The sequence below is a fragment of the Aquimarina sp. U1-2 genome (genome assembly GCF_017897595.1).
Taxonomy (GTDB): domain Bacteria; phylum Bacteroidota; class Bacteroidia; order Flavobacteriales; family Flavobacteriaceae; genus Aquimarina.
Genome location: NZ_JAGKIK010000003.1, coordinates 115,343 through 346,028, shown reverse-complemented (window position 1 = coordinate 346,028; position 230,686 = coordinate 115,343). Strand labels below are relative to the sequence as shown.

Genomic DNA, 230,686 nt, shown 5'->3' with positions numbered 1-230,686 from the left:
GGTTTTATCTTTTTGATATTCCACTTGGGCCATATCAAATGCCAGACGCACATTAGGTCCTTCCCGCACGTCAACCAACCTACCACTACCTAGACGTACATTTTGTCGTCCTACGAATACATTAAGTTCATTGTTGACATAGTATCTCGCAAATAATTGGTTGACGCTCAGTTCATCACGGTCAACCCTAACCAGGCTTTCCTTGCTGGTTATAAGACTTGAATTGAGCTCGGCAAAAAGTTCAAATTTGTTTGCTAACTTATAATGCCCGTGTAGCATAAATCGGTTTAGAAACCAGTAGTCGTTTTGGTCTTCTTCGGTTGAGAACTGCTCATTGACAAAGGCTTCCACCTGCGTTCTGTAACTACCGCCAAAACTCAAGGTGCTCTTTTCACCCAGCTTGATTTGTTTTAAGCTTTTATAAAAATTGCTTTCCTTGTCAGGGTCTATATTGATAATATCATTTTGCCTGAGTAAGCTGAACTCAAAACTATCCTCTTGGGCAAAAGAAGCTGAACCCCAGAGTATTATTATGATGTATGTAACGATTTTCATGTGTTTGACCGTAACTCTTTTTAAAATAAATGATTGATAAAAATGCCAAAACTCTCTTCCCTCGCTCTGCTTGCTCGATAAAAATCTAAGTTGGCACCTAAGCCAAAACTGGTTTTACCTATGGAAATGCCTGCCCTGACATAGAACAGACTTCTATCGTGCAAATCATCACTCAAATTTTGATTATAAAGTCCCTGTAAACGGCTATATAGTCGCAAGCCTTCTGATAGCCTTGGTTTATATTCGATGATACCTACATTCTCAATATTGGTATTAGATGCAAACTGCAGTGTTGAACTGAAAAGAAACAACCAGGTAGGACTCGCGGAAAAGAATTGCGCCCCTGCAGCTGGAAGCACGCCTTTTGCATAATGGTATTGCACACCACCTACCGCTTGAAACTTCTTTGAAACATTATAGGTCAACAAATTGGTCAACACCAGTTCGTTTGAACCATCATCGTTATCATAGGGTGCCAATACGGATGCTACACCAAAATAGCCGAACTTACTTGCTTCGGAAAACCTCAAATTCAGAATGGCCAAATAGTTCATTTTTTCAGAGCCAAACATGACTTCAATAGGTATTGGTGCCCTATTGCTTTCTTGGGTTTGTGCAGATAACGCTTTCGCGAAAGCGAAAAAAACCACCATAACGATATGTCTATACCAAGTATTCATTTTCTTAAAACCTACGTATGATTAAGACGCCAGCGACCAGTAAGACCACGCCAACGATGCGTTGCCAATTCACCTGTTTTACCGGAAGACCGAGCAGCCCGAAGTGGTCAAATACGATGGAAACCACCATTTGACCGGCGACGATGAGTACAAACGTCAAGGCGACACCTAGCCGAGGTGCCAATATGATTACGGCGGCCACGTAAAACGCGCCTAATAACCCAGCTGTCCACACCAAAGGCGACACCGTTTTTGCCTGAGTCATCGTAGAAAAATCAAATTTTAACATGAGCAGATAAATAAACAGCCCTACCGTACCTATTAAAAAAGAAGCAAAAGCTGCAAATATGGGTTGATGTACTGACTTACCCAGTTGTACATTAAATCCTGCCTGTAAGGGTAGCACCGCGCCGGCAAGAATAGCGATAAGGATTAAAAATAATTGCGATTTCATGATATGTTAAAAAATGCTTTAGTTGTTGAAACGTTCTCGACTGCGCTCGAACTGACAGTACATTAATCTGATTTAAAATGGTTAAAAAATCTGTTATCCAATGAATAGGCTCCTGCGCCTAAAAAGAAAATTAAAAGGTAGGCTAGTGAATACATCAAGGGAATGTCTCGTACCGCCCATGGGTCATTAGCATGCACCACAAAAAAGCCCATAAGAGTGACACTTAAAATGAGCAGTGCCGCAAATCTTGCCCCTAGCCCCAAAATGATAAATACTGGTGCAACAATGTTGGCCAAAATTGCCATGGTAGCACTTATCTCTCCACCCAATCCCAAAGGGTCAGGTATGTGCTCTATGGTGCCCTGAAAGTCAAGTATCTTTTTCATGCCGTGGGTATTAATCATCGCTAGAGAGACTAGCAACCTATAGATGAGAAGTACCATATTGTCCGAAACCAATAGAGGCCTAGTTGAAAGTAGTTTATGTATTATAGTTTTCATGATTATGGATGTATTTAAATACAAAAGACCATCTAGAATTAGATTAGATGGTCTTTTATTAAATAAAAACCACTAAGATTTTACAAACTGCGCATCAATTATTAAGTTGACCTTGTCTGAAACTACGACACTTCCAGCCTCTGTCACGGCATTCCACGTCAGACCGAAATCTTTACGGCTGATATCGCCGCGCATTTCAAAACCTGCTTTGGTCTGACCGTAAGGGTCCACGGCAACACCATTTAAGTCGACCTCTAACGAAACTTCTTTTGTCACATCTCTAATCGTCAAATCACCTACAAGTTTGTTACCATCGAAAGACTTTGACATAAATGTCATTTCTGGATAGCTTGCCGCGTTAAAGAAATCATCTGACTTTAAGTGCGCATCACGGTCGTTGTTCTTAGTATTAATTGACTCGATTTTTGCCGAAAAGTGAAACGAGGCATCACCGAAATCTTCTTCCGAAGCTTCTATTGAAGAGGTGTATTCTTCAAAATGACCTTTGACGATAGAAATCATCATATGTTTAACTTTAAATCCTATTTCAGAATGGGTGTCGTCAATCTTCCAAATTGTTTTTTGTGCTGTTTCCATTGTTTTTTGTTTATAAAGGCTTTATTGCCTAAAAATTTATTAGCTTAAATAGAGTTTTCTAAAGTCCCCTGTTCGGTATAGTGGGGACCAATCCGGTGCCACTTCGGGTAAGGCTTTAGGCGCAAACTTTTCAAAATCTGCGTAGGCATGAACTACCTTTCCGCCTAGACCTGTCAGTTTAGAATGTGTTCTAGGTATCAATGCGTCAGGAACTTCCATGACATCTTGGTTTAGGATGGTAAAGTCGCCCAATTGTCCTTCCTTGATTTGGCCTTTGTTTCCTTCATCACCTGTAAACCATGCAGAACCCTTTGTCCATAGGGCAATAGCCTCTTCTCTGGTCAAAATATTATCCTCACCATACATCTGTCTTCCACCGCGAGACTGCCCTGTAGCTAACCAGTGAATGGAATACCAAGGATTATAAGAACTTACACGAGTTGCATCTGTTCCACCACCAACGGGAATACCCATTTTGAGCATTTTCCTGATAGGTGGTGTTTGAGCCAATGCTGCTGCACCATAGTTCTTTACAAAGTCTTCAGCTTGGTAAGCAATACGGTTTTGAATAGCGATACCCATTTCTAATTTTGCAATCCTTTCTAGAGTTCGCTCGTCAAAGGTCTCACCATGGTCAATAAAGGTACCTTTTGGCAACTTGCCATCACCCGCAGCTGCAACCTCTTCGTACATATCCAATAAAATCCTTGCAGACTCATTGTAAGTCACATGCTGTCTCCAAGGCCAATTGTTTTCTGCTAATAGTTTGTATATTGGCAATGCAACATCTTTTACGTTGGCTTCTAAATTTGGACGTTGTTGTGCAAAAATTTCATAGTCATACGCGGCCCAACAAATGTTTTCACCACCGCCGATAAAGCGATACATGTCATCTCCATCACCAGGTTTCACCATACCTATCCATCGTTTATAGTCATTATACTCTTGACCACCGACTTGTGGGAAGGTATGAACACCCACTCTTACTGTAGATAAGCCTTGTTTATTGACATCTCTAATCACATCGTAGGCATCTGGATAGACCATACCACCGCCACCAGCATCCGACAAGGATGTCATGCCCAGAGCATTCAGTTCATTCAAGAAATGCTGCGTGCCTAGAACTTGTTGGGGTCTGGTCATCTTAGGCAGCTTGGTAAGCGTTTTATACATAATAAGACCAGAAGGCGCTGCAGTGATGATACCGGTGGCGCGACCGTTTCTATCTTTTTCAATGCGACCTTTATAGTATAAATCAATAGGCTCATTATCGTAGTTCAGTACCTCAATAGCTTTTTTGTTCAACATACCATAAGCATACAAATAGAAAATATACACTGGATGGTTAGGCGCTACCTTATTTATCTCTTCCAGGGTAGGCATACGCTTTTCCTTGAACTGCTCCCATGAAAATCCACCTACAACTCTTATCCATTGTCCTTTTGGGGTATGCTTTACCTCTTCGGCTAGCATCGCTAGGGCTTCCTCAACAGAGCTGACCCAGTCCCATCTTAATTCAAGACCGTAGTGCAAACCCTCACGAACACCGTGCGTATGAGAGTCGTTTAGTCCAGGAATAACCCTATGCCCTTTAGCATCTATTACCTTGGTTTTGTTTCCGATTAGTTCTGACACTCGGCTATTAGAACCCACTCGGTAAAATTTTCCATCCTTTACGGCAAATGCTTCGGCATTTGGTGTTTTAGGGTCAATAGTTGTCACTTTTGCGTTGCGCACTACTAAGTCTGCTGAGCCCTTTATCTGCGAAAAGGCATTGCCCAATACGGATGAGGGCATTAGCATTGCTCCAGCCCCTGCAAGACTAGTTCCTTTAATAAAATCCCTACGATGCATGGTGTTTTTTGATTTTTTTTCCATTTGTTTAATTTTTACGCCTGAAGCTTGATTAGGATGAATTTTTATTGGGTTTGATAACCACCGAAGTATTTTACCGGTGACCAACTAGGTATAGGTTCTGGTAGTGTAGGGCTCATATCATTGAATTCTTCAGCACCATAAACAACATTACCACCTACTACCGTAAGTACAGATTTTAGACTGTTGATTTCTTTTTCTGGAACAGTGAAGTAATCATCAGAAAGAATAGCAAAATCTGCAAACATTCCCTCTTCTAGAGTACCCTTTACATCTTCTTCTTGAGATACCCAGGCACTTCCTTGAGTATAAAGGTGTAGTGCTTCTTCTCTGGTCAATTGATTTTCTTCTGATGCTAGCTGAAAATCGCCTACTGTTTTACCAGTCACTAACCAGTACAGGGCAGGCCATGGGTTGTAGCTGGCTACTCTGGTACCATCTGTTCCTGCACCTACGGGAATGCCCATTTCCATCATCTTTTTAACTGGTGGTGCTTCATTAGCCTTTTCAGCACCGTAGCGATCGACAAAATATTCACCTGCATAGGCCATCCTTGCTTGTATCGCAATACCACCGTTTAGTGCTTTGATACGCTGCAGATCTTCCACTTTTACGGTTTCAGCATGGTCAAATAGCCAGCGTTTAGAGGCTAACTTACCATTGGTTTCTTCGTTTACTTCCTCAAACACATCTAGCATTAAGGAAATGGTTTCTCCATAAGTGGCATGAATTCTAAAAGGCCAGCCATTATCTACATGTAATCTTACGATGCGTTTTAAATCGCTTCGCCACGTGGGTCTGTCACGATCTAATAAAGGTTGTTCTGCAAGAAAGTTCTCAAAATCCCCTGCGCTCCAAGCGAGAAATTCCCCACCACCTTCCAGTTCGTAACCGTGGTCTAAATGGATTTCACCATTATGACCTACTTCGTTTGTTTCCATCCATTCTGTGAACTCCTGATATTCTGAGCCTTTGTTCTGTGGAAATAGAAAATAAGATAATCTAATAGGCATTTCTCCAGCGTCGGCAAGGGCTTTGGTCCCAGTGTAATCTTTAGGGAATTTATGACCACCGCCACCGGCATCAATTCCGCTGGTAATCCCAAAACTGTTCAACTCGCGATAGAACTGCTTAGTGCCGTTTTCCATTTCTTCCTGAGTCAATGGTGGTAGACTACCAATGCGTGCGTATAAAATTGTTGGGTTTGGATCTGCAATTAGTATACCTGTAAGCTTTCCATCTGGTCCTTTTTCAAATTCGGATCCTGGCGGTGCCACAGTATTTTCATCTATGCCCAATACGTCTAGACCAGCCTGATTTAAATAACCCTGACTATACAGGAATAAAACATAGGTAGGAACATCACCCGTAGCCTCATTGAGTTCTTCCATGGTAAACAATCGCTTTTCCTCAAATTGAAAGGGACTCCAGCCACCTATAACGCGAACCCACTGACCTTCGGGTGTTCTTTCAGCTTGTTCTTTGAGCATTTCTAAGGCACGTTTTAAGGTTTTCACACCATCCCAACGCACTTCAGCATTGAAGAAACGACCTCCACGAGTCAAGTGTAAGTGCGAGTCGTTCAACCCAGGTATAAGGGTTCTTCCTTTAGCATCTATGACTTTGGTATTGTCGCCTTTTAAGCCATTGATTTCTTCTACTGTACCTGTTTTTAAGACCTTACCGTCCTTTACTGCTATCGCTTTCGCGAAAGCGTAATCTTTATCCATCACAGCAACTTTAGCATTTGTAACTATTAGGTCTGCCGTTTCCTGCTGTTCGGCTTTTGAAGTGTCCTTATCGTTCTTGCATGAGATAAGCAAAAACGTTAACACTATGAATGTCATTACGTTTTTCATAGCCTGTTTGTTTTAAATGGTACGCCTTGAGTGTTGTCAAAGCGTACCATTTTTTGTGAATTATTTTTTCTTCTTTTTGTTGTGTCCTTCAGCTTCGCTAGCCTCAACACCAGTCATCCACTTGCTCATCGTTTTGATGTAATCTATACCCAAACCATAGGCACCGCCATATTTCTTAGAGATTTTTACAATGTCATTGTACTTATCACTACGCGCCCAGTCTCTGTGAACTTCCAATAAATACTGGAGAGAAGTGATTGGCTTAACACCTGCCTGAATCATTCTGGTCATGGCCATATCGTGGGCTTCTTGTGAAGTACCACCATTGGCATCTACCACAACATAGACATCATAACCATCTTCTAGCGAGGAAAGCGCAGCAGATAACGTACATACCTCAGTCCACAGACCTGCTATTACAAGCTTCTTTTTCCCTGTCTTTTTTACAGCTTCAACGACGCGCTTGTCTTCCCAAGAATTCATGGTCGAACGGTCGATGTATTCGTCGCTATTAGGGTAGTACTCGCGTATTTCGGGAAATACGGGCCCTGAGAATGACTTCTCCGCTACCGTTGTAATAATGGTAGGTACATCGTAGAGTTTTGTGGATGCTGATAGCAACCCTACATTGTTTCTCAATTCTTCAATAGGTTGAGACTCTACGGCAAACGCCATCTGGCTTTGATGGTCTATCATCAAGACTACATGGTTTGTAGGATTGAGTAATTGCTCAGCTGCGTTTGCAGGGTCGTTGTTGGGATTAGGATTGTACATATCCCACTGTGCAAAGGATACTGCCGAAATTAGAATTGCTGCAATTGTTAATTTTAAAGTTTTCATTTTTACTTTTTTGTTTTTTTGCCTTAAGGCTGTTTTGATTAAAAAAAATTGCGGTTTGTGTAGCCTACCGCCCGAGGCTATTTGATAATTTTCTTTTTAAAAAGCTATATTCTCTTAGGTTTCTTTTTGCAGATGCACAGTTAAGTGCCTACATGCTGCTATAAATCTCACTTTTGTCATATCTGTAGTTATTAAGCGTTAATATTCATAGGTACTTCCATAAGCAGTACCTCCGTGTCACTATCGGCGACCAAACTAATTTCAGTAGCATTGTTAATGCCGATACCATCTCTTTGATTGAGCGATTCACCCGCAATAGTGACATCTCCTTTGATGATAAAAGCGTAGAGACCGTTATTTTCTGGGTCTTTCAAGGTATACTCAACCGTTTTTCCTTTTTCCAGGTTGGTCATATGGAACCATGCATTTTGGTGTACCCACACACCTTCATCCTCTGGATTAGGGGATAAAACCTGTTGTAGCTTATTTTTACGGTCTTCGGTATTCAGCGTAATCTGGTCATACCGTGGGGTAACTCCCTTTTTATTCGGGAATACCCAGATTTGAAGAAATTTCACTTTTTCATCTTCATTGGCATTGTATTCTGAATGCATGATGCCCGTTCCCGCACTCATCACCTGTACATCACCCGACTTGATAATGGTCTTATTACCCATGTTATCCTCGTGCTTTAAATCACCTTCTAATGGTATGGATATAATTTCCATATCACGATGTGGATGCGTGCCGAAGCCTCTACTTTCTGCGACGATGTCGTCGTTAAGAACGCGCAAGGTTCCAAAATTCATTCGCTCTGGATTGTGATAAGCCGCAAAGCTGAACGTGTGTCTTGAATGCAACCATCCATGATTTGCATCGCCTCTGGTGTCTGCTTTGTGAACAACTAGGTTCACTTTTTCTACTGTTGTTTTCATAGTATTTTTTCCTTTATTAGGTAAATGATTAAAACCGACTTGTTCTGCGCTTGATTTTTGGGTAGAAGAGCCATTCGTACCTACTGCCGCTATACTTACCGTTCCCACAAATCCTGCAACCGATGTTTTTAAAAAATCCTTTCGTTTCAATGCATTTAAATTTTTAGTTCGCCATTCTATAGGCTAATCTGATGCCAAGAACATAAACAACTAATAATCAATTATTTATTATTCATTTCTGTTTTCTATATCTTCTCAATAAGAAGAAAATTCTGTTATTTGAGAAAATTTGACGAATAATTAAGAGTAGTGATTTAAAGATTATATAATCCGATGCTACGGCTTTCTATAGGTCAATTTCAAAATTAGCGGTGCTGTATCCCTTTTTTGTTTCACTTATCACCTTAAAAATGGTAGAAATCATAGTCTAACTTTCTATTATCGGTGACTTTCTAAAATATCGTAAGTACGCATTTCTAGAATATCATCCTTAAAGGTTATTTCATGAAACAACTTCTCAAGAAGGTCTTTTCGTTCAGGTTCCCAGTGGCCTTTATCACTTTGAGACGATTCATAGAACCAATGAATACAGACGATAAAATTTTCTTGTTCAGTAAGGCACTGGGTTAAATCATATCGCGAACAGATGCTCCGCTCTTGCAGGGGGAACAATAATTTTGACATTTCTAGCGTAAATTGAGACTGAGCGTGGTTGGCAATTCGAAGGCGGATGTATGTAATCATATGAAGGATTTAATCATTATAACATTTGAATTTGACCTATTTTCTAAAGCTGTTTCTGAATTCTAAAGGGGTCTTACTCTCAAATCGTTTGAAGAACCTGATGAAGTAACTAGAACTTTCAAAACCTAATTGATAGGCGATTTCAGAGATGTTGTTATGGGTATGCAACAACTGGCATTTTGCCAATAACAAGGTCCTGCGGTCTATGATAGATTTTACCGATTTGCCGGACACCCTGCGTATACATTCGCTAAGGTAGGTAGGGCTTACGTTCAATTCTGCGGCAAACTCTTTAACCATTAATGGCCTGTCCACGTCGCCCTGTGCAAGGTCTATAAAGTTCTGTTCCAAGCATAGCATGAACTTCCTATAGATAAAATCGAAAGTGTACCGTTTTGTACCTAGGCCATCGGTTCCGTTGCCATTAGCGTTCATTCTATTGGTTTTTATGAGCAGTACAAAGAGCCATAGTTTAATTATCTCATCAGAATGTTTTTTTCTAATCGGGAATTCTTTGTATAATTCATTGAACACCGATTTGTATAAGGATAACCAAGGTTCATCAAGGACAAAGTTTCTTTTGCCATTGGGTAACAGAAAATCAAAGGTGTTGATAAGGTTTTTATCACATACTAACAACAAGAGATACTCAAGGGTAAAACATAACATATATCCCTCAAGGTCGTTGGCCTGTTGCCAGGTTTTTATTTCCCCAGGACGTGAGAAGAAAATTTCATTAGCATTTAATTCTAGACTTTTTAGCTGATTAATTTTTAACATAGAACCTTTCTCGATAAAATAGACGGTAAAAAAATCATAGATATAAGGCGAGTCTAAAAGCGTCTTGGTATCGACATCCTCTAGACGGCTTATAAAAAACTGTGGTGGGGTTGATGATTTCTTCTTTTGTCTATTCTCATAATCTGGTAAGATGCTTTTCGCGAAAGCGTGAATATCTAAACCGGGTATAAATTTTTGATTTGTTGTCATTTCATAGAATTTTTGACATCACATATACAGAATGGTGCCAAAAATCTAGAGCTTATATTTTTTTATTTAAACATCTGTTTTTCAGCATACTAAAAAATATATTTATCAATGAGATAAATTAAAGGTATTGATATTCACGAAAAATAAAGGATTTAAATCGTGATAATCCCGATATTTTCGTGTTTTATGAGTTGTTTTATTATTTTTGTAAGGCAGGCTTATTTTCAAAGCAATGGCATCCCTACCACAGCTTGAATCAGGCTATAAATTGAATTAGAAATGAGCCAAAACAAACCAGACATAAATACCAGTCTTTTAAAAATTACACAGGCGTTAGTCAGAGCGCGTGACCGTAAAGCGTTGCTACGTGTCATATTTAATGAGATAAAAACCATCTTCCCGTTTGACACGGCAGGTCTATTTGTAATTGACGATGAACAAGACCTATTCTACGAGCTTTTGGATGAAGGAAGCCTTGATGATTTGCAGGATGATTTACCGCGCAAACAATTGTTGGGACCGTGGCCTTATTCAGGTAGTGAAAAGGATGCTTGGATATACGTTGAAAAGTCCAATTTATTTGATGTTAAGGAACAGTCTAAAATTTACCCGAATGAACAGTGGAAATTAATGCTTGAACGAGGTCTCACGCAAATCATTGCTGGTGCCTTATACATAGGCGACAAAAAAATTGGGTTACTCTGTTTTTTATCAAAAGCGGAAAATCGCTTTTCAGAAAAAGACTTCACCCTCTTCCAGGCCATTGCTGACCAGGTAGCAGTAGCCTTGGGTAACGTATTGGCGAATGAACAACTAGTAGAAGAAAAACAAAAGACAGAAAAACTACTTAACATCACAGAGTCTATTGCAAATATCAATACCGGCCCTGAACTAGTACGCGCCATTTTTGACAAATTGCAGAAAGTCTTCCCCTTTGATGAAGCGGGTTTATTTCATTTAGATTTTGACAATCATCAAGAACGTGACCTCATTGTAGATTACAGTTACGATACTTCTGGTTCAAACCAAGAAATTCAGGATGCAGAGATTATTGGTTGGTTACCATTAACCGAGCTTTCTAAAAAGGTAGCCAATAAAATCGTGGTCATTTCTGCTGAAATGCTCTATCAACAATTTGAACATCCCCATTTTAAATACACCAAAAATGTGCCTTTTAGGCAAATTATAGCTGGCCCACTTAAACAAGGCAACCAAACCATTGGATTACTTTACTTCTGGAGCAAACAGGAAAAGGCATTTGACCGGCAGCTATCCCTCTTTAAATCCATTACTGACCAAATGAGTGTGGCCTTGAGTAACATCATCGCCAACGAGCAACTGGTGGAAGAAAAACAAAAAACCGAAGACCTACTGGCCGTTACCGAATCCATCGCCAATATTACTAACGGCCCTGAACTCGTTCGTGCCATTTTTGACAAATTGCAGAAAGTCTTCCACTTTGATGAAGCGGGATTGTTTCATCTGGATTTTGAAAATCAACAAGAACGCGACCTTATTGTAGATTACAGCTACGATATCTCGGTTCCCAGCCAGGAAATTCATGATGCCGAAATTCTAGGTTGGTTGCCCTTAAGCGAGCTTTCAAAAAAAGTAGCACAAGAGACCATAATAATTTCTACTGAAACACTTTACGAGCAATTTGAACATCCTCATTTTAAGTACAGCAAAAAAGTGCCTTTCAAGCAGGTTATTGCTGGTCCGCTCAAACAAGGTGACCAAACTATTGGATTACTTTATTTCTGGAACAAACAAGAAAATGCTTTTGACCGGCAGCTCTCGCTTTTCAAGTCCATCACCGACCAGATGAGTGTGGCTTTGAGTAACATCATCGCCAACGAGCAACTGGTGGAAGAAAAAACATTTAAAGAAACGCTTCTTAGTATTAGTGAGTCTGTGGCCAGAATAAAAGGCAGAAAAGAATTGCTTAATGTTATTTTTAACCGCATTCAACCCCTTGTTAAATTTGATGATTTTGGCTTGTTTAATTTGAATGAGAGTGGCCAATACCATCGAGATTTGGCAATTACCGGTGCGTTGGAAGGCTCTCATTACGCCGATGAAATTCGAGAACAAGGTATTGCTGATTACCTGCCACACGATGAATCGGTAGACTTTTTCATTCAAAATGGTCCTGTCGCCATCTCGCTGCAAGAGTTAATGGAGCGTTTCCCTGGCCACCCTTTTTATCCTTATATGGAAAAAGATGGGCTCAAGCAAGTTTTTGGCGGTCCATTGGTCTATCAGGGGGGAAAAATAGGGATGCTTGCTTTCAATAGCAAGCAAGGCGATTTCTATTCTGAAAAAGACATTCCTTTGTTTAGTGCCATTGCCAACCAACTTGCTGTGGCGCTCAGCAACGTATTGGCCAACGAGGAAATAGAGCAACGTAACCTGGAAAAAAGCGTACAGATTTCATTGATTGAAAGTCTTAACAAAGAAACCGATTGGGAAGTACGCCAAAGAAAATTCGCATTAGCTCTGGAAAAGCTTTTTCCTTGGGACTTTATCGGCTTCTATTATGAAAAAGAAGAAATGGTCGCCCTTTCTACTGGTTTTGAGCGAATAGGCTTTGATGAATACAGAAAAGTTTCGCTGCTCGACTTTCTAAAAATCACCAATTTGGACATTAAGATTTTTAATGAGGTACAGGCAGATGAGGACAAACAAATGCCCTTTATTCAAGAGGTGAAAGAGATGCTCGATAAGGGCAAAACAGTAAATACCATCAGAAAAGCGGCTTTAGATAAGTTCAAGCTGAAAAGTGTGCTTGCGGTCAAAATGCCGGTTAAAGACAAAGCTTTCTATATGTTCATCAACAGCAAACAGTCGCACATTTACAATAAGCAACATATTGAAAGCTTTAATCGTATTGCCCCTTCCTTATCACAGTCCCTCGAAAAATCATTGGACTATGAGGAATTGCTATCCCTGAACGGTCAACTACGACAAGAGCGCGCCTATTTAGAAAAGGAAGTGGTACAGCAATACGATTTTGAAAAAATGGTTGGCAATAGTCCGGCCATGCAGACGATTTTTAAGAACATCTCAGAGGTTGCCACCTTAGATGCTACAGTATTGCTGTTGGGCGAAACGGGTACGGGAAAAGAGTTGATTGCAAGGGCGCTTCATGACAAATCAAAACGCAAAGACCATATTTTGGTTAAGGTCAATTGTGCGGCCATACCTTCCCAAATTGTAGAGTCCGAGTTATTTGGCCATGAAAAAGGGGCTTTTACTGGGGCGGTGCAACGTCGTGTAGGTAAGTTTGAACTGGCGCACAAAGGCACCATCTTTTTAGATGAAATCGGTGAAATGCCTCTAGAATTGCAAACAAAACTGTTGCGGGTGCTACAAGAGCGAGAAGTGGAACGATTAGGTAGCAATGAGACTTTAAAACTGGATTTTAGGGTCATAGCAGCTACAAACAGAAATCTCGAAGAAGAGGTAGCAAACGGTAAATTCAGAGCTGACCTTTTTTACCGATTGAACACCTATCCCATCATCGTACCACCACTGCGCAGTCGTGGTGAGGATATCCGTCTATTGGCAGATTTTTTTGCACGACAGATTTCAGAGAAGTTTGGCCTACCCTTTAGAGGCTTTGCTCAAAATACTTTAACACGGTTTGATAGTTACGACTGGCCTGGAAACGTCAGGGAGTTGCAAAATTTAATCGAACAGTCTATCATCTCACAAAAGGGCAAAATTTTAGAGGTTTATCCGGGCAGAAGCAACATTCCCAACTATGAAAATTACTTCTCAAGGCAATCGCCAACCAGCGGTGTTGATTTATTACCTATTGACGAAAATTTTGACATAGATAGTATCAAACAAGAAAAAGACAGATTGGAAAAGGCCTATTTGGAAAAAGTACTGGAAAAGACCAAATGGCGCGTAAGCGGTAAAGGTGGTGCCGCTCGGCTTTTAGGGATGCCGCCATCTACTTTAGAGTCTCGGATGAAGCGGCTTGGAATTAGTCGGGATTCAAGCGAGAATTAATATCCTTCACATAGCGAAAAGAATACTTAGCCTTTTGTTTTCATTTTTCAATTATTTCTATTATTTGAGAAATAATAATTGTACTTTGTTTGCCGATATATTTTTTAAATATGACGGACAAAGACTTTTCCAATAGCCCATTTGATTGGCAAGTGAAACACCTTCCCTATAAAATCATGTGGATGGATGAAGCTGGCAATATCATTTACGGCAATGATAGATTCTGCAAGCGTTTAGGCTATAAACTGGCTGAAATCAAAAGACTCAAAGTTTTTAATATCAATCCGACAGTCACACCAGAAATTTGGGAACAACATTGGAAAAAAGTCAAGGAAAACGGCATCGACCATTTTAAATCCGTCCATCAAACAAAAAAGGGGAAGTACTACGAAGTAGAGGTTTTTGCCCAATTTTTCTCAAATAATGGAAATGAACTCGTCTGTGCTATTGTAAATGATATTAGCGAATCGAGTTTTTATAGCAATTTATTATCACATTCCCAGAGAATGACCAAAGCTGGCGGATGGAAACTCAACCTTCAAGACGGTAGCATTATTGTGACGGAACAGTGCCTGAAATTGTTTAACACAGAAGATAAAGACGATTTTTTGCCTAAAAACATCATTCACAGATTTGAAGAATCAGAAACACTGAAAGCTTTACTCAGTAACGCTATGAGAAAGGCTGCTTCTTATGACGAAATCCTGACCATAAAAGATTCTAAAAACGAAAAGCGTTACATCAGGTGCATAGCTGACCCTATCTTGAGCAAATCCAAGATTTACAATATCATTGGTACTTATCAAGATGTGACCGAGCAGGTTCAAAAAAACAATAACCTACAATTCTTCAAGGAAATCATAGATAACGCCGAAGATTTGGTCTATCTCTATAACAGAGCCGGAAAACTATTGCATTACAGCGATTCGGTTTCAAAAGTTTTGGGCTTTTCAAGGAAAGAGCTCGATAGCTTTTACATTTATGACCTAGACCCGAGAATTACAAAAGAATGGTGGCATGAGCATTTCGATGAAATTAAAGCCAAAGGTGCTGTGCAATTACAGCGGGAAATCACGAGAAAAGATGGTGCCAGTTTTCCAGCCGATATTGTTGCTAATCATCTTATTTATGAAGGTGAAGATATTAATTGTGCCGTTGTAAGAGATGTAACGCTTATCAAAGAACGCGAGAGACAATTACGCATTGCCTTAGACGAATTGTCTGAATTAAAAAATGAGCTGGAAATAGACAACCAATATCTGAGAGAAGAAGTAAGTAAAAAAATTAATCTGGACAACATTATCTGTCAAAGTGAGGCTTATAGCCGCGTCCTTACACAAGTCACTCAAGTCGCTGTTACCAATGCAACCGTGCTTATCACTGGTGAATCTGGTACGGGAAAAGAATTACTGGCCAGCGCGGTACACCTCAATAGTTCCAGAAATAAAAGACCCCTTATAAAAGTTAATTGTGCAACATTACCCAAAGAGCTCATTGAAAGTGAGTTGTTCGGTCATAAAAAAGGGGCGTTTACTGGTGCGGTTGCAGATAAGGTGGGTAAATTCACTCAAGCCGATGGTGGTACTATATTCCTTGATGAAATAGGTGAGGTTCCTGTGGAATTACAACCTAAGCTATTACGAGTGCTACAAGAAGGCGAATTTGACGAACTTGGGGCTACAAAAACTATAAAAGTTGATGTAAGAGTGATTGCGGCAACCAATCGCCGATTAGAAGACATGGTGAGAAAGGGAACGTTTAGGGAAGATTTATACTATCGCCTTAATGTTTTTCCAATTCATAACATCCCTTTACGTGAGCGCAAAGAAGACATACCATTGTTGGCACAGTTCTTTTTAGAAAAGTACTCGAGTAAAATTGGAAAAAGCTTTAGACGTATCTCAAAACAAACTATCGAACTCTTGATGGATTACAGCTTTCCCGGAAACATCAGAGAACTAGAAAATCTTATAGAACGTGCAGTGATTATTGAAAATGGCACTACCCTAAAACCAGGACATTGGATGCCTAAGCAAAATGGTCTTGATACTTCTAATGACTTTAAACCTCTTGACGATATGCAAAAAAGTTATATCGTAAAAGTCTTAAACCATACCGATTGGAGAGTCAGTGGTCCCAAAGGTACGGCAACAATTTTAGGAATGAATGATAAGACGTTGTTTGCTAGAATGAAGAAATTGGGGATTGAGAAAAAAGTTATCCTAAAACCTGAATAAAAGATTTTTACATGCATTGAACCTACTTCCTACCTCACCATGTTAAAATCAAAACGATTTGAGATGAGTTTATATAGTGTTTATCGCAACTTTATTTACGTTCATAATATCAATATGCTGCTGAGATAAAATCGTTTCAACTTCAAAACTAGTTTTACTTTAGAGTTTCTTGACTAAAAGCTTCAACACAGATGTTATGTTATTAATGAAATAAGCTTAGTTGATTTTTAAAATCTTTCGAAAGACAAAGGAAGCTTCATTTGCGCAATACCTTTCAACCTTTCACAGTTTCTGACAGAATCCTTATTTGTCAAATCCAAAATGATATTTGGAATACGATTGAATTATATTTTTAGTACTAATTTTTTTCTAACGTATATTTAATCAAGGTGTTTTACTTTGAAAAGTAACATAATTACTTTGATAGATGAAATAGTCAGCTTCACATAATACCTACCTTAGATGTATTCTTTGAATCGCGTTCAAATTCGTTGGCATGGGATTTCATTACTGCATGCTTAAAAGTTTTGATTGCAGGAATCAATTCATTTAAAGACCCAGGTTATGCCATACGTATGGAACATTGACAAAAACCACTCAAATATTAGCTTTAGCGTTGATTATGTTGGGATTGGGCTAATCAGAGGAATAATTAGAGAATTTAAAGGACAATTGATTCAAGACGAACCTGATTCCTTTGATAAATGCCAATTGGCGTTTGAAGGATGCCTCGACAGTATTGACACCAATTATCCGCTACGAGATAAATTCTTGAAATCAAGAACCTTTTTTAATACCAATATATGTCCTGTTTTTACATTCAAAGGCAAAAGGATGGAACCTATTGATGATGTTCACTATATCATACCTGGTAATTTGAGCATTAAAAACCACAAACAACTTGTATATCTGACCACTCGATACAACGGCATGGCAAAAGGAATCGATGCAAACCATACCATAGGATTTGAACTAACTGTACAAATTAATCGCTTTGATTTTGGATTGGATTGGAACCATCACAATGAGGAAGGCACTCCTATGTTTGGAAAAGCCCTTCATCTTCATATGGCCCTATTTCTAACCAAGCACAGCAATGCGCCTACTGCCCATTACTGATATAACTATGAAAAGGCTAATATTTAAAAATGGTGAAGCGATGATAAACATTATTACAACTGGTGGCACAATCGAAGGCTATGACAATTCTCGAAACCAGAATATTGGAAGAACCAAAATTTCCATTTCAGACTTTTTAATAGCAGCTAATGTGAATTTTGAATACACCATGAAATCTCTTTTTAAAAAGGACAGCCGAGAAATCACTGAAAACGACCGATTGAAAATCAGTGAGCAAATTCTGGTGTCTAAGTCTGATAAAATTCTGGTTACCCATGGCACCTATACCATGATAGATACTGCCGCATATCTTGGTAATCAAAATCTAAAGAAGACCATTGTTTTAGTAGGGTCTTTCATTTTCGGGAATGAAAAAGAATCAGATGCACCCTTTAATTTGGGTTATGCGATAGGCGCACTGCAGTTTCTTAGTCCAGCAGTGTACATCGCTATGAATGGCGAAATATTTCAATGGAACAAGGTTCATAAAAATTTGGCAATCAACAAATTTCAATCTCATGCAAACTAAGGCTCATGTTCGGCACAACAATACATTGGACGACCTTTTTCTATCTGTTGATAGATGTTTTCATTGTGTTATTTGCGATTTTAAAAGGAAGTCAATTGAAACAGGGTTCCATCAGACGGTATATAAACCTTGGTGGTTTGTTCATTGCCTATAATCTTAGTGGCGGCTTCTTGCCAATTACTAATTTTCCCGGTCCCTTAATTCTTCAGTATATCATAAACTATGGCATTGCAATTTGGCTTTGTGTGTATATGGCCTACTATCTCTACATGGAATTTGACATTGTTATGACCACAGCATATCTCTCAATCAAAAAGATTATTCTTTTGATGGCTGGTAGCTTTGTCTTTCTGTATTTGTTGCCATTTTACATCACCAATTCCATTACTATCGCAAGGGCATGCTTTACTATCCCTGTGGCAGGGATGGCGTTTTATTTTCTGTGGGCTTTCAGGGAACATGTAAAGCGAATACCCAAAACAAACTCATTTATGGTAAGAAGATATCAACTATCAATGCTTTGCGCTGTAAGTATAGTTCTATTGCCTGTATTGACCCTTTTTGGCGACTATCAGTGGTTAACTTTTACCGTGATGAACAGTGCGTTTTATGCCATTACGGCTATTGAGATAGACCGCTATCTGTATTTTCTTGAAAACAGGAATAAACTTTATGGCGTTTTCTCGCTTCAAAAAGGAAACACAGGAAAATCCTACGGCACTAAACTGGTTTATGAAAACCTCACCCGAAGGGAAATAGAGATAGCTATATCAATTCTCAGCCGAAGGTCGTATAAGGAAATAGGGGAAAACTTCTATATTGCCGAAAGGACTGTATCAAAACACGCTTCAAATATTTTCAAGAAAACAGGTGTGAAAAACCGAACCGAATTCCTCAAAAAATTTCATCCCAAACGGAAGTAAAAAACTTTATATAAAATGGAAACGTATGAAAATACGTTATCTACGTAAGTAATTACGTCGTTTCCAATTCTTTAAAGTCGAGAAATGACATTACCTTCATAGGCCTAAACTTTTCAAAATGAACCTAAGAAAAGAGTTAACCAGACACTATTGGAAGACACATTTACACCAATCGGAAATTCATTTATTTCTTGAAGATGTTCTACTTACGTTAACAAGCTTTTGGTAGTGGTTGTGACTTTTCAACCTACGGAAGCATGCTGTATCAAAAACTATCAGATGATTTTAAAGACAACCTTAGTAAGTTAAAGGTTCAGCAAAACGCGCCACTTTATCTGCGTAGACGAGTAATTCAACTATCTCAAAAATGCCTTTCGAACATGCGAAAGCAAGTTGTATCCAAAGGCTTCAAAACTGTTGGTAATGAGATAAATTTTTTTAAGAATTTAAAGCAGCTTCCCCTTGCTGAGTTAGTGTATCAAACAAAACGCATACAACTGCAGCTGCAGTTACCAAAAGGCGCTGTTAATCAAGAATTGAGTTACTATGCAACACAGCTTGATAATTGCAATGCATTTTTCCTAAAACACATTGACCTTGGCCACTATCTTGAAATGAACGACTCTTATCTTGATGAGTATTATTTCACACGAAAAGAAAACAGCAAAGGCTTCTTACATCAAGAACATAATTATCTTTTTGATATTGAATTCAATACCCCAGCAGATATGCTTTTGGCCGAATTCAAGGCTTCTACCAGAATGGTGGCCTTCATTGAGAACAAAATTAAATCACTGCAAGGAAATTCAATTGATTCAAAATTTGACATTCAATGTTTAGCCTCTAAAACAGACATTGTTGAGTTGATTTATTCCCTAGTTGCTTCTGGCGCAATAAAATGTGAAATAAAGGAACTGGCAAAGGCTTTTGAGCATATCCTTCAAATTGAGCTCGGCGATGTTTACCGCACCTTTGTAGAAATACGGGCGAGAAATAAAGACAACGCTAAGTTTCTTGATTCCCTCAAAGTTGCCTTAGTAACCAGAATGAAAGAAACCGACAATTAGAAAATGATGTTTTATTGTATTGGAAACATCCCCAAGTTATACCAACTTGGGTTTTCTATTTTTGATTGAAATAAATGATTTCGCAGGACTGAAATTAATGCCATCATCAATTCAAATCGCACCAAATAAGTCCAAAATCCAAGATGTTAAATTTTCACCCAACTTGGGTTCAACTTGTGAACAAAATCCATTAATCCCCTTCAATTTTGTAGAACGAAAGTCAAATCAGGTTAGGGGCTATCAAATGAGTTGACAGCCTATGCGATAGTCCCTTTCTTTTAAATCGTTCTATTATGCCGACATCAATTATTACTACAGATGACCTGCGGGAATTCAAAATGGAATTGCTCGACGATATTAAAACACTACTGGCCAGGCAGGCCTCTGGAAAAATCAAAAAGTATTTAAAATCATCAGAAGTAATGGAAATGCTTCAGATTAGTCCAGGCACCCTTCAAAATCTTCGCATCAACGGCACCTTGCCCTACACTAAAGTTGGTGGTATCATTTTCTATGACGTGGACGAAATTCAAAAGGTTATGGAAGCTAATCGCGTGCACCATGGGTTAAATTCCTAAAATATGAACTATATAAAGCTACTTAATGCGGCTTTTGAGAAGTTCTATTTTGATGACCGCTTAAATCCTACCCATATCAGTCTCTATATGGCGCTGTTCCAAGAATGGAACAGTTGCCGTTTTATGGATGAATTCTATGTGAACCGTAGGGAATTGATGCGTGTGGCAAAGATAGGTTCAAAATCAACTTACCATCGCTGTATCGTTGACTTGGATACCTGGTCTTATCTATCCTACTTTCCGTCCAACAATCCATACAAGGGTAGTAAATTCAAGATGTCCATTTTAGGTACAACCGATGAACCTGCTACGGGACAGTACAATCCCATATTGGAACAGCTTGCGGAACAGTACCATCCCATAGTTGTACCCGTTGAGGGACAGCACCATCCCAAAAATGGACAAGTAGTGAACCAGCACCGTCCCAATGGTGGACAAGCATTGGTATCTAATACAAACCATATCAAACAAGAAAACTTTATTAAACAGCCAAAGGACTTTCTGGCTGTGATTGATTTTTTTGAAGAAAAACATTTTGATGTGTCTGAGGCTGAAAAGTTTTATGCGCATTACAAAAATCGAAATTGGAAAACTGGCGATAACGAACCGATTAGGGATTGGCGTGCCGTGGCCATCAATTGGATGGATAGAACTGAACTATTCGCCACGGGAAACAAACCAAACAAGAAACAAGCGTCCCAGATTAAAGACAACCTGCGAACCACTAAAAGCAAAGACTATGGACAACCCCTCTAAAATCATCGAAGGCAGCGTGGAATATTCCCTAGGCGAATTTGACGGGAAACACGTCCTTTACGATTTCCCTAAAATATTGACCTATCTGGATGCAAAGGGCAAAATACTTTTTGGTAAAAAGTTTAGAATCTATGATGAGGACAAACCCATCCTTTTACGTCTTTGTTACTACATTATAAGGGATAAGGAAAACTGTGAGAAGTATGAAATTGACATTGATAAAGGCATCTTACTTTCGGGACCTGTGGGTTGCGGTAAGACCAGTTTGATGAAGCTGCTGAGATACATTGTCCCACACCATCGCCCTTATGAAATGATTCCTTGCCGAAACGTTGCCTTTGGGTTTAACCATCTAGGATTTAAAACCGTTGAAGACTATGGCAATATCAAATTCTATTGCTTTGATGATTTAGGCGTAGAACCAGCAGGCCGTTTTTATGGCAAGGACTTAAATGTGATGGGTGAAGTGCTACTCTCTCGTTATGAACTCTACCTTAACACTAAACGAAAAATCAAGACCCACGCTACCACCAACCTAAATGCCGAAGAACTGGAAGAACGCTATGGCAACCGTGTCCGTAGCCGTATGCGGGAACTCTTTAATTTGATCGCTTTTGATAAAGGGGCTGGGGATAAACGAAAATAATGCGGTTTTCAAAAAATTTAAACTATGGCAAAGTTTCAAGTTTTTGCCAAAACTTAATTTCTTTCTCTTCGGAAATATTTCCATAATAGGGCTACTTCTGAAATAAATTGTACCACAGTTTCCTTTAAGTTCCTTTTTAACTCTAAAAATAGTTCTTTCATAAATCTGAAGTATTTATAATTGATAAAATTGTAACAGCGATATCGTTGATATTAAGATTATCCGAGAGGTAACGGCTTTCATCCTCATTACTCAAAAAACCCAATTCCAAAAGCATCGATGGCATAAAATCAATTGTTTCCCGAAGCACCTGAAAGCCTGCAAACTTGACACCACGACTTTCAAAGCCCAACTTTTCATTAAAATCAGCCTGTAATTGGAACGCTGTCCAAACTGATTCACCATAATATTTAGATTGTGTATTGGACACATAGACTTCTACACCTCTTGCATCTGAATTATCAGAATGATTGCAATGCAGGGACAAAAACAAATCTGCTTTTAAGGCCTTGGCCAACTTGGTTCTATCAATCAAAGAAATTAGCGTGTCACCATATCTGGTCGAGTAGATTTCTAAAGGCGAATTTGACTTTTTAGTGAGCTTTAAAATGACCTTTGCAAGGTTTAACACTATATCTTTTTCCTGAGCTTCATTTTTACCAATCGCACCGGAATCATTTCCGCCGTGACCAGGGTCAATTACAACTATCTTTTTTGCATTCAAATCCTGACCCAAAAAGATGCAACTTTTGAGAAGTAAAATTATAAAACTGACGTTTTTGAGCCACTTTTTCATTTTCATCTTTTGGGTTTTCAACAGTTACACTTCAAAATTCCATAGAATTTAATGCCATTTAATAGCAACGAAAATCAAACCATATCAAATAATATTTTATTCACAAATATTTGATTTTCAGTTATTTATATTCAAATATATGTAAATTTCACATAATGAAAATGAACCAAAAATTTTAACCCATTCGTTATGAAAAAATCACTCCTTCTGGCGGTCCTACTTTCGCTATTATCCACATCGCTTTTTGCACAAATTGGTGGTATTGAAGATTCGGTCAACGATGTTTCCGATACCATCCGAGCTATTTTCCCAATCATATTAGGGGTCATCTTCCTTATTGGTTTCCTATTTAATGCAGGTCACTTCTTTGGCGAGAATGCCGACCTCAAAAAAGGGATTACCCGTGTATTGGTCTTTGTGCTTATCGCTGGCGCAGTAGTTGGAATCTTCACCTATTTAATAGGCATCGTAGTGTAGTGAAGAAGTTTGAAGTCTATAGAAATATGCGGAAACGGGCGGTCATCTTTGGCCTGCCCATTTCGCTATTTGCCTTAATGATGGTATCCATTTTGGCATCATTGCTCATCATCATCTTTTCGTTCAGCTTTGGTATCATTATCGGCTTAATGGTCTTTAATGGCGGACTCTATATTGCTTTGACCCGAATAGCCAACAACCCACAGCTTTTCCAAATGAGCAATCCCTTCCCAAAAATCATCAGTAACAAGCGTAATTCTGGTTTTGATTATGAATAAGTTGAACCTTTCAGCATATCAACCCATTGCAGATATTCAGGATAATATTGTCTTTGCCAACAATGGCAATGTTGTGCTATGCTATAAAGGGAACTTACCTGAAATCTACTCGCTTTCCGAAAAGGATTTTGAGGACATTCACGGTGCCTGGTTTCAAGCTTTGAAGTCATTACCTGTTGGAACGGTCGTTCATAAACAGGATATCTATTTGAAGAAGTCCTACTCGTCAGAACAATTGCCCAATGAATCTTTTCTTGAAAAAGCTACGCACAACCATTTTAAAGGTCGTGGGTATATCGAACATCAATGCTACTTGTTCTTTATCCTGACCAAAAACAAGGCACTCAACAACCCAAAATATGTCAATCCATTCCGAAGGGTTTCCAAAGGCATTTTCCAACAATTAGATGATAATATCAAGGTATTTGCTAACGCAGTAAGCGATTCGGTGTCCTTCATCAACAATAGCAGAAAGATGCGTTTTCTTTCGCTTCAAGCCAAAGACATACAGCAACTCACCACCGATTATTTCAACGGATTCAGCGAGGGATTTGATACCGATATCCTATTGGAAAAAAAGAACGTCACCATTGGTGACAATCATTTTGATGCCCTGGCCGTCAACAGTGAACTGTGCTTTGGCGAAAGTGTGCAGAGTAGCAAGACCAATGAGAAATTCACTTCGGACGATTTTGTGTTTCATCAGGGGTTTATTGATGGCTTAGGGCTTACGTTGAACGAGAACCACATCGTCAACCAAATATTGTATCTGGATGACAAACAGAAATGGCGCAAACTACTTGACAAGAAAATCGAAGAGCTGAACAAAAGTTCCAATTTCGGTTCGCAGAATAAAGTGGTACTTGGGAAAATCCAGCACATCCTTGACCAAATCAATGCCGACGACAATGCCCGGATAATTCGTGGTCATTTGAATGTAGTCTATTGGGCAAAAGACAAAAAGAGTCTGGATTCCATTACTTCAAAAATAAAGACCGAGTTTAAGGAACTGGATATCATCCCATACTATCCGAGGGGTGAAGAACGAAAAAATTACATCCTCAATAGCTATTGTTGCTATTCTTCCAATTTCTCAAACAATGATTTATACGTCACCGATTTAAAGCACGCGCTTTGCCTGTTCCTGAATAACACCAACTATAAATCTGATGACACCGGAATCATCTTTAATGACCGAGAGCATAACATTCCTGTTTTAAAGGATGTTTGGGATGAACGTAAGAAACGTATCAAAGCCCGGAACTTTGCCATTTTCGCCCCAACGGGTGAAGGCAAATCTTTTTTGGCAAATAATATACTACGCCAATATTTTGAGAGTGGCGTTCGCCTGGTCATTATCGATTTGGGTGGCTCTTATACCAAGTTTGCCAAACTCTACCCTGAAAAGTACACCGTACTTCGTTACAAAAGTGGAAAGAACTTGGGTATCAACCCATTCTTCATCAGCGATAAAAATGACTTGACACCAGAACGGCTTGAAGATTTATCTGTCTTCCTGTTTGAACTGTTCGCTTCAGATTTAAAAGTGACCAAGGCACAATCCGTTTCGGTCAAAAAGATATTGCGACACTATTACGATAGCACTTCAGAAAATCATTCGCTCGAAGGTTTCTACAATTTTATAGAAAGGCATCAGAAGGATATTCTGGGTGACCTAAAAATCCATCCCGACTACTTTAATGTAACGAGCTTTTTGCACGTAATGTCTGAGTATGTAGGCGATGGTCTATACAGCTTCCTATTTGAAGTAAGCGAAGACCAGACCTATAAAATCGAGGACAAGCGCTTGATTGTTTTTGAGCTGGATGAAGTGAAGGACAATAAGGAAATACTGTCCGTGATGCTCAAGCTCATAAAGTCGGCGATCCAACGCACCATCTGGCGCAACCGTGCCGAAAAAGGAATCATCCTTTTCGATGAGTTTGCCAAGCAACTGAAGTTTGACAACGTATTGGAAAGTGTAGAGTTCTACTATCAAGCCATCCGTAAACAGAATGGCGCTATCGGTATCATTCTACAGTCCATCAATCAGTTACCAAACAATTCCACATCGGCGAGCATACTCGAAAATACCCAAGTCATTTATAGTCTGAATAACGAAAAAGGCTATGATGAATTGGTCAAACGGCTAAATCTATCCAGCCACGATTTGAACCAATTAAAATCCATCAAAAACAACCTTTCCGGACCACGGAAGTACACCGAAATGTTCATCAAAATCGGGAAAGAAAGCAACATCTTCCGGTTGGAAGTTCCAAAAGAAGTGTATGCAGCTTACTTGACCGATGGAAAAGAAAACGAAGAAATAATGAAGTTCTACAACGAGCATCACGATATGGAAAAAGCAATCATTCAATTCACATCTAAAACATAACATTATGAAGACAAAAATCAAATCTTTTTTATTTGGGTTGGCTTTTATGGCAGCCCTTTTAATGCCAAGAGGTGCTACTGCCCAGGGAATGCCAGTATATGACAACACTAACTTTATCAGTTTGGCCAAGTCGCTTATTGAGTCGGCTAAACAGACGTCACAGCTTTTACAAACGGTCGAATTTCTAAAACAGCAAAAGGAAAACCTTGAAAAAGTGGCAGGCGTTATTCAAAATCTTAATGCCGTCAGTAAAATTGCCCAGAACCATCAACAGTTGTTCAATTTGGTTCAAAACGACCTTTCGGGTATTCTGAATTCGCCTTACATCAAGCCCGAAGAAATCAACCGTATTAGCAATTCATTTACCGAATTGTTGGACAATTCTGTTGAAACCGCTCAGTTCATTGACGACATCCTTTCCAGTGATTTCCTAAAAATGACCGATGCTGAACGTGCTGAAATCCTGAAAATCAAAGAACAGGAATCTAAAGAAATGATTTCCAGAGTTCGCACCAAGACAAAACGCTACGAGGATATTATTTCCTTTAGAAAAATGCAGGATAAAATCAATAACCGAGAAACCGAATACTAAAATCAATGTCAATAGGACTGGAATATATCGACACCGTCTTTCAGACGATTCAGAACAGCAGCTTCTCGCAGTACACCATTGCTGGGATGAAAACACTTGCCGTGCTGTTTTTTCTGGTCAATATATTGAAGAAATACAATGAAGGTGTTGCCAATAAGGACGGTTATACCTGGGGATTAAGTCCGGGCGAACTGGCCAAGAATTTTGCCATTGTACTAATTGTCATTTTTTCAACACAAGTACTTGGCTTCTTTGATGCTATTCTGGTTTCCATTGAAGGGCAATATCGAGGTACGGCACCAGCATTGCTTCCACTACAGATGCAGGATATTCCCATTGAAGAAGAAGTGAGTGTCATCGAGGTCGCAAAGGCTGCTATGTCATTATTGTATGAGGCTTTGATAACACCATTGTTCGGTTTTAAGATATTGGCGTTTATTCTTGGGGTTATTCTATGGCTATTGGACTTGTTCATCTATCCGCTTTTTCTGGCAGAACGCTTCTTTCTCTTAGGTATAATGCAAGCCTTTTTTCCGTTGGTCATTAGTTTGGCAGTATTTGAAAAGTTTCGTTCACTAGCCTATACGTTTTTCAAGTTATACGCAGCGGTCTATATGTTGGTGCCAGCTTTCTTCCTGGTCAACATTTTTGTGAATGCACTCTACACTGAAATTAATACCAACTTTTGGACGAATCTCTTCGGAACGGATGTTGGACAAGGCTTCTTTGCACCAGTGGTTCAATTAGGCTCTGTTGGCTTTATCGTGTTCCTAAAATTCAAACTGTATCGTCGTGCTATTTCTTTCACCCTCAGACTCTTTACCAGTTAACTATGAAAACACCTTACAAAAATATTTACAGCGTCTTGAAACTAAATCGACTTATTGTTTTAGCAGTTGTCATCTGTTCCCTGCTGTCCAGCAGTTTTGCCATTTGGATGGCATTTAAGACCGAACAGGATGCACTCAATAGTGCTTTTGCCATCAATACCGATGGCACAATCATTCCGTTAAAGCTCGTTACCCAAAAAGAGAACTTCAAAGTGGAAGCTCTGGCACACTTAGAACTATTTCACACCTATTTTTACAATATCGATGCTAGCAACTATGAACGCAATCTGGAAAAGGCACTTTGGCTGGCCAACAGTTCTGTGGATAATCTCTATCGTCAGAAAAAGGCCGATGGCGTTTACAACAGATTGCTTCAATACTCGCTGGTCCAAAAAGTACTGAGTATAGATTCCCAAGTAGAGCAGCAAAACGGAAGCTATGTTTTCCGGACAGTGACCATTTTTGAAATCAATCGTGGTTCGGTCATCGATACTTATGAACTCGTTTCCGCCGGAAATCTGATTATGGTGGACCGAAACTTTCCAAACAATCCACACGGGTTGTTGATTACCAATTATTTCGAAAACACTTTAAGAAAAATAGATTATGAAAGTAGAAAAGAATAAAATCATTTTTGCTGGCGTATTGGCCATCATTTTCCTCTTCCTCATTTCCTATTCGGTAATGCTGATGGAAGATGAGGACAGTGATGAAAATACCCTTCAACAGACTCTTGTGCCAGAATTGGAAGAAGACCAAAAGGAATACCATTCCAAACTCGATGCCATCAATGACCTAAAAGAAGTACGTGAAAGTACGGCACCAAGCATCTATGACGAAAAGTTATTGGATTCAACGGGGCTTTATAATCCTGATTTGCCTGAACAGCAAAAACAACAGATTGTGGACAGCATCTATAAAGCCAACAGAATTCAATATTCCGAGAAGAGTGGCAGAAGAGTTAGCCGAAAACGAGTTCCCAAAAAACAAGCCGTTGCAATAGATTCCTCGAAAGTCCAAAAAGAGAAGGAAATCGAAACCAAAGAAATTGGACTGGAACATCAATTGTTCTTTGCAGCTTCGCCAAAGGTCAATGAATTAACAATCATTGGTAATACCGATGAAACTATTTACGTGGTCGTTGATGGCGAACAGGTCGTAAAAACGAATAGCCGGTTGCGGATGCGATTGACAAAAGCTGCTGAAATCAATGGGAAGCTGATGCCTAAAAATACACCCATCTTTGGGTTTATAAGTTTTCAGCCCAATCGTGCTTTGATTGAAATTGAAAACATCAACCATCATCCTACAAAACTGAAGGCCTTCGATTTACAGGATGGCAGTGAGGGAATCTACGTGGAAAACAACTTTAGAGCTGAAGCTACAAATGAAGTATTAGATGATGTGGTGGGTCAAGTCAACATTCCCAGCCTTCCGCAAATTAGTGGTGTGACCAGGGTTTTCAGACGTAACAATCGCAGGGTAAAAGTTACGGTAGTCAATAATTACAAACTCATTTTAAAACCAAAACTATGAGACTATATTTTTCTTTAACAATAGCACTGTTTGCTTTCGCACCTCGACCTTGTTCGGCACAGGCTACAGCGAATAGTCAAAACACAACTGTCCTCGACACCATTTATGCCAATGATACCAAGAATGTAGCGCTGTTTTTTCCTGAACCTATTCGCCAGGGAATCACGGGTTCAGAGAATTTTGTGTTCACGTTCAACCGCGAGAAAGAACAGCATTTAGGACTGCTTCAAGCCAAGCGTGGAAAAGAAAGTAATCTACTGGTAATCAATAAAAATGGAGCAATTTTTTCGTATATTGTAAAGTACAAGGAAAAGCTATCTAAGCTGAATTATTTTATTTCTGATGCGAATAGTATCGGTAATGAAAATAGGTCTTTTGATAGTATTTCTGAAGAAAATGAAATTCCCAAAGTACCACTAAGCAGACAACAATATTTTGGGCGTTTTTGTTCATATCTCTTAAACCAGAAGCCGAACATTCCCTTAAGGCGAAACCGGAATGATGGTGTGGTTTTAAGACTTGAAAATATCGTTTTCGATAAGGAAGAATTGTATTTCGTTATCGAAATCAAAAACAAAAGCTCAATGGATTATGATTTGGATTTCTTGAATCTATCTGTTGAAACCCGACAAAAAGGCAAAAGGAAGTCTTTGCAAAGTATATATAAAGAACCACTTCACAAACATCGATTGCCTTCCAAAATAAAAGAAGGTACGGCCGAAAGATTGGTTTATGTACTACCAAAGTTTTCAATGTCTGATGAACGAAGGGTGGTTTTAGAACTCAATGAAAAAAACGGTGAACGTGATATCAAACTAAAAATCCCGCACCGAATGATAAATAACCCAAATTGATTGATTATGAAAAATATACTGATTTGCACTTTCGTTTTACTTTTCGTGGCCTGTGCCGAACAAAAAACGCAAACACCATCGGAAACTGCCAAAGTAGTAGCCCAAAGCTTTTTTACAAAAGACAAGTCTAAGTTAAAAACCCATACGACAGAAGAAGGTTACGCCAGCCTAGTGTCCATTCTGGATATGATACCTGAAACCAATGAAACCATAACCGTTGACATTTTAGACGAAAAAGTAGAAGGTGAAGCAACGTGGGTTAAATATAGTACTTCGTATGACGGAAAGCCAGGTATCTTTAAACTTGTTCAGGAAAATGGCAAATGGAAAGTTGACTACAATGGACCACGGGATAAAGGGCCTTTTTAAGTTGGCTTTTCAACTAAAGTAAAGAGTGACCCCTAAAACATCTTCCCAAAACAGCTTATTTGTTATTGAAAATGGTGCATCTTCATACTCATCTTCGAATTGTTCGTCGAACTCGGGTGACAAGTCCCGCTTCATAAAAGAGGACAGTTCATCCAAAAGTAGCTCTAGTTTTTCCATTTTTCGAGTTTTCCCAAAGCTAGCTTCCATTTCTTCGTTTATAAAGTCATTGGCCAAGGCCTCGTCCAGTTGTTCCTTATACGCTAGAGCTTCAATATTGATATCTTTGTAGGCATACGTCTTAAATATGATGCCGACAATTATGGGATGAAAACTTGACAAAGCTTTGTCTACTCTTTTGGTCAATTCTACAAATTCATCGAAATCGTTGGTATCACTATACTTTTTTACAATACTGGCAACATCGCTTTTATCTTTGGCACTTTTTAATTCTTCCACCAGGTTTTCCAATTCAGATTTCTCTTCGATAAGCTTGGTCAACGTTGTTTCAAGTTCATCCTTTTCTTTAATCAACTCGTCAAACTCTTCCCGGTCCAATGGCTTTTTGAACTCATTATCCTTTAAGTGATTTTTAGTCTTTAAGACAAACTCTTTTTTCTTGGCTGTCCACCGGTCACTTTTAATTTCTGAAGCTGGAATGCTTAGTTTTTCTTGAAGAATATCTCTCACTCGGTCCAAACTGTTTTCATCCAACAGTTTTTCGATTTGAACGGGCTCTTGTATCACGCCAACCGTTTTGTAATTGATAGGCTCTACAATCAAGGGAATTACTTCCGCAGAAGTAACCCAGCCGGCACCCATCTCGTTCATACATACTTCACTTTCTTTATAATTTGGTGTAATGATTAGGAAATTGATTTTGGCCGATTGCAAAGCATCGAGAATGGAATTGCGCCAATCCGTTCCTGATTTTATCTTGGCACCATCAGTACTAGTGCAAAATATTTTGTTTATGTGAATGCCTAAACCACCCTGCAATATTAAATCAATAAAATTATCTACTATCTGTTTGTCCTTACCTGAGTGACTGATGAATATCTCTTTTTCTTTTGCCATATTTTATTTGTTTTTTTGTGTAAAGTAAATTGCTTCATCAACCAACTGGACTATATCATTAGAGTTGCTGGCAGATTCTAATTCTTTTAAAAAATTATGTAAAGCCCGTTCATTTACTGAATCCAAATCAAGATGCTTAATCATCAGTTGCGTAGATTCTTGAAGTCGTTTTTTCAATTCTGCAAGTTGTTTGCTGGCACTTCCGTGAAACTTGAATCCTTTACCATTTTCGGTATTGATAAGGTGAGCAGTTCCATCTTTGAGGCGCGTCGTTTTCGCCTATCAAATCGCAAGCCTCTATTTAGGTATGCTTCGTAGAGCATTCCTTTGGTTTCGTTTTTCTTTTCTTCTTTTTCAAATTTCATTGTTAAACTTGGTTATTTGATTTGTCTATCTCTTTTAATGGCTTCAAGCGTGGGTCGCAAAAAATCCGGTTCTTCACCTTCAAAATATTCGAGAATTAAAGGATTCTTAGCGAAAAAATGACTTATGAACTTAATCCAGTCTTTAACGGTAAGTTGACCATTTATTTTGAACAATTTTTTGGATTGGCTTTTTACTTGGTATTCGCCTTTGACTTTATTATTGAAATTGTTTGTCCTACGTTCATAATATTCTGCTTCTGTATAAAACTGCAAAGCACCATCGAAATGACGAAAGCATTTTGAATCCATATCATATTCTGCGTGTACATACCTTACAGGAAAATACGTTTCGTTTTCCATTTCAATTGTGACATTAGGTCGTTTGAATTCTAATGCTTGGAATACTTTTATATTTTCGTAAGAATACCAATAGATATCCAATGCAAAAGCATCAGAATAAAAGAATTCAAGTTCCATATCATCCAGATATTGAGGTGGTCTCAAATGAACTACGCCGTCTTTGATTGAACTGATATCTTCCGAAAATTTACCACCGTACCAAGTATCTTCTTCAATCAAAAAAGGACCCTCAGTATCAATACGCACTTTATCCAAATCTAACGCAATACCAACTTTGTTCCCGCTAAAATTGTGTTTCCAGAAATGGTCTATGAAGCGTGGTGCGAAGTTATTATTCCCATAAAACCCTCTGCGAAAATAGTTGCTGGCATAAAAAATATGATTCTCGGTATAGAAGGAACCTTCAGAAAATGGCTTCCTAGAGTACGTGTTAAGCAAGTCATTAAAATCATATAAATCTTCTTTGTCTGAGGCCATCTTTGGATTTATTCTAAGAACAATATCTTTTGAACAACAATGGACACCTAAAGCGTGGTTGTAATCAAAATCAGAAGCTTGTAATTCAACTCCATAACTTTTGCAATGTCTTGTAAAGGAATCTATGAGCTCTTTATTTTCTTCCAGTTTTTCAGCTTTTTCTTGTTCTTTGAACGCCAGATATTTCTTGATTCTTTCAGCTCTATCCATATCCTAAATTTCCTTGAATTTTGCCACACGATTAATCTTTGATAAAAAGTGAATGTTTTCTATGTCCGCTTCGTTCGAGTTCATCGCCAAATCGATTTTTTCCATTAGACCACGTACGGGACTTAATCGTCGCAATGGCTTTTTGCTTAATAACTTTAAAATGAACATTGCTAGACCTGTTGGCAAACCGCTGCTCATTCCCAAGGCTGTCGTAAAAGCCTGTGCCGTTAGGTCGACGATGACATTTGCCTTGATTTGGGCATTTAGAAACTTCTTGACCTCTTGGTTGTAAAATTGCATCTTCTCTGTTTGTTCTTCTTGACTTAGGTTTGCCAGCGTTTCTATAAGTCTCTTACTATTTGGATAAATACTTTCCTTGCTCAGCACCTCTTCAAGCTCTAAAATGGATATGTAATCGTTCATTTTAAACAGCTCAATGGGATTAATAAAGGAACTGCCCTTTAGCAATAGTTGCTCACCTGTCACATAATTTTTAAAAGATGCCATTGTCGCGCTTTTGTAAAAGTTCAATAGTGTACCCATTGATTCGGTGTACACTGCATCGGTAAAGCCATCTTCACCTCTTACAGGGAAATAGGTTGCATTGAACGCATTGGAAAGATGTGCTGCATATGAAAATCTATTCACAAGATACTCGGCACTTTCACTTAGGTTTCCATTAGGAGGATTTGATATAATCTTATTAACACCATAGACCGAAGCGCTCAATATGCCACCGGATTGCAAGACATCAAAACTCTTGCGCTTCGCTAAAATGGGCCAAGCCAACGATTTAAAAACAAATGAGGCATCCATTTTACCTTGCTTGGCTACTATATCACTAATAAACTTCAGTTCTTTAGCTGATATACCATCACCAAAAATGTAATTATCAGCAGTTTCTACGATATCGCATTGTTGTAAACTACCTACTGCTCTTTGTGTGACCAATCCATTGCGATTGATTGCGTACACTTCGTCAAGAAATTTTCTATCATAGCAGGATACTTCTTGAACCAAAACAATAGTAATACGTTCTCGACGAACCAATTCCATAAAATGTGCCCTCTTAATACCAATCTTGGGGAACCATTCTTCAATATCTTTCGTAATGGGTGGCGTAAGAAAAATGCGCTGGTACAGCAGTATGCAATACCTTAAATCCACATTTGGGTAAATACTGAAATCAATATAACAGGCATACTCATCTTCCAGAAGAAAGAACAGATTGTTTTTCTTGAATGTACCTTCAAAAATTCTATTCACATTATCGTACCAAATCGAATCATCCCTCTGGATGTATTTTGGCTTGTTACGTCCCAAACGATTGCAGTAATATGCAGATGTATCATCTTTTGAAAAACCGTGCTTTTGAGGTGGTGGCTCTTCAAGCTCGTCAATATGTATCCTAAATTCCACACCGCTTTGGTGCTTTTTTAAAAAATCCACGAGCTTGCCTTCCTGAAATCTGTTAAGAAATTGGTATTTCTTGCCATTTTTATCTTCAATCCAATAATTGGCAATATGGATATGAACGATGCCGGCTTCATCGGAAATTTTATAGAAGTTGATATTAGGGAATTTGGACATCAACATATCCGCCCATTTAGATTTGGGCATCAACACACCTTGTAGTCCTTTAGGAATATCCTTGTCCTGAAGTTGGGCTATGATTTTTGATTTCCCCCCGGGTTTTTTAAGGGATAACTTTAGGGGTACAAAAATGGGTCGTATGGATTTTTCAAACTCGTGCTCAACGGCTTGAAAATCCACTTTTCTGTTTTTTAAATGAATGACGAAATCCTCATTTTCCTTTTGGTAAATCGTGGTTTCCAAATATGGGAATTCTGCTCGTAGCAACAGGTCTGTTTTCCGAACCAGCCCGTAATAACCTTGATTATTGTTTTCTATCGATATTAAACCCATTAATTCTTATATCATTATTCCCACCTAAAAGCTCCAGCCATCAATTCCATCTCCGAATTTTTGATTCCAATTGCTTCGGCCACAGAATTCCAATCTTTAACCACAGCGAATACTTCAGACAAAATGGTTTCCATTTCACTTTCACTCAAACGAAAATATTCGCCCACGCTTTTTGCCAAATCAAAGTCCAGAGCATTATCATCCATATCAATATTCAATGAAAGTCCATCTTTTTCAATTGATGGATTTAAATCGTAGGCAGGTGACAACACCCAACCTTTATCGGTCAATATAAAACCGTGGTTTCGTAAATGGTCGTCCGTATTTGAGATGGCGATATTGAAAACAATACGTCGCCAGAGCTGATGCAAATTGGCTTCTACATCTACACCATAGCTTTCTATAAAGTCCACGATATCAAGATAGTTTGGTGACGCATCCTTAATGGTTTCTTCTGTATTGCCGGTCATTGTCATCGCCGAGGCAAAGTGGATGCGTTTTCCCTCTTTTCTGTCAAAGCGTTTGGTCAAAAAGGTATGGTGCTGGCCGCTGATTTTTTTTACATTGGACTCTGCCATTTCGATTCCTGCAGCGATGGCTAATTGATAGGCCAAATATTCCCATAGTGCCTTATCCACGGTATCTGTCTTTGATGGAAATTTGGCAATCCATAAATGTTTTTGGGTGTCAAAAATATTAGCTTTGGGTCGTGCGCCACCCAAAGAAGAACCTGGTGCTATCAAAACGGCTAACCATTTCAATATTTCATCACTCTGCTCATCATTTTCCAGTTGTTTGGCAGCCTCTTGCAAATCGCCTAAAGATGACCAAGGTGGTGTTGGGTTTTGTGCATTGTTATCCAAAAAAGGCCCATCCAGTTCAGTCTTATACCGTAAGGCACCCATTCGGGTTTCGTCATAGACCCCAAGCAGGTAATCTATTTCATAGAGTGGTTTTGGCTTTTCATTATTGGCTCTGGCTTCTTGGGCAGCTCTTCGTTTCATCAGGGTCTTTCCCCAGGTATCGGGCATACTATCCAAGAAGATTCCAAAGTTCTCTTTGTTGGCCGGATATTGTGGACCTGAATAAAACTCAATGTCAGGGTCAAGCAATCGCTGGGCATCGGTCTTTAGCCAATCCTTTTCATATTCAAAACTGAAGGCTTTTTTTCCTTTGGCAAAATGAGCCGATAGCGTTCCGATAAGCGTCGGTTCTTTTAGACCTACCCAATCGGCATACACGTATATGTCAAATTTATCTGTACCCATTTCACTTATAATAAATCAAGGTCTTGCAATTTTCTGCCGAACTCATCGTCCACGGCAAGTTTTTTAAAATCATCCTCTAAACTCAATACTCGAAACACATTAAAATAAGAGCCTATGGCAACTGCTGGGTCGCCCTTTTCGATTCTGTAAAGTGTGGTGCGGTTGATGCCCGCACGCTCGGAAACCTGTTCTGTCGTGAGCTTTCTGCGCTTTCGCGCAAGCTTAATATTTTCGCCCAATTGCTCAAAAATCTTTTGGTATTTTGGCAATAGAATAGCTTTCTTAGGATTCATTTTGTTGAATATTTACCACAAAAATACTATTTTTGTTGATAATATGCAACAATTATTATAATTCAAGTCAATGTATAGCATTTTTAATCAAGACCATCCTTTGTCTATACCGATGGGCATACCCAATGTATTTAGATTCCGACCACCTAATGAATACACTATAAGCGAGATTGAAGAAAATTATATTTGGTTTTCTGATAGGGATTCTTTGAATGACGAAATGGATTCCAATCCAGAATTCGTAAAGCTCTCAACCAATCCAGACGAAATGAAGCTACTATATGATACAATAGCAGAACACATTTTGGACCCAAGAACAAAAAGATATTTTGATGAAAATATGACCGAGGAAAGTCTTCAGGAATTTGCAGCCACAAAAATCAAACCCTTTGTATCCAGTTTTGGTATTGCCTGTTTTACTATGTACCCTATGAATGAAGAACTTTGGGAAATCTATGCTGCAAACAACAAAGGTGTTTGTCTTCATTTTGATAGTAGTGTTGACCCTACATTCTTCCATAATATCTTGCCTGTGCATTATGTTTCCGACATAAAGGAACGCGAATACAATCCAATCTCGGAACCCAACCATATTGTCGATTTGTTTTACAAGAAAACAAAAAAGTGGTCTTACGAGAAAGAGTTACGACTTTTGAAAGAAAAAACTGGCCGGGTTAAATTCAAAACTTCTTCTTTGTTGAATGTATTAATTGGACACGATGCCAAATCAGATTTTATCGACAAAGTTTTACTTGCTGTAAAAGAAAATTACACACACGTTAAAGTTTTTCAGGTTACTGCACCTGTTTCGATAGGAAAGCTCTCTTACAAACCACTATCCATTCCGTAATGAGATGCAGATGGATTTGACCACCAATTACGCCACCATTTAACCATCTTCAATTTATTTAAATATCGACCTGGCCTCATCATAAATCCTTTCGAAGTTTACTCTTAAATCTGCTTCCGAATATTGCTTGGTTTCCTGTGGAAGCTGTCTTTGAATTTTAGATAACTTAAACTTTACTTTCTTGTCCTTCCCATCAGCAAAGGTGACAAACTCACCCTGTTTTAGTCTAAAGAAAATATCCGCTCTTCTTTTGGAAACCTCTCTTTCGCCTTTGGTAATTCGGGTATCTGTTTTAAAGATATTGGCGGCCTTACTTACACTCTTAGTAGGGTTCTTGATGATTTCAAAAAAGCGCTCATAGTATTTAGCGGTGTCCGGGTCATTGACTTTGCCAAAAAACTGATAGGAAAGGTTGCTTAATATGGCTTTACTTGCCTTGTCGCCATACATCATATCATTCTGTATCTTATCCTGCATAACGTAGATAGTGGTGATGTCATAGCTTCTTAGTGTGGCTGGAATACGGTGCATATTCAGTAGGCGAATTGTGGGTGCTTCTTCCATCAATAGAAATGATGGTATGGAATTACGCACACTCATTTGTTTGGTAATCGTGTGAATTATGGTAGCAATTACTGGCGAATAAGAAGTTTCAAATTTGGGATTGTTCACTACAGAAATTACCGCAGGGTTTTCTTCACTATTAATATTCAATGGTACTTCATCTGCAGAGAGCGCCATAAAAATACGTTGGGTACTGATACGTTTTAGCGCATTGGCCAGGGTGCTTTTAACCCCAGCTGTCTGCCTGTCAGAATCTTTGCCACTGATAAAGGCATCCGCCATTGCCCTCGATGTGGTATTGGTTTCCAAAAACTGGAGCAGGCTATCCGTATCGAGCATTTGATAAATGGCTATCAAATGTGGCAAGGTGCAGAATTGTGGATAGTCAGATTTCAACTTCCAAATCAGTCCACCAACCAAACCTTCAGCAGCATCGTTAAAGAATTTGGTCGTTCCTGTTGTTCCTGATTCTCGTTGTTCCAAAAGGTTTTCAATCAAAACTCTGGAAACTTCGTTTACGCTTTCCTCATTCTCTAAATACTTTGGGGCAATGGGGTTCACCCGATGGATAATCCTATCAAATGAAATGACTTTCATTGAAATTTTACTATCCAGAAAAAGTGGATATGACATTTCGGTCAACTCAAAATCCTTGTAGTCGTGTATGATTCCGCAGAATCCGTTTTCACGAAAGTGTTTTAAAAATCCATAGACCACACTTTCGGTCTTCCCACTTCCTGCGGATCCGATAATAGATGCACCACGTTTAACGTTGTCTATTTTGAATGTTCCTGATTTCGTCGGAAACTTCACCTGATATTTCCTATCCGTTTTACCTGTTGGTTCACTATCGTAAAGCGCATAAAAAAGTATAGCCATCGACAGGATTGGCACTACAATATAAATGACTATTTCTACCAATGACCAATTCATATCCCAATAGAGCTTGATTTGACTGCGACTTCAACGCCTTTTCGCAACTGTTTAATAACTTTGAGTGCCAGTTGTACTTTACTTGTTGGGATGTTAGGCATCAATGGCACGCCCGATTTACCAATCATCTTAAAAGCCAAAGCCTTTTCATTGGCTGGCAATTTCATCAAAGCTGCAAAGTAAAGTTTCGGGTTCTTTACAAAATCTTTCTTCGCTTTGTAAGTTTCCGCATAGTTACGTTTGTAGCCGAAAGTGTTATCAAAGGTCTTTTCGGCACGTTCAAAAAATTGGTCACGGTCAAATCCTCGTTTTACTTTTTTTCCGTGCATCTCGACCTCAGAAGCTTTGTGCTTGCTTCCTGGGGAAAGACTGAACGAATTGGATGCATCCTTTCGGCTGACTATGATATGAATATGGCTTTGGTCGCCTGACTTTTTCATTCCCTGGACAATACGCTTACCGTTTTGTTGGTGCGGTGCTTCACGTTCCAGTTTGGCGATTTTGAGTTTCAACCTATCGATATTGCCCGTTGACTTGCCTTGCTGGATTTTCCGGACTTCTTGTTTTAACTCAAGAATCTTTGTGGCAAAAGGTTGGTTTTCCCGCACCTGAAAATCCGTGCCTTTGAATGTTCGTTGATGTTCGATTTTGGCGAAGTATTTAATGTCATCTACATTAACTGGTCGCCCATTGATTTCCCGATTGAAACTGGCAGCATAATCTTTCATCAATTCCCGGGTATATCGTTTTAAATCCTTGCTACTGTTTTCAAGTTTTCGTAATTCATACTTTGAAGGACTGACCGTAATGGAATAGAATTTTGGTTCTTTCTTTTTCAGCTTTGCGGTGTTGCCATCAATCTCTTTGACCACTTCTTTAGCTGAAATCTCATCGCCGTATTGGTTAAAGAAATGTTCCATTTCTTCTTTTTCGAGACCTTCATTTTCCTTTTCGAGATAGTCCACAAAATCTGTAGAACTCTGACTGTAATTCGTTCCTAATTTTTGTGCGGTGATGTTGATATACATAGCCTAAGTTTTTAAAGTTCGTTGGGGTTGTTTTGCTTTTCGCGAAAGCGGACTTCTTTCTTTTCTTCTATAAATTTCTTTTCCAGAATCAAGGGCTTCTTTTTGGGTTCATCCATCTCAAAAAGAGATTGCAACATTGCGACTGTGGGTTTGGTTTGTGTCTTTTCCACGTCACGCATTATGGCAATGACGGCATTGATGCGCTTTAATAATTTGGCTTCAATGGTGCGTCCCGTAGGTCCTAAATTTTCCTTTGGTGAAATCTCGTTGTAGAAGAAAAAATCAAGGATGGCTTCCATCGCCTCGGTGTGGGTCTTGAAGTGTGTACGTGAGAATTCCTGAAAACGTTTTGCCGTTTCCTTCTTGAACCTTATGCCGATAAATGTGTCCATATTTCGCCGATTTGTCGCAAATCCTTCCCGAAAAATGGACGTTTTGAGGACATTTGTCGCAAATTGCTGAAAATCAAAAGATTAAAACAATTTTAAACAACTGATTTTCAATGATTTGAAAACGAAAAGGAATCCGTAACATCGCGAAGCGTGTTACCCTCTTGCTATTCCTTTTCGTCCCGCTCGCGGGACGAAAATCCATACAATCCAGCTAAAAAGCTGATTGCCATTTTCGAGGAAATGAAATTTCCGATATGTTAATTTTCGATGGGTACGGTTATCGGCGAAAGTCAAAAAGTGGATAACCCTACATTAAATTATGTGCTGTATTTCAGCGAAATAAAGATACAATTTTTTCGTGATTAAGAATGTCCTTAAAATGAAAATACCCCTTAAATTTCAGAGGTGCATTTCTTTCAAAATTATCAATCATATATTAAATATATAGGTATAGGAATATAAATTCCGTAACGCTTCCTCGTCAAGCATTTGGTCCAAATTGGTGTGGTGCTTGGTGGCATAGTCCATCAAATCCTTACCATATTTTTTCTTGACATCTTCCTTGGAATTGGCAATTAATCGCTCTTGTGTTTCCTCGCTCAAATCGGTAAAATTTAGATAAATCATAACTTTCCGATTTTAGTATTCACTTGGTAACATCAGCGTATCATTCACGAAGAACAATCGCAATTCATCGAGTGGAAAATCGGTTTCACGATAGCCGTGCTTTTCCAAAAAGCTGTGGTTGCCATCTCTATAAATAACCTCGACTTCGTGACCTGTAAAATCTTGTTCATTGTCTGATAACCTTTTGAAGTCAATGGAAACAGGCTGATAAACTTTCGTCCATTTTCTTGCGACAATACTCATATCCATAAAGATTTCATAATACTCTTCTTTAGTGGCTAAAAACCGTATTCCCTCGGTCATAAAAGAACCCAAAAACGGAACTTTATATAGTTTCGTAGAGGGCTTAAATTGTTGCAGACGTTCTGTTATTTCGTTAACTTGTTCTTTCATTGTTATTCTTATTAAATAGTGAATAATGAAAAAGAGGGCGCATCTTTTTGACGGGTACGCCCTCTTTGTTTTAATTACTTATCGTCCTTTGAACCCATTAATAGGATTTCATCTGCGACAACTTCGGTAACATAGCGTTGAGTGCCATCACTAGCAGTATAGGTTCTTGATTTCAGTTTGCCTACTACGCCTATTTCTTTTCCTTTAATGACATACTTCTCAACAATTTCGGCGGTCTTTCCCCAGGCAACAATGGTATGCCAGTTGGTGTCTGTTTGTTTTTCGCCTTTACTGTCCTTGTAATTCTCATTGGTAGCTAAGGAAAAACGGGCTACTTTTTTTCCGCTTTCTAGGTTCGTAATGGTTGGCTCTTGACCAACATTTCCCATTAATTGCACGTGGTTCTTAATTGTACTCATAACTCAAAATTTAAAGATTAATAATTCCCTTTCCATTCAATCAACATTAAATTTTAAGGGGTGTTTGTTTGATTTCTTCCGTGCAAGGCACCAATGGGTGAAGTGGGTTTTGTCAAGACTTTCTAGGGAAAATCAGGTGTGTTTGCGACGTAGTAATCCCGCCTTTTTGCGGGATTCAAGGAAGTAGATACCTTATTTTTCACAGAAACTTGTCTTGGTCTTGACAAGTTCCATAAGGGCATTAGCAATTCTTTTAAAACCAGTTAGGACCTGAGCGTACAGGCCGTTAAGCGAAGTGAGTAGCTGGGTTTAATTTAGAATTGGTTATGCACGTCCTGTTTTTCGACGACCCGAAAAACAGAGAAGGCTTCAGCCATTATAAACCCCTTAAAATGTGTAAGACAGCGGTTTGGTTTTTAGGGATTTTCGAGTAAGGACTCAAGAAGTCCTTGCCGAAAATACCGTTAAGAAAACCGAGGCGATGGCTTTCCGCTGAAAAGGCGGACTTAATCCACAATTTTGGCTCTGGAATGTAGCGTTCCTTCCCAGCCCAAGCGGGAAGGGTTAGCGGAATGGAAAGCTAAAATTGGAGATTGTGTCCAAGATATTTGTAGTGAAGCTCTTTTCCCGGAATGAAGAGAAACGGAATGCAGGGGAATGTGCTGAATGGGTTATGTTTTAATAATTTGATGAACCCATTTCTCAAATCGTACTTATCAACAATTCAAATTTTCATTCTAACAAAATAATTCAGTAACTAAACAGTATCATATATATGGGATATTTGGGCAAGTACATCGGTAGGATATAAAGTTTCTTTTTTCCAATTCTTTCTCCCTTTTTCAGAAATCAAATGAAGATTTTTACGAGCTCTAGACCCAATAACATAAAGTAGTCTATTGGCCGTTTCGGTTCCGTTTTCATCATTTGAGTGCGGAACATATCCCTCAAGTAAACCAAAGGCTATAACCGTATCGAATTCTGCGCCCTTTACGCCGTGAATTGTGGAAATGGTAGTACCATCTTTTTGTTGAAATACTTTTTTAAAACTGTCTATATGTTCAATGAAATCGTTCCCGTCTTTCTTAATTCTCTCGATACGTTTTCTTGAACTATCAAAAAAAGAATTGAAGCTCTCTGTTAATGAAATATTTGTGTTTATGTCAACCCCCAATTCTTCAAGAAATATTTCAAAGAATAATTGCAGATATGTTATGCCGTGAGTTTCCGTAATAGTAATCCCATTACAGACTCTCAAAATTGATTTGTGATTAATTCCATCAACATTATATCCTGAATCTTCCAAGTCTCTGAGGACTTCATTTGCCCACCTCAATCGTCTCAAATACATTCTTGGAGATGCTTCCGTTAGGACAATTCGAGACAGCTTGTACCAAAAATTATCTAAATCTCTTGAAAAAGGTGCCATTCCCGGTCCATTAAAATTATACTCTGGCATTTCTATCATCAGGCTTCTTGATATTGGAGCTAAATGAACCCATTGAGGTCCAAGAATACAGATTTCATTTGGGTCAATACCTAACTCTTCGACATTATACCTGAGTAATCTAGACATTTCGTTTACCAAATTGTCAACGTGAACTTCATTGTTATATGAGATGATACTACCATAGTCTTTTTCTTTTCCAAAAGCCACAACATTATTTTCTATGGTCTTATATCTATCGAAGTAATTGACAATGGATAAGGAACTCCGATAGTTTTGTTCAAGTTCTAATCTCTTAAAATTAAGACCAGAAAGTGCTTCAAGTTCTTCTTTTTCGATAGGATAACCACCGAGACCGCCATAAATGGTTTGATTTGGGTCACCTACTATCAATGCTCTTGTGATACCCTTTCCAGAATTCCATATTTTCGAGATAATATGATACTGTATTTCTTTGGTGTCTTGGTATTCATCAACCAGAATTATTTCGAATAGTTTCGAAAGCGTCTTTGTAACAACTGGATTGTCTTGAAGAATTTGATGTGCATATAGTAACATATGCTCATAACTAATGAAATTATGCTTGTCTAGATATGCAAAATATTCTTGCAATACTGCACTAACACTATCGTATTTATAACCGGAATTGGTCACTTGAACGATACCATCGATGCTGGCATAATGCTTACAGTCCCAAAACGTGATTTTTGGTTTATCGTAACCTTTACAGATTTCATTTATTAGATTCTCAGACTCGTTAGAATCCATAATTCGATATCCGAATTTGAGTTTTTCCAAAAGTGAAGAGTAAGGTTTTAGAATCCATTCATTGCAAAAGGAATGTATGGTTCCTATCCATAATTGGTCGGTGGGAACACCTAATAATTGGATGCGTTCCTTTATTTCGTTTGCTGCACGATTTGTATAGGTAATAGCAATAACAAACTTCTTATGGGAATCTAATTTTGACAATTCATTCGCTACTTTGTAGGTAAGTGTTCGTGTTTTACCGCTTCCCGGACAGGCCACCAATAAAATGTTGTCATTGTCATTTACAACGGCACTCTGTTCTTCATTGAGTTCTTTGTCGGTCCAAACAAACATATTAGAACAGCCTTAAAAAGTCCAAACCTCTATCATCCAACACTAAGGTTTCAAAAGAATCAATGATTTCTCGCAACTCAATCTCTCTATTCCTATAACGCACAAGATTTATTTTAAAATCATTAAAATCCAAGTCATCACCATTTGACAACCTCTCTTTAATACGATGATTAAAAATTTCAGTTATAACTTCTCTGTTTATATTAGGTGTGGCAAATTGAACTGCTTGTAAAATATAAGTAGGGATTGCAGTATTAAAATTTATATTGCTTCCTAACAAAATAGCAAACCATCCTTTGCCTTCTTGCTTTGCCATTGTTAAAATCCTCTTGCCTGCAATGGCAACGTCATTAGATACTAATTCAGTTTCTGCTAAAGCAATTGTGTCTGGGTCTGTATATACTTGGTCTACTATATCAACAACTATCTGAGCATTATTAGCCATAAGGAAATCAACCTCGAAGGTATGATGGGCGTAAAAAGCCTCTAGCCAATTATTATCATTAATATAGTCTGTAATGCTAGCTTGCCTTTCGAGACCTTTTCTTTGTGAGTTATAACATTTAGTTTTATACTTTTTGACTTCTTCAGAATCTTCATCCTGAATGGCCACCTCTGTAATAGAAGTGTCTAAATCTGTTAGTATAGCACAATTCCGTTGGATTCTGTCATCGTGAAAAATATCAGCAATATTTGTAAAACCTGTACTTCTAATATTGATGATACTTACCCCTATTTCGTCCAAACTAAAACCCAGAACTTTTTTAATCAGAGTGGGAATTAGAATTTCTTCTGCATCCCCCTCAACCAGTATCACTCCCTTGGCGAAAAGTAGATTTGTTCTAATAGCATCTAAATAACGCTCTAGCTTTGTTATCCTTAGTTCATCCAAACCATTTGCAGGTTGATATGCTACGGCATAGTTGGCCTTTTTACTTAATACATTAATATTTGATAGATTGCTTACCTCTGAAATTTGGGTTGAATGCGTAGAGTATATTATTTGTGTGTCACCATAGTCAAGTTTGTCAAATAGAGTTTTTTGAATGTGCGTATGAATATGTGCCTCAGGTTCTTCTATAAGCAAGAAATTAGCGAAAGTTTCATTTGCTTTTTGATACTTAAACTCCAACAACTTCAGGGTTAAATAAATCAGATTGGCACCACCCAGACTCAATTCGTGAATACCACCTTCGTAATCTTCACCAGGTTCACCGATAAATAATTTTAAAGATTGAAGAAGTTTATTTGCTTCGTCAGATAAACTTGATTTGATACTTAGTGATGAAGGTGAGTACGTTTCTCCAACAGTTTCTTTAATTGTTTGAGAAATATTATCTGTAATATCCAATACATCTTGTAATTGCTCAATGGATTCATTAAGAGTTGAAACCTGTTCTGAGATATTTGCATATTCATCCTCATCAATATCCTCACTTTTGGCTTTCAATAACGTCAAAAGTGGGTTAGTTCTGTTGTTATGAAAATCTGAAACTACGTCCCTAAGGGCTTTAATAAAAGTAAACGATACTTCTCTAGAAATGGATAGTTGATGTGGAATCAAAATACCTATTTTAGAAGCATCATCTAGATAACTAAACTTTACACTTTCAAAATCACCCACAATATCCTTGTAGACATTCTCGTCATTAAAGTCCACAGTACTCTTTCCCGTAAATTTTGTTTCATAATCATCTATGGATAACTCATCTAGGATTGCCTCTAAACCAGCTGTATCACCCTCAGCTAACTCTGAAAGTCTTATTCGAATATCTGGCTTTGGTCTAAATAAAAGGGTATAGGTTGCCTTGGTTAGAGGTTCTTCTGTCACATCACCTGTTCCGTGTACGAACAATGCCTGAATTTCCTCATCGGGCGATAGGTCACTAAACTCAATGCTGATGATTATCCAATGCCCCTGCCAAGGCCCTAAATGCCTATTGAAATCATCCTTATTTAATTTATATGCCATTCTTAATAAGTTATCATCCAAAAGCAAGCGTATGGCTCGAAACAGATTTGTTTTTCCAGACCCATTTTCGCCTATGATTGTATTGATGCCTTCCTTGAACGAAAATTTGGCATTCTTGAAACTCTTGTAATTGACTATAGAAACATTGGATATGTACATTTGTTTTTAGGATTGTTCGGTTAGTATATTCAGATGTAAAAGGGTATAGTCCATTGGGATTTTCTCTTGTTCCAATCGCCACTTGTTATTAAATAACATTTGGTGCATTTGGTTTTCGGCTTCAGTCAGATTTGGAAGAGAAGCGACTTTGGATTTAGTCTCTAAGTCATCTTCATAATATTTATCAAATGTGGTTTTATCCATCATCAAGCTTTTTGTTTGAGGATAATGTCCTCTAAAGCCGGAAAGAATTTCAAAACCTTGGGCATCCAAATCACCCCAATACCAGATTTGGCAGTTCTTCAACCACTCGACATCCTTTAACGATAGCACTTTAAAGCCTTTTCCAAAAATTGATAGCGTATTTTTCATTTTGGGAAGGGTTAGTAAATTCATAAGGTTTTCTACAATTAAAACCCTCTTTATTGGTAACTCAATTCTTGAAAAATCACTTAGCTTTACCGAAATATCTTCCAACCCTGAAAAATACTGCTGTGCTACTTGGCTATCAAGCAAGCGGAAACGCACCAAAGGTTGGCTGTATTTTAGGTGGAATCTTGTCTCAAAGTGACTGTGTTCATCTGCATTTCGAGATTGGGCAAGTATTATGTCCAACAATTCTCGAAGTAGTGATTTGTTCTGTTCAATGAATTTGGTGTGAACTTTTATAGGAAGTTCCCTAATGTATAGGTCTGGTTTGGGATTGGATTTAAAATAGCTCACTACCTTCAGAATATCTTGCCAATGTTCCATATTGGCAACCAATTTCATAGGATTTGAAGCAAGCCAATTTTTGAGCTCTGGGAAAAGTCTTAACGTCTCATCTTTTAATTTTTTGAAGGCATTGACTTCATTAATCTTATTTAGGTAGCCAACGTAGTGAAGCTGATTCTCAAAGTAAATTCGTTTAGGTAAACTCTGTGAACCTATAAAACGGGTTTTGGTTTTTACACAATCGACGGTATAGCTGTATTTGCCATTACTGTTTGAGGAGCTCAACAAATCATCCATTCCCTTCCTGTAAACCTCAAGTGACTTTCCTGGTGATTTATTTCCTTTAATTTCCATAGGAAAAAGGTCTTCTTGATTGACTAGAGAGGACAAAAATGAAGCGTATGCTCTAAGTGCTTTTTTCTTTATTTCTGAAGATGATATCAATTGGCCATCACATATTTTTTGCTTTCCTTTTGAAACTGCTCGATAGGCATATCGTACAACGAACTCTTTTTGCCATTTTCGATTTCAGTAAAATGCACAAAGGAAATGTAGGGTTCAACTATTTCAACATTATCACTAGGTGTCACCACCAACACCTGTAAGTGAAGTTGTTCGCATAACTTCAACAAATATTCTGATTTGTCTTGGTCCTGCGCCTTAAATGCCTCATCAATGGCTACAAACCTAAATGAATTGGATTCCAACCCCTGTGAAGTCAGATTGAATTGATAGGCAATCGCCGCACCCAAGATGGTATAGGTAAGTTGGGCTTTTTGACCACCAGACCTATGGCTCATACTTTCAAACGTGGCAATTTTATGGTCATCTTCTCTAACAAATTCTTCTGCTCGATATTGAAACCAATATCTCACATCAAGGGCTTGTTTACGCCACTTTTCATCCTCTAATTGTTCGATTAAAGGTGCTATGTAGTTTTCAAAATGAATTCTTTTTGATTCGGTACTCGTTATTTGTGTTACGTCAGGTAAGGCTTCGTGAAGCAATTTTCTAAAGTCCTCAGCCTGCTCGGATAGAGCCATTCTCTCTGACAGTTGAATGTATGTGTTTCTAGGTGCAACTTCAAAATCTATAGCCTGTAAAGACGCATTGAGAGTTTTAATGGTTTTTTTGATTTCTTCAATCCATTTTTCAAAAAAGAAATTAAAAGCACCTACCTTATCGATGATGGTGTCTTCTAAATAAGTATTGAACTTGGTTTGAAAGCTTGGCAAATCATCATCCTTGAGCTTTTTGTAAAAGTCTTGATATTGATAAAGGTGGTCAAGATTGCTAGTAAGTTCGCTAACATCTGAGCCCCAATCAGGAAATCGCTCAAGGGTATTCCTATCTGGGTTCTTGAATTTTGATATTCTTGGTGTAAGCTTGTCTCTGGTCTTATAAATTGATTCTTCAACCTTCTTTAAATCGTTCTGGTTATCCTCTTGAAATGTTGACCTCACCTGCTTGAAATTCTGATAGGATAAATTGCTCAATATTGGATTTCCGGCATCAAAATCTGAAATGTCAATACTGTTTTCAGATAGTATTTTGAGATGGGATTCGAAGATTTTAAGTTCTCCTTGGATTTCGCTTAATATCCTGTTGATATTGAATACCCTTTCTGATTTGGGCTTCTTTTCCGCTTTATTTTCTGCAATCTTGTCTTCCAGACTTTTCTTTTGCTTTCTTAAGGTTTTGGCTGTATCGTTTCCTTCTTCCAGTTCTTTGATTGTGTCGTTCAACTCTTGTATGTCCAGCGCATACTTTTTCCAATTTATAAGGTCGTAATCCTCAAAACTCGCTAAAAATGCATTGTAATTTTTATTTAAATCTGCTAGTGTCTTTATAGTAGCATCTAGCTGTTTCTTGTCTTCTAAAAGTTTGTCGCCATTTTTCCGAAGTTCGGTATAGTTATCCTTTAGTGCATTTATCTTGGTCTTGTTATCCCATCCCAACACATAGTTATTTCTAGAATTAATCTTAGCCCTGTCATCTTTCTCGTGGTTTCCCTTCCCTCTTTTGATAAGCCCATTGATGGTGATTGCTTTTTCAGCTTTCGCGAAAGCGTTCAAGTCCTCAACGCACAGGTAATTGTAACGTGAGACTATATTGTCTTCGATGAAGTCCGCATAGGGTGAATCTTTCTTAAATTCCAACTTACTAATCAGTTTGTCTTCATCCTGGGATGATGTAGTGAAACCGCTAAATAATGAATCGGTATGGCGCAGGTACGTAATCTTACCTCTTAAGTTGGTGTCGTTTACATAGGTATTTACTTTTTTGTAATATTTCTCAGGAACAATCAATCGAAGGGCAAATGAATGTAGTACCTTTTCAATAGAAGGTTGCCATTTTAACTGTTCGTCTTTTACCTTGATGAGTTCACCAACAAAAGGGATTTCCTTTTTTGAAGCTCCGGTTACAGTTAAGATGTCTTCTCTAATGGAAGCCACACGGCCAGAAATATTGTTATCGTTTTTCCGAAGCGTTTCTATCGTTTCAACAATGTCATTAATTGACTTTTCGTTTTCTGCTATGTCAATTTCAACAGCTGTTTTTCCTTCGATTTTTTGAGTTCGCTCATCATCTGTTTCTTCAGCTCTTTTAACGGCTATATCCTTGTTTTCATCAAAAGCTCCTACATTCGGATTTTCCTCAAGAGTTAATTTTCTCGCAAAAGTATTGTATGAATCCAGCTTGGTTTGCCGTTGTGACTTTTTGACTTCCAATTCTTTTACATTCTTGGTAAGCTTGTCGATTTGAGCGCTTATCTCATCATTTTTGATTTGACTGTTTATCTCGTTCAAGTCTTCACGAAGCGTTTCTTCCTGGTCATCAAGTTCTTTTAATTGAGTCTCAACTTTTTCTTTTTCGTCTTCCAAATTCCCTTTCTCGGAATCAAAAAGCTCTTTCCCTTTTTTGGAAAACCATAGTACTGCAAGGTCTCTGGAATGAATTAGTTTTTCCTTTCGGTTGGTTTTATCTTTAAGTTTTCCAGCTAGATTATTAATGGGTTCTAACTGTTTGAGTTGCTCTTGCGTTTTATCGATTTTGTTTTTGGCACTACTAAGTGTTACGAAACTATTTCTAAGCTCAATGTAAGTTGCTTCGGGCTTTTTATCTTCAAGCATATTAATCCTGATAAAGCCATCCAAATCCTCTAAAACCTTTATGCCGACAGTTTGGTTAAAGAGCTTCAGAGCCTTTACTGATTTCATCCCTAATACAGCTACCAAACGCTTTGCATAACGAGTGGGATAATCGTCAAAAAACTCAACCTTATTTTTTTGGATATTACTATTGAACTCTAGCTCTAATCGATGTTTCCAAAGGTTTTTGTCATCAAATTGCGGAAAGTGATTCTCAATGGTTAAGGGTATGTGGGCTATACCATAACTACGTCTCATCTCGTTGCCTGAGAACCACCTTAGCTGAAAAAGAGTGACGGTTTTTTGGTCTTCGTTCCCAAAGGAAGCCAATAATATAGAATAGCTATCTTTATTACGAAGCCGTTGGGCTACTGCGCTACTAGCACCTTTTTTCAGTATTGTCCCATAGGCACCCAATACATAGCTTTCCTCGGTTCGGTCGCCTTTCTTCTCTGAGCCAGATGACTGATTGTAAAACCTATCCTTTTTCTGCGGTACCAAAAGGGTTAATAATGCATCTATAAAAGTTGTCTTGCCGGAACCGTTGGCACCCGTAAGCAAAGAATTGTTCCCTTTGGGTTCAATCCTTATGATTTCGTCATCAAATGTTCCCCAATTATAGACTTCAAGATAGTTGAGCCTAAATCCAGAGGTATCTGACCGTGTGCTAAATAGACTCAACATATTCATTCAATTTTTTTTTAAATTCTTCTAGTGCATCTATATTCACTTTTTCTTTAATGATTTTATGTATTCGGTAACGGGTATTGAGGTCATCGGAATCCACTCTCTTGATATAACCCAATTTTTCTATTCGTTTGATGTAATCTTCAAGCTTCTTTAAATAGCCAACCTTATCATATTTTTCGGGAAGAAAAAGTTCTATCTGGTTAATTAATTCCTCATTATCAATAAATTTTTCCGACCCGGTGAAATCCAATGGGTTTGTTTCAAAATCTTCCAAAATCTGTCGTAATACCACCAAGAGTACAGAGGTTTCAAAACCTACTTGTTTTCTTGAGACCAATCCTATGGTATTGTCATCATCATCAATGGGAAATTGTTTTAAAAAAGCATAGCCATCATTTTCCTTGATGATGAGCTCTAACCCTATTACATTAACATATTCTTGAATGGGTTTTCTATACAACAGCACGTCGTCCCAAACCTTGTCGTCACTATTTACCGTGCCCTTGAGCAATCGTACAATTGCCAATGAATATTCTTTTAAATTGGAACTCAAACTGTTCATTTTGTGATTATTATTTCTGGAATTCTTATCATTTTATTCGCTGTTCCATCGAACAGGATTTGAGTTTCTTTATCGCTATTGAAAGTATGCTTGAAGTTTTTCAGAATACTGAAATATCCAAACACCTCTGGCAGTCCTTGGGTAACGCCGCCATTGTCTTCAATAATTTCGGCCAAAGATGCCTGTCCTTTTTCTTCAAGGGTTCGAAGGATATTCGCATTCAAGACCTTTTTACTAATTTTTCTTTTTGAAGTTATTTTCTCAAACTGCGAAGATTGTTCAATGTCTTTCGGGACGACCTGCGGTCGTTGGTTGTAGGTTCTATCTTTCTTCTTTTCTAGCGTGAGCTTCTTATCAAAATCCAGATTGATTTCCGGTTCATTTTCCAGTTCTACGGATATATCTGGTGATTTTGAAACCCTACTGGTTTGTATTAACAGGTTCTTTATTTCTGCCAAAAGTCTTTTGAGGCTTTCTCTTTGTAAAGAGTCGCTCTCCCTAATGATTTGACTGATTTTTTCAGCCATTTTATCATTTGCCCTATAAACGTGCTGGCCAGTCTCAAAAAGATTGTTTTTTATACCTATGAGAAAGTCATCATCGACCTCGATTTCCTTTTCCTTTAGTTTGCTTAATAATTCATCTATTAAACTGTTCCATTCGATTTTAAGACCTCTGTCTATGAGGAATTGCCAAAACGCATAGAAACTTTTTCCCTGATGGCTTTTTTTGAGCTTGTCAATGGCATCAAATGTAAATGACAGCACCTCTTTTTTGGACAGGTCTGAATCAGTATGTTTAAGATAAATTTCTTTGGAAATTTCCTTGAAGTTGATTTCAACTTCTTTGAAATCTGAAAGTAATTCTTTTGCAGTATCATTGATATTCTGAAACCTTGGAATAATTTCATATTCCTGATACGTATCTACCTTACCGCTAATTTTTAACTCGTTGATTTCATTCTCAAGTTCACGCTTTTTCTCTTCAAGGATTTCGATACGCTTTTCAACATCGTCATTGGTCCACTCAACAAGTTCCTTGAGTTGATTAAAGACTTCCTTGAATTTTGACTCTGTTCCAACAAACTCTTTTTTCTTAAGACTTTCTAACCAAATAAGGGTTTTAGTGGTGTGATTGGTAAGCTGATAATGTGTTGTACCACTTTTATTTCTAAAACTGGTCAAGAAACCCAATTGTGTCCATCGTTTAATGAGTTTTTTGGCTTTTACCTCATACGTATCTGCAAATTGAAGGTCGTTTTCCTCATCTTCCTCTAACTGAATGCTTTCAAGGTGGTCAGCGAGTTTGGTATGAATAAAATCGTAAGAATGGCTTTTACTGGTGTCTGGGAAAGCAGATAAAAGAAAAAGTAGAATCAATTCCCGATTGCGGGATTTCAGAATCTTAACGCTAGGCGCGTGCTCAAGGATGGACTTTATTTCTTCTAATTCAAAAGTTCTCAAAATACATTAAAGCACTTTCAAATTATCCTGAAAAATGAAATTAAATGTGCCGAATAAAAGTTGTTGTTAAAATTGAACATTAAATATACCAATTTTGTCAAAATTAACATTTGAAAAAGTAGAATATTTCTTCTATAAAGAGTAGGCAACTTTAAGAATGTATGAACACTAGATAAACTAAAAACTATCTAATCTTAATCAGAAATATAATCTTTGATTTTGAATAGCTACATATGGTATCAATAAAAATTGATTATTAAAAAAAGCGCTAATGTTGTACCTATGTTGTACCCAAACAAAAAAACCTCTCAAAATTGAGAGGTTTTAAGACTGAAAATTTACAGTTGAAAAAGTGCGGGCGGGGAGACTCGAACTCCCACACCTTGCGGCACCAGATCCTAAGTCTGGCGTGTCTACCAATTCCACCACGCCCGCTTTTTCAATATTTTAAGAACTTTTATTAGGTTAAATCCTAAGTCTGGCGTGTCTACCAATTCCACCACGCCCGCGATTTATTTGTACCCAATAAATTCTATTGAATCACTCACTTTTATCAGTAAGCGGGTGCAAATATAAACAATACTTTTAAAATAAAAACTACCTTATTAAAAAATATAAACTTTTAGTACTTTTGAATTTAAATTGATTTAATCCCATGCAAAACATACAATCATATATTCAGAAACATAAAGATCGATTTATTAATGAGCTTATCGAACTACTCAAAATACCATCTGTTAGCGCAGATACTGCTTACAAAGATGATGTCATAAAAGCTTCAGAAGCAGTAAGCAAAAGCCTACAAGATGCCGGTTGCGATACTGTAGAAATATGCCAAACGCCTGGGTACCCTATCGTTTATGCTGAAAAAACTGTAGACAAAAACCTGCCTACGGTACTGGTCTATGGTCATTATGATGTACAACCACCAGACCCAGTTGATTTATGGGATAGTCCACCCTTCAAACCTATCATTAAAAAGACAGCTATTCATCCTGAAGGCGCTATTTTTGCACGTGGATCCTGTGATGATAAAGGGCAAATGTATATGCACGTTAAAGCCCTAGAACTTATGACCAAAACCGATCAGTTGCCTTGCAATGTAAAATTTATGATCGAAGGAGAAGAAGAAGTAGGTAGCGAGAGTTTGAGCTGGTTTGTAGCACGCAATCAAGAAAAACTAGCAAATGACGTCATTTTAATTAGTGATACAGGTATGATTGCCAAAGATGTTCCTTCTATTACCACGGGGTTACGTGGCTTGAGTTATGTTGAGGTCGAAGTAACAGGGCCCAATAGAGATTTACATAGTGGGTTGTATGGGGGAGCTGTTGCCAACCCTATTAATATTTTGACTAAAATGATTGCTTCACTGCATGATGAAAATAATCATATTACTATACCCGGATTTTACGACAAAGTAGAAGAATTGTCAAAAGAAGAAAGAGCAGAAATGGCAAAAGCTCCATTTTCTCTAGATGCCTACAAAAAGTCATTAGACATACATGCAGTTTATGGCGAAGAAGGGTATACAACCAACGAACGTAATTCAATTCGACCTACACTAGATGTAAATGGTATATGGGGGGGCTATACTGGCGAAGGTGCCAAAACAGTAATTGCCAGTAAAGCATACGCCAAAATATCGATGCGACTGGTGCCTAACCAAGATTGGGAAGAAATTACAGAACTTTTTAAAAATCATTTCGAACGTATTGCACCAGAGGCAGTAACCGTAAAAGTTACTCCGCATCATGGTGGGCAAGGTTATGTTACTCCCATTGATAGTATTGGTTACCAGGCAGCTAGCAAAGCATATCAAGATACTTTTGGTACGACTCCTATTCCGCAGCGTAGCGGAGGTAGTATTCCTATCGTGTCTTTATTTGAAAAAGAATTGAAGAGCAAAACTATTCTCATGGGGTTTGGTTTAGATAGCGATGCCATACACTCGCCAAATGAACATTTTGGAGTATGGAACTATTTGAAAGGAATCGAAACTATCCCATTATTTTATAAGCACTTTACAGAGCTGTCAAAAAAATAGTAAAAAGTTACATATCTTAATGTTAAGACCCGAAGAGCTCTGCCTACCGGGTCTTTTTTTGATAAAACCTTTGTCTATTTAAATTTTTACTCTACATTTGTAGAGTTAATTCTAATTAAGTAGAGCAATGCAATTGTCAAAAGCCGAAGAACAACTTATGAAATACCTCTGGAAACTAGAAAAAGCTTTTATGAAGGATTTACTCGATGCTTTCCCCAAACCCAAACCGGCAACGACTACGGTGGCTACCTTATTAAAAAGGATGAAAGACAAGGGTTTTGTAGATTACAAATTGTATGGAAAATCCAGAGAATACTACCCTCTAGTGAAAAAGTCAGATTATTTCTCAAAACACGTGAATGGCTTAATAAAGAATTTTTTTAATAATTCGGCGTCACAATTTGCCTCTTTCTTTACTGCCGAAACGAATTTATCGACTTCAGAATTAGAAGAACTTAAAAAGATAGTAGATCAACAACTAAAAAAGCAGAAACAATGATTACTTACCTTCTTAAATCATCGTTATGCTTATTGTTGCTATGGGGGTTTTATAAAATTTTCCTTGAACAAGAAAATATGCACACCTATAAAAGATTCTTTTTACTAGGTAGTTTAGTTTTTTCGTTTGTCATTCCTCTAGTCACATTCACCTATACCATCGATCTTGAACCAACGACCGTTATCATTCCAGAAAAACCTTCTACTATAGCTGTTCCAAGTGTAGTTGCCTTAAGTGATAACACACCTGTAAATTATATGCCCATTATTTTATGGAGTCTGTACAGTTTGGGGGTATTGATTTTCGGTATTCGATTTATAAAAAATATCATTCACCTTATTAAAACTATCAAAAGAAACACACAATTAGAAGAGTCTTCGCATACAAATGTGCTGGTTAAAAATTCAATAGTACCATTTACTTTTTTACACTATATTTTTATGAATAAGAAAGACTACGAAGAACATAAAATTCCTGAAGAAGTCTTACTCCACGAAAAAACTCATGTTCTTCAAAAGCATACTTTAGATATTTTATGTATAGAGATCTTGCAGGTAGTGTTTTGGTTCAACCCACTACTTATTTGTATGAAAAGATCAATAAAACTAAATCATGAATTTTTGGCAGATCAAACCGTATTGAAATGCAACCCTTCTATTCAAAAATATATGGGAATACTTGTTGACTATATTGGCAACTCTAATCAAGTTGAATTAGCAAGTCCCATTCATTATTCATATTCATTAACCAAAAAACGAATCGTTATGATGTCACAACAATTTTCAAAAATCAGAGCTCTAGCTCGTTTACTATTACTTATGCCAACGTTATTGGGATGTGTGCTATTGTTTACTAATAAAATAGTGGCTCAGCAAAGCACCTTAAATTATCAAAAATCTGTTCAAGATACGCATCCCGATAAGAAAATTGAAATCAAAGTAAAAGGAGATCGCATTGAAGTCAACGGAGATGCTACAACTATTTCGAATTTTTCAAAAACTATTGACGATGTAACACAACAATGGAGCGACGAAGAACTTACTGAATTTCAATTTAGTATACAGCTAAACAATGTAGATGATGAAGTTTTGAAACAATTGAATGAAGCATATCGCAAAACCAGATTGTACAGAGCGAATCCAGATGGGCATGATTTGATTCCACCACCACCTACACCACCACACATTTCAACTAAAAATGCTAATCTCGCACCTGTCCCTCCGTTAAAGTCTGAAGAATCACAAACTACTAAAAATAGTATGGCTCCGGTACCTCCAGTGCCTCCTTCTCCTCCAGTAGCACCTTCTAATGTAATATCAGGAATTAAGGATGAAATGAAATTAACTTACGAAGAAGCAGAACAGGATAGAATAGAAGCAGAACAAGCCAGGGTAGAGGCAGAAATAGAAAGAGAAAAGGCCTCATTAGAAGCAGCATATGAATTAGCGAATGCCATGAATGTTGCCGAAATAGCTAGACAAGCGGCCGCAAGTAGCAGAGAAATGGTAATGCAACAATTACAACAAGTGCAGCAACAAGCCCATCAAATACAAGAAGAAGCCATGCGGCAGGCACAATTGTCAAGAGTTGAAGCTAGAAAAGTTAGAGACTTAGCTATGCAAGAAGCGCAATTGGTTAGGCAAAAATTGCTACAAGAAAGAGCACAAATACGGGAAGAAGTCAGACAAGCAGCAGAATCTGCTAAACGAGAGGCAATAAAAGAACATAAAAAAGCAATAGCAAAAATTAAAAAAGCCCGTAAAAAGATAGAGAAGGAACAAAAAAAGACTCAAAAAGATAAAAATTAGGGATTCTTTACTAAAATTTAATTGCATATCCGCTATACATCATAAAATTAACTTTAATGTCTGGTCGAATGCAATCGAGACCTGATTTAGAGCTCGTTGGATTTACTAACCTCTCGACTGCGCTCGAGGAGACAGTGCGATATGCTTTATTACGGATATTCATAAAATTTAAGAACATACACAAAATCAGGAATCCCAATAAATTAAGCTCCCAAAAGGGAGTTTTTTTACAACATTTTATTGTAAATCAACGTTATAGATGTATTGTCGATCAAAAATCCTTATGATAATGCTGAAACGATTTTTTATTTTATGCTCAGGTGCCGATACCGATATTTTAACGCGCTGTGCTAACGGGGAACAAAATAAGTATGTTGGGATAGGTGCAACCGTATTTTTTACCGCAGTAATGGCTTTCATTGCAGCCAGTTATGCTTTATATACCGTATTTGATTCTTATGTTAGTGCTATTTTTTTTGGATTGATATGGGGGTTCCTGATCTTTAATCTTGATCGCTTTATTGTTTCTACTATCAGAAAAAAAGGCAGTTTTATCGATGAGCTTTTACAAGCATCACCAAGAATTATACTTGCAATCATTATTGCTGTTGTGATTTCTAAACCTCTAGAGCTGAAAATCTTTGAAAAGGAAATCGATCGTGTATTATTAGAGCAAAAAAACGAATTTACATTAGCTAATAAAGAACAAATAGCCACACAATATACCCCTATCACTAATTCAATTGATGCTGAAATTATTGTTCTTAAAGAAGAAGTGATGGCGAAAGAGATCGAGGTAAATACACTCTATGATACCTATATTTCTGAAGCAGAGGGTCGAAAGGGCACCCAAATTTTAGGAAAAGGACCGGTATACAAAGAAAAACGAGAAAAACACGATGCTGCTCTTGCTGAGCTTGTTCAACTTAAACAATTAAATACCGATAAAATAGCTAAGCTCGAATCTCAAAAGGCGCAACTGGCGATTGAATATGAGGATCAAGTTATGAAATCCCAACCTGTAATTGATAATTTTGATGGACTCATGGCGCGTATAGAAGCATTAGGAGAATTACCCTGGTTACCTTCTTTATTTATCTTCTTGTTGTTTTTGGCGATAGAAACGTCTCCTATTTTGGCAAAATTAATTTCACCTAAAGGAGAATACGATTACAAACTGGCAGACATAGAGGATGAGGTCAAGACTTGGGTAGCTCAAAAAGAAGCACAGCGTAGTGTAGTTTTAGAAACAGATCATGCTGTTAATGATAAGGTTTACGGTGATCTTACCGAAGAAGAAGAATTATATGAATATAAAAAGAAGATAGCCCGTGAGCTTATGAAAAAACAGCAAGACGCTTTTTACCAAAGGCAAACAGGGATTTTATAAAGTATAAACCAGTTCATTAAAATCTTCGATCAGGATGAAATGGTTCTATATTTAGAGTTGTTTTTTTATCTGAAATAATTTCAGATACTAATTTTCCGGTAGAAGTTCCCATGCTCCAACCCATCATGGCATGACCAGTAGCAATGGTTAGATTGGTGCATTTTTTAGATTTTCCGATGTAGGGTAATCCATCTGCAGAGATTGGTCTTAGACCACAAGCAGCCATAGATTTTTCTTTATTAGTAAGTTTTATGTCTGGGTAATATCGCTGTACTGCCTTTGCAATAGCCTCGACCCGTACTTTATTGATGTGATGATTACGACCAGCTATTTCCATGGTACCTGCAAATCTAGTACTATCCTGCATAGGGGTTATAGCTACTTTAGCTTCTGCAAGAATAGCAGGCATGGTAACACCTAATTTCCGAAAAGAGTTGATGCAGTATCCTTTACCCGCTTCTAGTAGCAACCTTATCCCTAGTTTTTTGCTTAGCATGTTAGACCACGACCCGGCTGCAAGTACGAACTCATCTGCTGCATAGGTTTGTGATGCCGTGCGTAGATGAATTATTTTTTCATTTTTTGTGTGTATATCTTCAATCTTTTCATTTTTATGAATAATTACGCCTGCGGCGTTTAAATAGGTCTTCATTTCTTTCATAAATACGTTTGGAGTCGAATGAGCATCACATTCATAATATACGGCTCCTTGCGCATTCACATCTAGGGGTTGTAATTTTTGAAGAGCAGCCAGCGAGATTTCCTGTACTGCTAATCCTTCTTTTTTGGCTAGCTCGGCTACCGAAAGTTCTTCTTCTAACATTTTTTGAGATTGGCATATCATAAGCAATCCCTTTTTTTCATATTGAAAATTAAAAAGCTCAGTCCTTTTGATTTTGGCATACAAATCCTGCCCTAGTACTGCGATCTCTTTAATGATAGGAATACTTTTACTTACATTTTTTGATGAACACGATTTGTTAAAAGCCCATACCCAATTTAAAAAATCTGAAGTAAGGCGTGGTTTTATAAACAATGGGCTAGAGGGGTTAAGCATCCATTTGAGACCCTTTTTCATCACACCAGGAGCTGCTAAAGGAACAATATGGCTAGGCGATAAGTATCCTGCGTTTACATAAGATGCTCCAAAATCCATGTTGGATTGATCAATTACTGTGACATGATGCCCTTCTTTGTGTAAATAATACGCAGAACATAAGCCTATGATTCCGCCACCAATAACAATGCATTTTTTCATTAATTCATCAATTTTACGAGTTTATTACATGAAGTGCCAAAAACACTTCAATTAATTAAAGAAATTCTATTTTTCGCTAGAATCAAAAATGTTGAAATCACTTCTAAAAGATACCAATACTTCGTGCGTTATGAAATAAATAGTAGAGAAAATATTAATTCGAGTAATTTTTTTTGAAGGATCTCTCGACTACGCTAGAGATGACGAAAGAAAAGTTAGCCTGTACTCAACTTAATTAGAGGTAGTATGAATAGCTTTTCTGACTCAATATTCTATTTTCAATATACTTGTAACATCTGATAAGGGTAAGTTATTAATGAATTTTGAATTGAACCAATCCAAAATCTAGAATAAACATTATAGATCACTTATTTTCTTTCTTCCGATTATGGTAAACCCGATTACTATACCAAAGTAACTATTATCGACAGTCCCGATTGTTGGTCCGTCAGGGATTTGTATCTCTGCTTTTGGGATGTAATTATAGACCACTCCGAAACGTGTATTTGCTACTTCTAGTCCGCCTCTTACTAATAGTCCAACTTGATTATTCACATTTCCTTCAATACGATCTATACTACCATTTCTATCTGAAATATCAAAATTGCTAAACAAATAGTACCCAAGACCTAATCCTACATAAGGCCGATAGTGATTTTCAGATAAATAATAATCAAAAGTAGGAACAAACGAAATGATAGCATTATCTTCTACATCATCGACAAAGAACGAGGAGTTATCATCAATTTCGAATTTATGCGGGTTAATTGCAATTCCAAACCGTAACCCGATAACAGATCTGGTTGAACTTTTAACTTTAGGTTCGATGTTAAGTAGCAATCCCAAATTATCAGAACCAGTTTCCAGAAGCACTCCCGGCTCTAGTCGTAATTGTACTTGAGCGTTTATTTGGGAAAAACAAATAAAAAGTAGGATTGCTACTATTTTCGTATAAAGGTTTGCTTTTGAATAACGTAACATAGTACAAATAAGAAGTTTTGTGAACTAGAGATGATTATTACCAAAACGTTCATAGGTTGTAATCATTGTATTCTTGAGATGTTATCGATTTCAATTGTGAAGTTGAGTACAATATAAAACTCTTAATTTGTTTGTCAAAAAATAATAAATATACCTGTGAATAAGGGGCGACAAGTTTTATTTTAAAAGTGGTCCTTAGGCGTAATTTGTATGTTTAAAGTATCCCGCGTTGTATTCATAAATTGATCTACCGCAGTAAAGGTCACTTCAAAATTACCGGCCGTGGTGGGTAAGCCGTATATTTTCATCTTTTTACGATTAAATGTTAGCCAATTAAGTTGGTTTGGTTCTATATCAATAGTAAGATGCATATTATCTATATCTTTGAAATAGTCATCAGGAATTTTAATTTCAAATTTCTTACCTGCTTCTAGAGATATTTTGGATATGGGATGATAAACAAACGGTTTAAATACTTTTGACGTGTGCACCCAATAAATATCAGATGTTACTAATTCTTTTTCATCACTTTCTGATCGGGTAAAAAATAAAAACTCATTCGTACTAGTAACAAATGGTCTTCTATCCCAGGCTCTCGAATTAACCGTAGCGTCAAGAATCTGCGGGGTAGTCCATTGATCCTTATGATCCCGATAACTTATATACAGATCAGCTAGGTTATCCTGATTCGTGTACCTGCAAAAAATAACATATGCTTCATTAGGGGCAATGAATATACTTTCTTCATCACTTGAAGAGTTTAATTTTGAAATTTCGTTTATAGGTCTATAGTGGCTACCATCAGGTCTACAATAAAACAGATCGGCTGTGTAACAGTTTTCTTTTCCTTCACAATTTCTATTTGATGACAGGTAGATCGTACCATCTTTGGTGATGCTGGCATTTGCTTCTCGGCTTTTAGAGTTGATAGGTAGCGGCAGTCTAACAGGTATGCCCCATTGGTCATTGGCTCTTTCAATTTTCCAAATATTGGTGCTATAATTGTTGGTGTTTGCTTTGCTTTTTGCAAATAAAATAGAGGATCCATCGGGTGAGAAGTAAGGCAAAAAAACAGTATCATTCTCTAAAGGTTTAAAAATCTCTGGGGTAGACCACTGCTTATCAATTTTTCTTGAATAATAAATTTTACCATCCATGGTAATTGGATCCAAAACACCAAATGCCAACTCTTGCATATCAGGCGAAAATGAAATACCATACTCTAATCGATCATTTTTAGAAATGATATGTTCTTGAAATTTCGTTGGAATAGAATCAGGCTCTAATCGTGTAACTTTGTTTGAAGTAGTATGGGTACGGCAACCATATATTGCTATGGTAAGTATGATAAGTAAAATCTTTTGTAGCATATATAGGTTTATAGTAAGAATTCTTATTAGTGTTGCCAAAGGGTCAGAAACCTAGAGGCGCATCTTGAAATTTAAAGTTTATTTTAAAGAGTGCCTGTAGTCTTATCCCGAGGTAGTTTACGACGCTATATTTTGAGTATAGTTTATACACTGCCGCAGTTCAAAAATACTGCCCGATACCAAAAACAAATCCGTTGGTAGCATCTTCGGTAATCCCATACCCATAATCGATTCTAAAAATAGCATTAAATATCTTTTTATGCATAAAACGCATACCTGCCCCAGGGTATATTCTAAAGTTTTGAGAATCAACAAAGTCTTCAAAATCACCCCCGGGGTTACGCCAGCTTCCACCGTCTAGGAATATATTACTTTGCAGTACAAACCAATCTTTTTCATACAATGTTTGGCGATATTCGGTATTAAGCACAATAACACCTGTGCCCCGATCGATAATATTTCCTACGCCACGAATATTTAAATTGTTATCTACGGCAAAAGGAGCAAAAGGAGATTCGTCGTTACTGGCCAGACCTACTCGTAATCGTGATGCCCAATTGCCTTTGTTACCTAGGCGTTTATAGTAGAGGAAATCATTCCACCAGATAAAAAAATCGGGTAAAACATTTTCTGTACTAATTACATACTGTGTATTTAAGATACTGCGAAAACCTGTAACATACTGATAGTCAAAATTGAGATTGTTGTATTCGTAAATAAATTTGTACAACAATTTATTAACATCAAAGTTTTGAGGCACCTGGGGGCTGGTAACTCCTCGTTTATATTCGTAATCTTCATTAAAATAGTTGATGCCTAGTTCTATACGATTTTGTAAATTGAATTGATATAAACCCAAAACTTCATAAGACGTATTATTGTATTTATAATCTGCGGTTCCTTGAGCTAAAAAAACGGGTTCTAGAGTGGTGATATTACTGTGACTTATAGCGAACCCTATTCTTTTTCCAAATAAAAACGGAGCCCTGATGTTGGCAATGTATGAAGAATAAATATCGTGTTGATAGATCCCTCCAACAGTAATGTTTTTACCTAAGGCATTAAATTCGTACACACCCAATCGAAAAGCAAACTCGTCGTCATTAGTCGTATACACATTAGCTGATGGTATAATAGTTAGGTTTTCTTCTACTCCGTAAACAATCTCATAACCATTATCTTTTTTATGTGTTTGATAATAGGCATGAGCAATAGCAGGTAATCGTTTTAATCGGTTAATATCCTTTTCAATTTTTATTGAATCCAGTATTTCACCATTTTTAACAGTTATGAGTTTGGTTAAGGCAGCAGTTTTGGTTTTTTTATTTCCTTGAACGATTATAGTAGTAATTGTATTTTTTTGAGCCCATACCAGGTCGGTAACTGCTAAGATCATAAAAATAAAAAGCCAATGTACAGTTGCAAGGTTTCTCATGCTATTTATGCTAAAGATAAAGATAAGGGTGATTTAGTTTGTTGAATACAGTGACTGTATGGTTTTTTCTGCAAGTTTATTCTGTATTGTAAAGCGATTATCGGTTTTTCCTCCTACTTCGTTGTGATTATGATACCATTTCCAAAGAAAACCACCGGCGAACCAGGGCTCTGGCCAAAATTCTTCATAAATTGCAGTTAATGCATTATGCTGAGCTTCAAAATCAATGTTACCCTCTATACGACTAGAATCCCAGGGTTCTTTTGCGGTATAATGAATGCTGCGATAGCCATATTCAGTAAATAAAACAGGTTTTTTTATGCTTTTTTGTAGCTTCATTATGTGTAGTTTATGTTTTTGCCAGCCTTTTTTAAGCGCTGCAATACTGGGAGTTTTACTTTCAGATAACGGAAAATAAGCATCTATTCCTAAGTAATCCATAGTGCTCCAAAAGGGTACTTTGTCTATTTGATCCCAATTTTCGGCATAGGTCAATTTTCCATCGTATATTGATTTTATATTCTTTATCAAGGCTTTCCAGAATAGTGGTCTGGTTTGTACAAAAGTATGTAGCTCTGTGCCAATACAAAGCACAGGAACCTTCAGTTCTTGCGCTAACTTAGCGTAAAGTATGATAAAATTTTCATAAGATGTTTCAAAGGTTTTCCAGTTTTCTTCAGAATGCATGTTGATGTTACCTGTAAATTCACCTTGCCATACCCATATTTGGGGTTTTAACATCACTTGTATCCCTTTCTTATTTAGTAACTCGATGGTTTTTTTGGCACCCTCTCTTCGTTCTCCCCACCATTGTCGTTTCGTGTTAAAAACTACAGTTGGACTATCCAGGTCTTTTAAAAATCCAAATGGCATTACAGCAGCCCAATTCGCATGTACACGTACTACCGGAGCTATTTCTTGCGAGGTTATTGCTCTTGGAGCTCCCACAAAGCTTACCCCGTTAATCTTTGATTGCTGAGCCGAACAGCTTGAAAGAAGTACAAGTAGTAGCAATAGAAAAAACTTCTTCATTGTCGTTTTTACTGCTGAAAATACAATTTTATTAGAATACTGCTCTTAATCCTACATTAAAAGTTTCGCCCAGGCCCGTAGCATTACCTGTTACAAAGTTGGTATATAAAGCTTCTATATTTAATTCTTTGGTAAGCTGATATTTAGCACCACCCCCAAGTGCAGTAAAACGTTGATCAAAATTATTGCCTAGATCGATTAATTCTGAATGTTGTGCTAAGACCAGAACGGTAAATGTTGCGCTGGGGAAATAACTAAAAAATATTCCTGGTGTAAGCCTTAGGCTGTTATTGGCAAAACTATCTTCTTCATCTCCAAAGTTAAGTTCAGAATTAACCTCTCCAAATATTTGAAAGGTATTACCAGGGAAGGTATGGTCATAAAAAAATCGATTTTGCCATGTAAATCCTTTTTGATCCAAAAATACCCCGTTTTCTACCTCATTATCGACTAGGGGCACAAAAAAAGAGCTTTGTATAGAAAAGGTATTTAAATTTTTAAATGGCACAAATTTAACAGAAGGCGCGAAAGAGGTAAATCCTGACCGTGCTGTATTGCGTTCGCCATCAAATTTAAAAACATCTAATGCATCGCGATTGGCAATAACACTGGATCGAAATTCTAAGATCACACCTACATTCCATCGTTTGGTATTGCCCACTCCTGTATACGCTTCGAGGGTAGAAGTAAAAAATGTTTGTCTTGGTATATCTTGCTTTTCTCCGTCGAGACCAAAAAGATCTTCGGTTTCGGTATACAGATTATTGAACCATTTGATGTCATATTGACCCTTACCGATAAGTTTAGAAGGGGTTAACGTTTGTATTACGGATCCTTGCAGATCATTATTTTCTTGTTGTTGAGCGATTCCTAGGGTTGTAACAAAAATACCGATAAGAGTTGCTATAACTTTTTGAATGTTCATTTTTTTAAATTTTTAAACGTATTAGATGTTAAATAGTAGTATACATTATTTGGTTTGGTTTAAACTCCAGTCATAAGGGTAATACGATATTTTAGTGCCTTCGGGGATTTTTTCTTTTCTGAATGCATTAATAAAATCTATCTCAGCCCCGTTTCGAGTAAAATCTTCTTTGTACCACTCAAAAATTTGAGACAATGCTACTTTTTTTCTTTTAACTTTGATAAAATTAGGATCGTTTAATGCTTTTACGGTTTGTTCTTGTAATTGTTTTTCTAGTGTTTCTGGTCGATAAGCTTTACTAATTATCGGAGGACAACCCAATCCTCCACACACTAATACAAAGTGAAAACGAGGTTCGTTAGGAAAGTTTTTACGTAAAATTTTATTTTCCAAATCACTTAATGTTGTTGATTTTCTACCCAAGGTATATGTGGTTTTATCAAAAAAACCGTTACTGTCGAGAGGAGACTGTATTGGATAAAGGTCTACAATACCTTTAATTACAGCAAGATTGTATGCGTTAATATAAAATGCCTGGTATGCAGTAGCATTATTTTTAGAGATGCTTATTGTTGCTGCCATATCTATCAGGTGATTCAAAGATGCGGTGTCTTTTTTAATAGCGCTGTAATTAACCCTGCCATTTGTGACATAAGTCTTAAAAAAATTATCTGCTTTCGCAAAAAAATCATTGGTTTTTTGTGAAAACCCAGAGTAAACCATAAAAACAAATACTAGGGTTATTATCTTTTTCATCGTATAGTTTTTAAATATTTGGGCATTCAGTCGTAGGGCGAAGTAGCAACTTACATCCTTTATTAGATTCGATCATGCGAATACATTATACCAACTGTATATTCGAAAAATAAGATAGATTCTTACTAAGAATATCGCTTTTAGATTCATTCTAAATTATATCGACTGTTTAAGTTCTTATATTTATGATCGACTTATACACTTCAACCTAAACGCACACTATCAACAATTACCTTTATGGCACATATTGTAATTATTGGCAATGGAATTTCTGGGGTGACCGCAGCCAGGCATATCCGAAAAATGTCAGACAAAAAGATCACTATCGTATCGGCAGAAACCGATTACTTTTTTTCTCGTACCGCGTTAATGTACGTGTACATGGGGCATATGAAATTTGAACATACACAGCCTTATGAAAACTGGTTTTGGGAAAAAAATCGTATAGAACTTAAGCATGGTTTTGTATCCAAAGTTGATCATAGACATAGTAAGATCGAATTTTCTAATGGGGATATCATGGCATATGATAAACTCATTATTGCTGTAGGCTCCAAACCCAATAAGTTTGGATGGCCTGGTCAGGATCTCGAAGGAGTTATGGGCATGTACCACAAGCAGGACCTAGAAAGTCTGGAAAAATATGCACCTACTAACAAAGTATGCAAACGTGCGGTGATTGTAGGTGGTGGATTAATCGGAATCGAATTAGCCGAAATGTTACACTCGCGAGACATCCCTGTAACGTTTTTGGTTAGAGAAAACAGTTTTTGGAATGGTGTATTGCCTGCCGGAGAAAGTGAAATGATTAATCGGCATATTCAAAATCATCATATCGACTTGCGCCTTGGAGTAAATCTGAAAGAAATCTTAGCCGATGAAACTGGAAAAGCAAAAGCCGTAGTTATACAAGAAACAGGAGAAATTATTGATTGTGATGTAGTTGGATTGACTGCCGGGGTAATACCTAATATAGATTTCCTTAAAGATTCAGGCATTGATCTGGGGCGTGGTGTTAAAGTAAACCGATTTCTCGAAACGAATATCCCTAATATTTATGCCATAGGAGATTGCGCAGAACAACATGAAGCCATAGGATTGCGTCGTCCTATAGAGGCGGTGTGGTATACGGGGCGAATGATGGGTGAAACTGTAGCGCAAACTATTTGTGGCAACAGACTCGAATACAAACCGGGACATTGGTTTAATAGTGCGAAATTTCTGGATATTGAATACCAAACCTATGGTTGGGTATTTGCGAAACCCAAAGCTTATGAAAAACAGTTTCATTGGAAGCATGTAGACGACACCAAATGTATTACCGTTTCTTATCATAATGAAACCAACGAATTTCTAGGGATAAATACGTTTGGTATACGAATGCGTCACGAAGTTTTTGATAGATGGCTTACCGAGAAAAAGAAGGTCGACTTTGTCATGCAACATCTTGGTGAAGCTAATTTTGATCCTGAACTTTATACGCGATATGAAGCTGAAATTCTTTCCGCATTTAGCAAATCACAGCTTCAAACTACCTAAGCAACTGTTAACCTTAAAATGACACTATCTCTTACAGACTAAAAATTCTAAACATGAATACTAAATTAAATCATAGCATGTCACTTGCCAGTCCCGAACCCAAAGGACTCAGCACCAAACAAAAATTAGCCTCTGCCATAGGCTTGATCGGACTTTTGATACTGCTACTGGCACTTTTTAATACTACCATTCCTTATAAAACCGTCATATTATTCCTTGCCTTAGGTTTAATTACTATGGGTACCATCCTATTTGCCAATGATGCGTATCTTACAAAATCAGCTGGAATTAAAAATGATGGGGTTTGGTTTAAATCGATTTCTTCTAGAGGTCTTTTAGGTTGGCTCACCGGGGTCGGATTAACTTCCTTTTATGTGGTTTTATATTTTTATGCCGATCTATTGGGGCTGGGTACCAACGGAGAACCAAATACAGGTTTGGTGGCATTATTTGATCCCTTAAGCAGACTACTAAGTGGTAATCCTGCAAGCCAATGGTTTGTTTACGGTACATTGTATACGATTGCAATTTTGGCTTTTGGGTATAAGTTTATGTTGAAATACCGGCATAATCGATACCAACAAATTCGTACAGGATCTGTAATGTTTTTTCAGTTAGGTTTTGCTTTTTTAATACCAGAATTTATGGCCCGACTTAATTCAGATTCGTTTTCGCTGCCGTATTATGATTTAAAAAATATCTGGCCTCTTAATTATTATAATTTTGAACAATACAGGGTAAATGATTTTATTAGCGCCGGTAACATAGGACTTGCTTTATTAATCTTCGGGATTGCTTCTATTTTTATTATAACCCCTATTCTTACCTATACGTTTGGAAAACGCTGGTATTGCTCTTGGGTATGTGGTTGTGGAGGGCTTGCTGAGACTGCCGGGGATCCATTTAGACAACTTTCTAGTAAAAAATTAGGTGCCTGGAAAATAGAACGCTGGTTAATTCATACCGTGTTGGTATTTGTAGTTATCATGACTACCGCGGTTGTTCATAGTTATTTGGGAGACGAATCTTCTAAGTACTGGTTAACTAAAACATCATTTTTGATGAGCGTTGCAGCATTTTTAACATTTGTATTCGTAGGAGTTATGTTATTTAAAAGGAAAGAATTAGCCAAAGATGCACAATATGGGGCTATAGCGTATTTTATGATTTTACTACTGCTTATAGGTACTCATTTTTTTAGTAAAGATGGTAGTATCTTTCTTTTTAAAGCAGAAACGTTGCGATCTTCATACGGTTTTGCCATTGGTGCTATCTTTTCTGGTGTGGTAGGCACAGGGTTTTATCCTATCCTGGGGAACAGGGTATGGTGTCGATTTGGTTGCCCAATGGCGGCAATTTTAGGCTTTCAACAACGGTTATTTTCAAAATTTAGAATTACGACCAACGGCGGGCAATGCATTTCTTGCGGAAATTGCTCTACCTATTGCGAAATGGGAATCGATGTTCGAGCCTATGCACAAAAAGGCGAAAATATAGTACGATCCAGCTGTGTAGGCTGTGGTATCTGTGCTGCAGTATGCCCTCGAGGAGTACTCAAATTAGAAAATGACAAACTCTACGGTAGAATTAATCCTAACGAAGTTTTGTTGGGTAACGATGTGGATTTGATGGAGTATGTAGTGAACTATAAGTAATTATTATGAGTAAGTCCCATTATTCTTATTATTGTTAAGAATAATGGGACTTACATCACATATATATATTTATAAAGGACCTATTATTCCAGGACAACTAACGCAAGAACTATATGCTCTAGAACATCTAAGATAAGTCGCTTCTATTTCATCTATATTATTTTCATAGTCTAGTCGAACTTGATCACAATGCGCACTTTGTATACCACTACACTCTCTTAAAAGACGCTGAAGATTCTCGGGCCACCAAATACAATTTTCATACTCTTGTACACAATTATCATAACTACAAGGTCTCTTCATTAAGGCTTTTTTACTAGTCATATCATTTATGTCCGAGAATATTTGATTAGCGATTTCTAAAAGTTTAACTTTCTTTTCATCAGATAATTGAATGTTATATTTCCCTTTTGCAGTGGCTTCTAAATCAAGAGCTAGTCGTTCTAAGGCATCAATATTCTTAAATTCTGAAGATTCAACAACTTCCTCGTTGATGGGTTCGGGAGTATTTTCTTCTGTAGAACAAGAAAATAATAGCATTGTCAATGCTACAAAGACAAATTTTTTCATAATAAATAGTTTTAAGATTTAGAATAAATTTAAGGATTGTTTAATTAAATAATCTTAACGAAATAAGAATAATTTGTTAATTAACAGTAAGTTATTATATAATTTTCGACTGACTACATTAAAATTATTTTACGTTAAAAAGGTTTTTTCTTAACTCATCATTATTTTCTTAATGTAATCCTTGTTTTCTCAAAAGATCTATGTCCGGGAATACTACCAGAGCAGATCATTACAATCAGAAGGATGATAACTAAGTAATGCCAAAACCGATTTTTGGTATTTTTATGATGATAATGGTGCTATACAGCAAGAAGAACATTTTAAAAACAATTAAAAAAACGGATACTGGTATTTTTATTCTGAAAATGGTATACTCCATAAACAAGGTCATTTTATAAACAACAAAGCCGAAAAATGAGGGATTATTTACGATATTGCGTCGCGAATCCTATAAAAGTATCCGTACAAAAACAATAAAAAGGAAGGATATTACTTATGATATCATAAGCATAAGCGTTTTAGAGCTGAATGTTGTATAAGTAATGAAAAAACCAGCGAATGAACCGATATTTTCAGTTTCTAAAGAGATAATCCTAAAGCTTCTTTATAGATAATATGCCTCCAATTATTAAAGTTATCATTCCCGCTTTTAACGAAGAAGATTCAATCGGTCTTGTTATTAACCATATACCGAATATAGTTTCTGAAGTTATTGTAGTGAGTAATAATTCTACAGATACTACGGAAACTGTAGCACAAAATGCCGGAGCTACCGTACTTCGAGAACCAAAAAAAGGATACGGGTACGCTTGTTTGAAAGGTATGGAGTACATTGCCTCTATAACACCAAAGCCAGATATTGTTGTTTTTCTCGATGGTGATTATAGTGATTATCCCGAAGAACTTACGCAGCTTATTACTCCTATTCTTGAAAACGATATAGACCTCGTCATAGGTTCGAGAGTAAAAAAATTACGGGAATCTGGATCGATGACGTTTCCCCAAATATTTGGAAACTGGCTGGCTACAAGCCTGATGAAACTTTTTTTTAATGCTAAATTTACAGATTTGGGACCTTTTAGGGCCATCAAATATGATACACTGTTAGCCTTAGAAATGACAGACAAAACCTATGGTTGGACTGTAGAAATGCAATTAAAAGTGTTGAAAAAAAGGTATACGTATACCGAGGTTCCTGTTCGCTATAGAAAGAGAATAGGAGTCTCAAAAGTTTCAGGAACCATAAAAGGTGCTATATTTGCAGGCATTAAGATTTTAAGTTGGATTTTTAAATATAGCTTTTCATAATGGATATTGCTATCATCATAACCTACACCCTGGCTTTATGGATTATATTTATGTATAGTCTGGCACAACTGAATCTGCTCATAAATTATTTGAAAGCAAAAAAGCAACCGGATAATGCTCCAACCTTCGATTTCTCGAAAGAAGAAGAGATTCCGCAGGTAACTATACAATTACCGGTATTTAACGAACTGTATGTCATGGAGCGATTGCTCGAAAACATTGCAGCTTTGACCTATCCTAAAAATAAACTAGAAATTCAGGTGTTAGATGATTCTACAGATGAATCGGTGGATACTACTGCAGCTCAAATCAATAAATTACAGGAAAAAGGGCTGGATATCAAACATATTCGGCGTAAGGATAGAGTTGGTTTCAAGGCAGGAGCCCTAAAAGAAGGTCTAAAAATTGCAAAAGGAGATTACATTGCTATTTTTGATGCAGATTTTCTTCCGGGTACAAATTGGCTGATGCAAACTATCCCTTACTTTAAAGATGAAAGCATTGGCGTAGTACAAACAAGATGGGGACACATTAATAGAGACTATTCTATGCTTACCAAAATACAGGCGTTTGCTCTGGATTTTCATTTTACTATGGAACAAGTGGGTCGTAATTATAAAGATCATTTTATAAACTTTAATGGTACTGCCGGGGTTTGGCGAAAAACCTGTATTGAAGATGCTGGTAATTGGCAAGGAGATACACTTACTGAAGATTTGGATCTAAGCTATCGTGCACAGCTAAAAAAGTGGAAATTTAAATATCTAGAAGAGGTAGAAACACCTGCAGAATTACCAGTAGTTATAAGTGCAGCACGCTCACAACAATTTCGATGGAATAAAGGTGCAGCCGAAAACTTTCAAAAACTATACTGGAAACTACTTAAAGACAAATCGGTACCTTTTAAAACAAAGTTTCATAGCTTCTTTCATTTATTAAACAGTAGTATGTTTCTATTGGTATTGCTTGTAGCTGTACTAAGCGTGCCTGTTATGTATATTAAAAACAATAACCCTATGTTTAGCTGGTACTTCAACGTAATTGCATTTTTTGCATTAAGTACAGTCATATTTTTTCTTTGCTATTGGCACACTTTTAAAAAAATTCATGGTAAAGGTTTCTGGAACTTTATAGAATATATTAAAATGTTTTTTACTTTTTTCTCGATTGCTATGGGGTTCTCTGTCCATAACTCTATGGCTGTTTTAGAAGGTCATTTTGGTAAAAAAAGTGAATTTGTGCGTACACCAAAGTTTAACATCAACAGTTTAAAAGATACCTGGAAAGGCAATAAATACATAAACAAGAATATTTCTGGAAACACCATTATAGAAGCGCTATTGATGGCTTATTTTGGTTTTGCTTTGTATAGTGCATTCGAATTGCAGGATTTTGGCCTGTTTTTATTTCATATCATGTTATTTTTAGGATTCGGATTTGTTTTTCTGAAGTCGGTTACCTCTAAACTTTAGTGATGTTAGAAACGTGGAAATATCATAAATTTTCCATACTTCTGATGATCATATCCCTTCTTTTTTATACGAACTTTGCCTATGACACGGTACGTACCGATTTTATTAAAATCATTTGCCAGTGGGTGGTATTGATTATTATTTCTTATACACTTATTCAAGTACATGCTTCAAATTGGAAGCTTCTGGCTGTTTCGGCATTGTTATTTCGATTGGTTTTTCTAATGGCTATCCCTAATCTATCACAGGATTTTTATCGGTTTATCTGGGATGGGCGAATGTTGATGCAAGGCTATAATCCGTACTTATCCCTACCCGAGGTTTGGATAGTGCAAGGCAATTCGCCAATTTCTCAGGCACAAGAACTATATCTAGGTATGGGAGAACTAAACGGAAGTCACTACACGAACTATCCCCCTATAAGTCAGTTATGTTATTTTATCGCGGCTTTATTCGCCGGGAAAAGTATTCTTGGGTCTGTTATTGTACTTCGGGCACTTCTTATTTTAGCTGATATGGGTACTTTTTTCTTCGGAAAAAAGTTGTTAAAAGCAATTAACCTCAATGAAAAACGAATATTTTGGTATATCCTAAATCCGTTTATCATTATAGAATTAACCGGAAATCTTCATTTTGAAGCAGTAATGGTGTTTTTTCTCATTTGGTCACTATATTTACTACACAAAGGATATTGGTTTTGGGCTGCGGTGGTTTTAGGACTTTCGGTTTCAGTGAAGTTGATTCCTCTTCTGTTTTTACCTTTATTTTTTCAAAAATTTGTAGGTAATAAAAATCCAGACGCCAAAAAGCTCCACCTTTGGCAAGGAGTCCTAAAATTAATAGGTTTCTATAGTAGCGTAGTATTGACTGTTTTTCTAACTTTTGTTCCCTTTGTATCAGGAGCCTTTTTTCTTAATTTTAAAAAAACAATCACACTATGGTTTCAGAATTTTGAATTTAATGCAAGTATCTATTACATAATTAGATCAATTGGGTATCAAATCGTGGGGTGGAATGTTATCGAAACGGCAGGTAAAATATTACCCCTAATTACCATCGCTATTCTTATGGCGCTGACTTTTTTCAGAAAAAATAGAACCACACAGCAATTGATTACTGTCATGTTGCTAGGTATTAGTACATACTATTTTTTATCTACTACGGTACACCCATGGTATATTGCTGTACCTTTATTCTTGTGTATATTCACTAATTATAAATTCCCTATCGTTTGGTCATTTGTAGCCATTTTAAGTTATACAGCATATGCGCACCCTGAATTTAGAGAAAACTTATGGATAGTGGGAGTAGAATATCTAATTGTATTTACAGTTTTGGGTTATGAAATATATAGAAATACAACTAAGCCTACAGCAGTCTCTACAACATTTTCAAATTAATCACTTCTTGATCGGTAAGTTTTCTCCAGTGACCACGAGGTAGGTCTTTCTTGGTTAATCCAGCAAAAATAACACGATCCAATTTGATAACGTTATACTTAAGATGCTCAAAAAGCTTTTGAATAACGTTGTTTTTAGAAGATTGTAATTGTACCCCAATCTCATTTTTAGAGGCGCCCTCGATATATGAAATATCATCAACCTGTATAAAACCCTCTTGTAGCTTGATTCCTTCCTTTATTTTTTCCACATCCTCAAATTTTAGATTGCGATCTAATTCAACGTGAAAAATTTTTCGCACTCCACTTTTATGGTGAGTTAATTTTTTTTCAAGGTCTACGTCATTAGTAAACAGTAAGAGCCCTGTAGTATTGCGTTCTAAACGCCCGACGGGTTTTAACTTGGCTTTAGATGCATTAGCTACCAATTGCATCACAGTTCTGGTTTTTTCTGGACTTGTGGTGGTTACAAAGCCTTTAGGCTTATTCAGGAGGATGTATTCCTTTTTTTCGGGAGTTATTAATCGACCATCAAACTTTACTTCATCGGTTAGCTTTACCTTGTATCCCATTTCGGTAACGGGCTTTCCGTTTACCCAAACACTTCCTGTTTGAATGTATAAGTCTGCTTCTCTTCGAGAGCATACACCAGAATTCGCTATAAATTTGTTGAGACGTATTTCATCTGTGTTAGATACTTTTTTAGTCGTATTCTTTACTTTTTTGGCAGCTATCTTATGTTGAGGTATCGATTTGTTTTTAGATTTGCCTTGTCTTCCCCCGCTATTTTTTCTTTGAGAACTATCTCCACGACCCATATCATAATTTTTTTGCAAAGATACTTGATTCCTTCATAGGTTTAACAATTATTCTTGATCGAACCGTATTGTACTTTGCCGCTGTCTATTCACATGCAACTGAGTAACATCGGGTCTAGCGTAATGACCTACCGGATCAAAATTTTGACGTTCTTGCAACACAGTGTTAAAATCTAACGTCACGATTAAAATTTCTTCTACATTTAAAACAGGTTCTAGAATCCATTCTCCATTAGGTCCGGAAATACACGAACCTCCGTTTCCTAAAATATCGGGAGAGGCTTTCATAATAAGATCAGCGTGGGGTGTAGTATCCGGAATATCTTCTTTTCTCATTATACTAGATACTGAAATAACATAAGACCTGGATTCTCTAGCGATAAATCGCGTTATGTCCCTGGTATTATAATCGCTTCCCGGCCAAACTGCAATATGAAGGTTTTCTCCCTGAGCATAAAGTGAAGCCCTGGGCAGTGGCATCCAATTCTCCCAGCAATTTAACCCTCCTAGGGTAAACGCCTTTAATGGATGCACTAGCAAACCATTGCCATCACCAGGGGCCCACGTTAATCGTTCTTCATAAGTGGGCTGTAGCTTTCTATGTACAGATTTGATCTCACCCATTTCATTAATATACACCAAAGAAGCATATAAGCTATGTCCGCCTCGATCCAATGGACGCTCAATTATACCTAGATAAATAGCAATTTTGTGTTTTGAGGCTAGCTCACAAACCGTATTTAAATCTCCATGTTCCAAAATAATTGCATTTTGGGCATAGTGTGCATGTAATTCCTTTTGAATAGTACTGTCAAATTTAGCTCCATCGGTTAACGATATCCAAAAAGGGTATCCCGGTAGTAATGCTTCGCCAAACACTACGAGTGCCGCATCTTTTGAAGCTGCATCGACTATTGCGGCTTCAACTTTTTTTAACGTTGCTTTTTTATCTAACCATATGGGTGAAATTTGTGCGAGAGCAACGGTTAATAATGGATCTGTCATTTGAGAATATATTTTAATAGCATCTATCCCTTAGCATGGATTTTTTTAGAAAATCACAACGTTTGATTAACAAAAAATTAATATATAAAAAATTGGCTTTCAAACCTTTAGTATTACTGCAGGCAGATCAGAAAACCACGTTCATAACCTTTACATAACATTGAAATTATTTTTAAAAAAGACAATTAATAATAGCTTCATGCGTTTGCTAACAATATAATAAAACTTCGATAATTTTAGTATCGATTTTTTAATATCGAACTTATAAAAAGTAAAGTATAGTCAGTATGTTTTTTATGTTAAAACCTGGCCAGTTTAACGTAAGAGTAATCAAAAATATACATTCTAATAAAATGAAAGATAGAAGTTTTGAAAAACACTGTACTACATTTGAACCATAAGTTTATAACAATTAATATCAAAAATTAAAACCTTTAAAAACAAAAAAAATGAAAAAGTTATTTATTGTTTTATTCGCGTTAGTTCTAGGAGCTGGACAAGCGTATGCTTTAGAAGGCAACCCTCTAGAGTCAGATCAATTGATTAGAGATGAGGTGGCTAAACTTTTGAAGAATCCACAAATTGATGTCGAAAAAAGCGATCTTACCGCAAGTATTCAATTTACCTTGAATAAAAAAGGAGAACTTGTAGTATTAGATGTTGATTCTGAAAAAGATCTTGTAATTGATTACATTAAATCACGACTTAATTATAAGAAAGTGGTTGTTGAGAAAGTAAAAAATACAAATAGAATATATACACTTTCTGTAACCATTACAAAACCACAGAATGCATAATTGAGTTAGCCAAAAAAACCGAAGAAGAGCAGTTTACATTTGAAGAAATGTAAGCTGCTTTTCTTTTTACCACATTATCCGATCGAGGATCATATGGATATCGATTAGTATAATGCTAAAAGTTCCCGCTACAATGATTAGTTTTATAATATTATGCAGCCATACATAGTATTTTTTGTCTTTTGATATCCATAGTGCTACCAGAAATAAAAAGAGAAGCAGTATACACCCATAAAAATAGAGAAACATAAAGCCAATCTCATACAATGTAAGCAATAGGTATACTGGAAAACATGAAAGTAGTATTAGGATAGTAATCATGCGTTTTGAGGTGTTCTCCCCATAAACTACGGGTATTGTCTGATAATTTTGTGCCATATCACCTATTAAGTTGGTTAAATCTTTCACCATTTCTCTAATGATCAGCATTAAAAACAAAAAGGCAGCATGAACAAAAATGACTTCTTCAAAGTTTTTATAGTAAATAAATATGGCAAAAAATGGGGTGATAGCTAGTATCGCCGCAAAAATATTACCGATAAGAGGGTATTTTTTTAATTTGTGAGAATACAACCAGATCCCAAAAATGTAGACCGAAAAAAAAAGAACTGCCCTAAACGAGACGTAACTCGCTAGTACTACAGATAGAAAATTCAATAAAAAATATCCTGTTAGTTTTGTTTGCTGACTTACCAAACGATCTAACATCGTTTTTTGTGGCCTATTGATAAGGTCTTTTTCTTTATCATAAAAATTGTTAATGATGTAACCGGCAGCAATAACTGCTGCAGATGCTAATACGATAACAAAAAGGTTAGGGTCAAAAACTACATTTTTTAAACGAAGGTGAGGAGCCAGAATAAATACAGCAGTTAAATACTGTGCAAGCACAATAACAAGAATGTTATAACCTCGGACAACAGAAAATAAACTCAGTAATTTTAAGAAAAAGAGTTTTTGCTTTCTGCTGAGCATCAGATATGCTTCTTAAAAGTTATAAACTACTTCTAATTTATAATCTTTAAGAGAGGCTTGTGCTTTTTCAAAATCCTGAGTAAACCCTAAAATATAACCGCCTCCACCAGAGCCACATAGTTTTAGGTAATAATCGTTAGTTTCAATTCCGTTTTTCCAAAGGCTATGAAACTCTTTTGGAATCATAGGTTTGAAATTATCTAAAACCACATGAGAAAGCTGTTTGATATTAGAAAACAGAGATTTCACATCTCCTTTTAAGAAGTCATCTACACAAGCATCGGTATATTTTACAAATTGGTTTTTAAGCATACTACGAAAGCCTTCTTGCTTCATACTTTCCATAAAAATGCTCACCATGGGAGCGGTTTCTCCCACGATTCCACTGTCTAATAGAAAAACCGCTCCTTTTTTATTTTCGATACTTTGGGACGGAATCCCGGCAGGCTCAATATTGTCTTTAGAGTGGATCAAAATAGGAAGACTTAAATAACTGTTTAATGGGTCAAGTCCAGAACTACTTCCGTGAAAAAAAGATTCCATCAAACCAAAAATTTCTTTAAGTTTTAACAACTTATCACGGGTAAGATTTTCCAAAACGGTAATCTTATCAAAAGCATATTTGTCATAAATGGCAGCAACCAATGCGCCACTACTACCTACACCATATCCCTGAGGAATGCTACTGTCAAAATACATCCCTTGGTCGATATCATTATGCAACCTCTTAAAGTTAAAATTTACAATTTCTTGAGCGTCAACTTCTTCTAAATATGTAGCGAAGTTTTTAAGATTTTGGTTGGATTTTGTAGCTTCATCATCTGGTGTTTCAGAAACTTTTAAAGCTCCTTTAAAGAAATTATAAGGTATAGAAAGACCTTTTGAATCTTTGATAATACCGTATTCACCAAACAATAGTATTTTCGAATAAAATAAAGGTCCCTTCATTACTTTATATCCCTAATTATGTTGTATTTGTATTCCAAATAGAATTAAAGTTACAACAATTTGACACCAAATCCTATTTTATCACAAATATACTGTCCATTCTGACAATATGCAACTAACTCGTTGTTAATGAATTCTGAAACCTGAACTTTTTCAACTTCAGGATACAAAAGATGTACATTAGCTCCTGCATCAAGTGTAAAACAGATTTTAGAATCAGTGTTTTTTCGATATTCCCATATTTTTTGTAGTACCGAAAGCGTGTTGGGCTTCATTAAGATGAAATAGGGTAACGATGTCATCATCATAGCATGAAGTGTAAGTGCTTCACTTTCAACTACTTCAATAAAAGCGTCTACATCACCAGAGCGTAATATGTTTTTTAGTTTTTTGGTATTTTTTGAAGCCTGTTCAAAACGTTTTGAAGCAAAAGGATGATCGTGCATAAGATCATGACCAACGGTACTACTTACCTGTTTTTCACCTTTGTCGATCAATAAGATCGTATCTTGATAGTGCTCAAAATTTTGATGCAGGTTTTCTGGAAATTTAATGGCGAAAGCGTCGTTACTTCCTGGTATAGCCTCATGTTTTCCCCAAACGGTAACTGGTCCTTCTAAACTTCTACAGGCGCTTCCTGAGCCTAAACGAGCTAAAAATGAAGCTTTTTTTATGAGTTCTGGATCTGAAATAGCAGGGTTTATCTTCTTTTCCAAATGCATTAAGCAAAACGCCAGAGCGCTCATACCGCTTGCAGATGACGCGATCCCACTGCTATGAGGAAATGTATTATGGGTCTCGATAGTGAACGTGTATTGTTGTAAGAAAGGAAGATACGGTGCAATTCGTTCAAAAAAATCCTGAATCTTAGGTTTGAAATCAGGTTTGGGTTGCCCTTCAAAAATGAGTTCAAAATCAAAATTATCAGCAGCGGTATCTCGCTTTACGAAGGTTAGATTCGTTACAGTTTTACAGGTATCGAGTGTAAAACTAATAGACGTGTTTTGAGGTAATTGAATAGGGCGTTTACCCCAGTATTTAACTAAAGCTATATTGCTGGGCGAAGCGCACGAAATAACTCCCTCGTCGGGTAATGGTCGTGTAGTAGATAACATAAACTCGGGATAATCTGTCATTACAGTACAATATTTTAGGCAAATATAGGTCGTATAAGCTATTTTGACACCTAGGGAGTAAAAATAAATTGCTATTTTAGTACGACGTTACTTAATTTTAATGAAAAAAAGGTTCATTCGTATTGGTATTGCCGTTTCCATATGTTTACTGGTGGGCTTTTTAAGCAGTATTGCTACTCAAAGTTCTATTGATACCTGGTATGTTAACCTTAAAAAACCATCCTTCACCCCACCGAGTTGGATTTTCGCTCCGGTATGGATTATTCTATATATTCTTATGGGCATTGCTGCCGGAATAGTATGGAGTAAAGGCTTTTATCATAAATGGGTAAAAACTGCGTTATATCATTTTGGATTTCAATTGCTGCTTAATGCAGCATGGTCCATCTTATTCTTCGGATTGCAAAGTCCGCTGATCGCATTATTGGATATAATTGCCCTACTTATCCTATTGTTATTTACAATTAAATGGTTTACTATTGTACACAGTATTGCCGCTTACCTACTTATCCCTTATGCTGTCTGGGTTGCTTTTGCAACTGCATTAAATTTTGGCATATGGCAACTAAATTAAATGATTAGAATAAGGAATTTCAGTTTTTTATGAGTAAAAAAGCAATAGTCTTACAGACTACTCTAGAATTAATAACTAAACAAGGAATCGGTGCTACTTCTCTCTCACAAATTATTAAAGAATCGGGTGTAGCCAATGGTACTGTATATCATCATTTTAAAAATAAAGAAGAGATTATTACCGAATTGTATTTAATGCTTACTCAGGATTTTGGAACTGTTGTTATGCGTAATGTGCCAGAAGAGGATATCAAAAAACAATTTACGGTGATGTGGCTAAATCTGTTTTATTATTTTGTAAATAATCCTTTGGCATTTATATTTTCTGAACAAATTGCCCGTTCTCCAGAAATTCCACAATCTCTCAAAGATAAAGCCAGGACATATTACCACGAAATTGAAGAATATTTTAAAAAGGGTATTCGACAAAAAGTGTTTAAATCGTATAATACATTAGTCATGGAAGAATTGTTTTTTGGCAATGTCGTTTCTCTTGTGAAAATACATGAAAACGAGCAGATCAAATTGCAAGAAAAACACATTAATCAGGCCATTGAGATCTCATGGCGAGGTTTTTTAAAGGATAGTACGATTATATAAGAAATGGTCTATATATTGAGCGTGTTTTAATGTAACGATAAGCTATTAGACAAAAGCGGGTCAATTAAAAACGATATTAACGCAGGAGGCTTTGTACAAATTTTTCAGCACGTATTCTATGGCTTTTTTTGCCTCTGTAGCTTTTCCTATTTCGTTACCTTTAAATATCAGTTTTCCGCTATCTTTATCCCAATAAAATTCGTTATTATCTGATTTTATAATTCTTTTGTTATCTCTTTCAGTTACCTGAAATGACCCCAGCTCCTGGCTATATTCTAATCCCGATGGGAAATATACTTCAGTAACAAATTTGGTGTTTCCTTTTCCGTATACATAACAAACACATTCACCTATATCTTTTGCCTCAGACACTCGAACCATATTATTTTGTGCTATTTTCCATTCACTATTGATACGAATAGCGACTACGTCCATTAAGATCGTCCCTTTTTCTGCTATTTTCTTCTCTATAAAAGATTCAAAATTGATTACTGCCGAAATGGTGCCTGCTCTTTCTTTTTGAATTTGATACACGATTTTATCAAGTGTAAGCTTGAATTTATAATTGTCATCGTTGATAATATCATCCAATTGAGACGCAATATCTTTTTTGGTGTAATTTTTTCTTACCAGTGCGCCGGATAAGTTTACGTATACCGTGTTACCGCTGTATTTTTCATCATATAATGACAGTATACTTTTTTTTTGAGCACCTTGATTTAGGTTGTTCATCTTGTTTAAATAATCCAGAAACAGCTGTTTTACCGGTTCTTTATCGTTACATGCATTTGCCGTGTATAAACCATTACAAATACAAAAAGCAAATAGAAGGAGAGAGGTAATTTTTTTCATAACTACGGGGATGTTGATTTGACCCTCTTAATGTACAATAAAATTATGAGAATAGCGAATGGGATATCTGATAATCAAGTCATTAGATTACTTATTTCGAGTAATTTACCTACGGTCTTCAGGTTTCTGGTAGTGGCGGTACAATTTAATTTTTTCTCAAAAAACACGGTATTCAGCTTGGTTTTTCCATATCCATTAGCAGCAAATAGATAAATTACGTTCTCCTGTATTTGAAAGGCTTCTTTGCCTGAAGAAAATACCTGAAGGCTTTCTAAATTAGCAATAATAGGCAGGCTGCTCATAAATGTAAAATACATCTTATTTTCTTTAATTTCTCCATTTTGTATTCGTTTTAAAAATGGATTGTTAGTATAAATTGTGTTTAAGGAATCGCTAGCAAATACGATAGCAGGAACGAAATAACCAAATGTTTTATGTATCCCTTCTTCAATATCACTACGCAGTTTCTCTGTATTGTTTGACGTGCTATTAAAAACAACGTTACCGCTTTGAATATATGTAGTAACCGATGTGAGGCCAAGTTTTTCAAACAAAGATTTTAAATCACTCATGTTGATTTTCTTTTGTCCGGCAACGTTTATTCCTCGCAATAAAGCAATGTGTGTTTTCATACGTTTAAATCTTTTTAATTGTTTGAAAACGAAATAATTAAAAAATTGAGAACGTATGTAACCGCTACGCTCTCACATTAAAAATTTTAAACATTTCCTTTTGTGAAGTAATTTTTAAAATTTATTAATGTTCGTTTCACATATTTAAATTTTATTAATCTTCATTTTAGCTGTTGTGTTTTTGATTTGAATGCTCGAATAGAATCCGTCATATCATCACAGGTTCGTTATATGCCTTTGGCTTTACGTATTAAAATTTAAACTTAATCTGTGCCTTAATTATATTTCAATTTGAATCTAAAGCAATAGCTCGTGCTGCTATAAAACCACCCGTCCAGGCATTTTGAAAATTGAATCCACCGGTAATAGCATCAATATTTAACACTTCACCTGCAAAATAGAGATTTTTGAATTTTTTACTTTCAAACGTTTTAAAGTTTACTTCTTTCAGGTCGATACCACCTGCGGTTACGAATTCTTCTTTAAATGTACTTTTTCCATGAACCAAAAAAATACCTTCAGTAAGTTCTTTTGATAACTGAAGAAGTTGCTGTTTATTAACATCTGCCCATCGTGTATTTTCCTGAATTCCGGAAGCAATTACCAAACTTTGCCAAAGTCTTTTTGGCAGTTCAAACTGAGTGTTTGTATATAAGTGTTGCCGTGCATGATCGGTCTTGAGAAGTTTTAACTCATCAAAAATCTCTTGCTGAGTATAGTGCCGAAGCCAGTTTACCTTAATTGTAAAATCATAGTTAAGCTTGTGTAATGCTACAGCTCCCCAGGCCGATAGTTTTAGTACGGCAGGACCACTCATACCCCAGTGCGTAATGAGCAGAGGTCCTTCACTAATTAGTTTTGAATTTTCGACGCTTACAGTAGCACGAGTCACTACTCCTGGTAACGCTTTAATTCTCGAATCCTTAATATTGAAAGTAAATAATGAAGGAACGGGACTAACCGTAGTATGCCCTAATTTTTGAAGTATGTTCCATATTTTTGGATTACTTCCCGTAGCGATCAATAATTTTGTAGCCGAATACTTTCCCTGAGTGGTTTCGATTTTCCAAATGTCATTTTCCTGCTGAACATCTTTTACCGCATGTTGAGTATGTACTTCAATACCCAACCGCTTGGTTTCCGATAAAAAACAATCAATAATCGTTTGAGAGTCGTTAGAGACAGGAAAGATTCTCCCATCTTCTTCAATCTTTAATTCGACACCTCTTCGATCGAACCAATCCATAGTATCACCGGTCATAAAAGTGTGAAAAGGACCCTTAAGTTCTTTTTCACCCCGAGGGTAGTTTTTACTTAACTCATTTGGAATAAATTCGGCATGTGTTACATTACATCGACCTCCTCCAGATATACGTACTTTAGAAAGTACTTCTTTTCCTCTTTCTAGTATAGCAATAGTTAGCGCCGTATTATGTTCAGCCGCATTAATAGCTGTAAAAAAACCGGCAGCTCCACCACCTACGATAATAAGATCATAATGTATCATGCAAAGTTTGGAAAATCTGTGATAATTGCGTCTACATTCCATTTTTTTAATCGGCGTATCGACGATTCTTTGTTTACGGTCCAGACATAAAGTTTGAATCCGTGATCATGTATTTGCATCACATCGTCTTTGGTAAGGGATGCAACGGGTGGATGAATAGAATACGCTTCCAAATTATGAGCCGTTGATAGCACAGCTTTACTATTTTCTTCGGTAAGCACTCCTAATTTAAACTTAGTAGTTTTCTTTTGAATATCAAATAATTGTGAATGATCAAAACTGGAAAGTATAAAATCATGAAACTCCCAGTCTCTTTGTTGGATATATTGTTCTATCAAATCTAGAGTAGGTAATGCGGTTTTTTTTCCTTTAAGTTCGATATTCAATGTGCATCGACCGTTAACGAACTGCAAAACTTCGGCTAGCGTAGGTATTAAAAAACCTTCTTTAGTAGTAAACTGTTTTAACTGCTCAAGAGTGCAATCCGCAATATCACCTATACCATTAGTGGTTCGGGCAAGAGTTTCGTCATGAATGACCACCAATTCTCCAGATTTACAACAGTGTACGTCTATTTCGATTCCGTCGATAGGATGAATGAGTGCTTCTGCGATAGATGCCAATGTATTTTCTGCTACCAGACCAGCGGCACCACGATGTCCAAATATTTTCATATAGGTTAAATTCCGCTGCAAAATTACACAAATATGCTTCTAAAACCTAAAGGGAAGAATGCTACGACAATTTTGATGCGGTGAGGTATTATACTATTACCAATAGAAAACCTTTGGTAGAACCTGAATTTGCATTTCGACATGTGCAGGTGACATTGATTTTATAGTGGTATACATTCTTTTGTTATTTCAGCTTGTTGAAGATTATTTACCAGGCTTAACATACCAAAATAGGCCTCCTAATAAGAATATAAATATCAGTGCCCCCAACACCCAATACCACGTTAAATCCTTGGCAAATTGAATGGGTGCTGCATCACCGACCAAATAAAAACCTCCCCAATAGAAGGGATGTGCGCGATTTGGGTTGGCGGTATATAAATACTGCAGTTTGGCTTGCTGTAATGCTTTTGCTTTGTTTGTTCCTTTTTTCAAATTGCTGTAGAAATACTTCATTAACTGTGGTGTGGTGTGATCAGAGACTTCCCAGCTACTTAGCAACAAACTTTTGGTTCCTGCATATTGAAAAGCATTGCCCAGACTCATGATTCCTTCTCCTTTGGCAATTTTACCGGTCCCGGTATTACATGCACTCAATACCGTAAGCTCTGCAGGGATATCCAAAGCAAACAACTCATGACTATACAGAAAATTATCTTCTACAGTATCCTTGGCTTTTGTGAAGTACAGCTTTGAGTTTTCTGGTCTTTCGTTATCTACTTCGCCATGCAAGGCCAGGTGTAAGATATTGTATCGATTGGCATTTTTCTTAAAATTTGACTCTTTTGCTTCTGATCCATAATAGTACCGCCCATCAATAATCTCAGAAATAGCTCTGATCTCTTTACGGGTTCCCGGTAAATCGTTTCCTGCGTCTCTTAACGCTGCCAAACTCATACTTTGGTTGTCGATACCCTTGGAACTATCTGAAAATGAAAATGCCAAACATTCTTCCCGTTTTTGGATCTTATGATCTGTAGGTGTCGTAGGAAACAATAAATTGGCAGAGTTGGCATAGGTAATGGCAAAGTCGTTAAGTAGGTACGATAACTTTTTTGGGTTGTTTGAAGCGTCGTTCTGAGTTAGTAACAAATCAAAATTAAGATGCCATAACGGTCCATCGGGTACGATGATCAATTCATCTCCTATCAATTGATGAGCTACCGGAGCCAAGAGTTGTTGATAAAGTTGGTAAGCAGATGCTTTATAGTGTGATAGGTTTTTAGATGTAATAGTTTCACGAAATTCTTCAAGATATTTTTTGAGTTTGGGGGTTAAAAGTTCTTTAACCGCAACAGCTTCTTTTGAAATAGTAAAAACATAGGTCGTACTGTCTGAGGTAAAAAACTCGATCATAGTTTTGTTTTTGGTAAGTTTTTTTTGAATATCAGCCAGAGCATATCTATTATTTTTATGTTTTAGCTGATAGTATTTAGGATATTGGTTTTCTAATACCTCAGTCAATGAATCTTGTCGCCTACCGATGTCAAATATTTTACCCTCATATTCTGAAATTTTTACTGCATCCTTTTCTTGAGCAGACAGCTCTTTTGTAAGTTGTGATTGATAAAAGGCATAATCAATGCGTAATTCTTTTTCAAGCGCTGTCACCGTCGTGGGTAATCCTGTAAAATTAATAGCATTGGTAGTATGTAGCAACTCATTTAGGGTGTTGGCTTTACTGCGCTCGGCATAATAAAAGGCTTGCTCTAGCGCATAGGGATCTTTATCGATTTTGTAGTGTAAAAGTTGTATAGCAATAGCACCCTGATAGATTTCTTTTGCGGTTTTGGCAAAGGCAATCTTATCTTGATAATTGGTAAAACTTTGTCTAATCCGATTGATGATGGTGTCAGCTTTTTGATAGGTCTTTATAGCCTGGCTAAGATTATTTCTATTGCTATTTTGTTTATATAAAGCTTCGTAAGTTTTGGCTTGGCCTTTAAGCGTAGTGAGTATAATTGTTTGATCGAGATATTGATAGTTCTTGTCTAGTATCAGATTGGCGTCTACCGCTTTTTTATAATGGAGTAATGCATTTTTGAAATCTTCTTTTATAAAGTAAGCTTCTGCCATATAATTATGTAGAAGAGCTACTTTAGGATGGTGTTCTCCAAAAACTGTAAGACGTATATCAAGTGCTTCCTGGTAGTTTTGTAATGATAACTCGATGTTGCCTGTTCTCAAATAGAGTGTTCCAATATTTTCGTAGGAGTTTGCAGTTTCAGGGTGAAATAAACCAAAAATAGAGGTTTTTATTTTATGTGATTTTTCTAAATAGGATAAAGCTCTATGACATTGCTCTTTAATACGATATATTATTCCGATGTTGTCATAGGATTCTGATATTGAACCATGAGTATTACCGTATATTTTTTTTCTGATGTCAAGAGATTTATTAAAATAGTATAATGATTTTTCGTATAAACCCATTAATTCAAAGACTTTGCCTACATTATTATAATTTCTTGCAACATAATGATTAGTTTCACTTCTGAAACGAGAATTGATGAGAATAGATTTTTTGAAATAAGTCAGCGCTTTATTGTACTGACCTTTATACTTATAGACAACTCCTAAATTATTACATAAATTTGCGACATTAAGACTTTCTTCATTATTTTTTTCGATTTCTGATTTTAATTCTTTATTGTAAAGCTTCAAAGCTAAATCGTACCTCCCCATTTTTCTATAAATTATACCTATTTTGCTAGAAGCTTTTAAAGTTCTATTGTCATCTTTACCATAAGCTTTTCTAAGGTATTTCAATCGTTTTTTATAACATATAAGAGCTTTATTGTAATTACCTTGTCTTTCGTGAACGATCCCTATCCCATCAAATGAAAACGCCAATTCTAAATAATTATCTGTCGAATCATTTTGAGCCATAGAAAGTGCTTTTTTGTGATATTTCATTCCTTCATCTAGCTTATCTATATAGCTATATATTCTTCCCATATTATTATAGAAAGATGAAATACTCTTCGTTCTTAAGCTACAATAAGGAGATTGTGTTAAGTCTATTGCCTTTCGTTGATAGTGCTCAGCTTGCTTAAGCTTTCCAGTATTATATAGGACCGCGGCCATACTACTATAGATTTTGGCAACCAAATTAAAATTTTCATTATTTAAATGGACTAATTTTAAAGCTTCAAAGTATTGTTTCAATGCATTTTTATAATCATCTTGAAGATGATAAATTATTCCAATCTTATATAAGATTTCTTGTTCTTCTACGTCACTTTTTCGGAAAAATTTTCTTTGCACTTTCAGTGCTTTTTTAGCATAGTTTGTTGCCTTATTATAGCTATCGTTTTCTTTATGACTTTCAGAAATTTTATCATAACACCTCACCACCTGCTCCCATGCCTCAGCTTTTTTATAAACAGGCAATGCTTTTTTAAAATACACTACTGCACTATCAAGTTTTTTTTGTGCGAATAATGAATCTGCTTTTTTAAAGTATTGGAATGCAGGAATGGTATCGGTTTGATTTTGACTAAATCCAATCGACACAAATAAAAATAGTACTAATTTAAACATCTGCTTCATTATTATGTATCCTTTCTGAAAACGCCCCAATGTACCACGCTTAAAAATTGCAGCACCCGATGTGGTGTTATAAATATGCTTCTTGGTTAATAGCAAAGAAACTAAAATTGTTACTTTTACATAACAAATAAAAGCGTATTGTACATTACATTTAATACTTATCAATTTGATCAATTCAATAAAGAGAGAAATACTACGAGAACAACTTTAGTTAAATATATATTAAAAAATTAAAAATAAGGTAACAATCTTGTACCCTACTACATAAAACAATGAGCAACGCCAAGGATCTCAAAATTTTGGAAGGTATTGCAGCCGGTGATGAAGGTACTATCACAGCGTTTTATAAGAAAAACCTGCCCTATATCAAGGGATATATCCTTCAGAATTCTGGCAATGAAGAAGATGTTGAAGATGTGTTTCAGGACGCGATGGTGTTGGTTTATCAAAAAGCAAAAACAGATGCTCTAGTATTACATTCATCATTACAAACCTACTTTTATGGGGTGTGTAAGAATATTTGGAGAAATCGCTTACGAAAAAATAAAAAAATAGTGCGTACAGATGATCTAAGCGTAACTACTGAATCTGTACATCCAGCAATCATCCAAGAGATTGAAAGGAACGAACGTGATCACGTGTATCGAAAGTATTTTATACGACTTAGCGACCGCTGCAAAGAAGTACTTTCTTTGGTTTTTGAAGGCAAAAGTATGAAAGAAATATCAGGTATTACCGGGTATTCTGAAACGTATACCAGGAAAAAGAAATTTGAGTGTAAACAATCTTTGATCCATATGATCGAAAAAGATCCCATATACAAAGAGTTACAACAAATTCTTGAAAAGAAATAAAATTAATGGAACGAACTCCAGAAATATTTGAAAAAATAGAAGCATATCTTAATAATACGCTATCCCAGGATGAAGTATTGGCGTTTGAAAAAGAAATAGCCAATACTGTCGAACTGCAAAACGAAGTTGAAAAACATCGATCCTTACACCAAACCCTAAGTGATCGGGATACTTTGAAGTTTAAAGAAAAATTGGTAACAATTTCTAAAAAGATTAAAAAAGAGGAAGAACATTCTGCTTCCCAACCATTTTTTTCTTCAAATTGGCGAATCGCAGCATCTATTGTTATTATTTTGGGTATAGCTTCCTTCTTTTGGTATACGTTTGACTCGCAAAATCGAACACAAGAACTTTATGCAACATATTACCAACCCTTTCCGGCAGAGGATATCACTCGAGGAAAGCCCATTACCGAATTACAGGATGTTGTAAGTAGTTATGTTAATCAAAACTATACTCGCGTTATCGAAGCTCTGGAAAATAAAGCCAATATTAATGACCAATACAAATTGTATTTGGGAAATAGTTATATGAATACTAATACTGAACAAAAAGCCATCCTACTATTTGAAAGTATTCCTGAAGACAGCCCATATTATGAAAATTCGAGATGGTATCTTTTATTAACATATCTCAAACTGGGTAAAATTCAAAAGATGAAGCCGCTACTCAACGCCATTATACAATACAACGGTTTATATAAAAAAGATGCTATTCGTTTAAAGGAAGCTTTACTAGATTAAAAACTTTACTTCCCGCTATACTCCATTAGGTATTCTACTAAAAGCCTTTTGTATTGAAAGGAATACTACTCTAATATGCATTAATTTAAATTGTCTGATAGTTGGATTTTTGCACACCTGCAATGTGTCATAGATTAGTATCGTTTACCTGAACTGATTTGTTTCTGCCACATAACAAGATAGTAGTAATTTAAATATAATATCAACTACTAATCATTGCATTTTATGATCTATAGGTTAGGCTAGGATAAGGACTGTTCGCAGTAATTAGGCAAACGGTTTAAAAAAAGCCCAATTTTAGGAAACAAATTCTCTGAGTACAACATTCATACACAACCCCAAATATAAAATTGACCAAAAGTAACAATAAAAGGGAACCAGTATGAATGTAATCATCAAGCAAATTGAATTAATTAAACGTATCGATCAACTCATTTACTTAAGGGCTACGGGCAGCCCTAGTGAACTGGCAAATCGATTAGAAATCTCTAAAACTAAATTGTATCGAACTATCCGCACGATGCGTGAATTAAACGCGCCTGTTATCTACGATGTAGCTTCACAAAGCTTTGTATATGAAAAAGCGGTAAGTTTTAGAGTAGGATTTTTTAATACAGAGGGGACTACTAATCAAATTCACTCTTTTAGGGGATAACCAATTTGATAGGTTTACCATTCCTGAGAGCAGGAGTTATATCCTTTAAAAAAGAAATATGTCGATCAAAGAAGTCTTCTTGAAAAGTTGTAAATAAAATAGGTAAAAAGATGTAATAGTTTAAAAACAGTTTATGCTATCGCCAGATTTACTGAAGAAAAGAATAAAAATGAAAAAATTTCAAAAAAAATATGCCAGTATCAAAAAATGAAACTGGCAAGCTGTATTCTTGTACTGTAAATGAAAAAACATTTACAACTATTTTAAGTTAGCGCAACCCTAATCTTTTGATCAGGGTTATAAAAAAGATCCAATACTCGAAGGAGACTAGGGGTAGGCGATATCGATATTGGATCCCAAGGAGGTACAGATGCCCCCTTTAATTTGTCGGCGGTTTGCTGATTTTTTGTAATTCCCTTGATTCTCCTGTATTTCGGTACAGGAGAATCTTACATTTAAACCTGCCTCAAATATGTTAAAACAGTTATAATTGTACCGTTTTATGCTACTATTGGTACAAAGAACGCTTTAAATTATTTAAAAGCAGAATGTCCGGTGATATCCAATCCGGTAATCAATAAATGAATATCATGTGTTCCTTCATATGTAATTACGCTTTCCAAATTCATCATATGGCGCATGATACTATATTCTCCTGTAATACCCATGCCACCTAGCACTTGCCGTGCTTCCCTGGCAATACGAATAGCCATATCGACATTATTACGCTTGGCCATAGAGATCTGAGCACTGGTAGCTTTACCTTCATTACGCAACACTCCCAGGCGCCAGGCGAGTAATTGCGCTTTAGTAATTTCGGTAATCATTTCTGCCAATTTCTTTTGCTGTAATTGTGTTGCTGCTATGGGCTTATCAAACTGAGTACGTTCTTTGGCATACCGCAAAGCAGTATCATAGCAATCCATGGCTGCACCTATAGCACCCCATGCGATACCATATCGAGCAGAATCCAAACACCCCAACGGTGCTCCCAATCCACTCTTATTTGGTAATAGATTCTCTTTTGGGACTTTCACATTGTCAAAAATCAGCTCTCCTGTTGCCGATGCCCGTAATGACCATTTATGATGAGTTTCGGGAGTAGAGAAACCCTCCATGCCACGCTCGACGATTAACCCATGAATACGACCGTCTTCATTTTTTGCCCAAACTACAGCAATATCTGCAAAAGGTGCATTCGAGATCCAAAGTTTAGCACCATTTAGGACATAATGATCTCCTTTATCTTTGAAATGAGTTGTCATTCCGCCTGGATTTGAACCGTGATCTGGCTCGGTCAACCCAAAACATCCCATAAACTCGCCAGATGCCAATTTGGGTAAATATTTCTTACGTTGCTCTTCATTACCATATTTCCAGATAGGATACATAACCAGTGATGATTGTACCGAAGAGGTTGACCGTACCCCAGAGTCACCTCGTTCTATTTCTTGCATAATCAAGCCGTAGCTGATCTGATCCAGTCCTGCACCGCCATATTCTTCAGGAATATAAGGTCCAAAAGCTCCAATCTCTGCCAAGCCTTTAATAATCTGATTCGGAAACTCTGCCCGTTGGGCGTAGTCTTCAATTATAGGTGAGATCTCACGTTTTACCCAACTTCGTGCGGCATCTCGAACCAACTTATGTTCTTCTGTCAATAATTCATCTATAAGATAATAATCAGGAGCTTCAAAAAGATCTGGCTTCATTTGGCAGTATATTTAATTTGAATTATTTATAAAATTTTAGCAATTAAATCCGGAATATATTGTAGAACTTCGTCGTGAGAGGTTCAAATGCGATAAACGCGGATGTTTTCTTATTATTAGCATGGCAACGCTAGGTTACATTAAAAAGCATAGCGAAGCGAACGTATTTAAAGCAATTAAAATACATAATAAATTTTATAATGCATAATCCGGGTTAACAAATAACAGAAAGGTATTAGATCGATAGATTCGTGTATGAATTCCGCAGGTGCTTACATTTTTCTACACTTTCTCTAAAGTTTTGGTTTTACATTTAATTTGATAAATTTAAATTTAAATATTTGATTATCAATAACTTGAATTTTATAAATTCTAAAATAATAAGTGCTGGCACAATTATTCTATATACTGAGATATAACAAAATGTAAATCTTAAAAGAAACACAACATGAAAAATTTATTTGTAGTATCAGCCTTAACTTTCGGATTAGTAGTAGGAACTCAGGGAATCAATGCCCAAGAAATGGCTTCGAGCGAGACTACTGAAATAATAACAATTCAGCAGGACGACTATATCGATTTGGCTGTAGAGAATCTTCCTCAAAATGTAATTGATGCTGTAGCCAAAGACTTTGCCGGTGCATCTATCGAAAGTGCTGCTGCCAAAGAAGATGCTTCAGAATTTAAATTAGTACTAAAGCAAGGTGATAAGGAAATGGAAGTATATTGCGATGCTAGTGGTAATTGGATATCAAAATAGTAAAAGCGCTGTCGATAGCAATATCAAAAGCAGGGCTTTGCATAGTGATTGATTGAAAAGAGAACTTTTAAGGTTCTCTTTTTTGTTCAATTACATATTCAAGTAAAAATCCTTTGTTAGGTCAATATATTCTTGAGTATAGTGATGTCTTGAGTTTTCGATAATAAGCTCGTTTGTAGCGATAGCAACTTGATGAAATCCAAATACGATCATACTTCGCTTGATTTTTGATGATGAATTTCCTTTCACTCTAGTAATTTTGTGGGCATACAATGAATATTGCTTGGCAAGTGCTATAAAATTTTGTTCTTCTCGAAAGGGTAGGATAACAGCAAATTTCCCATCATTAGTCATTAATTTTGAAACACCATACAGTAGGTGTTCAAATGGTAAGGAGTCCTGAAATCTCGCAGCATTTCGTTTCTGATGTTCGGTTTTATAATTTTCGGAAAAAAAAGGAGGATTACTTAGTATGAAATCATATTTTCCCTCAATTTCTTCTGTAAATTCCTGAAAAGATGCATGATAACAAAATAGGCGATCTCCCCAGGGTGAAGTTTCAAAATTATCTACCGCTTGTTCAAAAGCATCGGTATCAATTTCGAGCGCATCAATAGTTTCAGCATTAGAGCGTTGTGCTATTATAAGTGCAATGATCCCCGTACCTGTGCCAATATCAAGGATAGTACTTTCGGTACCTTGTAAAGGCGCCCATGTTCCTAGAAGAACTCCATCGGTACCAATTTTCATGGCACATCGATCCTGGTAGACTGTAAATTGTTTAAACGTAAAGGGTTTCACTTTTAAGAACTATGGGTTAAAGATATAGATCTATAAGACCTTCAGGGGTATTAACAAGGATTTGTTTTGCGGCTCTGTCTATTTTTACAATAAATTCATCATTCATAGGAATCAAAATTTCGATACCATTACGATCAATTTCAAAAAGAGCCTGGGCGGTTGTGTCATTGATTGATGTAATGATCCCGACATGACCAAATGCTTCATCTATGATTGCAAAGCCTATAACTTCATGATAATAAAATTGATTTCCTTCTAGCTTAGGTAATACGCTTAGCGGAAGGTAAAGCTCGGCTTTCATTAGATCATTGGCATCCTCTTCGGTATCGACGTCTTCAAACTTAACTCGTAGTAAGTCACTTTTATGCAATGCACTTTTTTCAATAAAAAATGGAACCAGATTGTTGTTATACTCAACAAATACTGATTCCATTTTTGCGTAACTTTCGGGTTCGTCGGTATCTAATTTAATTAAAACCTCACCCTTAAAACTAAATTTACTTACGATTTTACCTAGATAGAAGCATTCTTCTTTCTTCATCGCAATACTACAACTATTCTTGTTCGTTGCTAGCTTCTTCAGTTCCTTCAGCAACTTCTTCAGATGCTTCTGCAGCTGCAGTTTCGGCATTAGCCGCAGCTTCAGCCTCTGCGGCTTCGGCTTCACGCTTTGCGTTCACTTCTTTTTCTGCTGCAAGTGCTTTCGCTTTTGCGTCTGCTTCGGCTTTTGCTAAAGCATCTTTTTTAGCTGTTACAGCTCCTTCTTTTTCAGATAACCAAGCTTGAAATTTTTCTTCAGCTTGCTCTTCTGTTAAAGCTCCTTTTTTTACTCCACCAGCCAAATGTTTTTTGAGTAAGGCTCCTTTGTACGATAAAATGGCTCTTGCCGTATCGGTAGGTTGTGCTCCATTTTGTAACCATTTTACTGCATTATCAACATTAAGGTCAATACTTGCAGGGTTCACGTTAGGATTGTACGTACCTAATTTTTCAAGAAATTTACCATCTCTTTTTGATCTAGCATCTGCCGCTACGATCCAGTAAAAAGGCTTTCCTTTTTTACCGTGTCTCTGTAATCTAATTTTAACAGGCATATAAATTAATTTTTGGGTACTCGACCCGGTTTATAATTAAGGGCGCAAATGTAACTATTTTTCTTGAAATAATACCAAATATACCATAAAATAGCACAAATCTCCTTGTTCATTTTCCCTCCTACTTCATTGAAAAATAATTCCGTAGCAATGCTATGCAATAATTTTACGGCTTCGAAGAAGAGAAAAGCAACTTCGCATCTTTTATGCCATTTTATAGCAGATTTGGTATAAGTAGATTAATTAGAAGGTTTATTAGGTAAAACCGATGATTGCAGTACTTAAAAAATGACACACTACTTTTTTCTTACAAAAATCACTATAAATTCTTATAAATTTACTAGTAATAATGATATGTTTTGTAAAAATTGTGTATTTCATCGATTAAATATGTTTTTTTTCGACAAAAAAGTAGATTTAATCGAATTTTAATTTTATGTTTGTATTTGAAAGTATTTCATACGGTAAAACCGTAATTTTTCATAAAAGCCCCAAGCCTATGATTAAAATAACTACGCAACTACTGGCAATATATTGCCTTATTTTTACCTCTTGTTCAACCGATGTTGAGATCAATGATCCATCTTTACAAGCCAAAATCGACGGACAACTATTTCGATCGTTATCCAAAAAGGCTGTACTATATGATGACGGAACCCTAGTAATTTCTGGAAGTGAAGGTGATAAATCTATAAGTTTCACTTTGAGTACCACTAAAACGGGTTCTTATAAAATAGGGCAGGAGACACTTAGCCAAGTAAGTTTTCAGAAAGAACAAACCAAATTTGTGGCTCAACAAGGAGAAACTGTTGGCGAAGTAAATATTACTGAAATTCATAATAATGAAATTTCTGGTAATTTTTATTTCGAGAACCTTAAGAATAACAATGGCAGTACTTCCAATTTCCAGAATGGATGGTTTTACAGATTACCTATAGAAATCGGAGTGATAGAAGAGGTTACTACCCAAGAAATTAATCCTTGTTTGCTTAATGCCTCGCTCACTGCAACAGTCGATGGTTTTGAAATGGTGACCGATGACCATTCGGCACGATTATTTGGTGTCGATGATGCGTCTATTCTTATCAAAGCAAATACCGATGAAGACGAAATTGAAATAGTGTTCCCTTCGAACGTTGCTGCAGGGGAATATTCTTTAACCGGTTCTGGAGACTATAGCGCAACCTACAGTGAGAGAAAAGACAAATCCTCAGTAGTGTCTGGAAGTTTAGTCATTACGCAACATGACCTTGCTTCTAAATGTATTAGCGGAACATTCGAGTTCGAAACCAGAAGCGGCGCTCAAATTACTGAAGGAATATTTGATTTTGGATATTAAACTTATTTTGCCAGCCAAACAAAAAACGATTATCGTAGGATGATCGTTTTTTTTTAGCATTAATAACTTATTAAAGCCAAAAACCTAACCGTCTATTCTTACACTTTTTATCATTTTTATAAATTATACATTTAATAAAGGTACTATTTTAACAGTTTTTAAAATAATTCGAAATATAAACTGTTAAAAGAGGTTAAAGCGTATTAAACTCTGTTAAATCGCTTGACAAACGTGGGTTTCATATGTATACTATAAGTGGATGTTTAATTACATCAATAAAAAATATTAATTTTAAAATGAAAATGATTATGAAGTATACAGAAAAAATTACAGACCATCTAAATGATGTATTGAAAAAGAGCTTTGATGCAGAACAAGAGTATTTAACAGCAGCAGAAAATGTAGATACTATTGAGTTAAAGAGATATTTTGAAAAAAGAGCTTCAGAAAGAAGTGAATTTTCAAAAAAATTACAGTCTGAAATAGAAACTTACGGAGCCAGTCCTAAAGATAATACAAGTTTTAAAGCAGACGCTCATAGAGTTTGGATGAATTTTAGAGCTGCACTATCCTCTAATAACGAAGAAACTATTTTAAAAGAAATTATTCGTGGCGAAGAAGCGGCTTTAGAAGAATATAATGAAGTCATGAAAGAACATACACTCCCAAAGAGTACATATGATCTGTTAATGAAACAAAGAAGTACCATAAGTAATGCTTTGGAAGAGGCGAAAAATTTTGAAATGATTGAAGCCTAAAAAACGATCAACCAAAACAAGAAAAACCGGAGTTATTCCGGTTTTTTTTATGACTAATTTTAAAGTGGAAGTGTTATTATTCCTTTACTGTCAAGACTTTCAAAAGCAAGAAATAAGTAGCTACTATACTATAAAAATAGAGAACATTTCTGCTTAAAACGATCGATAGTATTATGAAAATTTAAGCCTTGTAGTTCGTTGATAACTATAGATATTTTTTTATCAATAAAGGTTTTATTTTGTCTATTTTTGAAGGTGAACTCATTTGGTCTTTTTCGATGACAGCGAGAACAGAAAATGATCATTTTTCGGCTATTTATAAAGAGTCAAGATGAGTTTAACCCGCTTTATGCATTAGAAAATCTATTACGGCTTGAAACTACTGCAAAACCAAGCACTACGTTATATTTTTAAGTTTCACCGTAGCGGTGCTATGCTGAAACTTAGAAAACACTTGGTTTTATTACATTTTCAACCCTCTTAACGAACTTCTAATGCATAAACCGGGTTTAATTAGTAAGGATTTATTGTCTAGAAATTATTCTTTTATGTATTTAGTTTTTGATACCGAAACCACCGGTTTACCTAAACGATGGGATGCGCCTGTTAGTGATAGCGACAATTGGCCACGATGTATACAAATTGCCTGGCAATTACACGATGCTATGGGTAATTGCATTGAACATCAGGATTATCTGGTAAAACCAGACGGTTTTAATATTCCATATGATGCCGAAAAAATACATGGGATTTCTACAGAACTTGCACAAAGAGATGGAATTTCATTACATGATGTCCTAGAAAAATTTAAGATTGCACTATCAAAAACCAAATTTGTAGTCGGGCAAAATGTAGGATTTGATGTCAATATTATGGGGGCAGAGTTTTTCCGTTTAGATGAAGAAAATGCTTTAGAAGGGCTTCCGGTTTTAGATACGTGTACAGAAACCACTGCAGAATTATGCCAAATTCCAGGGGGTAGAGGGGGAAAATATAAGCTTCCTACATTAACTGAATTACATGAGCATTTGTTTGGGGTAGCATTTAGTGAAGCACACAATGCCACTGCCGATGTCGAGGCTACAACACGCTGTTTTCTAGAACTTATACGCAAGCAAGTTTTTACTAGTGAGGAACTCGATGTGCAACCTGAATATTTTCAGAATTTTAAGGAAGCAAATCCGGAGCCCATTCAACTTATTGGATTACAGCATATAAATTTAAAAAAAGCTTCTCAAAAAATACATCAAGCTCTTGCTAAAGAGGATGTGACCGACTTATCTCAGCAAGAAATTGATAAAAATATTGCTGCTTTAGATGAAGTACAGTTTGCACATCTGCATAACCATACACAATTCTCTGTGCTGCAGTCAACGACAAGTATTCAAGACCTAGTCAATGTGACTGCAAACCATCGAATGAGTGCCGTAGCAATGACCGATCATGCAAACATGATGGGCGCATTTCATTTTGTGCAAGCGATTTCTAATCATAATAAGAATGCCAAAGCCGCGAATGCCGAAGCGCTTGACAATGGAGAAAACCCTAAAATGAAAGAAATAAAACCTATCGTAGGTTGTGAATTTTTTGTTTGTGAAAACCACCGTGATAAATCCAGAAAAGATAACGGTTATCAGATTGTATTACTAGCCAAAAATAAAAATGGATATCATAATCTGGCCAAAATGTCATCTACAGCTTTCGTAGATGGCTTTTATTATCTCCCAAGAATTGATAAAGAAATCATTAAAAAATATAAAGAAGACATTATTGTGCTTACAGGAAATTTATATGGTGAAGTTCCTAGTAAGGTTTTAAATATAGGGGAGAAGCAAGCAGAAGAAGCCTTACTTTGGTGGCAGCAAGAGTTTGGTGAGGATCTGTATATCGAAATGATGCGCCACAATCAGGAAGATGAAAACCGGGTGAATCAAGTATTACTTCAGTTTTCAAAAAAACACGATATAAAAGTCGTTGCTACAAATAACACCTATTATTGTGAAAAAAAGGATGCCAATGCGCACGATATTTTACTGTGTGTAAAGGATGGAGAAAAACAAGCTACACCCATAGGCAGAGGAAGAGGATACCGATATGGCTTACCTAATCAGGAATACTATTTCAAATCTTCAGAAGAAATGAAAAACCTCTTTAAAGATCTGCCGGAAGCTATTATCAATGTACAGGAAATTATAGATAAAATTGAACCTTTTGAACTAGCGCGGGATGTATTGCTTCCTGCTTTCGATATTCCAGAGCAATTTCAATCTGAAGAAGACCAAATAGATGGAGGGAAACGAGGTGAAAATGCGTATTTGAGACATATTACTTATGAAGGTGCCAAAAAACGATATGGCGAAATTACACCCGAAATTGATGAACGGCTTGACTTTGAGCTCAAAGTAATAGAAAATACTGGGTACCCGGGATACTTTCTAATTGTAGAAGATTTTATTAGAGCAGCTCGGGAAATGGGTGTATCGGTGGGTCCCGGTAGGGGATCAGCTGCTGGATCAGCTGTGGCCTATTGTCTATGGATTACAAATTTAGACCCGATCAAGTACGATTTACTTTTTGAGAGATTCTTAAATCCCGATCGGGTTAGTATGCCCGATATCGATATTGATTTTGATGATGAAGGGCGAGGTCGTGTGATGGAGTATGTTATAGAAAAGTATGGAGCAAATCAAGTTGCACAAATCATTACATATGGTACCATGGCCGCCAAATCTTCAATACGAGATACGGCAAGGGTATTAGACCTTCCTCTCGGCGATGCCGATCGTATTGCAAAGCTTATTCCTAACATGTCAAAACTGGGTAAAATATTTGGAGTTGATGAAGCTACGCTTAAGAAAAAGTTCAGAAGTGATGAGTTAGATAAAGTAAATGAATTGTTAACTATTGCTGAAGGAAGTGATCTAGAGGCTGAAACACTTAACCAGGCCAGAGTTTTAGAAGGCTCAGTTCGCAACACCGGTATACATGCTTGTGGAGTAATTATTACACCAGACGATATTACCAAATTTGTTCCCGTAGCATTAGCCAAAGATTCAGACATGTATTGTACACAATTTGATAATTCTGTCGTAGAAAGTGCAGGATTATTGAAAATGGATTTCCTTGGGTTAAAAACACTCACATTAATTAAAGATACGGTTAAGATTGTAAAAGCTAAGCACGGTATAACACTTGATCCAGAAAACTTTCCTCTCGATGATGAAGAAACATATGCTTTGTTCCAGAGAGGAGAAACTGTAGGCGTATTTCAGTATGAATCCCCGGGGATGCAAAAATACATGAAAGAACTTAAGCCTACGGTTTTTGCTGACTTAATTGCTATGAATGCATTGTATCGACCAGGACCATTAGAATATATACCAAGTTTTATCAATAGAAAACACGGTACAGAAGAAATTAACTACGATCTCGAGGCCTGCGAAGAGTATTTACAAGAAACCTACGGAATAACAGTATACCAGGAGCAAGTAATGCTACTTTCACAAAAACTGGCTGATTTTACCAAAGGTGAAGCCGATGTACTTCGTAAAGCGATGGGTAAAAAGCAAAAAGCGGTCTTGGATAAAATGAAGCCCAAATTTATTCAACAAGCTGCAGCCAAAGGTCATCAAGAAGATAAGCTCGAAAAAATTTGGAAAGATTGGGAGGCCTTCGCCGCATACGCATTTAATAAATCTCATTCTACGTGTTATGCGTGGATTGCTTATCAAACGGCGTATCTTAAAGCTCATTATCCGGCTGAGTATATGGCTGCTGTGCTTTCAAATAATATGAATGATATCAAACAGGTGACCTTCTTTATGGAAGAGTGTAAACGCATGAAACTCGAAGTTTTGGGTCCAGACGTGAATGAATCCTATCGAAAATTTTCGGTAAATAAAGATGGAGCGATACGTTTTGGAATGGGAGCGATCAAAGGAGTAGGTACGGGAGCAGTCGCTACAATTGTTGAAAATCGAAAAGAGAATGGCACTTACAAATCTATTTTTGACCTGTCTAAACGTATTGATTTACGGGCTGCGAATAAAAAAGCATTCGAGAGTTTGGCGCTTGCAGGTGGATTTGATTCTTTTACCAATACCCATAGAGGTCAATATTTTCATCAAGAAGGTGACGGAGTCACATTTTTAGAAAAAGCGATGCGTTATGGATCAAAATTTCAAGAAAGTGAAAATTCTTCGCAAGTAAGTCTGTTTGGTGAGTCTAGCGAAGTCCAAATTCCTGAACCCGTTGTGCCTCCTTGTGAAGAATGGGGAACCATGGAAAAATTGGCGCGTGAAAAAGAAGTGGTGGGGATTTATTTATCAGGACATCCTCTAGATGATTTTAAGTACGAAATGAAGTATTTCTGTAATGCGACACTACTTAATTTTGCAAACCTGGAAAGCAATGTGAATCGGGAACTTTCCTTCGGGGGAGTGATTACCAACGTAGAACATCGTACGTCTAAAAATGGTAAAGGATGGGCAACTTTTACTGTTGAAGACTACAATACAGCGCATGAATTCAGGATTTTTGGAGAAGAATACCTAAAACATCGACCCTTTTTGGTAAAAAGTACGTTCGTCTATGCCAAAGCATTTATAAAAGAGGGCTGGGTTAATCGAGATACCGGTAAAAAAGGCGATCCAAGAGTGCAGTTCAATCATTTTCAATTACTGCATGATGTGATGGAGGGATACGCCAAAAAATTGACTATTCAATTGGATATCAATGAACTTTCAGATTCAAGAATAGATGATTTAAAGATACTATTAAAAGAGCACTCTGGAAATCATACTTTAAATTTTGTGATTTATGAAATGGCAGAACAGTTAAAGTTACATATGCCTAGTCGAAAACAAAAAGTAAATATTTCGCCTGGATTATTAACAGCACTTGAGGATGATTCTATTTATTATAAATTGAATTAGGGAGGTATACTATTTTTGAGATAGTATGAATTTAACTATTCATGCTAAAGTAAATTAGGATTCTAGTCAACATCATAGTGCCAAATGAATGTAGCTATCGTGTGATTCATGTTGGTAATTAATCAAAAAAACTACGTGCCCAATTTTCGGCCTCTGATAGTTTATGAAAAAACGTAAAAGCCTCATTCCATAGCGGTTGTTCTTGTAATGCTCTTTTTATCTCTTCTGGATTTTCTGATACAATTGCAAATCCAATCATGTTTTTAAGAATTCTCCCTTTATAAACATTTAAATCGATTTGATGGGAATGTTTTCTATGGGTAATAAGCACAAAATTCTTTCCTTTGTAATATTCTTCCAAAAGGGATGTTATTTCTTTGGCCGTTTGTATAGTGATTGCAGAACCTTCATGCATTACCAAAATGGCATGTGTGCTGTTAAAAGTGAGATTGCAGTATGGTAATTGAGTTAGTTTTGTCATTTCCGTAGTACTCCTACAAATATAATGTTAATTTTATTGCTAAGTACTAAAAATAGTATTCGAATATCCGTAATTTAACCTAAATGGTATGCGTCAAGCTGAATATTGAAACGAGTTCAGCACAGGCTTGTTTCAGCTTCTCATCTCAATGTACTGAAAATAAACTAATGAGATCCTGAAATGAATTCAGGATGACTTCTCAGTTAAATTTTAGATATTATAATTAACAATCATTAAATAGTATGGTTTACATCCTTAATAATTTTCATAACTACATAAATTAGAGTATATTTCATCGTAAACTTATTTTTTCTAAATGAATTTATCTTGACTTTTTTGCTTAGTTAAAGCATTTTTTGAGGTATAGTCTCAACTACGGAACTCAAAATTGATAAAAAGTATGTAAAAAAGATTCTTTTGCAGTTAATTATAAAAAGTTAAGCTGAGTGCAATAGTATCAAAAAATCAAATAAGCCTATAGTTAAAAGAAATATTAGGTTTGTAAGCTTTGGGAAAATTATTGACTAATTTTGTATAAATTAATAGAATTAAAATCATAAATAATTATGGCGTTAGAAATAACAGATGCTACTTTTGACGAAGTGGTACTTAAAAGCGAAAAACCCGTCTTAGTAGATTTTTGGGCAGCTTGGTGTGGTCCTTGTAGAATGGTAGGACCTATCATAGAGCAAATAAGTGAAGAGTATGATGGAAAAGCAGTGGTGGGTAAAGTAGATGTGGATGCCAACCAAGAATTCGCAGCCAAATATGGTGTGAGAAACATTCCTACTGTTCTGGTTTTTCAAAACGGAGAAGTAGTGGGTCGGCAAGTAGGTGTATCGCCTAAAAATGTATATGCAGAAGCATTAGACTCATTGTTATAGAAAAAAGTAGAAGATACATATGAAAAAAGGTTTGATAATTGGTCAAACCTTTTTTATTTTCATACGTTTACATGTTGTAACCCGTATTATACCAGTTCTACTTTGAAATTTTTTACTATTCGTTTCACAAAAAACCATGGTTATGGATATACAAAATGAAATCAACAATACTGGTGGATTCACAAATTTGGAACTACTCGCTAAGCAGGTAGTCGAAGGATTCATTTCGGGAATGCATAAAAGTCCGTTTCATGGATTCTCTGCAGAATTTGCTGAACATAAAGTATATAATAACGGAGAAAGTACAAAGCATATTGATTGGAAACTCTATGCCAAAACAGATAAACTTTTTACGAAAAGATATGAAGAAGAAACCAATTTAAGATGTCATATTATTATCGATAACTCTTCTTCAATGCATTACCCCGAAATCAAAGAACATAGTTTAAGGTCTCTCAATAAAATTAGTTTCTCGGTGTTGGCAACAGCATGTCTTATGAATATTCTGAAAAAACAAAGAGATGCGATAGGGCTTAGTATCTATAGCGATGCCTATGACTATTATGCGCCAGAAAAAGGTAGCGAGCGGCATCATCAAATGTTACTGAATACGTTAAATCAAACCATACTTTCTAAAACAGATAAAAGAAATACCGAAACGTACACATTTTTACACCTTATAGCAGAGAAAGTTCATCGCAGATCGCTTATTTTCTTGTTTACTGATATGTTACAAGCCAATACCAGTGATGAAAAATTGTTTGAAGCCCTTAGGCACTTAAAACACAATAAGCACGAGGTGATTCTATTTCACACTTTTGACAGTGCAAAAGAATTGAATTTCGATTTTATAAACCGCCCTACTCGCTTTATCGACCTGGAAACCGAAGCTTTTATTAATGTATACGCTGATAATATCAAAGACAATTATCAAGATGCTATGTCTACCTATATTTACAATTTGAAAATGAAATGCGCGCAATACGGAATAAAGTATGTCGAAGCCGATACGACGAAGAATTTTGATACGATATTAACGACATATCTGGTTGAAAGACAAAAATTTGTTTAATCGGGGGCTAACAAATTCTAAAAAAAACAAAAAAAACATTTGTGGGTAATGAAATGAGGTGTATATTTGCATCCGCATTAAGGCTTTGGTCTGGTAGTTCAGTTGGTTAGAATACCTGCCTGTCACGCAGGGGGTCGCGGGTTCGAGTCCCGTCCAGACCGCAAAATTGCAAAAGCTTCAACCCATATTGAGGCTTTTTTTGCATTCAAAATGTTGTGTTGTCTCATGCGTAGCATGAGAGGTTTAGTAATAAACCAATGAGAAGCTTTTCCATTTTATTCTTTGGAGAGGCTTTTTTTAGTTCTACGCTGTTTTACATTGGTTCTGATTTACAATTTAACCTGCATTATATATTAGAATTTCGTAATAGGTTTTATAATGCATAATCTGGGTTTAACAAATTTATGTAACTATATCTTGCCAATGCTCCCAGATTTCGCGAATAAACAAAATTAAAAATGTAACTGATACTATAAATTTAAGGAAGGTTCCGGCTAGAAATCCTATAAAAGATCCAAAAGCTGCCTTTGTAGCTTTAGCAGTGTCGCTACTATCTTTAATAAACTCCCCGATAAACGCTCCGGCAAAAGGCCCAATGATAATACCAAAAGGCCCTAAAAATAATATTCCTACCACCAATCCCAGAGAACTCCCCACGATGCCGTATTTGGTTCCTCCAAATTTTTTGGTTCCTAATGCAGGAACAATATAGTCTAATATCCAGACCAAAATAGATACCCCTAGCGTAATCCCCAAAAACGTCCAATTTTGCGTTACCGCCGTAGTGAAATGAAGTATTAATAGTCCAATCCAAGAAGTAAAAGGTCCGGGCAAGACAGGTAAAAAGCTTCCGATAATGCCCAATACACAAAAAAACAGACCGAAGATTAGTAAGGCTATATCCATAATTTTTTTAATATATGACGAAAATGTTTCAGGTTTGTTAAGTCATTATTATTTTAAAAGGAGTACTGGGATTCTTAACATAGATGATCGTATAAACTCATCAAAAATCCTTTCTTTTACACTAAACTCGAATTGGCTTCTTTCAATTTGTAGAATGCTGTACTAAAGTTTAATTAAATGCATCAAATTTTAGCAATTTTATTAGCTTGTTGCAAGGTGTAAAAGCAAAAAATGCCAAAAAAGGTTTAGTCAATAATAATAAGTAATAACAGTTTACCATTTGATATAAAACTACCCCGAAATTATGAAATTCTTTTTAGTATTGAGTATAGCAATATTGACATGCTCGTTTTCATTTTCACAGCATACGTATTTTACAACGCAAAAATGTAAGAATACCACAAACGACCGTATTCGTAGAGATTGTATTATTAAAGAAATACAATCTTTTGTAGATGAACATTATAATATTGCTACGATTGCTTCGGATGCAAAACCAGGAAAAAATCGCGTGTACACACGTTTTAAAATAGGTCGTGATGGAAAAATTACAGATATACAAACCAAATCAACAGCGTTTTCATTAGAGGTTGAAGCCATACGGGTATTACAATCTTTCCCCGTATTAATTCCTTCTTCTAAAAAATCATTAACAGCTAATCCACAAGATGTATTTACACTTCCTATCGTTTTTACGGTTGATAAAACTGATGTTGAAATAGAGAATAATGAAAAGCTTACGGGTAATGAGTAAAACGGATTAAACAGTAACTACGTTTTTTGAGTCAGAGATTGATCATACTTCTTGAAATCATTTAGTAAGGGTGACCACTTCAGGTAAAAATTCTGAATCACATATTGAAAAAACAAAACACAGTGCGATTCTGAATCAAAATGTCTAAATCGAAACGCAAAATATGATACTACTATCGACAATTATTTAAGATTAACTACCGGGGATGATACCGAAATATTAATTAATATCTTATCTTTAGAAGGTTCAGAAAGAATTCGCACTATTTATGTTAAGAGAAGAGGTGTATTTTGAAAGAAACATCCCAGAGGTAAAAATATAAACTTCATATTACTTACGTTGATAGCTATGCTGAAAAAAACCGTAGATGATAGGTGTGTGGCTTATTTTATAGACGAAAAAGCTACTGAAATCGACAAAAACATTCTCGACTTTACTACTACAAAAACTCCAAAAGTGATTAGTATACCTTCATATACTATGGAAGTTTATCTTTCTGAAACGAAAAAGAAAACTTAATCATGTAATGAAGCTAAGCAAAACTAAATTGATAATCCTTATTGTAGCCTTTGGGCTATGCATCAAAACCGAAGCTCAAACTTCAGTTTTGGTTGCTGCAGACAGCTTATATCAACTTGGAAATTATTCAGAAGCTATAAAAAAATACCAACAAAGTATCCCCCAAAATCAATATACTATCTTGCAAATAGCGAGATCAAATAAAGCAAAGGGAATGTATAACGAGTCTTTAACATTATATGAAAAAGCAATTACAGCATATCCATCGTCACCAAATATAAAGTTCGAGTATGCCAAATTACTAAGTACTACTGCTAAGCTTGATCGAGCAGATAGTATGTATACAGTTCTCGCAAATGAGCAACCTAAAAATCCAAATTTTCAATATCGGCTAGGATTAGTAAAGAAAAAGTTACAGGATTCTACTGCAATATCTTATTTCAAGAAAGCTTTTGAGATGGATAGTACACATCAAAAAAGTTGTTTAGAGATCGCTACCTACTACCTTCGAAAAAGAAATTACGATCAGGTGGTGCGGATTGCGAATACAGGCTTGCGATCTTATCCAGAAAATGTAGAATTACTAGGAGTTTTAGGACAAAATTTTTTATTGCGTGAAGATTACTATGAAGCGCAGGAGTATTTTGAAAAATTAATTTCGTTACATCAAGAAAACGAATACATTCACTCCACTTTAGGCTTGTGTTATACTCATACCCATCAATTTGAACAAGCAATACTACACCTTAAAAAAGCATTACAATATAATGATAGAGTGCCAATACGACACTCAAGACTTGGATATGCGTATCAAAAGCTAGAAAAATTTGAAGATGCTTTAAAACATTATAATGAATCTATAGCCCTGAAAGATATACCTATGGAAGAAGAATTACTTGCGATCGCTCTGGTATATCGACTGCAAGAGCGGTGGGAAGAAGCTATTAAGTATGCGAAGTTGGCGCTTAAAGAAAATTCTAATTTTAGCAGAGCACAATATCAATTAGCAATGTTTGCAGATGCTTATTACAAAGATCCAAAAGTTAAACTGAAATATTATAACGATTATCTTAAAAAATTTGGACAAGATAAGAAGCGTGCTTATTTTATTGCTACTATACAAAAGAGAGTGAAACAACTCGAAAAAGAGATAACTCCGGAGCTTAAAAACTAAGGAACCTTTTATGGTTTTAAAAATTTTATGTAGTTTGCCTCAACAAGTTTTAACGAATGATAGACAAAAGATATTGGTATGTAAGTGTAATCATATTCATTTGTGTTTCTTGCGATGGTTTTGTGTTTACAAAAGAACATCAAGAAGAAATTATTAAAGAAGGGCTTGATAAATTAAATTGGAATCAGGTAGAGCAGCCTCCGTTATTTGAAAGTTGCAAAACGGCATCAGAAGAAAAATTAGAACAATGCTTTCAGCAGACGATTACAACTCACTTTTACACTTTTTTATCAAAACAAAAGTTGCAAATTGATACGGCTGTACACGATACTATCTGGATTCCCTTACTAATTACTAAAAAAAGTAAGGTTGTTATCGAAGATTTTGAGCTTCCTGATACGATCGCTTCTCAAATACCAAACTTAAAGGATATTCTTGATAAAGGTCTTCAGTCGCTTCCGGCGGTAGCACCAGCACATACTCGTGGTACTCCGGTGACAGCCCGTTACCAACTACCTTTGGTGATTCGTATCGATTAACTAGCGTACTACTTATGAAATAAGCCATAACACTGAGGATGATACCATCGACATGATTAAACCGGTTTAAATGGCGATTCCATTGGACAATTAAAAAAACAAAAGTATAAACAGATGAAATGTGTAATTTTGTAGGATATAAATTATAATTTCTGTCTTGAACAACGAAAAAATTATATTAGGGATTGATCCCGGAACAACCATTATGGGGTTTGGCCTTATAAAAGTTCAGCAAAAACAAATGTCTTTCTTACAGCTAAATGAATTACAGTTAAGTAAGTACGAGGATCACTATCTTAAATTAAAACTTATTTTTGAGCGTACTGTAGAGCTTATAGATACATATCATCCCGATGAGATTGCTATCGAAGCCCCGTTTTTTGGTAAAAATGTGCAGTCTATGTTAAAATTAGGAAGAGCGCAAGGGGTAGCTATGGCAGCAGGTCTAAGTCGAGAGGTGCCTATTACAGAATACTCTCCAAAAAAAATTAAAATGGCTATCACAGGTAATGGTAATGCCAGTAAAGAGCAAGTTGCAAAGATGCTAAAAAGTGTATTACAGCTTAAGTCACTGCCAAAAAATTTGGACTCTACTGATGGATTAGCAGCTGCGGTTTGTCATTTTTATAATATGGGTCGGGCCGATGTAATAGGTAAGAGTTATACGGGCTGGTCAGCTTTTGTAAAACAAAACGAGAAAAGAATAAAAAAACCTCCCGGTTCTCATAAGTAGAACTAAATGTATCCTGTATCATGAAATTAACCGATACTTCTATAAAAGATAGACAAGAAGGAGCCGGAATTTATATTCACATTCCCTTTTGCAAACAAGCTTGCCATTATTGTGATTTTCATTTTTCTACTTCAATGAAGAAGAAAGACGAAATCATTAACGCTTTGTACAAAGAAATTACGTTAAGAAAGAATGAGCTAGGTAATAGCACAATCGATACTATTTATTTTGGGGGTGGTACCCCTACAGTATTAACTGTGAATACGCTACAATCTATTATCGATTGCATTGCTGAACATTTTAACATAGCAACAACTCCAGAAATAACTATTGAAGCCAATCCTGATGATCTCACCAAAGAATATATAGTAGCTTTGGCAAAAAGCAATGTTAATCGCCTAAGCATTGGGGTTCAATCGTTTTACAACGATGATCTAATAATGATGAATCGTGCTCATGATGCTAAAGAAGCCAAAGAATGTCTTTTGATTGCTAAGCAATATTTTGATAATATATCAATTGATTTAATTTATGGTATTCCGAAAATGTCGATAGCGCGATGGCAAGAAAATATCAAACAAGCCTTAGATTTTAAAATACCTCATTTGTCTTGCTACGCGCTCACAGTAGAGCCAAATACTGCATTGCCTCAATTGATAGATAAGGGGATAGTCCCTCCTGTAGATGAAGAGTTGGCAGAACAGCATTATCGAATCTTGGCAGACACCCTAGAGAGCAAAGGTTTTATACATTATGAAGTATCTAATTTTGGTAAACCCGGTTTTTTTAGTCAGAATAATACCGCCTATTGGCGAGGAAAGTCATACTTAGGGATTGGACCATCGGCACATTCTTATAACGGGAAACAAAGAAGCTGGAATGTAAATAACAATACGCAATACATTAAAATTTTAGAGAAAGGCCAATTACCAAATGAAGTAGAATACTTAAACGGTACAGACCGGTATAACGAATACATTATGACGGGTTTGAGAACTATGTGGGGAGTTTCCCTAGAAAAAGTAACTCAGAATTTTGGAGAAACGTACAAAAAGTATCTTTTAAAACAAGCTCAAAAGCATATCGAAGCACATTTATTATTTTTGGATGAAGAAAGATTATTAGTTACCAAAAAAGGAAAGTTTTTGAGCGATGGCATTGCAAGCGATCTTTTCTTGTTAAATTTAAGTAAGAAATAATAAATGCGTTTTGAACCTAGTGACCGAGGGGGTCGTTCACTAGTGCAAAGATGATATTCTTAATCTTTAGAAATCGGGTAATCAATTCGAAATAATTAAATATGATCGCAACGATAAACCATAATAATGAACTATATAAGATCGATTTATCTAGTCCTATAGATATTTCTATACCTATACGAGCATCAAAACAAAATGTAAACGCATGGTATATTGCTGAACCCGAAATAAAACCTGTACAATTGGGTGATTGGATAGGTAAAGTATCTGAAGGAAGCTCGACAAACTTCAATACGATCACATTTAATCCTCATGCTCATGGTACGCATACAGAATGTATTGGTCACATTACCAGAGAATTTCATAGCATTAATAGCATCTTAAAGACGTTTTTTTTTATGGCCAAAGTAATTACTGTTACGCCGAGTCCAATAGAAAATGATACCATCATTGATGTAAATCAAATACAAGCAGCCATAGGTTCGTCTAAGTATAAGGCACTTGTTATTAGAACGCTTCCTAATACTCCTGATAAAATAAGTAAACAATACTCGTACACGAACTGGCCATATATTACAGAAAATGCGGCTACATACATACGTGACCTTGGCATTGAACATTTGCTGATAGATGTACCTTCTATCGATAAAGAAAAAGATGAAGGGCGATTGCTCGCACACAAAGCTTTTTGGAATTACCCTAATACTCCGCGCCACGATGCAACCATAACAGAATTAATCTATGTTGAAAATCAAGTAAAAGACGGAGAATATTTTCTCAATCTTCAAATTGCATCTTTCGAAAATGATGCTTCCCCAAGTAAACCTGTATTATACCCAATACTTTCTTCAAAAGTCGAGATGAGTTCATTAACATAATATCTATATTTGCATTATGGAGCTATTATTTGCAGGACTTTTGGGAGGTACAATCCTTTCTTATTTCATTTTTACCAGATTTAGTGCGGCAAAAAGAAAATCTGCTGTCAAAACGCAATCTACCGTTTTAATGGAAAAGATAAAGAGTGTATGCAAACTCGTCACTGTAGAGGGAGATTTTGCTGAAATTTATCATTACGAAAGTGTAAAAGATAAATTTTTTAAATTACTAATTGGTCGAAAAAAAGCGCTTATTCTTATTGATGCCAAGGCGTATGTGGGGTTTGATTTATCTCAAGTTAAACTAGAGAGTGATATTAAAAACAAAAAGATTATTATTTCAAAATTTCCGCAACCTAAACTGTTAACTATCGATACCGATTTTAAGTTCTATGATATGCAAGAGGGCTGGCTTAACCCTTTTACTTCAGGCGATATTACGGATATAAGTAAAGAAGCTAAAAAGTTTATCAAAGATAAGATACCACAAAGTGGTTTAATGGAGTCTGCCAAAAAAGAGGCATTACATGCGATATCATTGATGGAAACCCTTGCAGGTTCTATTGGTTGGAGACTTGACTATTCTGCTCTGGAGTTAGAAGAAAATACGAACCCCTCCCAAAAGTTAGAAGAGTAGTGTGTTTGTACATTTCGACCAAAAAAGATACGTTTGATATTGCTTCTATACATAGATTTAAAAGCAATCTTACTGGATCAAAGATAGAACCAAACTTGAAAAGTACAAAAAGCAATGATCCTTGTTTATGTTAAACGAAATATAAAATCCTAAGCAGTTCATAAAAATATCATAGGTGAATAGAAATGGATATAGAAACATTTAGAGCGTATTGTTTGAAAAAGAAAGGAGTGACAGAAGCATTCCCTTTTGACGAAAGTACTTTAGTGTTTAAAGTGATGGGTAAAATGTTTGCTTTAACTGGGTTACATCGATTCCCATTTAGTGTAAATCTAAAATGTGATCCCGATCGGGCAGTAGAACTACGAGACTATCATCAGGAAATTACACCAGGATATCATATGAGCAAAAAACATTGGAATACTGTTAACTTTTCTGGCGGTTTATCTACTCATCTATTGTGCGAACTCATTGATCATTCATACGACCTAGTGGTAAGTGGACTTACCAAAAAATTGAAACACGAATTAGCACAGCTTTAAAATCAATAAGATTAGTATTAAAATAATGAATGATCCAAAAAAATTTTATAAAGAAGAAAAATCTAGATATACAGTAGCGTATAAGAACACTAAAAAACAGTTGGCTATTTCGAGTACTTTACGATTACTAGTTTTTTTATCCATAGGAGTAGGTGTTTATTTTGGTTATCCCAATTCTCAAATAGTAATAGGTACACTGCTAGCTGGTATAGTACTCTTTATTTTGTTAATCAATCGACATACCGATCTTACTCATACTAAAAATAAGTTCAAGAAACTTATAGAGATGAACCAATTAGAGCTCGATGTTTTTGCTAACGATATCAGTAAGCTTTCTACAGGAGAAGAATACATAGATTCTTCGCACCCGTTTGGTTATGATATCGATCTCTATGGTAAATATTCTTTCTTTCAGTATCTTAATCGTACCGCCACAAAGGCGGGAAAAGATGCGTTGGCTCAAATCCTGAATGCAAATTCGATTAATGCTGTAGCATCTAAACAAGACGCTATTAAAAACCTATCAAAATTGGCTAGATGGAGACAGGATTTTAATGCTACTGCCTTGTTAGTAGATAATACGACTACTATTTTGAGTATTCAAAAATGGTTAAAAAACTATACCTATTTTGTACCTAGAATAATGAGGTTTCTACCTACTGTAGTGACAAGTATTTCTATGGTAATGCTTGTATTATTATTTTTTAATGTAATAACATTCAACATCTTTCTTCTTTGGTTTTTTGTAGGCCTTGGTATCACGGGTACTCAGCTTAAGAAAATTAATAGATTGTATAGCCAAGCTAATAAAGCCAAACTTACTTTTGAACAATATCATAAGTTGATTCGTACTATAGAAAATACCAAGTTTACTTCGGTATTGTTACAAGAGAAGCAGCAGCTTGTCATTCGGGAGAAAGAGAAAGCATCTAAAACCTTGCGACAATTTGCTAAAGTACTTAGTGCCTTTGATCAGCGTAATAACATGATGTTTGGTGTTGTAGCCAATGGTTTGATGCTATGGGACATAGTGCAGAGCTATCGCATAGAGCAATGGATTAGAAATAATCAGCATAAAGTAAATCAATGGTTTGAGGTCATTGCTTTTTTCGATGCGTATAACTCTTTAGGTAATTTTGCTTTTAATCATCCGAATTACGTATATCCAGAGATCATTGAAAACTCTATAATACTTAGGGCTAAGGGATTAGGACACCCTCTGTTAGATGAAAATAAGCGCGTGGATAATGATATATCCATAGATAACGAACAGTTCCTGATCATAACCGGTGCCAATATGGCTGGGAAGAGTACTTTTTTGCGTACTGTAGCGTTACAAATCGTTATGTCTAATATTGGTTTGCCAATATGTGCACAAAGTTGCCAATATCGACCTATCAAGTTAATTTCTAGTATGCGAACCTCTGATTCGTTAAGTGATGATGCTTCGTACTTTTTTTCAGAATTAACCCAACTCAAAATAATTGTAGATGCCATAGAAGAAGAGCCATATTTTATCATTCTCGATGAGATCTTAAAAGGAACAAATAGTAAAGATAAAGCTACAGGATCTCGTAAATTCGTAGAAAAACTTGTGAGTGCAAAAGCTACAGGAATAATTGCTACGCACGATTTAAGTCTTTGTGCAATCGCTGAGGACCTACCTCAAGTTCAGAATCGTTTTTTTGATGCTCAGATTGTAGATAATGAGCTCTATTTTGATTATAAATTTAAAGAAGGCATTTGCCAGAACATGAACGCCTCTTTTTTATTGAAAAAAATGGGAATTGTCAACTCTTAATAGAAGATCTGCATTATTGTTTCAAAATTAGTTCTATTCTCGTATCCACCAGACCCACCAAATCAAGAGTGGATGAATTATTAAAAGCCTGATCCAAGCCACCCATTCTGGAACACACAAGCTACCGGCGACACAACTACCCATTGTTATAAAATACATATGAGAAAGTGCGAAAACTAATAACATCATAATAATAAGAAGCGCTGAAATTTTTCGGGTATGTGTAAAGAGTACTCCAACACCTAAAACTATTTCTGCAATTCCGCTGATGTAATTGATAAGCTCGATATGCACCAAATATTTCGGTATGAGCGGGAAGTAAAATTCTGGATGTATAAAATGGTTTAAACCTGCTATCAAATAGAAGGCAGACAATAGGTATAGTGAGATTTGTTTTATACCCATTTTATTTTTTTCTCGTGATGTGCTTGTTTTAGAATCAAGAAAAATGGAATCCACCAGATAAAGTCATTAGTAATAAGCGTATAAAAAAATTCAAAAGGTACTTTTTCCTGCATATAGTTGATAAAAAATCCTATCGGACCAAATATCTTACCTAGAAATCCTACCATTACTATAGGCCAATGTAGTAAAGGATCTTGAGCAGCCCACCAATATCCCAAACCATATACCCCAATAACCATCCCCATACCTTGCCAGATCATTATATGACTTGGAAGTTGCATTCCAACCCATTCAAAAAACTGATTCGGAAACAAAACAACCCATGCACCCCAGATAAGATTATAAATAGCTGCAATTCGTAAAGTTGTAGACATATTTTTGATCTTCATAACTATATAATCTTATATGATGTTAGAATGAAATGATGTAATCCTTTTGTATTTGGTTCCAAAATTACCATTTTCATCTCCATACTTAGGATAATTCTTCATTTAAGTACTTTTTTTAGGTAATATTTATATAAATCTTCAGATGAGGCACCCATCCATCTACGTAAATGAATATTAAGAAAGTAATATTGAAGTCGCCAAACCCCAATTTCTTGATAGCGTCTTGAAGAGGTAGTTATATATTTAGGAATAATCACAAATTGACGTAGTGCAAACAATCGATCGACCAATTCGTTATCTTCGTAAACAACAAAAGATTCATTATATCCGCCGATTTCATTAAATAAAGTTTTGGTAATGAACTGACTTTGATCACCCCCGCGACAACGCTTACTTTTAAATTGAGTAAGCCATCCCAGAAATCGTAACCACCAGTGATTAGAGTCAAACTTCATTCTAAAACAACCCGCGTGGTTATGCTTTTGAACTTCATTAATAATATATCTGTCAAAATGACGAGGCGGAAACGAGTCGGCATGTAAAAAATATAGAATTTCACCTCGTGATACCTTTGCTCCTGTATTCAGCTGTATAGCTCTACCTTTGCGCGAAGCAATTAAAGTAATATATTCATTTGATAATTTGGATACTTTTTTTTGCGATCCATCTGTACTGCCCCCATCTACAACCAAGATTTCTTCTACATTGTCTTTAGAGTATAAGTTATCCAAAATGGAAGAAAGCAGCGTACATATTGTCGCTGCTTCATTAAATATGGGAATAATAATCGATATTTTCAAAGTACAACTATTGTAATTAGAAGATACATATTTTTATCGATATCGTTTGTATTGTACGTTTCACTTTTTTAGTCGTGTACAAAAAAAGGAGTGACTACCGCTTGTTCATTAAGATTCCAATTATACTCCATATATCCTTTTTTTGATTGATTGTCTATTTTTACCGCAGCGTAACGATTAATGAAATCTTTAACGTCACCCCCGTTAACTTTAAAATCCTTTTTATACCATGAAAAGATTTTCGAAACACTTACCACTTCACTAGTAATACTATTACGACTAGAATCATTAATAAATTTTTCTGTTTGTTGATCCAAAGCGGTTTGTAAATTTTCTGCAGTATATGCTCTGTTCCAAACTACCGGACACGAGATTGATGCACAATTTATAGCAAAATGAATTCTCGGATCTCCAAATTTTCTTAAAATTTTATGCTCTAGCTCACCCAGGCTATGCCAAACCCCATCAATTTTAAAGAATTTTTTATCCCATGGATCTTTAATATCTTTTATACTTTTAAGAGGATAGCTGTCTATAATAAGTTTAATAGTATAGGCATTATAAGCATTAATCCAATATGCCATTTTTTCTTCTCTGCTCCAGTTTTCTTTGGGAGGACGGTCTGATAATTCTTTAAAATATTTATATAATTGAGAGCTATCTCTCATAAAACCATTATAATCAACTTTACCATCATCTGATACATTTAGTAATAATGCCTGATCCCAAGTACTATGATCAAAATTATCTTGTGATTGGAGTGTATATATAAAGAATAGCGAAATTATAATGAGTATGTATTTTGGAGTTTTCATGATATTGTTTGTAATTAGTTCTACATGTAAATAACTGCTTTAATTTTTATTTATTTCCCTTCTTTAGTTGAAGATCATTTAAAAACCTTACAGGAAAGCTATTCTGTTTTCAATATCGCTACGGCTATATCTTGAAATAGTGTATTTATTTACTGTATTACCTTGGTTTTAACAACATCCACCACCGTCGTAATGAAAGGTAGAGTCGCTGATAAAAATATCATCTCTTTCTAGATTTGCTAAAGCCGAAGCTGTTTTATCACAAACTGCCAAAGGTTGATTTTTTAATAAAATATGACCTTTCTCATCATCAAAATAATCGTGTTCTCCATAATAAATTGCGGCTTTACCAGTAAAAACACATGGTCCGTCATCTGGCATTGGATCTTTAATAGCAGCAACCTCTATAGATTCTATGAAAATTAATTCATCGGTATTGTAATGTTTTGGATCTAGAATTCGATACGGTTTGCGTGCTCTAATTTCAATAGTGCCAAAACCAACATCAGTAAGTGCTTTTACATAGTCTGCGATAGGTAAACTTCCGCTTAGGCAAAGTGCTCTAAGTCGTTCATCATTACGTAGCGCATCGTTTATAGGCTGCTCACATGTGGGGTCGCTCATTACTAATCGCCCATGCGGTTTTAGTACTCTATACATCTCTTCTATAGCTTTTTTTAAATCCTCTTTTTTGAAGATGTTGAATAAACAGTTTTGAGCAGCAACGTCGATACTGTTATCATCAACAGGAAGGTGTAAAGCATCACCATATCTTAGATCTACATATTCACTTTTGAACCAGTCATTTTCAGCTTCGGCTTCTATAAAATTTTTACGTGAAGCTTCTAACATTTCCTGAACGACATCCACGCCGATCACTCCGTTTTTTTGTCGAGAAAAATAAGAGAATTGCAAGAGTTCCATTCCGCCACCAACACCAACATATAGCACCTTAGGGTTATTGGTCAAGTCTCTGGCATTTACGGTACTACCGCAGCCATAGTTCATTTCTTGCATAATTTTAGGAATTTTAAGACCTGGTAGTTCCCAAATGGGGTTTGTGGTACAACATAATCCAACATCTGGTGTTAATGCTGCTTCTTTATAAACATCGTGGGTGGTACTTAAATAGCTCATATGTGTTATTATTTTAGAAAGTGGGTATTCGTTTTTATGAATATCCGTAATTTAACCTAAACGGTTTGGGTCAAGCTGAATACTGAAACGAGTTCAGCACAGGCTCGTTTCAGCTTCTCATCTCAATTCACTGAAAATAAACTTCATGAGATCCTGAAATGAATTCAGGATGACTTCTCAGTTAAATTTTAGGTATAATAACGGACAATCAATTTTATTTTTGCCTTATTCATCAGTCGAATAGTAACCATTTAACTTTCAATATGTAAATTAAAGAGATTTTATTAATTCGTTGAAGAGTAAAATCAATTCGGGTTCTGCATTAGCGGCAAGTGCGATAATTTCTTCAATATTAACAGGCTGTAAGTTATCTGGATCACATTCATCGGTTAATACAGATACTGCTGCTACGGGTAGCTCTAAATGGTTTGCTACGATTACCTCGGGTACGGTACTCATACCTACGGCATCGGCACCTATGGTTTTGAGATAGCGATATTCTGCTCTGGTTTCTAGCTGTGGGCCGAGTACAGAGGCATAAACCCCTTGGTGAAGGGTAATATTTTTTTCTTTGGCAATGGTTTTAAGTGTTGCATTCATTTTTATATCATAGGGTGCACTCATGTCTGTAAATCTGCTTCCCATTTGCTCTACCCCCTTAAATGCCAATGGTGATCCGCCTTGTAAATTAATATGATCGTCGATAAGCATCAGTTCTCCTTTTTTGAAATCAAGGTTAATAGCTCCAGATGCATTAGATACCAAAAGAGTTTTAATTCCTAGTTTGTGCATTATTCTCACAGGATACGTAACATCTAGTAGCGAATATCCTTCATATAAATGAAAGCGACCTTGCATCACAATTACAGTTTTCTCTTCAAGACGGCCATAAATTAATTTACCTTTGTGAAATTCTACTGTAGCTGTAGGAAAATTAGGGATATGATTATAACTAATTTCTTTAAGGATTTCTATTTCGTTAACGAGTTGCCCTAGACCGGTCCCTAGTATAATACCAATATCGGGATTTTCAAACCCCTTTTCTTTTAAAAAATCTGTGGTTTCTGTAATTTGCTTTATCATTGGGTTAAAAATTTTTGAAAAACATCAATATCTTTAATATCTTCATAAATGTCAATATCGTTACGTTCTTCTAACAAATGAATCGTATTATTTTGTAAATCGTTTACTGTGTCTTTTAGAACAGAGGCAGTTCCCCATTTTTTATTTTTGAAAACCTGTGAAGTTAACGATTTCATTCCGAGTAAATAATACCCCCCGTCTGTAGCGGGGCCGATGACATAATCATGAGATTGTAATGCAAGAAATGAAGCTTCGATATCTTCTGTTGAAAGGTCATACATGTCGCTTCCAATAATAACGATGTGTTCATAACCGCTGGCAAAACCTTCAGCAAAAGCGTGATTCATTCGGTCTCCAAGATCTTGTCCGATTTGTAGTCGTTTATCATAAATTTGAGGGTCCCACAGATCGTTTTCTCTAATTTTAACAGAGTAGTGAACCTGTTTGGATACGTCTAACTTTTGAGTTAGCGAGCGGGTATGCTCTAGTAAAAACGAATAGATGTTCAAAGCTGCCTGGTCACCAATCGTTGCGGCCAGACGCGTTTTACATTTACCTAACTCTGGATTTCGGGTAAAGATGAGTAATAGATTTTTCTTGCTCAATTTGAATATACTTTTTTCCCGTTATGCAACCACTTTGCCCACTGTTTTGAAAAAGCATGAACACTATCGGTCGTTTGCCCTTTTGAATTGACTATAGGGTAATTGTGATTTTTCCACTCGAATATGCCGCCGTATAAGTTAAGCACATGGGTAAAACCAACTTTTTTAAATTGCTCTGAAACATCTTCAGACCGAACTCCTAAACTGCAATATACCACCAAAGTGTCATTTTTCTGAAAATAGGGTTGCACAGCAGTTTTGAGGGTAAAATTTTCGTATCCTACGTGTATTGCATTTTGAATATGACTTACATTAAATTCTTCTTTTTCGCGAGCGTCTAATATATGAACTCGATTACGTATAGAAAATAATTTGGCAGCTGAAATATAAGGAATATGTTCTTCATTATACGTTTTCAGTACTTCTTTTAGCGAATCTTGCGCAGTTCCGAAGGTAGAAAATAACAGCCATATATATAAAACATAATGTTTACTACTATTCATTTATCAAAAGATTAGGCTACAGTACCTTGACAACTACTTCCGGCGCCAGCTGTACAACCATAGCAATGTTGAGAAATAATAATATTCCGGTTCTGAAGTAATTCTTCATTGTACGCACTAATATGTTTCACTTTGCTTGCTACTTTGAGATCTAACATTTGATTAAAATCGCAGTCATAAAGCCACCCATCCCAACTTACTGATATCGTATTTGTACACATTACATTGGCTACTGCTGCTGGATTATATGCTTCTACAAGAGCATACATATAATCTTCATAATTTTCTGAAGCGATCAAATAATCCAGAAATCTGCTTATGGGTAGATTTGTAATTGCAAATAAATTATGGAAATGAATGCCAAAATCCTCTAAAAGTGCTTTTTTAAAATCTTTTTCCATAGCTTCTTGATCACCAGGAAGAAAAGCACCAGATGGATTATATACCAAATCTAATGTAAGATCACTACCTGGCATGCCGTATCCTCTATCGTTTAACTCTTGTAATGCTTTAATAGATTTGTCAAAAACGCCATTACCACGCTGTTTGTCTGTTTTTCCGCGGGTCCAATGAGGCATAGATGAAACCACATGCACGTTGTGTTTCTTAAAAAAATCGGGAAGGTCATAATACGACTTGTTTGCTCTTATAATAGTTAAATTACTACGTACAATAAAATCTTGGATACCGGCTTTGCTTGCTTCTTCTACAAACCATCTAAAATTTGGATTCATCTCTGGAGCACCTCCGGTTAAATCCAAAGTGCGTGCTCCTGTTTTTTTGATAACTTCTAGACATTGTTGCATAGTATCCCTGGTCATAATTTCTTTACGATCTGGTCCGGCGTCTACATGACAGTGTTCACATACTTGATTACACATGTATCCCACATTAATCTGAAGAATTTCCAGGCGTTTAGGTCGTAGGGGGAACTGATCGATTTCAGCAATTTTATCTGCGAACTTGGGCAACGTTCCATCGGCAAAAATCCCGTTGTTCAGAATTTCTATCTGCTTATTGGCATTTGCCAAATGATCATTGCGTTTATGTAGGGATTGTTTTGTTTTCACTTCAGGCATATTCGTTATTGGTACCACCAAGGGTTTCATACTCCGAGGCTTGCCTCGAAATTAAAATTCAGTTTCTTACGGAATGCCTCGCGAGCTTGCCCCGAGGTATTTTACATCGATAGTTTTTCATATTTGTTCATCATCTGCACCCCATGCACGAGCGTAGCGCCACTCTCTATGGCTGCTCCTGCATGAACGGCTTCCATCATTTCTTCTTTGGTAATTCCTCTCTGCAGCCCGTCTTTGGTATATGCATCGATACAATAAGGGCACTTTACTACATGAGATACGGCTAGGGCTATTAACGATTTTTCTCTTGCACTTAAAGCTCCTTCTTCAAAAACTTTTCCGTAATAATCAAAGAATTTTGTACCTAACTCTTCACTCCATTCTGTTATTTTTCCAAACTTTCGTAAATCAGCCGGGTCGTAATATGTTTTAGCCATAATATATATGATTTTTGAGGCAACTAGAACTAGTCTGTCGTCGATTAGCTATTTTTACTTACAATAAAAGATTAATTTTTTTAAAAGAAAATTTATTATCAATTATTTTATAATCATTTTGGTGTCAGATAAATATTCATGGTACAGAATTGATATAAACTTTTTTCAATTTGCTAAAAAAAACGCTGTTTTGCACTTTAATCAAAAAAGTCAAGAAGAGTTCAATTCATAAAGCGGGTTACAATCAAAATCAAATTTAAAATTACTAATGTAGCCTACCGTTTATTGCAGATTTCAAACGCTATTCTCGATACCCCAAAACATGACGAGGATAGGCTGATTTTAATCAGACGACCGTATTTTTCTACCGAGTTATTGAAGTCGAATAGGCAAAGATGAATAAAAAAGCTTAATTTAGACTCCCAAGATGATTTGACGAATTGAACTGGTTTAAACTTTTTTCAATTTGCTAAAGAAATGCTGTTTTGCACTTATATTGTATAATTTTTGACCTCTGCAGCGCTGCTGTGTACTTAAAAATTATTTCATCTAAGCACAAAACCTTTCGCAATCGTACCATTGGGTACCTTCTTATCTGTTGGTCCTGCTTACATCAAAAGAGTTTAAACCAGTTCATATTCTTTTACGTCTGATAATAAAGAATGTCTAACTTGAAGTCATGAGAAAAAAGGTTACTTTAAAACAACTTGCCAGAGAATTGAACTTATCAATATCTACGGTCTCCAAATCCCTAAAAAATGACCCTGAGATTAGTCAAAAAACGATTAATAGGGTTCATGAATTGGCAAACTTTTACAATTATAAACCGAATGCTCTGGCGGTAAGCCTGAAAAGTAATAAAACAAAAACGATTGGGGTTATCTTACCCGAAATCTTAAATCATTTTTTTGCTAAAGCATTATTCGGTATAGAAAAAGAAGCTTCAGAAAGAGGATATAAAATTGTCACCTGTATTACTAATGAATCTTATCAAAAAGAAGTAGAATATGTAGAGATGCTCAACTATAGCAGCGTAGATGGCTTTATTGTGGCTTTGAGTCAAGAAACTCAGGTTCTTGGCACAATAGAGCATTACAAAGCACTACAACGAGACCATGTTCCTATAGTAATGTTTGATAGAGTGAGTAATGAGATCGAATGTGATAAAGTAATAGTAGATGATAAAGTAGCCTCTAAAAATGCAATACAATATTTGATCAAAACCGGATGTCGTAAAATTGCTGTGATAAGTACTATTGGTCAATTAAGTGTGGCAAAATTAAGGCTAGAAGGCGTTAAAGAAGTGATTAAAACACATGAAGATGTTTCTTTAATAGATCTTTCGATTACCGGCAGCAGGTTTGAATTATCGGGTAAAGATTCGCATACTATTGAGAATGAAATTGAAGTATTTCTAAAACAGCACGATGTGGATGCAGTTTTAGGATTAGATGAAACTGCAGCAGCAGTTACTATTAATATTTCACACAAATTAGGATTAAAGATACCAGAAGATATTTCGGTTATTGGTTTTACCGATGGTTTATTGTCTAAACATTCATATCCTAAATTAACTACAGTCTCGCAACATGCAGAAGATCTTGGTGCTAAAGCTGCACAAATTTTGATTGATCAGTTAGATAACTTTACAGAAAACTATAAGATAAAGACAGAAATTATAAAAACTTCGTTAATCGTTAGAGATTCTACAAGCCTGCATTATTCGACCACGTAGGTTTTACTATCTGGACCAACACCGGTGATTGTAAGCTTTTTCCATTCTTTAGGTAATATTGGTTTTTTTTGAATAATACCTTCGTTTGTAATGTGTAATCCGGCAAAACCAAAAATTATAGCTTGTAATATTCCGCCAGCTCCAGTTGCAAAATAAGGATTATTGCTGGTAGCAGATTCTGCCAATGCCCCAAAAGGAGGCCTTTTATTGGGTTCATAACTTTTCTTAAAAAGTCTAAAAGCGTTTTCTGCATCACCCAATCGGGCATAAAGAACTGCAAAAATACTTTGAGCCATGGCAGGACCTTCTTTTGCTAATTTGGGCTCATAGTACGTTAAATCCTTCATGATTGTAGGCGTATCGTTTATGATATCCAAAGGATAGGCCAAGAGATTCACATCTGCTTGTTTAATTCGCTCACCTTGGTAGTTACTGTGTTCTCTGGTGGTTCCATCTTTAAATCGATGAATTGTTAATTGGTTTGCAACCTGATTCCATGTACTGTCTGGTGTAACATTTAACTCTTCGGCTGCCAAAGATGCATATCGCAAGCAGGTAATAGCAGAACCATTGGTAAAGGCGTTATCGTTAACATTAGGCGCAAATTCATTGGCGCCTACCACGTTATTTATAGAATATGTGCCATCAGGATTTTGAGATGAGCGACTCACCCAGAAGTCGGCTACTTCTTTTAATAGAGGAAACCCACGACTTTTTAACCACTTTTTATCCTTTGTAACACGGTAATAATTCCAAAAGGCGATACCTACATCGGCAGTAATATGATGTTCAAAAGTTCCTGTAAGTGCCCAAGCAGGTGTAGCTTCCTCGCCGGTGTCATCACTTTCCCAAGGAAACATAGCTCCCTTATATCCAAAATTGATAGCTTTTTTTTTGGCTACCTTTAATCTGTCGGATCTATAGTTTACTAGTGATCGTGCAATATCTTGATTTAAAATGAGTAGGGGAGGGTACATCCAAAGCTCGGTATCCCAAAAGATATGTCCGTTGTATCCTTGAGAACTCAATCCCATAGGTGCAATGCTCAAATTAGAATCTGCTCTAGAAAAAGCATATAGGTGATAAAGGGCAAGTCGCACATCTAGTTGTGATTGGCGATCACCGTCTATAATAATATCTCCTTTCCAGAGGTCGCTCCACATAGAAGTATGTTGCTCTAGTATACTGTTTCTTGGTGTTAATAGATTAAAAATTACAAAGCGTTCGCTCTCTGTTTGTGGATCATCAAAATCTTGAGTAGAACACTGTGCTGCAGTCCATGCGAACTTGTAAAGATCATTTTTTTTAAGCGTGTGGTTAAAAGACAGTTGATTGTTGTATTCGCTAATTTTTTTATGTGTTAATACGGGTCTTTCATGTTCTCTGGTAGAATTGATATTGTGCCAAATAAATGTAGCAGAAGTAGCTACAGTATGCTTATTTAATCTGCTTTTTGCGACAGTTTGTAGTATAGGCATCGTAGTTTCCAGATCCTTTAAGATTCTAAAGGTGCTCAAAGGACTATTATACTCATCTGGTGTTTGTATCTTACCTACAACCTTAATGTCTATATCATCAAGAGCCTTTATTTGAATATCTATATAACCCGCATAGGGAACATTGCGAAGTGCATAGAGATCATAGGATATTTGAGCTACATTTTTGTAAGTAAAAGAAGTTTTAAATTTTGCTCTTTTCATATCCATAGTTTGCTTCCAATCGGTAATATTTGAATTACTGAGCTTTTCACCATTAATATATAGATCTAAATTTCCAAAGTTCATTCCTAAGAGGATTTTACTTACACCTAGTGTAGATTCTTTGTCATACACATTATTCAGAATGACTTTATCAGTTTTTAAAATTTCAAAAGATGGAAGAATTCCTATACGACCATTAGCAGCTACAACTCCTGTATAATTTTTATAATCTGTTGTTGTAATTTCCCAATTTTTTTGTTGCGAAAAAATTTTTGAGTTTGTAGTGATAACTACTACAATAAGTAAAACTTTGAATAATTTAATACACATAGCCATGAGAATTTGATACGTAATTAGAAGGAGGGAACTCCTTCATTTCTGAATTAACACTAATAGTCAAATATACTTGTTTCAGTATATTAATACATAAAACCTATTATTTTTATCATTTGTTTAAAAAAGATTGTTGTCTGATAAAAAAGTTGATACGCTCTGAAAACCTCTATTACCATCAAGAGTTTATGAGTTTATAGAAAAGACACCTTGTTTTTCTAAAATTTAGACAACTTATTTTGAAACTGAATCGCTTTTACTTCAAAAACCATAATAGACAAGTTTTACAAATAAGTCTATGTTCTATTTTCTAGCAGCGCAGCAGTCTATTTTCATTAACCGGACAATACGGTTTAAAAAACTTAGGTGCTATCTCGTAGTACAAGTTTGGTATCGAGTTTGATTACTTTTTTTTGAGGAACAACATCATCGATTTCATGTAGCTGATCAATTAATAATTCTGCGACTTTTTGACCCATCTCAAAACTTGGTTGAGCAATACAGGTCATAGAAGGAACAAAGATCTGGCCTAAACCTAAGTCTCCAAAACCTATTACCGAAACATCCTCTGGGATCTTATACCCTAAATTAAGAAGTGTTTTCATAGCGAGCAACCCATAATTATCGGTACAAGCAAAAACAGCATCGGGTTGTATGGGTATACGGTTAAAAAAATTTTGTATTTCGGCATCTTCATACTCGCGATCAAGCGAACTACAATGTAAAATTAGCCTATCATCTACGGCAATATTATGCTTTTTAAGTGCTTTAAGATAGCCCTTAAATCGATCTTGAAATACTTTTTTTTCTTTAATACCACCAATAAAAGCAATAGTTTTTTTTCTTTTTTTAACGAGAAATTCTACTGCAGAAAATGAGGCTTTATCATCTTCTATAATAACATGAGTAGCGCCATTTACTTTTTGTTTAATATTATCAAATAATACAACGGGGATCCCCTTGTTTATTATATTTTGTATGTGAATAAAAGTTTCAGTTTCGTGAGTGGGAGAAAGAATGATACCGTCTACCAAACCTTTTTCATATGAAATAAGATTTTCACGTTCAAATTCAAAAGAATTTCTTGAAGAACTAATGAGTATTTTATAATGGTGTTCGCGAGCATAATGGTCAATACCTCTACAAACTTCTATAAAAAAGGGTTCGTCATATCTTGGAATAATTACTCCAATAATATTCGTTTTGCCAGAACTAAGACTTTTTGCAATTTGATTGGGCATATATCCCATAGCATTTGCTGTTTCAAATACCTTTTCCCTTGTACTTGGTTTTACCCTGGGATTTTTATCCAAAGCTCGGGACACGGTAGCGATAGAAATATTTAGTTTTCTGGCAATATCTTCAAGTTTTACCCTCCTTTTTTTCAAAATGATTAAATATTCGTTAAAAAATTATTATTAAAATATCATTTTTGATAAAAATTTAATAATACAAACGTTTGCATTGTATTAAATTAAGATATCGTTTTTCAAATACCATAATTGTTTGGTTATTTGTAATAGTCGTACTAGTTTTTTGAAAAATTAGCAATTATACCTACTTAAAATCATTATAATCTTAATGAAAGCCGTCCCAAACTTCATGTGCTTTCAGAAAATATAATGGTTATGCTAATTTATAATAAAAAATAATAGCTGTCTGTAAATTCTTCGATGCGTACCAAACATTTCGAAAACAACCGGTAATAGGTGATTAGAATATGTATGTAGAATGAGTTTACAAAATCATTGTTTAAAGCTCAACATCATCATAAGTGAAATTATCTTGGTTTAAAAAAGGAACAATCTATCAAATCTATCCCAGAAGTTTTAATGATAGTAATTCTGACGGAATAGGAGATTTAAGAGGTATTATAGAGAAACTCGACTATCTGCAAAAACTAAATGTTGATATTTTATGGTTAAGTCCAATATTCAGTTCACCTAATGATGATAATGGTTACGATATAAGTAACTATTGTGCGATCATGCCCGAGTTTGGTACCATGCAGGATTTTGATGAACTTTTGCATAAAACTCACGAACGAGGTATGCGTTTGGTACTGGATCTGGTGGCAAATCATTGCTCTGATGAGCATGAATGGTTCAAAGAAGCCAAAAAATCCAAAGATAATGCGTATCGAGATTATTTTCACTGGAGCGCACCTGCAAAAGACGGAGGTCCTCCTAACAATTGGAAATCTTTTTTTGGAGGAAGTGCTTGGGAGTATGATAAAGATTCTGGAGAGTATTACTTGCATCTTTTTACCAAGAAACAACCCGATTTAAATTGGAAAAATCAAAAGGTAAGAGAAGAGATCTATCAGGCGATGAGGTTTTGGCTCGATAAAGGAGTAGATGGATTTAGAATGGACGTAATTCCGTTGATTTCAAAACGAGAGGGTTATCCCGATGCACCCAATGAGGGTTTTAGAAAAATTATAGAAGACGTGTATGCCAACGGTCCCCATCTTCATGAATATCTAAGAGAAATGAATCGAGAAGTAATTCGCCATTATGATGCATTTTCGCTAGCCGAAGGGGTTGGTATCAATCCTACAAATGCCGGATTATATGTCGATCATGACCGTAGAGAACTTGATATGTTGTATCATTTTGATATTCTAGAATGTACTATTGTTAATGGTAAGTTTGAAGAAGTTTCTCCATTTGATCTAGTGACGATGAAAAAGATCTTTAAAAAATGGAGAGATGCTGTTCACGAAAAAGGGTGGTTGGCTAATGCAATGGGAAATCACGATTTTTCGCGTATGGTATCCCGGTTCGGAAATGATAAAGAATATTGGGCAGCATCAGCAAAAATGTTATTTATTATGCAAGCCACACAAAACGGAACCCTAAATATATACCAGGGTGATGAAATTGGCATGACTAATATTGTCTTAAATGAAATAAGTGAGGTTAAAGACGTACAATCTTTAAATTTTTATAATGAAAATTTAGCAACTCAAAGGTTTTCAAAAGATCTTGCTTTAGAGATGATTAATAAAGAAGGAAGAGATAATGCAAGAACACCTATGCAATGGAGTGACGAGCTAAATGCAGGTTTTTCAGAACATGATCCATGGCTCAAAATTAATCCCAACTATGAAAATATCAATGTAGCTACGCAAAATAATGACCCAAATTCTATCTTAAATTTTTACAGAAATGTACTCGCGATTAGAAAAAAGATGGAAGTTTTTGTATACGGTGATTTTGAAGAAGTAGCATTTGATCATCCAGAGTTGTACATCTATAAAAAAACATTGGGAAGTGATAAGATTATAGTGCTATTGAATTTTAGTAGCAACCCTCAAAAATTCATTACTAACTTCCAATTACCAACAAATGCGGTTATCATAAATAATTATGAAGATATTGTAATTACAGAAGATAAGATACACCTCAAACCTTATCAGGGATGTGTGGTAAGGCTTGAATAGTGCGTAGGATTAAACAAATAGAATTAAAATAGATAAAATAGAAAGTGAAATTAGTTTTTGTTTGTTAGCAGAGAAGTTGTAAACAAAACTTCTCGAAGGTGTAACAACTGGGACATCCATTTTTTTCGTAACTTTTAGAGGTAATAGTTATAGAATTAGTCAATTGTGGTAAAAAGACTTGGATGTCCCGCTGTTACTTACTCACACAAGCTTAAAAAAGGTGCTTATATATGAAGAAAACAAATCAAATTAAATCAAACTCTGTATTATGAAACGAACATTAATAAAATTTAAACGTACGAAAAGTATGATACTTAAAAAACTCATATTCTTATTGGTGTTTTTATCGGGGAGTATGGCGTATTCACAAATCACGGTCTCTGGGGTGGTTTCTGATGCAGGAGGTCCAATACCAGGGGTTAATGTACTAGAGAGAGGAACCAGTAACGGAGCAGTTACCGATTTTGATGGTAACTATACCCTTGATAATGTAGCACAAGATGCGGTGCTTGTCTTCAGTTATTTGGGGTTTAAAGCGCAAGAAGTTTCGGTAGATGGTAAAACAACTATTAATGTGACTATGGAGGAAGATGCTGCAGAGTTAGAACAAGTTGTGGTTATTGGGTATGGTAGCGTTAGAAAGAAAGACGTCACCGGTGCGGTGGCTACAGTTAAACCCGAGGATTTTAATCAAGGGGTGCAAAACTCACCTGATCAGTTAATACAAGGTCGTGTTGCAGGTGTTCAGGTTACTGCTGCTAGTGGGGAACCAGGTGCTGCAAACAATATTCGTATTCGAGGTACATCGTCAATACGAGGAGGTAATAACCCATTAATTGTTGTAGATGGAGTACCACTAGATGGAGGTAATACGAGTGCTGGGTCAGACGTAGGTACTGGTCGCTCTAGCGCTCGAAATCCTCTAAATTTCATTAATCCAAATGATATTGCGAGTATTGATGTGCTAAAAGACGCTTCGGCAACGGCGATTTATGGTTCTAGGGGATCTAACGGTGTGGTAATAATTACAACAAAAAAGGGGGTTTCAGGAAAACCTCAATTGGACTTTTCTTCGACATTAAGTGTATCTACCATTGCTAATGAATATGATTTGTTAGATGGGCAAGAATTTACAAGGGCTGTTAACGAATTAGGAGAACCCGGTTTAGCATTTGGGCAAAATGTAGATGCATTAGACGAGATTTTGAGAACAGCCGTTACTCAAAATTATAATGTAAGCTATGGTGGTGGTTCTGATACAGGACGATATAGATTTTCTCTATCTTTACAAGACCAAGAAGGTATTATTAGAAATACAGGTCAAGAAAAGTATACTGCGGCACTTAATCTTACAGAAAAGTTTTTTAACGAGAAATTACAGATAGATACAAAATTAATCACCTCTTTCATCAAAGACGAAGCTACTGCATTGGCAGAAAATGCAACTGCAGAAGGAGACTTAATCATATCAGCTTTACGCTGGAATCCTACTCGGTCACTCTTTAATCCTGATGGTAGTTTTCTTCAATTTAATGATAATCCTCGTAATCCCTTAGCATTTTTGGATTATTATACCGATTTAGCCGAAACAACAAATATATTGGGAAATATATCTGCTACTTATAGCTTTACTGATGATTTGAGTTATAGATTTAATTTCGGCGTAGGTCGAACAGAATCCAAAAGAAGAATTGGTATTTCTAGACTTATGCAAGCCAATTTTGTTAATGGTGGGATAGCTGATATACAAAACGTATTCACTTCAAATCTTTTGTTTGAACATACGCTTAATTACAATAAACAGTTAAACGACAATGTTTTCATTGATGCTGTGGTTGGATATTCGTACCAAGAGTTTGAAAGAAGAGGAGATAACCTGCGCGTACAAGATTTTTCTATCGATGATCAAAATCTCTATATTAATAATGTCAATTTTGGATCAGAAAGACCAGCGCCTGTACTTAATCCTGATAATACATTATCTGGGGGGAATACTTCATTTTTTGATCCTAATACCGAGTTACAGTCCTACTTTGGTAGAGCAAATGTTACTTTTTACGATAAATATTTAATTACAGCAACATTAAGGGCAGATGGGTCCAGTCGATTTGGTAGTGATAATCAATATGGATATTTCCCGTCAGCGGCGGTTGCTTGGAGGTTATCAGAAGAAGACTTTACACCAGATACCTTTAGCGATCTAAAACTTCGATTAGGGTATGGTCTTACAGGTAATCAAGAATTTCCTTCAGGATCTGCTCAGACTCAATTTACACCTGATGGTTCAGGAGGAATAGTATTGTCAACAGTAGGTAATCCCGATTTAAAATGGGAAAGCACAGTTCAGCTTAATGCTGGTATAGATTTCGGCTTTTTCGACAATCGTCTAACTGGTTCGGTAGATTATTACCAAAGAACTACTGAAGATTTGTTATTTAGAACACGGGTGGCACAGCAAGCACCAAATGTATTTGTTTGGAGAAATCTGGATGGTGTCGAAGTAGAAAATTCGGGTGTTGATATTGCCATCAATGGAATTATAGTAGAGAATGATAATTTTACTTGGGAAGTGAGCGTGAATGCTAGTTTCTTAAAAAATGAAATCAATAACGTGTCTAGCGTTTTTCCTGCAGGAATTTTAACAGGAGAACTCAATGGGCAGGGATTGTCAGGTCAAAGGAGTCAGTTATTATTTGATGGTCAGCCGATCAACGCGTTTTACCTTCCTATTTGGCAGGGATTTGACGAAAATGGTGTCTCAAGTTATGCAGATTTAGATGGAGATGGGGTAGATACCTCAAGTGGTATTACTGCTCCTGGAGAAGGTGATCGAGCCTTTGTAGGAGACCCTAATCCTGATTTTACAGTAGGTATTTCTTCATCTGTGCGATATAAAAATTTTGATGCAAGTGTTTTTTTTAATGGGGCTTATGGGCATCAAGTTTACGATAATACAGCAAATGCTATTTTTACTGCTGGGGCTCTTGCAGCCGGCGGTAACGTAACTCAAGAAGTGATTGCCTCTGGAGAAGCAAATCAAACTCCCAAACCATCAACACAGTATTTAAAAAGTGGTGATTTTTTAAGACTAAACAATCTAACACTTGGATATACCTTAGATAATGGTAAAATTGGATCTTGGATCGAATCTTTACGCTTTTTTATGACAGGTCAAAATTTATTTGTTATAACACCTTATGATGGTTTTGATCCTGAAGTAAATGTAAATAAACAAGTTGACGGAGTTCCTTCTTTTGGTATAGACTATTCTACATACCCCAGAGCAAGAACTTTCTCTTTTGGATTTAATGCTAGATTTTAAAAAAAATAGAAATGGAAAAAATAAAATTTATAGGAATTTGTTTGGTTGCAATCATAGTGCTTTATGGATGCACCGACCTAGAAGAAGAATTGAATGATTCGGTTAGTGAAGCTGCTGATGTAAGTGCTGCGGATCTTCTGTCTGGCGCATACTCATCACTACGAGAATTACAACACGAGCAAGATATTCTCGCAACCTATGTACACTCGTCTGATGAGCTAATTCCACCCACTCGTGGAGCGGATTGGGACGATGCTGGGGCTTGGAGAGATCATCACTTACATTCTTGGACCAACACCCATCCGCATATAGACAAAACGTGGAGAGATTTAAACAGTAGGGCTTTTAATGCTCAACTCGTATTATGCAACGGTGATGCATCAGCTACACAAATCGCAGAAGCGACTTTTTTAAGAACGCTATCTGATTTTTTAACATTAGATTTATTTGGTGTAGTTCCTAGAAGAGCTTGTAATGAAAATTTATTACTACCACCTACGCAACAATTAAACCGAGCGGAAGCCATAGACGTTTTTATAAGTGAAATGGAAGCTATTTTAGAGAATATGCCAAATGCAACTAATCGACCAGCAATTGCAACACAAAATGCTGGTAGAATGTTATTAGCCAAACTTTATCTTAATAAAGCTGTATACAAAGCTACCGGCGCAAACGGAGGTGCCCTCGCAGGACCTTATACTTTTGATGCAGCAGATATGACTGCCGCTATTACATATTTGAACGGAATCTCAGGTAAATCTTTAGAAGATCAATATTTTTCAAGTTTCACTCCCACAAATACAGAAACTTCTTCAGAAATAATATTTGTTTCAGAGAATGAACTTGGGGGAGCCACTGGACCAATTCGTAACCGATGGCATATGACTATGCATTATAATCAACAACCTAGTGGGTGGAATGGTTTTGTTGCTACTGCAGATTTGTATAATTTGTTTGAGGAAAACGACGTGAGAAGAAGCACAGATATTCCCGGTTTAACAGATGTTTTAGGCTACAACGCAGGATTCTTAATAGGTCAACAACAGGGCCCATTAAATGGAGATTTTGAATTAGAAGAATTAGATGATAGACCGGGTAATCCATTAGTATTTACTGAAGAAGTAGACATTTTTAGTTCTAATGAACGAAATGGGATCAGGGTAATCAAATATCTACCGAATACTGTTACGTCTGTGACTGATGAGAACTCTATTTCTTTTTCAAATGACGATGCACCAGGAAATGATTATGTTTTCTTTAGGTATGCCGATGCTCGTTTAATGAAAGCCGAGGCGATATTTAGAGGAGGCGTGGATGCTGAGGGTGAAACTCCCCTTAGTATTATTAATGAACTAAGAAATGTACGAAATGCTTCGGCTTTAACAGCAGTTTCAGAATCTGAAATTCTTGATGAAAGATCACGTGAATTATATTGGGAAGGTTGGAGAAGAAATGACCAAATTCGGTTCAATACGTATCTCGGCACATGGCAAGAAAAAGAAAATGCTTCAACAGAGTCAGCTTTGCTTATGCCTCTACCGGCTGAGGCTATTGCCACTAATCCAAATTTAACACAAAATCCTGGCTATTAAAATATCAATATTTAATAAATAGCTCAAAGTCCTTCGTAACATCGAAGGACTTTGCTACTTTAATGTAAGATTACTATGCCGAACAAAAAGTACTTTTTGAGCAATACTATTTTGTCTCTACTTTTTTTTATGTTATCATATTCATGCAAAGATTCTAATAGTACAACAAAAGAGTCTACTCCATTAAATAGCTCCCTCTTCACCAAATTACCTTCAAGTAAAACAGGAATCAATTTTACGAATGCAGTTTCAAATAAAAAAAATACTAATATTCTTACATACCGAAACTTCTACAACGGGGGTGGCGTAGCCATAGGAGATATTAATAATGATGGTTTACCAGATGTTTATCTTACAGCAAATCAAAAGGATAACAAGCTTTACCTTAATAAGGGGAACTTCGAATTCGAAGATATTTCAGTAACCTCAAAAACAACGGGTAAAAACGCCTGGTCTACCGGCGTGGTGATGGTAGATATTAATGCAGATGGCTTACTAGATATTTATGTTTGTAATGCCGGTAATGAGAAAGGAGATAACCAAAAAAACGAATTATTTATTAATAATGGAGACTTAACCTTTACAGAGAAAGCCGAAGAATACCAGCTGGCAGACAGTGGATTTACCACTCATGCCGCTTTTTTTGATTATGACCTCGATGGAGACTTAGATGTGTATATACTCAACAATAGTTTTATCCCGGTGAGTAGCCTTGGATTTTCCAATAAAAGAAATGTAAGGGCAAAAGACTGGAATATTCCTGATATTTTAAAAGGAGGAGGGGATAAACTATTGAGAAATGATGATGGAAAATTTGTAGACGTGAGTGAATCTGCCGGTATCTATGGGAGTTTGATTGGTTTTGGTTTGGGAGTAACCGTTGGAGATGTGAATCATGATATGCTACCAGATATTTATGTGTCCAATGATTTTTATGAAAGAGATTACTTATACATTAATCAAGGGGGTGGCACTTTTTCTGAAGATATTAAAAACTGGATTCAACATATGAGTATCTCTTCTATGGGGGCAGACCTTGCCGATCTCAACAATGATGGTCATCCTGAAATTTTTGTAACCGATATGTTGCCCGAAGATGATCAACGACTTAAAGAAACCAGTAATTTTGAAAGCTATGATATCTATACACTAAAACAAAGTCGTGATTTTTATCACCAGTACATGCAAAACTCACTTCAACTTAATCACAACGGACAGTCTTTTTCTGAAATAGCCTTTTACAGTGATGTTGCACAGACCGATTGGAGTTGGGGAGCCTTGTTATTTGATATAGATAACGATGGCTACCGCGATATATTCGTGAGTAACGGGATTTATCATGATCTTACCAATCAGGATTTTATGAATTTCTTTGCCAATGATATCATTCAAAACATGGTGCTCACGGGTAAAAAAGAAGCCATAGATTCTATTATTAACAAAATGCCCTCGACACCAATTCCTAACTACGCATTTAAAAATAATGGAGATCTTACTTTTACAGACAAAAGTAGTATATGGGGGCTTGCCGAACCTACATTTTCTAATGGAGCTGCATACGGCGATCTGGATAATGATGGGGATCTGGATCTGATAGTCAATAATTTTAATATGCCGGCATTTGTGTATCAAAACAATAGCGATACAGATAAAAATCGCTATGTGAAAATACGTCTTATGGGGGTAGATAAAAACACATTTGCTATTGGGAGTGTGGTAAAAGTATATGCCCAAGATCAAGTTCTTCGTAAAGAGATAATCCCATCAAGGGGCTTTCAATCTTCAGTCGAATATACGATTACGATTGGACTTGGTACTATAAAAAAAATAGATTCGCTACATGTTATTTTTCCGAATAAAAAAATGACTACCGTAAAAGACGTAGCTTATAATTCAACGTTGACCTTACATCAAAAAGATGCTACCCGAGAGTATCAAATTCCTTCTAAGATGAAGAATCATTACTTCGAGGAAGTCGATCACAATCTATCACCACATCAGGAAGATACGTATGTCGATTTTGATTATGAAGGATTATTGTACCAGATGCAATCCAGAGAAGGTCCGGCATTAGCCGTGGGAGATGTTAATGACGATGGAAACGAAGATGTATTTATAGGTGGGGCATTCGGGCAGACCGGTAAACTATATTTGCAAACTTCGAAGGGTGAGCTAAAACCTTCAAAATTTGAAACAGAAAATGCCTTTGAAGACGTAGTTGCGGTTTTCGAAGATATCGATGGAGATCATGATATCGATTTGATTATAGGTTCAGGCGGTAATTTTGCGAAAGCCCGCACAGGAGTTCGATATTACACGAATGATGGAGCCGGTAATTTTTCGATAGGTGGCATCATTGTACCTACCTTATCCAATATTGCTGCTATTGCGGCATCAGATTATGATGAAGATGGTGATATCGATCTGTTTATAGGAAGTCATAGTACTGTGGGTACCTATGGCATTACTCCAAAAAGTTACCTCATGGAAAATGACGGGAACGGTAATTTTACAGACGTTACCCAGTTAAAAGCAAAAGGATTGAGCAACATAGGTATGTTGACCGATGCTACCTGGCAGGATATTGATGCAGACGGTAAAAAGGATTTGATCGTAGTAGGAGAATGGATGTCTCCTAAAATCTTTACAAATTCTGGAGATCGTCTCACGTCATTTCCATCGAGTCTAGATAGTATTTCTGGGTGGTTTAATGTCGTCAAAGCCAAAGATCTGGATAAAGATGGGGATATTGATCTTGTGTTAGGGAATCGAGGACTAAATGCGCCGTATCAAGCCACTGCCAAAAAGCCGCTTAAAATGTTTGTAAGTGATTTTGACCAAAATGGAAGTATCGAACAAATCATAACCCAAACCATAGGTACAAAAGATATACCGATACACTTAAGAAACGATATCGCCAGTCAAATTAATGTCCTAAAAAAACAGAATCTGAAATATAGTGAGTACGCTAAAAAATCAATACAAGAGTTGTTTTCTGAAAAAGTCCTAGATAACGCAACCGTAAAAACTGTAAATAATTTTGTCAGCTTTGTCGCCTATAACAACGGAAATGGGAATTTCGAAGTACAAGAACTTCCTAAAGAGGCACAACTATCTTGCATAAATGCTGTTGAAACAGAAGATTTCAATAACGATGAAGTGCCAGACCTTATCCTTGCGGGGAATAATCATAACTTTATACCGCAGTTTTCCAGATTGGATGCTAGTAAGGGAAATATTATGATCGGGAATAAAAATCACAACTATGTAAATCAAACGTCAACCGGATTTTTAGTTCAGGATGAGGTAAAAGCCATGCGGTGGATTACAAATGCACGAAGGGAAAAACAGCTTATCGTAGCGATTAATAATAACGCCCACAAAATTTTTAAGTTAAAGAAGTAATGTAGCAATAAATAAATTAATAAAAAGCACGCTGATAATAATTGAATACGATTAGAAGCCGGTTAAACGCATTTCATTAACGTTCAAATAAGGTTAGAAGTTGGTCAAATGCACTTCGTCGATGCCCAAATAAGGTTTGAAGCTAGTCAAATGCACTTCGTCGATGCCCAAATAAGGTTAGAAGCTAGTCAAATGCACTTCGTCGATGCCTAAATAAGGTTTGAAGTTGGTCAAATGCACTTCGTCGATGCCTAAAAAAGATTAGAAGTTGATCAAATACACCTCGTCGATGTTTGGGTGGGTTTTAAAATTAGTTGAATATACTTCGTCAAGGTTTGGATAAAGTAAAGAGTTAGTTGAATGTACTTCAATATTATATTTTGAAGATTTAATTGAGTAAGAATAAAAATAATGATCAAAAATGTGGGCATACTTATCTTTGGATGTATCCTTTTGATAGGATGTAAAAAACAACATGTGCATCAGCGAAAATTATTTGAAAAAGCATCTTCAAAAGTTACCGGAGTTACATTTCAAAACCGATTAACTCCTACCAAGGATTTGAATATTCTCGATTACTTATACTTTTATAATGGTGCCGGAGTAGCCGTAGGGGATATAAATAATGATCATTTGGTCGATGTGTTTTTTACAGCAAATCAGGGCGAAAACAAACTATATCTTAACAAGGGTGATTTCGAGTTTGAAGATATCACACAAAAAGCTGGGGTCTCTGGAAGCTCTGATTGGAACACAGGAACCGTAATGGCCGATATTAATGGCGATGGCTTTTTAGATATTTATGTCTGTGCTGTAGTCGGGTTGCAAGGTTTAAAAGGAGCCAATGAGCTATTTATGAATAATGGAGATGGTACATTTACAGAAAAAGCTACTGATTACGGACTGGATTTTGAGAACTATACCACTTCTGCCAGCTTTTTTGATTATGATAATGATGGGGATTTGGATATGTATCTTTTAAATCATGCAACTCACACGCAGAATTCTTTTGGTAGCGCAGCTTTACGGGATAGAAGAAGTGCCAGAAGTGGGGACAAGTTACTTCGCAACGATGGCAATACATTTATTGATGTTAGCAAAGAAGCTGGTATTTATGGAGGAGGAAATGGATACGGTTTAGGAGTAGCAACTGCCGATTTTAATAATGATGGATACACCGATATCTATGTAAGTAATGATTTTCATGAGGATGATTATTATTATGTAAATAACGGTGATGGGACTTTCAGCGAAGAGTTGAAAGAAAAATTTGGACACACAAGCCGTTTCTCTATGGGGAGCGATGTTGCCGATATTAACCATGATGGGTATATGGATTTGTTAACCCTGGATATGATGCCAGAAAATGAAAAAGTACTTAAATCATCTGTGGGTGACGAATCGGTAGCTATGCTAAATATGCGTATTGATCGTTTAGGCTATCATTACCAATATGCCAGAAATATGCTTCAGGTTAATCAAAAAGGTGAGTATTTTGCCGAAACAGCATTACTTAGCCGGGTAGCATCGACAGATTGGAGCTGGAGTGCCTTATTTTCAGATTACAATCAAGACGGAGAGCAAGATATCTTTATTTCCAACGGCATACCAAAAAGACCCAACGACCTAGATTATATCAAGTATATTTCTAATCAAAAAATTAAGGATAAGTTAACCAAAACGAAACTAATAGACCAAGAGGCGTTAGATATGATGCCATCGGGTAGCGTTCAAAACTATATTTTTGAAGGGCAAACTGGCATTAGGTTTGTAGACCGATCCCAACAATGGCTGCCCCGGGAGCGTACAATCTCCACAGGAAGCGCATATGCAGATTTTGACAATGATGGTGATATCGATATCGTTACAAATGCAATCAATGATAACGCCATTTTCTACAGAAATACCACCGATAATACCGCAAAATATCTGAAGCTGAAATTTCGTTTTAAAGCACCTAATATATTCGGAATAGGCACCAAAGTGATCTCCTATCACAAGGGAACAGCGCAGTATAAACAACTATTTACATCCAAGGGATTTCAGTCTTCTTCAGAGCCGATGATACATTTTGGATATGCTCAAGAACATACCATAGATTCTCTTAAGATCATTTGGCCAGATCATACCATACAAGTAGCAGAAAACATTAAAACCAATCAAACGTTAACCATTCAACCATTACCCAAACGAGATAGCGTAGCGTATCAAATAGTATTTCCCAAACCCAAACGGTGGTTTACAAAAATTGACAGTCTGCCGGGGCTTGATTATAAACATGTAGAAAACGAGTATATCGATTTTGATCGTCAACAGCTAATTCCGTATAAAATATCTGATAAAGGACCGGCTACCGCTATCGGAGACCTTAATAACGATGGTAGTGATGATATTTTCTTCGGAAGTTCGAAAAATAACGCTTCAAAAGTGTATTTTCAAACTTCAGCAGGTTTTACAAAGGGGCAGATCGACGGCTTCGAAACTGACGCAGCGAATGAAGATGTAGCTGCAATTATCGAAGATTTTAATCAAGATGGCCGTGATGATCTCTTAATCGCATCTTCCGGAGGAGAATTTTATGGCAAGTCGACCCGGTTAATCGATCGATTATACTATAATTCTGAAACCGGTCTTAAAAAAGTAAAGTTCCCGAAAGCCTTTGAGCATGAATCGGTAATACAACCTTATGATTTTGATCAGGATGGGGATCTAGATGTATTTGTAGGTGGGTATGCCGTTGCCAACGATTTTGGTCGCATCCCAAATTCGTACTTATTTAGTAATGATAGTGGCGAATTTATACCTAAAGAGCATACGGCACTTCAAAATGTCGGAATGGTTACCGATGCTATTTGGACAGATTTCAACAATGATCACATAAAAGATCTTATCGTGGTGGGAGAATGGATGATGCCGCATTTTTTTGAGAATGATAAAGGAAATTTGGTAGACGTCACCTCTTTGATGGTATCGCAAAAACTTAATGGCTTATGGCAAGCGATAGCAGAATTTGATATCGACGATGATGGGGATATAGATTATATACTGGGCAACTTTGGGTTAAATACCAAGTTCGAGGCTTCAGAAAAATTTCCACTAAAGATGTATTACGGAGATTTTGATAAAAATCAACAATCTGAAACTGTTATTGCACTTCCAAAAGACGGAAAGTACTACACTGCCTTAGGATTAGATGAACTTTCGGGTCAGTTACCATTCCTCAGAAAAAAATTTAAAACATACGCTTCTTTTGCCGGTAAAACAATAGAAGAAATTTTTGATAGAACGTCTTTAGACAACGCAACCTTGTTAGAAGTACATCAATTAGCTTCGGGGTACTTAAGAAATGACAACGGAATTTTTACTTTTGTATCTTTTGATGCGTATCTTCAGGTTGCGCCAATCACACAAATGTTAACTTTTGATGTTAACAATGATGAAGAAGATGAAGTTTTTATGGCGGGTAATTATTTTGGTGTGACCCCGTATCACGGCAGGTTTGATAGTTTTGCCGGGGCACTACTTCAGAAAGGAGGTAAAGTAGTTACAGCTCCTGAACTGGGCATTAATCTTGCACAAAAAATGGTGAGAGGTTTGCATAGTTTTACAATGAAGGGCAAGACGTATATGCTAGTTACAGTAAATAACGAAAAAGCTGAGATTTATGAACTTGATAAATAGAATAAATAGTTACATCTTATATAAGTATACTAGATTAGTTGTTAGGCTCTTTTTTTATGTAAAATTCCTTCTCCTAGGGCGACAGCTCGATAGCGATGGGCGAGACGTTACGATGAGAATTAGGATAAGGAAATTTTTTCAGAAACATCCTCACCTTAATCCTCTAACTAATCAATTACCGTTTGTACGCATCTTTTATGGACTTGATTTTTATTCAAAAACATCCATCCCGAGCCTTTCCTTCAAAGAAAAGGAGTTAAGAAGTCTCCCTTTGAAGGGAGATTTAGAGGGATGTTTTTGTATAAATTCATTTGGTCTACAGTTATATACACGCCGTAGCCCCCAAAGGAGCGGAAAAAAGAAATTTTTAATAAAAGCTAGCCCCAATTTTAAGAGGACTAGGGGTGTGTTTTTGCTCATTGTTATAACATTTGTAGTATCAATTTCATGCCAAAAAGAAAAAGTTGAAATAAAGGTCAACCCCAATGATTTTCATGCGATAGTAGATAAAGTTACCGGGATCATGGTTCACGACATATTCTCTCCACCTGTAGCAAGTCGAATTTACAACTATCCTAATATTGCGGCTTATGAGATTATATGTCAGGGTAAAAGCGAATATCAATCGCTGGCTGGTCAGCTAAACGATCTCACCCCAGTCCCCAAGCTAGATACGACAAAGGCTGTTAATGTAAAAGTAGCTGCGATTATCGCTTATATGGATGTAAGTAAAGCATTGGTATTTTCAGAAGATAGAATTGAGACCTACAGGGATAGTCTATACACTACCTGGTCGGGAATTAATGAAAAAAGTTTTACAGCCTCTAAAGTGTATGGGTTATCGGTAGCAAAACATATCAAAGCCTGGTTATCTACTGATAATTATGCGCAAACCCGAACGATGCCCAAGTTTTCGGTACATACGCAGGACCCCGCCCGATGGCAACCCACACCTCCAGATTATATGGATGGCATAGAACCCCATTGGCGCGCTATAAGAACACTTGTTATAGATTCGGCTTCACAGTTTAGGCCTGCGAGTCATCCCGAATTTTCATTAGAAAAAGGCTCTCCATTCTATAAAGAACTTATGGAAACGTATGAGGTAGGTAGAACAATCAAAGAAGAAGGAGAAGATTCTGAAAAATTAAAGATAGCCAGGTTTTGGGATTGTAACCCGTATGTGTCGACCCACAAGGGTCATTTAATGTTTGCTACCAAAAAAATAACTCCGGGAGCACATTGGATAGGGATTTGTAAAATTGCCTGCAAAAAAACCGGGGCAGATTTCTATAAAACGGTGTATGCCTATACCAAAACATCGATAGCTATCGCTGATGCGTTTATTAGTTGTTGGGATGAAAAATATCGAAGTAACTTAATTAGACCAGAAACAGTAATCAATCAACATATTGATGAAAACTGGGCACCTGTATTGCAAACACCACCATTTCCAGAATATACCAGTGGGCATTCAGTAGTATCAGGAGCAGCATCTACGGTGCTTACAGATATCTTTGGTAACAATTTTGCGTTTAACGACGATACCGAGTTGCAGTATGGATTACCTATTCGTTCTTTCGTTTCTTTTAATCAGGCAGCAGAAGAAGCTGCGGTAAGTCGATTATATGGTGGGATTCATTACCGTGCAGCTATAGATTTAGGATTACAACAAGGTAAGGCTCTGGGGAACTATGTTGTAAGCCAACTTCAAATGGCAAAAGAATAAATAACAAGTATCTCAAGATTCCATATAGAATGAAAAAAACAGGTATTGGCATGTTGATACTACTCCTAGGTGTAAGTTCCTGGTACGTATGGTTCAAAAAATACGATTATGAAATTACATTTAGAGCACATCTGGCACCTCTAGGCGCATATTATAAGATAAAAAATATGCAATACAATGATAGTCTTATTGTTGCTAACGCCAATATTGAAGAGGTTACTCTACAACAAAAGGTCAAAATTGCAGGAGAAAATATACGCCTGGATTGGTATTTTACTCGTATTGAAGATACAGTAACAGAAATTAAGGTAGGGATCGTGTCTGCGCAACATTCATTAAAAAACCGAATAGACGTACTCACGGGCTCCTCTTTGGTCATTACACAAATTAAGGCTAACATGATAACCATACGAAAAAAGCTGAGGTACTATACTGATACTTTTAAGGTAATTGTAGAAGGAGAAAGTAATATGCCCAAGGTGCAGGCTTTAGCACTTTCGACCGCTACAAAACGAGAAAATAAAGCTGAGCAGATGATGAAAAGCAACGGTTATCTTCATCCTAAGCTAATAGAACATAAGATTCAGAAAGATGGTTATCCCTTTGTGAATGTAAAACATTGGGATATAGAGAACGATAGTATTCACATGGACTTTGGTTTTCCTATAGTTATCAAAGATTCTTTGCCAGTAGACTCCAGGATTGTATTTACGAGATCCAATGCCCAAAAGGCCTTAAAAGCGAAGTACTACGGTAATTACAGAACTAGTGACGAAGCCTGGTTTGTCATTTTAGCATATGCAACTTTTCATGGGATCCCTATCAAGAATGAACCCATAGAATTTTTTTTTAACAACCCCATGCAAGGTGGTGACGAACTACAATGGAAAGCAGAGGTGTATTTTCCAATTGAAGAATAGTATAATAATATCATAATTTACAGGTGGGCTGAAATTGTAAAACGCAGGATGCATTTACTATAATGCGTAAAAAATAATACAAACGATTACATTTTATTTTAGTGAAGATTCGCTTTTCTATTGTAAAGATACTTTAGATATTTGTATATGACTGACTTAAATTTTTAGTTATTGACTGAAAATTATCTACTTTGTAAAAGGCAGGTTAAACCAATGAAACTACGTCTTGCTAAGTAGTATTTGAGAATCTTCGATTTTTCAATATACCATCCGGGTTTAATATTTTATGATATGGCTATTGTATGGATTAATTAAAAACTTACTAGTATGCTCAAAAAATATATTATTGCTTTCGATCAGGGAACTACCAGTACCAGAGCCATCGTTTTTAATACTTCTGGAGAAATTCTCGGGATGGCTCAAAAAGAGCTTACACAATTGTATCCAAAACCGGGATGGGTAGAACATGATCCAGAAGAAATTTATAAGCATCAGCAGGAAGTTTTTATCGAGGTACTTAAAAAAACAGGAATAGCTATAAACGAAGTGGCCGGTATTGGGATAACCAATCAACGCGAAACTACCGTGGTTTGGGATAAAATGACAGGTAAGCCTATACATAATGCTATTGTTTGGCTGGATAAAAGAACGACTAAGATTTGTGAACATTTAGAATCCCAAGGTCTGGGCGACTATGTGTCTAAACATACGGGATTAGTTATCGATTCTTATTTTTCGGGAACCAAACTCAAATGGATTTTAGATCATGTAGAAGGAGCCAGAGAAAAAGCTAAAAATGGAGAGCTGCTCTTTGGGACCATAGATACCTGGCTAATCTGGAAATTCACAAAAGGAGCCAGGCATGTTACAGATCATTCGAATGCATCTAGAACCATGCTTTACAATATTGTTGACTTGAATTGGGACAGCACTTTACTAAGTGTACTGGATATTCCTGATGCTTTGCTTCCAGAGGTACAACACTCTTCCTCAGACTTTGGGAGTATACATCACGACGGTATCGATATTCCGATTTATGGTGTAGCCGGAGATCAGCAGGCTTCGTTGTTCGGACAAGGAGGGTATAAATCTGGCATTGCAAAAAACACATACGGCACAGGTTGTTTTATGTTACTCAATACAGGAAAAAAACCGTACTTCTCAAAAAATGGATTGTTAACTACGTTATGCTGTAGTCTACCTGGCGATACTATGAAATATGCTTTAGAAGGAAGTATATTTGTTGGTGGTGCTTCCATACAATGGTTACGCGATAGGTTGCAGGTTATACAAAATGCTGCTGAAACCGAAAGTATTTGTAAATCCACTTCATCTCCAGATGATGTATACGTGGTTCCTGCATTTGCCGGTTTGGGAGCTCCCCATTGGGATATGGAAGCAAAAGGCGCTATTTATGGTCTTACATTAGATGTGGGGAAGAATGAAATCATCAAGGCAACGGTAGAAGCATTAGCCTATCAAACCAGAGATGTACTAGAAGCAATGATAGAAGATAGTGGCAAGCAAATGAAAGAACTAAAAGTCGATGGTGGTGCTTCTGCCAATGACTATTTGATGCAGTTTCAGTCTGATATTCTTAATGTGGCTGTAGATCGACCCAAGATGCTCGAGGTTACTGCCCTGGGAGCTGCATTTCTAGCGGGAATAAAAGCAGGTATATGGACCAAAAAAGATATTTCTGGGATTAGAGCTACAGATACTATTTTTAAACCTCAGATTACACAACATGAACGTAATAAAAGATATTTAGGGTGGCAACAAGCCGTAGCGCGTACAAAGACGGTAAATAAAAACATGCTGGCTACCAAAGAAGACGGTCCGATACGCTTTTCTATTTTGGATCGAGATACACAACTCAAAAAAGCCAAAACCGAAAAATATGATCTTGTTGTTATTGGGGGTGGTGTGACAGGGGCAGGAATTGCATTAGATGCCTCTTCAAGAGGGCTAAAAGTATGTCTTGTAGAGAAAAACGATTTTGCATCAGGTACCAGCAATAAATCTACAAAATTAATTCATGGGGGGTTGCGATATCTCAAACAAATGGAAATAGGTTTAGTGAAAGAATCGGGTAGCGAACGTGCTATAGTACATCAACTAGCCCCGCATTTGGTAGTGCCTGAAAAGATGTTATTGCCATTGATCGAAGGCGGAACCTATGGAAAGCTTATGGCTTCTTTTGGACTCAAGGTTTATGATTTCCTGGCCAATGTCGAAGGTGATGATAAGAGAAGGATGTTAAGCGTTCAAGAAACATTGGATAAAGAACCCTTACTTTCAAAAGATGGCCTTACCGGCGGGGGGTATTATGCCGAATATCGAACAGATGATGCTCGACTTACCGTAGAATTGCTAAAAAAAGCAGCTTCATTTGGTGCAAATAGTATCAATTATTGCGAAATGCGCACTTTCAATTATACTGATGATGGTCAGATAAAAAGTATTGAATGTTTAGACCATAATACACAAAACACGTTTACCATTAAGGCAAAAAATTATGTATCTGCAGCAGGGCCATGGGTAGATCTTTTACGCAAAAAAGATCAGTCTATGAATCATAAATATTTACATCTTACCAAAGGTGTACACTTGGTGTTTTCTAGAAAGAAATTTCCACTAACTCAATCTATTTATTTTGATGTTCCCGATGGCAGGATGATTTTTGCTATTCCGAGAGGTAGAGCCACATATGTAGGTACTACAGACACAAATTACAATGCAAATCTTAATAGAGTAGTGGCTACTAAAGATGATGCCAACTATCTGTTAAATGCGGTTAATCATATGTTTCAGGATGTACAATTGAGCATTGATGATATAGAATCTAATTGGGCAGGTTTAAGACCCCTGATTCATGAAGATGGAAAAGATCCTTCTGAATTGTCTAGAAAAGATGAAATTTTCATATCAAACACAGGCTTAATTTCTATTGCAGGAGGAAAACTAACAGGATATAGAAAAATGGCACAGCGAGTTATCGATTCGGTGTTAAAAACAATGTCAAGCAAAAAAAGAGATAGTTTTTCTAAATCACATACACATCAGATACCCTTAACTAGTGATCCCTTAAGTGATGCAAAAGAAGTGAACTCTTATACGCAAAAAATTACTCACGAACTCAAAAATTTGAAGATTGATGATCCCTATTACGGTTGGTATCTGGTATCAACATATGGTAAACAAACCGATGATATTATAGCTAAAATAGATTACTTTTTGAATGATGATAGTAGTGAAAGATTAATTAGGGCCGAGTTGTGGTATAGTGTACACCATGAAATGACGAATGGTTTGGCAGATTTTTTTGTAAGAAGAACAGGAAGATTGTATTTTGATATTCATAGTGTGTACAAATATCGATCTCTTATTGAAGAAGATTTGATCAAATATTTACATTGGGACGAAGATCGCTTACAATCAGAAAACGACTACCTGGATCTACTATTGCAAGACGCAACAACATACTATGAAAAAGAATTTGATTAGTACCAAGGTTTAAAATTGACCAACTACCCCTATCTGACCTGCGCCTAGTCTAAGATTCCAGTTGATTTTATGTTTTCGATCCTTATATGCGTAGCGCTCTTTTTTTTCAAGATATTTTTCTACACCATCTACTATCGCTATACTTAAGGCGGTACTTAATACAACATCAGTAAGCCAGTGTGCCTCTTCCCATAGACGAGAGACTGGCGAAAGCATACCCAAAGCGTAAATGCCCCCTTTGATAAATGGGTTTTTAAATTGTTTACCAATAGCATATGCAGTAGTGATCGAAAGAATGGCATGACCAGAAGGAAAAGAATGAAAAGCAGCATCACCACCCGAGTAAAATTTGAAGTGAAGGTTTCCTTTATCTGTTAGCGGTCTGGCGCGACCCACTAATGTTTTGCTTACGGTTTGAAGTAATCCTCCTGCAGTCGCAGAAGCAATGAGAAGCACCCCGGTTTTTCGTATTTTTTCATTTTTGGTAATAAGTCCTAGCGCATAAACACTAGTCGTAAGACCGTAATTAAATAGTGGTTTTCCAAACCTAAAGCTAGCTTGTCGAACAAATTGTGGGATATCATCGGCGCGATCGGCAAAATATTCGCTGGTGGGTTCATCAACGGTTAATAGTATGGCAGTTCCCGCCATGATGCTTCCAAAAGTAAGCCAATTTTTTCCTTTCCATCGAAAAGGTTGCGTGTAGGCATTTTTAACACCTCCGTAAATAGATGCACCATCATATTTAATAGTTTGCCAGGTGGTCATTTTTTTTCGAGAATCTGATTGATTCAGGGTATTTTCGGTTGTAGTAGAATCTGTAGCTATTCGAGCATCCTGCGCATATGATGTATTTGAAATTACTACCAATAATGTGCTAAGAAGTAGGTATTTGAGATAGTTCATAACAGTAACTTAGTCGACAAAAATAACAATCTGTGTCATAATACCATAATATCAATAGCTAAATCCATACTAAACTATGCTAAAGCAGAGTTGTTGGGGTATCAATATCAAGAAGCTAGATTATTTTCTTGTCTTGGCTTTTGGTTCTAAAAGCTTTAGTATCTGTTCGCTACCATAGAGACAGTGTTCTTAAGTGAATTCTATTAATTCATTTTCGTATCAGCGTGGTGGGTTGAAAGGCTGTTTAGAAAACACTTCCAACACTACATCTCGCCCGAAGCAATGCTTTGTGGTGGCATTTTCAAACTTAATAACGGCATTTTAATATACAAACCGGGTTTAAGTGACTCAAAATCAATAACAAAAGATCTTTTTTTTCTATTTTTTTAGGATTCTCATAGGGTAGAGGCTTAAAACAGTTAAAATAGTACTCGAAATCAATACTAACTGTTATGGTATATGTCTAGTTTTACCATCAAGAATAGTATTATGACAAATATTACAAAACATGGATTGTCCACAATTGAAATTCCCGCATACTTAAAAACGTTGCAGGAGTTGCTATCGGGTACCATCATTACTACGAATGGTGGGTTCACTCTAGAGTTGGATACGAATACAGGTGTTGGAAATATATCTTATACATATTTACAAAAGGGCTTGCAATGCTGGGATTTTGATATAGAGCTAGCTTCAGACCTATCCATTCCCGCCGCTGTAGAAGATAAAAGTCTACTACAGTTTTTTTATTGTCTCGAGGGGAATTGTTATTACCAGTCTGAGGATTTTGAAGAATATCTTCCTATAGAAGAGCTTTATGCCGGAGTAACGTATAGTGCTACTGGCCAAGAAGATCGAATTCATTTTAGGAAGGGTAACAGAGTGCGCTTCAATGTAATGTGTTTGCAACATAAAGAATATGGATTCTTAACGCATTTAGATTCTACGCTTTTTGATCAAAAGGTCGACGAACTTATTGTGTTTATTAACGAGCAGTCGAAACCATTTTACTTAAACGGACTAAACTTGTCTATAAGAGAGCAGTTAAAATTTATTGGAACCTTAAAATCTGATAATAATATTGCTAACATTTTATACGAACACGGTGGTAGCTACTTGGTTTTTGGGAAATTTATTGAACAATTTCTTACCGATACAAAAATGCGAAGTAACGGAAGGGTTTTATTCAAAAGAGAATTAAAGATAATTACTCAATTGAGCGATTACATAAAGGACCAACCTGAGCTTCGGCATTCTATAAGTAATTTAAGTTTACGGTCTGGAATACCCCCCAAAAAACTTCAAAATGGGTTTAAACTCATGCATAATAAAACAGTTGCAGAATATATTCGAAATGTTCGTTTAGAAAAAGCTGAAGTATTGTTGAGAACTACCGATTTAAATGTTTCAGAAGTTGTGTATTCGATAGGTCTTACCAGCCGAAGTTATTTCTGTAAAATTTTTAGAGATAAGTATCATTGTAATCCGAGCGATTATAAATCTAATCTTTAATCCGGATTATCTATTATAATTTCGTAATGAGACTCTTAAATGCATAACAATGAAACTTTTAGGGCTAGGGGTGTAGCGTAAGAAGTGTTTTGTTAATTTAAGCCTAGCACTGCTACGGAAGTCGAAAAAGTTCTAATTATCAATCATTGTTGTCCGATAAAAAAGTTGATAAGCTCTAAAAATCTCTATTACCTTTAGGAATTTATGAGTTTATAGAAAAGACACCTTGCTTTTCTGAAATTTAGACAACTTATTTTGAAACTAAATCGCCTTTACTTTAAAAACCTTGATAAACAAGTATTTATAAATAAGTCTTTGTTCTATTTTCTAGCAGTGCAGCGGTCTATTTTCTTTAACCGGACAATACTGATTATAAATATTAATAATCCAAAAGAGATTTATAGGCAACAGGATCAAGCATACTTTCATATTGAATATCTTTTTTGAATAATTCTTTAGCAATGGGATGAGCTAAAAGATGAATATCGTTTCCACAATGAATAAGATGTTTGAGAGCATCATCAGTAATATGAGGATCTAACCAATCATCATAACAAACGCTATCCATAATAACAGGAGTAAGTGAATTCATATTCTGGATCTTGTCGACTATGCCATAGGCTTCTTTCACTAAAATGGCACAGGTAATAAAACCATCATCAAGAGTGGTTGCTATGCCAGCAAGGCAAAAGGGTTTTTGCTGAGCATGTACGTAATAGGGATAAAGTTCCCCATCTTTATAATGATGAATAAAAAAACCTGTAACTATGATTAAACAATTTTGAATCGTAGTAGAGTGATTCGCAATTTCGTTTTGACCTAAATTTTTGTAGCGTACATGCAAAGTACTGTATACTTTTTGGTAATCTTCCCAATCACTTTTAAAATCATCTGGAAGCATTCCCCATATGCCAAAAGATATCTTAGAAGGGGTATCAGACATAATAATAGCCAGAGATTCCTCATTTCGACTGTCGATAAGTTGATTAGGTCGGTAAAGTTTGGGATGTTCGAACTTTCTGCCTAACTCAGACTCTATGAGATCGATTTTAGCGGTATTTGACAATTTTCTAATCGGCATGCTCTTAAATATATAGTAATATTAAGGCAAACTTTGATACTAGAGGATTGCTATCAAAATTAATATGTATGTAATCAATTAATAGATGAACAATGCGTTAATTTATGAGTCAAATAACGATAACACTAGATTTTAAAGTTCAAATCAATTTAGTATAATTTTTCATTGTTGTTCGATAAAAAAGTTGATACGCTCTGAAAATCGCTATGACCATTAAGAAATTATGAGTTTATAGAAAGGACACCTAGTTTTTCTAAAATTTAGACAACTTATTTTGAAACTGAATCGCCTTCACTTCAAAAACCATAATAGACAAGTATTCACAAATAAGTCTTTGTTCTATTTTCTGGCAGCGCAGCGGTCTATTTTCTTTAACCGGACAATACTGATAATTTTTTAGAAATTTTCTAATGTATTTTTCGATGTGTACCATAAACAACCTGTAATACTTATATACTAAAAGGGGTTCTACTTTTAAGCTAAGGCCTATGAGATGAACATCGAATTTTTGATGTAAGATGTTGGCTTAATTAACAACTTTAGTAGATTGATAATAATTTTAGTTTATACGATGTTTTGGTTTTTGAATTGCGAAGGAGTTATTCCTTCAAACCTTTGAAAAGTTCTGTTAAAACTAGTTTTAGAATTAAATCCACATTCATACGCGATGCCTAGTAATGTATATTTGGCATAGGCGGGATCTTTTATTTTTTTCTTTACTTCTTCTACTCGAAATCGATTTACATAATCGAAAAAACTTACCTCTGCGATTTGATTCAAGATATAAGACAATTTTTTATCAGAAATACCCAGCTTTTCCGATAAAAATTTTAGAGATAAATCAGTACGCAAATACCACTTATGCTTATCCATGAATGTATCCAATTGGCGTTGCAGAGACTTCATTTCTTCAATATCACTATGTAAAGTAGTATCGGTTGTATTAGTAATCTCAGTTAAGATTTTCTTTTTTGAGATAAGTTTTGACTCCGAAGTATCTTTTTTAAACAAGAACTCGGGTAAGAAAACTTTTGTTTGCGAAACCCCGTGGTAAGCCAAATAAATAAGAGAAAAAACAACAAAAATTGCGATTATTCCTACCGCAGCGTTGGTGTCTTCAATAAACACTTCATATAGGGTAATACTCACATCAATTCCAAAAATGATAATGACACTGTACAATAATTTTAAGAGCCAGCTCAAATCTGCAGAAGTCATATTTGCATAATACAACTCAACGATTCTATTGGTTTTTTTTAGAAACTGTATAGAGAGAAAGCAATACACCAGTGAATTGATATTACTTAGCGCCCATAAATTTTCTAGCCCTTCTCGTAAATGACCAAAAACCTCTGGACTTTGATATAGACTCAACAGTTTTGGGATACTGGCAAATAACAAGTACAATACGGGAACTAAAAAATGAATACTATTTTTTCTTAACATACCCCGGGATGGGTAAAAGATAGCTTTTGAATATAAATAAAGACACGGACCAATACTTACAGGAATCGTATCCTGAAATAAAAAAGTAGCGAAAAATAACATCTTACTCTCGTTAATAAACCCATAAAAACAAATTAAGGTAAGGCAGATCCATAAAAAAATAATAAAAAGCACTCTAAAGTGAAATTCTTTCTTGCCATTTTTCCATAATACATATAATAGTAAGAAGCTAGAGAATATTCCGCTATGAAGAATAAAATCTATAAAAAGATCCATGAGAGATAAACTAAAAATCTAATTTGACAATTTATACTTACAAAATTATAATTAAAATTGACTCATTGCATGGATTATGTTTTTAAATAAGAAATAATTTCTTTCTAGAGATAAACTGATGTAAACCGATTTTATTAGTAAAAAAGAGTACCACATCTTCTTTTGGGACGAATTTTAAGGAAAAATTAAGTTTATTGCATCACAAAACTATACTGTTCTAATAAAAAAATCAAGAGGAGTTCATTGTATAGTTTTTTGTGTACAACAAAATAAAGCCCCAAATTGCTGTTAACCATACTTCTTATTATTTCAATATTTCAGGGAATTGTACTAGGGACAATTATCTTGAAATCTCCTTTGTTCAGAAGCAATTCTAACAAATATCTTGCCTATGCCATTTTTTCGATTTCTATCTCTTTACTCAACTGGGTTTTAGATGAAAACGGATTATATGAGGCTTTATCTTTTTTGCGCATTATAGATGTATTAGATTTCGGAATCGTATTTCCTGTTTTTATACATCTATACGTAATTCATGTCATTGATCACCCAACTAAAAATTCAAAGAGAAATCTGTGGTTATTTATTCCATTTTTGTTTATTAACACTGTAGATAGCTTAAGTATAATTGTAGACGAAACAACTTCTTCTTTTTCTATGCAGATGTTTTTCGGCGTTTTATTACTACTACAAATTATCGTAATATTTTTCGCTTTTCCCGGGATAGTATGCTATACCTATACGTTTCTCAAATTTTCTAAAAATGTAGCACAGAAAAAATGGCTCATTTACTTATGGTTGTTAACATGCGGTATATTTATTTCATTCACTGTAATGACTATACTAGGAATTTTTACTGATTATGAGCATCCAGAGAGTATTAATGTTCTGATTTTGCTCGTCGTATTTTTAATCCATTGGATGATATACAGAGGAATCTACCAGTTCAAGTTAGCTAGTGACCAAGAAGAAATTAGTGCTTTATTCAAAAAAATAGAATGGAAAAAAGAACAGGATACTATTTCGAACTATAATCTAGCCAAAATACAAAACGAAAAGAAAGAAGGGACATTTACCGAGGATAACGATTATTTCCAAAAGCTAGAAGATTTATGTGTAAATGAACTCATTTATAAAGATAGTACATTGGATAGAGATAAGGTAGCCGAACTTTTAGGTATTAGTCCGGGATATGTTTCACAAATTGTAAATACCATTTCAGGTAATAATTTTGCTACGTATATAAATCGATTTAGGGTTGAAGCGGTAAAAAGAATTATTGTTGATCCCGAATTTGATAAGTACAATCTTGTGTCGATTGGACTGGAATGTGGCTTCTCTTCAAAAACTACATTTCATACTGCATTTAAAAAAATAACAGGGCTTACACCTAATGCGTACCGTAATGAAAAAAAATAGTATGGATTTGTTCACTTTTAAGGTTTTGAAACTTAACAAAGTGACCGTCTAAATATGTTTGTCAAAATTTAAATCAAAATATTATGAAACTTACATCTGTAACCCTAATTGCACTACTTTCCGCTTTCTTTTTATCAAGTTGTACAAAAGACGATGATGCTATAGCAAATGCTTCGACTCTAAAAGATGAAATAGAAAACCCAGAATTTGTGAAAATCCTGGAAAATACTATTTCCGACTTACCAGAAAATGGTCAAATTGCTATTGCAGTAATCGATAAAGAATCGACAGAATATATCGGAATATCAAATCAGAACAAAATATTGAAAAGAACAAATAATGAGGATAACATTTTTGAAATAGGATCAATAACCAAAGTTTTTACCAGTATATGTTTGTCAAAACTAATAGCTGCAAATCAGGCTTCGCTCACAGAAACATTACAGGATCAATTTGATTTTCCATTGAAAGAGGGAGGTGAAATTAACCTTAAACAGCTCGCTAATCATACGTCGGGTTTACCTAGACTGCCAAATAATGTAGATGAAATTATCGATTTTGATATAAAAGATCCGTATTCGAATTATACCGTAGATAATATGAAAAGTTATTTGCAAAATCATGTAGTATTGAATGATATAAACAGCATTCCATTTGAATATTCTAATACCGGGGTAGGAGTATTAGGTTATCTATTATCTCAAAAAATGGGGCTGACTTATGAAGATATGCTACAGGATCTTATTTTCGAACCCTTGCAAATGACCAATTCTACTACACAATTATCAAATGTAAATTCTTCAAAATTAGTTAAAGGCGTAAACGAAAATAATGCTGAAGTATCAAATTGGAATTTTACTGATGTTTTTGCGGGAACCGGCTCTATAAAGTCTTCTGTAAAGGAAATGGAAAAGTTTGTGCGCAAAAACTTTGAAGATGATGTAGCGTATAACTTGCCACAACAATCCACATTTGATTTGGGAGAAGGGACATCTATAGGACTTGGCTGGTTTATTTTGGAAGATGAAGGCTTTAAAGCGTTATTTCACAATGGGGCTACCGGTGGGTATAATTCTTATCTGGTAATGGATAAGAGTAACCAGAGAGCAGTAGTTATCATGATTAACGTATCATCTTCAAAAGAAGATTTATTCTATGGCAACATGATCACCGAAATAGGTAATGAGCTGATGGAAAGTATATCTCTTTAATAAGAAAGGTTTACATCATTTTCAAAAAGGAGTTCATACCCAAGATTTTAAAAATCCAGAAAACTTCTATAAAAGAAGTGCTGGATTTTCTATAGAAGTGTTTGTGATTAAGGCAACCTATTTTATTGGCACCGCTAAAGGGCTCAATACCCCCGAGGTAGTTTACCAAGATAAATATGTGATATAAAATCAATTGCTAGAAAATTACGAATAGTAACAAAAAAAGATAGTAGAAAACAGAACAAAACGATTATACAATGAAGAACATATATCTAATAGTACCAATGCTTTATCTTCTGAACCTTGGCTGTTCAAAATCGGATGATGTACCAGATGCTGAAGGTGATAAAATTTCAAAACTCATTAGCGCTGATTTAGAAACGATGGATTTTCCGGATACGCAACGACTTGAGGAAATAGGTCAATTCGTTTCTATTGAAAATGTTGGAGATGAGAAAATTACATTTACCGATTACGCTATTTCTAACGGATTTATACTTAACGAATTAGAGGTTGCCAAAATGATATCAAATGGATTAAACCCTAGGGATGTAGCTTATTTAGAAGTGGTTTTTGCACCTTCAGAATCTGATAACTATTTGGGAGAACTTGTGCTTTTTAATGATTCTGAAAATAAGCCTGAGTTAAAAATTAATTTGAAAGGAAGGGGTATCCCCAACGAATTTACGCTAAGTTCATTTTTATTAAGAAGTCAGCAAGATGTAGACTTTTTGTCAAAATTTGACATCGTAAATATTGATGTTTTAAGGATTATAGATGGAAATAATCTAGGTCCAGAGAATACTCCTATTGAGAGCTTAGAAGAGCTTACAAACATCACAACCTTACAAGAATTAATTTTGTTTAGAACAGCTAATATTACGTCATTTGATAATTTTGCAAACACAAAAATCACAAGAACACTTGCTATCATCGGACGAGAAGAAGAGGATTTGAGTATGTTTACAAAACTTTTTCGGGAAAACATCACATATCATCTCGGTACTAACGTAAACCTTAAAGATATAAGCGCATTAAGTGTTGTTAACCAAATGAACGGACTCATACTTTTTGATAACCCTCAAATTACAAATCTAAATGCATTTGAAGCAACTACTATTAAAGGTTCTATTTTAATTAGGCTGAATAAGAAGCTAGAAGATTTATGCGGCATAAAAGAGTATGCCCATGTCGTAGAAACTGAAATTGCAGAAAATGGCTTTAATCCTACAAAAGAAGATTATGATGCAGGAAACTGTACATTGAACTAGACCTGGGTCCTGTTGATTTTAAAATGAGTACGAAGTCATAAAAATAAACCCTTGAAAATAAATTTATTTTCAAGGGTTTGCGCTTTCTTTAAAGTGGTGCCTCCAGGAATCGAACCAGGGACACAAGGATTTTCAGTCCTTTGCTCTACCAACTGAGCTAAGGCACCTCGCTAGAAGCGGATGCAAATATAGAACGCTTTTTTTAATCCTCAAAAGAAAAAATTAAAAAAATCGTTTTGTACTTTTATACCCGTTCTACTTTAAAATTGCTCAAATAAAAAGCAGTCATTTTTTGTCTAGACAAAAAAGAAAACTCAATCATAGCCGTAGCTATGGTTGCTTTTTATGTTGAAATATAAACGAAAAAGGGCAATCTTGCCTGCCATCCGTCAGGTAGGCAGGTTTTGATGAGTAATTTTAAAGTAGAATTGGTATTATCTCCAATCATAGCATGCATGAATCTAGTTATAGACGTAGGAAACTCATATGTTAAAATAGGGATTTTTGAACAGGCACAGCTTGTGCAAAAAAAAGTAATCGTTCAAGCTGATTTTAAAAAAACGATAGACGAAGTTAAAAAAGATCATCCTGCTATACGCTATGCTATAGTTGCATCAGTAGCAAACTTACCTGATGGGCATATCACTTACCTTACGTCATTTTTTGATACCCTTATTTTAGATCATTCTGTAGCTATACCTTTTACAAACTTGTATGCAACTCCCAAAACTCTGGGTATAGACAGAATAGCACTGGTAGCGGCTGCAGTAGCTCAATTTCCTAAACAAAACACGCTAATTATTGATGCAGGAACGTGTATAACTTACGATTTTAAAAATAAAAAAGAAGAATATCTAGGGGGGTCCATATCTCCGGGAATCAAATTGAGGTATACTAGTTTGCATACATATACTGCAAAACTACCATTATTATCATTAAAAGAACCGCTGCATGTGATAGGTAGCAATACAGAAGAAGCCATACATGCCGGAGTTGTGCAAGGGGTTTCACTCGAAATTGCCGGATTAATTAATGAATATTGCAACATTTATCCTGATTTAACAGTTATTTTAACCGGAGGCGATGCACATTTTTTGTCTAAAAGATTAAAAAATAGCATATTTGCCACTTCCAATTTTTTATTGGAAGGATTAAACTACATTTTAGCTTTTAATACTAGTAGATGATAAAGAAGATTTTAGTAGTCACCATGGTACTCGTTGCCTTAATGTCTAATGCTCAGGAGGGAACTTCGTCGCCGTACTCTTTTTATGGAGTTGGGATACAAAAGTTCAAGGGGACGGTAGAAAATAGAGCAATGGGGGGATTAAGTATTTATGCAGATAGTATTCATCTAAATCTTCAAAATCCAGCCTCTTTTGGTGAACTCAGGCTTACAGCATATACCGTAGGAGCTTCTTATAATAACTACAACATTAACAGTCAAACCGAGTCTTCGTCTGGTGATAATGCGACACTAGATTATCTTGCTATTGGTATTCCGGCAGGAAAATTTGGGTTTGGATTTGGAGTCATACCTAGTACAGCTGTTGGGTATCAATTAGAAAATACCGATAATTCGGGTCAAGAAGAGCGTTTTACAGGAACGGGAGGACTCAACAAAGTGTTTTTGGCCGCCGGATTTAAAGCTAACGATAATTTAAGTGTGGGTCTAGACCTTAATTATAACTTTGGTAATATAGAAGAGAAATCAATTTTGAGTAGACCCGAAGTACAGTTTGATACCAGAGAAATCACTAATGCCAATTTATCCTCATTTAGTTTATCTTTGGGACTGCGATATAGAACGATGATATCAGAACAGCTAGAGCTATCTGTTTCGGTTGTGTCTACGCCGTCGTTCTCGCTCACCTTTGATAGTACGAGAGAGCTCTCTACTATTTTGCTTGGTAATAATGGACAAGAAATTGTTGTAGACAGACAGGAGACCGTATTAGAAGATAGTGAGATCGATATTCCGGCAGAAGTAAAAGTCGGTGGCGGGATCGGGAGTCCCAAGAAATGGTTTATAGGAGCCGAGTATGTGTATACAGACTCTGGCGATTTTACAGAAGCACTGTTTATAAGAGAAAACGTAGTGTATAGTGATGCTTCAAAATTTAAAATCGGGGGATTTTTTACACCCAAATATAATTCGTTAACCAACTACTTGAGTAGGGTGACCTATAGAGCGGGATTTCGGTATGAAGAAACCGGATTAAATATCAACGATCAGTCTATAGATGAGTTTGGCATATCTTTTGGAGTAGGCTTACCGGTCGGGAGATTATTCTCAAACGCAAATTTTGGATTTGAATATGGCCAACGAGGCACAAAAGATTTCGGACTAGTAAGGGAAGACTTTTTTAATGTCTCTATAAGTTTATCGCTAAACGATAAATGGTTTAGAAAAATAAAATTTAATTAATACAACGTTACAGCTATGAATACCAAACTATTATTTACAATAGCAACAGGATGTGTTCTAGGCGCTACTCAGGTTAGTGCTCAGGCTACAGATTGTGCTACGACAGCCTCGATTGCTTATGAGCATGCTAAAGTAAAAAATTATGAAGCGGCTGAAGAGCCTCTATGGAAAGTAAGAAAAGAATGTCCAACCTACAGTCTGGCAACATATCAATTTGGGGAAAAGTTGCTTAAAGACAAAATGAAAAAGGCATCAGATGCTCAAAAAAGTGCTATCGCAAAAGACATCATCGCCCTTGAGAAAGAACGTTTTCAATACTTTCCTGCCAAAACCAAAATAGGAGATTTACATTCTGATATCGGTCAGTTGATGTTTGACCATAAAATCGGAACCAAAGATGCCCAGTTTGCCGAATTTCATAAGGCATATACCGAAGATAAGAAGAACTTTACCGGAGCTAAGAAACTCTATACGTATTTTTCTCTATTTGTTGATTTACACGATGAAGGAAAAAAAGAACTTCAGGAAGTGTTTGATCTTTATGATGATATTACCGAAAAGATTGAGGAAGAAGAAAGTAAGAGAGCACAAATTATATCTGAATTTACTGAAAAAGAAGAATCAGGTACAGCGCTTTCTTCAAAAGAAAAGAGAAAACTTAAAAATGCAGGAATTAATCTTGCAGCGTTTAGTAAAGTAAAGGCAGGAATCAATCAAAAACTAGGAGTAAGGGCAGACTGTAGCAATTTAATACCGCTATATACTAGTCAGTTTGATGCCAAAAAAGAAGATATCAAGTGGATCAAGAGTGCTTCTAGAAGAATGTATGCCAAAGAGTGTACTGATGACCCCTTATTTTTTAAGTTGGTAGAGTCTCAACATAAACTCGAACCTTCTGCAAAAACTGCTTATTATCTGGGTATACTTGCCAAAAAAGATAATAAAACATCTGTGGCGTTAAAATATTTTAATCAGTCTGCAGAAATGGAAGAAAAAGCTAGTGATAAAGCCAAAGTTTATTTTAGAATCGGAGAAGTACTTAAAAAACAAGGCAGCAAAGGGAAGGCAAGAACGTATTACAGAAAAGCATTGAAGTACAAACCGTCATTAGGAACGGCATATCTTAGAATTGCTAGCATGATTGCAAGTAGTGCGAATAGCTGTGGTACAGATGTATTTAGCAAAAGAGCAGTATATTGGTTAGCCGAAAATTACGCTCGAAGAGCAGGGAAAGTGGATCCAAGTTTGAAATCTACGGCTTCCAAAACTGCAGCTAATTACAAGGCCAAAGCGCCTTCTAAGACTGATATTTTTAACAATCCCGGAGTAACTTCGGTAGCTATTGGATGTTGGATAGGTGAGACTGTAAAAGTGCCTAAACTGTAATGCGACACAAAAAATTTCAAATATTCATTAACTTTGTCACAGCGTTCGTTGTGACATTGTTTTTTTCATGCCAAACGAAAAAAGTTAAGGATCAAAGTTATGTGATTTCTGAAGAAGCACCCATAGGAGAAGCTTTTGATGTAAATCTAAAATATACCGATTCTGGTAGGCTCACAGCAGTACTTAATGCAAAAAAAATACTAGATTATACACATCGCTCTTTTGCATATCATGAGTTTCCCGAAGGTATCATTTTAGATGTAATTGATAAAGAAGGGAAAGTAAGTAAAATAACTGCAGATTACGCAATTTCTTATCGACAAACAGGGTTAATAGACATGAGTGGAAATGTCGATATTAGAACCGCAGATAGCACACACTTAAAAGCAAACCAGCTATATTGGGATCAAAATATCAATTGGGTATTTACAGATCAACCTTATAAAAGTTACCTCCCGGGAGGAGATATTAACGAAGCCGATGGTTTTGATGCGAATCAGGATTTTACTATCTTGAATTCACGAACCAATGATGGTGTAATTCTTATTAAAGAGTAGTTTAGACAAATGATGAAAGTGTTTAAGTTTATCGAATATGCGTATTTAGCAGTGATGTGCTTTTTTCTGTACGAAGCATTTGAAGAATGGAAAGTAGAAGGAGGAAAAGGGTATCTCTATTTGTTTTTTGCAGTAATTGCTCTCTTTATGTTTTTCTTTAAAAGAAATTTTAGAAAGAGGTTTGAAGCCAACAATAAACGTTAATTCATGGAATTGAATGTTGTAGTTATTATCCTGTCTCTTCTGTTGTCGGCATTTTTTTCAGGAATGGAGATTGCTTATGTCTCTTCTAACAAAATCCATATCGAAATAGAAAAAAAACAAGGAGGCTTTATCTCAAACATTCTTACTCGATTAACCAAAAAGCCGTCCAAATTTATAGCCACCATGTTAGTCGGTAATAATATTGCGCTAGTGGTTTATGGCTTTTATATGGGAGAAGTGTTGCTGCATGTTTTTTCTTCTTTTCTTCCTTCATCCTTTAAGATCGTAGATTATTTCTTGATAGAACTCAGGTTGTTAACGCAAACAATTGTTACTACCGGGATTATTTTAATTACTGCCGAGTTTTTACCCAAGGTATTTTTTCAAATCTATTCAAATACGTTGTTGAAGATATTTTCATTTCCTGCCTATATTTTTTACGTGATTTTTTCACCAATCTCATCTTTTGTCATATGGGTTTCAGACGTAGTGCTCAAAAAGTTTTTTAAAACCGAAGGGGATCAGGTACAATTGGCGTTTAGCAAAACAGAACTGGGGGATTATATAAGCGAACAGATGGAAACTGTAGAAGAACATGACGAAATCGACAGCGAAATTCAAATCTTTCAAAACGCATTAGATTTTTCAGATGTTAAATCTAGAGAAGTAATGATACCTCGTACCGAAATAGTAGCTGTAGAAAAATCACAGTCTGTCGATGAGGTAAGTAAATTATTCATAGAAACCGGTCTTTCTAAAATTATAGTGTACGATACTACCGTAGATGATATTATTGGCTATGTACATTCATTTGAATTATTTAAAAAGCCAAATTCTTTACGTAGTATATTGCTTCCGGTAGTTTTTGTTCCTGAAACCATGTTTGTAAAAGATGTGCTTAATAAATTGACCAAAAAGCATAAAAGCATGGCTGTGGTGATCGACGAATATGGTGGGACTAGCGGTATTATTACCGTAGAGGATATCGTAGAAGAACTTTTTGGAGAGATTGAAGACGAGCATGACTCCGTAGCCTTGATCGAAAAACAACTGGATGAGACTACGTATATTTTTTCTGCAAGAATAGAGGTAGATTATCTTAATGAAACCTATAAATTAAATCTACCAGAAGGAGAAAATTATGAAACCTTGGGGGGGTTGATCGTGAATCGCACCGAAGAGATTCCGCAACAGGGAGATGAAGTTACTATCGATCAATTTAAGATAAAGATTATCGACACATCAAACACAAAAATAGAGATTGTAGAGGTTGAAATTGGAGAAATAGAATAACCATTATCTCCGTTATCTTATGCAAAACTTGCAGATGTAAGCCGTATATATCCCAAATTTAGGACTCAAAGTGATTTCTTATTTCACAAGGGTGTAGTCATCCTCTTTTAACCCGCAATGAAACAACGTCTTTCAATGCGGGTTTAACACCACAACTGTTATACTTACCAGAGTTCATTTTGAGGTGTACAATGAACGCGTATTTCTTTAATCATTAATTGGTATTATTACAATAAAATGGTATTTTCGCGCACTATATTTAGAATAAACTTAAATACATCATGGCAGTTTTAAATAAAATCAGACAACGTTCCATTTTTCTTATAGTTATCATTGCTTTGGCACTATTTTCATTCGTGCTTGCCGATTTGATTCGTAACGGTGGGGCCATCTCGCAACGAGCAGAGAATACTATCGCCACCATCAATGGTAAAGATATTGATAGAACTGAATTTGCTAAAAAAGTTGAAACTGCTTCTAGAGGATTTGGAGCCGGTGGATCGAATATGCAAGCGATGAATTATGTATGGAATCAAGAAGTACGTCAAGCTGTATTTGAAGAACAGTTCGATGAGCTTGGCATTAAAGTAGGAGAAGACCAGGTAAATCAATTATTGCAAGAATCTTTGGCCAATGACCCTACGTTTCAAAACGAAGCAGGTGTTTTTGATAAAGTAAAGATGCAGGAGTATGTAGCAAATATAAAAGCAACTTCTCCTCAAGCCTATCAGCAATGGTTAGATTATGAAGACAGAATGAGTAAAAATGCCAAAGAGAGTATTTATTTAAATATGATAAAGGCAGGGGTAGGCTCAACTTTAAAAGAAGGTGAATTGGCCTACAAGATGGAGAATGATAATGTGAGTATAAAATATGTTCAACTGCCATTTTCTAGCATACCAGATACCGAAGTCACTGTGAGTGATGCTGAAATACAAAGCTATATCGATAAACATGCAGATCAATACCAATCTGAAGCTTCACGCAATATTCGCTATGTTTTGTTTAAGGAAGAACCAAGCCATGAGGATGAAAAAGAAGTTACTTCAAAAGTTGAAGCACTATTAAAAGATAGGGTCGAATTTGTAGAAGCGAGTAAAACAAATGACTCTGTAAAAGGATTTAGAAATACAGAAAACGTTGAAGAGTTTGTAAATCAAAATTCATCATTAAAATTTGACGATCGATTTAAATTTAAAAAAGATTTACCAGAGAGTGCTGCCGATACGTTGTATACGATGCAGATTGGTGAGGTGTATGGTCCTTATAAAGACGGTGAATATATCAAGGTGTCTAAAGTAATAGCTCAAAAGCAATTGCCTGATTCTGCCAAAGCAAGCCATATTCTTGTTTCTTGGGAAGGTCTGCGTACTGCAGGAGATTTGAAAAGAACCAAAGAAGAAGCAAAACAACTGGCAGATAGTATCATCGGAGTTGTAAGAGCTGACAAGGATAAATTCTCTACGCTTGCAGCAGAATTTTCAGCAGATAGTTCTAACAAAGATAAGGGCGGAGATTTAGGATATTTTGTACCGGGAGCGATGGTACCGGCTTTTAATGATTATGTTTTCGAGAATGAAGTAGGTGATTTAGGTGTTGTCGAAACACAATTTGGTTATCACGTTATTACTATCGAAGACCAAAAAAATAAACAGAAAGCAATTAAAGTAGCGACAGTAGCACAAAAGATTGAACCTAGTGAAAAAACTATAAACACAATCTTTACAGAAACTACCAAATTTCAGATAGCAGCAAGAGATAAAGATTTTGAAGAGGCTTCTAAAGAAAATGAATTGGAAGTTCGCCCTGTGAATAAAATTAAAGAGCTCGATGAAAATATCCCAGGGATAGGAAGTCAAAGAGCCATAGTGCAATGGGCTTTTAATGAAGAGACCGAGGTAGGTGCTATTAAAAGATTTGATATTGCAGAAGGTTATGCCGTAGTTCAATTAACAGGAAAATCTGCCAAAGGAACCATGAGTGTTGCAGATGCTAGCCCTACAGTAAAACCTATTCTCATAAAAGAGAAGAAAATAGAAAAACTTAAAAGTAAGTTTTCTGGTAGTACATTAGACGAGATTGCGAAAAATACAAGTCAAACGGTAAAAACAGCATCGGCGCTCAACATGAAAACTCCAACAATTAGTGGGGCAGGCACCGAGCCTAAAGTAGTAGGCGCTGCTTTTGCTTTAGAATCTGGTAATGTTTCAGATCCTATTGTAGGTAATAATGGGGTATATGCGATCGAAGTTACAAATAGCACACCTGCTAGTGGTTTAGATACCTATATGAGTTACGCAGCTCAAGCCACAAAAACGCAAGCAGGCGCTGTTAATTCTAAAGTGTTCAACGCACTTAAAGAAGCTGCCGAAATTGAAGATAAAAGGGCAAAATTTTATTAGATACTATTGTATTGTCCTAAATATCCATCTGTACAGTAGATATTTAGGACAATAGCAAATCTCTATTTTGTTTGCCTCACTTTTTGTTCCCATTTCCAGGCAGAATCTAATGAATCCTCTAGACCGCTTTTTGCTTTCCAACCCAGTTCCTGATTGGCTTTTGTAGTATCTGCATAAGCGGCAATAACATCACCATCTCTTCTGCCTACAATTTTATAGTTTAGTTTTTGTTGCGATACCTGCTCAAATGATGTAATGACTTCTAGTACCGTACTGCCTGTACCTGTTCCCACATTAAAAACTTCGTAGTTTGAAGTGTTTTTATCTTGAAGTAAACGTTGTAAAGCGACTACATGAGCTTTTGCCAGATCTACTACATGAATATAATCCCTAATGCAGGTGCCATCAGAGGTGGGATAATCATCACCAAATACTGAAAGTTGCTCACGCAGCCCTATTGCAGTCTGAGTAATAAACGGTATCAAATTTTGTGGCACCCCAAGAGGCAGTTCACCTATTTTGGCAGAAGGATGCGCTCCTATCGGATTAAAATATCGCAATGATATTGCTTTTACATTGGGAGTTACCTTGCACGTATCCTGTATGATTTCTTCACCAATTTGTTTGGTGTTTCCATATGGGGATTCTGCCGCTTTAACGGGTGCATTTTCAGTTATGGGCAACTCATCAGCCTGGCCATAAACTGTACATGATGAACTAAAAATGAAGTTAGCAGCTTCTTGTTCTTGAAGTTGTTGTAATAAGTACACCAAAGTAGTAATGTTGTTTTCGTAATACAACAAAGGTTTTTCTACACTTTCACCTACTGCTTTGGATGCTGCAAAATGAATAACCCCTTTAATGTTTGTATGGCGTTTAAAAAAATCTTGAACTTTTTCTTTTTCTCGTAAGTCGAATATTTCTAGAACAGGCTCTTGTCCGGTGATTTTTGTAATTCCCTTAAGAACTTCTGTAGATGAATTAGAACAGTTGTCGATAATTACTACTTCGAATCCCTCGTTTTGCAATTCTACCACAGTGTGAGATCCAATAAAACCTAATCCGCCGGTTACCAAAATTTTCATATATAGCGTAGTTAAATGTTGTGAATTTATAGAAATAATTAGAGGATTTTAGCAACTTCACCATTTACAAATTCCAAAAATCGCTCATCGTCTTCCGTAAAAGGATCAGTACTGTTAGAATCAATATCAATTTGACCAATATTTTCACCATCTTTAAAAAGCGGAATTACGATCTCTGATTTAACATGAATATTACAGGAGATATAATTGTCTTGTGCCTGAACGTCTGGAACCACAAAATTTTCATTAGATACGGCTACTTGTCCACATATGCCTTTTCCGAAAGGAATGATGTCATGGTCTGTTTTTAATCCGGCATACGAGCGTAATTTTAATTCTTCCTTATCCCCATTTTTAAAGTAAAACCCAACCCAATCATAATACGAAACACGTTCTTTCAAAAGTTCGCAAATGTGTTGAAGTCTTTCGGTAACATCGGTTTCCTGATGTTGTACAATAGCAGTAACTTCGGGTTTCAATTCTTCTAATAGCATTTCTAATAAATTTCAAACAAAAATATTTAAAATATTTATAAACAAAGGGAAACTACGATGGTATTGTTTTGTTAAAAAACTCAAGAAATTAGAAAAGTTCAAATCAGTTCATACGAATTCAGTCGACGAATAGCGTAAATTTGTACACTAATGACATTGAATCCTAAATACGTATACGATGAAGAAATCCAGGATACTAGTAATGCTATTCCTTTTGATCACTGCGCTTTCTTGTAAAAAAGATAGTAAATCTGAAAAAACAATAAGTGAAACCGGTGATCTTAATCAGACCGAATCACGAACCGAAGTGAAATTTTCTGAAGAAAATGTTCAGGCAATTTATGAAAATTATCTTGCTATAAAAGCAGGCTTAGTAAATGCGGATCTGGTTGAGGTAAGAAATTTGTCTAAAAAGTTTGAAGCTATTTTACAAGATTCTGAAGAGCATAAACAGTTAAAAGCGACTTTAAAACTTATTTCTTTAACAAAAGATATCCAAAAACAGCGCGATTTTTTTGTTACCATTACCAATGAGGTAACCCGTATCATAACAAATGCCCAAATCATATCGGGAGCAGTGTATAAGCAGTATTGTCCTATGGCTTTAGAGGGATCTGGTGGATATTGGTTGTCTGATTCTGAAGAGGTTAGAAATCCATACTTTGGCAGTAAAATGCTAAAATGCGGAAGTGTGAAGCAAACGATTCAGTAAACTACTTCGAGCAAGCTCTCAAGGCATGCGTTGAAACAATTTTTCAATTTTAAGCATACCTCGTGAGTATACTACCTTTTGGCGGTACAAATAAAAAATTACTTATATTTAACTCGTTGTGCATTCTGAAAGAAATAGTAAAGAAAAGTATCGATTCGAGTGATTTTTGGTAATAACCTCTCGACTCCGCTCGAGATGACGTAGAGAAAAATCACTAGAATTGACGAATTTTGAATAAAAAAGTCAAAACGCATAGCGGGTTTATGATTAATACAGTACATGACCATAACAAATAGCATGAAAATGATATTTCTACATATTTTTTGATGGTAATTGTGCTGGTAGTAAGCATATAAATCGAAATTGTGTCCAATACGTCATAATTGCAGTATACAAAACAAATATATAGCACTGTGATTATTGAGGGAGCGTTGTTTTTGGTACTTAACCCATAATCGATTTTATAATGCATAATCCGGGTTAAATAGTGTAGCGGTAGGGATAAAACAAAAAACTATGATGATTAGAACGTTAGTAATAGCCATTTTTTTAGCACCTTTTTTTTCTTGTATTACGGTTGTCGAGGACTTTTCTGAAAGTCGAACAGCAGCTCTTATAGAAAAATCCAAAGCATTACGGTTACGAGGGGAAAAAGTCGAGCAAAGCCTACATCATAAAAAAGATTCTATAGAATTGTTATACGGGGACACTAGTACTATTGAAGATGCTTCTGATACTAATGATTTTATCAATATTGAGCGTATCTCTAACGATTTTGTGTTGGATATGAGATATGCGACCAAAAATAATTTTCTTAAAGAAAAAGTATACGCATGTGCAAAATGCTATGTTCGAGATGAAGTGGCAGACGCACTTATTGAAGCCAATCAGGATTTTATAAAACAAGGGTATAGAATCAAGTTTTTTGATTGTTATAGACCCCATAGTGTTCAAAAAAAAATGTGGAAAATTTATCCAAATCCTGGATACGTAGCAAATCCTAAAGGTGGATCTATTCACAATAAAGGTGCAGCTGTCGATATTACCCTGGTAAAATTGGATGGTAGTACAGTAGACATGGGAACAGATTTTGATCATTTTGGAAAAGAGGCTCACCACGCCTATAGAAACCATGCTGAAGATGTATTAAAGCATCGCAAATTGCTTAAAGAAACCATGAATAAACATGGCTTTAGAACGATACGAACAGAGTGGTGGCACTACAATTATAAAAACAGTTTAAAATATAAGATTTCAGACTTTACTTGGGAATGTAATTGAATGAGATAATGTACGTTTTTCTATTTCGAAGGATTCTTACTTCAATAAAAATCGACATACACAGTTGTGAATGTCGATTTTAAGCACAATTATAACATCGGAAAAAATTAGAATTGCTTACCTTTCATAGTGTTCTATATTACAATATTTGAAGAACTATCGCTTGTTGAGGGTATTTTTAATATACTTTTTTTTGAATTTCCGTAAAATCACTCGAATGGTCAGTGTCAGGTTGAATACTGAAACGAGTTTAGCACAAACCCGTTTCAGCTTCTTAGTCTAACCAACCAGCATAAAGTTGATGAGATCCTGAAATAAATTCAGGATGACGCTAATTTAAACCCGGTTTATGCATTAGAATTTCGTTATGAGGGTTGAAAATACTCAATAATCAGTTCTTCTTATTATAAATAGTTATACGCCTTTAATGTGAGAAACTCCTCAAATTCTTTGGTAGTCACTAACGATTTAAAAATTGAAATGGCATTTTGGTAATGTTCAGTCTGAAAAAGCTGTGCACCTACCTGTTTTTCAATAATCGAAAGCTCATTTTCAAATAACCCTTCAAAAAGCTGATGATCTAATGTTCGTCCGTCGTTTAGAGTTACTTCATTATGCAACCATTGCCACAATTGCGTTCGGCTAATTTCGGCGGTAGCAGCATCTTCCATAAGATGATACAAGGCTACAGCGCCATTTCCCTTAAGCCAGTTAGCAATGTAATGAATACCAACATTCATGTTTTCCTGAATTCCTTTTTGTGTTATAGTTCCTTTAGGAATTGCGAGCAAATCTTCTTCAGTAACTTCAATATCATTACGCTTAACGTCCATTTGATTTGCATTAGGCATATGTTGATCAAAAATCTGCATGGCTAGTGGTACCAGATCCGGATGAGCTACCCACGTGCCATCGTGACCATTTTTTACCTCACGCTCTTTATCAGCTTTTACTTTAGCAAATGCTGCGGCATTACGCTCTTCATCATTCTTAATAGGGATTTGAGCAGCCATACCACCAATGGCAAGAATATTTCTTTTATGGCATCGCTGGATCACCAGTTTGCTGTATGCATCCATAAACGGACTTGTCATGGTAACTTGGGCGCGATCGGGAACAACAAAGCCCGTATGATTTCTTAATTTTTTGATATAACTGAAAATATAATCCCATCGTCCGCAGTTAAGCCCTACGATATGATCTTTTAGTGCATATATGATTTCGTCTAACTGAAAACTAGCGGTTATAGTTTCCACCAAAACGGTTACTTTAATACTTCCATGTTCGATGCCAAGATAATCCTCAGAAAAGTCAATAACATCATTCCACCATATAGCTTCGGTAAAATGCTCTAGTTTTGGAAGGTAATAATAAGCTCCCGTTCCATTCTCAATTAATTGCTGATTATTATGAAATACATACAATGCAAAATCAAATAAGGAAGCGCTCATTTCTTGACCATTGCTTAAAAGATGCTTTTCATTAAGATGCAATCCTCTGGGGCGCACCAGTAAAGTAGCAGTTTTTTCTTTGAGCTCATATGTTTTGTCTTTTTTAGAATTATAAAAAGAAATAGTCTTATGTACAGCATCTTTCAGGTTTTTTTGTCCTTGAACACAGTTCTCCCATAGCGGGGCATTACTATCTTCAAAATCTGCCATAAATGTTTTGGCTCCCGAGTTCAAAGCATTAATTACCATTTTTCGATCTACCGGACCTGTGATCTCGACTCTTCTGTCTTGTAAATCATCTGGAATCGGAGCAGCAGACCATTCGCTATTTCGAATTTCTTTGGTATTTTCTGGAAACGAAGGATGAGTTCCCAGGTCGAACAGCTGTTGTTGGTGTTCTCGATTTTTTAAAAGCTCCAGGCGTCGATTATTAAATCGTTCTTGCAGTACTTCTAAAAAAGTGAGTGCACCATCGGTTAGTATATCAGGATAGTAATTTTTCACTTCTTTAGCGAAGCTGATTTTTTGACTAAGGTTTGTTTGAGTTTCCATAGTTTAATTTTTTAAGTGCCTGTTAGGGAACCGCTATGCTCCCACATTAAGAATTTTAAATATTCTCTTTGGTGAAGAAATTTTAAAATTTAGTATTAGTTCGTTTCATTTGAAAAGCTAAAGAAGAGGGTTTTCTATAATAGAATTCCCTCATACAATTACTTTTTTAAGAAACTACCTATTTGTCAAGAACTAATTCTAAATTTTTCTCACTTTTAACAGTGTCAAATTGGTTACTGGTGTTCTTTGTGCCTCCTGCTTTTAAAGCTTGATCGCCTGCAAAAAAGGTCTTATGGTCATCGCCTAAATCTGAACCTGCCATTCGTTGGTGTTTAACGCAAGCAACTCCTTTTCTAATCTCTTGGCGTTGTACAGCATCTACATAAGCGAGCATGCCCATGTCTCCAAAATAGCCTTCTACCAAATCATTCATATGCAGCGCTGTGGTATGATAGGTAGGTAGTGTAATTAAATGATGAAACACCCCTGCTTTGAGCGAAGCTTCTCGCTGAAATGTTCTAATCATCTCGTCTGCCCGATGAGAAAGCGCTGTATGGTCGTACTTTTCATCCATAAGTTCGGCTCGATTATAAGATGAAATATCTTCTCCCGCAGCTTTCATAAGGTCATATGCTTGTTGACGAAAGTTGATGGTCCAATTAAACGATGGAGAATTATTGTATACCAATTTAGCATTGGGAACCTTTTCTTTTACGCGATTCACCATATGCGCAATTTGTTTTACATTGGGTGTGGGAGTCTCTATCCATAATAAATCTGCCCCGTGTTGCAAGCTCGTGATACAATCCAGTACCACGCGATCGATATTCGATCCTTCTTTAAATTTATACAAACCATTATGAAGTCGTATCGGTCGAACAAGTTGATCGTTTCGTTTAAATAACACATCGTTTTCGTTTGTTTCTTCTAGCGTTACTTCTTCAGCTTCAATAAAATCCATGTATTGTGAAGCTAAATCTCCTTTTTCTCGAGATACCGGAAGTTTTTGCGTTAAACCGGCACCCTCAGAATCAGTTCTGGCTACGATAACACCTTCTTCTACACCTAATTCTAAAAAAGCATACCGAAGCGCATTTAACTTCGCGATAAAATCTTCATGCGGAACCGTTACTTTACCATCCTGATGACCACATTGTTTGGCATCTGAAACTTGGTTTTCAATTTGAAGCGCACATGCACCGGCCTCGATCATTTTTTTTGCAAGAAGATATGTAGCTTCTTCATTGCCAAAACCAGCGTCGATATCTGCAATGATAGGAACAACGTGGGTTTCAAAATTATCAATCTCAGCTTGCACATCTTCACCGGCATCCAAACGACGAAAAAGGTCATTAAGTTCAATAGCATCAGCCTGTCTCAAAAACGTGTATATTTCTTCAATTAATTTAGGAACAGCAGTTTTTTCATGCATCGATTGATCGGGCAAGGGGCCAAATTCAGAGCGTAGTGCTGCTACCATCCAGCCTGATAGATATAAATACGTCTTGTTTGTAGCACCTTTGTGTTTTTTTACGGCAATCATCTTTTGTTGCGCAACAAAACCGTGCCAGCAACCAAGCGATTGTGTGTATTGAGAGCTGTCTGCATCGTATGCAGCCATGTCTTTTCGCATAATAGCTGCAGTATACTTGGCAATATCAAGCCCTGTCTTAAATCTGTTTTGTGCAAAGACACGTGCCGCATTTTTCGGAGTGATGGTTGCCCATTGATCTCCATGTTTAGCCTTTAAGTCTCGTACGGTTTCTAGTACTGAATGATACGTAGCCATAATCTAATTTTTAAATATTACTAAATAATTCTATCAACCCTTATGGTTTGAGTGAACAATATTAAAAAAAAGTTTTTTATAAAACAAGCGAACGTTCGCTAAAAGTGAATTTTTTACTTTTTTTTTGGTTTACGCATAAATCACTATTTTTGACTTTATGGCAATAGCAGAAGAATATATCAGGCTTATTTTTGGTTTGAAAATCAAACAGATACGAACAGAAAGAGATTTGTCACTTTTTGGTTTATCCAAGTTAAGCGGACTGTCGAAGTCGTATTTGAACGAAATTGAAAAAGGTAAAAAATACCCTAAAACAGATAAAATTATCAAACTGGCAGAAACATTAGAGGTGCCTTATGATCATCTAGTGTCTTTGAAATTAGATAAAAATTTAGCGCCGATTGGTGAGATTTTGCAATCAGGTATCCTGGATGAAATCCCTTTAGAACTATTTGGAATACAACAAAGTGATCTTATCGATATTATCGCGAATGCTCCTTCCAAAGTTAATGCCTTTATTAGTACGATTATTGAAATTGCGCAGCATTATAATATGAGTCGCGAGGGATTTTACCTGGCATCTTTGCGATCATACCAAGAGGCGCATAATAATTTTTTCAAAGAATTAGAGGACAAGGTAATTAAGTTTACTAATACCTATCAATTGGATCTTAATGGTAAGATTACTTCAGCAGAACTCGAAGAAATTTTAGAAGAAGAGTATGGGTATACCATTAATAAATCAGGCATTCCAAATGAAGAAGAGTTAGATAATTTACGCAGCGTATTTATTCCTTCATCTAAAACGTTATTGCTATCAGATCGGGTAGATGAAGCGCAAAGAACATTCATTTATGCCAAAGAGTTAGGGTATCTATATCTACAAATAACAGAAAGACCTTACACATTTTCATGGATACGTTATGATAATTTTGAAGAGGTACTGCATAATTTCTACGCCTCTTATTTTGCCGGAGCTTTGATCATCCCTAGAAATCACTTAAAAGATCATCTTAAAAAGCTATTTACCACCTCACAATTTTCTGAGAAAACGTTTCATCGCATCATGAAAATGTATAATGCATCACCCGAATCGTTTTACCAGAGACTTACGAATATATTGCCAAAGGATTTTGGAATGCAAAATGTATTTTTTTTACGATTTACTCATAAACTGGGGGTCAACAAGTTTAATCTGGTGAAAGAATTGCATATCACCCACCAGCAGCAGCCTCACGCCAACGAAATTAATGAGCATTATTGTAGACGATGGATGGCTATAAAAACATTACAACGAGCAGCAAATAAAGACCTTGATTACGCTTTTAATATCCAGATATCTGATTATGCAGATACCGACCAGCAGTATTTGGTATTTACCTCTGCAACAAGAGACCCGTTTAAAACTTCATATTATCGCAGTATAGGAATAGGGTTTTTGATCTCGCCCGCTTTAGAAAAGAAGATTGAATTTGTTCATGATACCAAAATTCCGAAGGTGAAGGTGGGTGTCACTTGCGAGTCCTGTTCACTAGAGGATTGTGAGGTTAGAATGGCTCCACCCAAACGGTTATTGGCAAAAGAAAAGTATAAAAAAACAGCTAGTTTGGTCGAGGATATGGTAAAACGATATTCGAAATTATGAATATCTGTAATTTAACCTAAACGGTTTGTGTCAAGCTGAACTCGTTTCAGCTTCTCATCTCAATTTACTGAAAATAAACTTAATGAGATCCTGAAATGAATTCAGGATGACTTCTCAGTTAAATTTTAGGTATAATAACAGACAATCAATTTCGAAATAATGATTTTCGAGGGAATTTTCTTGATTGTTTAAAATTTTTAAGAATTGCTATTGTGTTTCTTTAACCATAAATCCATAAAATGTCTGCGGTAGTCTGATGGTGCAGTACCGTATTCTTCTCTAAAAATTTTGGCCAAATAGCTTTTGCTAGAGATACCGGCCAGGTCTACAATTTCAGACATAGAATATTCGGTATTTAAAACTAAATCCTTGATAAGGTTAAGTCTTACCTGTTTGATGTATTGTTTTACAGAGGTGCCATATAAATTTTGAAAGCCCTCCTGAAGTTTGTTGGCATTAAGACCTACCTCTGATGCAATTTCTGCTACGTTATCTAATTTAGAAATTCTCTTTCGAATAAGTTTTGCGGCTAATTCAATTTGTTTTATCTCTGTTCTTCTCAAAATATTTCTTCCAGATACATCGTTCAAATCATCTTCGTATTGCAGGATCTGCTCAGTCAGCATTTGATATGCTTTGCCCTCTAAAAAGAGTTTTTTTAAGAAATCACCTCCTTCAAAAGCTTGCATGTCTCGAAATAGATCTGCCAATTTCAAACTATAAAAACCATCGTGATAGAATAAATTTTTAGCTTCAATATCATTAAAAAGGCTTCGGAGTTCACCATTCATACTAACTAGTTCGCACTGAATTTTTTTTTGAAATTCCCTTCTGGTAATTTCCAAGCTATTAATAACCGTTCGAATGTTGGGCTTAAAGCACAGGATATGACCATTAAAAAGATCACTCGCCACGATAGCTTCTTGATATTGTGTTATTTCATGTTCATCATCATAGCCTTCAAAACGATGTTTGAGATATCCTTCTAAACAATATAGAAACTTGAGCGGATGTACTTTGTTAATAGTAAAATGAAACTCTACTTCTTCAACAAAGGTGCAATCGTACTGAATGATTCCCATGCCCCCATCAAAATTTATTCCTCGAATGTTTCCTTCTCCTATATGTTCGGGAAGATCTAGAAAATATTCTCCACAACTTTGTTGGTAAGTAGTCTTAAATGCTTTGGCTATGTTGGTGATCACCTCTTTGATAGGAAGAGATTTTACTTCGATAAGGATCATTCTTTTGTATTAAGTAAGAGGTAGTTTTTGTTAAGAATATTTAAGTTATTAATTCGATAGGTGAACCTGGTGCTTTATCGCTATTATTACGAATGCAATCGATTTTAGACTATTTTGATTGTTTTAGTTTGTCATATGAATAATAGCATTCGAAACATTCGGCGGACTAAAATTATATAAACTTTTGTGGAAGTTTTATAATGAATTATGAGCTACATCTCTTAATATTTGTATCTAGAAATTTTAACGTTATGAAGTTCTTTACACAAATATTTTTGTTTGGTTTTGTATTGTTTGCTGCAGGTTATATGATGGTATATCACGTTGTTAATTATACTTTTAATTCTAAAACTAGTGTGCAATATTATGATATGCCTAATTCAAAAGCTTATTTTACAGAAGGAGGTACAAATGCAGTTATAGTTCGAAACACTGCGATCACTAGGGAGTTCCTTTCTTATGAATATAGCGGGGGTTACGCTATAAAAACGCTTCATGAATCAAGATATGCTATCAAGTAAAGGAAACTATAATTGGTATAAAATAATGTTGGCAACCTTTAAAAGCGTTGTTAAAGTGAATCAAAAAAATTGACACTATTTTATTAATAAAAGTAATGGCCGTCACTCTTACAAAGAGTTTATATATACATAAACCCGTTTTAGAAATTTCTAAAACGGGTTTTCTCTTATTAACAGATATATTTATAAGGTAATACCTGCTCATACGCATATGAATATGCTACTACATCATTCCTGGCATTCCTCCGCCCATTGGCGGCATTCCTCCGCCTCCAGCTGGAGCATCTTCTTTAATATCGGTTAAAGCACATTCTGTAGTTAGAATCATTCCTGATACAGAAGCTGCATTTTCTAAAGCAATACGAGTAACTTTTTTAGGATCGATAATCCCTGCTTTAAGCATATCTACGTATTCTTCCGATTTTGCATCATACCCAAAGTTATCTTTACCTTCAAGAACTTTTGAAATGACTACAGAACCTTCTCCGCCAGCATTTTCAACAATCGTTCTAAGTGGAGATTCGACAGCACGGTTTACAATTTGTACTCCTGTTACTTCATCTTCATTTTCGGTGGCTACCTTATCAAGAACGGCTTTTGCTCTTACTAATGCAACACCACCACCTGCAACAATACCTTCTTCTACAGCCGCACGGGTTGCATGTAAGGCATCATCAACACGATCTTTCTTTTCTTTCATTTCTACTTCTGAAGCCGCACCAACATACAATACGGCAACTCCGCCAGCAAGTTTAGCTAAACGTTCTTGTAGTTTTTCTTTGTCGTAGTCTGAGGTTGTGGTTTCTATCTGTGCTTTAATCTGATTTACTCTGTTTTTGATCATCTCTTCAGCACCAGCACCGTTCACTACCGTAGTGTTGTCTTTGTCGATTGCTACTTTTTCTGCAGTACCCAAATGCTCGATTGTTGTATTTTCTAGCGTAAATCCACGCTCTTCAGAAATTACGGTACCTCCTGTTAAGATTGCAATATCTTCTAGCATTGCTTTACGTCTGTCTCCAAAACCAGGAGCTTTTACAGCTGCAATTTTTAATGCACCACGAAGTTTGTTAACCACAAGTGTAGCTAATGCTTCCCCATCAACATCTTCAGCAATAATTAAAAGAGGCTTTCCAGTTTGAGCTACGGGCTCTAGAACAGGAAGTAAATCTTTCATAGCCGAGATCTTTTTATCATACAACAAAATGTAAGGATTTTCTAGATCAGCATTCATTTTTTCACTATCTGTAACAAAATAAGGAGAAAGATATCCTCTATCAAACTGCATTCCTTCTACGATATCAACGTGCGTATCGGTTCCTTTGGCTTCTTCAACAGTGATTACACCTTCTTTACCTACTTTTTCAAAAGCCTGAGCGATAAGATCACCAATGGTTTCGTCGTTGTTTGCAGAAATAGCAGCTACTTGTTTGATTTTATCTGAAGAATCTCCTACTTCTTTTGTTTGTTTTGCAAGATCGTCGGTAATTGCGGTTACCGCCTTGTCAATACCACGTTTAAGATCCATAGGATTAGCACCGGCAGCAACATTTTTAAGACCTTCTTTTACGATAGCCTGTGCCAGTACGGTAGCAGTAGTAGTACCATCACCTGCAAGGTCGTTGGTTTTTGAAGCTACTTCTTTAACCATTTGAGCTCCCATATTCTCAAGAGCGTCTTCTAATTCTACTTCTTTAGCAACAGAAACACCATCTTTGGTTACTGTAGGGGCACCAAATGATTTGCTGATAATTACATTGCGACCTTTTGGGCCCAAAGTAACTTTTACCGCATTGGCCAATGCATCAACACCGCGTTTGATACCATCACGTGCTTCTATGTCAAATTTTATATCTTTTGCCATTATTATAGTATTTTAAAAATTTTGAATCCCTAACTAATTAATTTAGGGTGTTTGATTTGTGTTTTTTGAATTAATGTAGTTTAGACAATAGCAAGAATATCATCCTCGCGCATGATTAGATAATCTTTTCCATCTAATTTTAATTCTGTACCCGAATATTTTCCATAAAGAACAGTGTCTCCTACCTTTACGGTCATTTCATGATCCTTTTTGCCACCGCCAACAGCAGCAACTTTACCTTTTTGTTGTTTTTCCTGGGCAGAGTCAGGAATAAATAATCCAGATGCTGTTTGAGTCTCAGCAGGAAGTGGTTCTACAACCACGCGGTCTGAAAGAGGTTTAATGTTTAATCCCATTATGATTAGCTTTTTTATTATAAAATTAAAATGAAATATTTGCTGCTGATATTTCAGAAATTGTGCCAGTAGCATGATCCTGACAAATTGAAACAAAAAATGCCGACTGTATGACAAGTCGGCATTTTAGTTTGTTATTTTTACATGTTCTTACTCTTGCGTGTCATTTTCTGTTGTTGGAGGAGGGGTTGTTGAAGGTGCTTCTATTTGAACATTTTCTGTATTAACTTTTGAATCCTGAACAGTTCCATCGTTCATTAAATCTATATTCGATAATAAGATTAAAACCAATAATAGTGTCGCCAGAGTCCATGTACTTTTATCCAGAAAATCTGTTGTTTTCTTCACACCACCTAATTGTTGTGAGCCACCACCTCCAAAAGAAGAAGATAAACCACCTCCTTTAGGATTTTGTACCATAATAACCACTACCAGTAAAAAAGATACGATAACGATTAATATTAAAAAAATTGAGAACGTTGTCATTATATTATTATTTATTTTCTTGTAATTTTTGTATTGCTCGAATTTGGTCTGCAAAGAAACCACTTTTTTCGGGATTTTTCAAAATTAATATATGGTAAGCCTGAATCGCTTTTTTATAATTTTTTTGCGCAACATATACTCTCGCCAAAGTTTCTGTCATTAATTCATTATTCGATACCCTATGCTCTTTGGCAAGGTTTCGCTTTGGGGTATCTTTTGAAGCAGGTTGAATTTTTGGATTATTAGCTATAAACTCATCAATAAGCTCAAATTTACCTTTCTGAACCAAAGTTTTTTCTACATCATCAGTGTTTTCAATGTTTTGAGATGAGAGATGTTCTTTTTTATCTTTTAATTGATCGATAGGCGAAGTCGAAGTTAGCTTTAACCACTCTGCAAATGAGTGTGTTTCCTTTTTACTGAAATCAAAAGGTTTATCAACTTGTAAAATTTCTTCTGGAGTGATATGCTGATGCTGGTCAATAGGGCGTTCTCTTTCTTGATGAGTTGTGAAAGATCCCTTGGCATGAGACTCCTCTTCTTTGTTAATATTTTCTTCTCCTTTGGATGCAAAAAGTGTTGGATCTAGAACGTCTTCAGCTTCTTGCATTTTCATGGTAACTGCATCATTTAAAGGGATTCTGGGCAAAGATTTTATTTCTTGGGGGTCAACTACGTTGATATCTTTCTTTCTTTTCTGCTTGACTTTATTAGAAGCAACGGGATGTTTAAACAGGTCAGAGGTGATGAAGTCGAATAGTACACTTCGGTCTGCTGTATAGGCGGCAGTTATTTTCAGCTCTTGATTATATCGAAAACTCTCTTGGTTTTTAAGTGCTTTTAATAGTAAAGGTCTTACAGATTGAAAATAGGGAAACTCATCAGAAATTTTTTCTAACGATTGCGCCTGTGCCTTAGTAATTTTCTCAGGATTTTGTAATAAATATGTAAGCTCTTTTATATTCAATATTTTCTATCTAGTTTTTACCAACGAGCAAGAGTTGCGTTAAAGATATCTTGTGTAATGCGTTCAAAAATTACCTGTAATGCCTCATCTCTCACATTGTTTTCTGAAGCCGCTGCGGGATAATCGAAAAAAAATGAAAAACGCTGTTCCAGATCAAGCGTTGGATCTTTGGAATCGTAAAACCGTACGTTAACCGCTATAGTTAACCGGTTTTGAGCAGCAGATTCATCAGATACCGCTGTATTTGGCACTACAATGTCTTGAACAATCTCTCCTTCATACACAATATCACCTCCGGAAGTAGTTAAACTGAGGTTAGTTTGATTCAAAATCAAATCCTGCAATCTATTAGTAAATTCTTGATCGACCCCAGGAAAAATTCTGGGAGACTGATTTTGAAAAAAATTCACCTGAAACGTTTTAACATCAGGAGAAATGTTAGTCCCGCTAAACGAATATATGCCGCATCCTTGAATAAGAATCAGAGTGAATACTCCGGCAATAATATGATGTATACTATTCATTAATTTATGATAAATTTAGTATCTATTTTCTAAAACTTCATACCTCAAACCTCACACCTAATTATAGGTCGTACTGTTTTATTTTTCTATACAAAGTGCGCTCACTTATACCCAGCTCTTCTGCGGCGGCTTTGCGTTTGCCACGATGCCGTTCTAGGGATTTTTTAATTAATTCTAATTCTTTATCATGCAGAGACAGTGTTTCTTCTTCCTCAATTTCTTCCGCAAAATGATATTTATCCTCTTCTTTTAAGGGTGTCGAGGGAGAGGGTATTTGCAATACTTCTGTAGTCGTAGGAGCATCTTCAAATTGAAGTTCTTCTTTTTTATCTTCTCTATAAATTTTTCGTATTAGCCCTTCATGCTCTTTTTGTACATCCTGCGTATTTCCGCTTTGCATTAATTCCATAGTAAGTTTTTTGAGATCATTGAGATCGCCTTTCATATCAAAAAGCACCTTATATAAAATCTCTCTTTCATTGCTAAAATCGCTTTCTTTCTTATCAGAAGAAATAACCGCCGGAAGATTACTACCCATGTTTGGTAAATAACTGTGCAACGTATGACTATCAATAGTCCGGTCTTGTTCAAGGACTGAAATTTGTTCAGCGATGTTACGTAATTGCCTTATATTGCCACTCCAATGATATTTTTCTAACAAGGCTACAGCATCTTCAGTCAAACGTATGGTTGGCATCTTGTATTTCGTCGCAAAATCTGAAGCAAATTTTCTAAAAAGCAGATGAATATCTCCTTCCCGATCTCGTAGTGGAGGTAAAAGTATTTCTACGGTACTTAAACGATAGTATAAGTCTTCTCTAAATTTTTCTTTTTTAATGGCTTCGAACATATTTACATTGGTTGCAGCCACTATACGAACATCGGTTTTTTGAACTTTAGAAGATCCTACTTTTATAAATTCTCCATTCTCAAGAACTCGCAATAAACGTACTTGTGTTGTTAAAGGCAGTTCACCTACTTCGTCTAAAAATATGGTACCGCCACTAGCGACTTCAAAGTACCCACTACGCGTTTGAGTAGCCCCGGTAAAGGCTCCTTTTTCATGACCAAAAAGCTCGCTGTCTATAGTACCTTCTGGTATGGCTCCACAATTTACTGCAATGTATTTACCGTGTTTGCGATGCGATAAAGAGTGTATAATTTTAGGAATACTCTCTTTTCCCACACCACTTTCTCCGGTTACCAGCACAGAAATATCGGTAGGCGCTACCTGGATGGCTTTTTCTACCGCTCGGTTCAGTTTTTGGTCGTTTCCAATGATGCCAAATCGCTGTTTTGTAGCTTGAACTGATTCCATAAGCCTTAGCCCCCGAAAGGGGAGTTTAATTGATTATACAAAATGTTATATCGCAAAGTACTATTCATTGCATGTTTTATTTATGAGTATCCATTTAGCTGTCACAGATAGTTCACCCTCTTGGGTATTAGGGGGCTATGCCCACAGCTTTACCCAAAAGGGTTGCACTTGTGCAATCATCGATATGTACCATGACAAAATCGCCTATTTGGTAATTCTCTTTAGGAAAAACTGCTACGGTGTTTTGAGTAGTTCTTCCGCTCCAGTGGGCATCAGATTTTTTTGATTCCTTTTCTATCAAAACTTCAAGTGTTTGACCGATAAAAGCACGGTGTCTGTGTTCGCTATGTTTTCGTTGCAGCGCGATAATCTCTGCCAAACGCCTTTTTTTCACTTCTTCGGGAACATCATCATCCATTTTGCGTTCTGCAAGTGTCCCGGGTCTCTCAGAATAGGCAAACATAAAACCATAATCATACTTTACATACTCCATCAGGGATAGTGTATCTTGATGATCCTTTTCAGTTTCTGTTGGGAAGCCCGTAATGATGTCCTGTGAGATGGCACAATTTGGAATAATACGTTTAATGTTGTCGATCAGATCAAAATACTCTTGCCGTGTATGCAAACGATTCATTTCTTTTAAAATACGATCGCTTCCGCTTTGAATGGGCAAGTGGATATATTTACAAATATTTTGATGCTTTGCCATGACTTCAATTACATCCAAAGTCATATCCTGCGGATTCGAAGTAGTAAAACGCAGCCTTAGTTTAGGATACTTTAGAGCTACCATATCCAATAATTTAGCAAAATTTACAGCGGTTGCTTTTTGAAAGTCAGAAGCTTTGTCGAAATCTTTCTTTAAGCCACCTCCGTACCATAAATAACTATCTACATTTTGTCCCAGGAGTGTAATTTCCTTAAAATTTTTATCGACTAGCTCATCAATTTCTTTTATGATACTCTGTGGATCTCTACTGCGTTCTCTTCCTCTAGTAAAAGGAACAACACAGAACGTACACATATTATCACAACCCCGGGTTATAGAAACAAAAGCAGAAACCCCATTACTTTGTAACCGTACGGGTGATATATCTCCGTAGGTTTCTTCTTTAGAAAGAATTACATTAACTGCGTTACGCCCGGCATCTACTTCTTCTATTAAATTAGGAAGGTCTTTGTATGCATCTGGGCCAACAACAAGATCTACTATTTTTTCTTCTTCAAGAAATTTACTTTTTAATCGCTCGGCCATACATCCTAAAACGCCTACTTTCATGCCTGGGTTGATTTTTTTTACAGCATTGTATTTTTCAAGACGTTTTCTAACAGTTAGTTCAGCCTTTTCACGAATAGAACACGTATTCACAAGCACCAAATCGGCATCTTCAAGATTTTGAGTCGTATTAAATCCTTCTTTGGCCAAAATGGAAGCCACAATCTCGCTATCACTAAAATTCATCTGGCAGCCATAGCTTTCAATAAAAAGCTTACGCTGGTTTCCTTTTTTCGGATCAAGAACTAATGATTGTCCTTGTATATTTTCATCAATGATCTTCTCCATAAAAATAATGCTTAACGATTGAGGTCAAATAACATGCAAAGATACTTTTAATACCATTTCTGACAAAGTGTCAGGATTATATTTTTCAAAAAAATCTATATTTGGCATTTTCAACCTGTTAAATACCTAAAAATGACATCAAATCGACTCTTTGAAAAAATAGCGCGTAGTGCTTCACTAGACTTTGGAGATGTACTCAGTAAAAGTTTCGAACTCTTTAAAAAGGTTTGGGTTCAGGGATTTGTGCATTTGTTGATTTTACTACTCGTTGTAGTACCGTTATTTTTTATCATATATATTCCAATTTTTGCAATAGTAGGTCTAGATACCTATTATAGCGGTGATACCAGTTTTCCCAAAGAAGAACTCTCTATAGGATTAATACTCCTTTTGGTTGTTGTAATTGGAGTGATCATTTTAATTACATCTGCTATTCAGTTTGCTATAACAGCACATTTCTATCGGGTTTGCAAACAAGTGGATTTGAGTCAGGCAGAAACCTCTTCATATTTCAAATTTTTAAAAGGACCCTACCTAGGAAAAGTGTTTACGCTTGCCATAGCAACTTTTGCAATAGCCATAGTAGCAGCATCATTATGCTATTTACCCATTTTATACGTTATGGTTCCTTTACATTTATTAGTACCGTTATTTGCATTTAATCCAGAGGTGAGTGCATCACACCTTATAAAAGCTAGTTTTAAATTAGGAAACAAAATTTGGCCGGTTGCATTTGGGTTACTACTGCTTTCTTCGATCTTATCTCAATTGGTAGGCGCTTTTTTGTGTTTTATAGGTGTTTTTGTAACAGCTTCCTTTGTCTATATGCCTGTGTATTTTATGTATAAAGAAACCATAGGTTTTGAAGAAGAAGACATACAAGATGCTACTTTATTTGTAAAATAATGTGAAAAAAACCTGTTGTTGGGTGCGTGTTTTTTAAAGTAATTTCTCGATAAAGAATCTTGATATCATTTTTTTGATATACTTTTGTGGTTAGAAATTATAGGACTATGGCTAAGAATTTAGTGATTGTAGAATCACCTGCAAAGGCAAAAACAATAGAGAAATTTCTCGGAAAAGATTATAAAGTTGCATCTAGTTTTGGGCATATCGCAGATTTACCATCAAAAGAATTAGGAGTTGATGTAGATGGTGGTTTTAAGCCAAAATATATTGTTTCAAAAGATAAAAAGGATGTCGTAAAAAAACTCAAAGATCTTTCTAAGAATGCAGAAACGGTTTGGCTTGCTAGTGATGAGGATCGAGAGGGAGAAGCTATTGCATGGCATCTGGCAGAAACGCTAAAGTTAGATAAAAATAGAACGAAAAGAATAGTTTTTCATGAAATTACCAAAAACGCTATTCTAAAAGCCATAGAAAATCCTCGTACTATTGATTATAATTTGGTTAATGCGCAGCAAGCAAGGCGCGTACTGGATCGTTTGGTAGGGTATGAGTTGTCACCAGTACTTTGGCGAAAGGTGAAAGGTGGATTATCGGCAGGAAGAGTGCAGTCTGTATCGGTACGTTTGATAGTAGAACGTGAACGGGAAATCATAGCGTTTAAACCCCAAGGCTCTTTTAGAATAGATGCAGAATTTGCTAATAAAACCGGTAAATCATTTAAGGCCAAACTACCTAAAAATTTTAAAACAAAAGAAGAGGCTAAAGAATTTTTAAATAAAAATGTGGGTGCCGCTTATAAGGTTGCAGATCTTACTACCAAACCAGCAAAAAAGTCTCCGGCACCGCCATTTACTACATCTACACTACAACAGGAAGCTTCCAGAAAGTTATATTTTTCGGTTAGCAAAACCATGACAATGGCACAACGGTTGTACGAAGCCGGATTAATTACTTATATGAGGACAGACAGTGTTAATTTGTCAAAAGAAGCACAAAATGGAGCGAAAGCAGAAATTATTTCAGCTTACGGAGAAGATTTCAGTAATCCCAGGCAGTATAAAGGTAAATCCAAAGGAGCACAAGAAGCTCACGAAGCGATACGACCTACCGATTTTGCCAGACATACCGTAAATGTTGATTATGATCAACAGCGGTTATATGAATTGATTTGGAAACGCGCAATTGCCTCGCAAATGAGTGATGCCAAGTTAGAGAGAACCAATGTAAAAATTGAAGCTAATCATCATAAAGAGCAATTTACTGCCAATGGGGAAGTCATTAAATTCGAAGGTTTTCTGAAAGTGTATTTAGAAGGAAACGATGATGAAGATGAAGAACAAGAAGGGATTCTTCCTGCTATGAAAGTGAATGAAACTTTATACAATAACTATATTTCTGCCACAGAACGATTTACACGACCACCCAGCCGCTATACTGAAGCTTCTTTGGTGAAAAAACTTGAAGAATTAGGTATTGGTCGACCTTCGACCTACGCGCCAACTATCTCTACCATTCAAAACAGAAATTATGTAGAAAAAGGCGCTAAAGAAGGAGAGCTTCGCAACTACATACAAATGGTGCTCTCTGGGGATACTGTTGACGAAAAAAAATTGTCTGAAAAAGTAGGAAGTGATAAGGGGAAATTAATTCCTACTGATGTGGGTATGGTTGTTAACGATTTTCTTGTAAATCACTTTTCGTCAATACTCGATTACAATTTTACGGCCAAAGTAGAACAAGATTTTGATGAAATTGCTGAAGGTCAAGAGGATTGGACCGAAGTCATGAAAGATTTTTATGAAGAGTTTCATCCAAGAGTAGAAGACGTAGCGCAAAATGCAGAGCGCGAGGTAGGAGAGCGTATACTTGGCGAAGATCCTGAAACAGGAAAGGTGGTAAGCGTGAGATTGGGCAAGTTTGGCCCCATGGTACAGATAGGATCAGTAGAGGATGAAGATAAACCAAGATTTGCTAGTTTGCCCCCGGGTCAAACATTAAGTGCTATCACTTTTGAAGAGGCCATGGATTTGTTTCAGTTACCCAAAGAGCTGGGAGAATACAAGGGAGAAACTATTATAGTTAATAATGGTCGTTTTGGTCCGTATGTAAAATTTGCCGAAAAATTTGTATCCCTTGAAAAAGGCGAAGACCCGTTACATATTTCACTCGATAGAGCGATCGAGCTAATTGATGCCAAAGAAAAGGCAGATGCCCCTGTATATGTGTATGAAAATCTTCCTGTTCAAAAAGGAAAAGGAAGATTTGGCCCTTTTCTGAAATGGAACAATATGTTTATCAACGTCAATAAAAAATATGATTTTGATAATTTATCAGACGATGACATTGTAACACTTATAGAAGAGAAAAAGCAAAAAGAGATCGATAAAGTTATTCATCACTGGGCAGATGAGGGTATTCGGGTTGAGAAAGCCAGGTGGGGCAGAAGCAATATTATTAAGGGTAAAATCAAAATCGAGTTGCCTAAAACCGTAGATGCCTCAAAATTAACCTTAGAAAAAGTAAAAGATCTTATCGAGAAAAATGCACCCAAGAAAAAAACTGCTAAAAAGAAAACTACAGCTAAGAAGAAAACTACCTCAAAAAAGAAGTAATACATGTCTTTCGAATTTCTTGCTCCAGTAAATGATTTGGTTGTTGCTCATACCAAATTACTTTCAGATCACTCCATAGGAAAATATCTTCGCATTCATACAGGAGAAAATGGTGTACCAGATCTAGAAAAAGTTGACATCGCTATTTTAGGTATTCAAGAAAATAGAAATGATGTAAATTTTTTAGGAGAGCAATTAAATTTTGATGCCATTAGAACATCATTCTACGAGCTATATCCGGGAAACTGGGATGTGACGATAGCAGATTTGGGTGATATTGCATCTGGTAACGAAGTTAGTGATACCTATTATCTAGTACAAGAGGTGTTGTCGACATTGTTGCAAAAAGGTATTATCCCATTGATTATAGGCGGAAGTCAGGATTTGGTATATGCTCAATACCGAGCTTTTGATATCTTAGAACGAATGGTAAACTTGGTAAATATAGATAGTAAATTTGATTTGGGAAACTCTGCAGAACCTATAAATAATACGTCTTTTGTAGGTAAAATTATTGTAGAACAGCCTTACAACCTATTCAATTATAGTGCAATTGGTTATCAAACATATTTCAATGCTCAGGAAGAAATAGATCTTATAGAAAAACTATATTTTGATGCGTATCGTCTTGGCGAGGTCACCTCTGATGTTTCCATAGTAGAACCGGTAATGAGAGATGCAGACATAGTTACTATAGATCTTGGGGTTATGAATTCGAATAGTATGAACGGTTTTACTACCTCTCCTAATGGTTTCGATGGTAGAGAAATCTGCGCCATCTCTAGATACGCGGGCATTAGCGATAAAGTAAAAAGTTTTGGAATTTACGAGTTTAAAAATTTTAAGAATGAAGAGACTTCAGCTATGCTTATTGCTCAAATTATATGGTATTTTATAGAGGGTTACAATTACAGGTCAAATGAGATAGATATTAAGAAGCAAAAAAGTACATTACATTATAGTGTACCCGTAGAAAATGAAATTCTTTCCTTTTATAAAAGTTCCAAAACCGGAAGATGGTGGATTGAAATACCTTTTATTTCTTCAGGTCATAATAAATTGAAAAGAAACACGTTATTACCTTGCACGTATTACGATTATGAGCGCGCTTGTAATCAAGAAATACCTGAAAGATGGTATAAAGCAAAACGAAAAAACGAAGTTTAACATTTTTATTAGGCTGATTTAAGGTTTTTTTTAGAAAAAAATTGTTTTTCTGAAAATAAATGGATAGGTTTACGTCCTTAAATCTAGAAGATCTTAACCTAAAACACGTTATGAAGAAATTTGTATCACTCTTTGCTATTTTAGCAATGCTCTACAGTTGTGGTGGTGGAAACCGAGGAGAACTGGTCGGAGCACAAGGAAAAAAATGGCACCCACAGAAACCATATGGAATGGCACTCATCCCCGGGGGATCATTCATTATGGGTAAATCTGATGATGATAAGGCGGCGCTGGCAAATGCACCCACAAAAATGGTTACCGTTCGTTCTTTCTACATGGACGAGACCGAAATTACTAATAGTGAATATCGACAATTTGTAAACTGGGTTCGAGATTCTACCATCCGAATGCGATTAGCGATTATGGCCGACGAACTTGGTAAAGCCCCAGGTGACGATGGTATAGGTGAATATGCTTTTCTGGATGCTGATACTGAAAACATGACGGTTTACGAAAAATATATGTACGATAACTATAGTGGTACAGGAACTACAGGGTATGAAGGTAGACAGCTTAATAAAGACATTGATATCGAGTGGGATATCGATGATTATCCCGACGAGTTTTATGCTGAGGTAATGGATACAATGTATATTCCGTTAGAAGAATCTTATAATGGAAGACGAACGTTGGATGTAAGTAAATTTAGATTTAGATTCACGTGGATGGATATACAAGCAGCAGCTCGTGCTCGAAAAGGAGGGAGAAAAGACTTCGTAAAAGAAGAAGTAATAGAAGTATACCCAGATACTACGGTTTGGATAAAAGATTTCAGCTATTCGTATAATGAACCTATGCACAACGATTATTTTTGGCACAGTGCCTATGATGATTATCCTGTAGTGGGAGTTTCATGGGAACAGGCCAAAGCTTTTTGTCGTTGGAGAACTATAGAAAAAAATACTTTTCAGAAAAAGAAAGGAAAAGAATTCGTAAACTATTTCAGATTGCCAACAGAAGCAGAATGGGAGTATGCTGCTAGAGGAGGTCTGGAGTCTGCAACGTATCCATGGGGTGGCCCATATGCCTTAAATGACAGAGGTTGTTTCTTGGCAAATTTCAAACCTCTTCGAGGAAACTACGCAGCAGATAATTTCTTATATACTGTAGAAGCCAGAACATTTGATCCTAACGATTACAACCTGTACAACATGGCAGGTAATGTTTCTGAGTGGGTACAGTCCTCATACGATCCATCAGCCTACGAATATGTGTCATCGATGAACCCAAATGTTAACGATGATGAAAACAAACGTAAAGTAGTTCGCGGAGGTTCGTGGAAAGATGTTGCTTATTTCCTACAGGTAAGTACAAGAGATTACGAATATGCTGATTCTGCAAGAAGTTATATCGGATTTAGAACCGTTCAGGACTATATGGGTACTGACGTTACTGGAGAAGATAATACTGTGAATCAAAAATAAGTCCCAAAATTCTATCAACTTAATTACTAACCCTTTTTTAACATTTAGATTTAAAAAAAACAAAACAAATTTATTATGGCAAATTCAAAAGCAAGCAAAAAATTAATGAATATGGTATACGGTCTGGGAGCGGCCGTAGTAATACTGGGTGCACTTTTTAAAATTATGCACTGGCCTTTTGGTAATCAAATGCTTATCATTGGTCTAATTACAGAAGCATTCGTATTTACAGTTTCTGCATTCGAACCGGTAGATGACGAATTAGATTGGTCTTTGGTATACCCAGAGCTAGCAGGTGGTAACAAAAGAGATAAAAAACAAGATACTACTCCAGAAGGTATGCTATCAAAAAAGTTAGATACTATGCTTAAAGAAGCAAGAGTAGACTCTAGCTTAATGACTAGTCTTGGCGAAAGTATTCGTAATTTTGAAGGAGCAGCTAAAAATATCTCCCCTACGGTAGATGCTATTCAAGGAACAAAGAAATATAGTGAAGAGATGGCAAGTGCCGCTTCTCACCTCGAATCTTTAAATAGCTTGTACAAAGTACAATTAGAATCATCTGCACGACAAGCTGAAGCTAACCAGGCTATCGCAGATAATGCTGCAAAACTTCAGGATCAAATGGCAAGTCTTGCAAGTAATCTTTCTTCTCTTAATGGAGTTTATGGTGGTATGTTAACTGCAATGAATAGAAGTTAACAGTATTTAAACTAATTTAATAACTACCAAAATTTAAGAAGAATGGCAGGAGGAAAATTGTCCCCAAGGCAGAAGATGATTAACCTGATGTATCTGGTTTTCATCGCAATGATGGCATTAAATATGTCAAAAGAGGTGCTTTCGGCATTTGGTTTAATGAATGAAAAATTAACCGAATCCAATGCAATCTCTACTGAAAGAAATAATTCTTTTATGGCTGGTTTAGCTGAAAAAGTTAATGAACAGCCCGAAAAATATACTCCGTTAAAAGAGAAAGCAGATCAAATTAGTACATTATCTAATGAGTTCAACTCTTATTTAGATCAGCTTAAAGGAGAATTAACTTCTGATTTAAGTGATCCTACAGATTATGAAACTATGGATAAGTCACTAGCTTTAGATCAAAAGTTTTTTAAAGGAGGAAAAGTAACTGCAGAAGCTCAGGAATTTTTAGATAATGTTGAAAAATACCGTGATGGTGTTGCAACGGTTATCAAAGAGGTGAAAGAAGTTGATGAGTCTGTGGCTAACGACGTGTTAAAAACATTCGCCACCGCAGATGTAAAAGATCGATCTGGTGTGAATAAGAAATGGCTTAACTATAGTTTTGAAGGATTCCCATTAGTAGCCTCTCTTACAAAACTTACCCAGATGCAAGCTGATGTTAAAACAACCGAAAGCAAAGTTCTTTCGGCTTTATTAGCAGGTCAGCAAGCTTCTGAATTATCGTTTAGTAACTACGAAGCTATTGTAGTAGCAGATAAGACAGCTTTCTTTAGTGGAGAAAAGTTTAAAGGTAGAATCGTTTTAGGACGTTTCGACGCAACACTAAAGCCTACAAAAGTTACTGTTAATGGTAAAGAGCAGACTGAAGTTCAAAACGGACAGATTATGCTTGATTTCCCTGCAGGAAATGTAGGTGAAAGAGATGTAGCAGGAGAGCTTGAATTTAAAGAAGGAGATTCAATCGTGAAAATTCCTATCAAGAGTTCGTATACTGTAATTCCTAGACCAAATTCTGCGGTAATTTCGGCAGATAAGATGAATGTAGTTTATCGAGGTGTTAATAACCCTATGACTATTTCTATTCCTGGTGTGCCTAACGTAAATGCGAACGCACCCGGACTTAGAAAAACAGGAGGCGCTGGTAAATATATGATGAATGTTACTACTGTAAAAGCTCGTGAAGTAAGCATTAAAGTTAGTGGTAAACTAGCAAATGGTACTACTGTAAGCGATAGTAAGAAATTTAGAATCAAAGATATTCCAAGACCTGTAGGAACTGTAAGAGGTGAAGACGGGTCTATCAAGATGGCAAGAAATGCATTAGAAATTTCTTCTATCGGTGCAATATTACCTGATTTTGATTTTGACATTAAATTGAAAGTTACCGGATTTAAATTCAAGGTTGAGGGTCAGCCTACAGTTAGCATAAGAGGCGGGCGATTAAATTCAAAAGCCAAATCTGCTTTGCGTAAGGCTAAAAGAGGTTCTGCTGTACAAATTATTGATATAAAAGCACAGTTAACTACAAATGCTGGATATAAATTGAAGAAAATATCTCCTGTTATTGTTGAGTTAACGAATTAAAAAACTTAATTAGTTATGAATTTGAGAAATTTTGTAGTCATCGTTTTAGGTCTTTTGGTATCTGTATCGTATGGTCAAATTAATGTTCTGAATGCTGATCAACCAAGTGATATTGGTAAAAAGACAGAAGAACAGATTATGTATGATAATGATCACCCTTTGGAATATGCTTACGTAGATAAGCGAGATGTACTATGGGCTAAAACTACTTGGGAAACTATTGATCTTGATGAGCGTATTAATTTCCCATTGTACTACCCAATTGATACAAACAATATTGGTGTGAATCGTCGATCATTGTATGATGTACTGGTATCAAATATCAAAAACGGAAAGATTAAGAACATTTATTCAGATTCATACTTTACTGAAACTCGTACTTTTCAGGATCTTGAATCTACAATGTCTAAGATAGATACGACAGATTTGGGATATGAGCAGTACAATGCCGGTGAAACTGTAGATCCTCAATATATCAACAGAAGAGATATTACTTCTGCAGATATTGCTGAATACAAGATTCGCGGATATTGGTATTTTGACAAACGTCAGGGCGAGTTAAGATATCGAATGTTAGGATTGGCTCCCGTAGCTCCAGATGTTAACTTTATCGATGATGACGAGCCTGATATGGTTGCTCTTTTCTGGGTATGGTATCCAGACGTACGAGAGATTCTTCATAATGCATCTGCATTTAATAGAAGAAATACATCAATGCCGTTTACATTAGATCATATTTTAAATGCACGACGCTTTAATTCTGTCATATATAAAGAAGATAATGAACAAGGTGACCGCTCTATTACAGATTACGTTGTAGATAATGCCTTGATGCAGCTTTTGGAAAGTGAAAGGATCAAAGAAAGCATTAGAAATTTTGAAATGGATATGTGGAGTTATTAATCTAACGTACATATGTAGTAATAGTATAAGCAAAACGCTCAACTTTAGTTGGGCGTTTTACTATTTTTGAACTATGATAGATTACATTGTTGTAGGCTTTGGATTAGCTGGACTGTCGGTTGTAGAACAATTAGAACGGCATACCAAATCTGTTCATGTGTTTGAAAATTATTCTCAAAAATCGTCCAGAGTGGCAGGTGGACTCTACAACCCGGTAATTTTAAAACGTTTTACTGCGGCATGGGATGCTCGTGAGCAACTACAAAAGGCAATTCCTTTTTATCGAAATATTGAGCGTAAATTACAAGAGAAATTCATTTACGATTTGGCGATATTGCGTAGATTTAATTCGGTAGAAGAACAAAATTTATGGTTCGAGGCCTGTGACAAACCTATTTTAAGGCAATTTCTTTCAGCAACATTATATCAAAATCATAATACCGCTTTAGACATTCCTTTTGCTTATGGTAAAGTAAAGTATACGGGAAGAATCGCCATTCAAGAAATGTTAGGATGCTATTTGAACTATCTTGATCAAAAAGGGTGCTTGTCTCAAGAGGTATTTGAATATGATCGTATAGAAGTTCAAAATGATTGTATACGATATAAAGGCTTACAAGCAAAAAATATAATTTTTACTGAAGGTTTTGGAATTAAACGGAACCCCTTTTTTAACTATTTACCAGTAGTTGGAAACAAGGGAGAGTATATCATCATTAAATGTGAGCAATTACAGTTGAATGAAGCCGTTAAATCCTCTATATTCATTATTCCGCTAGGTGAACATTTATATAAAGTAGGGGCAACCTATAACCATCAGGATAAGTCATCTAAAACGACTACTTCTGCCAGAATCGAAATTGTAAAAAAGTTACGTACATTCCTAAATGTAGATTTTGAAATTGTAGCACAAGTTGCGGGAATACGACCTACTGTAAAAGATAGAAGACCTTTGGCGGGGACTCATCCCCACTATCGAAACCTACATGTTTTAAATGGATTGGGTAGCAGGGGTATACTTATTGGTCCGGCTACTGCAGAAAATCTTTATCATCATATAGAACACGGTGCAACATTACCTAAAGAGATAGCTATCAAACGCTATGAAACGAATAGTAACAAATTTTAAAAATTTCTTCACCGAAGGCAATGTTTAAAATTTTTAATGTGAGAGCGTAGCGTTTACATACGGTCTCAATTTTTTAACCTGCTTTATGCATTAGAATGTCGTTATGAGGTTTGAAAATGCACGACAAAGCATTGCTTTGGGCGAGACGTAGCGTTGGAAGAGTGTTTTCTAAGTTTCAGCATAGCATCGCTACGGTGAAACTTAAAAATACAACGTAGTGCTTGGTTTTGCAGCCGTTTAAAGCCGTAATAGATTTTCTAATGCATAAAGCGGGTTTAATTATTTCGTTTTCAAACAACAAAAAAAGATTTGAATGTAAGAAATGTTACGATAGACTTTTTTCTTTGCTGTAATTCATAAAGATATTAATCCATATGTTTCTAGAAAGTCGTAAAATTACAGGTAAAAAAACCACTAGCGTTAGTACTATGGCTATAAAAGTATGTAATAGCCCTTGTTTTAAAACTAAATTCGTAATAACAAAAGCGGCAACTGCAAAAGCAATACCAACAGCATAGCTTACATACATAGCGCCATAAAAAAAAGAGGGTTCAATCTTGTATTTGGTATTGCAATGACTGCAGCGTTCGTTCATTTTCAAGGTCTCTCCTATTTTGTAAGGGTTAGCCACCTGATACATGCTTTCGTTATGACAAACTGGGCAACTACCGGTTAAAATGCTGTAAATTTTTGTCCCTTTCAAGAAGTTCATTCGTGATTTTTATGGTAGCACAAATTTAATCATCTTTGCAAAAAATATTCAAAAGCTAATGTTAAACATACATAACTTGTCGATCTCGTTTGGAGGAGTATATCTTTTTGAAGAAATAAGTTATAAACTAACCGCAGGAGATCGTGTAGGTCTTGTTGGTAAAAATGGGGCAGGAAAATCTACAATGCTTAAGATCCTATCAAAAGAGCAGCAACCCGATTCTGGTGAGCTTGCTATGGATAAAGAGGTAAAGATTGGTTTTTTAAAGCAAGATATTGATTTTGTGCAAGGGCGTACCGTAGTCGAAGAAGCTTATGAAGCATTTACATCAATAAAAAAAATCGAACGCGATATTGATGCAATTAATAAGCAGCTCGAAGAACGAACAGATTATGAAAGTGAGAGCTACAATCAATTAATTACCGATTTAAGTGATAATACGCAACATTATGAGATCTTAGGAGGGTACAATTATCAGGGTGAAACAGAAAGAGTTCTACAAGGGCTTGGCTTTCTTAGGGAAGATTTTGACCGATTAACCGATACGTTTTCCGGGGGGTGGCGCATGCGTATTGAACTAGCCAAACTTTTACTTCAAAAAAATGATATTTTATTATTAGATGAGCCTACTAACCACCTCGATATAGAATCTATTATTTGGCTCGAGAATTTTTTAAAAACATATCCTGGCGTAGTGGTAATTGTTTCTCACGATAAAATGTTTCTAGATCATGTAACTAATAGAACTATTGAGATTTCGCTAGGTCGCATTTATGATTATAATAAACCATATTCTCAATATCTCGTATTGCGTAAAGAAATACGAGAACAGCAACTGGCTGCACAAAAAAATCAATCTAAACAAATAGAGCAGACTGAAAAGCTAATCGAAAAATTTAGAGCCAAAGCCTCTAAAGCTTCCATGGCACAATCACTGATAAAAAAATTAGATAAAATCGATAGGATAGAGGTTGATGAGGATGATAATGCTGTGATGCGTATTAATTTTCCGGTGAGTACACAACCGGGAAAAATTATTATGGAAGCTGAGAATGTAGGGAAGAAGTATGGTGAAAAGGAGGTTTTGAAGGATATTGACCTATTAATCGAACGTGGATCCAAAATTGCCTTTGTTGGTCAAAATGGTCAGGGTAAATCTACATTAGCAAAGATCATTGTTGATGAAATATCATTTGAAGGTACATTTAAACTAGGCCATAACGTAGAAATTGGGTACTTTGCTCAAAATCAATCTGAGTATCTTGACGGAGAATTAACAGTTCATGACACCATGATTCATGCGGCAAACGAAAAAACCCGTAGCAAAGTTAGAGACATGCTCGGGGCTTTCTTGTTTAGGGGTGATGAGGTTGATAAAAAAGTAAAAGTTTTATCAGGAGGAGAGCGTAATCGATTGGCCTTATGTAAAATGCTACTGCAGCCATTTAATGTTCTGGTTATGGATGAACCTACAAATCATCTGGATATCAAATCTAAAAATGTACTTAAAGAGGCTTTAAAAATTTTTGAAGGGACTTTAATTTTAGTATCGCATGACAGAGATTTTTTACAAGGGTTAAGCAACACGGTTTACGAATTTAAAGAGAAAAAGATTAAAGAGTACTTAGGCGACATCAATTTCTATTTAGAACAACGTAGCCTTAACGATCTTCGGGATATAGAAAAGAAAGATAATAGTGCTGAAAAAACGGTTTCTAATGGTAAAGAAAGTGCCAAACTCTCGTATGAACATCAGAAAAAGCTAAAATCGCTCAATAATAAGCTTAGTAATCTCGAATCTAAGATCAACAAATTAGAGCAAGAAATTAAAGCAATAGATGTGGAGTTAGCTATTAACTATGACGAAACTATCTCAAAACCAGATTTTTTTGATCAATACCAAAGTAAAAAAGAGGAGTTGGCGACCTTAATGGAACGTTGGGAAGTAGTGCAAGAAGAAATTGATAGTTTGAGTTCGTAATTGAATGATACCCTTTAGTGAGGGGCTTCTAAACAATAATTGGGGAATCAGAAACAAAACTACCGCCCTGTACCAATAAAATAGAACTTTTGTTTTGGGTAGGTTCTACTGCTATTTTAAAAATCCTTTAAATAGGATGTATACCTTTAGCATTACCTAAATAATAGCTTTATATTTTTGTGATATTTTTATCGTTAGTAGCGAGCGCAACTAATTATTTATAGATATTTTTGTGATGACAATTAAATTCAGCCTACTATGAATAATACGAAAGCCATCGATTTAAATGCTCACGCACTGTCTTGGGTGGGTAAAATACATTATGATTTCGGCTTTTTAGTGCAAAAAGCATTTCAGGAAAACGGATTAGACCTATCGAAAGAGCAATGGAGTGTACTCAAAAGACTTCATGTCAACGATGGGCAACCTCAAAACGATTTAGCTTTCATCACGCACAGAGATAAAACTTCTATGACCATTTTAATCAATACTATGGAAAGTAAAAATTTGGTAGTTAGAAAGAGTGACGAGAACGATAGAAGAGTGAATCGTATTTATCTTACCGATCATGGAAAGGAAACTATTGAAAAAGTACAACCCATCATGTATGACCTGATTCCTGCAGTACAAGAAAGCCTTAGCGATTTAGAAATAGAAACACTAATTACCGCATTGAAAAAGATCAAAGCGAAGATTGCTGATATCGCAGAGTAAACTGGTTTGTGATAGGTTTCGAGATGTTGTTTCTCGCTGGCTCCTTTTTGTAAGATTTCTTTGTACAACGATGCGATGTATCCCAAAATATAGAGACGTCTTTTGATAATGTCATTGAAGCATAGAATTGGCGTTGACTAATTTTTATGAGTTCTTTAACGGCAACCTAACCTTGATGTTGATAGTTTTGTGAGGCTTTCTAGAGTAAGACACAAACAAATCCATGCGTATGAGAAACATAATACTTTCTGTTCTTGGAGTAGTATTAATTATTGGTGCCGTGTTTTTAAGCATGAAAATAATAGATGGAAAAACAAGACCCAAACCAAGACCTGCAAAAGTGATTAAAACTGTTTTTGTAGATACGGTATCAAACACCACAGTCCCTATCCAAATAGAAGCTAACGGAAATCTTATTGCGAAGAGACGACTAGAGTTGTATGCCGAGGTACAAGGTATTTTTAAGGAAGGCACCAGGCTTTTTAAAACCGGGCAAAAATATCGAAGAGGACAGTCGTTAATTAGAATAGACGCTTCAGAATATTACGCGAGTGTTCAATCGGCAAAAAGTAATTTATATAATCAAGTCACTGCTATTATGCCTGACCTGCGCCTGGACTATCCCGAAATTTATGAAAAATGGCGTTCTTATTTAGGTAGTTTTGACATGAAAAAAGCTACTCCCAAACTTCCTGAAATTACTTCAGACAAAGAAAAATATTTTATAACCGGCAGAAATATTCTGACCTCGTATTACAATGTAAAAAACTTAGAACAACGATTATCAAAATACACCATCACCGCTCCATTCGACGGCGTGCTTACCGAGGCTTTGGTGACCGAAGGAACATTAATTCGCCAAGGTCAAAAGCTGGGTGAATTTATCGAAACAGGAGTTTATGAAATGGAAGTAGCCATTGGCAAAGAATATGCAGATCTGTTAAAGGTGGGAGAAGCAGTAGCACTTTCTAATCTCAATAAAACCAGAAATTACGAAGGAAAAGTGAGTAGAATTAATAGTAGAGTCGACCAGGCTACACAAACCATAACTGCGTTTATCGAGGTCAACGATGCTACTCTTAAGGAAGGTATTTACCTTGAAGCTAATCTAGACGCGAGAAATGAGCAAGATGCTATCGAAATAGATCGTAATTTGTTACAAAATGGAAATCAGATTTTTGTTGTAAAAGATAGTATTCTTGATGTGATTGATGTGCAACCGGTTTATTTTTCAGATACCAAAGTGGTGTTAAAAGGCGTTTCTGATGGTAATGTGATCTTGAATAAACCGGTGCCGGGAGCTTATGCCGGAATGCTGGTTAAAGTGTATCAAGAACCTACAAGAAACACATCTGCACCTGATGTTCATACGATCAGTACAGGTACAAAACCATAAGCATGCGTAAAATCATTTCATATTTTATAAAATATCACGTTGCCGTTGATGTTATTGTTATCGCATTTATTGCATTTGGTATTTTTGGTGCCTTATCTTTAAAATCATCATTTTTTCCACTTACAGATTCCAAAAATATAACTATCAGTGTTGTGTACCCGGGAGCCTCGCCGCTTGAGATTGAAGAAGGCGTTGTACTTAAAATTGAGGATAATCTTAAAGGACTAGAGGGCATAGAGCGTGTTACATCAACCTCTAAAGAGAATAGTGGAAGTATTAATGTTGAAATTGAAAAAGGGAAAGACATTGATTTCATGTTGCTTGAGGTTAAAAATGCAGTAGATAGAGTTCCCTCTTTTCCTATAGGAATGGAGCCTATAGTGGTTGCCAAACAAGAAGCCATTCGACCCACTATTAATTTTGCAGTAAGCGGCACGAATATCCCACTACAAACACTGAAACAAATTACGCGACAAATAGAAAATGACCTTAGGGGTATTGAAGGCATATCACAAATAACCATTAGTGGATATCCAGAAGAAGAAATTGAAATAGCCGTTAATGAAAATAGTTTGCTGGCATATCAATTAAGTTTTAATGAAGTGGCCCAGGCAGTTAGTCGGGCAAATATTTTAACCACTGGAGGGACTATTAAAACAACTGCTGAAGAATACTTAATACGAGCTAATAATCGATCTTACTATGGTGATGAACTTTCTAACGTTGTCATACGATCAGATGCTTCAGGTAGAACGATACGCCTAAAAGATGTTGCTCAAATTAGAGATCGTTTTTCAGAATCACCTAATGCTACCTATTTTAACGGAGATTTGGCAGTAAATGTCGAAATTACCAGCACTAACACAGAAGATTTAATTTCTTCCGCAGAAAAAACAAAAGAATATATAGAGCAATATAACCAGAAGTATAACAATGTACAGCTTAATGTAGTTAGTGATCGTTCGATAACATTGGTACAGCGTACAAAACTGCTTACAGAAAATGCGATAATAGGGATGCTGCTCGTACTTATCTTTCTATCTATATTTTTAAATACGCGCCTCGCATTTTGGGTGGCTTTTGGCTTGCCCATAGCATTTTTAGGAATGTTTGTGTTTGCCGGGTATTTTAATGTTACTATTAATGTATTGTCGCTCTTTGGGATGATTATTGTGATCGGAATTCTAGTGGATGATGGTATCGTTATTGCCGAAAATATTTACCAACACTACGAAAAAGGAAAAACTCCGGTACAGGCAGCTATTGATGGAACGATGGAGGTAATTCCGGCGATTATTTCAGCAATTTTAACTACCATACTAGCCTTTGGAATCTTTTTGTTTCTAGACGGTAGAATTGGTGATTTTTTTGGTGAAGTTTCTGTGATTGTCATACTCACATTAACCGTATCTCTAGTAGAAGCATTGATTATATTACCGGCACATTTAGCCCATTCTAAGGCCTTGAGAGCAGAGGGTAGTGAACCCAAAAAAGGAATAGCTCGATTGTTTTCTAAATTACGGTATGTTAATGCCTTTGGGGATCGCATAATGAGATGGCTTCGTGATCATATGTATAGTCCTGCTTTACGCTTTACACTTCAACATAAATTTTTCACGTTCTCTATTTTTGTGGTTATACTTATCATTACCATTGGTAGTATAGAAGGAGGTATTGTGAGAACCGCATTTTTTCCTCGTATTGCTAGTGATAGAGTATCGGTAGACTTAGGAATGCCTAACGGGACTAACGAAAAAGTAACCGATTCTATTATAAGTATGATAGAAGAAAATGCATGGTTGGTTAACAAAGAACTTACCGAAGAGTATTTGCAAGGAGAAGAATACGAAGGTAAAATGTTGTTTGAAAATGTGATTCGAAGTATTTCTTCGTCTTCAAATGCTGCTTTGCTAATTAATTTGTTACCAGGAGAAGAACGTCCAGATGCAGTAAACTCGGGATTGGTAGCAAATCGTTTGCGAGAAAAAGTAGGCCCTATATTTGGTACAGAGCGGCTCATATTTGGTTCTGGTGGTAATTTTGGAGGAAGTCCGGTATCGGTATCCCTTTTAGGAAATAATATCAGAGAATTAAAAGCGGCAAAAAGAGAGTTTAAAGAAGTTTTAGAAAGTGATGTACGTCTAAAAGATGTAGCCGATAACGATCCTGCCGGCATTAAAGAAATAAGACTTGAGCTAAAAGAAAATGCCTATGCGCTAGGACTAAATTTGAGAGACATTATGGCGCAGGTAAGGGCTGGTTTTTTCGGGGTACAGGCACAACGTTTTCAAAGAGGACAAGATGAAATAAGGGTTTGGGTACGTTACGATCGTAACAATCGTTCTTCTATCTTAGATTTGGATAATATGCGAATTGCTACAGCTACAGGAGAACGAGTACCACTAAGTGAAATCGCTGTATATAGTATCGAGCGTGGCGATGTAGCGGTAAATCATTTGGATGGTAGGCGTGAAATTCAGATCTCTGCTGATCTCAAAAATCCTGAAACAACAAGTTCTACCGCTATTTTGGATGAAATTCGCACGATCATCATGCCAGAGATTCTTTCTAAATATCCAACGGTTACTCCTTCGTACGAAGGACAAAATCGAGAGGCTGGTAAGTTTTTAGGATCATTGGGACCGGTTGGATTAACTTCGTTAGCACTAATATACATTACCATCGCTTTTACTTTTAGAAGCTATAGTCAACCTTTACTGTTATTGTTATTAATCCCATTAAGTCTTCCGGCGGTAGCCGTAGGGCATTGGATACATGGTTTCCCGATCAATATACTATCTTTATTAGGAATAATCGCTCTTATCGGAATTATGGTTAATGACGGACTCGTACTTATTGGTAAATTTAATAGTAATCTACGACAAGGGATGACCTTTGATAAAGCCATTTATGAAGCAGGAAAAGCTCGTTTTAGAGCCATTTTTCTAACATCATTAACCACAATTGCAGGATTGGCACCGTTGATTTTTGAACAAAGTAGGCAAGCTCAATTTTTAATCCCAATGGCAATTTCTATTGCTTATGGTATAGGCTTTGCCACCGTGCTTACACTATTAGTATTGCCTTTATATTTATCCTTCAGTAATAAGGTCAAGGTAGCAACCAAGTGGCTCGTTACCGGAAATGAAATCTCAAAAGAAGAGGTAGAGCGTGCAATAAAAGAACAAAAAGAAGTAAATAAGGAACATGAAGCGCTACAAAAAGCTTAAATATATACAGAAAATGATTTTTTTCCTGTTTTTGACTTCTGGCGTAGTAGCTCAAAAGCTAACAAAGCAGGAAGCCATACGATTAACGCTTGAAAATAATTTTGGGATTCTGATTGCTACCAATAATATCGAAATTGCTAAGAATAATAAAGGGCTACTTAATTCGGGATATTTGCCATCCTTAACAGGTAATGCGGGAGCAGACTATCAAGAATCATCTTCTACTACCTCATTTCCGGGGGCTTTTCAAGAATTCATTCCAGAAGGGACGACTGATACTATTATCAGGCCACGTCCGGATATAGAAATTTTGAATGCAGAAACGCAACGGTATAACGCTTCTTTAAATCTTAATTATACATTATTTGACGGACTAGGGAGATTCTATAACTACAAACGTTTAAAAGAGCAATATAATCTCACAGAATTACAAGCAAGGGAGACTATCGAAAATACCATTCTACAATTATTCACAGTTTATTATGAAATTGCCAGATTAACAGAGAATGTTCAAATTCTTGAGGAAACTCTTTATGTTTCACAAGAAAGAATCGTAAGAGCAGATTATCAATTTGATTATGGACAGAACACGAAGCTTGATGTGCTTAATGCTGAAGTAGATGTTGCAAACGATAGTATCAATCTTATTAATACCAGACAGCAGTTGGCAAATACCAAACGTGATTTGAATGTAATTCTAGATAATGAATTAGAAAATAAGTTTACTGTTGATACACTTGTGAATTTTGTATCCAGATTAGAAATAGATGGGTATTTAGAGACATCTATCGATAACAATGTAACTTTATTACAAAATGAAAGTAATTTGAAAATCACCGAGTATGATCTAAAAGTTAGTAAATCCGGTTATTTACCAGTCATTGGTTTAAATGGTTCTTACGGTTGGAATCAAGCCAGAAATCCGCCTTCTGCTTTCTTTCCTGGAAATATTTCTGACACTTATATACTAGCTGCGGGGGTTAGTCTTACCTGGAACCTTTTTGATAGCGGAACTACCATTACTCAAATTAAAAATTCAAAAATTGCCATAGAAAATCAGGAATTGGCAAAAAATCAGATAGAAAGACAAGTACAAAGAGATATAGCCAATGCATTAGGTAATTATGAGAACATGCTTAAAGTATATGAGATACAACAGCAAAACGTGATTACCAATCAGAATAATTTTGATCGCTCTCAAGAACGCTTTAAATTAGGGCAGATAACCTCTATCGAATTTAGACAAGCACAGATAAATTTAATACAGGCACAGACCAATAAAACGTTAGCAAAGTATGATGCTAAATTAGCAGAATTACAATTGTTACAACTTACAGGTCAGCTTTTGAATGTTGATTTTTAAAATGGAATAATGTTTGAACATTTTTTTCAGTGCCCATATTGTTGGGAAGAAATTTCGATGCTTTTGGATCCATCTATACTACATCAGACGTATGTCGAGGATTGTGAAGTCTGTTGTAATCCAATAGAAATACATTCTAAATTCGAAAATCAAGAATTAGTAAGCTTTGATGCTATGAATCTTGAGCAATAATCTAGTAGCTTCATTAAAAGGGAGTTATAGTTTTTTTCAATTTTTTTAGTATAAATGCTATGGTTTACAGCAAAATTGGTTGTATATTTGCCATCCAATATCGCGAGGTAGAGCAGTAGGCAGCTCGTCGGGCTCATAACCCGAAGGTCACAGGTTCGAGTCCTGTCCTCGCTACAAAAAATAACCTCTTGATTTTCAAGAGGTTATTTTGGTTTACAGAGGGAAGTTTTTTAGTATTTTTTGTTGATTTTGCTCTGGTGGTAAGTATTTACTGGTGGGATGGGATCATTTACATTTCTTACAAATTGTTTTTCCCAGAAAATTAATAAGTTTCACACGACTTTTAATAATCGATATGCAAAATTCATGAGGATAATGAAAGGGAAACGCTTGTTTCTGGTTCTTGAATGATGATGTATTTTCAGTATTCTTTGTCTTGCAGGTAACGTTAATGTATGGTGCATATGCAGTATGTATGTGTTATATTCTTTATTTTCTTTTTTCTCTTAATATTTTGAATTTTTTGTGTCTAGGATCGGTAAGTTTATATCTTTCCGAGAGTTCGATTGGGATTTGTTTGTAATGGTCTTCTGGCATTCTTCTTTTATCTAAATCAACGATTCCAATTTTTGAAGATTCAATTCTTCTTCGGTACTTTTCAATTAAACTTTCCTGAGTTTGGTCTATTATTAGTCTGCTGTGTGTTGAATAATTAGGAGTTCTATTACAAAGTTCTAAGATGTCTAGTTGCTTAAATTTCAATTCTTCATTTGCAAAAACGTGCAGTTCGGCAAGGTTTTTCATTAGGTTTAAGTCAAAATCAATTTCTTTCAGATTGTTATATGACAAATTTAACTTCGTTAACTCCACAAGAGAATTCAATTCCACTGGTAGAATTTTCAATGCGTTATCAAACAAGGAAAGTATTTTCAATTTTGCCAACTTGCCAATGGTTGTGGAGACCTTCTTAATTTCATTAAATCCAAGCTCTAAATATTCAAGTTTAGATAATCGACTTAAATCGAAATCAAGGTTTTGTATTTGGTTGTTAAAAAAATTTAAATGGGTTAGTTTTTCCAAATTTCCTACTTCTTTAGGTAAATTTACAATACTATTACTATAACCAAATAAGTGTTCAAGATTTAACAAATCGCCAATTGATTCAGGTAATTCTGTCAAGTCATTCTTAGAAATGTGTAAACGTTTTAAGCTTTTACAGCTACCAATATTATTTGGTATGAATTTCAAATTGTTCTTGTCAATGTTTAGTATTTCAAGATTTTCAAGTTCAAAAATCTCGATTGGCAGCTCTTCGATATTGTTCCCGTCCAAATAAAGAACCTTGAGTTTTTTAAGTCTTGAAATTTCACTTGGAATACTCTGTATGTCATTATCTCTCAAATTGAGATTTGTCAAATGTTCCAACTTAAAAACTTCACTCGGTATATTTGTTAAATCTTCCTTTGTTAGACTTAGTAAAGCCGATTTTTCAGAATTCGCTCGTTCTATTTTAGAAATTATCTGGTTCATTTGCTCTTATTGCATATAACGTTGGATATATAGCAAGTTGGACAGAAAATAGGCGATTATTTTCAGTTTAACCACAAGCCTAATCTTTTGTATTAATTTTTTTCTTTTAATACCAAATCAAAAGATTCCTTAACTTAGGAAATAGACAACAACCTTTTGATTAAAAACTAATTATCCGATTTGCTATATAATGTTATGTTTGTTTTTCCAAATTAATATACTGCGAATCAATTTTATTCACAATATGGATGAATATTTTCAAGAATCATCTCAGTATAGTCAACAACATCCTCATTTGAGTGATTTTTAAGTTGGATAAAAAACTCAAGATGCGAACACAAAATTTTTCTTAGTTCAAAAGCCCACTTATAATCATCTGGATAATTAAATGATTTTTTTTCATTTTCTATTTGCTCGTAAGACCATTTAGTTTTATCGGGAGGCTTTAATCCAAAAGAAAAATAATATAGAATTTCCATTAAATTACTAAGTACTTCAGCGTTAGTACCTATTTCAATTCGTTCTATTAGGAAAGGACAAATAGGAACAGAAATCGATCCTATATTTCCTTGATGAGCAACAATATTCCATAAATGATTAGCTGCATTTTCAGAAGTCTTTGTATTAGTACTAGATAAATTGACTATCGTATTTGAAAGGTTAGAAGAACTAGAATTAGGTGAACAGGGATGAGAGTAATCAGTCCAATTAATTTCATGCAGTCTTTTTTTTGAAACTCTATATCCATTTACTTTTAATTAAACGTCTCTTGTATGTTGCATTTGCCTGCCGAAGGTCGCATATGCAATATACAAATTGTTAGCATCTTTTGTTAATAGTCCTGTATCAATACCTCCGTTGGGATATGGAGAGTAAGATTCAGTTTGCGTATCATTTCTAAAGTCAGTTTACGTTTTTTATTTAAAATTTCACTTACCCGACTTTTGAACCCCATAATTTCAGCAAGATCTTTTTGTTTCATCCCCATTTGTTCCATTCTGAACTTTATTGCCTCAATAGGATCAGGCATTTCAATAGGAATTTTTTCGCTTTCATATTTATCTATTAAGATGGATAATATTTCCAATTCATCTCCTTGTTCAGTTCCTTTTTTCGCATCAAAGATTTTTTCAAGTCTTTCAAGAGCAATTTGATAATCTTTTTCGTTTCTTACAGGTGATATTTTCATTTTAAATTTCGTTTGCGTCAATTTTGTCGTATTCAGCGTGTGTTCCCATAAAACGTATCCAACAGATTTCATAATCAAAGTTGAATTTTACAATAAGACGGTAATTATTTCCTTTAATATTAAAGACAATTCGATTGTTTTTCAAAATACTCGCGTTCGGATATTCACTTTTCAATTCATTAATATTTTTCCAGTTAGCTTTTTCGGTCTCTCGATACCAAGATTTAAGTTGTTGCTCTGAATCAGCGTGTTTTATCCAAAAATCACGTAAAGTTCGTTTCGCAATTATTCTCACAATTAATTGTTTAGTGCAAATATAATAAAAAGTTACCAAAACGGTAACTTTCCTGATTTTTCTTGTAATTGATGCTAATGGTAAATATAACAAACGTTGTTGTCTCGCAAGGCAACTATGTTTTGTTATATAGTGTGTGTCTTGAATTGTAAATAGTTTATCTCGTGTAGATTAGGGTTTGTTGTGAACTCGTATCAATGTCAACACTATTCATTTCAATATCATTAATTGTCCCTTGATTACTCTGTGCAATACTTTTTATTCTTAAATTCTGATTGGTTAAAACTTCAATTTCGAATGTAGTTATCGAATCATCAACTCCTTCTCCTTCCACAATTCAGTATAGTAAGTTATTAGTTTCATTCAATAAATATATATATCTAGCATATCTAAAATCGCAATCTTCAAACCCTTCTTGAATTACATCTGGTTCAAATCCTTCAGTATCTACAATTATAAAATTAGCTATAAAATCCTCAGTAAAAATAACACCTTCTCCTTGTTCACAATCTCTTAAATCTAATTGATTTCCACCAAACAATTTGGATTTCAATTTCCATTGTCCAATAATTGAAGCTGTTTCTTGATTATCATCATCAGAAGAGCAGTTTACAAACATTAAGCTTATTAGAATTAATGATACTATATTTAATATTTTTCATAAGTTTTTTAAAATCATTTACAACGTTTATATGTGTCATCACAGGGGTAAAATATTACCTTGTTTTTCGATTTTTATACGTGGTTATTGCTAATTTTTTTTATTTCAAGTACTGCGCCTTAGTAAAAATACAACAACCAATCGATTGATCGCTTTGCGACTTTGGGTTAAGCGAATATCGGTGAAGAAATGCGCTGACCTTCCATCCGCCGCTGATCGGCAGGAAACTTTGTGTTCAACCGGACCTTTAAAAATAAACTCAGCTTACCAGTCCGTGACCTGTCCGTTTAAGTTCTGTTTGTGTTTTGCTTTTCAGGCTTTTCCATACTGAACTATAACACTAAATATATGGATTGGAGAAAAGCAAGAAAATCTGAACCAATTGATCTACCCGCACATTTTTATTTCCTGTTTAATTTGTAAAAATCTAGTGCCACTGCAAAAGGGGAATGGCCTTTTGATTTAGCACTCAATTTTGCTCTGATTTCATATATGATGTTACAGCACAAATATTTTTCCTTTTTTTTGGTTGAGATTTTCTTTTACGGTTTTTAGATTTTTATCCTGTTTCTTAGGGTGCAAACCTGCGCAAAGCTTTTCATTTTCAATTTATTTTATGAACATCATATGTTTCTTTATTTAAAAACAATCACTTCCTGCACCCTCTATCGGTTTTTCTATACAATTGCCATCACCAAAACATACTGTTTCAGTACAAGGTCCGTCATCCTGAGAACAGGATAAAAATACAAAAGCAAAAATAGTCAATAATAGATATTTCATTTAATTAATAATTTTAGTGTAGATATATGTGTCTTAGTAGAGAAAAATGTTACCACGTTATTGATATTTTTTGTTATAACATTATAGGTGATTTTTTTAATTACAATTATTATTGTAGAAGTTAACAACTTTATAGATATCTTTTTTTTTGAATTCCTTTTTTTCTATCTTTTTAAGAAGCAAAGGGCAATCTTTAAAAAAGTTTAGGTCATTTTTATTAAGTTTTTTTCCGATTCTAATAGTTATGTTATTTTTTTCCATAAAATATAGTAAGCTTGTTGATACTTTTATTCCGGTTGAAATTTCTCTATTTGCAACAATTATATTATAGAGATTAATTTTTCCTAATCGCACTACTTTCATAATTTGAAAATTACTTCCAACTTTTTTATAACGGTATTTTACAACTCCTCTTTCTGTAATGTCATAACCAGTTATATGATTATAATCATATGATTCGGCTTTTGAATTCTCATTATCTTTATATTTTATTCCTCCAAATTTTCGTTCTTTAATTAGTCCATTTTTAATGTTTCCATCTTTTAGATAAACTTTTCCTGCCTTAAATTGTGCATTGGCAATTAAAAAAAATAACATTAAAAAAAAAGTAAGATATCCTTTTTGCATTCTAGATTACGATTTTATTACTTGTAAAATTTTATTGTAGATCTTCCATTCGGTAAAGATCATTTTATTACACTTTGAACTATGTGCTGTAATGATTGTATATAATTATCATGATAACAATATTTCTCTTTTATGCGTAGCTAAAGTAGCAAATCTTCTACATTTTTAAATTTTTCAAAGCTATATGTGTGTAAATTTGAGTAACCTTGCTGGATTGATGACCAAATAAAACCCGAATATAGCGTAAATTTATTCTTTGTTCTAAAAGATGAGTCGCAAAAGAATTCCTGAGCATTTGTAGATGTACAGTTTTATTAATTGTAGCTTTTTTGCAGGCTGATTCACGGATTTCAATACGCTAGAGGCACTGTATTTTCTTCCTGAAGCAATCGATTCAAATAAATATACATTAGGTTTATAGAATTGATAGTATTTTCTAAGATATGAATAACTATTTGATTTAAAACGGTTTAACGATCCCTATTTTCTTTTGTTTGCCTTACTGTGATGAGCATACTCTTCTTATCAATATACGTATATTGTACATCTAATAATTCACCTCTTCGCAACCCAGAGGAATAAAGTAGGCTAATAATACATTTATGTTTTTTGTAACGTTAGTTATTCTTAAGATAACTATTAGATTTGTTTTGACAAATGAGATGCTGTAAATAGCTTCGGATTTCTTGCTCAAATAATGCCACAATATCTCTGTTCGGATAACAGGTAGTGAATATTTCAAACTGTGATATATAGGTTTTGCAGGTATTTAAAGCGTATTGTTTGAGTTCTGATTTTTATTGTAACCGTTACCATGGGGCGGTATTCTCATAAGTAGAACTTGACTCTAATTATTTTTAATATGAAAAAGAAAAACATAATTATAAAGGATAATTAATAGCCAACAATGAGGAAGTAGTAATCCAATTGATTAATTGCCACTTGTATGTTCGATAGCATAGTTTAGTATTTTAATATTTTCCGATACTAAACGAAACCAGCTAGTATTCTTATTGGCTTTTCGTTTGGATCTTAATCATTTTCTTGGGGGGTGCATACTGATTCAAGAATTCACTCGGTGTAATGCCAAAATGTTTACGGAAATGCGTAGAGAAGTGATTGGGAGCAGAAAATCCCGTGTAGTAGGCAATCTGTGAGATATTAAATTTTCTTTCCTGTAATAATTTTGCAGCTTGTTTTAAGCGCTCTGATTTGATAAATTCATTAACGGTTTGGTTTGTGATAACTTTTACTTTTCTGTATAGTTGTACTCTGCTCACGCCAATCTCCTTGGCGATCATCTCGGCATTCAATTGGGTATTATCCATATTTTGTTGTATAATATCCAGAATTTTTTTTATGAATATCTCATCTAATGATGCTATTTTCATTTCCTGAGGTTTCAAATCTAGATCTATTTTAAACCGTTCTTTTAATAAATTTCTGTTTTTAAGAAGATTGTAAACATAACTTCGTAACACTTTTTTATTAAAAGGCTTTTCCAGATAGGCATCTGCTCCATTATCATAGCCTTCTATTTTATCTTCGGTTTGAGTTTTTGCAGTAAGCAAAATAATAGGGATATGACAGGTATCTAATTCTGATTTCAGTCTTTGACATAGTTCTATACCATTGATCTCTGGCATCATAACGTCTGAAATGATCAAATCAGGATGGGTTACATCTATTAAATTAATAGCTTCTTTTCCGTTGTTCGCTTCAATAATGTTAAAATCGATAAGAAAACAGTCTTTTATAAATGCTCTAAGTTCTTGATTGTCTTCAACAATTAGCAACGTAAATTGTTTGCCACCTTTATCTGAGTTTTCTGATAAATTTGAAGGTTTAGCAAAAGCTCTTTTCGGCGTAGGTATTTTTGTAAATACGTTAGCGTTATTTTTAGCTACTATTTTATTTTTAGAAGTATCTTTTATTCGGATGTATGGTAAATTTACAATAAAACTTGTCTTAATATTAGGAACACTGGTGACCTCTATATTTCCTCCAAGTGTTGTTACCAAATCCTTTATGTAAGAGAGTCCAATACCTATACCGGCATGTGCGTTTTGGTGATCTGTATCTGAGGTATAGAAGCGCTCGAATATGGTGTCAAGTTCAGTGCTAGAGATTCCTTTTCCGTTATCTGTAACTATTATTTTCAATACTCCTTCTTTTCCCAGGGTTTTATTTTGGATATCAAGCTGTACAAAAACTTGTATGACCCCTTTCTCTGATTTGGATACATTTTTTATCGCATTCGTTAAAAGATTTGTTATTATTTTCTCAATTTTATCAGGATCAAAATTTGTGAATAGCTTGGTTACAGATGAGTGTACCGAAATTTTAATTCCATCCCGAATCGATAAACCTCTAAATAGATTAATAATCTCTGTGATATGTGCGATTAGATCTCCTTCAACAAGTTTTTTTGATAACGTACTTTCTTTCACTTTATAGACTTCTAAGATTTGATTGACCAGTTTCAAAATTCTGGATGCATTACTGTGAATTAACTTATAATACTTCTCTTTAACCTGTTTATTCAATCTTGCTTTGGTATCTAATAATTCTTCAGCAGGGCCTAAAATCAAAGTAAGAGGTGTACGGAACTCGTGAGAAACATTAGTAAAAAACTGTAATCTTGATAATGAAAGATGTTCAACTTTTTTTATTGTTTTTTTCAGTTGGTCACGCTGCAACTCGATTTTTTCATTTTTATGCTGTAATTCTTTTGCGTTACTTTTTAAAACAATAGTAAGACGCTTCAGTTGATAATAGTTTTTTATAGTTCTTTGGAGCAAGTAAAAAATAATGCCTAAAATCATGATGACAAAGCCTATAAGTTCTGGTCTTTTCCACCATAACGGTAATACATTGAAAGTAACCGATGCCGGAGATGACTCTATGTTTAGCTCACTATCAATAGACCGAACTTCAAGCCTGTACGCTCCGGAATCTAACCCGCTAAATTTGTGATATTTATTCGTAGACCAAGGGGACCAGCTACCCTGATTTAATCGAAACGAATAACGCAAATCCTTATCGGGTGTAATCTTAAAATGGTCATTTCCCTCCCAAAAAATTGCAGTGTTACCAGACTCGTCAACCTGATTATTAAAGACAGTGATCTTGGTTTCTGGAGCGTAATTATTTGGTTTATAGTGTATCGACCTATATTTTTCTTCTTTTTTTTGAGCATCTTTTATTTTAGACAGACCTCTTCGTTTCCAATTAGAGAAAGACTGATTGAACCAAAACTGACCTGCTTTATTGATTTCAATTTCATTACTTTCGGGATGTTCAAATAAAGAAGTAGGAAAAACATTTGATGCCCAGCTGTGACCATCAAAATAGCTCATTCCTCTATGAGTGATAGCCCATATACGGTGTTCATTTTCAGCAAAAATATCAATGATATTATTGTCGGGGAGGCCTTCATTTATAGTGTAATTAATCCATTGCCCTTTTTTTAGACAAAAAATACCATAATGCCGGGTCCCTAACCATAAATTTCCCGTATTGTCATTTTCTACACAATCTACAGGATCGTTTAAAAAACGGTTTTTATGATCTTTGTTCCATTTCATACCATTGTATTCCCAAAGTATTTTACCTCCAAACCACATCACTTCATCAGGGGATTCTCCAATCCCGTAACAACTGTTCAAAGTGCCTGAAGGGGGGAGATGATGTATCCAGTCTGTTTTATTTTTTTGAGGAGATAAAAGTTGCAATATCCCTCCTTTATGTCCTCTGTCGGGTTGTAGATCTACACTACACCCTAACCATAAAGACCCATCAAAAGATTCAAAAATGGCATCTTGATTGATACCCCATGATAATTCAGGAAAGGTCTTAAGGAACCATTTTTCACCAGAAAAATAGGCGGCTGCAGCAGATTCTTGGTGGCTACCCAAAGCCCAAATCTCTCCGTACGATGTTTTAAACAATTTTACGGGAGTGTCTATCATACCTTCTTGGCGACCGTATGAAAACCATTGATCGTTACGATGCACGACGGCTTGACCCTCTACGGTAAGAAACCACTCTTCGTCTTTATCATTTTCAAATTGATAATTTAAATTTTCGTAAGTTGACCAAATTTGAAACGTATTATCAAATTTGTACACTCCGCTTAGTTCTTCTACTACCCAGATTTGTTTATCAAAAGACTCATGAAAAAGCAATCGCGAACTTGTGGCTACTGGGATTTCTGGGTTTTCAAAAACTTGCCATGTGTTATTTTTCTGCTGAAAAATTCTACCGTGCCCTTCTATCCATACCGAATTTTTAGAATCTATCAAAACGCTTTTTTGTGCGTCTACACCTCCAAAACGTGTACTTAATTTTATGGTTTCCCAACGCTTTCCGTCAAAAAAATTAACCCCGAGATCATGAGCCTCAGAAACTACCCATATATCACCCTCGTCAGAGGCTGCAATATCAATATAGCCTCTTATTTTGAGACCAAACTCTTCTGAAAAGTATTTTCGAAGCGTAATTTTTTTTGAAGTAGGACTATAATCAAAAACAGCAATTTTACCCAAGTCTTTTTCGTTACTTATGCCAACATAAAGTGTTTGCTTATTATCGACAAAAATGTCCTGAACATTAAAAATCCTATTTCCTTTTGTATCAGATAAAGTTAGATGATCAGCAACTACATGAATATTTGATGAGGAAATCTTGAAGCTTTTTAATATAGTTTTAGTTTTTGCCGATACGTAAAATCGATAATTCTGCTCTTGGATATGTACTAGTCCCGATAGCTCTGAGTGCAGGTCGCCAAAACCAGCAAAAATACTTCCGTCTGGCATATTCACAATCGAATGGAAGTTTAATGGTAAGAAGCTAAAAGCTAAATAATCCTGCCATTTTCCGTTTTTCAGAAAGTAAATACTCTCATTAGTGCCTACAAGTATGGCGTTATCACAAGAAGCATGTAGGGTTTGAATGTTTTGCGATGCAAGCGCTTCGGGTTTTTCATAAAAGTTCCAATCGTAGCCATTATATGCCACAACTCCTGTAGTACCACCAAACCATAGCGTATTATCATTAGACTGAGTAAGGCAAGTGATGTTATAAGATTGAAGATCATCAAAATGAGTCCATCGCCATTGCTCGTTAATAGAACTTGATATTTGAGGATCGTATCTATTTTGGTCGAACGATTTTGTAGAAAAAAATATTAGGAATAGAAAGAATAATGACCGATGCATATTTTCTTAAATTTTGGGGTTAGTTTATCAATTAATACTCATAATTGATACTTCATCTATGCGTAATTTAGACCTTTTTATATTCTGAAACGTTTAATTGTTACAATATAGTACACTATTGATACACATGTGGAGGTTAGGTGAAAAGTTTGTTTTTAATATTGCGTGGCTAGCATTAATCATTTTGTTAATTAACAAAACTTAACGTTAAAATTTTACACTCTAAACCGATGAAAACAACAATTAAAAACGCAATACGAATAAAGCGTATTGTTTTTACAGACTTCAGAAAATCGATGATACTCATTTTGATCTTTTTTCTCTCATTGCAGATCAAAGCCGAGACCATTTATGTAAGCCCCAACGGAAACGATAATAACGACGGTAATTCACCAAATACGGCAATTAGAACGTTAACCAGGGCCAAAGAGCTATGTGAAAATTCGAGAGACAATTCTTTTACTATCCTTTTAGAAGGAGGGGTGACCCACGATGAGTTTGAAACCGATTTTGTAAAGATTTACAATGACTCAGACCCCGAGCAGTTTGCCTTTGTTTGGGATATTGATAAAGAGCTTACCATAAGTACTTATGGGTCTACTAGATTTGCAAGACTAGATGGGGCACAATACGATTATAGCGATGGAGAGCCTACTGTTGCCATTTGTATTATCGAACCAAGTTCAAAAAAAGTGGTGATCGAAAACCTCTTTATCGAAAATTTTCAAGAAGGAACCATTCGTACCCACGATACCGAAAATGTGACCATCAGAAACATTGATGTAAACAATATTGGTACTCGTTTTCATCCGGATCCAAACAATTCTGCAGATCCGGGAGCCGATGGTTATCCTTATGTAGCAGGTGTGATTTATCCAAAAAACTCTAACAATGTGTTGATAGAAAATATTGTTATGACGAATTGCCATAACATATTTGTAGATTCTGATGGACTTCATGGTTTTTATGCAACGCGCCTTAGCAATTCAACGATCAGAAATGTATACATGAGAAACGTAAGTGGTTCTCCTATTAAAACAGCACGTAGAGCTGCCAACAATATCACGTTTAGCGAGTTTAAATGTTACTGGACGGGAACAACAAACACACACGGATCTGATGAACTGGTACAACCCGGTTTTTACAGACTAAGTAGTAAAAGTGGTGACGGTTGTCCTACCAATAACGTTATTGAAAATAGTACATTTTGGTATCCATACTGTTGGTCTGAATACGAAGATTGTGGAAAAGCAGATGGGCAGATATGCTCTGTAACCAGCCCTTCAGAATGTGGTGGTCGTGGCTATGAAGTTTGTGATGGAAGACGACCAGAGGTAGTAGCGTGGAATAACGTAGATCTACGTACCTATTATACTACAGACGAAACAGGCGTTCCTCCGATCCCTAATATGAGCGGGTGGAGAGCCCCTGTAGCTTCTGATGACCGACCAACAGATCTTATCGCCAAAACATCTGTAAATGCTCCTAAAAGTAGCATTGACCTAAATTGGACAGATAACGATGATGATGAAAATGGTTTTGAGATCGAAAGAAGTACCGGAAATGGTTTTTCATTAGTGGCAACAGTAGGGGCTAATGTGGTATCGTATACCGATAAACAACTAGATTCTATAACCACATACACCTACAGGGTTAGAGGAATTGAAACAGAAGGTACTACAGGATACTCCAATGAGGCTTCTGCATCAACTACAGGAGTTACTGTAAATGATCTACCTTGGGTAGAAGATTTTACGTTGACCAATGGTACAATTAAGGATTCTGGAGCCACATCCTGGGAAACCGAATACTCTGGATCGGGTGAATTTTCTGTTCAATCCAATCGATTCTCAGTAAGCAATACAGATGATGAGGCCATTTGGACTTCAGAAAACATCAATATTCAGGGAAGTGCAGTAGAAATTTCATTGGATGTTGAAGGTACAGGAGGTCTTGATAGTAGTGGTGATGGAAAGGACTGGTTGCGCATTTATTATAGTATAGACGGAAGTCCTGAGCGTATTATAAAAGATTTTGTTGGATTACTTTCGCCACAAACCGTAACCGCATCTAATATTGCAGGAAACTCATTAACTATCATTATCAAAGCTAATAATACAGCTGCTGCAGAGAACTATTATGTAGATAACATCAGTGTGACTGCTACAGGTAATGGGTCTACAGGACAGGATAGCGCCTCATTTGAAGCAGAAAATGGCGTTATAGCATCACCAATGCAAATAATCAGCGATAGCAACGCTTCTAATGGTCAATATGTTACTGTGAGAACAGGCAATAATGCTTATGATCAGGCTCCGGTCGATGGTAAAGTGACCTTTATAGCAAACCTTAATAAGGGGTCGTACAAATTATGGGGTAAAGTTCGTACCCCTTCAGAAACAGATGATTCGTTTTGGGTGCAGATCGATAATGGTGCTGTCTACAGATGGAATAAAATATCAGGCGGTGTAAACGATTTTGTGTGGACTCTGGTTCATGATACTGATAATAATAACACTCAAGTTACCTGGGATCTTGAATCAGGAGAGCATATTATCTCTTTCTATTATCGTGAGGATGGAACCCAACTAGATCAGATATACATTACTAATCTAGATGATACACCTGGTGATAATTTACAATCATTCACCAGAAGACTTGATGTAAGTACATTTAATGCAAAGATAACCGCATACCCTAACCCGTCTAAAGATGGAAATGTGCAAATAGGGTTTTTAGGTTTGAAAAATATTACTGTATCGGCTTATAATTTATCTGGATTGCTCGTAAGATCAAAAACAAATTTGGATGATAAGACTTCATTAAATTTACCCAAAGGTATATACATCTTAAAAATTCAAAATGAACGAATTACACAAACAAAACAGTTAGTGGTTCAATAAAGACCATCATGGTATTAAAAATTAGGAGTTGTCTATGATACAGACAGCTCCTAATTTAATTATTAGCTAGATTGATTCGGATTTCATTGAGTCCTGTTGTCTTAAAATTGATTGTAAATAAGAGTGATACTTTTATCAAGCTATTACTAATATAGCATTGGTTTTTATATATATACTTCTATTTCAAACAAATAATGAGCAGTATGGTTAGATACTTCAATCTCTCCTGCTACTTAAATTGATACCCTAATAATTATAGTATTGTAAGGGTTTTATTTTTCTGATTAATTTTTAAATTATAGCTAATAATATTCATGTTGTTTTGTGTTGATTTAGCCATAGTAAAGCTTCGGAATCTTATATAAGTTTTACGCTTTCATTAAAGCAGAAAGAACATATTCTTTGATAATTTTCTCTGTTTGTTTTGCTGCTCCCTTTTTATTATAATTTTCAGTAGTTACTACGATAACTAAGTTTAATTCGGGTATAATACTAATGTATTGCCCTCCATTACCCCTGGCTTCTATAGCTGCTATTGGCTTTTGATTTATTGTATACGTTTCATGCCACCATAAATATCCGTAGGTGTTTTTTTTAGATGTATTTTCTAATTTGGTGTGTTTTTTAAAAGAGTTTTTTACCCATTGTTCAGAAATAATACGTTTGCCACCCCAGGTTCCTTTATTTAAATATAACTGACCAAATTTCAACATGTCTCTAGGAGTCATATAAAGTCCTCCGGCAAAATAGGGATTCCCTTTATCATCTGTATTCAACATATAATTTGTAATCCCTAGAGGAGCAAAAAGTTTTTTCTGGATATAAAACTCTAGAGGATAAGATAAACGCTCGCTTAAGTTCACACTTAACAAGAAGGGGTCTGCAGACATATAATTAGTACGTGTTCCGGCTGCATATTTAAGTTTGGGTTCTAACACTTTTTTGAGCCAATCATCTGATTCTTGATAGTCATTTTCAAAAACGCCTATACCAGAGCTCATCGTTAAAAGATCTTCAATAGTAATAGTTGATTTTTGATCATCTATGGTATATTGATATGATGAAGGCATGTAATCATAAATTTTTTCGTGAATATTTGTAATCACACCCTCATCAATGGCAATACCAATTATTGCAGATCCAATACTTTTTCCTGCTGAACGGAGATCATTAGTCGTCATTGCATTGGTACCATTAAAGTAATTTTCGTACTGTATGTTACCGTTTTGAGCTACTAAAACACTTTCTATACCTTTAAGTGCATTTTTATTAATATCACGCTCTAGGCTTGATAACGTTAGTGGGTTACTAGCATACTCCCACCCATCACTTATGGGTCGGTGTTGTTGGTTTTCTTGTGCGGTATTTTTTTGTTCTACTTTGTTAAAAATTATAGTACCAAAATCAAGTGAACCTGAGCTTACTTTAAATTCAAATTTAGAAGTAATCAACTTACCATTAAAGACCAGGCCAGTTTTATAGTCTTCAAAAGTAATCGCATCACCTTCAAGTTTTAAGTCTTTAACCCAATAAGACCCCAAAAGAGGATAGGCTTTAAAGCCGTCATCAGATTCATTTACTGCTTTAATAGATAAATACAAGGATTTGGGTTGTAGATGAAAATGATTTGTAACCAGATTCCAACTTCCGTTGTAGAAGGCCCCTTCCTTCTTGAGTATGATCGGATAAAAATAAAGTCCGAATTTTACAAAACCTTGAATTTCTGAATCAGAAGTAACAATACCCTCAAACAATAGTTTGTCGTTGAGTTGGATATTAATGGTATCCTGCCATTTAAACTTTTGGTTAAATAGCTCTTTTTTATGTAATAGTTTTAGTCGACCAGTCTCGTCATCCAATTGGGAAATAGCAACATTTATTTTAAATAGCTCTTCGTATTGTGCTTTTCCTTTCCATAGTCCAATATAGTCTTCAATTTTTAGCGTTTTCTGTGCGTAACTTGTAAAAATGAATATAAAAAATAAGCCTAGTACGGTAAAAAGATATTTTTGCTGCAGAGTCATAGTTTTGTTTGATTAATTTTAGGTTATCATGAACGTGTACGCTCACCAATAATTTTGAGTAAAGAAACTTGTTTTATAGTATTGATAATTCAGATTTCTATTAAAAAGTGTCCTAAGCTATAAATTGAGACTATTTTTTATAATGCGAAAAAATATAAACTCTATTTTAGTAGCTCCAAGCATAACAAAATTTTACCCGTTTTATGCTTAAGAACTTCGTCATGAAGCGTGAATAGGTTAAACCGGGTTTAATCTAGAATTCTAAACCTAGGGCGAATGCATATATCATTATATGAGTTTTTTCTTATAATAATTGTAGGTCAATGTATCTTTCTGATTTTTGCAATACAGTATATCCCAAAAAAGAATACAGGAACAAACAGGATCATACAATATTTACTGGCGATTTATAGCTTCTATTTATTAGAAAGAATTATTGGTTCTGAGATAGAAAATTATATTTTTAATAAATATGGCTATCTAACTAATGTTTTTTATCTTCTTATAGGACCTTTCGTATACACGTATATGAAACGATTATTGTTTTATGAAAACGATACATATCATTTGAAATACTATCATTATATACTAGTGATTCTTTATTTAATATATGGTGTTTTTCACATGTATATATACGATTCTATAGAAAACGTAAGTAATTACCAAACCAATGTATTTTTAACCGTTGAAATTTTATTTTTTATTTCTATAACTGCATATCTTTTTAAATCCTATAGACTTTTTAGGTATTATAAAAAGAATGAAACCCAAGAATTATCTTTTAATTCAAATAGCATAAAGTATATACAGGTAACACTCTTTTGCCTGTCTATGTATATGCTTTTTTGGTTACTTGGTATTTTTGAAGTGTTTGATATTATTAGATGGATTGAAAGACCGCTAATTTATGATATTTGCTGTTTGATTTTTGGTATTCAGATTTATATAGTAAGTTTTTATAATCTAAAATACCCTGAAATATTTAAAATACCTTATTTTTCAACTACTAAAAATGTGCTCAAAAAAAAGAATAAACTTGACGAAGAAGAAATACATAAGATTAAAAATCTACTTTATAGCTTCTTCGAAGAAGATAAAGGATATCGACGTGCAGATTTAAGTTTATCGATTTTAGCCGATACCATCAACACCTCGACGAATAAACTTTCTTGGGTGCTTAATAATAGTTACAAAAAAACATTTTACGAATTAGTAAATGAATACCGTATTGCCGATTTTTCACGAAAGATCAAAGACAATAAACACATAGAATTCACTGTGATTTCGTTAGCTTATGATGTTGGATTTAATTCTAAATCTACATTTTACAAAGCTTTTAAAGAGATTGCCAAAATGACTCCTACTGAATACATTAAACATGTTGAAAATTCTCTATAGTAAGCCATATTTTTAGTATTGCAATAAGCCTATTTTTAAAATTGGTTTAAATTTCTTTGTCTAAATCAAAAAAGTTTAAATTATTTTACGAATATCTGTAATTTAACCTAAACGGTTTGCGTCAAGCTGAACTCGTTTCAGCTTCTCATCTCAATGTACTGAAAATAAACTTCATGAGATCCTGAAATGAATTCAGGATGACTTCTCAGTTAAATTTTAGGTATAATAACGGATAATCAAAAATTATTTTAATCAAATACAACAAATTTTAACATTCAAACAAGAAATTTTACAACTATGCAAAACAAGAAGTTTTTATCAAAATCGGCACGAGAAATAGCCAAAAACCTTGAAAATCAGGATCGTAGTACGTTACTAACATTTCTTGAAGATGCAACAAAACCTGTGGCTCAAGATGTATTTTTTGAGCTGTCTACCTACGTTATCATTGATGTTTTTACCGTGATGAATGATGCACTTTTTGTAAAAATCTTTACGAAGGTCGATACCCATAAAGCTGCTAGAGTCCTCTCAAGATTGGATCAACATGATGTTTATAAAAAGTTAGAGTTACTTCCTAAGATTACTTCCCGAGAGATAAAAGACTTTTTAAACTATGAAGAGAATACTGCTGGTTTTCTAATGGAAACTGTTTTGTTTAGCTGTTCAAAAGAGGATACAGTAGATACAGTGCTTACCAAACTACGTGAATTAGGGGATAGAAGAATTATAACGATATATGTTGTCGATAACGAACAAAAACTTATCGGTAGGATTCCAGTTAATTATATTGCTATTGCCCAACCAGAACAGCAACTAGACGAGCTTATGTACAAAGCTTATAGTGTAACGGCAATGGCAACAAGAGAAGAAGTATTAGAAGTTATAGAAGCCCATTCGCTTTTACAAATTCCTGTAGTAGATATCAACAATTATTTATTAGGAATTATAAGAAACGATATGGTACTTTCGGCATCTCGTCAGGAAATAAGTGGTGATTTGCAGACTATGTTTGGGGCAAGTAAAGAAGAGCACGCCCTATCTAAGTCATCTTTTGCAGTGCGTAAACGTTTGCCTTGGCTTCAGATTAATCTTATTACAGCCTTTTTAGCCTCGATGGTGGTGGGGGTATTTGAAGATACGATTGCCAAAATTACTATTTTAGCGATATTCCTTCCTGTAGTTGCAGGACAATCGGGTAATACGGGTTCACAAGCCTTGGCTGTGACAATTCGAGGCTTAGCATTAAAAGAAATTAGAATAGGTCAATGGTTACGCGTTGCAAAAAAAGAACTTATTGTTGGCTTCGTAAATGGGGTAGCCGTTGCTATTACGACCGGAATTGTTGTCTTTTTTTGGGCAAACTCCTTGGGTATTGCTGTGGTAATCGGGATTTCAATGATAATTTCTATGGTTATTGCAGGATTTTCTGGGGCCATTATCCCAATAGGTTTAAAAGCTATTGGTCAAGATCCGGCAACATCTTCTTCTATCCTATTAACAACGGTAACTGATATTTGTGGATTTTTAAGCTTTCTCGGTTTGGCTTCAGCCCTATCTTCAGTATTAGGAATCAATTAGTAGCTATCAAATTTTAAGCGTTATTTAAACCCGTTTTATGCATTAGAAAATCTGCTACGGCCTGAAACTGCTTCAAAATCAAGTATTACGTTATATTTTAAAGTTTCACTATAACAGTGCTATGCTAAAACTTAGAAAACGTTTGTTTTCATTGTATTTTCAAACATCATAATGATATCCTAATACATAGACCCGGTTAAAAACCAGGTCTATGTAATGCCGTAGAGAATTCCTGCCTACTCCAAATACATAGTAAGGGCGGGTTCACAGTTTAAATTTCAGTAAATCGAAATACTATAAGATTCCTTCAATAAAACGTAAACTGAAGATTAAGTTTGTTGCAAAGTAATTTCTACGTCTTTTTTTATCCCCAATGCGTCATCAAATTATTTTTATTTGATTTTAAATTTGCAATGCTTATTTAGATTAAATAAAAATAAATATGTTCCTAGACACAAAAACCAACTTAATCTTTGATCAAAAAATTGATCAATTTTTTGATGCTCAATCTAAAGATGTATACGAAGAGAGCGTTCAAAAAACAATACACTATTTATTATCTTTTCTAGATCGCGATTATTTCTGTAGCGGTGATACAGCTAGTGACTTTATATCAAAAAAGAACTTGTTGATCCCGGATCTTAATCAGCAATTATCTCTCGATCAAGCTTTAGCACAAATTAAAGCGTTGTACCTTGATCATACCGTTGCATTTCATCATCCTACTTATGTGGCTCATCTCAATTGTCCGGTTTTGATACCGGCAATTGTTGGTGATCTTATGGCAACATCTGTCAATACTGCTGTAGAGACATGGGATCAAAGTACTTCGGCTACATTGATCGAGCAAGAAATGATTCGTTGGATTTGTTCAGAAATGGAATTACCCGAGACCTCTGATGGTATTTTCACAAGCGGGGGTACACAGTCTAACTTTATGGCATTATGTCTGGCCAGAGATGCTTATGCGTACAAACATTTTGGACTTAATCTAAAAAAGCATGGTTGGTCTGATGTCGTATCCAAATTTAGATTCTTTTGCTCAGACAAGTCACATTTCAGTATCAAGAAAAATGCTGCTTTACTTGGGTTAGGGTACGATTCAGTTATTACTGTAGCCACTGATAATGCTATGAAGATGAAACCTGATGCCCTAGTACAGGCGGTAGAAAAAGAAAAGCAACTAGGAAATATCCCAATTGCTGTAATTGCCACCGCCGGAACAACAGACTATGGCAGCTTCGACCCCTTGCAAACCATTGCCAAAATTACTAAAGAATACGATATCTGGTTTCATATTGATGGCGCCTACGGGGGTTGCTATAAACTAACCGAAACACACCGTCATTTGCTCGAAGGAACAGCGATGGCAGATTCGATAACGATAGATTTTCATAAATCTATGTTTCAACCTGTTTGTTCTAGTGCCTTTTTGGTAAGGGATACCAAATATTTTAAATACATATCGTATTACGCAGATTACTTAAATCCTTTAGATCATAGAAATGATGAATGTCCGGATCTGGTCGAAAAATCGTTACAAACCACTCGAAGATTTGATGCCTTAAAAGTTTGGTTTACATTAAAAACTGTAGGAACAAAAACTATAGCTTCATTTCTAGAAAAAGTACATTATTTGGCGTTAGATCTTTATCATAGCCTTAAAGAAGATCCTAATTTTGAAATTGTTCATAAACCAGAGCTAAGTACATTGGTATTTCGATATGTTAAGCCTGGTACCAAAGATGACGGGTGTTATGATGCTATTAATCTATATATAAAGAAAACACTTTTTCAATCAGGTCAAGCGTCTGTAGCAAGCACAAAATTAAATACTAAAGTGTACCTGAAATTTACATTACTTAATCCCAAAAGTACTATTGATGACGTATTACATATCATTAAAATGATCAAGGATACAGGGCAAAATTACAAAGTAACTTATGAGTAAAAAGATGCAAACACAAAACGAATCGCTACTTGATTTTATTGCGATAGGAGTAGGACCTATGAATTTGGGATTAGCTTGTTTGACTGATCCTATTGAAGAACTGAATGGTATTTTCTTAGACAAAAGAGAGAGATTTGATTGGCATCCGGGCATGTTGCTTCAGGATACCACACTTCAAATTCCATTTATAGCTGATTTGGTAACCTTGGCAGATCCTACCAGTCCTTTTAGTTTCCTAAATTATTGTAAAGAGCAGGGTAGGATATATTCATTCTATATTCGAGAGAATTTTTTAATACTCAGAAACGAATACAATCAATATTGCCAATGGGCTGTTGAGAAATTGTCTACCATCTATTTTAATACTGAAGTAGTTAATACACAGTACAATGAAGCCGAAAAATACTACAAGGTTTTTTCAATCTGTACCAAAACAGGGGAAAGTAAAATATACAGATCCAGAAAGTTAGTATTGGGTACAGGAACGCGACCTTATATTCCCAGATGTTGTCAAAAGGTAAAAGATAAAATGATACACTCTTCGTCTTATCTTTCGAAAAAATCAGATATTCAAGATCGGCAGTCTATAACTATCGTTGGAAGCGGTCAAAGTGCCGCAGAAATCTTTTATGATCTTTTACAGGATATCGACTCCAAAGGGTACCAATTGAATTGGATCACCAGGTCGCCGAGGTTTTTTCCTTTAGAATATTCTAAATTAACTTTAGAAATGACCTCACCAGAGTATGTCGATTATTTCTATAATTTACCCACCCATAAAAGAGATGACCTACTTAAAAACCAGAAGCACCTTTACAAAGGCATTAACCAGGATCTTATTGCGAGCATTTATGATTTGATATACACCAAGCGATTATCGCATGATGTGAAAATCAATCTTAGAACCAATTCTGAATTACAAAAAGTCTCTTATGATCCTACGATAGATCAATTTTTTCTAGCACTACATCAGCAAGAGCAAGATAGGCATTATCAGCACCAAACAGAATGTCTACTATTGGCTACAGGATATAGCTATCAACAACCTAAATTTATAGATGATATTAAAGATCGTATTGGTTGGGATGAGCAAGGCCGGTATCGTGCTCATCGAAATTATGCCATAGATCTCCATGGGGAAGATATTTTTGTGCAAAATGCAGAATTACATACTCATGGATTTGTAACCCCCGATCTTGGAATGGCGTGCTACCGTAATTCGTACATTATTAAAGAACTTACAGGAACGAATCACTATCCTATTGAAAAACGAATTGCATTTCAACAATTTGATGTTACCCAAGAAGAAGAAATAGAAGTGCAAGCCCCTACGCTATGAAACAAAAATTAATCATCATGACCTTGGTCGCTGTAGTGAGCGATTATCTGTTGCATCCTTTCTATCCGCAGTTTTTTGAAGCACGTTTTGGCGTTGTTGATCCAAAATGGGTTGGGTATTATTTTGCAGCTATTTGTTTTATGGTGATGATTGCTTTTCCGTTTTGGGCTTATGTTTCAAAAAAAGTAGCCGAACTTAATATTTTGGTGTACACACAATGTATAGCTGGGCTATTGGCGTTATACTGTTATTGGACTACCTCGTACTTTAACTTTTGGATTGTATCACTAGTTATGATCTTATTTAAAGGAAGTTATTTACTCGTATACCCTTATGTTCTTAAAATAATTACCAAAAAAGAGCATCCCGATACTATCGGTTTATTATCTGTGGTCGTTCATCTGGGTGGTATACTCGGTGCTGTTATTGGTGGATTAACGGTCGATCTTATCGATGCTAATTATATTTTTTTGATCATGGCGTTGGGTGATTTTATCCAAATGGGCATGAGTTTGTATTTGTTGAAGAGTAGTAAATATGCTACTTCAAGAATAGTATCTTCTTCTCCAATAAAAAAAGAATCACGAGAAATAGTACCCAAAGGGTACATTTTAAAGATAGGATTAATTACCATGATTTTATATTTCAGTGATTTTTTAATAAGACCTTTTTTTGCCAGTTATTGGGAAAGTCTTTCAGGATACGATTCAAAAGTTATTTCAGGCAGTATATATGCAATACCTGGACTTGTAGCGTTGATTGCTTTGTATATCAATTCGAAACGAAAACATACTGAGGAAGGATTATATAGTGCAGTTGGTATATTACTTCTAGGCAGCATAGGGTTACTGCTGCAGGGGGTTCCTGTAGAGGTTCTGGTCATCATCGGAAGGATTATTTATGGGTGGTCTATTTTTCAGGGAGTTGTCAAATTTGATGTATTGTTATTTCGCTTTAGCACTCCACAATCCTACGCGACAGATTACAGTAAGGTACATTTCTTTCAGAATTTAGGAGTTTTATTATCCTCATTTAGTGTGGGATTATTAGTAGAGCATCACGGACTTAAAATTCCATTTCTAGTCGCATTCGTAGGCTTTATCATTACGTTATTATTGTATTATTTCATCTTTGAAAGTACGGTTAAAATTAACGCTCGTAAAACCACTAAAATAGTATCCAGTTCGAATGAATAAAATAGAAAAATATAGAGAGCATTACCAACAGCATTACGTTGCATCGTACCCAGATTTTGGTACTATAACCATACGACCATTTCGATTGTCTGAAGATTGCGAAATATTGCACCGATGGGTTAATATGGATTATGCAGTTTTTTGGGGGATGCAAGGATATTCGCTGCATCAGGTACAACAAGAATATACGCAATTATTAGACCCCGATCATTATGATGTTTTTGTAGGAATGGTCGAAGAGCGCCCTGTCTTTGTTCTGGAGCGCTATGATCCCAGGCAAGATGCTATAGGAAATTATTATGATACTCAAGAGGGAGATTGCGGTATTCATGTTATAGTGGCTCCGCCAGAAATTAAGATTCCAGATTTTACGTGGTATATGTTTACTGCGATCATGGAGTTTGTGTTTCAGAATCCTGATGTAAAACGAATATTGATAGAACCCGATATACGAAATAAAAAAATGTTTGCGCTGTGTGAGCGAATAGGATTTCGGTTAGCTACTATTGTCGAATTACCTCATAAAACCGCTCAATTAGCTTTTTTGGAGCTATCGCAGTATCAACACATCAGATCCATGTCAACTATTATGAAAAGAAGCGCTATGAATACCCTGGACCATACGGTTTCGCCTCAGCAATCGGTGATGCATTTGCAACCAGAAGTATGGGCAAATGTGAATACACAACTCATTGCAAAAGCTATTTGCGAGTTTAGTCATGAATTACTTATTACACCTGTATGGGTAGAAAAGCTGGATAACCATTGGAACCGGTATTCTTTGCAAACTGATACTCCTGCAATTACATACTATTTTAATGCAAGACCTTTGGCATTAAATCATTTGTGCATAGATAGCATGTCTATTCAAAAAGATCAAAAAAATGGACAAGGTACATTAGATGCTGTGTTGTTTATCAAAGAATTTAGAAAACAATTAGGCATAAGTGATGCTATAATGCCGGCATATTTAGAAGAAATTATTAGTACGCTACAGGGTAGTGCCTTTAAATTTATGAAAGGCAATCCATCTGCCGCTGCATTGGTTGATGCTGATTTTCAAACCATAGAACAAGCAATGACTGAAGGTCATCCCGGTTTTGTCGCTAATAATGGTCGTATTGGTTTCGATAGTAGTGATTATCGTGCCTACGCTCCAGAAGCAGGAAATTCATTTTCTCTACTTTGGCTCGCAGGACATAAAAGCAGAACCACCTATGCTGCTATTAAAAAATTACCTTATAACACATTAATACAACAAGAAATAGATGCCGAAACGATTGCCACCTTTATCGAGCGTATTCGCGAACAAGGTTGCGATCCAGACGATTATTTCTTTATACCTATGCATCCCTGGCAATGGTTTAATAAATTGGCGCATGTTTTTTCGCCCGAAATTGCTACCAAAAAACTAATTTGTCTGGGATATAGTCCTGACCGGTATTATGCACAACAATCCATACGAACGTTATTTAATAGCACCCATCCCGAAAAGTTTTACACCAAAACTGCACTTTCTATTTTAAATATGGGTTTTATGAGAGGTTTGCCCTCCTATTATTTGGGGACCGCTCCTAAAATGGCAATTTGGTTAGAACAATTACTATATGCCGATCCTTACATCCAGGAGACAGGGTTTAGAATGCTGGGTGAAATTGCTTCGGTGAGTTATGAGAATCCTTATTTTGAAGAATTTGGCCCTCATAATGATTACAATAAAATGCTGGCCTCTCTATGGCGAGAAAGTCCAATGCGTGCTATTACCGAAAAGCAAAAGCCGATAACCATGGCTGCATTTTTACACGTAGATGAAAATGGCGAAGCACTACTTCCAAAAATTATTCAAAAATCAGGATTGTCTATTGGGCAATGGCTTCAGCAGTATTTAAAAGCTTATTTAAGTCCGCTATTGCATTGTTTTTATCATTTTGATCTGGTATTTATGCCCCATGGAGAAAATAGTATCGTGGTTCTTGAAGATCATATTCCCAAGCATATTTTCTTAAAAGACATTACAGAAGAAGCTTGTATACTTCATCCAGATGTTGAACTTCCAGAGGATTTAAAACGTATGTATGCGGCCGTACCCGAAGATGTTAAATTACTGTCTATATTCACCGATATTTTTGATGGCTTTTTCAGGTTTATGTCTTCTATTTTGGTAGTGCATGCTAATAGTAATGAAGAACTTTTTTGGAGAACGGTGGCGCAAAATATTATTGAATATCAGGTAAGGCACCCCGAAAAGGAAGCAAAATTTAAGCAATATGACCTTTTTTCTCCAGAGTTTAAATTATCGTGTTTAAATCGTCTTCAGCTTCATAATAACAAACAAATGATTGATCTGGATAATCCAGTTGCTTTGCTGCAGTTTGCTGGCACATTAGAAAACCCTATTGCGGCGTATAAAAATGAGTATGCTACCACAATTTCTTAAAGAAAGCAAGAAGATGAACAATAACACCACACTTTCTAATTTTGAGTTTTCAAAAGTCGTTAAGGATTTTGGTCAAATTAAGCTACGTCATTTTGATATGGATAGTGATATTCAAGTTATCTATCCCTGGGTAACAAAGCCTTATGCTAAATATTGGGGAATGACATCAATGTCTTTAGAAGAAATACGCTCAGAATACATAGCACTTGTTTCGAAGGGAGGGTATGATGTTTTTATGGGATATTATAAAGATCAGCCCGTATTTTTGATGGAAAAGTACAAGGTATCAAAGGATCGAATAGCACAATACTACAACGCACAAGATACCGATTATGGGATGCATGTGCTTATCGCCCCCCTAGAGCAAAGGATCCCTAATTTTACGTGGCATATATTTAGCTCCATAGTAGATTATTTTTTTGAACAGCCCGATGTTAAACGAATAGTTGTAGAACCCGATGTTCGAAATGAAAAAATTCATAAACTTAACAAAAAAGCGGGATTTGTTTATCAAAAGGAAATCAACTTACCAGAAAAAAGAGCCGCTTTAGCATTTTGCGAATATGAAGATTATCAACAGGCAAAAGCGTCTTTAGCCTCAACATCAAAAACTATAACCGACGATCGTATGAACAATGTCCAGATTCAGTCTACCATAGACCATCTTAAAGCGGTATCCTGGAAAAAAGCAAATATTGCCTTAGTAAGAAAGGCGATTAGTGAATTTTCGCACGAATTAGTGTTACGACCCCAAATGATCGAAGAAAGGTCAGCAGGCAATCATTATTTATTAATTTCAGATATCCCAGGAATATCTTACGAATTTGTAGCGCAAAAAAAAGCATTAGACCATTGGGATATCATTGAGAGCACGCTAATCAAGAAAAAAAACGGGAATACAGTCGCAGTAGATATGCTTCAATTTATCGTAGAGTTTAACGATACGCTTAAGATTCCTGAAGTATTATTGCCTACATATCTAGAAGAAATATCCAGTACGCTATCTAGTGCAGCCTATAAGATTACCAATCAAGAGTATGCTTCTCACAAACTGGCTACTTGTTCTTTTCAAATCATAGAGCATGCCATGACTGAAGGACATCCATGTTTTGTGGCCAATAACGGTCGAATTGGATTCGACAGCGAGGATTATATCAAATATGCCCCAGAAACGAATCGTCCCTTTAGGATCTATTGGTTAGCTGGGCATACAAATAAAACGAACTACACGGCTACCAAAAAATACACGTATAAATCTTTGATAAAAAAGGAGCTGGGTATTACTACTGTGGCCAGGTTTCATACCAAACTCGAATCTATGGGGTTAGATATAGAATCCTATATTTTTATACCTGTTCATCCCTGGCAATGGCACAACAAAATAACACAGGTTTTTGCTGCTGATATCGCAAATGATACGCTTGTTTTTTTAGGAGAAAGTGATGATTATTACTTGGCGCAACAATCTATACGTACTCTGTATAATACATCGTATCCAGAGAAAATGTATACCAAAACTGCCTTGTCTATACTCAATATGGGGTTTATGAGAGGGCTTTCTCCCTATTATATGCAAAGTACCCCGCACATTACCGAATGGATTACTGAGTTACTAGAAAAGGATAGTTACCTCAAGAAAACTGGTTTTACCATGTTGGGTGAGGTGGCTACAGTAGGATTTCAAAATACATATTACGAAGTATTAGGCAAAACGAATGCACATAACAAAATGTTATCTGCATTATGGCGAGAAAGTGCGCTCACCAAAATCAAAGCCGGACAGCAATTGATGACTATGGCTGCGTTTCTTCATATAGATAGCGATAACAATTCATTAGTTGCCGAAATTATCAAGTTATCTCCTCATGATACTTGTACTTGGATTAGAAGGTATCTGCGGGCATATCTTTCTCCATTAGTACACTGTTTTTATGCATATGAGTTGGTTTTTATGCCACATGGTGAAAATATCATTATGGTGCTAGACAATCATACTCCGATCAAAATACTCATGAAGGATATTACCGAAGAGGTTATCGTTTTTGATACATCCATAAAAATGCCGAAAGAAGTAGCGCGTTTACGCACTCAAACTTCAGATAAAATGAAAGTATTATCCCTATTTACTGATGTGTTTGATTGTTTTTTTCGATTCCTGTCTACTATCATTGAAAATCATTTGGGATATCCAGAAGACTGGTTTTGGGAATTAGTGGCAGAATGCGTACACCAGTACCAATTAGAGCATCCCGAATACCAATCAAAATTTGAAAAGTATGATCTTTTTGTGGCTGAATTCGATCGTTGTTGTTTAAACCGCCTTCAACTTCAAAATACGCGACAAATGCTCAATCTTGCTGATCCAATAGATAGTTTGATTCTCGACGGAACTTTACAAAATCCTATTGCAAAATTTAAACAGAAATTTCAGCAATTAGAAGCAATAGAACATCAAAATAACTTAAAATGAATGCATCGACAATTAAAAAACAACATACAGTATCTGCACCCAGTCGTGTAAAAGCTTTACATCCGGTGAGTACATGGATACGAGCGCGCAAAACTACATATGCCTATTCTTTTCTAGATAAAGACATTCCTAAATCTACTATCGAAGAAATTGTGACTAATGGATTATGGGCCCCTACGCATAAAATGACACAGCCCTGGCGATTCGAAGTGTTACAAGGGGATCATAAAAATGCATTAGGTGAGTATATGTTGGCGTATTATAAAGAGAAACTTACGGCAGCGCAATTTCCTGAATCGAGACATGCAGAGACTGCTACATATGCCAAGAATGCCACGCTTATCGCAATTGTTTTTCAACGTAGTCAAAGGATACAAATACCTGAATGGGAAGAAATAGCCGCTATCTCGTGCGCCGTTCAAAACATGTGGCTCAGCACATCGGCTATGAACTTAGCAGGTTATTGGGATACTGCCGGCGCTACAATAGCCTATTGTGAGGAGCATCTGGCATTGCGACCACATGAAAAGAGTTTGGGAATTTTCTATGTAGGATATCCTGTCGAGACTCAAGAACTTCCTAAAAGAAAAAGAAAATCAATTGATAAAAAACTAATATGGAACTTCAAGAAATAAAACAAAGTAAAGTAGCTAAGCCTAACAGGATTTTGGCTATAGATTTGGCTAGAGGCATAAGTGTGCTCATGGTCATTTTGGTGCACACACTATGGATTTATGGCAATATAACCACTCAAGCAGAAACTTGGTTAGGAGAGGCTATTCACTTTATAGGAAAAGGAACTCCGATGTTTTTAATTGCTATGGGTGTATCTTTTACGCTATCTCGTAATCAAAGTATCAAACTATCTATAAAAAGAGCATTTTATATTCTAATCCTAGGGTATTTGATGAATTTTTTAAAGTTTGTACTTCCTGTACTGGTGGGTATAATACCAGATAATTTTATTGAAGCCTATGGGTGGACAGCTCCTGCAACGATCGATAATATGCTATATATGTTAAAAACAGGGGATATCTTACAATTAGCCGGAGTTTCGCTTTTATTTATGGGTATAATTAATCGTTTTTCGACAAATAAATATATTCCTTTGGTCATTGCTATGTGCATAGCAATGCTTACCAAAGCGGTTCATGGTTTTCAAGTAGGGGTGATAGGTATTGATTATTTGTTAGACCTTCTTTGGGGATCTGGCTGGAACGTTTATTTCGCGGTATTTCCCTGGTTTTCATTTATCCTTATCGGAATGTTTTTCGGAATGTGGTATAAAGAAAATCTCAATAATACCAGAGATATGTTTGAAAAAATGGGAGTAGCAGGTATCGCGTTAATGGTTATTGGTGGTGGATTATGCTA

General features: G+C 35.9%; 193 protein-coding genes and 4 tRNA genes (2 of these 197 cut by a window edge). 100 read left to right on the top strand and 97 right to left on the bottom strand.

Translation table 11 applies throughout. The annotated features are described in order from the left end of the window. The 11 genes from J8281_RS06480 to J8281_RS06430 form a co-directional block, all read right to left on the bottom strand. Window positions 1-555 carry the beginning of an alginate export family protein gene (locus tag J8281_RS06480; protein WP_246849000.1) on the bottom strand. It extends 777 nt beyond the left edge of the window, so only the first 555 of its 1,332 coding nucleotides appear in the window; its start codon is at window positions 553-555; the stop codon falls past the left edge of the window. A gap of 20 nt (window positions 556-575) precedes the next feature. Next, window positions 576-1,208 (bottom strand): hypothetical protein, encoded by a 633-nt coding sequence (locus J8281_RS06475; RefSeq protein WP_210196780.1) that lies wholly within the window; start codon window positions 1,206-1,208, stop codon window positions 576-578. A 31-nt stretch (window positions 1,209-1,239) separates the two neighbouring features. Next, window positions 1,240-1,689: a DMT family transporter gene (locus J8281_RS06470; protein WP_210196779.1), complete on the bottom strand. Its 450-nt coding sequence runs from the start codon at window positions 1,687-1,689 to the stop codon at window positions 1,240-1,242. A gap of 62 nt (window positions 1,690-1,751) precedes the next feature. Next, complete coding sequence (locus tag J8281_RS06465; protein WP_256437874.1) at window positions 1,752-2,132, bottom strand: DoxX family protein; 381 nt, start codon at window positions 2,130-2,132, stop codon at window positions 1,752-1,754. A gap of 129 nt (window positions 2,133-2,261) precedes the next feature. After that, the gene (locus tag J8281_RS06460; protein ID WP_210196777.1) at window positions 2,262-2,786 is read right to left on the bottom strand and encodes a YceI family protein; all 525 of its coding nucleotides are present in this window, start codon (window positions 2,784-2,786) and stop codon (window positions 2,262-2,264) included. 39 nt (window positions 2,787-2,825) lie between these two features. Further along, complete coding sequence (locus J8281_RS06455) at window positions 2,826-4,664, bottom strand: amidohydrolase (RefSeq protein ID WP_210196776.1); 1,839 nt, start codon at window positions 4,662-4,664, stop codon at window positions 2,826-2,828. Window positions 4,665-4,705: 41 nt separating this feature from the next. Next, window positions 4,706-6,520 carry an amidohydrolase gene (locus tag J8281_RS06450; protein ID WP_210196775.1) on the bottom strand — a complete coding sequence of 605 codons (1,815 nt, stop codon included), beginning with the start codon at window positions 6,518-6,520 and terminating at the stop codon, window positions 4,706-4,708. Between the two features lie 60 nt (window positions 6,521-6,580). Then, window positions 6,581-7,360 carry a hydrolase gene (locus tag J8281_RS06445; protein ID WP_210196774.1) on the bottom strand — a complete coding sequence of 260 codons (780 nt, stop codon included), beginning with the start codon at window positions 7,358-7,360 and terminating at the stop codon, window positions 6,581-6,583. Between the two features lie 191 nt (window positions 7,361-7,551). Then, on the bottom strand, window positions 7,552-8,295 hold the full coding sequence (locus J8281_RS06440) for a pirin family protein (RefSeq protein WP_210196848.1): 744 nt from the start codon (window positions 8,293-8,295) through the stop codon (window positions 7,552-7,554). A gap of 438 nt (window positions 8,296-8,733) precedes the next feature. Continuing rightward, window positions 8,734-9,039 (bottom strand): hypothetical protein, encoded by a 306-nt coding sequence (locus J8281_RS06435; protein WP_210196773.1) that lies wholly within the window; start codon window positions 9,037-9,039, stop codon window positions 8,734-8,736. A gap of 36 nt (window positions 9,040-9,075) precedes the next feature. Continuing rightward, complete coding sequence (locus tag J8281_RS06430; protein WP_210196772.1) at window positions 9,076-10,029, bottom strand: AraC family transcriptional regulator; 954 nt, start codon at window positions 10,027-10,029, stop codon at window positions 9,076-9,078. A gap of 279 nt (window positions 10,030-10,308) precedes the next feature. On the opposite strand from J8281_RS06430, the gene J8281_RS06425 reads away from it, so the two are divergent. The 9 genes from J8281_RS06425 to J8281_RS06385 all read left to right on the top strand — a co-directional run bounded on the left by J8281_RS06425 (window position 10,309) and on the right by J8281_RS06385 (window position 21,904). Next, on the top strand, window positions 10,309-14,049 hold the full coding sequence (locus J8281_RS06425; RefSeq protein WP_210196771.1) for a sigma 54-interacting transcriptional regulator: 3,741 nt from the start codon (window positions 10,309-10,311) through the stop codon (window positions 14,047-14,049). Window positions 14,050-14,201: 152 nt separating this feature from the next. Next, window positions 14,202-16,286, top strand: coding sequence for a sigma 54-interacting transcriptional regulator (locus tag J8281_RS06420; RefSeq protein WP_210196770.1), 2,085 nt, complete (start codon window positions 14,202-14,204; stop codon window positions 16,284-16,286). A gap of 564 nt (window positions 16,287-16,850) precedes the next feature. Further along, entirely contained in the window at window positions 16,851-17,405 is a 555-nt protein-coding gene (locus tag J8281_RS06415; protein ID WP_210196769.1) for a YceI family protein, read from the top strand. 40 nt (window positions 17,406-17,445) lie between these two features. Beyond that, window positions 17,446-17,934 carry an asparaginase domain-containing protein gene (locus tag J8281_RS06410; protein WP_210196768.1) on the top strand — a complete coding sequence of 163 codons (489 nt, stop codon included), beginning with the start codon at window positions 17,446-17,448 and terminating at the stop codon, window positions 17,932-17,934. Between the two features lie 5 nt (window positions 17,935-17,939). Continuing rightward, window positions 17,940-18,857 carry a helix-turn-helix transcriptional regulator gene (locus J8281_RS06405; protein ID WP_210196767.1) on the top strand — a complete coding sequence of 306 codons (918 nt, stop codon included), beginning with the start codon at window positions 17,940-17,942 and terminating at the stop codon, window positions 18,855-18,857. A gap of 257 nt (window positions 18,858-19,114) precedes the next feature. Beyond that, window positions 19,115-19,924 carry an RteC domain-containing protein gene (locus J8281_RS06400; protein WP_210196766.1) on the top strand — a complete coding sequence of 270 codons (810 nt, stop codon included), beginning with the start codon at window positions 19,115-19,117 and terminating at the stop codon, window positions 19,922-19,924. Window positions 19,925-20,217: 293 nt separating this feature from the next. Beyond that, window positions 20,218-20,502 (top strand): helix-turn-helix domain-containing protein, encoded by a 285-nt coding sequence (locus J8281_RS06395; RefSeq protein WP_210196765.1) that lies wholly within the window; start codon window positions 20,218-20,220, stop codon window positions 20,500-20,502. 3 nt (window positions 20,503-20,505) lie between these two features. Then, entirely contained in the window at window positions 20,506-21,258 is a 753-nt protein-coding gene (locus tag J8281_RS06390; RefSeq protein ID WP_210196764.1) for a hypothetical protein, read from the top strand. After that, complete coding sequence (locus J8281_RS06385) at window positions 21,242-21,904, top strand: ATPase (protein WP_210196763.1); 663 nt, start codon at window positions 21,242-21,244, stop codon at window positions 21,902-21,904. The genes J8281_RS06390 and J8281_RS06385 overlap by 17 nt, the downstream gene beginning before the upstream one ends. Before the next feature lie 157 nt (window positions 21,905-22,061). Here the strand turns inward: J8281_RS06385 and J8281_RS06380 are convergent, their stop codons facing one another. Further along, window positions 22,062-22,706 carry an N-acetylmuramoyl-L-alanine amidase gene (locus J8281_RS06380; RefSeq protein WP_371812591.1) on the bottom strand — a complete coding sequence of 215 codons (645 nt, stop codon included), beginning with the start codon at window positions 22,704-22,706 and terminating at the stop codon, window positions 22,062-22,064. A gap of 183 nt (window positions 22,707-22,889) precedes the next feature. On the opposite strand from J8281_RS06380, the gene J8281_RS06375 reads away from it, so the two are divergent. The 9 genes from J8281_RS06375 to J8281_RS06335 are packed head-to-tail and all read left to right on the top strand — an operon-like array spanning window position 22,890 to window position 30,031. Next, on the top strand, window positions 22,890-23,177 hold the full coding sequence (locus J8281_RS06375) for a hypothetical protein (RefSeq protein ID WP_210196762.1): 288 nt from the start codon (window positions 22,890-22,892) through the stop codon (window positions 23,175-23,177). Continuing rightward, entirely contained in the window at window positions 23,177-23,455 is a 279-nt protein-coding gene (locus J8281_RS06370) for a hypothetical protein (RefSeq protein WP_210196761.1), read from the top strand. The genes J8281_RS06375 and J8281_RS06370 overlap by 1 nt, the downstream gene beginning before the upstream one ends. Next, window positions 23,448-25,850: a TraG family conjugative transposon ATPase gene (locus tag J8281_RS06365; RefSeq protein ID WP_210196760.1), complete on the top strand. Its 2,403-nt coding sequence runs from the start codon at window positions 23,448-23,450 to the stop codon at window positions 25,848-25,850. The genes J8281_RS06370 and J8281_RS06365 overlap by 8 nt, the downstream gene beginning before the upstream one ends. 4 nt (window positions 25,851-25,854) lie before the next feature. After that, on the top strand, window positions 25,855-26,442 hold the full coding sequence (locus tag J8281_RS06360; RefSeq protein WP_210196759.1) for a conjugal transfer protein: 588 nt from the start codon (window positions 25,855-25,857) through the stop codon (window positions 26,440-26,442). Between the two features lie 5 nt (window positions 26,443-26,447). Beyond that, window positions 26,448-27,272 (top strand): hypothetical protein, encoded by an 825-nt coding sequence (locus tag J8281_RS06355; RefSeq protein WP_210196758.1) that lies wholly within the window; start codon window positions 26,448-26,450, stop codon window positions 27,270-27,272. A 2-nt stretch (window positions 27,273-27,274) separates the two neighbouring features. Continuing rightward, complete coding sequence (locus tag J8281_RS06350; RefSeq protein ID WP_210196757.1) at window positions 27,275-27,898, top strand: conjugal transfer protein TraK; 624 nt, start codon at window positions 27,275-27,277, stop codon at window positions 27,896-27,898. Continuing rightward, complete coding sequence (traM, locus tag J8281_RS06345; RefSeq protein WP_210196756.1) at window positions 27,879-28,808, top strand: conjugative transposon protein TraM; 930 nt, start codon at window positions 27,879-27,881, stop codon at window positions 28,806-28,808. The genes J8281_RS06350 and traM overlap by 20 nt, the downstream gene beginning before the upstream one ends. Further along, window positions 28,805-29,662, top strand: coding sequence for a DUF4138 domain-containing protein (locus tag J8281_RS06340; protein ID WP_210196755.1), 858 nt, complete (start codon window positions 28,805-28,807; stop codon window positions 29,660-29,662). Before traM ends, J8281_RS06340 begins: the two co-directional genes overlap by 4 nt. A 6-nt stretch (window positions 29,663-29,668) precedes the next feature. Then, complete coding sequence (locus tag J8281_RS06335) at window positions 29,669-30,031, top strand: hypothetical protein (RefSeq protein WP_210196754.1); 363 nt, start codon at window positions 29,669-29,671, stop codon at window positions 30,029-30,031. A gap of 9 nt (window positions 30,032-30,040) precedes the next feature. Here the strand turns inward: J8281_RS06335 and J8281_RS06330 are convergent, their stop codons facing one another. Genes J8281_RS06330 through J8281_RS06300 form a run of 7 tightly spaced genes read right to left on the bottom strand, consistent with a single transcriptional unit; the run spans window position 30,041 to window position 36,004 of the window. Beyond that, on the bottom strand, window positions 30,041-31,105 hold the full coding sequence (locus J8281_RS06330; RefSeq protein ID WP_210196753.1) for a TIR domain-containing protein: 1,065 nt from the start codon (window positions 31,103-31,105) through the stop codon (window positions 30,041-30,043). Between the two features lie 3 nt (window positions 31,106-31,108). Continuing rightward, complete coding sequence (locus J8281_RS06325; RefSeq protein WP_210196752.1) at window positions 31,109-31,282, bottom strand: hypothetical protein; 174 nt, start codon at window positions 31,280-31,282, stop codon at window positions 31,109-31,111. Then, the gene (locus tag J8281_RS06320; RefSeq protein ID WP_210196751.1) at window positions 31,279-31,470 is read right to left on the bottom strand and encodes a hypothetical protein; all 192 of its coding nucleotides are present in this window, start codon (window positions 31,468-31,470) and stop codon (window positions 31,279-31,281) included. The genes J8281_RS06325 and J8281_RS06320 overlap by 4 nt, the downstream gene beginning before the upstream one ends. Window positions 31,471-31,482: 12 nt before the next feature. Then, a complete protein-coding gene (locus tag J8281_RS06315; RefSeq protein WP_210196750.1) occupies window positions 31,483-32,517 on the bottom strand; it encodes a hypothetical protein in 1,035 nt (344 codons plus the stop codon). 3 nt (window positions 32,518-32,520) lie between these two features. Next, window positions 32,521-34,443 (bottom strand): hypothetical protein, encoded by a 1,923-nt coding sequence (locus J8281_RS06310; RefSeq protein WP_210196749.1) that lies wholly within the window; start codon window positions 34,441-34,443, stop codon window positions 32,521-32,523. A gap of 14 nt (window positions 34,444-34,457) precedes the next feature. After that, on the bottom strand, window positions 34,458-35,711 hold the full coding sequence (locus J8281_RS06305) for a type II toxin-antitoxin system HipA family toxin (RefSeq protein ID WP_210196748.1): 1,254 nt from the start codon (window positions 35,709-35,711) through the stop codon (window positions 34,458-34,460). Between the two features lie 5 nt (window positions 35,712-35,716). Further along, window positions 35,717-36,004, bottom strand: a complete 288-nt coding sequence (locus J8281_RS06300) for a helix-turn-helix transcriptional regulator (RefSeq protein WP_210196747.1) — start codon at window positions 36,002-36,004, stop codon at window positions 35,717-35,719. 70 nt (window positions 36,005-36,074) lie between these two features. Here J8281_RS06300 and J8281_RS06295 point away from each other — a divergent pair, with 70 nt between their 5' ends. Next, window positions 36,075-36,854 (top strand): DUF2971 domain-containing protein, encoded by a 780-nt coding sequence (locus tag J8281_RS06295; RefSeq protein ID WP_210196746.1) that lies wholly within the window; start codon window positions 36,075-36,077, stop codon window positions 36,852-36,854. A gap of 54 nt (window positions 36,855-36,908) precedes the next feature. Here the strand turns inward: J8281_RS06295 and J8281_RS06290 are convergent, their stop codons facing one another. From J8281_RS06290 to J8281_RS06230, 13 genes are all read right to left on the bottom strand, one after another. After that, window positions 36,909-38,297: a type IV secretory system conjugative DNA transfer family protein gene (locus tag J8281_RS06290; RefSeq protein ID WP_371812594.1), complete on the bottom strand. Its 1,389-nt coding sequence runs from the start codon at window positions 38,295-38,297 to the stop codon at window positions 36,909-36,911. 50 nt (window positions 38,298-38,347) lie between these two features. Then, window positions 38,348-39,379, bottom strand: coding sequence for a MobB family relaxase (mobB, locus tag J8281_RS06285; RefSeq protein ID WP_210196744.1), 1,032 nt, complete (start codon window positions 39,377-39,379; stop codon window positions 38,348-38,350). Window positions 39,380-39,390: 11 nt separating this feature from the next. After that, window positions 39,391-39,771, bottom strand: a complete 381-nt coding sequence (locus tag J8281_RS06280) for a BfmA/BtgA family mobilization protein (protein ID WP_210196743.1) — start codon at window positions 39,769-39,771, stop codon at window positions 39,391-39,393. A gap of 429 nt (window positions 39,772-40,200) precedes the next feature. Next, window positions 40,201-40,398, bottom strand: coding sequence for a hypothetical protein (locus J8281_RS06275; protein ID WP_210196742.1), 198 nt, complete (start codon window positions 40,396-40,398; stop codon window positions 40,201-40,203). Between the two features lie 12 nt (window positions 40,399-40,410). After that, window positions 40,411-40,791 carry a DUF6876 family protein gene (locus J8281_RS06270; protein WP_210196741.1) on the bottom strand — a complete coding sequence of 127 codons (381 nt, stop codon included), beginning with the start codon at window positions 40,789-40,791 and terminating at the stop codon, window positions 40,411-40,413. A gap of 74 nt (window positions 40,792-40,865) precedes the next feature. Further along, the gene (locus tag J8281_RS06265) at window positions 40,866-41,210 is read right to left on the bottom strand and encodes a single-stranded DNA-binding protein (RefSeq protein WP_210196740.1); all 345 of its coding nucleotides are present in this window, start codon (window positions 41,208-41,210) and stop codon (window positions 40,866-40,868) included. A gap of 757 nt (window positions 41,211-41,967) precedes the next feature. Beyond that, window positions 41,968-43,761, bottom strand: coding sequence for a UvrD-helicase domain-containing protein (locus tag J8281_RS06260; RefSeq protein ID WP_210196739.1), 1,794 nt, complete (start codon window positions 43,759-43,761; stop codon window positions 41,968-41,970). A gap of 1 nt (window position 43,762) precedes the next feature. Next, on the bottom strand, window positions 43,763-45,892 hold the full coding sequence (locus J8281_RS06255) for an ATP-dependent endonuclease (RefSeq protein ID WP_210196738.1): 2,130 nt from the start codon (window positions 45,890-45,892) through the stop codon (window positions 43,763-43,765). 6 nt (window positions 45,893-45,898) lie between these two features. Further along, a complete protein-coding gene (locus J8281_RS06250; protein WP_210196737.1) occupies window positions 45,899-47,050 on the bottom strand; it encodes a Wadjet anti-phage system protein JetD domain-containing protein in 1,152 nt (383 codons plus the stop codon). After that, entirely contained in the window at window positions 47,047-50,448 is a 3,402-nt protein-coding gene (locus tag J8281_RS06245) for an ATP-binding protein (RefSeq protein ID WP_210196736.1), read from the bottom strand. The genes J8281_RS06250 and J8281_RS06245 overlap by 4 nt, the downstream gene beginning before the upstream one ends. Next, window positions 50,426-51,010 carry a DUF4194 domain-containing protein gene (locus tag J8281_RS06240; RefSeq protein ID WP_210196735.1) on the bottom strand — a complete coding sequence of 195 codons (585 nt, stop codon included), beginning with the start codon at window positions 51,008-51,010 and terminating at the stop codon, window positions 50,426-50,428. The genes J8281_RS06245 and J8281_RS06240 overlap by 23 nt, the downstream gene beginning before the upstream one ends. After that, window positions 51,007-52,473: a DUF3375 domain-containing protein gene (locus J8281_RS06235; RefSeq protein ID WP_210196734.1), complete on the bottom strand. Its 1,467-nt coding sequence runs from the start codon at window positions 52,471-52,473 to the stop codon at window positions 51,007-51,009. The genes J8281_RS06240 and J8281_RS06235 overlap by 4 nt, the downstream gene beginning before the upstream one ends. 353 nt (window positions 52,474-52,826) lie before the next feature. After that, window positions 52,827-52,908 (bottom strand) — tRNA-Leu (locus J8281_RS06230). Between the two features lie 220 nt (window positions 52,909-53,128). Here J8281_RS06230 and J8281_RS06225 point away from each other — a divergent pair. From J8281_RS06225 to J8281_RS06210, 4 genes are all read left to right on the top strand, one after another. Further along, on the top strand, window positions 53,129-54,520 hold the full coding sequence (locus tag J8281_RS06225) for a dipeptidase (RefSeq protein ID WP_210196733.1): 1,392 nt from the start codon (window positions 53,129-53,131) through the stop codon (window positions 54,518-54,520). 127 nt (window positions 54,521-54,647) lie between these two features. Then, a complete protein-coding gene (locus tag J8281_RS06220) occupies window positions 54,648-55,019 on the top strand; it encodes a BlaI/MecI/CopY family transcriptional regulator (protein WP_210196732.1) in 372 nt (123 codons plus the stop codon). Further along, window positions 55,016-56,827, top strand: coding sequence for a M56 family metallopeptidase (locus J8281_RS06215; RefSeq protein ID WP_210196731.1), 1,812 nt, complete (start codon window positions 55,016-55,018; stop codon window positions 56,825-56,827). The genes J8281_RS06220 and J8281_RS06215 overlap by 4 nt, the downstream gene beginning before the upstream one ends. 289 nt (window positions 56,828-57,116) lie before the next feature. Then, window positions 57,117-58,217, top strand: a complete 1,101-nt coding sequence (locus J8281_RS06210; RefSeq protein ID WP_210196730.1) for a DUF4407 domain-containing protein — start codon at window positions 57,117-57,119, stop codon at window positions 58,215-58,217. A 16-nt stretch (window positions 58,218-58,233) separates the two neighbouring features. Here J8281_RS06210 and J8281_RS06205 read toward each other — a convergent pair whose 3' ends face one another. The 7 genes from J8281_RS06205 to J8281_RS06175 all read right to left on the bottom strand — a co-directional run bounded on the left by J8281_RS06205 (window position 58,234) and on the right by J8281_RS06175 (window position 65,974). Then, the gene (locus J8281_RS06205; RefSeq protein ID WP_210196729.1) at window positions 58,234-59,475 is read right to left on the bottom strand and encodes an FAD-binding oxidoreductase; all 1,242 of its coding nucleotides are present in this window, start codon (window positions 59,473-59,475) and stop codon (window positions 58,234-58,236) included. Between the two features lie 357 nt (window positions 59,476-59,832). Further along, complete coding sequence (locus J8281_RS06200) at window positions 59,833-60,456, bottom strand: hypothetical protein (RefSeq protein WP_210196728.1); 624 nt, start codon at window positions 60,454-60,456, stop codon at window positions 59,833-59,835. A gap of 182 nt (window positions 60,457-60,638) precedes the next feature. Then, a complete protein-coding gene (locus tag J8281_RS06195) occupies window positions 60,639-61,826 on the bottom strand; it encodes a putative Ig domain-containing protein (protein ID WP_210196727.1) in 1,188 nt (395 codons plus the stop codon). A gap of 160 nt (window positions 61,827-61,986) precedes the next feature. Continuing rightward, the gene (locus J8281_RS06190) at window positions 61,987-63,261 is read right to left on the bottom strand and encodes a POTRA domain-containing protein (RefSeq protein WP_246848995.1); all 1,275 of its coding nucleotides are present in this window, start codon (window positions 63,259-63,261) and stop codon (window positions 61,987-61,989) included. A gap of 33 nt (window positions 63,262-63,294) precedes the next feature. After that, window positions 63,295-64,293 (bottom strand): glycoside hydrolase, encoded by a 999-nt coding sequence (locus J8281_RS06185; protein ID WP_210196726.1) that lies wholly within the window; start codon window positions 64,291-64,293, stop codon window positions 63,295-63,297. 31 nt (window positions 64,294-64,324) lie between these two features. Continuing rightward, window positions 64,325-65,218 carry a hypothetical protein gene (locus J8281_RS06180; RefSeq protein ID WP_210196725.1) on the bottom strand — a complete coding sequence of 298 codons (894 nt, stop codon included), beginning with the start codon at window positions 65,216-65,218 and terminating at the stop codon, window positions 64,325-64,327. Window positions 65,219-65,263: 45 nt separating this feature from the next. After that, window positions 65,264-65,974 (bottom strand): DUF547 domain-containing protein, encoded by a 711-nt coding sequence (locus tag J8281_RS06175; protein ID WP_210196724.1) that lies wholly within the window; start codon window positions 65,972-65,974, stop codon window positions 65,264-65,266. A gap of 237 nt (window positions 65,975-66,211) precedes the next feature. Here J8281_RS06175 and J8281_RS06170 point away from each other — a divergent pair, with 237 nt between their 5' ends. Together J8281_RS06170 and J8281_RS06165 are read left to right on the top strand one after the other, a co-directional pair. Next, the gene (locus tag J8281_RS06170; protein WP_210196723.1) at window positions 66,212-67,513 is read left to right on the top strand and encodes an NAD(P)/FAD-dependent oxidoreductase; all 1,302 of its coding nucleotides are present in this window, start codon (window positions 66,212-66,214) and stop codon (window positions 67,511-67,513) included. A gap of 53 nt (window positions 67,514-67,566) precedes the next feature. Next, window positions 67,567-69,168, top strand: a complete 1,602-nt coding sequence (locus J8281_RS06165; protein ID WP_210196722.1) for a 4Fe-4S dicluster domain-containing protein — start codon at window positions 67,567-67,569, stop codon at window positions 69,166-69,168. 69 nt (window positions 69,169-69,237) lie between these two features. Here J8281_RS06165 and J8281_RS06160 read toward each other — a convergent pair whose 3' ends face one another. Next, window positions 69,238-69,738 (bottom strand): hypothetical protein, encoded by a 501-nt coding sequence (locus tag J8281_RS06160; RefSeq protein ID WP_210196721.1) that lies wholly within the window; start codon window positions 69,736-69,738, stop codon window positions 69,238-69,240. Between the two features lie 615 nt (window positions 69,739-70,353). Here J8281_RS06160 and J8281_RS06155 point away from each other — a divergent pair. The 3 genes from J8281_RS06155 to J8281_RS06145 are packed head-to-tail and all read left to right on the top strand — an operon-like array spanning window position 70,354 to window position 73,918. Further along, window positions 70,354-71,046: a glycosyltransferase family 2 protein gene (locus J8281_RS06155; protein ID WP_210196720.1), complete on the top strand. Its 693-nt coding sequence runs from the start codon at window positions 70,354-70,356 to the stop codon at window positions 71,044-71,046. Beyond that, window positions 71,046-72,518, top strand: a complete 1,473-nt coding sequence (locus J8281_RS06150; protein WP_210196719.1) for a cellulose synthase family protein — start codon at window positions 71,046-71,048, stop codon at window positions 72,516-72,518. The genes J8281_RS06155 and J8281_RS06150 overlap by 1 nt, the downstream gene beginning before the upstream one ends. A 44-nt stretch (window positions 72,519-72,562) precedes the next feature. Further along, the gene (locus tag J8281_RS06145; protein WP_246848994.1) at window positions 72,563-73,918 is read left to right on the top strand and encodes a mannosyltransferase; all 1,356 of its coding nucleotides are present in this window, start codon (window positions 72,563-72,565) and stop codon (window positions 73,916-73,918) included. Here J8281_RS06145 and J8281_RS06140 read toward each other — a convergent pair. Continuing rightward, on the bottom strand, window positions 73,899-74,735 hold the full coding sequence (locus tag J8281_RS06140) for a pseudouridine synthase (RefSeq protein WP_210196717.1): 837 nt from the start codon (window positions 74,733-74,735) through the stop codon (window positions 73,899-73,901). The genes J8281_RS06145 and J8281_RS06140 overlap by 20 nt on opposite strands. A 48-nt stretch (window positions 74,736-74,783) precedes the next feature. Then, a complete protein-coding gene (locus J8281_RS06135; protein WP_210196716.1) occupies window positions 74,784-75,740 on the bottom strand; it encodes a carbon-nitrogen hydrolase family protein in 957 nt (318 codons plus the stop codon). A 449-nt stretch (window positions 75,741-76,189) separates the two neighbouring features. Here J8281_RS06135 and J8281_RS06130 point away from each other — a divergent pair, with 449 nt between their 5' ends. Then, window positions 76,190-76,537: a hypothetical protein gene (locus tag J8281_RS06130; RefSeq protein ID WP_210196715.1), complete on the top strand. Its 348-nt coding sequence runs from the start codon at window positions 76,190-76,192 to the stop codon at window positions 76,535-76,537. Between the two features lie 66 nt (window positions 76,538-76,603). Here the strand turns inward: J8281_RS06130 and J8281_RS06125 are convergent, their stop codons facing one another. The 3 genes from J8281_RS06125 to J8281_RS06115 are packed head-to-tail and all read right to left on the bottom strand — an operon-like array spanning window position 76,604 to window position 79,596. Beyond that, window positions 76,604-77,512, bottom strand: a complete 909-nt coding sequence (locus J8281_RS06125; RefSeq protein WP_210196714.1) for a geranylgeranylglycerol-phosphate geranylgeranyltransferase — start codon at window positions 77,510-77,512, stop codon at window positions 76,604-76,606. A gap of 12 nt (window positions 77,513-77,524) precedes the next feature. Further along, a complete protein-coding gene (locus J8281_RS06120; protein ID WP_210196713.1) occupies window positions 77,525-78,460 on the bottom strand; it encodes a mevalonate kinase in 936 nt (311 codons plus the stop codon). 50 nt (window positions 78,461-78,510) lie between these two features. Beyond that, window positions 78,511-79,596: a diphosphomevalonate/mevalonate 3,5-bisphosphate decarboxylase family protein gene (locus J8281_RS06115; RefSeq protein ID WP_371812589.1), complete on the bottom strand. Its 1,086-nt coding sequence runs from the start codon at window positions 79,594-79,596 to the stop codon at window positions 78,511-78,513. A gap of 100 nt (window positions 79,597-79,696) precedes the next feature. Here J8281_RS06115 and J8281_RS06110 point away from each other — a divergent pair, with 100 nt between their 5' ends. Next, entirely contained in the window at window positions 79,697-80,170 is a 474-nt protein-coding gene (locus J8281_RS06110) for a TspO/MBR family protein (protein WP_210196712.1), read from the top strand. Between the two features lie 29 nt (window positions 80,171-80,199). Continuing rightward, a complete protein-coding gene (locus J8281_RS06105; RefSeq protein WP_210196711.1) occupies window positions 80,200-80,769 on the top strand; it encodes a TetR/AcrR family transcriptional regulator in 570 nt (189 codons plus the stop codon). 60 nt (window positions 80,770-80,829) lie between these two features. On the opposite strand, the gene J8281_RS06100 is transcribed toward J8281_RS06105, so the two are convergent. From J8281_RS06100 to J8281_RS06080, 5 genes are all read right to left on the bottom strand, one after another. Beyond that, window positions 80,830-81,621, bottom strand: coding sequence for a hypothetical protein (locus J8281_RS06100; protein WP_210196710.1), 792 nt, complete (start codon window positions 81,619-81,621; stop codon window positions 80,830-80,832). A gap of 74 nt (window positions 81,622-81,695) precedes the next feature. Then, window positions 81,696-82,253 carry a DUF1697 domain-containing protein gene (locus J8281_RS06095; protein WP_210196709.1) on the bottom strand — a complete coding sequence of 186 codons (558 nt, stop codon included), beginning with the start codon at window positions 82,251-82,253 and terminating at the stop codon, window positions 81,696-81,698. 286 nt (window positions 82,254-82,539) lie between these two features. Beyond that, entirely contained in the window at window positions 82,540-83,760 is a 1,221-nt protein-coding gene (locus J8281_RS06090) for an NAD(P)/FAD-dependent oxidoreductase (RefSeq protein ID WP_210196708.1), read from the bottom strand. Further along, complete coding sequence (locus tag J8281_RS06085) at window positions 83,757-84,434, bottom strand: glycerophosphodiester phosphodiesterase family protein (protein ID WP_210196707.1); 678 nt, start codon at window positions 84,432-84,434, stop codon at window positions 83,757-83,759. Before J8281_RS06085 ends, J8281_RS06090 begins: the two co-directional genes overlap by 4 nt. A gap of 204 nt (window positions 84,435-84,638) precedes the next feature. Continuing rightward, complete coding sequence (locus J8281_RS06080) at window positions 84,639-87,977, bottom strand: CHAT domain-containing tetratricopeptide repeat protein (protein ID WP_210196706.1); 3,339 nt, start codon at window positions 87,975-87,977, stop codon at window positions 84,639-84,641. A 281-nt stretch (window positions 87,978-88,258) separates the two neighbouring features. Between J8281_RS06080 and J8281_RS06075 the strand changes: the two genes are divergently transcribed. The 3 genes from J8281_RS06075 to J8281_RS06065 all read left to right on the top strand — a co-directional run bounded on the left by J8281_RS06075 (window position 88,259) and on the right by J8281_RS06065 (window position 90,238). After that, the gene (locus J8281_RS06075; RefSeq protein ID WP_210196705.1) at window positions 88,259-88,840 is read left to right on the top strand and encodes an RNA polymerase sigma factor; all 582 of its coding nucleotides are present in this window, start codon (window positions 88,259-88,261) and stop codon (window positions 88,838-88,840) included. A 5-nt stretch (window positions 88,841-88,845) separates the two neighbouring features. After that, window positions 88,846-89,583, top strand: coding sequence for a hypothetical protein (locus J8281_RS06070; RefSeq protein ID WP_210196704.1), 738 nt, complete (start codon window positions 88,846-88,848; stop codon window positions 89,581-89,583). A gap of 382 nt (window positions 89,584-89,965) precedes the next feature. Next, the gene (locus J8281_RS06065; RefSeq protein ID WP_210196703.1) at window positions 89,966-90,238 is read left to right on the top strand and encodes a helix-turn-helix transcriptional regulator; all 273 of its coding nucleotides are present in this window, start codon (window positions 89,966-89,968) and stop codon (window positions 90,236-90,238) included. Window positions 90,239-90,771: 533 nt separating this feature from the next. On the opposite strand, the gene J8281_RS06060 is transcribed toward J8281_RS06065, so the two are convergent. Beyond that, window positions 90,772-91,950, bottom strand: a complete 1,179-nt coding sequence (locus tag J8281_RS06060; protein WP_210196702.1) for an acyl-CoA dehydrogenase family protein — start codon at window positions 91,948-91,950, stop codon at window positions 90,772-90,774. A gap of 448 nt (window positions 91,951-92,398) precedes the next feature. Between J8281_RS06060 and J8281_RS06055 the strand changes: the two genes are divergently transcribed. Further along, on the top strand, window positions 92,399-92,710 hold the full coding sequence (locus J8281_RS06055) for a hypothetical protein (protein ID WP_210196701.1): 312 nt from the start codon (window positions 92,399-92,401) through the stop codon (window positions 92,708-92,710). Between the two features lie 90 nt (window positions 92,711-92,800). Here J8281_RS06055 and J8281_RS06050 read toward each other — a convergent pair whose 3' ends face one another. Genes J8281_RS06050 through J8281_RS06040 form a run of 3 tightly spaced genes read right to left on the bottom strand, consistent with a single transcriptional unit; the run spans window position 92,801 to window position 94,605 of the window. Continuing rightward, a complete protein-coding gene (locus tag J8281_RS06050; protein ID WP_371812588.1) occupies window positions 92,801-93,511 on the bottom strand; it encodes a tRNA1(Val) (adenine(37)-N6)-methyltransferase in 711 nt (236 codons plus the stop codon). Between the two features lie 16 nt (window positions 93,512-93,527). Further along, window positions 93,528-94,052, bottom strand: a complete 525-nt coding sequence (gene rimM, locus J8281_RS06045) for a ribosome maturation factor RimM (RefSeq protein ID WP_210196700.1) — start codon at window positions 94,050-94,052, stop codon at window positions 93,528-93,530. A 13-nt stretch (window positions 94,053-94,065) separates the two neighbouring features. Continuing rightward, window positions 94,066-94,605, bottom strand: a complete 540-nt coding sequence (locus J8281_RS06040) for a 30S ribosomal protein S16 (RefSeq protein WP_210196699.1) — start codon at window positions 94,603-94,605, stop codon at window positions 94,066-94,068. Between the two features lie 499 nt (window positions 94,606-95,104). On the opposite strand from J8281_RS06040, the gene J8281_RS06035 reads away from it, so the two are divergent. The 3 genes from J8281_RS06035 to dnaE all read left to right on the top strand — a co-directional run bounded on the left by J8281_RS06035 (window position 95,105) and on the right by dnaE (window position 101,636). Next, window positions 95,105-95,944 carry a DUF6252 family protein gene (locus J8281_RS06035; RefSeq protein ID WP_210196698.1) on the top strand — a complete coding sequence of 280 codons (840 nt, stop codon included), beginning with the start codon at window positions 95,105-95,107 and terminating at the stop codon, window positions 95,942-95,944. Window positions 95,945-96,252: 308 nt separating this feature from the next. Next, the gene (locus J8281_RS06030; RefSeq protein WP_210196697.1) at window positions 96,253-96,702 is read left to right on the top strand and encodes a PA2169 family four-helix-bundle protein; all 450 of its coding nucleotides are present in this window, start codon (window positions 96,253-96,255) and stop codon (window positions 96,700-96,702) included. Between the two features lie 548 nt (window positions 96,703-97,250). Then, window positions 97,251-101,636, top strand: coding sequence for a DNA polymerase III subunit alpha (gene dnaE, locus J8281_RS06025; protein WP_210196843.1), 4,386 nt, complete (start codon window positions 97,251-97,253; stop codon window positions 101,634-101,636). Between the two features lie 118 nt (window positions 101,637-101,754). Here the strand turns inward: dnaE and J8281_RS06020 are convergent, their stop codons facing one another. After that, the gene (locus J8281_RS06020) at window positions 101,755-102,117 is read right to left on the bottom strand and encodes a hypothetical protein (protein ID WP_210196696.1); all 363 of its coding nucleotides are present in this window, start codon (window positions 102,115-102,117) and stop codon (window positions 101,755-101,757) included. Between the two features lie 566 nt (window positions 102,118-102,683). Here J8281_RS06020 and trxA point away from each other — a divergent pair. The 3 genes from trxA to J8281_RS06005 all read left to right on the top strand — a co-directional run bounded on the left by trxA (window position 102,684) and on the right by J8281_RS06005 (window position 104,234). Next, window positions 102,684-103,001 (top strand): thioredoxin, encoded by a 318-nt coding sequence (trxA, locus tag J8281_RS06015; protein ID WP_027412223.1) that lies wholly within the window; start codon window positions 102,684-102,686, stop codon window positions 102,999-103,001. A 142-nt stretch (window positions 103,002-103,143) separates the two neighbouring features. Next, window positions 103,144-104,073 carry a DUF58 domain-containing protein gene (locus tag J8281_RS06010; RefSeq protein WP_210196695.1) on the top strand — a complete coding sequence of 310 codons (930 nt, stop codon included), beginning with the start codon at window positions 103,144-103,146 and terminating at the stop codon, window positions 104,071-104,073. Between the two features lie 87 nt (window positions 104,074-104,160). Then, a tRNA-Asp gene (locus tag J8281_RS06005) sits at window positions 104,161-104,234 on the top strand. 241 nt (window positions 104,235-104,475) lie between these two features. Here the strand turns inward: J8281_RS06005 and J8281_RS06000 are convergent. Further along, entirely contained in the window at window positions 104,476-104,979 is a 504-nt protein-coding gene (locus J8281_RS06000; protein WP_210196694.1) for a DUF456 domain-containing protein, read from the bottom strand. A 304-nt stretch (window positions 104,980-105,283) separates the two neighbouring features. Between J8281_RS06000 and J8281_RS05995 the strand changes: the two genes are divergently transcribed. The 10 genes from J8281_RS05995 (at window position 105,284) to J8281_RS05950 (ending at window position 113,755) form a co-directional block, all read left to right on the top strand. After that, window positions 105,284-105,733, top strand: a complete 450-nt coding sequence (locus J8281_RS05995) for a hypothetical protein (protein ID WP_210196693.1) — start codon at window positions 105,284-105,286, stop codon at window positions 105,731-105,733. Window positions 105,734-106,081: 348 nt separating this feature from the next. Beyond that, window positions 106,082-106,252: a hypothetical protein gene (locus tag J8281_RS05990; protein WP_210196692.1), complete on the top strand. Its 171-nt coding sequence runs from the start codon at window positions 106,082-106,084 to the stop codon at window positions 106,250-106,252. A gap of 7 nt (window positions 106,253-106,259) precedes the next feature. Continuing rightward, a complete protein-coding gene (locus tag J8281_RS05985) occupies window positions 106,260-107,426 on the top strand; it encodes a tetratricopeptide repeat protein (RefSeq protein WP_210196691.1) in 1,167 nt (388 codons plus the stop codon). Between the two features lie 56 nt (window positions 107,427-107,482). After that, window positions 107,483-107,965, top strand: coding sequence for a hypothetical protein (locus J8281_RS05980; protein ID WP_210196690.1), 483 nt, complete (start codon window positions 107,483-107,485; stop codon window positions 107,963-107,965). Between the two features lie 157 nt (window positions 107,966-108,122). Continuing rightward, complete coding sequence (ruvC, locus tag J8281_RS05975) at window positions 108,123-108,698, top strand: crossover junction endodeoxyribonuclease RuvC (RefSeq protein ID WP_210196689.1); 576 nt, start codon at window positions 108,123-108,125, stop codon at window positions 108,696-108,698. Between the two features lie 20 nt (window positions 108,699-108,718). Continuing rightward, complete coding sequence (gene hemW, locus J8281_RS05970) at window positions 108,719-109,897, top strand: radical SAM family heme chaperone HemW (protein ID WP_210196688.1); 1,179 nt, start codon at window positions 108,719-108,721, stop codon at window positions 109,895-109,897. Window positions 109,898-109,998: 101 nt separating this feature from the next. After that, window positions 109,999-110,775 carry a cyclase family protein gene (locus J8281_RS05965; RefSeq protein WP_210196687.1) on the top strand — a complete coding sequence of 259 codons (777 nt, stop codon included), beginning with the start codon at window positions 109,999-110,001 and terminating at the stop codon, window positions 110,773-110,775. A gap of 16 nt (window positions 110,776-110,791) precedes the next feature. Continuing rightward, the gene (locus J8281_RS05960) at window positions 110,792-111,412 is read left to right on the top strand and encodes a DUF4230 domain-containing protein (protein ID WP_210196686.1); all 621 of its coding nucleotides are present in this window, start codon (window positions 110,792-110,794) and stop codon (window positions 111,410-111,412) included. 185 nt (window positions 111,413-111,597) lie between these two features. Next, the gene (locus J8281_RS05955) at window positions 111,598-111,954 is read left to right on the top strand and encodes an MmcQ/YjbR family DNA-binding protein (protein WP_210196685.1); all 357 of its coding nucleotides are present in this window, start codon (window positions 111,598-111,600) and stop codon (window positions 111,952-111,954) included. A 25-nt stretch (window positions 111,955-111,979) separates the two neighbouring features. Next, complete coding sequence (locus J8281_RS05950; protein WP_210196684.1) at window positions 111,980-113,755, top strand: DNA mismatch repair protein MutS; 1,776 nt, start codon at window positions 111,980-111,982, stop codon at window positions 113,753-113,755. A gap of 33 nt (window positions 113,756-113,788) precedes the next feature. Here the strand turns inward: J8281_RS05950 and J8281_RS05945 are convergent, their stop codons facing one another. The 10 genes from J8281_RS05945 to J8281_RS05900 all read right to left on the bottom strand — a co-directional run bounded on the left by J8281_RS05945 (window position 113,789) and on the right by J8281_RS05900 (window position 121,008). After that, window positions 113,789-114,160: a hypothetical protein gene (locus J8281_RS05945; protein ID WP_210196683.1), complete on the bottom strand. Its 372-nt coding sequence runs from the start codon at window positions 114,158-114,160 to the stop codon at window positions 113,789-113,791. Continuing rightward, window positions 114,151-114,549, bottom strand: coding sequence for an alkyl hydroperoxide reductase (locus tag J8281_RS05940; protein ID WP_246848992.1), 399 nt, complete (start codon window positions 114,547-114,549; stop codon window positions 114,151-114,153). Before J8281_RS05940 ends, J8281_RS05945 begins: the two co-directional genes overlap by 10 nt. Before the next feature lie 98 nt (window positions 114,550-114,647). Further along, entirely contained in the window at window positions 114,648-115,349 is a 702-nt protein-coding gene (locus J8281_RS05935; protein WP_210196682.1) for a TIGR04283 family arsenosugar biosynthesis glycosyltransferase, read from the bottom strand. Window positions 115,350-115,417: 68 nt separating this feature from the next. Next, window positions 115,418-116,164 carry a DUF547 domain-containing protein gene (locus tag J8281_RS05930; RefSeq protein ID WP_210196681.1) on the bottom strand — a complete coding sequence of 249 codons (747 nt, stop codon included), beginning with the start codon at window positions 116,162-116,164 and terminating at the stop codon, window positions 115,418-115,420. A 168-nt stretch (window positions 116,165-116,332) separates the two neighbouring features. Then, window positions 116,333-117,301: an arsenosugar biosynthesis arsenite methyltransferase ArsM gene (gene arsM, locus J8281_RS05925; protein WP_210196680.1), complete on the bottom strand. Its 969-nt coding sequence runs from the start codon at window positions 117,299-117,301 to the stop codon at window positions 116,333-116,335. 270 nt (window positions 117,302-117,571) lie between these two features. Further along, window positions 117,572-118,384 carry a purine-nucleoside phosphorylase gene (locus tag J8281_RS05920; RefSeq protein ID WP_210196679.1) on the bottom strand — a complete coding sequence of 271 codons (813 nt, stop codon included), beginning with the start codon at window positions 118,382-118,384 and terminating at the stop codon, window positions 117,572-117,574. Then, window positions 118,381-118,989: a TIGR04282 family arsenosugar biosynthesis glycosyltransferase gene (locus J8281_RS05915; protein ID WP_246848991.1), complete on the bottom strand. Its 609-nt coding sequence runs from the start codon at window positions 118,987-118,989 to the stop codon at window positions 118,381-118,383. The genes J8281_RS05920 and J8281_RS05915 overlap by 4 nt, the downstream gene beginning before the upstream one ends. After that, window positions 118,986-119,492, bottom strand: coding sequence for a rhodanese-like domain-containing protein (locus J8281_RS05910; protein ID WP_210196678.1), 507 nt, complete (start codon window positions 119,490-119,492; stop codon window positions 118,986-118,988). Before J8281_RS05910 ends, J8281_RS05915 begins: the two co-directional genes overlap by 4 nt. An 11-nt stretch (window positions 119,493-119,503) precedes the next feature. Further along, complete coding sequence (gene arsS / locus J8281_RS05905; RefSeq protein ID WP_210196677.1) at window positions 119,504-120,571, bottom strand: arsenosugar biosynthesis radical SAM (seleno)protein ArsS; 1,068 nt, start codon at window positions 120,569-120,571, stop codon at window positions 119,504-119,506. A 101-nt stretch (window positions 120,572-120,672) separates the two neighbouring features. Beyond that, window positions 120,673-121,008, bottom strand: a complete 336-nt coding sequence (locus J8281_RS05900; RefSeq protein WP_210196676.1) for an arsenosugar biosynthesis-associated peroxidase-like protein — start codon at window positions 121,006-121,008, stop codon at window positions 120,673-120,675. Between the two features lie 679 nt (window positions 121,009-121,687). Between J8281_RS05900 and J8281_RS05895 the strand changes: the two genes are divergently transcribed. After that, window positions 121,688-122,743 carry a LacI family DNA-binding transcriptional regulator gene (locus tag J8281_RS05895; RefSeq protein WP_210196675.1) on the top strand — a complete coding sequence of 352 codons (1,056 nt, stop codon included), beginning with the start codon at window positions 121,688-121,690 and terminating at the stop codon, window positions 122,741-122,743. On the opposite strand, the gene J8281_RS05890 is transcribed toward J8281_RS05895, so the two are convergent. Both J8281_RS05890 and J8281_RS05885 read right to left on the bottom strand, forming a co-directional pair. After that, the gene (locus J8281_RS05890) at window positions 122,728-124,773 is read right to left on the bottom strand and encodes a glycoside hydrolase family 65 protein (protein ID WP_210196674.1); all 2,046 of its coding nucleotides are present in this window, start codon (window positions 124,771-124,773) and stop codon (window positions 122,728-122,730) included. The genes J8281_RS05895 and J8281_RS05890 overlap by 16 nt on opposite strands. Before the next feature lie 365 nt (window positions 124,774-125,138). Next, window positions 125,139-126,164 (bottom strand): LacI family DNA-binding transcriptional regulator, encoded by a 1,026-nt coding sequence (locus J8281_RS05885; RefSeq protein WP_210196673.1) that lies wholly within the window; start codon window positions 126,162-126,164, stop codon window positions 125,139-125,141. Between the two features lie 386 nt (window positions 126,165-126,550). Between J8281_RS05885 and J8281_RS05880 the strand changes: the two genes are divergently transcribed. The 8 genes from J8281_RS05880 to glpK all read left to right on the top strand — a co-directional run bounded on the left by J8281_RS05880 (window position 126,551) and on the right by glpK (window position 146,377). Continuing rightward, on the top strand, window positions 126,551-128,221 hold the full coding sequence (locus J8281_RS05880; RefSeq protein ID WP_210196672.1) for an alpha-glucosidase: 1,671 nt from the start codon (window positions 126,551-126,553) through the stop codon (window positions 128,219-128,221). A gap of 268 nt (window positions 128,222-128,489) precedes the next feature. Next, window positions 128,490-131,543: a TonB-dependent receptor gene (locus J8281_RS05875; RefSeq protein WP_246848989.1), complete on the top strand. Its 3,054-nt coding sequence runs from the start codon at window positions 128,490-128,492 to the stop codon at window positions 131,541-131,543. 11 nt (window positions 131,544-131,554) lie between these two features. Further along, the gene (locus J8281_RS05870; protein WP_210196671.1) at window positions 131,555-133,135 is read left to right on the top strand and encodes a RagB/SusD family nutrient uptake outer membrane protein; all 1,581 of its coding nucleotides are present in this window, start codon (window positions 131,555-131,557) and stop codon (window positions 133,133-133,135) included. Between the two features lie 129 nt (window positions 133,136-133,264). Further along, on the top strand, window positions 133,265-136,540 hold the full coding sequence (locus J8281_RS05865) for a VCBS repeat-containing protein (protein ID WP_246848988.1): 3,276 nt from the start codon (window positions 133,265-133,267) through the stop codon (window positions 136,538-136,540). Between the two features lie 411 nt (window positions 136,541-136,951). Beyond that, window positions 136,952-140,221, top strand: coding sequence for a VCBS repeat-containing protein (locus J8281_RS05860; protein ID WP_210196669.1), 3,270 nt, complete (start codon window positions 136,952-136,954; stop codon window positions 140,219-140,221). Between the two features lie 406 nt (window positions 140,222-140,627). After that, a complete protein-coding gene (locus tag J8281_RS05855) occupies window positions 140,628-141,950 on the top strand; it encodes a vanadium-dependent haloperoxidase (protein WP_371812587.1) in 1,323 nt (440 codons plus the stop codon). A gap of 29 nt (window positions 141,951-141,979) precedes the next feature. Continuing rightward, window positions 141,980-142,870: a hypothetical protein gene (locus J8281_RS05850; RefSeq protein ID WP_210196668.1), complete on the top strand. Its 891-nt coding sequence runs from the start codon at window positions 141,980-141,982 to the stop codon at window positions 142,868-142,870. A 327-nt stretch (window positions 142,871-143,197) separates the two neighbouring features. Then, window positions 143,198-146,377 (top strand): glycerol kinase GlpK, encoded by a 3,180-nt coding sequence (gene glpK, locus J8281_RS05845; protein ID WP_210196667.1) that lies wholly within the window; start codon window positions 143,198-143,200, stop codon window positions 146,375-146,377. Between the two features lie 9 nt (window positions 146,378-146,386). On the opposite strand, the gene J8281_RS05840 is transcribed toward glpK, so the two are convergent. Beyond that, window positions 146,387-147,283 (bottom strand): phosphatase PAP2 family protein, encoded by an 897-nt coding sequence (locus tag J8281_RS05840; RefSeq protein ID WP_210196666.1) that lies wholly within the window; start codon window positions 147,281-147,283, stop codon window positions 146,387-146,389. Window positions 147,284-147,772: 489 nt separating this feature from the next. Here J8281_RS05840 and J8281_RS05835 point away from each other — a divergent pair, with 489 nt between their 5' ends. Next, complete coding sequence (locus J8281_RS05835) at window positions 147,773-148,795, top strand: AraC family transcriptional regulator (RefSeq protein WP_210196665.1); 1,023 nt, start codon at window positions 147,773-147,775, stop codon at window positions 148,793-148,795. Between the two features lie 379 nt (window positions 148,796-149,174). Here J8281_RS05835 and J8281_RS05830 read toward each other — a convergent pair whose 3' ends face one another. Together J8281_RS05830 and J8281_RS05825 are read right to left on the bottom strand one after the other, a co-directional pair. After that, entirely contained in the window at window positions 149,175-149,876 is a 702-nt protein-coding gene (locus J8281_RS05830; RefSeq protein WP_210196664.1) for an SOS response-associated peptidase family protein, read from the bottom strand. A gap of 564 nt (window positions 149,877-150,440) precedes the next feature. Then, window positions 150,441-151,598, bottom strand: coding sequence for an AraC family transcriptional regulator (locus J8281_RS05825; protein WP_210196663.1), 1,158 nt, complete (start codon window positions 151,596-151,598; stop codon window positions 150,441-150,443). A gap of 282 nt (window positions 151,599-151,880) precedes the next feature. On the opposite strand from J8281_RS05825, the gene J8281_RS05820 reads away from it, so the two are divergent. The 3 genes from J8281_RS05820 (at window position 151,881) to J8281_RS05810 (ending at window position 155,499) form a co-directional block, all read left to right on the top strand. Next, window positions 151,881-153,017 carry an AraC family transcriptional regulator gene (locus tag J8281_RS05820; RefSeq protein WP_210196662.1) on the top strand — a complete coding sequence of 379 codons (1,137 nt, stop codon included), beginning with the start codon at window positions 151,881-151,883 and terminating at the stop codon, window positions 153,015-153,017. 83 nt (window positions 153,018-153,100) lie between these two features. Beyond that, complete coding sequence (locus tag J8281_RS05815; RefSeq protein WP_210196661.1) at window positions 153,101-154,228, top strand: serine hydrolase; 1,128 nt, start codon at window positions 153,101-153,103, stop codon at window positions 154,226-154,228. Window positions 154,229-154,485: 257 nt separating this feature from the next. Then, window positions 154,486-155,499: a hypothetical protein gene (locus J8281_RS05810; RefSeq protein ID WP_210196660.1), complete on the top strand. Its 1,014-nt coding sequence runs from the start codon at window positions 154,486-154,488 to the stop codon at window positions 155,497-155,499. 94 nt (window positions 155,500-155,593) lie between these two features. On the opposite strand, the gene J8281_RS05805 is transcribed toward J8281_RS05810, so the two are convergent. Then, window positions 155,594-155,666: transfer RNA gene (locus J8281_RS05805), tRNA-Phe, on the bottom strand. A gap of 288 nt (window positions 155,667-155,954) precedes the next feature. Between J8281_RS05805 and J8281_RS05800 the strand changes: the two genes are divergently transcribed. The 7 genes from J8281_RS05800 (at window position 155,955) to J8281_RS05770 (ending at window position 163,769) form a co-directional block, all read left to right on the top strand. Continuing rightward, on the top strand, window positions 155,955-156,686 hold the full coding sequence (locus tag J8281_RS05800) for a type III pantothenate kinase (protein ID WP_210196659.1): 732 nt from the start codon (window positions 155,955-155,957) through the stop codon (window positions 156,684-156,686). Further along, on the top strand, window positions 156,683-157,927 hold the full coding sequence (locus tag J8281_RS05795; protein ID WP_210196658.1) for an outer membrane protein transport protein: 1,245 nt from the start codon (window positions 156,683-156,685) through the stop codon (window positions 157,925-157,927). The genes J8281_RS05800 and J8281_RS05795 overlap by 4 nt, the downstream gene beginning before the upstream one ends. A 15-nt stretch (window positions 157,928-157,942) precedes the next feature. After that, on the top strand, window positions 157,943-159,313 hold the full coding sequence (locus tag J8281_RS05790) for a tetratricopeptide repeat protein (protein ID WP_210196657.1): 1,371 nt from the start codon (window positions 157,943-157,945) through the stop codon (window positions 159,311-159,313). After that, on the top strand, window positions 159,313-159,870 hold the full coding sequence (gene lptC / locus J8281_RS05785; RefSeq protein WP_210196656.1) for an LPS export ABC transporter periplasmic protein LptC: 558 nt from the start codon (window positions 159,313-159,315) through the stop codon (window positions 159,868-159,870). Before J8281_RS05790 ends, lptC begins: the two co-directional genes overlap by 1 nt. A gap of 9 nt (window positions 159,871-159,879) precedes the next feature. Further along, window positions 159,880-160,074 carry a hypothetical protein gene (locus tag J8281_RS05780; protein ID WP_210196655.1) on the top strand — a complete coding sequence of 65 codons (195 nt, stop codon included), beginning with the start codon at window positions 159,880-159,882 and terminating at the stop codon, window positions 160,072-160,074. 3 nt (window positions 160,075-160,077) lie between these two features. Next, window positions 160,078-161,367 (top strand): hemolysin family protein, encoded by a 1,290-nt coding sequence (locus tag J8281_RS05775; RefSeq protein ID WP_210196654.1) that lies wholly within the window; start codon window positions 160,078-160,080, stop codon window positions 161,365-161,367. A gap of 281 nt (window positions 161,368-161,648) precedes the next feature. After that, window positions 161,649-163,769 carry a peptidylprolyl isomerase gene (locus J8281_RS05770; protein WP_210196653.1) on the top strand — a complete coding sequence of 707 codons (2,121 nt, stop codon included), beginning with the start codon at window positions 161,649-161,651 and terminating at the stop codon, window positions 163,767-163,769. Window positions 163,770-163,831: 62 nt separating this feature from the next. Here the strand turns inward: J8281_RS05770 and galE are convergent, their stop codons facing one another. Together galE and J8281_RS05760 are read right to left on the bottom strand one after the other, a co-directional pair. Beyond that, entirely contained in the window at window positions 163,832-164,854 is a 1,023-nt protein-coding gene (galE, locus tag J8281_RS05765; protein WP_210196652.1) for a UDP-glucose 4-epimerase GalE, read from the bottom strand. 38 nt (window positions 164,855-164,892) lie between these two features. Continuing rightward, window positions 164,893-165,348: a GAF domain-containing protein gene (locus tag J8281_RS05760; protein WP_210196651.1), complete on the bottom strand. Its 456-nt coding sequence runs from the start codon at window positions 165,346-165,348 to the stop codon at window positions 164,893-164,895. 178 nt (window positions 165,349-165,526) lie between these two features. On the opposite strand from J8281_RS05760, the gene J8281_RS05755 reads away from it, so the two are divergent. Continuing rightward, entirely contained in the window at window positions 165,527-166,060 is a 534-nt protein-coding gene (locus J8281_RS05755) for a DUF3347 domain-containing protein (protein ID WP_210196650.1), read from the top strand. A gap of 516 nt (window positions 166,061-166,576) precedes the next feature. Then, window positions 166,577-167,341 carry a M15 family metallopeptidase gene (locus J8281_RS05750; RefSeq protein WP_246848987.1) on the top strand — a complete coding sequence of 255 codons (765 nt, stop codon included), beginning with the start codon at window positions 166,577-166,579 and terminating at the stop codon, window positions 167,339-167,341. 404 nt (window positions 167,342-167,745) lie between these two features. Here the strand turns inward: J8281_RS05750 and aceB are convergent, their stop codons facing one another. Together aceB and J8281_RS05740 are read right to left on the bottom strand one after the other, a co-directional pair. Further along, window positions 167,746-169,344 (bottom strand): malate synthase A, encoded by a 1,599-nt coding sequence (gene aceB, locus J8281_RS05745; RefSeq protein WP_210196649.1) that lies wholly within the window; start codon window positions 169,342-169,344, stop codon window positions 167,746-167,748. Between the two features lie 178 nt (window positions 169,345-169,522). Next, window positions 169,523-171,133: an isocitrate lyase gene (locus tag J8281_RS05740; protein ID WP_210196648.1), complete on the bottom strand. Its 1,611-nt coding sequence runs from the start codon at window positions 171,131-171,133 to the stop codon at window positions 169,523-169,525. A gap of 163 nt (window positions 171,134-171,296) precedes the next feature. On the opposite strand from J8281_RS05740, the gene J8281_RS05735 reads away from it, so the two are divergent. Next, window positions 171,297-172,778 (top strand): XRE family transcriptional regulator, encoded by a 1,482-nt coding sequence (locus J8281_RS05735; RefSeq protein ID WP_210196837.1) that lies wholly within the window; start codon window positions 171,297-171,299, stop codon window positions 172,776-172,778. A 197-nt stretch (window positions 172,779-172,975) separates the two neighbouring features. Here J8281_RS05735 and J8281_RS05730 read toward each other — a convergent pair whose 3' ends face one another. Then, window positions 172,976-174,022: an AraC family transcriptional regulator gene (locus J8281_RS05730; protein WP_210196647.1), complete on the bottom strand. Its 1,047-nt coding sequence runs from the start codon at window positions 174,020-174,022 to the stop codon at window positions 172,976-172,978. 251 nt (window positions 174,023-174,273) lie between these two features. On the opposite strand from J8281_RS05730, the gene J8281_RS05725 reads away from it, so the two are divergent. Continuing rightward, the gene (locus tag J8281_RS05725; protein ID WP_210196646.1) at window positions 174,274-174,543 is read left to right on the top strand and encodes a hypothetical protein; all 270 of its coding nucleotides are present in this window, start codon (window positions 174,274-174,276) and stop codon (window positions 174,541-174,543) included. A 223-nt stretch (window positions 174,544-174,766) separates the two neighbouring features. Here J8281_RS05725 and groL read toward each other — a convergent pair whose 3' ends face one another. The 7 genes from groL to miaB all read right to left on the bottom strand — a co-directional run bounded on the left by groL (window position 174,767) and on the right by miaB (window position 181,625). Further along, window positions 174,767-176,407 carry a chaperonin GroEL gene (gene groL, locus J8281_RS05720; RefSeq protein ID WP_210196645.1) on the bottom strand — a complete coding sequence of 547 codons (1,641 nt, stop codon included), beginning with the start codon at window positions 176,405-176,407 and terminating at the stop codon, window positions 174,767-174,769. Between the two features lie 80 nt (window positions 176,408-176,487). Beyond that, the gene (groES, locus tag J8281_RS05715) at window positions 176,488-176,763 is read right to left on the bottom strand and encodes a co-chaperone GroES (RefSeq protein ID WP_210196644.1); all 276 of its coding nucleotides are present in this window, start codon (window positions 176,761-176,763) and stop codon (window positions 176,488-176,490) included. Between the two features lie 150 nt (window positions 176,764-176,913). After that, window positions 176,914-177,249 (bottom strand): preprotein translocase subunit SecG, encoded by a 336-nt coding sequence (gene secG / locus J8281_RS05710; RefSeq protein ID WP_210196643.1) that lies wholly within the window; start codon window positions 177,247-177,249, stop codon window positions 176,914-176,916. Window positions 177,250-177,256: 7 nt separating this feature from the next. After that, window positions 177,257-178,216, bottom strand: coding sequence for a hypothetical protein (locus tag J8281_RS05705; protein WP_210196642.1), 960 nt, complete (start codon window positions 178,214-178,216; stop codon window positions 177,257-177,259). Window positions 178,217-178,233: 17 nt separating this feature from the next. Then, window positions 178,234-178,740, bottom strand: a complete 507-nt coding sequence (locus tag J8281_RS05700) for an LptE family protein (protein WP_210196641.1) — start codon at window positions 178,738-178,740, stop codon at window positions 178,234-178,236. Between the two features lie 61 nt (window positions 178,741-178,801). Beyond that, a complete protein-coding gene (locus tag J8281_RS05695) occupies window positions 178,802-180,058 on the bottom strand; it encodes a sigma-54-dependent Fis family transcriptional regulator (RefSeq protein ID WP_210196640.1) in 1,257 nt (418 codons plus the stop codon). Between the two features lie 127 nt (window positions 180,059-180,185). Beyond that, window positions 180,186-181,625 carry a tRNA (N6-isopentenyl adenosine(37)-C2)-methylthiotransferase MiaB gene (miaB, locus tag J8281_RS05690; protein ID WP_210196639.1) on the bottom strand — a complete coding sequence of 480 codons (1,440 nt, stop codon included), beginning with the start codon at window positions 181,623-181,625 and terminating at the stop codon, window positions 180,186-180,188. Between the two features lie 132 nt (window positions 181,626-181,757). On the opposite strand from miaB, the gene J8281_RS05685 reads away from it, so the two are divergent. The 8 genes from J8281_RS05685 to J8281_RS05650 all read left to right on the top strand — a co-directional run bounded on the left by J8281_RS05685 (window position 181,758) and on the right by J8281_RS05650 (window position 192,121). After that, on the top strand, window positions 181,758-182,531 hold the full coding sequence (locus J8281_RS05685) for a hypothetical protein (RefSeq protein WP_210196638.1): 774 nt from the start codon (window positions 181,758-181,760) through the stop codon (window positions 182,529-182,531). A gap of 107 nt (window positions 182,532-182,638) precedes the next feature. Continuing rightward, window positions 182,639-185,146 (top strand): type I DNA topoisomerase, encoded by a 2,508-nt coding sequence (gene topA, locus J8281_RS05680; protein ID WP_210196637.1) that lies wholly within the window; start codon window positions 182,639-182,641, stop codon window positions 185,144-185,146. A gap of 3 nt (window positions 185,147-185,149) precedes the next feature. After that, window positions 185,150-186,313: a formimidoylglutamase gene (locus J8281_RS05675; protein WP_210196636.1), complete on the top strand. Its 1,164-nt coding sequence runs from the start codon at window positions 185,150-185,152 to the stop codon at window positions 186,311-186,313. Window positions 186,314-186,423: 110 nt separating this feature from the next. Continuing rightward, a complete protein-coding gene (gldK, locus tag J8281_RS05670; protein WP_210196635.1) occupies window positions 186,424-187,797 on the top strand; it encodes a gliding motility lipoprotein GldK in 1,374 nt (457 codons plus the stop codon). Window positions 187,798-187,872: 75 nt separating this feature from the next. Next, a complete protein-coding gene (gene gldL, locus J8281_RS05665; RefSeq protein WP_210196634.1) occupies window positions 187,873-188,499 on the top strand; it encodes a gliding motility protein GldL in 627 nt (208 codons plus the stop codon). 42 nt (window positions 188,500-188,541) lie between these two features. After that, on the top strand, window positions 188,542-190,089 hold the full coding sequence (gene gldM / locus J8281_RS05660; protein ID WP_210196633.1) for a gliding motility protein GldM: 1,548 nt from the start codon (window positions 188,542-188,544) through the stop codon (window positions 190,087-190,089). A gap of 15 nt (window positions 190,090-190,104) precedes the next feature. Next, window positions 190,105-190,992 (top strand): gliding motility protein GldN, encoded by an 888-nt coding sequence (gene gldN / locus J8281_RS05655; protein WP_210196632.1) that lies wholly within the window; start codon window positions 190,105-190,107, stop codon window positions 190,990-190,992. Window positions 190,993-191,065: 73 nt separating this feature from the next. Beyond that, window positions 191,066-192,121 (top strand): FAD-binding oxidoreductase, encoded by a 1,056-nt coding sequence (locus tag J8281_RS05650; protein ID WP_210196631.1) that lies wholly within the window; start codon window positions 191,066-191,068, stop codon window positions 192,119-192,121. A gap of 325 nt (window positions 192,122-192,446) precedes the next feature. On the opposite strand, the gene J8281_RS05645 is transcribed toward J8281_RS05650, so the two are convergent. After that, window positions 192,447-192,833 (bottom strand): DUF983 domain-containing protein, encoded by a 387-nt coding sequence (locus tag J8281_RS05645; RefSeq protein WP_210196630.1) that lies wholly within the window; start codon window positions 192,831-192,833, stop codon window positions 192,447-192,449. 58 nt (window positions 192,834-192,891) lie between these two features. Here J8281_RS05645 and J8281_RS05640 point away from each other — a divergent pair, with 58 nt between their 5' ends. The 7 genes from J8281_RS05640 (at window position 192,892) to J8281_RS05610 (ending at window position 201,883) form a co-directional block, all read left to right on the top strand. Next, window positions 192,892-194,814 carry an ABC-F family ATP-binding cassette domain-containing protein gene (locus tag J8281_RS05640; protein ID WP_210196629.1) on the top strand — a complete coding sequence of 641 codons (1,923 nt, stop codon included), beginning with the start codon at window positions 192,892-192,894 and terminating at the stop codon, window positions 194,812-194,814. A gap of 258 nt (window positions 194,815-195,072) precedes the next feature. Continuing rightward, on the top strand, window positions 195,073-195,528 hold the full coding sequence (locus J8281_RS05635; protein WP_210196628.1) for a MarR family winged helix-turn-helix transcriptional regulator: 456 nt from the start codon (window positions 195,073-195,075) through the stop codon (window positions 195,526-195,528). 229 nt (window positions 195,529-195,757) lie between these two features. Next, the gene (locus tag J8281_RS05630; protein ID WP_210196627.1) at window positions 195,758-196,924 is read left to right on the top strand and encodes an efflux RND transporter periplasmic adaptor subunit; all 1,167 of its coding nucleotides are present in this window, start codon (window positions 195,758-195,760) and stop codon (window positions 196,922-196,924) included. A 2-nt stretch (window positions 196,925-196,926) separates the two neighbouring features. Next, on the top strand, window positions 196,927-200,154 hold the full coding sequence (locus J8281_RS05625) for an efflux RND transporter permease subunit (protein WP_210196626.1): 3,228 nt from the start codon (window positions 196,927-196,929) through the stop codon (window positions 200,152-200,154). Window positions 200,155-200,167: 13 nt separating this feature from the next. Next, complete coding sequence (locus J8281_RS05620; RefSeq protein ID WP_210196625.1) at window positions 200,168-201,517, top strand: TolC family protein; 1,350 nt, start codon at window positions 200,168-200,170, stop codon at window positions 201,515-201,517. 9 nt (window positions 201,518-201,526) lie between these two features. Next, the gene (locus tag J8281_RS05615) at window positions 201,527-201,709 is read left to right on the top strand and encodes a CPXCG motif-containing cysteine-rich protein (RefSeq protein WP_210196624.1); all 183 of its coding nucleotides are present in this window, start codon (window positions 201,527-201,529) and stop codon (window positions 201,707-201,709) included. 101 nt (window positions 201,710-201,810) lie between these two features. After that, window positions 201,811-201,883: transfer RNA gene (locus J8281_RS05610), tRNA-Met, on the top strand. Window positions 201,884-202,198: 315 nt separating this feature from the next. Here the strand turns inward: J8281_RS05610 and J8281_RS05605 are convergent. The 11 genes from J8281_RS05605 to J8281_RS05555 form a co-directional block, all read right to left on the bottom strand. Next, a complete protein-coding gene (locus J8281_RS05605) occupies window positions 202,199-203,239 on the bottom strand; it encodes a leucine-rich repeat domain-containing protein (protein ID WP_210196623.1) in 1,041 nt (346 codons plus the stop codon). Window positions 203,240-203,472: 233 nt separating this feature from the next. Next, window positions 203,473-203,718, bottom strand: coding sequence for a hypothetical protein (locus J8281_RS05600; RefSeq protein WP_210196622.1), 246 nt, complete (start codon window positions 203,716-203,718; stop codon window positions 203,473-203,475). Window positions 203,719-204,071: 353 nt separating this feature from the next. Then, window positions 204,072-204,428 (bottom strand): type II toxin-antitoxin system HigA family antitoxin, encoded by a 357-nt coding sequence (locus J8281_RS05595; RefSeq protein ID WP_210196621.1) that lies wholly within the window; start codon window positions 204,426-204,428, stop codon window positions 204,072-204,074. A 1-nt stretch (window position 204,429) separates the two neighbouring features. Continuing rightward, entirely contained in the window at window positions 204,430-204,723 is a 294-nt protein-coding gene (locus J8281_RS05590; protein ID WP_210196620.1) for a type II toxin-antitoxin system HigB family toxin, read from the bottom strand. Between the two features lie 157 nt (window positions 204,724-204,880). Continuing rightward, window positions 204,881-205,057: a hypothetical protein gene (locus J8281_RS05585; protein WP_210196619.1), complete on the bottom strand. Its 177-nt coding sequence runs from the start codon at window positions 205,055-205,057 to the stop codon at window positions 204,881-204,883. 3 nt (window positions 205,058-205,060) lie between these two features. Then, window positions 205,061-205,342, bottom strand: coding sequence for a hypothetical protein (locus tag J8281_RS05580; RefSeq protein WP_210196618.1), 282 nt, complete (start codon window positions 205,340-205,342; stop codon window positions 205,061-205,063). Between the two features lie 681 nt (window positions 205,343-206,023). Then, window positions 206,024-206,167, bottom strand: coding sequence for a hypothetical protein (locus J8281_RS05575; protein ID WP_210196617.1), 144 nt, complete (start codon window positions 206,165-206,167; stop codon window positions 206,024-206,026). Window positions 206,168-206,263: 96 nt separating this feature from the next. After that, a complete protein-coding gene (locus tag J8281_RS05570) occupies window positions 206,264-206,794 on the bottom strand; it encodes a hypothetical protein (RefSeq protein ID WP_210196616.1) in 531 nt (176 codons plus the stop codon). Between the two features lie 157 nt (window positions 206,795-206,951). After that, window positions 206,952-207,143, bottom strand: coding sequence for a tyrosine-type recombinase/integrase (locus J8281_RS19945; protein ID WP_371812593.1), 192 nt, complete (start codon window positions 207,141-207,143; stop codon window positions 206,952-206,954). Window positions 207,144-207,264: 121 nt separating this feature from the next. Beyond that, window positions 207,265-207,390: a hypothetical protein gene (locus tag J8281_RS19940; RefSeq protein ID WP_371812592.1), complete on the bottom strand. Its 126-nt coding sequence runs from the start codon at window positions 207,388-207,390 to the stop codon at window positions 207,265-207,267. 414 nt (window positions 207,391-207,804) lie between these two features. Then, window positions 207,805-212,013 carry a response regulator gene (locus J8281_RS05555; protein ID WP_210196615.1) on the bottom strand — a complete coding sequence of 1,403 codons (4,209 nt, stop codon included), beginning with the start codon at window positions 212,011-212,013 and terminating at the stop codon, window positions 207,805-207,807. A 230-nt stretch (window positions 212,014-212,243) separates the two neighbouring features. Here J8281_RS05555 and J8281_RS05550 point away from each other — a divergent pair, with 230 nt between their 5' ends. Continuing rightward, window positions 212,244-214,916, top strand: a complete 2,673-nt coding sequence (locus tag J8281_RS05550; RefSeq protein WP_210196614.1) for a T9SS type A sorting domain-containing protein — start codon at window positions 212,244-212,246, stop codon at window positions 214,914-214,916. Window positions 214,917-215,284: 368 nt separating this feature from the next. On the opposite strand, the gene J8281_RS05545 is transcribed toward J8281_RS05550, so the two are convergent. Further along, a complete protein-coding gene (locus tag J8281_RS05545) occupies window positions 215,285-216,940 on the bottom strand; it encodes a serine hydrolase (RefSeq protein ID WP_210196613.1) in 1,656 nt (551 codons plus the stop codon). A 276-nt stretch (window positions 216,941-217,216) separates the two neighbouring features. Here J8281_RS05545 and J8281_RS05540 point away from each other — a divergent pair, with 276 nt between their 5' ends. The 9 genes from J8281_RS05540 to J8281_RS05500 all read left to right on the top strand — a co-directional run. Next, window positions 217,217-218,338, top strand: coding sequence for an AraC family transcriptional regulator (locus tag J8281_RS05540; protein WP_210196612.1), 1,122 nt, complete (start codon window positions 217,217-217,219; stop codon window positions 218,336-218,338). Window positions 218,339-218,635: 297 nt separating this feature from the next. Next, window positions 218,636-219,919 carry a magnesium transporter gene (gene mgtE, locus J8281_RS05535; protein WP_210196611.1) on the top strand — a complete coding sequence of 428 codons (1,284 nt, stop codon included), beginning with the start codon at window positions 218,636-218,638 and terminating at the stop codon, window positions 219,917-219,919. Between the two features lie 442 nt (window positions 219,920-220,361). Continuing rightward, window positions 220,362-221,870: an aspartate aminotransferase family protein gene (locus tag J8281_RS05530; RefSeq protein WP_210196610.1), complete on the top strand. Its 1,509-nt coding sequence runs from the start codon at window positions 220,362-220,364 to the stop codon at window positions 221,868-221,870. 4 nt (window positions 221,871-221,874) lie between these two features. Next, window positions 221,875-223,209 (top strand): lysine N(6)-hydroxylase/L-ornithine N(5)-oxygenase family protein, encoded by a 1,335-nt coding sequence (locus J8281_RS05525; protein ID WP_210196609.1) that lies wholly within the window; start codon window positions 221,875-221,877, stop codon window positions 223,207-223,209. Continuing rightward, window positions 223,206-224,405 carry an MFS transporter gene (locus tag J8281_RS05520; RefSeq protein ID WP_246848985.1) on the top strand — a complete coding sequence of 400 codons (1,200 nt, stop codon included), beginning with the start codon at window positions 223,206-223,208 and terminating at the stop codon, window positions 224,403-224,405. The genes J8281_RS05525 and J8281_RS05520 overlap by 4 nt, the downstream gene beginning before the upstream one ends. Beyond that, window positions 224,398-226,842, top strand: coding sequence for a GNAT family N-acetyltransferase (locus tag J8281_RS05515; protein WP_210196608.1), 2,445 nt, complete (start codon window positions 224,398-224,400; stop codon window positions 226,840-226,842). Before J8281_RS05520 ends, J8281_RS05515 begins: the two co-directional genes overlap by 8 nt. Before the next feature lie 13 nt (window positions 226,843-226,855). Then, window positions 226,856-229,312: a GNAT family N-acetyltransferase gene (locus J8281_RS05510; protein WP_210196607.1), complete on the top strand. Its 2,457-nt coding sequence runs from the start codon at window positions 226,856-226,858 to the stop codon at window positions 229,310-229,312. Then, a complete protein-coding gene (locus tag J8281_RS05505; protein ID WP_210196606.1) occupies window positions 229,309-229,947 on the top strand; it encodes a nitroreductase in 639 nt (212 codons plus the stop codon). The genes J8281_RS05510 and J8281_RS05505 overlap by 4 nt, the downstream gene beginning before the upstream one ends. Then, a protein-coding gene (locus tag J8281_RS05500; RefSeq protein WP_210196605.1) for a heparan-alpha-glucosaminide N-acetyltransferase domain-containing protein crosses the window boundary here: on the top strand, window positions 229,929-230,686 show its 5' portion. 385 nt of this gene lie beyond the right edge of the window; only the first 758 of its 1,143 coding nucleotides appear in the window; its start codon is at window positions 229,929-229,931; the stop codon falls past the right edge of the window. Before J8281_RS05505 ends, J8281_RS05500 begins: the two co-directional genes overlap by 19 nt.

Bases quoted from the DNA above. Each gene is read 5' to 3' on its own strand.
- J8281_RS06475 (WP_210196780.1), bottom strand. From the start codon at position 1,208: ATGGTGGTTTTTTTCGCTTTCGCGAAAGCGTTATCTGCACAAACCCAA.
- J8281_RS06470 (WP_210196779.1), bottom strand. From the start codon at position 1,689: ATGAAATCGCAATTATTTTTAATCCTTATCGCTATTCTTGCCGGCGCG.
- J8281_RS06465 (WP_256437874.1), bottom strand. From the start codon at position 2,132: ATGGTACTTCTCATCTATAGGTTGCTAGTCTCTCTAGCGATGATTAAT.
- J8281_RS06460 (WP_210196777.1), bottom strand. From the start codon at position 2,786: ATGGAAACAGCACAAAAAACAATTTGGAAGATTGACGACACCCATTCT.
- J8281_RS06455 (WP_210196776.1), bottom strand. From the start codon at position 4,664: ATGGAAAAAAAATCAAAAAACACCATGCATCGTAGGGATTTTATTAAA.
- J8281_RS06450 (WP_210196775.1), bottom strand. From the start codon at position 6,520: ATGAAAAACGTAATGACATTCATAGTGTTAACGTTTTTGCTTATCTCA.
- J8281_RS06445 (WP_210196774.1), bottom strand. From the start codon at position 7,360: ATGAAAACTTTAAAATTAACAATTGCAGCAATTCTAATTTCGGCAGTA.
- J8281_RS06440 (WP_210196848.1), bottom strand. From the start codon at position 8,295: ATGAAAACAACAGTAGAAAAAGTGAACCTAGTTGTTCACAAAGCAGAC.
- J8281_RS06435 (WP_210196773.1), bottom strand. From the start codon at position 9,039: ATGATTACATACATCCGCCTTCGAATTGCCAACCACGCTCAGTCTCAA.
- J8281_RS06430 (WP_210196772.1), bottom strand. From the start codon at position 10,029: ATGACAACAAATCAAAAATTTATACCCGGTTTAGATATTCACGCTTTC.
- J8281_RS06425 (WP_210196771.1), top strand. From the start codon at position 10,309: ATGAGCCAAAACAAACCAGACATAAATACCAGTCTTTTAAAAATTACA.
- J8281_RS06415 (WP_210196769.1), top strand. From the start codon at position 16,851: ATGCCATACGTATGGAACATTGACAAAAACCACTCAAATATTAGCTTT.
- J8281_RS06410 (WP_210196768.1), top strand. From the start codon at position 17,446: ATGATAAACATTATTACAACTGGTGGCACAATCGAAGGCTATGACAAT.
- J8281_RS06405 (WP_210196767.1), top strand. From the start codon at position 17,940: ATGTTCGGCACAACAATACATTGGACGACCTTTTTCTATCTGTTGATA.
- J8281_RS06400 (WP_210196766.1), top strand. From the start codon at position 19,115: ATGCTGTATCAAAAACTATCAGATGATTTTAAAGACAACCTTAGTAAG.
- J8281_RS06395 (WP_210196765.1), top strand. From the start codon at position 20,218: ATGCCGACATCAATTATTACTACAGATGACCTGCGGGAATTCAAAATG.
- J8281_RS06390 (WP_210196764.1), top strand. From the start codon at position 20,506: ATGAACTATATAAAGCTACTTAATGCGGCTTTTGAGAAGTTCTATTTT.
- J8281_RS06385 (WP_210196763.1), top strand. From the start codon at position 21,242: ATGGACAACCCCTCTAAAATCATCGAAGGCAGCGTGGAATATTCCCTA.
- J8281_RS06380 (WP_371812591.1), bottom strand. From the start codon at position 22,706: ATGAAAATGAAAAAGTGGCTCAAAAACGTCAGTTTTATAATTTTACTT.
- J8281_RS06375 (WP_210196762.1), top strand. From the start codon at position 22,890: ATGAAAAAATCACTCCTTCTGGCGGTCCTACTTTCGCTATTATCCACA.
- J8281_RS06365 (WP_210196760.1), top strand. From the start codon at position 23,448: ATGAATAAGTTGAACCTTTCAGCATATCAACCCATTGCAGATATTCAG.
- J8281_RS06360 (WP_210196759.1), top strand. From the start codon at position 25,855: ATGAAGACAAAAATCAAATCTTTTTTATTTGGGTTGGCTTTTATGGCA.
- J8281_RS06355 (WP_210196758.1), top strand. From the start codon at position 26,448: ATGTCAATAGGACTGGAATATATCGACACCGTCTTTCAGACGATTCAG.
- J8281_RS06350 (WP_210196757.1), top strand. From the start codon at position 27,275: ATGAAAACACCTTACAAAAATATTTACAGCGTCTTGAAACTAAATCGA.
- traM (WP_210196756.1), top strand. From the start codon at position 27,879: ATGAAAGTAGAAAAGAATAAAATCATTTTTGCTGGCGTATTGGCCATC.
- J8281_RS06340 (WP_210196755.1), top strand. From the start codon at position 28,805: ATGAGACTATATTTTTCTTTAACAATAGCACTGTTTGCTTTCGCACCT.
- J8281_RS06335 (WP_210196754.1), top strand. From the start codon at position 29,669: ATGAAAAATATACTGATTTGCACTTTCGTTTTACTTTTCGTGGCCTGT.
- J8281_RS06330 (WP_210196753.1), bottom strand. From the start codon at position 31,105: ATGGCAAAAGAAAAAGAGATATTCATCAGTCACTCAGGTAAGGACAAA.
- J8281_RS06320 (WP_210196751.1), bottom strand. From the start codon at position 31,470: ATGAAATTTGAAAAAGAAGAAAAGAAAAACGAAACCAAAGGAATGCTC.
- J8281_RS06315 (WP_210196750.1), bottom strand. From the start codon at position 32,517: ATGGATAGAGCTGAAAGAATCAAGAAATATCTGGCGTTCAAAGAACAA.
- J8281_RS06310 (WP_210196749.1), bottom strand. From the start codon at position 34,443: ATGGGTTTAATATCGATAGAAAACAATAATCAAGGTTATTACGGGCTG.
- J8281_RS06305 (WP_210196748.1), bottom strand. From the start codon at position 35,711: ATGGGTACAGATAAATTTGACATATACGTGTATGCCGATTGGGTAGGT.
- J8281_RS06300 (WP_210196747.1), bottom strand. From the start codon at position 36,004: ATGAATCCTAAGAAAGCTATTCTATTGCCAAAATACCAAAAGATTTTT.
- J8281_RS06295 (WP_210196746.1), top strand. From the start codon at position 36,075: ATGTATAGCATTTTTAATCAAGACCATCCTTTGTCTATACCGATGGGC.
- J8281_RS06290 (WP_371812594.1), bottom strand. From the start codon at position 38,297: ATGGCTATACTTTTTTATGCGCTTTACGATAGTGAACCAACAGGTAAA.
- mobB (WP_210196744.1), bottom strand. From the start codon at position 39,379: ATGTATATCAACATCACCGCACAAAAATTAGGAACGAATTACAGTCAG.
- J8281_RS06280 (WP_210196743.1), bottom strand. From the start codon at position 39,771: ATGGACACATTTATCGGCATAAGGTTCAAGAAGGAAACGGCAAAACGT.
- J8281_RS06275 (WP_210196742.1), bottom strand. From the start codon at position 40,398: ATGATTTATCTAAATTTTACCGATTTGAGCGAGGAAACACAAGAGCGA.
- J8281_RS06270 (WP_210196741.1), bottom strand. From the start codon at position 40,791: ATGAAAGAACAAGTTAACGAAATAACAGAACGTCTGCAACAATTTAAG.
- J8281_RS06265 (WP_210196740.1), bottom strand. From the start codon at position 41,210: ATGAGTACAATTAAGAACCACGTGCAATTAATGGGAAATGTTGGTCAA.
- J8281_RS06260 (WP_210196739.1), bottom strand. From the start codon at position 43,761: ATGTTTGTTTGGACCGACAAAGAACTCAATGAAGAACAGAGTGCCGTT.
- J8281_RS06255 (WP_210196738.1), bottom strand. From the start codon at position 45,892: ATGTACATATCCAATGTTTCTATAGTCAATTACAAGAGTTTCAAGAAT.
- J8281_RS06245 (WP_210196736.1), bottom strand. From the start codon at position 50,448: ATGAATATGTTGAGTCTATTTAGCACACGGTCAGATACCTCTGGATTT.
- J8281_RS06240 (WP_210196735.1), bottom strand. From the start codon at position 51,010: ATGAACAGTTTGAGTTCCAATTTAAAAGAATATTCATTGGCAATTGTA.
- J8281_RS06225 (WP_210196733.1), top strand. From the start codon at position 53,129: ATGCAAAACATACAATCATATATTCAGAAACATAAAGATCGATTTATT.
- J8281_RS06220 (WP_210196732.1), top strand. From the start codon at position 54,648: ATGCAATTGTCAAAAGCCGAAGAACAACTTATGAAATACCTCTGGAAA.
- J8281_RS06215 (WP_210196731.1), top strand. From the start codon at position 55,016: ATGATTACTTACCTTCTTAAATCATCGTTATGCTTATTGTTGCTATGG.
- J8281_RS06210 (WP_210196730.1), top strand. From the start codon at position 57,117: ATGCTGAAACGATTTTTTATTTTATGCTCAGGTGCCGATACCGATATT.
- J8281_RS06205 (WP_210196729.1), bottom strand. From the start codon at position 59,475: ATGAAAAAATGCATTGTTATTGGTGGCGGAATCATAGGCTTATGTTCT.
- J8281_RS06200 (WP_210196728.1), bottom strand. From the start codon at position 60,456: ATGTTACGTTATTCAAAAGCAAACCTTTATACGAAAATAGTAGCAATC.
- J8281_RS06195 (WP_210196727.1), bottom strand. From the start codon at position 61,826: ATGCTACAAAAGATTTTACTTATCATACTTACCATAGCAATATATGGT.
- J8281_RS06190 (WP_246848995.1), bottom strand. From the start codon at position 63,261: ATGAGAAACCTTGCAACTGTACATTGGCTTTTTATTTTTATGATCTTA.
- J8281_RS06185 (WP_210196726.1), bottom strand. From the start codon at position 64,293: ATGAAGAAGTTTTTTCTATTGCTACTACTTGTACTTCTTTCAAGCTGT.
- J8281_RS06180 (WP_210196725.1), bottom strand. From the start codon at position 65,218: ATGAACATTCAAAAAGTTATAGCAACTCTTATCGGTATTTTTGTTACA.
- J8281_RS06175 (WP_210196724.1), bottom strand. From the start codon at position 65,974: ATGAAAAAGATAATAACCCTAGTATTTGTTTTTATGGTTTACTCTGGG.
- J8281_RS06170 (WP_210196723.1), top strand. From the start codon at position 66,212: ATGGCACATATTGTAATTATTGGCAATGGAATTTCTGGGGTGACCGCA.
- J8281_RS06165 (WP_210196722.1), top strand. From the start codon at position 67,567: ATGAATACTAAATTAAATCATAGCATGTCACTTGCCAGTCCCGAACCC.
- J8281_RS06160 (WP_210196721.1), bottom strand. From the start codon at position 69,738: ATGAAAAAATTTGTCTTTGTAGCATTGACAATGCTATTATTTTCTTGT.
- J8281_RS06155 (WP_210196720.1), top strand. From the start codon at position 70,354: ATGCCTCCAATTATTAAAGTTATCATTCCCGCTTTTAACGAAGAAGAT.
- J8281_RS06150 (WP_210196719.1), top strand. From the start codon at position 71,046: ATGGATATTGCTATCATCATAACCTACACCCTGGCTTTATGGATTATA.
- J8281_RS06145 (WP_246848994.1), top strand. From the start codon at position 72,563: ATGATCATATCCCTTCTTTTTTATACGAACTTTGCCTATGACACGGTA.
- J8281_RS06140 (WP_210196717.1), bottom strand. From the start codon at position 74,735: ATGGGTCGTGGAGATAGTTCTCAAAGAAAAAATAGCGGGGGAAGACAA.
- J8281_RS06135 (WP_210196716.1), bottom strand. From the start codon at position 75,740: ATGACAGATCCATTATTAACCGTTGCTCTCGCACAAATTTCACCCATA.
- J8281_RS06130 (WP_210196715.1), top strand. From the start codon at position 76,190: ATGAAAAAGTTATTTATTGTTTTATTCGCGTTAGTTCTAGGAGCTGGA.
- J8281_RS06125 (WP_210196714.1), bottom strand. From the start codon at position 77,512: ATGCTCAGCAGAAAGCAAAAACTCTTTTTCTTAAAATTACTGAGTTTA.
- J8281_RS06120 (WP_210196713.1), bottom strand. From the start codon at position 78,460: ATGAAGGGACCTTTATTTTATTCGAAAATACTATTGTTTGGTGAATAC.
- J8281_RS06115 (WP_371812589.1), bottom strand. From the start codon at position 79,596: ATGACAGATTATCCCGAGTTTATGTTATCTACTACACGACCATTACCC.
- J8281_RS06110 (WP_210196712.1), top strand. From the start codon at position 79,697: ATGAAAAAAAGGTTCATTCGTATTGGTATTGCCGTTTCCATATGTTTA.
- J8281_RS06105 (WP_210196711.1), top strand. From the start codon at position 80,200: ATGAGTAAAAAAGCAATAGTCTTACAGACTACTCTAGAATTAATAACT.
- J8281_RS06100 (WP_210196710.1), bottom strand. From the start codon at position 81,621: ATGAAAAAAATTACCTCTCTCCTTCTATTTGCTTTTTGTATTTGTAAT.
- J8281_RS06095 (WP_210196709.1), bottom strand. From the start codon at position 82,253: ATGAAAACACACATTGCTTTATTGCGAGGAATAAACGTTGCCGGACAA.
- J8281_RS06090 (WP_210196708.1), bottom strand. From the start codon at position 83,760: ATGATACATTATGATCTTATTATCGTAGGTGGTGGAGCTGCCGGTTTT.
- J8281_RS06085 (WP_210196707.1), bottom strand. From the start codon at position 84,434: ATGAAAATATTTGGACATCGTGGTGCCGCTGGTCTGGTAGCAGAAAAT.
- J8281_RS06080 (WP_210196706.1), bottom strand. From the start codon at position 87,977: ATGTTTAAATTAGTACTATTTTTATTTGTGTCGATTGGATTTAGTCAA.
- J8281_RS06075 (WP_210196705.1), top strand. From the start codon at position 88,259: ATGAGCAACGCCAAGGATCTCAAAATTTTGGAAGGTATTGCAGCCGGT.
- J8281_RS06070 (WP_210196704.1), top strand. From the start codon at position 88,846: ATGGAACGAACTCCAGAAATATTTGAAAAAATAGAAGCATATCTTAAT.
- J8281_RS06065 (WP_210196703.1), top strand. From the start codon at position 89,966: ATGAATGTAATCATCAAGCAAATTGAATTAATTAAACGTATCGATCAA.
- J8281_RS06060 (WP_210196702.1), bottom strand. From the start codon at position 91,950: ATGAAGCCAGATCTTTTTGAAGCTCCTGATTATTATCTTATAGATGAA.
- J8281_RS06055 (WP_210196701.1), top strand. From the start codon at position 92,399: ATGAAAAATTTATTTGTAGTATCAGCCTTAACTTTCGGATTAGTAGTA.
- rimM (WP_210196700.1), bottom strand. From the start codon at position 94,052: ATGAAGAAAGAAGAATGCTTCTATCTAGGTAAAATCGTAAGTAAATTT.
- J8281_RS06040 (WP_210196699.1), bottom strand. From the start codon at position 94,605: ATGCCTGTTAAAATTAGATTACAGAGACACGGTAAAAAAGGAAAGCCT.
- J8281_RS06035 (WP_210196698.1), top strand. From the start codon at position 95,105: ATGATTAAAATAACTACGCAACTACTGGCAATATATTGCCTTATTTTT.
- J8281_RS06030 (WP_210196697.1), top strand. From the start codon at position 96,253: ATGAAGTATACAGAAAAAATTACAGACCATCTAAATGATGTATTGAAA.
- dnaE (WP_210196843.1), top strand. From the start codon at position 97,251: ATGTATTTAGTTTTTGATACCGAAACCACCGGTTTACCTAAACGATGG.
- J8281_RS06020 (WP_210196696.1), bottom strand. From the start codon at position 102,117: ATGACAAAACTAACTCAATTACCATACTGCAATCTCACTTTTAACAGC.
- trxA (WP_027412223.1), top strand. From the start codon at position 102,684: ATGGCGTTAGAAATAACAGATGCTACTTTTGACGAAGTGGTACTTAAA.
- J8281_RS06010 (WP_210196695.1), top strand. From the start codon at position 103,144: ATGGATATACAAAATGAAATCAACAATACTGGTGGATTCACAAATTTG.
- J8281_RS06000 (WP_210196694.1), bottom strand. From the start codon at position 104,979: ATGGATATAGCCTTACTAATCTTCGGTCTGTTTTTTTGTGTATTGGGC.
- J8281_RS05995 (WP_210196693.1), top strand. From the start codon at position 105,284: ATGAAATTCTTTTTAGTATTGAGTATAGCAATATTGACATGCTCGTTT.
- J8281_RS05990 (WP_210196692.1), top strand. From the start codon at position 106,082: ATGCTGAAAAAAACCGTAGATGATAGGTGTGTGGCTTATTTTATAGAC.
- J8281_RS05985 (WP_210196691.1), top strand. From the start codon at position 106,260: ATGAAGCTAAGCAAAACTAAATTGATAATCCTTATTGTAGCCTTTGGG.
- J8281_RS05980 (WP_210196690.1), top strand. From the start codon at position 107,483: ATGATAGACAAAAGATATTGGTATGTAAGTGTAATCATATTCATTTGT.
- hemW (WP_210196688.1), top strand. From the start codon at position 108,719: ATGAAATTAACCGATACTTCTATAAAAGATAGACAAGAAGGAGCCGGA.
- J8281_RS05965 (WP_210196687.1), top strand. From the start codon at position 109,999: ATGATCGCAACGATAAACCATAATAATGAACTATATAAGATCGATTTA.
- J8281_RS05960 (WP_210196686.1), top strand. From the start codon at position 110,792: ATGGAGCTATTATTTGCAGGACTTTTGGGAGGTACAATCCTTTCTTAT.
- J8281_RS05955 (WP_210196685.1), top strand. From the start codon at position 111,598: ATGGATATAGAAACATTTAGAGCGTATTGTTTGAAAAAGAAAGGAGTG.
- J8281_RS05950 (WP_210196684.1), top strand. From the start codon at position 111,980: ATGAATGATCCAAAAAAATTTTATAAAGAAGAAAAATCTAGATATACA.
- J8281_RS05945 (WP_210196683.1), bottom strand. From the start codon at position 114,160: ATGGGTATAAAACAAATCTCACTATACCTATTGTCTGCCTTCTATTTG.
- J8281_RS05940 (WP_246848992.1), bottom strand. From the start codon at position 114,549: ATGAAGATCAAAAATATGTCTACAACTTTACGAATTGCAGCTATTTAT.
- J8281_RS05930 (WP_210196681.1), bottom strand. From the start codon at position 116,164: ATGAAAACTCCAAAATACATACTCATTATAATTTCGCTATTCTTTATA.
- arsM (WP_210196680.1), bottom strand. From the start codon at position 117,301: ATGAGCTATTTAAGTACCACCCACGATGTTTATAAAGAAGCAGCATTA.
- J8281_RS05920 (WP_210196679.1), bottom strand. From the start codon at position 118,384: ATGATAAAGCAAATTACAGAAACCACAGATTTTTTAAAAGAAAAGGGG.
- J8281_RS05910 (WP_210196678.1), bottom strand. From the start codon at position 119,492: ATGAATAGTAGTAAACATTATGTTTTATATATATGGCTGTTATTTTCT.
- arsS (WP_210196677.1), bottom strand. From the start codon at position 120,571: ATGCCTGAAGTGAAAACAAAACAATCCCTACATAAACGCAATGATCAT.
- J8281_RS05900 (WP_210196676.1), bottom strand. From the start codon at position 121,008: ATGGCTAAAACATATTACGACCCGGCTGATTTACGAAAGTTTGGAAAA.
- J8281_RS05895 (WP_210196675.1), top strand. From the start codon at position 121,688: ATGAGAAAAAAGGTTACTTTAAAACAACTTGCCAGAGAATTGAACTTA.
- J8281_RS05890 (WP_210196674.1), bottom strand. From the start codon at position 124,773: ATGTGTATTAAATTATTCAAAGTTTTACTTATTGTAGTAGTTATCACT.
- J8281_RS05875 (WP_246848989.1), top strand. From the start codon at position 128,490: ATGAAACGAACATTAATAAAATTTAAACGTACGAAAAGTATGATACTT.
- J8281_RS05870 (WP_210196671.1), top strand. From the start codon at position 131,555: ATGGAAAAAATAAAATTTATAGGAATTTGTTTGGTTGCAATCATAGTG.
- J8281_RS05865 (WP_246848988.1), top strand. From the start codon at position 133,265: ATGTTATCATATTCATGCAAAGATTCTAATAGTACAACAAAAGAGTCT.
- J8281_RS05860 (WP_210196669.1), top strand. From the start codon at position 136,952: ATGATCAAAAATGTGGGCATACTTATCTTTGGATGTATCCTTTTGATA.
- J8281_RS05850 (WP_210196668.1), top strand. From the start codon at position 141,980: ATGAAAAAAACAGGTATTGGCATGTTGATACTACTCCTAGGTGTAAGT.
- glpK (WP_210196667.1), top strand. From the start codon at position 143,198: ATGCTCAAAAAATATATTATTGCTTTCGATCAGGGAACTACCAGTACC.
- J8281_RS05840 (WP_210196666.1), bottom strand. From the start codon at position 147,283: ATGAACTATCTCAAATACCTACTTCTTAGCACATTATTGGTAGTAATT.
- J8281_RS05835 (WP_210196665.1), top strand. From the start codon at position 147,773: ATGACAAATATTACAAAACATGGATTGTCCACAATTGAAATTCCCGCA.
- J8281_RS05830 (WP_210196664.1), bottom strand. From the start codon at position 149,876: ATGCCGATTAGAAAATTGTCAAATACCGCTAAAATCGATCTCATAGAG.
- J8281_RS05825 (WP_210196663.1), bottom strand. From the start codon at position 151,598: ATGGATCTTTTTATAGATTTTATTCTTCATAGCGGAATATTCTCTAGC.
- J8281_RS05815 (WP_210196661.1), top strand. From the start codon at position 153,101: ATGAAACTTACATCTGTAACCCTAATTGCACTACTTTCCGCTTTCTTT.
- J8281_RS05810 (WP_210196660.1), top strand. From the start codon at position 154,486: ATGAAGAACATATATCTAATAGTACCAATGCTTTATCTTCTGAACCTT.
- J8281_RS05800 (WP_210196659.1), top strand. From the start codon at position 155,955: ATGAATCTAGTTATAGACGTAGGAAACTCATATGTTAAAATAGGGATT.
- J8281_RS05795 (WP_210196658.1), top strand. From the start codon at position 156,683: ATGATAAAGAAGATTTTAGTAGTCACCATGGTACTCGTTGCCTTAATG.
- J8281_RS05790 (WP_210196657.1), top strand. From the start codon at position 157,943: ATGAATACCAAACTATTATTTACAATAGCAACAGGATGTGTTCTAGGC.
- lptC (WP_210196656.1), top strand. From the start codon at position 159,313: ATGCGACACAAAAAATTTCAAATATTCATTAACTTTGTCACAGCGTTC.
- J8281_RS05780 (WP_210196655.1), top strand. From the start codon at position 159,880: ATGATGAAAGTGTTTAAGTTTATCGAATATGCGTATTTAGCAGTGATG.
- J8281_RS05775 (WP_210196654.1), top strand. From the start codon at position 160,078: ATGGAATTGAATGTTGTAGTTATTATCCTGTCTCTTCTGTTGTCGGCA.
- J8281_RS05770 (WP_210196653.1), top strand. From the start codon at position 161,649: ATGGCAGTTTTAAATAAAATCAGACAACGTTCCATTTTTCTTATAGTT.
- galE (WP_210196652.1), bottom strand. From the start codon at position 164,854: ATGAAAATTTTGGTAACCGGCGGATTAGGTTTTATTGGATCTCACACT.
- J8281_RS05760 (WP_210196651.1), bottom strand. From the start codon at position 165,348: ATGCTATTAGAAGAATTGAAACCCGAAGTTACTGCTATTGTACAACAT.
- J8281_RS05755 (WP_210196650.1), top strand. From the start codon at position 165,527: ATGAAGAAATCCAGGATACTAGTAATGCTATTCCTTTTGATCACTGCG.
- J8281_RS05750 (WP_246848987.1), top strand. From the start codon at position 166,577: ATGATGATTAGAACGTTAGTAATAGCCATTTTTTTAGCACCTTTTTTT.
- aceB (WP_210196649.1), bottom strand. From the start codon at position 169,344: ATGGAAACTCAAACAAACCTTAGTCAAAAAATCAGCTTCGCTAAAGAA.
- J8281_RS05740 (WP_210196648.1), bottom strand. From the start codon at position 171,133: ATGGCTACGTATCATTCAGTACTAGAAACCGTACGAGACTTAAAGGCT.
- J8281_RS05730 (WP_210196647.1), bottom strand. From the start codon at position 174,022: ATGATCCTTATCGAAGTAAAATCTCTTCCTATCAAAGAGGTGATCACC.
- J8281_RS05725 (WP_210196646.1), top strand. From the start codon at position 174,274: ATGAAGTTCTTTACACAAATATTTTTGTTTGGTTTTGTATTGTTTGCT.
- groL (WP_210196645.1), bottom strand. From the start codon at position 176,407: ATGGCAAAAGATATAAAATTTGACATAGAAGCACGTGATGGTATCAAA.
- groES (WP_210196644.1), bottom strand. From the start codon at position 176,763: ATGGGATTAAACATTAAACCTCTTTCAGACCGCGTGGTTGTAGAACCA.
- secG (WP_210196643.1), bottom strand. From the start codon at position 177,249: ATGACAACGTTCTCAATTTTTTTAATATTAATCGTTATCGTATCTTTT.
- J8281_RS05700 (WP_210196641.1), bottom strand. From the start codon at position 178,740: ATGAATAGTATACATCATATTATTGCCGGAGTATTCACTCTGATTCTT.
- J8281_RS05695 (WP_210196640.1), bottom strand. From the start codon at position 180,058: ATGGAATCAGTTCAAGCTACAAAACAGCGATTTGGCATCATTGGAAAC.
- miaB (WP_210196639.1), bottom strand. From the start codon at position 181,625: ATGGAGAAGATCATTGATGAAAATATACAAGGACAATCATTAGTTCTT.
- J8281_RS05685 (WP_210196638.1), top strand. From the start codon at position 181,758: ATGACATCAAATCGACTCTTTGAAAAAATAGCGCGTAGTGCTTCACTA.
- topA (WP_210196637.1), top strand. From the start codon at position 182,639: ATGGCTAAGAATTTAGTGATTGTAGAATCACCTGCAAAGGCAAAAACA.
- J8281_RS05675 (WP_210196636.1), top strand. From the start codon at position 185,150: ATGTCTTTCGAATTTCTTGCTCCAGTAAATGATTTGGTTGTTGCTCAT.
- gldK (WP_210196635.1), top strand. From the start codon at position 186,424: ATGAAGAAATTTGTATCACTCTTTGCTATTTTAGCAATGCTCTACAGT.
- gldL (WP_210196634.1), top strand. From the start codon at position 187,873: ATGGCAAATTCAAAAGCAAGCAAAAAATTAATGAATATGGTATACGGT.
- gldM (WP_210196633.1), top strand. From the start codon at position 188,542: ATGGCAGGAGGAAAATTGTCCCCAAGGCAGAAGATGATTAACCTGATG.
- gldN (WP_210196632.1), top strand. From the start codon at position 190,105: ATGAATTTGAGAAATTTTGTAGTCATCGTTTTAGGTCTTTTGGTATCT.
- J8281_RS05650 (WP_210196631.1), top strand. From the start codon at position 191,066: ATGATAGATTACATTGTTGTAGGCTTTGGATTAGCTGGACTGTCGGTT.
- J8281_RS05645 (WP_210196630.1), bottom strand. From the start codon at position 192,833: ATGAACTTCTTGAAAGGGACAAAAATTTACAGCATTTTAACCGGTAGT.
- J8281_RS05640 (WP_210196629.1), top strand. From the start codon at position 192,892: ATGTTAAACATACATAACTTGTCGATCTCGTTTGGAGGAGTATATCTT.
- J8281_RS05635 (WP_210196628.1), top strand. From the start codon at position 195,073: ATGAATAATACGAAAGCCATCGATTTAAATGCTCACGCACTGTCTTGG.
- J8281_RS05630 (WP_210196627.1), top strand. From the start codon at position 195,758: ATGAGAAACATAATACTTTCTGTTCTTGGAGTAGTATTAATTATTGGT.
- J8281_RS05625 (WP_210196626.1), top strand. From the start codon at position 196,927: ATGCGTAAAATCATTTCATATTTTATAAAATATCACGTTGCCGTTGAT.
- J8281_RS05620 (WP_210196625.1), top strand. From the start codon at position 200,168: ATGATTTTTTTCCTGTTTTTGACTTCTGGCGTAGTAGCTCAAAAGCTA.
- J8281_RS05615 (WP_210196624.1), top strand. From the start codon at position 201,527: ATGTTTGAACATTTTTTTCAGTGCCCATATTGTTGGGAAGAAATTTCG.
- J8281_RS05605 (WP_210196623.1), bottom strand. From the start codon at position 203,239: ATGAACCAGATAATTTCTAAAATAGAACGAGCGAATTCTGAAAAATCG.
- J8281_RS05600 (WP_210196622.1), bottom strand. From the start codon at position 203,718: ATGGAAATTCTATATTATTTTTCTTTTGGATTAAAGCCTCCCGATAAA.
- J8281_RS05595 (WP_210196621.1), bottom strand. From the start codon at position 204,428: ATGAAAATATCACCTGTAAGAAACGAAAAAGATTATCAAATTGCTCTT.
- J8281_RS05580 (WP_210196618.1), bottom strand. From the start codon at position 205,342: ATGTTTGTAAACTGCTCTTCTGATGATGATAATCAAGAAACAGCTTCA.
- J8281_RS05575 (WP_210196617.1), bottom strand. From the start codon at position 206,167: ATGAAATATCTATTATTGACTATTTTTGCTTTTGTATTTTTATCCTGT.
- J8281_RS05570 (WP_210196616.1), bottom strand. From the start codon at position 206,794: ATGCAAAAAGGATATCTTACTTTTTTTTTAATGTTATTTTTTTTAATT.
- J8281_RS05555 (WP_210196615.1), bottom strand. From the start codon at position 212,013: ATGCATCGGTCATTATTCTTTCTATTCCTAATATTTTTTTCTACAAAA.
- J8281_RS05550 (WP_210196614.1), top strand. From the start codon at position 212,244: ATGAAAACAACAATTAAAAACGCAATACGAATAAAGCGTATTGTTTTT.
- J8281_RS05545 (WP_210196613.1), bottom strand. From the start codon at position 216,940: ATGACTCTGCAGCAAAAATATCTTTTTACCGTACTAGGCTTATTTTTT.
- J8281_RS05540 (WP_210196612.1), top strand. From the start codon at position 217,217: ATGCATATATCATTATATGAGTTTTTTCTTATAATAATTGTAGGTCAA.
- mgtE (WP_210196611.1), top strand. From the start codon at position 218,636: ATGCAAAACAAGAAGTTTTTATCAAAATCGGCACGAGAAATAGCCAAA.
- J8281_RS05530 (WP_210196610.1), top strand. From the start codon at position 220,362: ATGTTCCTAGACACAAAAACCAACTTAATCTTTGATCAAAAAATTGAT.
- J8281_RS05525 (WP_210196609.1), top strand. From the start codon at position 221,875: ATGCAAACACAAAACGAATCGCTACTTGATTTTATTGCGATAGGAGTA.
- J8281_RS05520 (WP_246848985.1), top strand. From the start codon at position 223,206: ATGAAACAAAAATTAATCATCATGACCTTGGTCGCTGTAGTGAGCGAT.
- J8281_RS05515 (WP_210196608.1), top strand. From the start codon at position 224,398: ATGAATAAAATAGAAAAATATAGAGAGCATTACCAACAGCATTACGTT.
- J8281_RS05510 (WP_210196607.1), top strand. From the start codon at position 226,856: ATGAACAATAACACCACACTTTCTAATTTTGAGTTTTCAAAAGTCGTT.
- J8281_RS05505 (WP_210196606.1), top strand. From the start codon at position 229,309: ATGAATGCATCGACAATTAAAAAACAACATACAGTATCTGCACCCAGT.